The following is a 230,686-nucleotide window of genomic DNA, read 5'->3' on the forward strand; positions in this document are numbered from 1 at the left end:
CTTTGATAAGGTCGGAAGACCGGAAGCTGAAGCAAAGTGAAAAGCAGTATCGAAGCATGTATGAGTCCAACCCGAACCCAATGTGGATTTATGAGCCCGGTACACTTCGGTTTATTTCGGTAAATGACGCCGCCATTGCAATGTATGGTTATAGCGTGGAAGAGTTCAAACAGCGGACAATCCTGGACATCAGGCCGGCAGAAGATCATCAAAACGTGATTACTTCGATAGAACAATTGGAAAATAAGCTCAACAATAGTGGTACCTGGCGGCATATTAAGAAGGATGGACAAGTAATTTACGTAAATATTACTTCGCATAAGATCAGGTTTAACAAAAAACCGCATATTATGGTTATGGTGCGCGACATGACCGAACGGGTGGAGTTTGAGCAGGTGCTTGAAAAAGTAAACCGGGAGCTTTTGCGGGAAAAGCATAAGCTTAGTGAAACCCAGCTACTGTCGCGGGTTGCCGGCTGGGAATTTTATCCCCAAAATAACAAGTTGATATGGTCGGACGAGGTTTATCGCATTGCCGGGCTTAACCGGGATGACAATCGGGAAGCTTTTGATATTTATGTACAGCACATTTTTCCGGAAGACCGGCCGATGATGATCAATGCATTGCAGGAGCTGATCATTAATGGTAAGCAACTTGATGTAACGCATCGCATTACTGCCCTGGATGGCACAACCCGCTACATTCGTCAGTTAGCCCGCGTAGAAAGCAGCCCGGGGCAAGAGTTAAAAGTAACAGGTTCCCTGCAGGATATCACAGAACTTAAACAGCTTGAATTGGAGCGTAACCGGTATCTGTATAGTTTTGAGCATACTTTGAACAGCATCACCGATTGCTTTTTTGAGCTCGATAGCCAAATGAATATTATACGGATAAATGACACTTTTCGGGAACTTATTAAAACTGAAAAAAGCCACATTATAGGTACAAGTATTTTTGAGTTATTCCCTAAAAGTGAAAATAAGTTTTATCCGGTTTACCAGAAAGCACTTGAAGAAAGGGTAATTGTAAGGCATGAAGACTATTCCGTTATCCTGCAACGTTGGCTAAGGATGGCGGCTTATCCCACGGATGAAGGCGTTGCTGTATATTTTTCGGACATTACCGAAGACAGGCTTAAGGATGAGCGCCTGAAAGAAGCGGTTGAACGTTATGAACTGGTTGCCCAGGCAACAAGGGATGTTGTTTATGATCTCGATATTGTCGAAAATAAACTGATCTACAACACCAGCCTCACTCATTTGGTACAGATTCCGCATGAGGAGATCAGCTATGAACTGGAATGGTGGCGCTCATTAATTCATCCGGATGATATAGAAGAAGTAGTGACCAGCCAGGAGCGGATCAGCCGTGCCGGCCTTACAAACTGGGAATGCGAATACCGGCTTAATTGTGGCAAAAGTGAGTATAAATATGTGATGGACCAGGGTTATTTTGTGTATAACAACCAAAAGCAACCCATACGGCTAATTGGTGCGGTGCGTGATATAGATGCCCTTAAGCGCAGTACGCAGGAAAATAAACGCCTGGCAGGTATCATTAAACAGGTAGATAATATGGTGCTTATTACCGACGATTTGCGGAGGTTGCAATGGGTGAACAATGCTTTTGTGGAGCAAACCGGTTACCTGTTAGATGAGGTAAGAAATAAGACGCCTGCTGATTTTTTAGGTGGCTCAAACCATCCGGAGTTCGAAACTATCATCCGCAGGCAGGAAGCCAGGGAGGCGTTTGGTATAGATACGATCATTTATACCAAAAAGGGAACGCCGGTTTGGGTTTCGGCGCAGCTAACACCGGCGTATAATGAAGATAATGCCTTTCAAGGTTACATTATCGTGTGCCAGGATATAACTTACCGAAAAGAAAAGGAAGAGGAGATCAACAGGCAAAACCGGCTGCTCCGCGAAGTAGCCTGGATGAGCTCGCATGAGATCAGGCGTCCTGTGGCAACAATGCTTGGGTTGGTAAACCTGCTGGATATGACCGAAGACGAAAACGAACAAAGAGAGATCTTTTCAAAGCTCCGCGAATGCGCCCGCGAAATGGACAGCATGGTACACGAGATCCATAATCGCATCGAAACCGAAAAAGCCCTGCAAATTGAGCGCGATTTATAAATGGGTACAATAAAACATTTGTCAAATCCAAATCGATAACGGTTTTTAGGTGTTACCAGGATATTTATTGTTGCCTGAAAAGGGTTGCTGTTATTCACTTTTCAGGCTCTTTACGGGGCTCGTTAACGCTGCTTTTATTGTTTGGATACTTACCGTAAGCAGTGTAATGATAAGCGCCGTAAAACCGGTTACGATAAATACCCATACCGATATGCCTGCCCGGTAATCAAAATGCTGAAGCCAGTTGTGCATCAGGTAAAATGCCAAAGGTGTAGCCAACAGCAGCGATATCATAACCAAGCTGATAAAATCGGCAGATAACAGCCGCCAAAGGTTGAAAACTGTTGCCCCCAGCACCTTGCGTACACCAATTTCCTTTACCCGTTGTTCGGCCATAAAGGATGCCATGCCAAACAGCCCAAGGCAGCTGATAAAGATAGCCAGTCCGGCAAAGAAAGCGGCCAGTTTGCCGATGCGTTGCTCGTTGCCAAATTTCTGGGCATAAGCACTGTCGACAAAGGTGTATTGGAAAGGCTGCCCGGGGTTAAAGCGTTTAAATACCTCCTCGATACTTGCTATAGCTGTACCCGCACTCATATTCGGGTTAATACGTAATAGTACTGTGCCGGCAGCGTCTTTATTAAAAAAGTAAACGCATGGTTTCACCTGTCCGTATGGTGAATCAACAATAATGTCTTTAATTACGCCGATAATTTTGAATGTTGCCCCATAAAAGGTGATATTATTTCTTAATGGATCTTTCATGCCCATGAATTTCATGGCAGATTCATTGATGACCACTGCCGATGAATCAGTCAGAAAATCTTTAGAAAACTCCCTTCCTGCTTTGAACTGCCAGCCCGCGGTTTTTCCATAGCCTGCTGATACACCATTCTGCTGAAAGTCAACGCTTAAGTTTGGATCCTTGTCTTTCCACTCAATGGCGCTGGTACTGCCTGCGGTTTGGGTTGGGTTCACATCTCCCTCGGCTGCAGATACCACCATTCCGGTTTTATACAGTTCATTTTTTACCGCTTCAAAGCTTTTGTGGATTTGATCTGTCCCCGGATTAACAGACAGAAGTCCGTCGCGGGTGTAACCCACCGGTCGGTCTTTTGCAAATTGTATCTGCCTGAAGACTACTATGGTGCCTATGATAAGCGTAATAGATACTGTAAATTGTAACACCACCAATACTTTGCGCGGAAGTGCAGCGAGTTTTCCAACTCTGAAAGCTCCCTTAAGCACTCTTACAGGTTGGAAAGAGGATAAGTAAAAAGCAGGGTAGCTGCCTGCCACTATGCCTGTAAACAATGTAAAGCCTATCCCCATAAACCAAAAAAGAGGACTGCCCCAAAGTATAGTCATTTGTTTGCCTGCCACCTCATTAAAAAAAGGTAAGCTCAACTGCACAAAAAGTAATGCGAATACAAAAGCAAGGGCCACGCATACTACCGACTCGCTAAAGAACTGATAGATCAACTGGCTCCTGGCCGAGCCAATGGCCTTGCGGATCCCTACTTCGCGGGCACGCTTTTCTGACCGGGCGGTACTCAGGTTCATGAAGTTGATACAGGCCAACAGCAACACAAACACACCAATAATACCAAACATCCATACATATTGAATACGGCCACCCGTATTTTTGCCATCTTTAAACTCATCGTAGAGATGCCATTTGTTCATGGGCTGCAGAAAAAGCGCCGGTTTCTTTTTTGCCAGAACAGCGTTTACATTGCGCAACTTTGCATCTTTTATTTTTAATGATATGGCAGCCATATCCGCGCCTTCAGCGGTTTGAACATACAGGGTACAGAAGTTTGGACGCCAGGGCTCACGCATCGATCTGATATCGTTAGCGGTAAATCCCATTTCCCAGGGTGCAATAAAGCTGAGACCGGCAAAAGTGGCGTTGGAGGGCATATCTTCAAACACTCCCGCCACCTTTGCACTGTAATGATTATCAATTATTAAAGTTTTATTGATGGGGTCATTGTCGCCAAAGTAAGCTTTGGCAGTTGATGCCGAAATAAGGATAGATGAAGGGTCGGTAAGTGCGTTGCGGTTGCCTTTTAGCATTTGTAATGTAAACATTTCGGGACCATTAGGCTCCATAAACACACCGGTACGGTTAAGTTTTTTAGTATCAAGCGCCAGCATATGGTCGCCATAACCGGCGCTGTTCACCACTTGCTTAAAGAGGCTTCCATAGTTTTTACGTAATTCTGCAGCCAGGGGCAGTGGTACAGCCTGCCATGTTTGTACCTCGCCATTATTGGTAACATTTTGGATGACCTGGGCAATAGTGTTGCGGTTTTGATGATTGGTATCAAAAGATAGTTCATCCCAGATCCAAAGGCCAATTAGCATGGCTACAGCCATACCAACTGATAGCCCGGCAATGTTAATAACAGAATGCACCTTGTTTTTAATAAGGTTACGCCATGCAATTATTAAATAATTTTTGATCATAAAATTGGTTGTTTAATTGCCCTCCTCAGAATAAACAGACAGACCTGCTTTAAGAACAAAGCATTAAATGTATGCCAAAATGTTAATTTATTGATATTCAAATTGTTAGTTTATTATCTGCTTTGCAATTGTTCGGATTCGGACGATGTGTGTGCGGTTATGATCAATGGTTTAAATTAGCCGGATATGATTGAGTGAATGAAAATTGATTAACCGGAATAGTAGTTGCATTTATAAGCGGGTAAAAGAATGTTTTTATATTATATGTGTTCCTTATTTGTGTATTTTGTTAATTAAATATAATATTATTGATGTAATAGTTTAGTAGTATTGGATATTATTCAAGAGCTTGATTTTCTGAAAATAATTGAACCAATTGATCTGTCGGATCGTAAAAAAGGTTGAAGTATTATTGAATATATTATTTAATAAGTTTTTTATTTGTTAAACATGAGGCGGCATTTTTTTTACTTTTTATCGCCGGCGGCTTTAACGTTGCCGGATCATAGCAACTTGTTGTTTATTTTATCATCGATACACCATCAACAGATATTTGTGCGGGTGGAAGCTATTAAACCTGGCACGTATGACCGGTAACTTACTTTGGGGTATTGACGGCTGCAAAGCAGAACAGGTGTAAGGCTTTAGGGAATAAAGATCTCATGAAAAAAACAGAAGAATACTTCAGAATAAGGGGCTGTGCAATCCTTCTCCAATTTCGTTTATATACGAAATGTATAATTATATATGGCATCCTGGGGTGTGCTGTAAATATAGTACCGGGTACACTGCCATGCCAGGCCCAGCCTGATCGGATCAATACGCAGCTTAAAAAACTTGATAAAGTAAAACATGATACGGATAGGGTAAACATCTACTACACTATTTCCAGGTTGTATTGGAGCAGGAATGCAGATAGTGCGTTGTTTATGGCGCAGAAGTCCCTTGATCTTGCAAAAAAAATCCATTATGAAAAAGGTATTGCCCTGGGGTATCTGGCAGAAGGTGTTGCTCTTGGATATAAGGGAGATTGGCCCGGGGCACTTGCCAGCCATTTACAATGCCTGCGGATCAGTGAAAAATTGGGTATGGAGGGACTGACGGGTAATGAATATAACAATATTGCAGGCTTATACACCTCAATGGAAGATTATTCAAAAGCACTTTACTATAATCAGCAGGGCTATAAGATAGCCATGAAACAAAATGATCCAGCCCATGAAGGTACTTTTAGCCTTTTAGTGAATATTGGTGAAATATTCAAGAAAAAAGGGCAGCCTGATTCGGCTATTGCCTATAATTCAAGGGCATTGGTTATAGCAAAAAAAGTAAAGAACCCTATCTACCTGGCAGCGGCTATGTATAATATTGCCGAAAATTATATTACTAAGAAAGAATACCGGCTTGCCGAAAGTTATTTACTCAAGGCACTTGATATTGCACAAAAAGCAAGTGATGATGAAGATGTTGCTTACTGCCATAGCGGGCTGGCACTAACATCTTATTATACGGGTAAGTACAGCTCCAGTATGATGTATGCACAACGAGGCCTTGAAGAAAGCAGAAGGTCCGGCATTGCCGAACTTATCCAAACCGCGTATAATGTATTGTACTTAACTCACCAAAAAATAGGTAATTATAAAGAGGCATTGTATTACCGGAACCTTGAAGTTGCTTTAAACGATAGTTTGAAAACCGAACAAAGGCTGAAGACAATCCGGAATATGCAATCAGCCTATGAACTGGAAAAAAAGGAACAGGAAATTGATTTATTAAATAAAAATAAGATCATAGGCCAGAAGGAGCTGGAAAAAGTGAGACTGAAGCGGGATATTTTAACTGCCGGCACCATACTTTTAATGTTAATTGCCTTTGTATTGCTCAGGAATTATATACAAAAAAGGAAACTCAGCGAGCAGCTGGCTTTGAAAAATGAAAACATCTCAGAGCAAAACCTTCACCTGGAAGAGCTTGTACATGTAAAAGATCGCCTGTTTTCGATTATTGGCCACGATTTGAGGGGGCCGATCCATACCATCAGCCATATGATGGAGATCATAAAAGAAAAAAGCCTGTCGGAAGAGGAAAATGATTATTGGATTGAAAAGATAGATGAGACCCTGGTAATAACTTCCGGTTTAGTTGAAAACCTGCTGTACTGGGCAAAAAGTCAGTTAGATGGGATACAGCCTAATCCAGCCAACTTTGATCTGCGAAAATTGATTGACCAAAATGTTATGCTGATGAAGCAGCGGGCCGCTGAAAAGAAAGTGACGATAACAGGGGAGGAGATAGCAGGGCCTATAATAGTCTATGGCGACGAAACCATGATTGATATTGTGATCCGGAACCTGATGGAAAATGCGGTGAAGTTTTCGAAAGCAGGCGATCGTGTTACCCTGACCGCGAAAAAAAGTGAGGCCTTTGCCATACTGAAAATACAGGATAACGGGAAGGGGATTCCTGAAGAATCACAATCAAAAATATTTAATAAATATACTTCATATACCACCTTTGGTACTGCCAGTGAAAAAGGAAGTGGTCTTGGCCTTTTATTATGCAAAGAACTTGTGGAGAGAAATAACGGAACAATATGGTTTGAAAGTACTGCAGGGATCGGAAGCTCATTCTATTTTACCGTACCATCAGTAAAAAACGAAGAACTGGTTGCTATTTAATCTGTTTGGTGTTTAATTGAGAAAACGGCGAGGCGAACTTGTGATCCGGAGATTTAATTTAAGGCAAGGTTTCAGTATATTACGTTTCGTATTATATTTATGCCAACCATTTATAAAAATATTTGTTAAGCCAATCATGCAACAAGAAACTACTAAAACCCGGTACAGTGATACCGAACTAAACGAATTCAGAATATTGATCAAAGAAAAGATTGGCATGGCACGCGAAGAACTGCAGGAACTGGTTGGATCGTTGAGCGCCTCAAACTCTAACGGAGACGATGCTGCAATAGCCGGTAAGACACTGGAAGATGGATCTGCCACTTTTGAAAAGGAACAAACCAATCAGCTGGCAGCACGTCAGAAAAAGTTTATCGAACAGCTTGAAGCTGCCTTGATGCGCATCGAAAACAGAACTTATGGTATTTGCCGGTCTACTGGTAAACTGATTCCAAAAGAACGCCTCTTTGCGGTTCCGCATACCACACAAAGCATGGAAGCGAAACTTAAGCAGGCATGAGTTCGGCATTTGTGAAAGAAGGGGAGGCCCGGCACCTTAAAGATGTTGCGCCGAACATCGGCGCACTCCTCTTTTTTCTACGTGTAGAAAATAATGGTACTGTTATCCGTGATGAAAAAATCTATTTCAGCCAAAAGCATGGCCGCGACGTTTATGAAATGAGCGACGGCCTGGCTTACGCGCTGGATGATGAAAATCACTGGTATATCATTCTTGATATATGAAGGCAGAGCTTTTTGGAGGTACCAGTGGTTTGCAAATTGATAGGCCCAAACGGGATTTTTTGCTTGAATATAGTCATTTATCCCGGTTGGGTTACTATGCCCTGCATGAAAACAGTATAGAAGTTAATAGCTCGTTTTATAAAATACCACAGGCCAAAACGATAGCCCGCTGGGCAACAGAAGTAACTGAAGGATTTCGTTTCACTTTTAAATTGTGGAAAGGTATTACACATCAAAAAGGCTTAGTCTTCAACCAGGAAGATATCATTAGTTTCATGCAGGCTATCCATTTGCCGGAAACACAAAAGGGCTGCCTGCTCGTTCAGTTTCCACCGAGTTTGCAGGTTTTGGCCCGTCATCAATTAAAGGAATTGCTCGAACTTCTGAAACCTTACGAATGGTCCATCGGGATTGAATTTCGCCATCCGTCCTGGTACAGGGATGATGTATTTGAGCTTTTAAACTCCTGCCAGGCAGCAATGGTATTGCAGGATATGCCCAAATCGGCCACTCCTTTGGAACTTACTTCCGATGAATTGGTTTATTTGCGTTTTCATGGCCCTTCGGGCAATTACAAAGGCAGTTACAATGAAAGTTTTCTTGCCGAATATGCATCTTATATTAATGAATGGCAACAGGAAGGCAAAACAGTTTATTTGTATTTCAATAATACCGCGGGCGCCGCGTTAGAGAACCTTCGGTCGCTAAAACGCCTGTTAACTCAATAATTGTAAATATTTACAGAGATCTTACTCAAACAACTCCTGCTCTTCAGTATAATAGGTCTTTCTTGAGGAATCATTAACAATAATTACCGCACCTGTTGGGCTATGCTTTTTCTTTGAATTGTGGATGTTCATGAAATCTCTTACTTCGCCATTAATGATATCAGGGTTTGATTTCAGGATGCTTTGTTCTGCATCTTTCAGCACCCCTTTTATTGCTATAACCAGTTCTTTCAATTTGGCCTCCGGTATTTTATTACTTACAGAAAAGGGCGAAATGCGGACATGCCACAAGATCTCATCGGCATAAGCATTACCAATGCCTCTTATGATCTTTTGATCAAGTAAAACTGTTTTGATATTTGTCTTTGTTTTCGCAAGCCGCTTTTTTAAATATTCAACATCAACATCAAGTGCATCGGGTATGTCCTTTTTGTCGGGATTAAGGGTTGGGGTAGCTATCCCCTGAAAATCGGTAAGTACCAGACCACTATCATCGTCAAAGTGTAGCTCGATAATGCTGTATTTATTTTCGTTTTTCGCGTGGAACAAAAATAATTTGCCATGCAGCATCAAGTGTAAGCCAAGCACATCACCCTTACTAAACTTAATATGAAGTTCTTTGCCTTCGCGGTAAACTTTTTCAAGTTTTTGTCCGCTTAAAATTTCGTCAAGTTCGGCTGTTGTAACGTTTAGTTTTTTTGCGTTTGGGACTTCTATCTTTTTAATGGTTTTACCTGCAAGTGTTTTTTGCAGGTTATGACTAAAAGCTTGCAGATCGGGTAGTTCGGGCATGATATATCGTTTTTATTAGGTAACTAAATGATGTGTTTAATGTTTGTTATGCCAAACCGTTAAATCTCTTAAAACGCTGTATCGCCGTTTCAATGGCCTGGGTTTGTGTTTTGTTAAGTTTGTCAAATGGTTTGAGTTCGATATCAATACTTTTTTTGCCAATGTTTCGGCCCCAGTTGCCAACCACCTGGTTGTTGACTATGATAGTCGGAAAAAAGGTAATAGCCCCCATCTTATTACGGAAGCCGGTGGGGACCATAGCATCCCGTTTTTTATAGGCTATAATCAACTCGTCATAAACAGGCAGAAGGTAAGCCCCGGATTTTTTTGCTGTATTTAAATCCACATCGGCCCCCATCCAATACATAACTCCCCCAACAGTGATATTACTTAACTGTGCTTTGTTTATTTCGATCCCGGTTTTGGCATCTGCAACGGTAAGGCCGCTCCAATGTACAAAATCATTTACTGTGGCAGGGCCATGACTTTTAAAATAACGTAAAACCAGCCTGGCAACAGCCTCATCACGATCTATGATTGGTGTTGCAGGTACCCTTTCGTCAAGTAATGCGTAGGTGAACTGTTTGCCCTGCCTCGCTCCGCTGCAAATTAATTGTTCCAGTTCGGCCTTCATCAATAATATGGTAAGCCTGAGATCGTCGGTAGCTATATTTGCCTGGTGCAGGGCCGAAACAATTTCGGCACGGGTTAGTTGTTTGCCACCCTGCATGGCTTTTGTAAATACATCAAAGCTTTTATTAAAAATGGCATCAGTAACTTCCTGCTTTTTATACATGGCGGCATTGCCTGCATTAATTCTGGGCGCGGTGAGGCTAAGCATCCACCGGATATCCTGAGGTAAAACAAAATGCCAGGTTGGCCTTAGTACGTGGGTTCGTAATATAGTTCCGCTTGTCATAGCCTTTTCCACCATTTTATCGGCAGGCGATAGCATCCGCAAACCAATTGCCCATTTTGCATGAGTGTATTCCTGCGCCTGTATGGCGCACATATATCCAACTACTTCTTCAGGCTTTTTAAATTTGCTGTGATTAAGATGCTGGTTATAAACCCGCAGGCTGGCAATATCACGCTCGGTCATGTTTTATGGTTTTAAATGCTGTTCAAAATAAATATATGGTTATGACAACGGTTTGTCAGCAAGGTAGAATAAAAAACTTGTGTAATTTGTGCTTTTATTCTATAAATGAAAAAGCTGTTTATTTTGAGTTGCATTACGGCTGTTGTAATTGTTTGTGTTGTTGCGCGGGTAACAAAGTATAATCAGTTTCACGATGCCGAAATTAACGGTAAGTTGGAATCTGTTTATCGCTACAGAGACTATGTTATGATTTCCGTTAATGGCGAAGAATTTCGTATAATTCCTGTCTCATTAAGTACAACTGCCAACTTCGATGAGGTTGCTAAGGTTGGTGATACTATATCAAAAAGAGCTGGTAGTGACAAGTTTGATTTGATACACGAAGAAGATGAAGTGTTTTTGTATACGGTTAGAAAATACTGGTGAATTAAATTTTGATACCTGATGTTGAACAGGATAGACCCTAATTATTTTACAGGCGGCTTGGTTGTTGGCATTGCCATCGGTTTAGCTTTACATAGCCTCGCAGTAGGTATAGCAATAGGTGTAGCTGTAGGCCTATCTGTAGGCTCAAGAAGGAAGAAAGGCTAAGAAAGGCTCTTCAGGTTTGGAGCCTTACGAAGCTTTTAAACTTCGCAAGGCTTGATAATGATTAAAAATCGTGGTATAAATTTCTAAACGAACTTCTTAAACCAAAAGTAATCAAAGTGTTTTTTGAATCTTTCAGATCATTTTTTTCCTGGCGGAACAATGCGCCAAGCTCCAGGCGCAAATTGTATTTGGGGTTCAGGATATAGGCAACTGTACCTTCACCATAATAAAGTTGTGTACTGATGCCCTGACCAATAGTAGTAGTTGTAATTGCCGAAGGGATAAATGGTTTGGTAATTATTTTACCATTATTGTCGGTCTTGCTGGCATCTAAGCCATATTTAGCATAATTAAGCTGCCCCTGAAAATCAAACCTGCCAACCGAGTAATTCAGGATGCCCAAAAACTCCCTGAAATTGGCTCCATAAGGATGGGCCAGCGGATCGCCGTAGAATGAATAACTGCTTATTGGCTGCTGGTTGCTGTAGGTGTAAGGCTTAACTGTATTATATTCAAATAAATAGTTTAACCTTTTAACCTTGAAAATATCTGCACCGCGGATACCCAGTTGCCAGCCATTGGTGTTATCGGTACTATTACCCGAAAAGAAATCGCTTCCTTTAAACCTGTCGAACATGATCTGTCCGTAAAGTGCAGCTTTATCAAATATTTTGTATTTGGCGTTGAACCCTAAAAATACATTGTCTTTTTGAGATCCGCCTGGCCCCAAAGAACTTGCGAATAAAATGGGGTTTACGAAATTGGCATCAAAGCCCGATCTGCTGCCCTGGTTATCGGCCTCGGGGGTAATGAGCGCATTAAACATTCCAAATGATGCGCGTTTGGTTATATTCCAGTCGATGTAGTGAAACAAAGCCCATTTGCGGCGGTTGCCTCCAAAATAATCAAATTTCTGCGCGGTGGAGGCAAGATCTTCAATATATGCCCAGGCTACCATGTAGCGTACAGGTCCAAGATCAGCCGTAAGTCTTAACAATGGCATATTAGCAGCAAAATCAGACAACAGTACCGAACGGTAACCATCGCCAATAAACATTTTATCCTCACCTAAAGTAATATTAAGCTTTTTTGTCAGAGAATAAGAGAGTATGGCAGTTACATATGACCAATCCTGTGAGTTTCTTGCCTGACCGTTATATTTTCTGGCATATGCCTGGCCCGGGATAAAGCCATTAGCATTTACATAGTCGTTATAGTACGAAACAAACTTAGCCGAGTTTTCAAAACCACTGGTATAAAACGAAAATTTATCACCAACCGTACCGCCAATTTGGTAGCCGCGCACGTTTAAGTTGGTTGATCTACTGTTGTTAAAGTCCCTTCCAGCCTGAACATCGGTAATATAATCGGCGTAAAAAGTATATTCTTTAGCTTTTACATCAAAAAGATGCTCATTAAACAATTTACGCCCTCCCCATGTTTTACGATCTTTAACACCAACATTCATCACCGAATCATAGGTGTGCAGGATAGTACTGTCAATTAAAAAAGGCCGTAGCGAGGTATGCACCGAGTTTTTTACAGAATAAATATCCGAATTGAATTTTTGATACAACTGGTATGAATTGGGTAAATAAACTGATTGAGCCTTTGTTAACTGCGATGTAAGTAAGGCAATTACAGCTATAATAAATGTTTTTCGAAAGCTTAGGGAGTAGAGTTTTTGCATTACAACAAAATAAGTATTAATTGTTCTAAGTTAAAAATTTCATTCATAAATAAGGGTATATACATAAACAGGCGGCTGGTTGTTTGTGTTATGTATAAATTATGCCGTAAATAAAATTTCGTTAATCACGGTATTTCAAAAAGTTAATTAATGTTAAATTTTGTCATGCCCGGGTGTTTTTTTTAAATAAGTTATAAAAATCATGATATTTGCCGCGCTATTAAATCAATTGATATATTATTAAATGCAGTACAAAAAAATCAATAACCTGTTAGGTTGGCTTTGTTTCATTATAGCCTCAATAACCTATATTTTAACATTAGAACCATCTGTAAGTTTTTGGGATTGCGGCGAATTTATTTCGTGCGCCTATCGTTTGCAGGTAGCCCACCAACCCGGCTACCCGGTTTTTGCTATGATTGGCAAGGTTTTGTCGCTGCTGTCATTTGGTGATAATACCAAAGTGCCGTTCTTTACCAATATGGGTTCGGCATTGGCCAGTGGTGCAACCATTATGTTTTTATTTTGGACAATCACTGCTTTTGCCAAAAAGCTGATGGTTGAAAAACGCGACGAAGCTATTGACGGCTATAAATTGTATGTGATTATGGGTGCCGGCCTTGTAGGTGCGCTTGCTTTTACTTATACTGATACCTTTTGGTTTTCTGCTGTTGAAACCATTGTATTTGCCTTATCTTCATTATGTACTGCCATTGTATTTTGGGCAATCCTTAAATGGGATGAACATGCCGATGAACCCGGCGCCGATAAATGGATTGTTTTTATAGCTTATGTTATAGGTTTATCAATAGGCATCCACCTGTTAAACCTGTTAACTATCCCGGCCATTGCAATGGTATATTATTTCCGCCGCACTAAAAACATTACCGTTGGGAATAGCATCCTGACCTTTTTGGCTGGTGTAGTGATCCTTGGTTTGGTACAATACGGCATCAGGGGATATACTATTAAGTTTGCGGCCTATTTTGACCTTTTCTTTGTTAATTCATTAGGAATGGGCTTTGGCAGCGGAGCTTTCTTTTTCATTTTACTGATAGTTTTTGCCCTGGTACTGGGTATCCTTTACAGTATCCGCAAAAAGAAGCCGGTATTAAACCTTGCCTTACTTTGCGTTGCATTTATCTATTTTGGATACGGCTCGTTTGCTTACATTCCTATCCGCGCAACTGCTAACACTAATTTAAACAACTCACATCCTGATAACGCTTTTACGCTTTACGGTTATCTTAACCGGATCCAGTACGGTGAAGTACCTTTGCTAACCGGCCCTATGTATGATTCGCAGGTTACCGATCAAAAACAGGGTAGTATCATTTACCGTAAAGGTAAAACCCAATATGAAAATGCCGGTCGTAAAACCGATTATGTTTATGATCACACTACTGCATTGCCGCGTATGTACAGCACTGATCCTAATGATGTGCAGTTTTACAAACAATGGCTACGTATCCCTGAAGGGCAGGCGCCAACCATGGGCGACAACCTGAAATGGATGTTTAGCTGGCAAATGTACCAGATGTACTGGCGCTACTTTTTTTGGAACTTTGTTGGCCGTTATAACGATGCCGACGGACAAACGAGCACCGAAGGTATCGACGGTAACTGGACAACCGGTTTGTTTGATGGTGGCAAACATCTGCCAAAATCGGTAACTGCCGCTACTACTTATACTCCGTTATATGCCTTGCCATTAATAATTGGTTTAATAGGTTTGTTTTTCCATGTAAACCGCCGCAGCAAAGATGCCTTGATTGTAGGCTTGCTATTTTTCTTCACCGGTTTGGCAATCGTATTATATGTAAACCAGGCATCGGTACAGCCGCGTGAGCGTGATTACTCGTATGTGGGCTCATTTTATGCCTTTGCCATATGGATAGGGCTTGGCGTTATTGCCATTGCCGAATTCGGCCGTAAATACGTCGACGCTAAATTGGCGGCTATCGGTTCAACCGTTATTGGTTTGCTGGTTTGCCCTGTGCTTTTAGCCGCCAAAGAATGGAAAGATCATGACCGCTCAACCAAAATGACGCCGCATGATATGGCTTACAACTACCTTATTTCATGCCCGCCAAACGCCATTTTGTTTACTTATGGTGATAACGATACCTACTCGTTATGGTATGATCAGGAGGTTGAAGGCATTCGTCCGGATGTGCGCATTGTAAACCTGAGCCTATTCACCGGCGACTGGTATATCCGTCAGATGCAGAAAAAAATGAACAGCTCCGAGCCGTTACCTATTACCATGCCTTTTGATAAATATAAGGAAGGGGTGAGGGATGTTATTTACTTTAACGATCAGAAACTACCCGGCTACCAGGATATTAAAGAGGTTTTTGACTTCATTACATCTGATGACAAAGCTACCCAGGTGCAATATCAAAGCGGCGATTATGGTAATTACCTGCCAACCAAAAACCTGAAAGTTACCGTTAATCCCGATGAGGTTATTGCCAACGGTGTTGTAAAAGCCGATCAGAAAGATAAGCTGGCAACTGCCATGGAGTGGAAATATACTTCAAACTATGTAACCAAAGAAAACCTGGCCATGTTTGATATTTTGGCGCACAATCACTGGAAACGCCCAATTTGCTTTACTACTACTATTGGTAACGAAAACCTGATAGGTTTACAGCCTTACCTGTACAAAGAAGGTTTTACCTATCACCTGATACCGTTTAAACCAGATACTGCCTTGCATGATCAGTTGAGCAAAACCAATACCGATGTGATGTATGATAACGTAATGAACAAGTTTAAATTTGGTAACTTCAAAAAAGCCAAATACCTTGATCATGAGTCAACTTCGATGTTTTACCCGGTAATGGTAACTACTTTCCTTGATCTGGCTCAAAACCTTGTTCAGGAAGGTAAAAACGATAAGGCGTTAAAGGTTGTTCAAAAATACGAAGCCGAGCTTCCCGATCTTTATCCGTATGTAGATGTTGCCGGTCGCAAATTGTATTTAACCCAACTGGCTTATCAACTTCATGACGTGGTATTGGGTAATAAACTTGCCACCAATATTGATGATTACCTTACCGATCAGTTGGATTATAATGCCTACCTGCTTAGCCAGGATGTGAATAGCATCAATGGCCGTGATGTGCAGATTGGTATGCAGGTGTTAAATGGCCTGGTGCAGTTTACTAAAGACAATCACCAGACAGCGCTTGCTACCAAATTTGAAAATCAATTAAAAGGTTACGAAACAAAATTCCGCGCTGTATTAGGCGGAGGACAATAATCCTTGATTATATTCTATTCGCAAAGCCATCCCGGTTTCGGGGTGGCTTTGTTGGTTTAAGAGGATATCTCGCTTCAAATGCATTATTATTCTATATATACCAACATGTTAAATATTAAAATAGTTACATCAAATTAACCCGGTTTTCTTTATTTTCAAAGCCGGTATACAAAAGCTTTTAAAATGCGTTTTACGTTTTCCCTTTGTTTGGTGATGTTGTTTTGGTGCAGCGGGGCTGCTTTTGGCGATACACCGTCGGTGCATATTTCCGCAAAGCCGAATTGGCTTAGCGCCATAAAGCCCTATAATCAGAAACCTTCGTCACGTACCGTCGAGCGGGGCTTTTATTACGAGCTTATTGAAGAACAAGTGCAGGTTGAAAAACAAGCCGATTATAATCATATTATCAGGGATATAGTTTCTGAAACCGGCATCCAAAATGCGTCGCAGATCTCCGTTAGCTTCGATCCGGCTTATGAGCGGCTCGACTTTCATGATATCACCGTTTGGCGCGATGGTAAACCTTTAAACCGTTTAAAAGCTTCGGTTTTTAAGGTACTGGCCGATGAGCAGGATTTATCGAATTTTATTTACCAGGGAAGCTTCTCTGCTTTGTGTATTCTTGATGATATCCGCAAAGGCGACCGGATTGAATATTCATACACCATCACAGGCCGTAATCCTATATTGAACGGTAAATTTTGCTCAAATATGTATGTTCAATGGTATACACCAATAGCACATCATTATACAGCTATAATCGCATCATCTCAGCGTAAGCTGAACTTTAAAACTTTTAATACGGTACCCAAACCTGTCATCAGCGAAGCAAATGGCTTAAAACGCTACGAGTATGAAGGCTTCCAGGTGCCGCCCGCGCATGATGATGACAGCCAGCCCTCGTGGTATAATGAACGCGGCTTTATACAGGTAAGTGAGTTTGCAAGCTGGGCCGAAGTTGTTAATTGGGCCTTAAGTATTAATCCGCCTGCATTAAATATTAAAGGAGAGCTTGGTGAGCGGATTACGAAACTGAAAAAGGATGCCGGTAATAATAAGGAAAAATATTTCAGAGACGCTGTTCGCACGGTGCAGCAGGAAGTGCGTTACATGGGCATTGAAATAGGTGAATACTCCCACCGGGCCAATAATCCCGAAAAAGTATTTAAACAACGTTATGGCGATTGCAAGGATAAGTCGTTGTTGCTGGTGTCGATGCTGAAAGCGGGAGGGATTGACGCCTCGATGGTTTTGGTAAATGCCGATATGAACGAACATGTTGAGCAATACATACCTACGGCTTACGCCTTTAACCATGCCGTGGTAACTGCCAATGTGAACGGAAAACAGGTTTGGGTTGATGCCACTATGGATAACCAGGGTGGTGAGGGTACTGATATTTATTTTCCGCGCTATGGTAAAGGATTGGTATTGAAAGAAGGCGGCAACGCGCTCACTTCCATTCCGCCATCAAAAGGCGGCAAAGTTATTGGAGAGGATGTTTACACCGTAATGGATGGGAAATCACCGGTGCTGTTCACCGTAAAAACCACCTACACCGGTGATGAGGCCGATTATATGCGGGGCAAACTGGAATCATCGGGTATGGCCGAAACAGAAAAGAGCTACCTCGACTATTACGCAAAGATCTATAATAAAATAGAGGCTAAGGATTCGATTACCGTAAGGGATGATTTGAAAGCCAATAGACTTACTACCATAGAAACTTATAAAATAGGTGATTTCTTTAAAAAAGATTCTACCAGCGACAAACTTACCGCCAATCTGTTTGCCAACTTTATTTACAACCAGTTTCCCTCAATAACCGGTCGTATTAAAACGCCGGTTTCTCTTACCTACCCTTACGATGCCAGTTATGCTATTAAGGTGGTTTTGCCCCGCGGGTGGAATATTAATGAAGATCATGATTCCATTAAGCGGGACTATTATCGCTATGAGTCGGATTTTACTGCTGCGGGCGATACCTTATCGCTTAACTATAAATTATCGTTTTTGAGTGACTATGTACCGGTAAACAAGCTCGATGAGTTTAAAGCCGATATAAAAAAGCTTAACGGTACCAGTTTGGGTTACAGTTTTTCTTATACGCCGCAAGGTGCGGTAAGCACGTCAACCACAAATAGCACATTAATTTTGGTTGTGTTATTGTTAACGGTTGGGCTTGTTGTACTGGGCGTGTGGCTTTATCAAAGAGAAACGCCGGGCATTGTGTTTGCTTACGGATCAACCTTTGTGCCGATAGGAGGATGGCTCATCTTAATTGCGTTGGGCTTAGCTGCTACTGCTTTGGTAACCGGTTCAAACATGGTTACAGGCGATTATTTTAGCCTCCACACCTGGAATGTATACCAGGGCAATCAGCATGAGTTTAATTTTAGGTCGCTGGTTGTTATAGAGGCAATTGGCAATATTACATTAATGGTTTATGCCCTTTTTTGCCTGGTGTTGCTGTTAAACAAGCGCGACATACTGCCTGTTTGTATCACCGGTTATTTTGCTTTTGGTTTCGTTTTCTTTCTGACGGATTATATTTTGGCTGCCAACATCAGTAGTAAGCTTGCAGAAACAGCGCTCAGCCCGCTTTTACGATCAATAGTTACGGCAGCCATATGGATCCCTTACTTCAAAAAATCGTCGCGTGTGCAGGAAACTTTTATTGTGCCACATCCGCCCTATAACTATAGTTACGAGGGCCCCGGAGTTGCAGAAGAACCGGCGTCGTAAATTATTGGCTGGTTAGGGGCTCCTTATAATCGGGTTTTAGCTTTTAATCGACAGAAATTTTCGGCATTTAACGAAATATCGCCATGTGATTTGGGTGGTTGAAATTCAAAGCGTTGAAAATCAGAGGCATGGTTGTGTGGTATGCGGTTTGTGAATGCAAGGGCAACCATTTTCTTGCCTTTTGCATAAACAATGTCCGATAAATTGATGTTTCTCCCCGGTGCATGGCTGCAAATAGAAATTTTTAAAATAAATTTGATTTACTTTTAACAACAAAACACTACGATGAAATTTCAACCGCTGTTAGAACAGGTAAAACAGTACGCTATATCCTATTTTGACGTACATCATGATCCCGATTTAATTTATCATAATCTGAGGCATACTAAAGATGTTGTTGCAGCGGCTACTCAAATTGCTAACCACTATCAGTTAAGTGACGAAGATTTTTTTGTAGTGATCTCTGCGTCCTGGTTTCATGATACCGGGTATTTCACTGATAAAAAGGACCACGAATCAAAAAGCGTAGCGCTGGCTACACATTTTCTTAAACAGCATAAAGTTGATCAAACAGTTATTGACAAAGTGTCTGGGTGTATTTTGGCAACCAAAATGCCGCAAAGCCCTGCCGATTTACTGCAGCAGATCATTTGCGATGCAGATTTGTTTCATTTAGGTACCGATGACTTTCGCGATAAAAATAAGTTGTTGCGCAAGGAGATGGAAGCCATCAAGAAACATGATATTGATAAGGACGAATGGCGTAGCTACAACATTGAGTTTTTGCAGGGACACGAATATTATACCGATTACTGCCGGCTGCTGCTTAATGATCAAAAACATAAAAACCTGCAAAAGCTAATTGAAAAACAGGCTGATGTTGAAGTTAAGGAAACACCTGAAATGCTTACGGCTGATGAAGGTACAGCCTCTGTCATTACGTATGAAAAAGAGAAGGAAAAGGATAAAGATCATGATGACGACCATGGTGGCAAAAGGCATAAGAACGACAGGCCCGACCGTGGTATAGAAACCATGTTCAGGATCAGTTCCAGTAATCACCAGCGTTTGAGCGATATGGCCGATAATAAGGCCCATATCATGATCACGGTTAACTCTATCATTCTTTCGGCTATTATCAGTTTGGTGCTGCGTAAGCTTGATGAGCATTCAAATTTGCTGATCCCAACTTTCATGCTCCTGTCTGTTAGTTTAGCTACTATGATCTTCTCCATACTATCAACCCGCCCATCAATTCCACCGGGCTTGTTTACGCCCGAGGATATCAATAAAAAAACAGTTAACCTGTTGTTTTTCGGTAACTTCTACCGCATGTCATACCAGGACTACAGCGATGGTATGGAAAAAATGATGGAAGACCGCGAATTTCTGTATGGCAGCTTAATCCGCGATAACTATTCGCAGGGGGTTGTGCTGGGCAAAAAATACAGGCTGCTCAGGGCATCGTACAATATATTCATGTTCGGCCTTATCGTATCGGTGGTAGCATTCATTATATCTTCATTACTGTAGGCGGTCGGGATACTGCCAAAAACAAAATCTACACCTATGGAATACTCATTTTTCGACAGGGACCTGAGCTGGTTACTTTTCAATGAACGCATATTGATGGAGGCCGAAAGCGAAGAACTCCCTGTAATGGAAAGAGTAAATTTTCTTGCTATATTCTCATCCAATCTCGACGAATTTTATCGTGTGCGGATGCCGGTAGTAATGGCATTGCACAAGCTTAACCTGCATAATAAAACCGATGAAAGCGAAGATGTACTATATAAGGCTCAGCAACTGGTAGCAGCTCAGCAAAACCGCTTTGGGAAGGTTTTTACAGGCAGGCTTATTCCGTTGTTAAAAGAGAATAATGTGAACCTGTTGTTCAATGAGCCTATCCCGGTGTCTGTAATAGATAGGGTAAGCGATTACTTTTACAGCCAGGTGCTTGCCTTTCTGCAACCCATTGACCTGGTAGGCGGTAAGAAACAATTCTTCCCCGAAAATAACCGGTTATACTTTTTGGTAAGCCTTGGTTTGGAGAAGGAAAAAGAACGGTCAGTGATCCTCAACATTCCGTCGAACCAGTTGCCGCGATTTTTCAGCGTTAATGAAGATGGTAAACAATACATCATTTTTCTTGATGATATTGTTCGGCACAATCTTAACAAGATCTTCAAAACAGAAGAAATAAAAGGCTGTTACAGCTTCAAAATAACCCGCGACGCTGAACTTGAGCTTAAAGATGATTATGACGGCGATGTTCAGGAGCAGATTGAAAAACAACTGCAAAAGCGCGATCAGGGTTTAGCCACGCGTTTTTTGCACCAGCCCGGTATCCCGCTGCGCATTTTGCATTTAATTGAGGATAAACTTGGTGTACAGGGATCAAGTATTGTAGAGGGCGGGTTTTACCATAACCTTAAAGATTTAATGGGTTTGCCGGTAGGTATCCCATCTTTAAAATATACCAAATGGCCACCGCTCGTAAACAGGCAGATCAGCGCGGATGAATCTATATTTGATTATATCGATAAAGGCGACTGTGTTTTTCATGCACCTTATCAATCATACAACGCTATTCTCCGTTTTTTTAACGAGGCTGCTATCGACGAAAACGTTGAGGAGATTTCGGTAACACTTTATCGTGTAGCCAGCGATTCGCGGATTGTAAACGCGCTGATCAGTGCTGCCCAAAGTGGTAAAAAAGTGAGGGTACTGGTTGAGCTAAAAGCCCGTTTTGATGAAGCTAACAATATCAAATGGGCTAAGAAGCTAAAAGCAGCCGGTGCCAATATCATTTACAGTGATAAAGCAATAAAAGTGCACGCCAAAGTTGGCCTGGTAAAGCGCCTTGTTGATGGCCGTGTTAAATATGCCGGGCTTTTGGCAACGGGTAATTTTAATGAAAGCACGGCTGCCTTTTATACCGATCACATCATGATGACGGCCAATCCGCAGTTGCTGCGCGAAATGGACCTGCTGTTTATCTATCTTGGCAAAAAAGCAAAATCGGCCGAAGGCTATGATATTGATTTTAAACACCTGCTGGTGGCTCAATTTAACCTGCAATCAAAATTTATTGAGCTCATTGACAGGGAAATTGAGCAGGCGCGTAAAGGGAACCCGGCAGGAATTACCATAAAACTCAATAACCTGGAGGAGCGGATACTGATTGGCAAACTGTATGAAGCATCACAGGTAGGGGTGAAAATCAGGATGATTGTGCGCAGTATTTGTTGTTTAATACCGGGAGTACCCGGCATGAGCGAAAATATCACCATAAGGCGTATTGTTGACCGTTACCTGGAACATGGGCGTATTTTCATATTCCACAACAGCGGTAACCAGGAGGTTTTTATGGGCTCGGCCGATTGGATGAACCGTAACATTTATCGCCGTATTGAAGTATGTTTCCCTGTTTATGATGAACATATCAGGAATGAAGTAATAGCAATGCTTGATATCCAATTGGCAGATAACGTGCAGGCTGTAAATTTAAATGAACAATTGCAAAACATAAGGGTTGATAAAACTGAACCGCTGGTACAATCGCAGCAGGCTATTTATGAACTTTTACAGCAAAAAAAATATGACAGGGGTTAAAAAACAGGGTGCTAAACAGGTACTGGCTCTTTATGCAGCCGGTATGCTTGCCGTGGCAGTTGTTTTTTTAATCATCTCTTGTAAAAATAAAGAAAAGGCAATTCCTGTTAGTCCGCCGGGATATGACCTTAATAACCCTGTTAAATACAAAATGCCCGAAGATCTTACCGAAATCTCCGGCTTTGCATTTCACAATGGTAAAAATGATTCGGTTTATGCCGAGCAGGACGAGGAAGGGTTTTTGTTTAACCTGAAACTGGGCGATAAAAAAGCTAACTATACCAAATTTGGCAAAAGTGGTGATTATGAAGATGTAGCCATATGCCGGGAACAGGTGATCATGCTTAAAAGCGATGGTACATTATTCACTTTTCCTTTTAGCCAGGTTAGGACCAAAGAAGTAACCAAGGTACAAAAAACTAAAGGCCAGCTACCCGAAGGAGAATTTGAAGCCATGTGTGCCGATGAAAAGACCGGCCTGGTTTACGTGCTTTGCAAGCATTGTGCCGATGAAAAAACATCCAAAAGCAGCAGCGGCTATATTTTGAAACTTCAGGCAGACGGGACCTTGAAACAGACGGGCAGTTTTGTAATAGATGTTAAGGAAATTGAGCGGCTGGCCGATAAAAAACGCGTGCCGTTTCGCCCTTCGGCAATAGCAAAAAATACGTTTACCAATGAGTGGTATGTCCTTTCGTCGGTAAATAAAATGCTGGTTGTTGCTGATGTTAACTGGAAAGTGAAAAATGTTTACCCTTTAAGTGTTACTATATTTGGGCAACCCGAAGGTATGGCATTTGATAACCAGCGCAACCTGTATATCTCTAATGAGGGAGACCAGTTGAGCGCCGGTAACATATTGAAATTCAGCTTTAAGAAGTAGCGTTTATAATATCGCTAAACGTAATACAAAATACATCTAACCGAACCTCATGATTAAAAAACTACCCTTGTTATTTGTTTTATTATTAGGCATGCTCAAGGCAAATGCCCAGGATTCGATAAAGTATAGGACGATCCTGATCGGTGACGCCGGAGAAATGGATATGCAGCAAAGCGCTGTTTTAAAGCATGCAGCTGCGAATGTGCTCAAAAATAAAACTTCGGTATTTTATCTGGGAGATAATATTTATCCGCGCGGTATGGGTTTATCCGGCAGTCCGGAAGAAGCCCAAACTAAAAAAATCCTGCAATCACAATACCAGCCTATGCGGGCTGCCGGCGCACCTGTATATTTTATACCCGGTAATCATGACTGGGATAAGATGGGGCCTCTCGGCTTGACTAAAATAAAACGGCAATGGGAGTTTTTAGATCAGCAGGGCGATAAACTGCTTAAAATGGTACCTGAAAATGGTTGCCCCGATCCTGTTGAGATTAATTTGACGAATGATCTTACCGTAATAGCTTTTGACAGCGAATGGTGGTTATATCCTTTCAATAAAAGTAACCCAGGTGCCGAGTGCGATTGTAAAAATAAAGATGATATTGCCGATAAGATCAAGCTGATTTTTGAGCGCAATAAAGATAAAGTGATCATACTGGCGTCGCATCACCCGTTCCAGAGTTATGGTACGCATGGCGGGTATTTTTCGCTTAAGGATCATATTTTCCCGCTTACAGTGGTTAATAAAGACCTTTGGGTACCGCTGCCTGTTATTGGTTCACTTTACCCTTTTCTCCGTTCTACATTTTCAAACCCCGAAGATTTGGGGCATCCGCTATATAAAGAGATGATCAGAAAAGTGGATGCGGTTTTTGGCAGTTTCCCAAACCTTATTCACGTGGCAGGGCATGAGCATGGTCTGCAGTTTATCAAAAGTAAACAGATACAGGTGGTTAGCGGAGCGGGAGCTAAGCAAACCTATGCCATCAAAGGCAAATATTCGCTTTTTGCCGATGCTACGCAGGGCTACGTTATTGCCGATCTGTTGATAGATAAACGGATGCGTTTTACTTATTATATTGATAGTGAGCAAGGTGTTAAGCAGGTGTTTACCTATACACAACCATATACATCAGTAAAAAATGTTCCTGATACGCTCCATACACCTATCAAGACGGATAGCATCATGGTTAGGGTTCATCCTAAATATGATAGCGTAAGCAACTTTCACCGCCGTTGGTTTGGCGAAAACTACCGTAAGGAGTGGGCTGCCGAAACTAAGCTGCCGGTGATCAGGCTATCAGAAATTCATGGCGGTTTAAAAGCCGAAAGTATTGGTGGTGGTTTCCAAACCCACTCACTCCGTTTAATTGATAAGGATGGGAAGGAGTGGGTGTTACGCAGCGTAGAGAAGCAGCCGGAAAAGATCCTGCCCGATGAATTCCAGGAAACCTTTGCTAAAGATTGGGTTAACGATGCCATGAGCGCGCAGCATCCATTCTCCGCACTGATTGTGCCTCCGCTGGCTACAGCCGCCCGTGTGCCGCATGCCAATCCGATAATCGGTGTGGTTTCGCCCGATCCTGTTTTAGGCCAGTATGCCCACATTTTTGCCAATAAGGTTTGTTTGCTTGAAGAGCGTGAACCGGGTGGCAAATCTGACAATACGGTAAAAATGATAGGCAAAATGCTGGAGGACAATGATAACACGGTGGATGGCGAAGAGTTTTTACGCGCCCGCCTGCTCGATTTACTAATTGGTGATTGGGACAGGCATGGCGATCAGTGGCGCTGGCGCGATGAGGATAAAGGGAAAGGTAAATTTTATACTGCCGTCCCGCGCGATCGCGACCAGGTATTTTACACCAACCAGGGAATATTGCCAACCATAGCAGCGCAGCCATGGATTGCGCCGAACCTGCAGGGTTTTAGCGGTGAAATCTACAGCGTAAAATATTCCTTATGGAAAACCATGTTTATGCAACGGTGGCCATCTGTACAATACAGTCATGAGCAATGGACAAAAATCGTGAATGATTTTGTTGCTGCCGAAACGGATGAGGTGTTGGAAGCCGGTTTAAGGCGCCTGCCCGAATCATCATATAAACTAAGGCATGATGTATTACTGAAACAACTAAAAGAACGTCGTGCCAATATCCCGGCCGAAATGGAGTATTACTATAAGTTCATTAATAAAATAGTCGATATCCATGCCTCAAATAAAAATGAGCTGGTAACGGTAAAGGATGAACCTAATGGCAGCCTGAATGTGGTGATTAATAAAATAAATAAAAATGGTGAGGTTAAGGATACCCTTATGAACCAGAATTATCACCCGGATATCACAAAAGAGCTTCGCATTTATGTTGGCGGTGGAGATGACAAAGTGGTGCTTGATAACGCTACTTCGCCAATAAAACTGCGGTTTATTGATAGCACCGGTATCAAAACATACAATATTGTAAAATCGCTTAACACGGTACAATTATATGACCGGGGCAAAAAGTTGAGCATAACCGGCGACGAATCAAGTGTTAACAAACATATCAGTAAGGATAGTGCCAATACCTCATTTCTACGGGTTAACCTTATGAATGTAATAGCGCCCCTGGCCAATATCTCTTATAACCCGGATGAAGGTGTACTGCTTGGTGCCGGTTTTAAATACACCCACCAGGAAGGCTTTCAGAAATTACCTTATAATGATGTGCAAACGGTATTTGCCAGTCACTCGTTCAGTACAAAGGCTTTCAAATTTAGTTACAACGGTGAGTGGATCCATGCTTTTGGTAAAGCTGATTATTTAATGAATGTCCAGTTTGATTATCCGGATAACATCAACTTTTTTGGCAGAGGAAACGAAACATCATTTATTAAGATTGGCGACTATCGTAAATATCATCGTACCCGGTTCACTAATCTTACATTTAGTCCGGCTTTCAGGTGGCGTAACGAATCGGGTACTTCTGTAACGGTAGGCCCTGCGTTTCAGTACTATAAATTAGATGTTGATGACAATATCGGCCGATTTATTACATATCCGTTACTGACAAATGCGCCCGACAGTTATACCTTTGATAAAACAAAAATGCATGCCGGTGTAGTTGTTAATTTTATCAACGATAAACGGAATGATAAGGTGCTCCCGGCCTGGGGAAGCTTTGTAAATATTAAACTTCAGGAGTTTAATGGCTTAAATAACAGCTCCACAAGTTTTGCTCAATTAATACCCCAGGTTGCTTTATATAAAAGCCTGAATGCCAAAAGCACTATTGTTTTGGCCGATAGGATAGGTGGCGGTATTACCATTGGCAAAACAGCCTTTTATCAATCGTTGTTTTTAGGGGGGCAGGATAATTTATTAGGTTACAGGCTGTATAGGTTTGCCGGTCAGCACAGTTTTTATAATAATCTGGAGCTGAGGGTAAAATTGAGCGATTTTGCAAGTTATATCGTTCCCGGCCAGATAGGTGTTATTGGATTTTATGATATAGGCCGGGTTTGGGAAAACGGGCAAAGCTCAGATAAATGGCACAACGGCACCGGTGCAGGTCTTTATGTTGCACCGGCAAGACTGGCAGTTATTAAAATAATTGCCGCTTACTCTGAAGAAGGATGGTACCCTTATCTTTCAACCAGTTTCAGATTTTAATAAAGGGTAAAATTGTAATTGAAAAATGCACACAGAAGTACTCAATATAAGCAAAAACGAATGCACTATTTGCCAGGTTGAAACATGCCTGACATTTAACCCGTTCGTTGCGCATTTAAAAGAACGGATTGCTACCGAAAAAACGCTCAAGAGCGAGTTTTACCGCTATGTTTTAGAGCGTTTTGAGCATGACATATGTATTGACCTGGATATGCGGCCAACCGATGCCGAAAAATACCGGGAAATGCTGGAGCTTATTTACTCCATACTTACACCGCCGATAGCCAACGAAAAGGAATTTCACTGGGCACTGAGCACACCGGTACCTGATAAGATCTTTTTCAGTACCGAGGCTTTTTATGAATTTCACTCAAGCCACCATTCAAATTTGTATGCGCTTAATGTATCCAAGAACGAAATGTTCAGCGACAGGCAAAAACGGTTTATTTACAACCTGATCCTTGAGCGGATGTATGGCTTTTCATCAGCAATGAAAAATGAATTGCTGTTTTCATATCAAGATCCCGAAACAGGTCTTTCGCGATATTTTAATATCCAAACTGATGCCCGTTTTGTAGAGATTGAATTGAATGGCGAATTGCCCGAACTTAGTTTTGATACTATTGAGCCCTATTTACATTCGCACACGAGCCTTGAGTTAATTGAAAAGGTTATACCGCTTAATATTTTTAAGTTTAAAGGGTTTTGTATAATTACATTAACCGATGTAACGTTAACCCACGCGCTAGATAGTATCCGAACAGAGTTGGTAAATCATTCGGCAAATGAAGAGGAGCAGTATGCGCATATCATCAGTTCACTTAAATCTCTTGCCGAAAGTCCGGGTATTGAGTTTGGGCTGATGCCTTTTTTAACTATCAATAACGAGCCTATATTTGATAACGACGAATGCTCCAGGAGTATCCTGCTTAAGGCTGCCAAAGATTTTAACCTTGCCGAGGAAACTTTTGACGCTGTTGTTGAAGACTATAACCAAAACCCCAGGCCTATCTTTTTCAATTCCATAACCGACGATAAGATAGGTAAATTCCCCTTTTTACAGGTTTTGAAACAGGCGGGTATTAAATCGTACGGTATTTTTCCGGTGTATTATAATAAGAAAAATGTGGGTATAATGGAAGTATATTCTTATAAAGAAATTGTTTTTTATGAGAAATTGCTTTCAAAATTACAGGCCACCATTCCGCTGATAGCACAGCTGCTTCAAAACAGTATTGATCAGTTTGAGGCACGTATTGCCGGGGTTATCAAACATAAATTTACATCGTTACAGCCATCGGTTCAATGGAAATTTAATGAGGTAGCCTGGAATTATCTTAAGGAAAAAAGAAAGAAGAAAAAGAGTCCCGAAATTGAAACGGTGTCATTCAGCCATGTTTACCCATTGTTTGGTGCTGTTGATATCCGCAACTCCACAGTTGAGCGCAACAGTGCCCTGCAGGAAGATTTGAAAAGCCTGCTCACCATACTGATTGAAACCCTGCAGGTTTTAAATCAAGATATTCATTTAAGCCTTACCGGTAAGCTGATATCTAAGTGTGAAGAATGGCTTGAACGCATCAGCGGTTACATTACTACCAACGATGAGTTGATGTTAGATACCTTCCTGCATAATGAGGTTAATCCGTTTTTGGAACATTTCAGAAATAATTATCCTGCCGAAAGGGAGATCATTGGCAGGTATTTCGACGCAATGAACGAAGAAACCGGTGCTTCATTTGAGAACAGGCGGAAGTTGGAAACCTCGATGCAACTCATTAACACGTCTATCAATCAATACCTGGAACAGGCCCAGACAGAAGTACAGGAATCATTTCCCTGTTATTTCGAGAAATTCCGTACCGATGGCGTTGAATATGACATATACATTGGGCAATCAATAGCACCTCAACGTGTTTTTGATATGCTGTACCTTAAAAATATCCGTTTGTGGCAGTTAAGGTCGATGGCCGAGATTGCCAGGATGACGCATGACCTTAGCGATCAACTTTCACGTCCGTTGCAAACCACGCATTTGATATTCATTCATTCCAATGCGATAGATATCAGTTTCCGGAATGATGAAAGGCGTTTTGACGTTGAGGGAGCTTACAATATCCGTTACGAGGTGATCAAAAAGCGTATTGACAAGGTTTTGATAGCAGGTACCTTTGAACGCCTTACCCAGCCCGGCAAAATAGCCATGGTATATTTTAACCCAACAGAAGCCGCCGAATATGACGAATACATCAGGTATTTGCAAGTTCAGGGCTATTTGCTTGATGATCTTGAATATCTTGAACTGGAAGAATTGCAGGGGGTTACCGGCTTAAAAGCCTTAAGGGTTGGGGTTAACTATGAGTTGCCGTTGTTGAATAGCTAAAAGCAGAAGGCCTTCAAGCCAAAAGCATAAGGCTGAAAGCTCAAAGCGAAAAAATCAATAAAGCAAAAAAGCTTTCGGCTTTGAGCTTGATAAGATCGCTTTTTTCATTAATAAATCAGTTTGCTTGTCGCTGCCTAAAACAAACTCGTGGCTGCTGAATAATTCAAAGCCATGCTTTTTATAAAAGGCCAGTGCTTTTTTGTTATGTTCCCAAACGCCAAGCCAAACGTATTGAAGGTTTTTAGTGGTTGCTTCTTTTAAGGTGAAATCAATAAACTGGTGGCCTATCTTTTTGCCATGATGCTCTGCCAAAACATAAATACGTTCTATTTCAACAGCCTCAGGGTCCTGAAGCTCGGTTTGGGCCGCACCATAATTTAACTTGAGATAGCCGGCTATTTCATCGTCAAGCATAGCGAAGAAAAAATGGGAGTTTGGGTTACTGAGCTCTGATTGTATTTTCTGCGGGGTAAAGGCCACGGCTGCATATGCTTCCATATCTTCCGGCTTATTTAAATGCGCGAAGAAATGGAAAAATGTTTTTTTGCTTAACGCCAATAATACATCGGCATCGGCCAAAGTTACTTTTTGAATAGTTACTGTTTCTGTAGCCATGAAGCAAAACTAAAAAACTAATGCTTCAATCAAATTGTTCTTTCAGCCTTACCAGCCTGTCAATCATGAGGTTTAATTTTTCTTCCTCGTTCTTAAACATCCGGGGTTTAAGGTAAAATGTGGTGAACAAAAACCAAATGCCGATTGATGTGTAGGTAACTATTTTAAAGGTAAGCGATGAATGTTCAAGTACTTCGATAAAATACATGGCTAAACCCGCGCTTAGCAATAGTATATAGGTATAATAAAACCAGCCAATAACCTTGCTGCGGTTTTTTTGATATGCCTTAAGACTGTCAAGATACTCAGCAGGATTAAGGGTGGCGTCGCGCTTGCTCAAAATGTGGTAATGGCGTACCATTAATGAAAGGTACATGAGCATGGTTACCAGCACAATCAAAATCCCGATGGTGGTAACTGCAGATTTGAATGCCAGGAAAAAAGTGACGACGAAAGCGAAAGCTACGGTTACAACCATGGCCACAATGCTCCAGTATAACTTTTGGGTTATACTCCTTATTCCCTTCTTTACCTGCTTCAGCACCTCTTCCACCGAAAGCTGATCTGGTTTTGGCTGTCCCTGCCAAACCGACATCAAATGATCAAAGTCTTTCATACTGGTTATATAACTCCGTTAATTTTTGTTTTATACGATAAATTTTCACCCTCAAATTCCCTTCTGATATGCCCGAAATTTCGGCAATTTCGGGGTACGGCACCTCATCAAGCACCATGGTTATAATAATCCTTTCTGATTCTTCCAGTTTTGAAATACACTTGTATAGTAAGGCTACCTGCTCGTTTTTGTCAGATAGTTCTTCGCGCTTTGTTTCGGCTAATTGTGGAGTTAGTTCGTCTTTGGCCTGGCGTTTTTCCGAGCGCAAATAGGTTAAACAGGTATTTACAGCAATGCGGTAAATCCAGGTTGATATCATGGCCTGGTTACGGAATTTCTCTAAATTTTGCCAAACCTTTAAAAAGGTTTCCTGTAACAGGTCGTTGGCGGCATCGTCATCGCCGGTATAACCATAGCACAGATGGAATATCTTTTTAGAATTAGCTTCATATATCTGCTTGAATGCTGCTTCTTTGTTGGCCACTTCAGTTAATTTTATATTTAGACGATGTTAAGCTTTGTATGTTACAACAAATGATCATTCTTTTTAAACCAGCCCAGCTTGCTCTCGGCATCGCTTATTAATTTATTGTAACTGTCTTGGTAATCAAATTGTAAGTCTTCATGGAGTTTATTGATCAACCCACGGATCTTTTCAACCTGCCTTGTTAATATCAGCCTTAAAGGTTTATATGATGTACGCCTGTCGGCATATTCGACATAGTTTTCGCAAAAATTGATTAGTAATTCGATCTCGGCACCTTTTGAGGCCATGAATTTAGTGTACTTACTTAATAGTCTCAGTATTTTACGCATGCCCTTTGCAGCGTTGTAGCTCAAAGACGATAGCTGACTGAACATGAACCCGGCTTCGGCCTTTACCTTTTCAACAAAGGCGGCTTCATCATGGGCCTCAAAAAGCAGGTAGGCAAGGAGTTCTTTGTTTTCCTTTTTGTAGCGCGCCAAACGGAGCATCAATTCGGCCAGCTGCTCGTTAGGCAAGTGCTGAATCTCTTTTTTTATATGCTGTAATCCGTAAGTTGTGGTACTCATGTTGTAAATAAGCGGGCAAATTACTAATTGTTTAAATATTTTTTCACGAATGACCTTTGCAGTTCAAGAAAATTAAAACTAATTACACGAATGCGGACGGGGAACCATTCGTGTAACTCGTTTTAATTCGAATAATAGTGAGGGAATTAAAACACGACTGCTTTGGTGCAATAATTTTGTTTCTTCATTTAACTTAATCATAAAATAGAATATTCCTATGCCTGTTTAAACAGCGCGTAAATTTTGTAGTTTTGCAGGCTTATTAAATTAAATGAAAAAAAGCAGACTGACGCTCTTCATTTTTATCGCACTGGTATTGGGTGTGATAGCCGGTTATATTTATAACACTTATGTTTTTGCCGATCTCAATAAACAGCTTAGCACTGCCGGTGCAACTATTAAAAGCATCGACAAAAGTATAGAAGCATTATCCGATACTACCGCATCGGCTTATAAAGATCTTAAACTGCAAAGAATAGCCCAGGTAAAACTACAAAGCCAGGCTACAGATGCACGGGAAGATAAACTTGAGCTTTATAATATCCTGAGCAAAATTTTTCTTAACCTTATTAAAATGATTGTAGCCCCGCTGGTGTTTACCACGTTGGTAGTAGGCGTAGCCAAGGTGGGGGACATTAAGGCCGTTGGCCGGATTGGCGGTAAAACTATGCTTTGGTTCATCAGCGCAACACTGGTGTCCTTATTATTAGGAATGCTGCTGGTTAACCTGTTTGAGCCAGGCAAAACCATGCACCTGCCGCTTCCTGATAGTCATTTAAGTACGGGCATCAAAAAAACGGCATTGTCATTGACTGAGTTTGTTGGTCACGTTTTTCCCAAAAGCTTTATAGAGGCGATGGCCAATAACGAGATCCTGCAGATCGTGGTGTTCTCTTTGTTTTTTGGCGTAGCTACCGCTGCTATAGGCGAGCAGGGCAAAATTGTGATCAAAGCGATGGACGCCTTTGCCCACGTGATCATGAAGATTACCGGCTATGTTATGAAAATGGCCCCTTTGGCTGTATTTGGCGCCATAACTGCTGTAGTAGCTAAACAAGGGATAGGTGTACTTTCAACCTATGGCATTTTTATCAGTGAGTTTTATTTTTCGCTGATCGTACTTTGGTCGGTAATTATATTGGCCGGGTATATTGTATTAAGAAAACCGGTGTTCAGGCTACTTAACAGTATTAAAGATGCCATGTTGATAGCTTTCAGTACATCAACAAGTGAAGCAGCATATCCTAAAGTACTGGAAGAACTGGAGAAATTTGGCTGCAGTAATAAAATAGTGAGCTTTGTGTTGCCATTGGGTTATTCATTTAATTTGGATGGTTCCATGATGTACATGACTTTTGCATCATTGTTCCTTGCGCAATCATATGATATTCATCTTTCATTCGGGCACCAGTTATCGATGTTGTTGGTGCTGATGCTTACCAGTAAAGGTGTGGCGGGTGTGCCAAGGGCTTCGCTGGTGGTAATTGCAGGTACGTTGGCTATGTTCAATATTCCGGAAGCAGGTTTGTTTTTGTTGATTGGTATTGATCCGTTGTTAGACATGGGGCGTTCGGCTACCAATGTGCTTGGTAATGCCATGGCAACGGCGGTAGTAAGCAAGTGGGAAGGGGAAGGAATTAATTAGTGAATTAGTGATTTAATGAGTTAGTGATTTATTAATTTCCCCTATCACATTTTAATCACCTTATCAATAATTAGTTAAGTATATGAAAGATACAAATAAAACAGATTTTGCTGAGCAATTTAGAAATCGTACTAAGAAATTCGTAGTAGACAATATTAAATTTTTCAAAACTCTACCTAAAACAGAGGAAGCTAAAATTATCGGAAGACAATTATTAAGATCTTCGTCATCGGTAGGGGCTAACTATCGCGCCGCTTGCAGGGCTCGATCCCAAGCCGAATTTCATTCAAAACTTTCAACAGTTGTAGAGGAAGCAGATGAATCAGCATTTTGGATGGAAGTATTAATTGAGGCCGAAGTTGTAAAACAATCAGACCTGGCAGTTTTATTGGATGAAGCCATTCAGATATTAAAAATCACTTCAGCATCAAGAAAAACTGTATCATGAAATTTAACGGTGATTTTAATTCACTAACTCACTAACTCACTAATTCAATAATTCACTAATTAGTTATATATGTCTCCCCGTTTAAAAAAAGTATTCCTGATCATGACTGTTGTGGTGCCGTTTATACTGTACTGCGTTTATTATTATGGTATGATGATCAAGAATGCACCTTACCGTTTCGTTGATTTCGAATCGATCAGCTTTCAATATGGTTATAAGGATAGCCTTGTTAATAAATATGATTCGCATACCGGCATGTTTCAGTACCTCGACAAACGAGATTCGCTGGTGAAAGAGCATTTGCGTTTAACCAAAGATGATCTGCTATACTTGCACCGCAAGGCCGCCGACCTCGGTTTTTGGGATTTTCCGTCGAAAGAAATTGGTGATACATCGGCCGCGGCTTCAAAAAAAGCTGTTAGATATATCATTGAGTTTAAATATAAGAAAAAAAACAAGCGCGTGATTTTCGATACAGATTATTTTGGTAACCCTAAACTGATTGATGCCAATCAGCGGTTGATAGACGAGATAAAGAAGAAACTTACTGATGTTGAAGATCGCGGTAAAAAATAAAATATTGGGATGTTGTTTATTAAATAATCAATCCCTATATTTGCACCTCGAAATTTAAAACAATATTTAACAAACATGTACGCAATAGTAAGTATAGCAGGACAGCAATTTAAAGTTGCCAAAGACCAGCAGATCTTTGTACACAGGTTACAAGGCGATGAAGGCGCTAGTATTGAATTTGACAGTGTATTGTTAGCAGAAAACGAAGGTAAATTCAAATTAGGTTCTGATTTGAAAGGTGCTAAAGTATCGGCTAAGATCGTGTCACATTTAAAAGGTGATAAAGTAATCATCTTCAAAAAGAAAAGAAGAAAAGGTTACAAAAAGAAAAACGGTCACCGTCAGCAATTTACCAAAATCGAGATCACCGGTATTACATTATAATTAAAGGTTGAACCGGAGTTGTTCTGCAATTCCATAAAAGATATAAAAAATGGCACATAAGAAAGGGGCCGGTAGCTCAAGAAACGGTCGTGAGTCACATAGCAAACGCTTAGGTATCAAAATTTTCGGTGGTCAGCCAGCAATCGCAGGTAACATCATCGTACGTCAGCGTGGTACAAAACACAACCCAGGCTTAAACGTTGGTCTTGGTAAAGATCATACTTTATTTGCACTGGCCGAAGGTATCGTAGTTTTCAAAAAGAAAGCTGATAACCGTTCATACGTTTCAGTAGTTCCGTTTGAAGCTGAAGCTGAAGAAGTAGCTGCACCTGCACCAAAAGCTAAAAAAGAAGCTAAAGCTGTTGAAGCTCCTGCTGCTGAAGAAGCTCCAAAAGCAAAGAAAGCTGCTGCACCAAAAGCTAAAAAAGAAGAAGCTGCTGATGCTGCTGAAGAAACTGTAGCTGAGTAATCAGTTAACAAATATTAGGGTATAAAAAATCCCGGTCAGTTTTGATCGGGATTTTTTGTTTGGTGCTTATTCGTCAGAAGCGAAATTAATACTAATAGGTATACTGTATACTACTCTAACCGGTTTGCCATGAATAAGCCCTGGCTTCCATTTAGGCGATCTGCGGATGTATTCGATATAAGCCTTATCCATTGCGCTATTCCTACCACGAATTGCTTTAACATGGGTCAACCTTCCGTCCTTTTCTACAATCATTTGTATGATAACCCGGCCCTGGGTATTTTCAGTTGTATCTAAGGCGGGCATTTTCATCTTTGAAAGATAAGCACCCAATTTTTCCAATCCTCCGGGAAATTCAGGTATCTCGTCAACTTTCGTATAAACAGTTGTATCAGGTTTGATTCTCGCTTTTGTTGTTTTGCTTTGGGCAAAAACAACAAAAGCGAGAATCAAACCAAATACAGACAGGTACTTCATAGATTATTCAATGATCAATTTCTTTACATAATAAGTATCTGGGTTGATAATTGGCATGTTTTTGCTTGTTATTGATATGTTCTTCAGCGCAAGTCTTGAGCGGAGAAATGTGTGGTGGCAGACTTGTGCTTTATTGGAAGGTACAAATATTCATTCCCGTAATCGCCGTACAACACTTGCGCCAAATATGATATTTGAAATTATCGCTCTTTTATCTCTTTTACAGCAACCGGCATATCGTTACCCTTTCCAAATGATACTGGTACAGAGTACAGACAACGTACGGTTTGGCCATTTTGCTGAGCTGGTTTCCATTTAGGGCTTCTTTTTACTATGTCGACGGCAAGCGAATCAGTTTCAGCAGTTAATTCTTTGGTTACATGGGTATTGGTTACACTGCCATTCCTTTCTATAACGAAGGTAATAATAACTAATCCCGAAGGCTGGTCTTTAAGCGGGGCCTTTTTTATAATATTCGATATATACTCTTTAAGTTTTTTAGTACCACCAGGAAATTCCGGAAGTTGTTCAACCTCAGTATAAACAGAGGTGTCTATCTTCGCTGTTTGCGCTTTAACGGTGGATAATAACATTACAAATAGAAATGTGACAAGTAGGACATGTTTCATCTTGAGATAGTAGAACTTTATTTTATTCAATGATCAGTTTCTTCAAATAATAGGTATCCGGATCAATAACCGGCATTGTCTTGCTGATTATGGTGATGCCTTTTTTATCAAGTATATAACGTTTGGTCACGCCATCTGCCGTAATATCAATTGGCAATGGCATATCGATGTTTAACAACTGAACCTGGTATTTATCGCCTCGCTGGGCTTTTATGTGTACTTCCAGTTTGTTGATGGAATAGATATACAGATCGAATACCGGCTTCAGATTCTGACCCGCAGCCTTGCTGAAATACTGCATCACATCATCGGTACTTGCCAAATTGCTGTAAGTATAACGCGGATCAGTAACGAAACCTTTAAGGGCAGGAAAGAAGCTGCTATCGCCCATAATATACCTGAGTGTGTGCATAAAGAATGCGCCCTTACCGTAGATATCGCCATTATAGGCCGATTCTTCATCGATGTCTTTCCCGATAACAAGCGGGATTTTATTGCCGAATGAGAGTGCTGAATTTTGGAAGAATTTGATATAAGCTTTCTCGCCTTCAAATTCCCTTACGTACAGTGCGTCGCCATAGGTACAAATGCCTTCGTGGATCCAGTAATCGGCCCAATCTTTAGCAGTTACTTTATTACCCCACCATTCGTGACCAAACTCATGATGCATCAGGCCGTCATAATCTTCACCGCCGACTTTGGTATATTTAAATTTGGCACCATAAGCATTCATGGTTTGGTGCTCCATGCCCAGGTGAGGGGTTTCAACAATGCCTATCTTCTCTTTTGCCCAGGGATATTCGCCAAAGTATTTCTCCTGTTCTTTGATAGTTTTTACAAAAATATCCAGGTGATGTTCGGCTTTGGCGGCATGTTCCTTTAATACATAAAACTGGATAGGAACCTGGTGCCCGTCAACGGTTGCGTACGGACGGGTCACAACTGTATAATCACCGGCATTAAACAAGATGCTGTAATTATTGATGGTATATTTGGTTTGCCAATGGAATGTTGCTGTTTCCTTTTGTTTAGTTACGCCTTTTAACAATCCTGGCCCGGCTACTACAAGGTTTTTGGGAACGGTGATGAACATATCCACCCCCTCATTAGCTTCGTCGGACGGGTGATCCTTACAAGGGAAATACAATTTGCCACCTGTACCTTCGGCGGTGATTGCCATCCACTGGTGCCCGGTTGAATCGCGGGTCCAAATAAAACCATCATCCCACGGTGGGCGACGGGCAACATGCGGTTTACCTCCGTAGATTACTTTTACACTTGCTTTACCAGCAGGCAGTTCTTTGGTTGTATTAATGGTAATAAGGTTGTTCTTATATTCAAATGGTTGCTGTTTGCCATTTACCAAAACTTTGCTGATGTGTAATGAATCCAACAGATCAAAAAGTAAAACTTTGGTCGGCTGGGCCATGATCACATCAATGGTGGTAAAGCCATCAATGGTTTTTTGCTCCGGATTAACAGCAAGCGAAATGGTATAATGGCGCACGTCCATTATGGCTTGCTCGGGTTTCAGTTTTCCGCCAGAGGTCAGGGTTTGGGCGTGAATATATCCCGCAAGAAAGAGAAACGTAGAAATTAATAGGACTTTTTTCATAGAATATTAATGGCTATGTTTAAAGTTAATGGGTAAAACATATTGAACTCTTACAGGCTGACCTCCCCGCGTACCTGGTTTCCAAGGGGAAGACATTTTTATAAGTCGTAGCGCTTCAGCATCCGTAGCTTCAGATAAACTTTTGGCAATTTTTATATCGCTAAGGCTTCCATCTTTTTCTACTACAAATAGAACATATACCCTTCCTTCGATTGTTTCTCCTTTAGGATATTTAAAATTTTCATCAATGAACATAGCAAGCTTTCGAAGCCCTCCCGGAAATACAGGAACCTGTTCAACCGATGTAAATACAGGTTCTTTCGTCTTTGTTGTATCAGTTGTTTGAGCTTTGGCGGCAGAGATTCCCAGCATGAAAATTGCCGTAAGTAAAATTTTCTTCATCTAATTTTTCTTAAGTGAAATTTACACTAACGGTCAATTAACTTTTGTACTATCTAAAACCTGCACTGCCTGCATGGTGAAAAATTGTATTGGTACGGTGTATTTTGATTTGATAAAATGACCATCGCGCATAGCCGGTATCCATCTTTCAGAAAGCTTAATTACCCGTAACGCCTCTTTGTTAAATGGATCACTCATGCCTTTAACCACTTTTACGTCGGTTAAACGGCCATCGCTTTCAACAAAAAAGCTTATGGTAACAATGCCTTCCCCTCCGCTAACATTTTCAGGCCATTTTAAGTTTTTGTTCAAAAAACCATGAAAAGCTTTATCGCCACCACGAAAATGCGGCGGCGTAAGTTTTTGAGCTTTAACGCTTATTGAACAAATAAGGATGATAAGGATGGGTAGAAATTTCTTCATCCTTAAATATAAATCAATTCTCCCTCACCAGCAAGCCATCCGCAAAATCGTGAAGGTACTGCTTATGGCCTTCAGGTAAATTAATGGCGTCAAGGGCAGCAAATGCTTTGTCAGCATAAGTTTGCATGGCTTCTTCTGCGTGTTGCCTGATATTAAGCTCATTGTATATACCAGTTATTACTTTAACCTTTTCAACACTATCAAATTCGGTAGCGTTTAGCCAATTACTTAATGTTTGTGCTTGATTGTCCTTAGCCAGTTCAAGCGCACGGATCAATAAAAAGGTTTTTTTATTAGAAATGATATCGCCGCCAACCTGTTTGCCAAACTTTTCAGGATCGCCGTACACGTCCAGTATATCATCCTGTAACTGGAAGGCTATGCCCAGGTTTACGCCAAAGGCATCAATCAGATCGGCATCGGTTAAAGCTGCGCCGCCAATAATAGATCCTATTTTTAAAGTGCCGCCCAGCAATACTGCTGTTTTAAGGCGGATCATGTTGATATACTCTTCAATACTTACGTCGTTGCGCTGCTCAAAGCTCATGTCAATCTGCTGGCCTTCGCACACACCGGTTGCAGTATCGTTAAAAACATCAAGTACCTTGCGCAAAATGTTGTCATCAACCTTCATCATCATGCGGTTGGCTTCAACCATCATGGCATCACCCGAAAGGATAGCCACATTGGCGTTCCATTTTTCATGAACGGTTGCTTTGCCACGGCGTAGCGGAGCTTTATCCATAATGTCATCATGCATCAGCGTGAAGTTATGGAATACCTCTATGGCCAGTGCAGGCTCAATAGCTTTATCAACGTCGCCGCCAAAAAGATCGCAGGCCAGCAGGAGCAGGGCTGGGCGCATGCGCTTACCGCCAATAGATAAAATGTAGCTTATCGGTTCGTACAGATCGGCCGGATAAGCCGGGTAGCTTAATTTACCTACTGCATCATTTATTAGTAACTGTAACTCTGTAAGTTGTTTCATTTATTTAGGGGAACCTTGATTTGCCCGATTTTAGGATTTCCTGATGCGATTAGCAAGTCTTTTGATCAAGTAATCTTAAAATCAAGTAAATCATGGTTCATTATTCTTGTACCAATATAAAATCTATCTGTTTTTTGGTTAGGTCAACCTGTTTTACTTTGATCTTTACTTCATCGCCCAACTGGTAAATTTTCTTTTTACGCTGACCGATGATGGCATAATTTTTCTCGTCCAAAGTATAAAAATCATCCGAAATATCACGCAGGCGAATCATGCCTTCACATTTGTTTTCAATGATCTCTACATACATACCCCATTCGGTAACACCCGATATGATGCCCATAAAGGTGTTGCCAACCTGGTCGCGAAGATACTCAGCTTGTTTATATTTTACTGAAGAACGTTCTGCATCTGCCGCTTTTTTCTCCATTAATGAGCTGTGCGAGCAAAGTTTTTCATAAAACTCGGCATTGGCCGATTGACCGCCGTTCAAATAATGGAACAATAACCTGTGTACCATCACATCCGGATAACGACGAATTGGCGAGGTAAAATGTGTGTAATGGTCAAAAGCCAAACCGTAATGACTGCTGCTTTTCGTAGTATAAATAGCCTTGGCCATTGAGCGGATGGCGAGGTGTGTTAACACGTTCTGTTCTTTCTTGCCTTCCACATCCTCCATCAGGTAATTGAGCGATTTGGCCGTTTCCTTGTCAGATTTGGTATTGATCTTATAACCAAACCTTGCTGCAAACTGGGCAAAATTGGCCAGTGCATCGGGCTTAGGTGAATCGTGTACACGGTATACAAAAGTGTATCTGTGTTTGCCCTTGCCCATTTTACTTACATACTCGGCTACTTTACGGTTAGCCAGCAACATAAAATCTTCAATGAGTTTGTGGGCATCCTTACGCTCTTTCACATAAACGCCCGTTGGTTTGCCGGTTTCATCCAGCTTGAATTTAACCTCGGTGGTTTCAAAGCTGATAGCCCCGTTTTTAAATTTACGGTCGCGCAGCCTATAAGCCAGTGCGTTTAGCTTAAATATTTCTTCTTTAAAATCACCCTCACCGGTTTCTATTATTTCCTGCACTTCTTCGTAGGTAAAGCGCCTGTCCGAATAGATGATTGTTTTGCCATACCATTCGGTAATGATATTGGCATTTTCATCCATTTCAAAAACGGCCGAAAAGCAAAGTTTTTCTTCTTTAGGGCGAAGGGAGCAAAGGCCATTTGATAGCCTTTCAGGCAACATCGGGATTACCCTGTCAACCAGGTAAACCGACGTTGCCCGGTCCAAAGCTTCTTTATCCAAAGCCGAATCGGGGATGATGTAATGCGATACATCGGCAATGTGAACACCTACTTCGTAATTGCCATTGTCCAGCACACGGTAGGATAAGGCATCGTCAAAGTCTTTGGCATCAAATGGGTCGATGGTAAAGGTTGTGATATTCCGGAAATCGCGGCGTTTAGCAATTTCTTCAGAAGTTATTACGTCTGAGATTTCTTCGGCATCATGCTCTACCTCGGCCGGAAATGCCAGCGGAAAGCCATACTCGGCCAGGATGGCGTTCATCTCCGTGTCGTTTTCACCCTGGGCCCCTAAAATATGTTTGATACGGCCTATAGGGTTTTTAGCCTCGGTTGGCCAGTCGGTAATTTCAGCTACAGCTTTAATGCCATTTTTAGCCCCGTTCAATTCGGAGATAGGGATAAAAATATCATGCATCATCTTGCGGTCGTCGGGGATGAAAAAGGCATAGCGCTCAGAGAGTTTAACGATACCGGTAAACTCCATCTTGGCGCGCTGGAGGATTTCGATAACCTCACCCTCTTTATGTTTGCCCTTGCTTTTGGCATATACATACACCTTAACACGGTCGCCATTAAGGGCAGTGCGGAGTTTACGCGGAGCGATGAATATGTCGCTCTCAAATTCGTCATCAGTAACGATAAAAGCCGAACCATCGTTGGTAAGATCAACTATGCCTTCGATAAAGGTCTTAAGTTCGAGCAGTTGGAATTTGCCCGGAGAAATTTCTTTTAGAACAGATTTTTTTACCTCGTCTTTTAAGATCTCATAGATGATCTCGCGCGATTCGGGATCACGCACGTTTAATTTAGCAGAAACCTGTTTATAGTTGAGTGGCGTATTGCCGTTTTGTTCAAATATATCAAGTACCATTTGGGCAAGTACCTGGTGTATAGAAGAGTTGTTTTTCTTGTGTTTAGACATAGAATAGAATTTGCATCAAAGATACTGAATTTTGGGGTGTACAGCTTGTTGTATTGCCCCCTATATGATAGGTTAATCAACCCGGTATCGAAGCTATCAGCCTTTTAGTATATTCTTCTTTAGGGCGGTAATAAATATCGTCAGGATAACCTGTTTCCACTATTTCGCCCTTGTTCATCACCATCATCCTGTCGGAGATATGCTTGATTACGGCCAGATCATGCGAAATAAAGATATAGGTAAGTTTTAATTCCTCCTGCAACTCACGGATCAGGTTCAAAACCTGGGCCTGTACCGATACATCAAGTGCCGAAACCGATTCATCGCAAATGATAAATTTAGGCTGAAGCGCTAAAGCTCTCGCTATCACAATCCGCTGGCGCTGCCCGCCCGAAAACTCGTGAGGATAACGGTTAAAATGTGCCGGCTGAAGATTAACCCGCTCAAGCAGCTCAATTACTTTACGCTTTCGGGTTGCGTCATTGCTGTAAAACTGATGCACCTGCAAGGGTTCCATAAGTGATTGCCCAACAGTAAGCTTGGGGTTTAATGACGAATAAGGGTCCTGAAAAATGATCTGGATATCCTTCCTGATCTGTCGCAATTCGTCCTTTTTAAGCCCGCGAAGATCGGTACCCTCAAAAGAAACCCTGCCCGATGTAGGTTCAATCAACCTTAGGATACTTCGCCCTAAAGTGGTTTTGCCACAGCCCGATTCGCCGACGAGGCCTAAGGTTTCGCCCGGGTACACATCAAAGCTTACATTGTTCACTGCTTTTACAACATGGTCTTTCCGCTTAATGAGGCCTGTATCTGTGGGGAACCATGTATTTAACTTCTCTGCTTTTAACAGCGGCTGCTGTTCATATAGTTTTCGTTTTCTTCGAGCAATTTCAACATCCGGATAATGATATAATTCCCTGATGCTTTCGATGGTTAATGCCGGTTTATCTTCATTCAGAAAATCGGCTACAACAGGTAGCTTTTTTAAATGCTGTTGCGGCGAAGGGCGGCATGCCAGTAAGCCTTTGGTATATGGGTGTTTAGGGTTTGCAAACAGAGCATTTACCGTAGCTTCCTCCACAATTTCGCCTTTGTACATTACCAAAACCCGGTCGGCAATTTCTTTGATCACCCCTAAATCATGCGATATAAAGATCAGGCTCATGTGCCGTTCGGCTTTGAGCTTATGCAATAATTCAATAATTGTTTTCTGTACGGTAACGTCGAGCGCTGTGGTTGGCTCATCGGCAATCAAAATCTCCGGGTTACAGGCCAAAGCCATAGCAATCATTACCCTTTGTTTTTGCCCGCCTGATATTTGATGGGGATAACTATCAAATATCGCCTCAGGGCGGGGCAATTGGACTTCTTTGAACAGATCGATGGTTTTTTGTTTGGCTTCGGCTTTACTCACCCTCAAATGCAGCCTGATGGCCTCTGTAAGCTGAAAGCCGCAGGTAAGTACCGGGTTAAGCGATGTCATCGGTTCCTGGAAGATCATGGCCACCTGGTTGCCGCGTATATGCTGCATTTCATCTTCTGATAATTTACACAGGCACACGCCGTTTAAAAGCACCGAGCCTTCAATTACAGCCTGATCTTCGTTCAGCAAGCGCATCAGCGCAAGCGAAGTGACAGATTTACCCGACCCTGATTCGCCTACAATGCCAATGGTTTCGCCTTTATCAAGGGTAAAGGAAATTCCTTTTACAGCAGCAAACTGGCTTTTGCCACCCTTAAAACTAACTGACAGGTCGGTTACTTGAAGCATCAGCCTACCATGGTTATAAATTCATCCGGTATCAGTTCTTCGCCCCTGTAGCGCCTTAATAATTGTGCTGTGGCAACCACATCCTTTTGGCAGTAAGCACAAATTCGCTCTAATTGATTTTCCTGCCAGTAAACCCGCCCCACATCGCTGCCGTCGATATCGTCTTTAGGGGTAGGGATATTAAAAATAGTGCTGAGTAAGTTTAAAGAGGTATAGTGTTTATGATCACCAAACTTCCACAGTTCCATGGTATCCAAATGGGAAATTTCCCAAGGCTTTTTACCTGCTATTTGTAATTGTTGCGGAAAAGGCATACCGTTTACCAATAACCTTCGGCAGATATAGGGAAAGTCAAATTCTTTACCGTTATGAGCACATAAAATAAGGTTAGCAGGCTGACTGAAAAGCAGGGTGCAAAATTTGGTAAGCAATTCCTTTTCATCATGTGATGCAAAAGATTTTACCCGCAAGCCTATATTCTTGCCGGCAGTAAAAATCCCGGCCGAGATGCAAACTATTTTACCAAACTCGGCCCAGATGCCGGCACGCTCATAATGGGTGTCGGCAGGTTCGTCCTTGCGCTGGTGCCGGGTTTTAAGGTCCCATAAAACCTGCAGATTTTCGGGCAGTTGTTCGTGACTGCTGTATTGGGGTACAGTTTCAATATCAATTACCAGTATATTATGCAGATCGTATTGTTCAAGCATCCCGTTAAAAATTACGGAAGCAAGATAATGATAATGTTATTAGATAATAACTATAGGGATTTAGTTTACAGAAAAATTAAGAAGGCTCAAATCGCGCGTTTTATTTCTTCAATACTTCAAATCCTATGCTAATAGTATTTCCATTACCATCAACCAAAGTGAGGATATGTTTGCCCGGAGGCGGATTTAAGGCCATTTGATGAAAGTCTTTGGTTTCGCCAACGTATTGATCATCCAAATGCCAAAATATTTTCATCCCCGGCTGGCGGTGGGCAGCGTTGCAGATCATACGGCCACGCGTACCGTCAGCCTCGAGGGGGACATATATTTTAGCGTCATTTTTTGGATAGATAACTTCCATGGTGTTTCCGTTTTCGGCCTGGGCACAATCCGGGCGGAATGGTGGAAGCACATGATATTGGTAGTTCCTGGCTTTGTAATAGTATTCCATAGATGGCGGCAACACAAACCAGCTTTTATTGAGGATATTATCCGGTGGTTCGCAATTACCGTTTACCTGCCATTTGGCATCGGCAGATAGATGAACCAACTGATGGTAGGGACAAACCGGGGCTTTTAACCCACTTTTGGGTACAAATTGTTCTTCGATGTCCTGGCAGTATTGTCCTGCACGATAACCGCTTTGTCTGCATACATTTATTTTTACCATTTCGCCCATGGGCATCTCAAACCAGTCGCGCGATACCGGTAGAAGTCTGAAAATCTCGAACAGGGCAGGGGCGGCGGTATTAATACCAGTTAATCCCGGTCTGCCTTCACCATCGGTATTGCCAACCCAAACACCAACTACATATTTGGGTGTAACGCCAATGGCCCAGCCATCCCTAAAGCCAAAGCTTGTCCCGGTTTTCCAGGCAACACGTTGGCTTGAGCTAAACTGTTGCCAAAGCATTTCCTCGCCGGGGCGCATTACTTCTTCCATAGCCTGGAAAGTATAATAAATGGAAGCTGCGTCCAATAATCCTGATTTTTGAAGTTCCGGTTTAGAAATTTCTTTTTTTTCATAAACGGGATTATGAAAATCGGCAGCATCATACTTGCCGTTGTGTTTGTTGTAATGATTGAGCACCCGGGCCATATCTGCATAAGCGCCGCTTAATTCCCAAAGCGTGTTTTCACCTCCACCCAATATTAATGAGAGTCCGTAATGATCAGCAGGCTTGGTTAATGTGGTGATGCCGGCTTTATGCAAAAAATCATAAAAACGCTCGTATTTATATTGCTGCAGCATTTTAACTGCCGGTACATTTAGTGAACGGGATAAGGCCCGTGATGCAGGTACGGCACCATCGTAACCCAGGTCAAAATTTTCGGGATGGTAACCAGCTATCATGGTAGGCACATCGGGCATAAGGCTGCTGGGTAATATCAGGCCATCGTGTAGCATGGCTGCATAAAGCAGCGGTTTTAATGTGCTTCCGGGACTTCGGGGGGCGTCAATCACATCAACGTCGCTTTCCATCTGCGGATCTTCACGATGGGCTATATTGCCCGCGTAAGCGAGTGTAGCCCCGGTTTCAACATCAAGTACAATGGCGGCTATGTTGTTGATATCATTGGCTTTTAATAAACTATGGTGCTGCTCCAAAATGTCATTTACCTGCTGTTGAAGCGATGATTTGATACTGCTTGTAATGCGCGTATCTCCATCGGGGTTCGCCTGGTGATCGGCTTTAAAACGTTGTAAAAGATGCGGAGCAAGCTGTGGTAGCGGCATCGGCCTGTCGGGTACAGGTTCGAGCCGGGCAAGGGCCGCGGTTGTGCTGTCGATAACGCCTGCTTTATGGAGCTTATCCAATAACGAATTTCGTTTGCGGAGCAGAATAGCCCTGTTCCGGCCGGGGTGAACTAATGAAGGAGAGTTGGGCAACACAGCCATAGCTGCCATTTCGCCCCAGGAAAGTTTATCAGGACTGCGGCCAAAATACCGCCATGATGCTGCATCCAATCCAATAACATTGGTGCCAAAGGGGGCATTACTGCTGTATAAAGCTAAAATCTCGCTTTTGCTATAGGTTATTTCAAGGCGCATGGCCATGAAAATTTCCTTTAGCTTGTTCCAGATGTTACGTTTATGTTTGGTTGCCAGCCTGATCACCTGCATGGTGATTGTGCTGCCACCGCTGCTAACTTTTTTTGAGCGGAGGTTTTGTTTGATGGCCCTGCTAAAGGCAACAATATCAAAACCTGGATGGTGTTCAAAACGTTTATCCTCAAAAGTAATGATGCATTGCTTGAATTTTTCGGGCACACTGCCATTGTAAGGGAAGCGCCATTGCCCGTCGTTGGCGATGGATGCACCAAGTAATTGACCCTGATCATCGTCAATTACGTACGAAGTTGGACTATTAAATAAGGGTTTGGGCAAACAAAACCAAAATATGAGGGTTAAAACAAGCAAAAAGAAAAGGGAGACTATTACTTTAGGCCTTTTTAAATAACTTTTAGCTCGTTTTAGCACAAATTGCATTACTAAATATAAAAATATTAAGCCAGTTCAGGTTTATACAACTATAATTGTGGCAAAAATCTACCAGGCAATAATACAATAAATGACGATACAAAAATTATCAATTATTATCCCGGCTTATAACGAAGGTAATACCATACATTTAATTTTAGATAAAATTAAAGAGGTAAACCTTATCAATGATATTGAAAAAGAAGTGATCATTGTGAATGATTGCTCAAAGGATGATACAGAAGCTGCCATTTATAAATACAAGCTTGGTAACCCTGATGTTAATATACAATACTTTAAACACGAAGTAAACAAGGGTAAAGGTGCTGCTTTGCATACGGGGATCTCAAAAGCTACCGGCGATTATTTGATAATCCAGGATGCCGACCTTGAGTATGACCCTGCTGAATATAATGACTTATTAAAACCTGTTGTAGCTGGCTTTGCTGATGTTGTTTATGGTTCGCGATTTATGGGGAGCAACCCTCACCGCATCCTGTTTTTTTGGCATACCATTGGTAACAGGTGGTTAACCTTTGCCTCAAACTGGTTTTCCAATCTAAACCTTACAGATATGGAAACATGCTACAAGTTATTTAACACTAAGCTTATTCAATCCATTAAACTTACCGAAAAGCGTTTTGGATTTGAGCCCGAGGTTACCCAGAAAATTGCACGTGTCCCCCGTATCAGGATCTATGAGGTAGGTATTTCGTATTACGGTCGTACTTATGAAGAAGGTAAAAAAATAGGATGGAAGGACGGCGTAAGGGCTATTTACTGTATCCTTAAGTACGGTATGTTTAAATCGAAGTAAGGCCGATGTCGTGAAACCGGATTGCAACCTGATCTTCACTTTCATAGGCCAGCGTGGCCAGATTGTTGTCGTCAAGTTTGAAAGTTATAAGCTTAATTGCTTTAGATGAATTAATGATCTTGTTGTTTATTTGATGATTACCATCTAAAGAAGGAATGTATTTAAGTCGCTCGTCCAGCCCCTGGCTTGTAAGTTTGGTAATGGCTTCTTTACGGGTCCAAAGGAGAATGAATTTTTCTTCCGGGTTACTTTGGTTAATGAAACTGATTTCATCTTCACTAAAATTATCGGCAAGGATTTCTTTATAGGCGAATGAACGATCAATTTTTTCTGTATCGATACCCACTCCAGTTTTTGATACGGCTATGGTTACCCATTCATCTGAGTGAGATACATTATAGTTGACAGTAGCCCCGGTAGTTTTTACAAAAGGTTTTTTGTTTGCCCCAATCTCAAAACGGATATTTTCAGGTTGTTGGCCGAGATATCTGCCTAAGATGATCCGCAGGGCACAGCGGCTCACCACAAAACGCTGCCTGTCTTTTTCCTGATAGTAGCGTTCCGCTCTTATTATTTCATCAGGCAGTAATAGTTTTATAAACTGTTCGATAAACGGGAGGTGTCCGACAATTTTAATTCTCCAAACATCAACATGAGCATTTGTGGTAAGGTTGAGACTAACGTCCTGCTGCCATTCAACATTGTCAAGATAACGGATTTCAACCTTTACTACTTCCATAACTTATTTTTTAGCCGCTTCATCGAGGCTATTTTGCAAGATTTTTGCAAAGATCTTATCGTTGGGAGCCTTAAATATCGAGTTATGCTCGCCGGGCATAGGGTGTACGTTAACTCCTTGTAATGCATAAGAGTTTAATTCAATCAAAATATTAAACTATAAAATAATTATCCTGTTGGCTAATAATCAATGTTTTACTGCTTCCGTTGCACCTTTTCCCAAACAGCACTTTGCTTCGTGCTGAAATAACGGATGATACCGGCCAACACTGCATAGTTCATAACACAAAAATAATAAGGGATAAAAAGAACTTTGATACGCAGCTGCCGCTTTTCCATTAACAGGCCAAGCAAAGCCAGTAAATAAAACAATACCTGTGCCAATAATAGTCCCTGCATAGCTGTTTCCCCGGGTTTAAGCGCAAGGGCGATGTTGAGGATAAATGATAGGATAAGGAGGAAGGGGGTAATTGTCCATCTTAAAACCCGGTGACTGATATACTGAAATGATAAAATGGGGTAGGGGAATGGGTTAAATAATTTTTTAAGCCTTAAAATAGACTGGATGCCACCGGCGGCTATCCTAACCTTCCGTTTTAACTCTTCCGAAACATTTTCGGATGCAGTTTCGGTAGCATACGCTTCAGGTTCATAAATAATGCGGTATCCTTTGGCTGCTATCAGCATCGAAATCATGAAATCATCAAGTACGGTATCTGGCTCAACGGGCTGGTACAATGAACGGCGTACGCTAAACAGCTCACCTGCTGCACCAACAACCGAATACAGTTCAGAGTCCCATTTTTTCAAAGCCGATTCATATTTCCAGTAAAAACCTTCACCGGCGGCGCTGGCATCGGCATTTTCATCAATATGCACACGTTTTTCGCCGGCAATTGCTCCTACGGTTGCATCACTGTAATGCCTGCAAATTTTTATCAATGCATCTTTATTCAAAAACGTGTTGGCATCGGTAAACACAACGGCATCTGTATCAACATATTCCATGGCGCGGTGCACAGCAGCTATTTTGCCTGCCCGTTCGGGCCTGTGCAATAATTGTATTTGCGGATACCGGGCAATAATATCAGGTGTTTTGTCTGATGAGCCATCGGTAACAAAAAGTAATTTCAGTTTTCCTGCCGGGTAATTAAGCAGGAGACTGTTGCTGATTTTTTGTTCAATAAAATACTCCTCGTTATAAGCGGCAATTATCAAAGTGCAGGAAGGTAGTTCATCCATATTTTCTGAAGGAAGTGGCTTTTGGCCTTTAAACGCCCTTTTGATCCTGATGATCAGGTACAGAAAAATACCGTATCCGGCAAAAGTGTAAAAAACAATGAAGAGGCTTATGGCTAAAATTATTTTCATGCTATGGTGTTAATGGGATATCCTAAATTGCTGCTGTTTTTTGAGTGTGTAAAATTCCACCATACTGCTTTAAGAAGCATCGGTATAAAATCGTATTGTTTTTCTTTGATGTAATTGACCAGGTTTCGGGGCACTACAAGCAGCAAAAAATAAAAATAAAAGAAGATCTTTTTGAAAAACGGAGCATTTCTGCGGATAAACAGGATCCTGTTCCGGTTCATAAAATATTCCTTAAGCTTGCTTTTTTTGCCTACCGATACAGATTCCTTATGATAAATGAGTGCATCGGTGCAAACCCAGGCGTTAAAACCTGCCCTGATAATGTGTTCGCACCAGTCAACCTCCTCATAATATAGAAAGAAGTTTTCGCACATCATACCTGCTTTTTCAATAGCTTCTTTTCTGATCATCATGGCAGCTCCATGGCAATATGCGGTAGGCGCAGTGATATGATCAAACTGCCCTTCATCTTTTTGCTTTAAACCTATAACACTATTGCGACAGGTATAATAGTTCATTGGGGTGTAACCCGCATATTGGATCAGGTTTTTATCGCTAAAATATTTGATTTTGGGCGATAGCATGCCTACTGCCGGGTTACCGTCCATAACTTCAACCAACTTTTCAACAAGGCCTGAGGTAAACTCAGTATCATTATTTACCATGAAAATATAATCGCCGGTTGCAACTGTGAGCCCGAGGTTATTACCGCCCGCAAAACCAAGGTTAACATCCGAGCGGATAAATATTATTTCGGGATATTTTATTGTCCAGGCAGGTACAGGATTCGCTTTACTTGCATTATCAACAACAATTATTTCGATATTACTATAAGTACTTGTATTTTTAATCGATAATAACATTTCTTCGGTTACCGAAGGCTGGTTGAAATTTACGGTTACAACAGAAACTTTTTTCATTTAAAAGGGGTTATTATCAATATGGCTTTTTACGGCTAATATGAGTAAAAGTTAACCAATTATATCAACTATATTCCTTTGAAAAATAACCTGCCCAATAATGATGAGTCATTGCTTAATATAAAAGCTGATGAACTTATATTGCTGCTAAAAAAGGAGAATATTGATAAAGAACATATTAAGGCAATACAGCAAAAAATAAATAGCGCTGTCGACAATAACTCAAGCTCACAAAAATTTGATGCCTTTAGCGGATTAAACCAGGAACAAAGCCGCCTGGACATGATAACAAATCTTGAACTTTTACTTACCCAACACCCGGTTGATAGCCGGGGATCAAAGAAGTTCCTGCTGCGCGAAAAATTAAAGCGCATAGTATTAATAGCAATTGCAGTTACCATGATCATACTTGGTTTGGCGATGATCATCATGCCGGCGCCGCCGTATTTTGAAATGTTTACCATTTTTTATTTTTCAAAGGATGATGGTATAACTTTAATGGATGTAATATCTGTATTAATAGTATTAACAGGCGTATATTTGTTTATAAACGCCATACTCCGGAAAATAAATTCCTGAAAGCACAAACCATGCCGAAACGTTCGAAAATACTCCTGGTTGATGATAGCCCTCTCGTTTTGCTGGTTATTAGTCAGGCCCTGGAAAAAGAGGGCTTTGAAAGCCGAAAGGCAACTTCTGCGGAGGAGGCTATGGCATTGCTTGAAAATGAGATCCCTGATCTTATTTTGTCTGACTATCAAATGCCCGACATCGACGGTTTTGCTTTCAGACAAAGCTTAATGAATATTCCCGAGTATAAGAATATCCCCTTTATGTTTTTAACCTCGGTCACCGACCATGCCCATATGATAACGGGAATGAGTATGGATGCCATTGATTACATTGACAAGGATACGCCCATTACTTTTGTTATTTCAAAGATTAACAATTATTTGAACAGCATCCGCGAGCGGCATGAGCATACCATAAAAGAGCTAAGCAGCGCAGCAATGGCCTTAAATTTGTATTCTGTTCCGCAGGAAACGCCCCGAATTGATGGGTTTGAAATAGATTTCTGGCACAAATCCTTCGAAAATTACCCGGGTGGGGATTTTATTGATGTCATAACGATCAATAACAGGTATACCTTTATTATCATGGGCGACGTTATGGGGAAAAAATGGGGCGCCTGGTTCTTTTCTTTTGGGTATTTGAGTTATATAAGGGCAGCTGTCAGATTATGTGTTTCGGAAGGGGATGTGTCCACCAAAAGTATTATGCAAAAAATCAATTTGGTTATTTATCATGACCCGGTTGTGAGTGAAGTTTTATCGACGCTTTCACTCATTATGATTGATTCGGAACATGAAACGTTGAGTTATACCGGTGCCGGCGATTTACCGCTTTTATATTTTAGTTGCGCCAAACAAAGGATTAACAGGATTGGCTCATCAGGACTATTACTCGGGGTTAGCAAAGAGGGCGGTTTTGATGAACATTTGATAAGTATGCAACCTGGCGATCAATTAATACTGGTAACAGACGGCTTAATTGATAAAGAAACGCCGGTTGGAAAAAAGACGGATTTGGATAGTTTTATCAACGAAATTGCAAAATATCTTGGTAAATTTAATTCATTCGAAAGTCTGAAACATGACGGCTTTTTGAACCAGAAAGCGAATGAACAAATTGACGATTGCAGTTTAATATTTATTCAAAAAAATAGCTAAATGATATTACAAACACATTTGCTTAATAATTCATTAATTGCGGATATACAGCTTAAAGAAGCAAATTTGGCAAATTCTGAGCAATTTAAAGCAGAACTGGTTAGCCTGATCAATAACGGGAATAAGTTTGTTATTGTAAATTTTGAGCGGGTTACTTATGTAGACAGTTCTTTTTTAGGTGCATTGGTATCGGCGCTTAAACTGGCTCTGAATAATGGAGCCGATATTGCCGTAGTTGGATTAAATAATGATATCAGGTCATTATTTCAATTGGTACGGCTTGATAAAGTGTTCAGGATCTACACAAATACACAGGAGGCTTTAACCGGGGCATAAACGAATTTATTACCGTGAAAAAGTTTGTTTTTAACAATGAAACCGAAGGTATTTATCCTTTAACCGTTCAGATCATCAGCTATATACAAAATATCGCAAAAGATATACTCGATGACTATGCCGGTTTTAGGATCAAAACTATCCTGATTGAGCTGCTTACCAATTCGCTCAAACATATGGGGAATGATGTTACCCGGATTGGGGTCGATCTGAAAAACAACAAGCTATATATCAGTAAACAGGATAAAGGAAAGCCGCTGCAAATTAATACCAGGCAAGCATCACTAACCTGGCCGTTAACGCACAGTAAGCTTATTCAAAATGAAATAGCTATTTATGGCGATGATTTTGGCACGTTAAAGGGCCGGGTGAAAAACAGCAACAAGCTTGAGTTTTTTACCGAAGATTTTGATGTGCGGTATGTTAACAAGGATACCATTATGGGCTTAAATGAGCATTACGGCCTGATGATCATAGCACGTGCCAGCGATACATTTAATTACAAACATAAACCTGATACTGGCGTAAATACTTTTACTTCGGTAATTGAACTTAAACAGCAGTAAATATCACTGCGTAATTTTCTGAAAACGTTTCTTAATGGTTAAGAAAGGTTTTTCATATCCAAAATAGGATAGTGAAGCCAGTCCTACAGCGCACGCTACTGTAACCGCATAAATGATGATATTTTGGGCTACCATATTCATGGTTGGAATGTATTTGTGTACGAGATAGAGCGTTAAAAATAGCGGGTATTTATGTAACAGGTAAATGCCGTATGAAATTTGACCGATATAATCAAGCGTTTTGCCTTTTATAGTATAAATACTGGTTTCGGCCTGGCTAAGGTTTACAATAAGCAGCGAAGAAATTATAGCCAGCGGAACATCGCCGTGTGGGATATCGTGAATAAGGTATAAATAAACATACCCCACAAAAATTATTGATAGTATAACCTGTATATAGGACTTAAACATCTCGTCAAACAGCCCTTGTAATTTAAACTTAAATGTGGGGTGTTTGGTGTTATGAAATATAACAGCTACAACGGCTCCAATCATCATATTATCAAACCTGGCGTAGTAAAAAAACTGACTGAAAAGTTTCCATATTTCATTGCTATGATTGAGGTTGTTTATAGTTAACTGTAAAGCCCATATCGAAACAATAAAAATCAAAAATGCATAAAGGATATTTTTGTTTTTTTTTATCCTGAAAAAATGAGGGTGGAATATGTAAAACTGCTCTTCGGTACCAATTGACCAGATTGGATTGAAAATTTCCGGCAGCATCTGGAGGCAAAAAGCCAGGTTGGGCATAAAAAATATCGACAGCCAAAGCCCTGTTGTTGAACCCTGGGCGGGATAGATAAAAAAGCCTATAATTACCAGCAGAAAGTACAACGGCCAGATCCTGAGCATACGCCGGATATAAAACGCCTTGAAATTAACAATCGAAAAGTTGCGTTTTTCCTCAAGCAGTAAATAAGTGATCAAAAAACCACTTAACGCAAAGAAAATAGTAACCCCTGTTTTACCCAAATTAAATATCGTTATATAGGGAATCCTGGCTACGTGAAAATCAACTTTATGCAGTTCGATATGGGATATAACTACCATAAGCGCAGCAAGAGCCCTTACCCCATTTAGGTTGGAGAAATAAACCCTTGCTTTGCCGGTTGATTTTATATCTTCTTTGGTAGTAATCTCCATATTTTACACAGCCGGTTAAGTTTAACATAACTGAAAAGTTTAACACGGCTGGTATTGTTTACGGGTAAATACAGGTACTTAGTTGTTTGCTACCCTGTCCAAGCATTTCTGCAGTACTTCGGCAAACTCCTTGTCATTTGGCGGAGCAAATATGGTATTATGCTCACCAGGAATCTCATGTACATTTACGCCTTTCAGAGCAAATGGCTTCCAGCCTAAAAACTCAAAATCCTCCATATAAAAAGTTCGTTTTTGGGCCCTGAACAAATCGAGCGTTATGTTTAACGGCTTTAGCACATAGTTGCGCAATGCTTTTTCACTTGCCTCGTCAATCTCATTATCATAGGCAAAAAAGCCTTCCCGCTTTTGGTTAGGTTTAAATATTTTCCAGTAAAGTTTTATCATCTGACGTTTAAGCATTAGCCCTTTGTATTCGATGGTACGTTTAGGGTCTTCGGCTAATAACACAAAACTGTGGGCAAGTTGCTTGGCTCGTAAGGCAGTCTTATCAACTATCTTTTTAGCCGCGCTGTCATTTATATCCGAACGGTCGGCATAAGTATCAAACATGGCCACCATTTTTACCTCTTTGCCGGCAGCAATGAGTTGGTTTGCCATTTCATAAGCAATAATACCACCTAATGAATAGCCTGCCAATGCGTAAGGGCCATCCGGATTTTTGGCTACGATCTCGGCTATATAATTAGCCGCAATTTCTTCCATTACATCCAATGGTTCATCTATACCATTCAGTCCACGTGCCTGTAAACCGTAAACCGGTTGCTCTGCATCCATATTCATGGCAAGGGCATTAAACAACAATACGTTTAAACCGGCTCCGTGCACAATATACAATGGCATTTTACTGCCATTAGGCTTAATAGGCACAAGAGATTCCCAACTGATCACTTCGTTGCCCTCAAGCCTTGCTGCCAGTTTTTCGATAGTGGCGTGCTCAAACAAAGTAGCAAGCGGCAAACGTTTTCCGGTTTCCTGCTCAATAGCAGCCATGATTTTTACAGCAACTAATGAACGACCGCCCAGTTCAAAAAAGTTATCAAGGATACTGATCTGCTCGATCCCCATATTCTGCTGCCATATTTTGGCCACCAGCTTTTCATTATCGGTACGTGGGGCAACAAATTCACCCTCGCGATAGATAATGTTGTAATCTGGCTTAGGTAGTGCTTTGCGATCTATTTTTCCATTAGGGGTAATAGGTATTGCGTCCATCACTACAAAATCATCAGGGACCATATATTCAGGCAATACAGCCAGCAGCCCTTTTTGCCATGCATCAAACTGGTTCTTAAGATCGATCCCTTCTTTTGGCTCGGGTGAAATTACATAAGCAACCAGGCGAGGCATCCCTGGTGTATCTTCACGGGCAATAACTACCGCCTGTTTAATATTATCCTGCTTTAACAGGTTTTGTTCAATTTCTTCCAGTTCTATACGGTAACCGCGTACCTTAACCTGGTGATCAATACGACCAAGACAAAGAATTTCACCATCCTGCCTGATCTTGCCCAAATCGCCTGTGCGGTACATGCGGGCACCCTCAACCGTTGAGAAAATATCTTTAACAAAACGCTCTGCAGATAGCTCTGCACGGTTAAGGTACCCAACGGCAACACCATCACCGCCTATATAAATTTCACCAATTGAACCATCGGTAAGATTATTAAGCGCTTCATCTAAAATATAGATCTGGGTATTGGCAACAGGTTTACCAATGGTAATATCTTCGTCACTGGTGATCTGTTTTATGGTTGAGTAAATGGTGGTTTCGGTTGGGCCATACAGGTTCCAGATCTCCTCACATTTCGGCAAGAGCTGTGTAACAAGGTCTTTCGGGAAAGCCTCACCGCCACAATATACTTTTAAAGGTAATTTGCTATCCCAACCCGATACCAGCATCATACGCCAGGTGAAAGGAGTGGCCTGCATTACTGTTACATCTTCTGCTTTTACCAGATCAACCAACGCGCGACCGTCTTTTGCCGTAGCTGAATCTGCTAACAAAAGTTCGGCGCCGGTTATTAATGGTAAATAGAGGTCTAACCCGGCAATGTCAAACGATATGGTAGTTACCGCCAATACTTTATCGGCGGTGGTCATGCCCGGTACCTTTTGGCAGCTTAATAAAAAGTTGATAAGGTTAAAGTGGCGGATCTGTACGCCTTTAGGTTTCCCTGTTGAACCTGATGTATACAGGATATAAGCAAGATCTTCTCCGCTTACACCGGTTTCTGGCTCTGTAGCCGGATATGAAGGGAATTTCTCTAATGCGGCCTCAATTAAAACCTCAATTGAGTTTGCAGCAAAATGATTATGATATTTTTCGGAGGTAATCAGAATTTTGGCTGACGAATCTTCAAGCATAAATTCGATACGATCCTTCGGATATTCCGGATCAAGTGGTACGTAGGCTGCTCCGGCTTTCATAACAGCTAATAACGATATTACCATTTCGGGCGAACGGTCAAGTGCAACACCGGCAACATCACCTCGTTTAAGCCCCTGGTCAATCAGGTAACCTGCCAGTTTGTTGGCCGCTTCGTTGAGCGCTTTATAGGTTAAAGTGCGCTCATGAAATTTTAGCGCAATTTTATCCGGGTACTGATGAGCTGCAGCTGCAGTTAAATGGATAAGTGCCTTTTCTTTGGGATAATCTACAGCGGTATTGTTTAACATGCTTATAACGTCGGTATTCAGAGGGGCGTCCATAATTTATTTTATATGCTATATAAATTCCTGATTCAATTAATTATCAACGTTGTTTCCGTTATTTAACTGCAGTAGCCTGGTCATTTACGGGTTCTGCGGGAGCGTGATCGTGCGGCGTATGAATAAACTTTTTGTTTGCTCCTTTCAGTTTGAACAACAGCAGGAACATGGTGAAAAATATAAGTGGCAGTTTAAGCATAGCTTCTAAAAGTTTTCCGTTGTAGAACGATGTCGGTATGGCAACTATGATACCAAGGTAACAAGCCACAGTTGCACCAAGCCATAAATGCCAGTGCGGGCCAATACCCGGAGTGAAAAAAGAGATCAGCAACATCAGCGGCATCAGGCCAAGCATCAGCACGCGCGGCAGGATAGCCATCTGGTAAATCTCATTTACATAATCAAAATTGCCTCGAAAAAACTGGGCAGGTGCTGTAGCTCCGTACTTTTTAAGCAAGTTAAACTGCGCCGAAAGCCAGCGTTTACGCTGCTTTTCAAATACAGCCGGGTTACTTACTTTTTCATCATATATGTATGCTTTTTCGGCATAAGCAACGTGTATCTTGTCGCGGGTAAGCAGTAGTCCCATTTCTTTATCAAAGCCACCTACAGCGTCAATACGCGACATTACATTCACAAAAAGCTTATATTCCAAAGCCATTCCTGAACCAATGATGGCTGCCGAAAATTTAAATAACTGTTGTGACTTTCTGAAAATGTGATTGTTAACCTCTTCGCTCACAGCATCAAGTATGGCTACCTGCGTATTTGAATTTTTTGCTACGCGATGGCCTTGTACCACAAGGTGGCCTGCCCGCAGATAATTATTGATCTGGTGCAGATAATCAGGTGCGGCTATATTATCAATATCAAAAACAACGGCGGCATCATAGCCGGCAGCTGTGTTTTCAATAGCTTTATTTAACGCTTTTGATTTGGTACTGGTTTCAAAAACTACTTCAACCACCTGCAAAGGCATCTGCTTTAATTTAACAATGGTTTCAGGTTTCATGGAGTCGGCAATAACACAAACCGTAAACCAATCTTTAGGGTAATCGATGGTCAGCGCTGCTGCTGCCGAGTTTAAAATAATTTCATCTTCCTTATAAGCGCAGATGTAAACGATGAATTTACTGAGCGCTTTTGCTGGAGCTGGCTGCTTAATGGGGATTAATTTCCCCAACACGGAGAACACAAACAGGTACAGGCTATATACACCAAGGTATATAAATAATAGAATGGCGATAACAGATGCAATGAATTTGATGATTTCCATGTGTTTTTGATGATAAACCCCGTTTTATAATTAATTATAAGTAACAGATGTGTTTCTCTAAAAATTAACCTTTCTGCTTATTATTCAAATTTGTTGCCAGCAGGCTCTTGATCTCTGTTATACGGTGCTCCCATGTATTTTGTGCTGCTACTTTTAATCTTTTTTGCTGTAAAAAAGGGGTGTCATTTAAAGCCAGGTTAAGGGCGGCGGTAAATTCATCTGCATTTTTGCAGATGTAAACCGTATCGCCGGTAAATTCTTCCAGATCTTCGTTGAAATCCGTGATTACAACCGGCCGGCCGGAGCCCAGGTATTCAAACAATTTAAGTGGAAAAATTGAGCTGCTAACATCATCCTTTTTAAAGGGGATGATGGCAACATCAAAGCCTTTGAGTACGGCAGGTAACAGCTCATATGGTACTGCACCCTTTTTGAAAATATTAGGAGCGTTAAAAACGGTGTTGTTTTCGTAATCAATAGCAACGGGGCCCACAAAAACAAAGTTTTTATCGGAGTTTTGCTTCAGTAATTGTGTTATCAAATCATAATCGATACGGCGTTCAATATTGCCAAAATAGCCAATGACAGGCTTTTTGACATCGGCCAGAATCCCAGCCACCGGCAAAGCCGGGTCAAGCGCTTTTTGGCTGTGACTGATGTTGGCGGCGTTAGGAACAAAATACGAGTTAGGATTAAGCTTTCTTTTTGTGTTGCTCAACTCCTTGCTGGTACTGATCACCATGTCCATATCTTTTACCAAAATATCTTCGGATATGAGGCCGTGGCGGGTTTGGTATTCCTCAATCAAAGGGTCAACACAATGATAAACCTTGAGCAGCGGTTTTAACTTCAATAACCGGTGCATGGTTGGGTAATAAAACGCATACGAGTTGATGAAGATGTAATCCTTTATCCCGAGGTTTTTAATCACCTTATTGAGCCGGTTTGCTACAATCCTTTCGTTTATTTTCAGGGCTTGGCGGTATATAGCACCTTCTGGCAACGAATTGATTGAGGGTACAGGAGGAGTAATGATGATCTTTAAATTAGGGATCTCTGTTTGTATAAAACTATCCTTCGGCGAAAAAAAGTGCGGCTTGCGGGTATTATAACCAGGGGTATTTTTAAACTGGATATAATCTTTCCAGGTATAAGGCCTGTCAACATAATAGACGTAGTTATCCTTAGCCAGATGTTTGGCTATGGTATAGTTAGTTGATTCCAGGCGGCTATCAAACTGCATTTGCGATAATATAACGATATGCCGGTTCTTTAGCTCCATATGATATAGCTTGTTATTCGGTTAATTGTTTTCCTTTGATTTTGCTCAGCACAAGTCCTATCAACTCTTTTAGTTCGATGTAACCTAAAACAAAGATGTCGGATATTTTAAATTGCAGGTTTTTCTTTAATGCCCAATAACCAAATATTGCCCCGGTAAAAAATGTGAAGATAGATGCAATAGCAACTGCGTAAAGACTGTGGAACACAAGGATACCCGTAAAATCGCCGATTACGTTAACTGTCAACATCAGGAATACCTTGATCATGTTAAGATGGGGCTTATTTATGATATCAAGCGTGATCCCAAAAAACCTGTCGATAGGTAGCAGCATCACGTAGCACATGAAAATCCTGAAGATATTCCCCGCATCGGAGTGTTGGTATTTAGCACCGAATAGCAAACCGATGATAAGATCGGCAGCGACAAAACAAAACACAGCAATAGGGGTGAGCGCTATAGTAAGCATTCCTGCATACTTTTTCATAATATAGCTTACATATTTTTGGTCGCCCCGTTGTATAGCTGCCGACATAACAGGTAAGGCAGTGGAGATAAAAGCTCTTAATGGGATTTCAAAAATTTCCATCAGCCTTTGCGGAATATAGTAAACAGCCAGCAGATCAGGGCTAAACATAGGTTTTACAATCAGTGTGTCAGAACTTCTGAGCAAGTATGAACTTATTGACGTACCTACACTGTATTTGCCAAAATGAGCCATTTGTTTTATAGTATCCCTGCTTTTATTTGCTATGTTTTTTACTTTGGCCCAGCCAATAATAATACAAATAAGGCTGCTTAACAGGCTTGCTGCAAAGTAAGAGTAGATAGTTGTTTCAAAGTTTGATTTTCCTGCTATTGCTACACAAACCACAAGTACGAGGAAGCCCCCCTGGTTCATTAACTGGAGAATGAACATCTTATCAAAACGTTCTTCAGCCTGCAATATCCAAAGGCTTACGGCCGATGGAAGCGTGCAAAAATAAATGAGACTGAACCATTTAAGCGTAATGGCTATATCGGCCCCCGGGTTTCTGTAGATAAGATAGATCAGCAGGTTTACAATGGCAAATACCGAAGTAATGATAAAGCCCAGGTACCAGGTTGATCCCGATATATTTTTCTTCCTTTCGGGTGTTGATCCTGCATAGAATTTAATGAGGGATGTTTGAAGGAAGCCGGTGCGGAAGGTGTCTGCCAGTGTAAACACGATGAGGAAGAATACGTAGTTGCCAAAGTCGGGTTTACTTAACCGGCGGGCCAGCAATGATAGTATCACCATCCCCAAAACCGGCAAAACCGCATTGGTCGCCAATGAAAGCGTGTGTTTGTTTATTAGTTTTTTAAATAAACTCATGTATTTTGTTTTACGCTTTCTCCCAGGTTTGTGTTGTGAAATTGTACTGTTTTATTACTTTGGCCGGATTGCCAACGGCTACCGAATAAGGCGGAATATCCCGTGTTACCACGCTGCCAGCTCCGATAACCGAATGCTTGCCTATAGTTACACCGGCGGTTACCACGCAGTTAGCGCCTATCCATACATTATCGTCAATAGTGATTTGTTTAGTGGTAACTTTTTGATGGCGTGGCGGGATACTTACATCCTGGTAACCGTGATTAAGACCGGAGATAACAACGTGCTGGGCCGTCATACTGAAATTACCTATTTTAACCGGGCCGATTACAACAGTGCTGATACCAATGCCAGATCCTTCTCCAATAAAAACGTCGCCAACACCATTATTAATCACAGCAAAATCCTCTACGATGCTTTTTGCGCCAAGTGAAAACTTATTGAATGGGAAAAGGTCCATCCGGGCGTTGTTCCTCACTACGCTTCCTTTACCACGTTCGTGAAAAAAGCGGTTAAGGATAAGCCTTACCCATAGCCTTGGCCTCGATTGGCCCGGTGGGATCAGCATCCAGTGGACTAATTTTTTTAATTTCGGATTTGATTTTATGGATGATACAAATGACATCTGCTTAGTTAATTAGTATTGCACCTGTACTGTTCTTTTTTTTTAATTGCTCCTGTTCCTGATCGTCAATTCGTTTGCATACTACAAGAATGGATATGGCCAGGTAAAACAGGATGTTTGATGGGTATTGAACGAGTGCCTGTTGTGGAAAGTTACCTATGTTGAACGCAAAAAGGATCAGTAACATTGCCAGGCAGTAGTTTTTGAGTTCGGGGTTTTTGATACTGAAATAAAAGTTGATCCCGGTTTTAAGTACAACAAAAAACAGCGTACAAAAAAGAAGCAGGCCAACCCAGCCCATCTCGACAGATACGCGTACGTAGCCGCTATCGGGAGGGAATTTAGCCAGCATAGAGTTTGGCGAAAACTTTCGGCCCCAAACCCCTACAGAACCTAAACCTCCGCCAATAGGGTGGGAGAGGATAAACGGTTTTATTTTTTTCTGATTTTCGGCACGAACGTTATAAGAGGGGTCATCGGAGGGATTGAACGCCGTTTGGAAGCGCTTAATTAATGGGTTTGACGTTGGCATCACTATTAAAACACCAAGCATTGCACCTGCCATAAGCGTAAAGGTTAAAACCCGTCTGTTAAAATTTAAAACCGCCAGCATTGAAAGCGCTCCCGGCACTAATACATAAGCGGCCCTTGTACCGGAGTAGAGCATCACATACAAGAAAAAGCCGGCGATACAACCAAGGATTACCTTGCGCTTAAGCGGAAGATTCCCCATAATAAGCACAATGCAAAGCAGCGCACCAATAACCATGTTGTATGAAAACGTAACGGGGTCCGAAAAGATACCAAACTTACGCATGTGTCCGTTAATAAATAATAAACTTACGCGAGTTGGGTCAGCATACAGATACCTGTGTTCAAATGGGAAAAAGCCAATGTTTTCTTGTTGGAAGGCAGAGATTCCGGCCAGTATATCGAGGAAGATCCAGAGCTTTAACAACTTTTTAATAAACTTTATCGTGCGGATCTGGAAAACAAAAACATAGTACATGAGCATAATAAAGCCTATTGTACGCACAGTATATATCCAGGCCAGTCTTGATTCGGCGGATGGATTTACAAACTCAAGCATATTGTAGGCCAGCCACACTAATATCATGTAACTGATTGGGTTTTTAAAATAAGTCCAGTTTCGTTCGGTACGTTGTTTAATAAAAAAACCGAGGATGAGCAGGTACGTTGTTACGTCCATCAAGGTACCAATGGGTACCTGATCGGGTAAAAATTCCGAAACGTAACCGATAAAAAATGCCGCAATGATCAATGCACAGATCCCGAATTCGGGATAAACAGTAATGGCAAATACTATTGGCAATCCTATAGTTAACGCCAACACAGCACCCACGCCTATAAATTCAAGTTTATAGGTCAAAAAGCTTATGGCAAGTGAAGTAATCAGCAGGAAAAACAAGGCAAAAGGATGCGAAAACTTTTGGATTAAAAGGTTTTTCCAAAAGTTTCGCTTAATGTCATTATTGCCTGTTTGTTCATTTCGCATAAGGTAGAATAGAAATGCTTTTTTAAATCTACAGGAACAGGATCTTTACCGCCCATACAAACACACCGATAAATGCAAATACTATAGCCGCCTTACGTGTTTTTTTTTGCAGGGGACTTAAATCTTCAAACGGATCCTTTTCCGGTTTTGGAGGGTCTATTCTCATTTTAAGTAGTATTATTATTTAAGGGTGCTTCGCGGCGCCGGTTAATTAAGAACTTTTTTCTTTTTTCTGATTGTAATCAGTTTTATTGAGTACCCAACCCGCAAACCTGTTTTCCAATCCTTTTAAATAGGCAATGTATTGCTTTTGAGCGTTGATTATCTTTTTATTAGCCTCAAATACCGCTATCGTTTTATTAGCAAACAATAACCACTCTTTTGATTTATTAAGTGCAGTAAGCGGAGCAGTATCAATGATCACAACATCATATTTGGAACGTAAATCATCAAATCTGCTTTTTACAAATTCTTCGCTGCCAACTTCAAGCAGGGTTACGTCTCCACCACGGTTACCTAAAACAGTGGTGTTTGAACTGCTGAGCTCTTGTTGTCCCAACGGGTTGTTTTTAAAATAATCTTCCAGGTAAGTTTGTGGCTTGGCCGTATTGCTGATGGTGGCGTTATTAAAGTTACCGTCAATTAGCAGCACCCTCTTGTTAATCATAGAATAGGAGTAAGCCAAGCTTATTGCAAGAAGGGTTTTACCCTCAGACGGTTCAACGCTTGTTATGGCTAACACTTTTTCGCCCTTTAATTCCTGGTCAATTTCAAATCTTATGGAGCGTAACAGCTCCTTAAAGGTCTTCATTTTCTCGCGGTGTTCCACGTCCCAGAGCTTGCGCAAGTCGAGGTTTTCACCGCTGATCTTATTTAAATAGCCCAATAACGGTAGTTGCGTTTTATTAACCAGTTCGGTAGGGGTTTTAATAGTATCATCAATATAAAACAACACAAACAGCCAAAAAACGCAGGCAAATAAGCTGCCTATACCACTCAGAATAATAAGCAGCATTTTTTTAGATGGCTGCGCTACATCAGGCTGGGCCATTTCAACCTGGATGAGTTTTATCGAAACGCTTGAGCGCAGGTTGGTTTCATTGTATTTGTTTAATACATCAAGATATTCTTTACCTGCAATGTCAATATCAAAGTCGTAAGTTTTTACTTTGGCATCAAACGGAACTAATCGTGAAAACTTAGCATTTAGATTTGCTAACTCATTTTCTATTGATTTGACACTATACTTGGCCAAATCGCGCGAAACCTCAAGCGTAAGTTTTTGTTTGATCTGGTCGTCTTTAGCTATGAGCGGATTGGTAATGTATTTATCAGATGTTAAGTTAATCTGATTTGCAAGTTGTTGCTGTAAGGAGTCAATCGATTCTTTATATTTGTTATTAAATCCGCTTCTTACATACTGATCTTCAAGCGTATGCAACTGGTCCTGGGTAGAAATAATAGCCTGGTTGTATTTGTTGGTTACAGCCTCAACATACTTCCGGTCATCGGGTGTGAACTTTTGGTTGATAGCATCAATAGCACCCTGGTTCGCTATCATATCTTTTTCGGCCTGCAACTTTTTGTCGTTGTAAACCATAATCTGGCCAAAAATAGCCTTTGACTGCTCGTCAAGGTTCAGTACGCCATTTTCAATTTTATATTGCTGCAATTTGCCGGTTTGATCGCTGAGGGCTTTACGTTTAGCATCGAGCAGGTTAGATAAAAATGTTACCGCGTTTGATTCGTTTTGTTTTACACTTTGGGTGTAATAGTCAATAAACTGTTTACACAAGGTGTTTACTACAAAGGCAGAAAGCTGAGGGTTTTCTGAATCAAAGCTCACAGATATAAAATCACTGTCTTCGTTACGCATAACCACCAGGTCTTTCATGATGTTACGCTCATCGTATCTCATTGATCTGAGCAGTCCTACAACAGAGTTTTCTGTTTTATCATAAACGGATAACGGCTCGAGGGTAGCAAATTTCTTTTTTAAAATGCCTAACACGTTGTCCTTTTCATACGAGTGCAGTTCAAGTAATTCTTTACTTGGTTTACGAAAAGGATAAGGATCCGTGAGGTCATGGATCATGAGCGAATAAGAAACCTGGTCAATAAGTTTCTTTAGCTTCATGATGGCTATCAGGTTGCTGAATTCGCGATAAACCTGCTGCTCCTGTACATTGGCCGTAGCATCTTTATCAAGAAGGTGCCTCGATGCGTCAATAATACCGGTAGCAATTTCAGCATGCGACTGATAATTATCGGGCAGATTTTTTACCAGGAAAAACGATGCAATAACCGCTACAAGCGGTATTATAATCAGTGTAGTTCTGTATTTCTTTAGTAGCGTGAAAAAATTGCCTATCTCCATCGTTTACTTAACGTCTTCTAATTTAGTACCCAATAATTCTTCAAGATTGGTCTTGGCTGTAAATGTCGCTAATTCGGCTTGTACTTTAAAAGAGTTTTGGTTGTATAAACTGTTAAGTTGTTCGTTATAAATCTGAAAAGTTGTTTCACCTTTTTGGAATGCATATTTTAACTGCTTAACCGCACTTTCGGCATCTATTACAGCATTGGCCCGCAACCTTAAATCGGCTTGTGCTGCAAGATAAGCAAAGTAATAACGCTTAACCTGTGCCTCAAGGGTTAACATATATGCTGCCTGCTGGTATTCAGCCGCTTTATAAGTTTCTTTTGCCTGGCGGATAACCCCTGGTCTTGAAAACATTTGGCCTATATTTAATGATATGGCTATCTGGTAGCCTTTAAATATTGTTGGCTGCGAAATATTGATTGATGTTTGCGGGCTATAAATGTAAGATGCCGTTACGCCTTCAAGCCATGAAAATACGGTTGAATTATAAAGCCCTTTGGCCGCATTTACCTGGCTTTGGCGTGCTTTAACTTCAGGATAATTCTTTTTGGCAGTCGCTATCAGTTTTTCAAGATACGGATAGTTAACGTCGTTTATAAATGAACTTTGCTGCGCTTGTACGCGGCTGGAAAAAAAAAGAACGATTATAGAAAGATACGTGAGCTTTAGTTTCACCGACATAGAGTTATACTTTTTCTTTTTGGAATAGGGCAGGTACGGTACCTACAATAATTTTTAAATCTAACCAAATAGAGTATTTCTGAGCATAAAAATTATCTAATTTTTTCCTTTCACGTTCAGACATGTCTTCTTTACCGCGTTTGCTGATCTGCCATAAACCGGTTAAGCCTGCAGGACCAAGGAAACGCATCGACCATTCATTTGAGGTAAGCATCTCAGCCTCATACAACGGCAAAGGCCTGTTGCCAACTACCGACATATCGCCACGCAGGATATTGAACAATTGAGGCAGTTCGTCTAAACTTGAGTTGCGCAGGAAGTTGCCCAGTTTGGTAATACGCGGATCGTTCTTGATTTTAACAAATGCTACTTTATTATCGCCGCCTTCTGCTGCATACTGGTTGTTTTCGGCAGATAATTTTGCAAGCAACTGGTCAGCATCGGTACGCATCGACCGGAATTTATAAAAATCAAATACCTTATAACCCGTACCAACGCGTTTGCTTTTGTAAAATACCGGACCTTTTGAATCCAGCTTAATCAAAATGGCGACTAAAAGCATAACCGGCGATAAAACCAGCATCATACCACCCGAAATTACAAGGTCGATGAGGCGTTTACCTGCAGGCATTTTATAGGCAGTATCAACAACCTTTGACAATTCAAGTAATTTGGGTTTTATCAGTTTAAAACGTACCAAAAAGTTGAGCCGCTCACGCAGATCGCTTATAGAAAAGGGCTCTCCATAAAAATCGTGTACTTTCAGCTTAATGGCTTGTTGCTTTAAGGCTTTATCATTTCTTGATGAAAGCAATACGATAATCAAACCGTTTAACAGGAAGCTGCTCTTAACTTCTTCAACCAATTTGATCCATTTCCCTTCTGTATCAACTTCAACCAAAATAATATCAGGGACAGACAAAATAGATTGCTCACCCAGATAATCATTAAGCTGATCAATGGTATTGTTGTACGCAATTTTGAAGCCTTCGTTTAAGCCATTCGAGATTTTTTCCTTGAACTCGCTGCCGGCATAAGCTATCCTGATGTTAGAACCTGAGCTTTCGTTCCAATCAGATGTTTGATGATTCATAAACTTGTAAAACTTGGTTAATGGCTGTTTTTAATGCGGTTGGATTAAATGGCTTGTGTATGTGAGCATCAACCTTAAAAGGCATGGCACTTACCTGGGTGTCAAGATCATGGGCGGCGGAAAGTAATATTACCGGAATGTCGCGGTAAAAACCGCTGATCTTAACGTTTTTTATAAATGATTGCCCGTCGAAATAAGGCATCTGAAGATCGGATATGATCAGCTCGGGCATATTGCCATCCTCAAGCCAGCTAAAAGCTTCTATACCGTTATTTTTTACTACGATATCATATTCTTTTGAAAGGATAAAGTTGAGCAGTTTTAATATGCTCAGGTCATCATCAACTATAAGTAGCGTTCTTTTCATGCTTAATTTAATTGGGGTTATTTAATAAGTGAGAAGCAATTATATTGTTAATCGGTATGTTGATTTAATTATTGTTTGTTGTAAATTTTTGATATATCGCAAAATATAAACTTAATAAATATTATTAATGAAAAAGTAAATGAATTTATGAGTTATTTTAACTAAAAGCTAAGTATAAAATAAATAGCTTCACAATTGCCGCTTTTGTTTTTCATTTAATTATATGCAAAAAACATTCCTGAAATAAAAAAAGCCACAATCAAAGGTTCGATGGGCTTTTATACGGGTAATACACGAAATAAGTTGTAAAAAAACTGAGAAATTAACGGAAAGTTAATAATTAGCCGAGGAATTTATTCCCACGGCAGGTAGCCGTTATTCCCCAAAACGGGATTTATTTATTCCCCCTTATTTGACCCCGGCTACAGGTGCACAAGGTTACTTTTCTATTATGGATAAAAAATTCCCCGCGGGGTCCTTAAACCAGGCTATCTTAGGTCCGCCGCTCAGGAATACTCCCTTTTCGTTTGTCTTAAAATTTTCCTGATCGTAAATTTCAAACTTAACTCCGCGGGCGCTGAGCTCGTCTACAGTTTTTTCTACATCATCAACCGGGAAATTCAAAATAGTAAAGGTTGCAGGCACATGATTGGGCTTGGTGTATATCAATATGGGAGTGCTGCCTGTTATATTAAGGTTAAGTAAGCCCTGCATATCAGGCAAATCACTTACGCTTAAACCAAGTACATCAGCATAAAACGCTCTGGCTTTGGCTGTATCATCTACCGAAAATCCGCTAAATGCTTTGCTGTCTTTTAACATAATAATTATTTATATTAATGTATTACCTTGCCTTTAAATGATTTGTTTGCAGAAAATAAGATTAGTCGGTCAAAACCTCGGCCCTGCAGCCCAAATCATTTAAAAAGCTGATCAGCGATTTTGCACATAAAGTGCCGCTGTCACATTGTACCCGCAGGATATTGTCACAATCATCCAAATCAAAATTGGCTTTATGATTTCCAAATGCTTTGTGAATGGCATCCAAAAGCATGCTGGCCTGGCGGCGTTTATTTACATTGGTTTTAAAAACTTCTACCATCATAAGTTTTTGATTAGCTGTACTTTTAATGGAGATCAGGAATATGGTATCAGGGATGCCCTTATTATCGGCATCCCTGATTGTTTTTTAATTATTGCGGACGGTTGGGATTGTAGGAGATCATCCAGCTGATGCCAAATTTATCTTTAATCCAACCAAAGTAGTCGCCCCAAAACTCTTCACGCATCGGGCCACCACTTTGCTGTCCGGCTGATAAACCGGCATGAAACCTATCAGCCTCTTCCTTTGATTCGCAACTGATAGTAAGCGAAAAGTTAGTGCCCATGGTTACCAAGCCCATACCGCCTTCTTCAACTCCCAAAGCGTCGGTACCCATAAGCATATTGCCCGGGCCAAGTGGCAGTGCAATGTGCATAAGCTTGTTCTGGTCTTTTTCGGCAAGTTTTGATGCTTCCGGACCATCTTTAAAACGCATTACTACGGCAAATTCGCCCCCAAAAACCGATTTGTAAAAGTTAAATGCTTCTTCGGTATTACCGTTAAAGTTTAAATAAGGATTTACGACTAACATGATGTCTGATTGTTTTTGATTTATAATTGAGTGATTTTATAAAGTAAAGATAAGGCTTGTAGCCCCTATACAGGAGGGTGGTATTAAGACATGTTAAGGGGTTAATTGCGACATTATAATTTGCCTCAAAGCACACAACGAGGTCCGGAAAACATAGTCTTCCGTTAATTACCTGCCTGTACTTTACCTGAGATAAACTTATACAGGTACGGTGCTTTATGTGCACCGCCTGTCCATTTTTTGGCTATCCGTTCTAAAATGCCAAGCCCCAGCATTTTACGTTGAAAAGCCGCACGGATAAGTTTTTTGTTCAAAATAGTTTCGTAAAGCGACTGGAGATCGCCCATAGTAAATTCATCGGTCATTAGGTTAAAGCCTATAAGCTTTTGATCAAGATTGTTTTGGAGGGTTTCTAAGGCCTTATCGATAATTTGATTGTGGTCCTGCATCAAAACTGGTAATTCGTCGAGGCTGTACCAATCGCAGCTATCTGATATTTCATCTGGTGCAGGCACAGCTTTGGTGAAATCAACAAGGGCATAATAACCAATTGAAACAAAACGTTTCAGGAGCCAATGGTTATGAGGAGGTTCATACCCCCGGGCTTTCATTATGGCTTTAAGTGGTGCAGGGTCATAACGGCTGTAGTTACCAAATACATAAAACTGTTCCAGATAGATATTGCTCAATGCCGTGCGGCTTTCCAAAACCCGGCGGGCTGCCTGATTTACATCTTCGTTATCATGAATAAAACCGCCGGGCAGGGCGTATAATGATGAGTTTTTATAGGATAGCAGCAATACCTTTAACTGGTTATCGTGAAACCCGAAAATAACGGTGTCGATAGCCAAACCGGGCAAAAAACCTTCGCCACTGATATTACTTTGCTGTTGCTCAAACTCTTTATTCATGCAGTCCTAAAAAAATGATTGCACAAGTAACAAAAAAATTTGAAATGTGAGCTTAAATATTTTATTATTGTATCATTATGTTACAATAAGGTCTGCTATCCTTATTCGCTCGTTTATACATTCGCTACAAACCAAATAACCAATAATGAAGAAACCAATTTTAGTAATGCTGTTGCTTGCGCAGGTAGCCTCTGTAAGGGTAATGGCGCAGCTATCTGCAAACAAAACAACCGTTGAGACTGGTGCGCTCGAGGGCACGCGTGAAGCATCAAACGTTTTAAGCTTTAAAGGTATTCCTTTTGCCCAGCCACCTGTTGGCGATTTGCGCTGGAAAGAGCCCCAACCCGCCAAAAACTGGGAGGGTACTTTAAAGGCCGATCATTTTGGCCATAACCCTATGCAAAAGCCAATTTTTGGCGATATGGGGTTCAGGTCATCAGGCATGAGCGAAGACTGTTTGTACCTTAATGTATGGACACCGGCAAAATCATCAAAAGAAAAACTGCCGGTGCTGGTTTATTTTTATGGTGGCGGCTTGATGGCCGGTGATGGGTCGGAGTCGCGTTATGATGGTGAGAGCATGGCTAAAAAAGGCATTGTTGCTTTAACCGTAAATTATAGACTTGGTGTGTTTGGCTTCTTTTCGCATCCGGAATTAACAAAGGAATCTCCTAATCATTCATCTGGCAATTATGGATACCTTGATCAGCACCTGGCTTTGCTTTGGGTACAAAAAAATATAGCTGCGTTTGGTGGCGATCCTAAACGGGTTACCATAGCAGGCGAATCTGCAGGATCCATTTCTGTGTCGGTACAAATGGCTTCACCCTTATCAAAAAATCTGATAGCGGGTGCTATCGGCGAAAGCGGAGCAGGTATTAAACCAACACTTTTCCCTATTCCGCTGGCTGATGCGGAACAAAACGGTGTTAAGTTTGCCGCTAATGAAAAAGCAAATACCCTGGCTGATTTACGGGCTATACCCGCCGAACAGCTATTGAATGATGCCTTTAAACCCGGTACGCCGCCAATGTCGGCCACCATTGATAATTACTTGTTACCGAAATCGCTGCCCGAAATATTTATGGCAGGCGAGCAGGCTAAAGTGCCATTGCTGGTAGGGTGGAACTCGGCCGAAGTGCCTTTTCAGTTTATGATGCGCGGAGATGCCCCAACGCTTGAAAATTACACCAAAACGCTAAAGCAACTATATGGTGACAGGGCCGAAGAAGCTTTGAAGCTATATCCGGCTGCAAATGACGGGGAAGTAATTAAAGTAGCCACCGATTTATCAAGCGATCGCTTTATTGTATACAGTACATGGAAATGGGCCGATCTGCAGGTGCAAACAGGAGGGAAGCCGGTTTATCGTTACTTGTTTTCACGCGTTCGCCCCGCGATGGTTGCCTCAATGGGCAACGCTACTCCAGGACTTGCAGGTGGGGTAGTTAAAGGTGATGCAGCCAAACCTGCCCCTAAAATGCCACCGCCGGTAGGAGCAGCACATGCTTCAGAAATTGAGTATGCTATGGGTAACCTGGCCGGAAATAAAACCTATGCCTGGACCCCTGATGACTTCAAGGTATCCGAAACTATGGAAAACTACTTTGCCAACTTTATAAAAAAGGCAAACCCTAATGGCGCAGGCTTGCCTAAATGGTCGGCAATTACAGATAACAATAATGTTAAATTCATGAATATAGATGTTAAAAGTGAAGAAAAGCCGGAAGTTAACCGCGCGCGTTATTTGTTTTTAGATAAAGATTACATGAAATAAGATTTTTTTTCAGATGTATGGGCTGGCTCCTGTGATTTTTCGCAGGGGCCTTTTTTGTAAAGTAATCTCACTATATTTATTCAATGAAATTGATCCCGGTGAAAAGCGTATTGTCTAAATGGCTACTAACAGCTATTATACTGCTTGGCTTTTTTACGTTTTCGGGGCCTGCTATTCAAACGTCAAACAGGTTTGATAAGCCGCACACAACATTAGTTGCCGGTTATACCAATAGGATCTCCAAATCAATTTTATACAGTGCTACTTTAAAGGGAGTCAACCGAAATACCATTTCAGCTTTAATTTCCGGAACGTGTAGCCTGCTTGCTTTAAGTTTTTTGCATAGCCTTCAAACTCATACTGTGGTTAAGCAAACATCATGGTTGTTCATACCAAATAACCAGATCAAATATCACTCTTTTATTAAGGTTTTCGGTTCAGATTCCGCCGATGATAGCTATTCTTTGTAGGATAATCTTTCCTTTTTGATTACCAAAAGGTAATTACCCCATTTTAATTATTCGGGTGGCGGCCCCTATAAGGGCTGTGCCCATCATTTTTATGATGTAAGATGAAAAAAATTAAAAGGCTCATGAGGCTTTGCGGGCTTATCATGTTTATGATATTGGCTGTTGCGGGCATAGGAATATTGGGAGTGGCTCCCACTTTAACTAAAGATAGAAAACTATTTGCTGATAAGCATCCTGCGACAGAAATGGCAAAGAAAAGTGAAGCCGACCAGGAAAAGCCCGACGAATAGCAGATAACTTACTCAAGCATGAAGTTCATAGCGGCATGAATAGCCCGTTAATAGTTATCTTTGCCGCTATGAACTATTTTGAATTTTATGGCATCCCTGAGTCTTTTAAAGTTAACCAGGCTTTGCTGAAGAAAAAGTTTTACGAGCTGAGCAAGCTTTATCATCCCGATTTTTATGCCGACGAGGATGAGACGAAACAACAGGAGATTTTAGAACTGTCGACCATAAACAACAAGGCTTATCTGGCACTTGGCGACCCCGCTAAGCGTTTAGAATACATTTTAAAACTGCATGACCTGGTATCTGAGGGAGCAAAACCACAATTACCTGCAGATTTTTTAATGGAAATGATGGATATTAATGAACGCCTGATGGAAGTGGAAGACGCCAACGAATTAGCAACCATAACTTCAGAAACACTTGCTATTGAGGGGGATATGAATGAAGAGCTGGCGAAGCTGACCAAAGACTACGAAGAATTGGACGACATTGCTAAAGAAAGCCGCCGGATAGAAATTGCAAATATTTACTATAAACAAAAATATTTGTTGCGAATTAAGGAGAGTTTATCTACATTTGCAGCCCGCTTGTAAGGGAACACACTTACAAAATGCCCAGATGGCGGAATTGGTAGACGCGCTGGTCTCAAACACCTGTGGGAAACCGTGCCGGTTCGACTCCGGCTCTGGGTACTTACCGGGCTCAAGCCCAAAATCCGAGAGGGTTGCTCATAAAAAAGCAACCCTTTTTCTTTGACTTTCAGTACGTTATCATAGAACGCCGGATCGACAAAAGTGGTTCTAAACATTTCCCCACCCCACGACAGATTATCTTTGAACACCCCCCTAATCAGGGTCTGCTTCTGAATTATGTTACCTTTTTCATAAATCTGAAAGATGTTAGAAAGTTCGGGTAACAAACGCTCAATTATATCATCGTCCGGCTCTACTTTAGACTTTTTATCGTCACTTAGCGCATATTCCAAAGCAGCTTTTTCCTCTTTAAATTTTTTAAACCAAGTCTGATAGGTCGAATTTTCGATTTCATTATTCATCAACCTTTCTTCAAGGTTGTAAATCTTTTCGTTAACATCCTGTAAAGCTTGTACCTTTTCCTTGTTATCATAAAATACAAACAGCAACCGGCGCTCATTTTAGTTCATCGTAAGCAGTTGGCCGATCAATGGATAGAGCGTATAGAGTCGTTCTTGGGTATCCCAAAAAAAGATATAGGCTGTATTGGACAGGGGAAAAATAAAATAGGCAAACACATCACAGTCGCCATGATTCAAAGTATGGAAAAAGCGTTGGATACAGCAGAATCTCCGAAATTGAACAACGCTTTTGGTACTGTTATTATTGATGAGTGCCACCATATTCCAGCGGAAACCTTTCAGCGGGTTATCGGAAAACTAAATAGTTATTACATGTACGGGTTGACTGCCACACCATTCAGAAAATATAACGATTGTAAACTAATATTTATTTATTGGGGCGAGATCATCCATGAGGTGAAAGCACCTGAAGTACAAAACCAAATTGGTAGTCGAATCATTGTCAGAGATACCGACTTGTTTGTTCCATTCAACATTAAGACAGATAAGTTTGAAACCCTTTTTAAGATCTTGATACATGATTCAGCGCGGAACCAACTTATTTTGAATGATGTAGTGTCGCAGTTGAACTTAGGTAAAAAAGCTGTTATAATAACAGAGCGAAAGGATCATATTGGTTCGCTTCAACAATATTTAAAACAACAATACGACACTATTGCATTGAGCGGCGAAGATTCCGACTTAAGTAAAAAATCGAAGTGGGCGGCCATAAATAAAGGTGATTTTCAGGTGCTGATCACAACGGGCCAGTATTTTGGAGAAGGAACTGATATTCAAGATATATCGTGTTTGTTTTTGGTCTACCCATTCGCTTTTGAGGGTAAACTCATTCAATATATTGGCAGAGTACAACGATCAGAAGTATCACCCGTTATCTATGATTATCGAGACCACAAGATAAGCTATCTGGAAAGACTATTTCAGAAAAGAAACCTGTACTATAAAGAACTTGATAAAAGCGGCCTAACAAATCCAATAGATGAAAGCGAAATAGTAAGTAGTCAAATAAACGAGAAAATCGAGGTGACGATCGAACAATTGGAATTTAGATTTGGTAGTATTGCTTTTAAGCATGTCATTGCTGACTTTAATAATAAAGAAGTTGAGTTTGAAATAGAGAATTTAAATGTCAGACCAGAGTTCGCCGTTCTCAAGCCGTACTTTATTCGATTTCTAAAAAGTACAACTGTGTTAGTCAGCATCCGGGCTACGTTCCAACATAACAGACTAGTCTTTAAATCAGCGACCTCAAACGACCTTGATAAAATAAACCACGAGGTTATTGAAAGTGTAAAGTTCCGTTTTTTAAATAAAGAGATCATAAAAGGTGTCCGGGCCAGCGAAGAAAATATATTGGATGCCGGGCAAGTGCAAGGCGACAGTGAGCAATTAATTTATACCAACGAAGATGATTTACTGGAAAATATACTGGCACTTAAATAGTATAAACACCATAGCCATATCCGGTATCTTTCCCAGAAACATGAAAGATCTATATTAAAGCTCCGCTTTGTATTGGAGCCATTTTCATTTGTGTTTCTACTTTCCGGCAATAATCAATATCACTTGGTGTGGGAAACATTAGACACTGAAGAAGCAACCTATATATGGCACATTGAAAAATCTATTTACGAACTTGAACGGAGTATAAAGCGAATAGACGGTTTGCTCGGCCAAATAAGGACAAAAGGGCGACAGCAATATCTTGAAACTAATCCTGAGCATTTTAGCCGCATCGTACATGATTATTCGGATCACGCTAAAGGTTTAATTACATGGAAAGACTTATTGGAAGAAAAACTATTCTAAAAAAGCAGCAATAGTTAATGCGTTATTTATCAATATATCCTGTCCCCTTACTCTTTAAACCCCAATTCATCCGCGCCACGCGTTTCAAATGATCTCTAAATCGGTTCGTATGTATAAGGGACAAGAGTACATCTGATAGATGTAGAAGGCTGTAAGTTAATAGCTTACAGCCTTTCTTTCTTTTTTCTTACATATCATTTTAGTAATATTTTTGGATCAGGCAGGATTAGTCAGCAAAGTTTGTGACGGATATTTAAGCGTTAGATACTTGCAAAGAAAATCATCCTTTCTTTGCAACCAATTGCCCGGATTATTCGTCTAAAATAAAAAATACACCTATGAAAATATTATCTGCCATTTTTATCACTGCATTGCCATTAGGCCTTTTTGCACAAACAGGGAATCATCTCCCGGTTAATTCATATGAAAAACTAAGCTTCGAAAATGCAGGTTTTTTAGTGAAGGATTATTATATACCTCTTGATGGTAATATCAATAACGACAGAAGCGCAATGTACCTGTCAAAAAAGCCCGGTATGGATGATGTTTTAAAAGCTGCAACCACATTTAAAACAGATTCTTTCACGGTTGAAAAGGACAAAAAAGTTCTTTATTCCATAATCCTTCATATCGATCCTTCATCCAGCTATTTTGCAGTCACAAACATAAGCACAGGAAAACAGCGAAATTTCCCCTGCAAATTTGATGGGGTTATATCGGCCAACAGAGCTATTGAAATAACCGGAAAGCGTTATGATAAAAATGGCTCCGTTGTTGACGGGATATTGAATTTCAATTCAGCACAATATAAGATTGTATCGAATAAAGAAATTGAAACAACAATAACCGGTATCCTCAATAATAACAAACTATAGTGGTACCCGGTTAGAAAATAACAAAGGCTGTTCCGGAAAGCGGAACAGCCTTTTGCTGTTTTCACGAGGTATTGCAGGGTTTAAAAGATGCTTTTATTTCAGGCTGCAAGGTTGTTAATTGCACATTTATCATTGCATGAATTATAGGTGCCACAGGCGGTAAGCTCAGAGCATGATCCTGAATGGGTTGCACATTCATTAACGCTACGTACCCCTCCGTAAAGCAGATCCATGACTTCGCCATTTAGTATGGTTACCTGGCTTTGCGGGGCTGTTGCAGCCTTACTTAAGGTGTTTTGAAATAATGATTTAAGAGATTTTGATTTCATGGTTTTAGGATTTTAAAGAGATTATTTTATTCGTTGTTTTTCATCTTCGTTACTGGTGTTTCGCTTATCGATGCGTTTTACCTTCAGGTTGCCAAAGGTTTTACTAACCGTAAGGCGTATGCTCCGGGCATCGCTATTGGTTATTACCCTGGTGTACTGATCGTCGGTTTCATTAATGTTGTACACATGCCGGTCGTTGTATTTCAGTAAATCGTTTACTGCAAGCGAGAGTCTGAAATTGCTTTTAGGAATGTTATAACCGGCTCCCAGGTCTATGCGGTAACTGCTGGTATTATCCCTCCATAATCCGTACCTGCCGGGTGTGTTAAAGCTTATATTGCAATAAAGACTAAGATTTTTAGAGCCGATTTTGCTAAATGAATTATTTAAGGATGCAAATAATTGCACGTTACTGTTTGAAGCAGTTGAGTTAGTAATACTTGTGTTATAGCTGCGTTGATAGTAGCCAAGGTTTGTATTTATTGAAGCGGTCCAGTGATTTTTGAACATGTTTCGTTGTGTGAAAAACCAAAAGTTATATTGTTTTTGATTTCCCCAGTTTTGCCATTTAATTAATAAAGTGTCCTGGTTAATAACCTGGTTGATTTGGCTAAACAGGCGATTGTTTTGGGTATAGGTAAGCCCCCAGTAATAGGTTTGTTTTAAACTGTACATCAATTCTACTATACCGCCGTTTGATGGGTTTAGATATGGATTGCCTTCGGTGATGGTCCTGCTGCCTATCAATCGTCTTGCGGGGTTAAGATAGCTGTACCCCGGGCGACTGTTGTTTATTTTTGAGGTTAGTGAAAATGAATTGTTATCATTAGGGCTGTAATTGAGATAGCCTAATGGAAAAATGAAAGTGTAATCCTGTTTATTGGTTTGCAAAGTGGCCGATTGTGTTTCGGTATGGATATGACTGTGCTCAACCTGCAGGCCAATCTTTGCTGACCATTTTTTGCCAAAATCCCGCTCTAAAGTTGAATATCCTGAATAGATGTTCTCGCTATAATGAAAGTCGGCCGAAAACTCGTCGAGAGGTTTAACTTCATTATTTGACAGGTCAAAGGCCTGGTAAGGAGTATTTATGGTTGAGTTACTATACCTGAGGCCGCTTGTTAATAAAACCTTTGCGAAAACAGGTTTTGAAAAATCTGTTTTAACAGCATAGTTGCGTATATGCTGTGGCGATATATTTTGGTAATTGCCGCCCGGAAGATTACTGGTAAAGCGGTTGTCCTGGTCCATATCGGCTTTTAAGTAGTCTGTGCTTAACTCAAAATAAGTTTGTTTCTTTTCCGAATTGTATTTCAGGAACGCATTGTTTGACAGCAGGTTGTTTTTTACATGGTCAACTTGCTGATAGTCTGAATTGATTGCAGCAGGTTCAATAATTTCGGCGCCATCACCATTACTATTGGTTTTGGAGTTGTTGGTTATCAGTTGTGTTCCAATAGTTAAAACCGGTGTTAAACTATACCGGAGATCGGTATAGATGTTTATTCCTTTACGGTTGGCATGGGTATTTACGTCAGATGTTACCGTTGATGGCTGCGCACCACGAAAATCGGTAGTTTTGTCGATGGTTTTGAAATAGTCTCCATCATTAAGCCCGATAGAAATGGTTTGGTTATATCGGTTAGAATTGATATCAAGACTGTTTGATAAAACACCCCGGTTTACACTGGCCCGTTCATAGGCAAGGGATGTTGAACCCCTCACGCCATTTATATCAAGATGTTTTAGGACGATATCGATAACAGGGCCGTTAACATCATAATAAGGTGGCGGAACACTGAGAATTTCTATCTGCAGGATATTATCTGCAGGCATATTTTTTAAGAAATTGGCCAAGTCTTCACCAGTAAGCGGGAACTTTTTCCTGTTAATGAAAACAGTTGCATTTTGCGGGTTGCCGAGTATGTTTAATGCACCCTGGTCTGTTAATTGCACCATGGGTGTTTGCCTCAGCACTTCAAAAACATTGTTCCCAAGTGTAAATGGCGAATTGGAAACATTGAAAATAAACCTGTCGCGTCTGCGTTCAAGCAGCCGCTTGTTACCTGCTATTGTTACGTTAGACAGGGTGTTGATACGGTCTGTTAATTTTACCTTGATGGTGGTATCATTTGCCAGGTTGATTTTTATTGACAGGGTATTATAAGCCACATTGGTTATGGTCATGCTATAAATGCCCTTTTGCAAGTGATTAATAGTAAAGGACCCATCTTTGTCACTTAAAGCTGTTTGTACAAAGCCTTGATTCGTGGCCGAAGTCAATTTAACCGAGCAACCGGGAATGGATACGGCTGTACTATCTTTTATAAAACCCTTTATACTTAACTGAGCATAAGAAGCGGTACAGAAAAGCATGAAAAAGAGAGAGATGTATATTTTTCGGAATAGTGGGGTATTAGTTATGATCATATGATTTGGGTTATGTTTGCATCAGGCTACCAAAAGCCTGTTGTATACGAATGCCTGGCTCGATAAAAAATGATAAAGACCATCATTTATGGAGCCGACTTCTATTTTTATCTGATCATGATTGCTCATGATTTTAATTATTTCTTTTCCTTTAAGTCCCTGATCTTTAATTAAATCAAACACCATAAACCAGTTTTTTAAAAGGATGAGTTTAAACCGGTTGTTTTCGCGGCAAATGAGGTACGGGGATAAATTACCTTCGCTCGGGGCTTTATCATCTATCATAGCCCCTATATTTTTGATTGTTAATTCGTGCGGCCAGTCATGATAAAGATGTATGATCTGGCACGAGTCTTCATTTATTTTGAACTCAAGATCAAGGAAATTATTGATGTCATATTCGTACAGGTAAGTGAGGCTGTTGCAGTAGGCAGTTGCCGGCTTAAGGTTTTTTACGGCCCATTCTATCTGGTAAAGGTCCCACAGCTTATGATATTCGTTTTTATCAAAGTTCTCTTCCAAAAGTGCTTCTATAACATCTTCATTAACATCTTTTATATGGTGGTTTAGCTTTCTGATGTAGCTTTCGCAATAACCAAACCTGCTGTCCGCACTGCTGGCCTGCCAGTCGGTCGGGATGGAAGGAGTAGCGCTGTAAATTTTCTGATTTTTGTAAATATTGCTGATGTGCTTGTAAAAACGCGGAAACTCAAATGAAAAGCGTTCTTCCATATGTAGTGCCAGTTTGATATGGGATTTGGCCTGACCAATCATGTGGATATATTTTTGAACCTGGGGTACCAGTCCAAAAGAAGTAAGGTTATACATATGGCCTGCATTTTCGCTTAACAGCGTGCCAGCAGCAGTTTGCGCGTCCCCATATTTCATAAACAGCAACTTGGCATAAAAGAGTTGTTCAAAGTACAGGTTATATGCGCCCTTCAGATCTGAATTGAGAATGTTATGTTCATTTTGTTTTACAAATTCAAAAGCTAAAGCACAATAGTTTTTATAGAAATCAATATCGTAACCGCCTATAATACCGGCATTAATGGCGGTAAGTTCGGTATTCTTATTCATGGCATCGGTAAACTGACAGGGGATTACAAAGTTTTTGCTTATTGCTTCTTCATGCAATTGCTGATAAATACCATGGTTTACCTCAAAGTTTTGGAAAATAAGTGGTTTGGCCAGCAGCTCGCTGTTAAATCGTTCCCACATAAATACGTCGTTATCTATGTGCAAAAAAGGTTCAGTTTGTCGGCTGTAAGTATATATTTTACCCATTGACCACAGCATCGGATCGATATGGTTAATACAGTCAAGCTCAACCTTTACATCATCATAAGGAAGGGAAAGTTTATTGATCAGCCAGTCGAAACCCTGATTATCTGTATATAAGGTTACAGGTGTACCTGCGTTGTACTTTTGCAGCAGCATTAAGCTCATGGCACAGCTTATAGCATGGTGTTTTTCGGTTACCCAGCCGCCGCGAAAGCGGCTATAGTCGTTTTCGTATGTTTTAATACAGGGTAAACTCCAGTAGGATTGAATGTGCTTCATGTTTATTATCTGTTGGATTAATTCCCTAATTCTAATTGATTTTTAACAAGCTGAAAATATTTGCCCCGTACCTGGGTAAGCTCCCGGTGATGACCTGTTTCTTCGAGCCGGCCGTTTTCAAGCACGATAATCTGATCGGCATTTTTTACTGTACTTAACCTGTGTGCTATGATCACTACAGTACGGCCTTTAAAAAACTCGTCAAGGTTTTGCATAATCTGCCGTTCATTATTTGAATCAAGTGAACTGGTTGCTTCGTCAAGGAATAAGTATTTTGGATTTTTGTAAATAGCACGAGCTATCAGCAGGCGTTGTTTCTGCCCGCCGCTCAGCCCCATACCTGTATTACCTATTTTAGTGTTAAACTGTAGGGGGAGCTTTTCGATAAAACCAATAAGGCAGGCTATCCGGGCTGCATTTATTAATTTATCCATATCCGGTTGCGTATCGCCAACGGCTATATTATCGGCTATGGTGCCGCTAAAAATGTATCCGTCCTGAAGCACTATGCCGCATTGTTCACGCCACTTTTCGGGGTTCATTAATTCAAAGTTGGTATCGTCCATAAGGATGCTGCCTTTTTGCGGCGTGTAGAAATTGAGAAGTAACTTGAATATGGTAGATTTACCACTTCCGCTGCTTCCAACTATAGCCGTTACCTTACCTATGGGGATCTCAATATTGATATCTGAGAGTACGTAGGGCTGGCTGCTTCCTTCATATTTAAAGCTTACATTCTTTAACTCAATCTTTTGTTTCGGCTCAATATCCAGGTAACCGGCATCCTCCATAACCTCGTTTCTGCGCTGCATAATTTCATCAAGGCGGGTTAACGATAGCTGAGCGTCCTGGATGGTACGCGAGAAGTTGGCGAGCGAATCGATGGGGTTGGAGAGTAGTCCTGTTATATAACCAATGCTAAGCATAGTGCCTATACTCAGTTGACCTTTGATAACAAGGTAGGCGCATAAAAAAGTAATAAGCACATTTTTAAGCTGCGTTAAAAGTTGCACGCCAATATTTTGGTATACCCCCAGCTGCAGTACACGGTTTTTAAGTACAAAGATTTTGGTTTGCAAGCGTTTCCACTGTGATATTTTTTTATCCTGGGCATTGTTCACCTTCACATCCACCATGCCATGAATAATTTCATTTACGAGATTGTGATTTTCAGAATTGAGCCGGAAGTTAGTGTAATCAAGTTGTCGCCGAAGCCTGTAAAACAGGAACACCCATGAAACGGATATAACGCTTAAAATGGAAAAGATGTAACCGATATCAGTATTATAACCAAACAAGCGTACGGTTAGTACTATAGTTAATACTATTGATACGATGGTTTGGATAAGCTGCTCAGAGATAAAGAGCTCTACGTTTTTTTGATCTTCAATGCGCTGAAAAATATCTGTTGGTACCCGGCTGTCAAAAAAGCGAACAGGTAATTTGATCACCTTAAGTAATAGCTGGGTGATCATTTTCACGCTGATCCTCATACTGAATTTTACACGTACCCAGCCCTGGATCCAGTTAAAAAGGTTTTGGCCGAATATTAATGCCAGCTGAAAGCCCAGAACCGACCACAAGATGCCAATATTTTTATGCTGGATCCCCTTATCTATTACCGTTTGCATGGTTTTGGGAAACACATAAATAATGGCTGAGCTAAACACAATGATAAGCAACAGGGCGCTGATAAGCCGGTGTTGATCTTTAATAGCATCTTTAAAGTAGGAAAAACTCCGGCCAACGCGTTCCTTAAAGGTTGAGGATACTAACTGAAGTTCGTCAAAGTCGGCTTTGGGTTCAAGGAACAGGGCAATACCTTTTTCGGCATCTTCTTTCCACCAGTTTACAAAAACGTCATGCTTTAGCCTGATTTTACCAAATGCAGGATCTGATATGTAAAAATGCTTATCGGTAATTTTATATAAAACAACAAAATGATCCTGTTTCCAATGAATAATACAAGGCAGAACCGCGTTTTCTATCAACCATTGGCTTGTGCATAATAGAGAGACCGTATCAAAACGCAGTTTATTAGCAGCGTTAACAAGGTCGCCAACGGATACGCCTGCCCTGGTTGTTTCGCATAAGTCCCGAAGCTGTGCAAGAGACGATTTTTTGTCGTAATATTTTAAAATGATCTTAAGACAAGTGGCTCCGCAATCGCTATATTCTAACTGTGAATAATGTGGAAACGACATATGAAATTTATTAAAATATTGATCTTTTGTTGCTTTCAGCCGGTAACCGGGCAATTGTTATCAGTTACCGGCAGTTGATCAGGAATAAACGGGCTTCTTGTTATAAGTAAGGCCATGTTCAGCTAGTATGCCGGCGAAATGTGTGAAATTTGTATGCTCTTCAATATTTTCATCAAGCCCGTTAGTGTAATTCAGGTAATTATTTAACACCAATCGTTTCAGGTAAAACGGACTGTTTCTGATAGCATCAAAGTCAGATTCATTTAGGGAATTAAAAATGTCTTTTTCGCCATTGAAATACTGATGATTGAGGTTTAATACCCGAACCAGGGCGTTGAGCGTGGTTTTGGCCTGATTTTCAGGTTGAAATACGTTTTGTAATACCGACTGGTAAATGGCATCAGCCTCTATGCTTTCGTCTCCAAACTTTCGCCACAAGGCATGGATAGAATTGTTAACGATATGATGGGCCCACTTTGTTTTTTCTGCGTGCGACAGGCCGCTCAACGAAGGATCGAGATAGGCGTTGTTATTGATATCGTAAATAACACTATTCAAAACTGCCGATAAAAGTTCGATGGTTTTTTCCGTGTCATGTGTTTTGATAAAAACACGCAAAATATTAACATTCAATTCATAAATGCTGGGTACAAATTTGGCCATCTTGTCTTTTTGAATAACAGTGAATTTTAAGGCCTCCTCCATGCAGTTAATGGCGCTTTCGTAACGTTTTTCAACATATTCCAGGTAAGCGAGGCATGAATAATAATTTGCTTCAACTGCATTTACCACATTGGGCGAGAAGGTACTGCGGTTAATGGCCGAAAGGGTTTTGAATGTGGCGTAAGCCGAATTTATTTCATTACGTCTGCTAAAGGTTAAGCATTTTTCGCACAGGGTATAAAAATAATAGAGCTCCATATATTCAGAACTTGAAAGCTCTTTTTCAAATTGGGTTAACAATTCGATAAAAATGTGGTAACTCTTTAATTGTTGCTGAGTCGTGTCCTTTAAGGCGCTTGCTGAGCTGAAGTAGTCAAGAAAATTCATGTCAAAAAAGATTAAAGGTTAATGATTAGTTCAATACAGTTGCTTGTGCACTATCAAGGCTTACAAACTTGCTCAGGAACAGACGTTCGTCAATATTCTTTTTGAAGCTTGGGCAGGCTGCCGTACCGCTGTTCCAATGTTTTGGACAACCACCACCACAAACAGGAAGGAATTTGCACCCTTTACACCAGGTATCGTTGGTAGGTATTTCGTTAAACCAATCACGCATGATAACCTTGGTCGAGTCGACATTTGGATTGGTATGAAGATTACCTGCATAATATTCCGTATTATCATAAACAGGGGTATAAGGAACCTCCCAGCATGTTGACACATTGCCGTAGGCGTCATAAACCTCGCTTTGAGAATTAGCAACCATACACACATTGTAGTTTCTTAAAGGAATAAGCCTTCCCCGACGCAGTAGGCCATAGCTATGGAGTTTTAGTAAAACGTCTATCTCGAACTGTGCGTAGTCGTCTTTAGATATACCATTTATTTGCGACGCGCCATTGTCGCCCCAATCATGTATAGGTGCAGTGTTAAAGCCAACTTTATCTAAAATTCCGTGTTCGTGCATCATTTCAAGCAGAGTCATGATGTTGTCCTTGTTCTGGGCATCAACATTACACCTGATATTTATATCAGCCTTATTCTCCCTGAAAAACTCAGAGTGCACAATTTCTTTTACATTGTTAAAGATGATGTCAAATGATGGTGCCCCGGTTTTTAACATCCGGCGCTGATCATGAAACTCGGCAGTACCGTCAATAGTGATCTGGTAGCTGGTGATCTTGTATTTGCTTACAAGCGTTTTAAAAGTTGACATTTTTAATGCAAGAGCGTTGGTAACGATAGATGCGCTGTAATAAATATTATTGTTGTTGCAATAGTTGATCAGCTGCTTTGAAAGCTGTTCTATTGAACTCAGGCCCGTTAATGGTTCGCCTCCATACCAGCTTACAGACAGCGTTTGCAGAGTATCCTGTATGGCCAGTACCTTGCCGATGATCCGGTTGTAGATGGCATCATTGGTCTCGGTAGATGCAACTTTCTTTACGTGCTGCTGTCCGCAGTAATGACATCCTAACTGACAATTGGCCGTTGGCTGAATGGTGAATGATAAAAACTTTTTGTCGTTATCCTTGATGTTCTCTTTATTGGAGGTTAGCACGTAATCCAGTTCATTTTGCTCGGTAGGTACAATAGCTTCGGCAAGCATCAGCGTATCAATTACCTTTAATGGCAGTGCTCTCCAGTTTTCCTGTAAAATATCATCGTGATACTTTGTTTCCAGTTCAATTGCCGCACCTGTACGTGTGGCGTACAAATAAAATGCATCGGGCAACACGTCTTCATCCTTGCTGATGTGTACGTATTTGGATAATTTAAATTCCATGGTTGTTGCTTTTAAATTTTTGTGACTTGTTTAGTACTGTTATTTCTCGGCTTTACCGGAGCCGGTCCGTTATATTTTAAATGGGTGATAGATTAGCCTAAAAAATGAAAAACCTTAAGCAAATCCTTGCTGCCTGCTACCTGATGTCAAATGTTGCCGGATGGGTTAATTAAAGTTTATGCTTTATATAAACATCTGAAATGCAGGCAGCTAAGGATAGCTAAATTAAATACCTACTTTCACGTTGTCGGCGAAGCATTTGTCGGTACATGAGTCAAAAGTGCCGCATGACGTTAGGTTTGGACAACTGGTTGAAACATTACCACCCATAGCGTAAATGAGTTCATCCTGGTTAAGGATGCTTACTTCAGTTGGTTTTGCATTGTTTTCGGCAAGTTTGGTAGCCATCAGGCCTCTTAAATTTTTGTTTTTCATTTTTATGTTTTATTAAAGGATAAACAAGTTTCCATGTTCGTAATCAGGGTTTTCGGGCATAGGTATTCCAGTTCAGCCGGAAATGTCCAGCTGAATAATTCTAAAAAACGCTTAACCGGATTTACTTTTTGCGGCGATTAATCTTGAAGAGTGCGATCATGGTTCAGGTTAATTGAGGTTGTTACAGGCCAACAGTTACGTTGTCAGCAAAACATTTATCACCGCATGAGTCAAAGGTGCCACATGAGGTTAGCTTTGGACAATCAGTTGCTACATTACCGCCCATGGCAAAATTAAGTTCATCCTGGTTAAGGACGGTCACTTCTGTTGGTCGGTCATTGGTTCCGGCCATTTTTAAAGCCATCAGGCCTTTAAGGTTTTTGTTTTTCATTTTTTTTAGCTTTTTTGATTTTTAAAAAAATCCAACAACATTTATAAAACATTAATTAAACTTTACTTATCCGGTTAAGGGGATTGCCGTTATTTGTGCAATTGATACAGGCTGTTCCCCTTATGGTGTTTTTAGTGTCTCCGGTGTTGCACCAGAGGATAAACCGATTGGATTAAAGTTAATTAAGAAGCATTTTTTTTGTATTAAAAAGAGGCTGTGTTATATCCTGAATTTTGCCCTTTTTACCCCGAAAACCGGCCTATGCGAAGAAAAATATGTGTAAAGACCTTCTGAAATGATTGTTTAGCGTAAAAAATCAGAAGAATATCTATTAAATAATATCTATGATAAAGCTGAAACTACACAATGAAATCCTTTGCCGCACGCCAGCATTTAGTTTGATCGATACGCTTGAACAAACTACCGGACATCTAAAGGAAATGATAAAAGAGGCATCGCCTGATTTTTACCAGGTAATCAATGACCAGGATTTTGTTCAATTGAATAATAGCTTAAACAAAGTTGGGTTTTCGATCTGGAAATATTTTAACAGGGCCAAATACCGTGCTACTCCCTACGGAAGCTTTGCAGCAATATCCCTGTTGAATACTGATGGCGATACCGGTACCAGAGCATCTATAAACAACACGATGCAATTGCACCGGTTCATCAACTGGCAGCATAAGGATGCTTATGTTAGTAATATATCTAACTTGATAGAAAACATACGATGGTTTCAAACCAATACATCTGTTTATAAAACTGGCAGCGAGTACAGATATATCAGGGTAAACGATGGGAAATTTGAAATAGCTTCGGTTGCCGGTTTTGCAGAACTTGACGCGCTTTTAGCGTTTTGCAGCAAAAAGGCTTGTAACGAAGATGTTTGCAGGTTTATGTTTTCTGAATACCGTTTAAAGCAGAGGGACGTTTTTGCTTTATTAAGGCAATTGGTCGGGCTTCAGCTTTTGCTAACCGATAAACATCCTAACATAATTGGTCCTGATTATTTTAGCAGGGTAGATTGCCGCGCATCAAATGGAGATGGCGACTATATCATTGCAAGCAGGGAGGTTATTTCAGGTACAATTGATAAAACAAAGCTTAAGAACGTTCCCGAAATGCTGAGTTTCATGGCCAGGCACTTACCGGGGCAGGCAAATAGTACCTTAAATGATTTCACAAGAGCATTTCTAAAGAAGTTTGAGGGCAGAAGCGTTCCGCTTACCATTGCCCTTGATCCGGAATTAGGTATCGGCTACGGAGATATGGGGGAGGAGTACACTGGCGAAAAGCCCGTTATATTACACGCCGGGAACAAATCTGAAACCTCACAACAAACCATTGTTTACACCGCGCTGCATAAGTTTATATTAAATAATTTATGTAAGCCGGTGATCAAACTGGAAGAGTTTAGCAGCGATGGTACCAGAGAAATTCTTCCGTTACCTAATACTTTCAGCGTTTTAATGCATTTTTGGAATGATAAACCGGTTATTGAAAACGCCGGAGGATGTACCGCTAATGCATTGCTTGGGCGTTTTACCATAGCCGACACCCCATTTAAACAAATGTCCCGGAAGCTGGCCGATATTGAACAACAGGCTAACCCGGATGTGCTTTTCTTTGACATAGCCTACCAGGCCGAAAAGCAGGTAGATAATGTTAATCGCCGTAGTCGGGTATACGCGCATGAACTGCCAATACTAACATGGTCATGCCATGAAGAGCCTCTGCAGCTCAATGAGATCCTGGTATCTGTAAGAGGGAAGGAAATTATCCTTTGGTCCAAACAACTTAATAAACGAATAGTGCCGCGGATTCCGTCGGCATATAACTATACCCGTTCTGATCTTGCTGTGTATCGCTTTCTTTGCGATCTGCAGCATCAGCAAATCAGTTCTGATCTTAACTTTAAAATACAACATTTTTTTCCTGGCCTTGATCATTATCCCAAGGTAATATATAAAGACATTGTAGTTGCTCCTGCATCATGGAAGATCCCGCAATCATTATATAGGGCCGGCCCTTCCGAAAACGTAAAAGATAAAGTTATAGGATGGCTCACAGATAAAGGGATTAGCTTTTTATTTAAAAGTGGTTTTGGCGATCAAACTTTGTGCTTTAATCCGAAGCTTGACGCCGATATGGATGCATTTGCCATTTACTTAAGACAATATATCCAACAGGAAATATACATTACTGAGGTGCTGAACACAGATGCTGATGGATTAAGTGACAACGATGGAAAGAGATATGCTGCCGAATATATTTTGAATTATACTCATGATGAGCAGGTGTATGATGGAATTAACATTGATAAATTAAACGCCAGTACGCAGAGCAGCAACATTTTGCCTGGCGGCGATTGGATTTATTTTGAAATATACTGCAGCACAACAAGGGCGAATAATCTTTTAACAGGCAGATTGAACTTCTTTTTACGGGATGCGAAATGGGAGGTAGCAAAATGGTTTTTTATACGTTATGAAGACCCTAAACCACATATCAGGTTAAGATTGCAATTGAAACATCCCGAAAATGGTTCGAACCTGACCCGGAAATTGAATGTATACCTGGCACGTGATTTTACAAACGGTGTGGTAACCGACGTTCAGATCAAAACCTATTACCGCGAAACCGACCGTTACGGCTATGACAGGATGCCGTTAATTGAATCCTTCTTTTTTGCTGACAGTAAATATGTGCTCAAGCTTATAGAAAAGGCATTATCAGGCAATGATTTGTATAATCAAAGTATTCGGCTAATGGCGGAGCTGCTTAAATACGGACTCGGTTGCATGGATGAAGAGATCGAATTTGTGCGTGCAATGGCCGATAGTTTCAAGTCGGAATTTGGAATGGGTGGTGAGTCTTTCAGGAAAATTAATCAGGATTATGCTGAATTAAGAAAGCAATTTCCGCAGTTAGGCTATACAGATGAAAGGTATTTGCCTTCGGCGTATGTTAAATTATTCAGGCGCATCATGGATACTGCGCAAAGCCAGGCTTCAAGACATCAACTGATAGCAGATCTTATTCATATGCATGTTAATCGTCTTTTCAACGCAAACCAACGTGCTCATGAGGCCGTTCTTTATCATTATCTCTTGAAGGTTTTGCAGACACGCCGGGCGTTTTCAAAGCAGATACGGGAATGGCAAGACTAAGTTTGAAATGTTTATCGGTTTCGTCCAGGTAATATTTAAAATCGACAAGATTACCGTAAGCATATACAAGGCGCTTTTTGATGTTGATCAAGCCGGTTTGGGTTCCGGGCTTTGGCCCGGAATTATTAATCAGGTTATCTGTATCGATATGAAAAATACCATCCTCAATAAAAATATTCACCAACGATTCATGTCCCGGTTCGGTCAGGTTACCGTGCTTGAAAATATTTTCTACCAGGGTCAGCAATACCAGGGGGATCAAATACAGTCTGCGGGCTTCATCCGCAACTTGAAGCCTGAAACCCAGATCATTGCTTTTGCGCATTTGGCTTAGGTACAGCAGATTGTCTACCTGGGTGATTTCTTCTTCAAGGCAAATGTAATCGCCTATTTTATCTGAATCAATTGCATAGCGCATCATTTCTGACAAGGTAATAACCGCATCTGAAGCTACCGGTGATATCGTTACAATATTATGGTATATAAAATCAAGCGTATTAAACAGGAAATGCGGATTGATTTGGGCTTTTAAAAAAGCGTTCTGTGCTTTAATAAGCTCCTGCTCGGCATTTTGCCTGTAAATTACATCTTCCAAACGTTGCTGCTCAAGTTCGCTGGTTTTTTGTTTTTCATTAGTGTATCTAAGGATAAAATAATATCCTGTTGAGAACCCAATGAAGTAAATCCCCCGGTATAACGTTTTAAGACTATATTGATATGATAGTTTAAAATTAGGACTGTCGGTAATGATATGGGCCTTAATAAGCAATGCATCAGCTGTATAGGACATTAAAATGAATAGCGATATTTCTCCTATAAAAATGAGCGGTATCCTCCATATTGCTGCCCTGGTGGATGATAGTGCCCATGGCAGGCCATAGTGGGCGTGAAGGTAAAATAAAAAGGCAATAATGAAATAATGCGTTGCGTAGGTTAACGGATTGCCAAACTGCCCGGTAACCAGCCCAATTACAATAGATTCATACAATATAAATAACGTCCAGGCGACTATATGATGTTTATATTTCTTTAGCCACAATAGGTTAATGCTTTTCATGTAAGATTGTGCTTTTGTATAGGATTTTAACTGTTATGTATAGTGTGTTTTCTTTTTGTGAAAAAAGGCCATAAGTTTCGGAAAAAATAACAAACTATATGAAAATCAGATCGTTTAAAATTAACTGTACTACGCTTTTTGTGTACAATGCTCCCAAAAACAACAGGCCTTCAACGGAAACCGACCCTACTACAAGTATGGTAACTTTTACCAAAACAGGAAGTTTTACTGCGCGCGGTTTAAAGTAATATTAAGGCAGGGCTTAATTAGTCTTTACGCCCTGCCTTAATAAGTTTTTCGGCCATGAAGGCAGCAAAGTTTTTCCGGTAATAGTCGCCCACGGTAATATCGAGCCCGGTGGTCATTTTGATCATATTGCCTTCAATACTTTCAATATGATCTTTGCTCAAAATGAAACTACGTTGAAACTGCACAAAGGCGGGTTTCCGGTTAAACACTTGCGAGATCTCTTTCAACGACATGTAGGTCATCACCTTTTTTGAAGTAGTATGAATCATTACATAGTTTTGCTTGCTTTCAACGGCTACAACTTCGGCATACTTTACCTTTATTATTTTCAGATTGTCATTTTTGTTTTTTACAAAAAAGAAATCGTCCAAATCACCGGAGTCAGTATCTTCTTCAATTACTTTGGGAAATAGTTTGGCAATAGTGGCAGCAAATTTAAAGAAGGTATAAGGCTTTAGCAGGTAAGCATCGGCGGCAACTTCAAATGCTTCATACCCATAGCGTGTATGGGCTGTTGTAACAACGAGTTTGTGTGTTTGCTGCCTTATTGCTTTTGCCAGTTCAAGACCGGTAATACGCGGCATTTCAACATCCATAAAAACGAGATCAACCATGTCCATATTTGCAAAGTCAAGTAAAGCGTTCACCGGGTCGGTATAGCAATTAAGTAATTTGAGATTGGGTACATCATTAACATATTTTTTTAAGCCCTCAATTGCGTAAGGCTCGTCATCAATTATAATACACTTATAGCTGCTCATTTTGCAAATAGAAAACTCAGTTCAATTTATTAAAATATTAAATATAAAATACAATCAGGCAGCATTAACATACTTATTGCTGTTTTTTGACAAAAACCAGTAAAGAAAATTACCCTGTTTATGTAGAAAGTATAACGTTTTGTATAAATATTGCACTTATTAATTTTTATACGGATAAATTGCGACATTGATTTGCCGGATATAAATATTTTTTGAATAAAAAATCCGGGATAGTAATAATGAAGCTTTACCGGCATATGTAATATTTAGGCTGGGCATCATAATTATACGCCCGAAGACCGTTTTTAATGTTTTTTGTTAGTTAAAATAACCGGCGTTAATTACCGGTGTATAAAATAGATTATAGTAAACCATTTATTATGCTAAGATGCGCTATAATTGATGACGAAGAATTTTCAGTCAATTCTCTGTTAAGATATATAGAACTTTTACCTCGGCTGGATGTAATCGGGGTGTATACCAATCCGCAGGAGGCATTGGAACAGGTTGGCCAGGTTAATGAGTTAGACCTGCTTTTTATGGATATCGATATGCCTTATATCTCAGGTATTGAACTGGCCCGGGCGTTGAGGTCAAAAACACAGAAGTTGGTTTTTACCACCTCGCATTCCCAATATGCTTTTGACGCTTTTGAAGTGGAAGGCGATGCGTTTTTACTCAAACCATTCAGTTTCGGAAAGTTTTCAACGACCATCAACCGCTTATTCCCGGTAATGCCCGGAGAGAAAGCAAACGATGCCGGTTCCGGAGACGATTATTTTTTGGTGAAAAACAAAGAAGAGGACCTGCGGATCATCAGAGTGAGATATAACGAGATTGTAGCATTTGAAAGTGCACAAAACTATGTTAAAATTTATCTTACAAATGGTAAAGTGTTAACTGCTTACCTAACGTTGAAAGATATAATGGATATAGTAGGTGCGCGGGACAGCTTTAAACAATTTCATCGTGCGTTCATTGTCTCTACAGATTGTATCGACTATATAGAAGGCAGTACCATAAAAATGGTCAATAATCTTTGTTTTACCGTGGGTGAACATTACCGGGACAGCTTTTCGATGTATTTATCAAATAAACTTGTTAAAACCTCGCGTAAGCGATAGGTGCCAGATGAGGGAGATTTGTTGAAGATATAATATCCAACACCACGTATTTATGATGCTGTATGTTCCATTTTTACAATAATGCCCGTCCGGAACTGCTTTGAAAATGCTGAACCTTCAGTTCAAACATTTGGGCGATTTTAGCAGCCCGCCATTTTGCTTCTTCCGCTTTTTCACCGCTGAAAAGCTCATCAACTGTTTGCGTAAACAGGTTTACCCAGCGGTTGAAATGTGCCGGGCCGACAGGCAGCGTTGCATGAGGCGGAAAAGGGAGACCATGATAGGTATGTTCACCAAGCAGAGTAGTTTGCCAGAATGCGTACATTTTTTCAAGATGTTGCGGCCAGTTGTCTTCGATACGGGCGTTAAAAACTGGCCCCAGCAAATCGTCTTTCTGCACCTTATCGTAAAATGAATTGACCATTAGTTTCACATCGCTGAGATCCAAAAGCTGCTTTTCCTCTTCCATAACCGCAATATAGGTGATTATATTCCAATGACGGGCAACGCCTGTCAGGGATACGTAAAATCATGGTTTTGAGCCGATATTTGTACCGGCAAAATATCCGGTTTTATGCGGTAAAAGGATATACACGGTTTGTCCTGTACTTTTTTTATTGGAAGGCTTAGTTCTTTAATAATTGAGGCTCCCTGTCGATATTAATTGCCACACTGAAGTCACAGTTATACTATATCAACAGTTGACACAACAAGCGACTTTCTTTTTTTTAGCTTTGCTTTCAAAATACTACCTATGGACTTAAACAACGTTACATTAGAAATAACCGGTCTCATCATCACATTTGACCATTACGACGCCCTGGCAGCAAATCTGTTGAGCAAAGAAAAAAGCGGATTAAACGATGAATTCGAAAAAATACGCAGCAAAAATAGCGGCCATTTACGTGTTTTTTTCGGCGATACTACCTTTTATGATCAAGACAAACAATTAAAAAAGTTGTCCGAAATTAAGACGGCGATCAAAGACAGGCTGGAAGGTGTGGATGCCAAAAAGGTACACGAATTCATTGAAAGGCTTGAGAAAGATGCAAAAAAAATGAGGAAACTTTATAAGGCATTACAGAAATGAGAACGAAGCGCCGGTTTGATAGCAGTTGTGTAGGGGAGAGATGTAAAGCCTGCAACAGGGAATGACTTTTTGATGTTTAGGCTTTCTCGTTTCACCTTACTAAATGTTGTATCAAAGAGGCTGTATCATAAATGGAGATACGGCCTTTTTTTGCTTATTCGGATACTTAAAGCGATATGCATGGTTTTAGGTTGACTCTACTGACAAAAAGGGGGTTAACAGGGTTAACAGAATTTTGTATCGATTTTTAATTATATTGTTGATAATCAATTGATTGGGCGTTTTTTATGCCAAAAAAGTGTTAACCCCCTTTTTGTATAATGATATTTACTTATATTGTTCATAGTCAGTTAATTAAATGATTTTACGCGAAAATGTGTTACCCCCCTTTTTGTGTAAATATAATCGGCTAAATTTCAAGTCACTGGTAACATAACATCAGGGGGCGCAATTTGATTTATGATACAACCTCTTTGATGTCTAGTGTCTGAGTAAAGCGGTGCTTTGTCATTTTGGAAACAACCATACTCATTTTGGAAACTTTTGTCATGATGCAATCCGGCAACTTTGTGGTATAAAATTTATGACATCATGAAAACCATTTTTATTACCGGTGCGTCTACCGGATTGGGTAACGCCACTGCAAAACTTTTTCAGGCGCAGGGCTGGAATGTAATCGCTACTATGCGTAACCCGGAAAAGGATACCGAACTAAATCAACTTGAAAATGTTACCTTGTTGCCGCTCGATGTAACTGACATTAATCAGATCAGTAAAACAGTACAGGCTGCGCTTGAACTCACAGATATCGACGTAGTTTTTAATAACGCCGGCTATGGCCTTATAGGCCCAATGGAAGCTTATACCGACGAACAGATCACCAAACAACTCAATACCAACCTGCTTGGTGTAATACGTGTCACGCAAGCTTTCATCCCATATTTTCGCGAACGTAAAAAGGGATTGTTTATCAGCACAACTTCTATGGGGGGATTATTGTCCTTTCCGTTATCCTCAATTTATCATGCCACCAAATGGGCGCTCGAAGGCTGGAGCGAAAGTATGTCGTTTGAATTGGGTATGTTCAATATTGGTATTAAAACAGTGGCCCCGGGCGGTATCATCACCGATTTTGGTGGCCGTTCTCTTGAGCCGGTGAGCCATCCGGCCTACGATGCTGCCCTGCAAAAAATGTTCGCTTTGTTTAATGTAGATAATTTTTCGACAGCCGAACAGATTGCGGCGGTGGTATATAAAGCAGCTACCGATGGGAAAGATCAGGTACGATATGTAGCCGGCGCGGATGCCAATCGTTTGTATAACCGCCGGTTGGAGGTTGGCACCGAGGCTTTTCGCAAAGAACTGGGCCACATGATCTTTGAACAGGGAAATATTTAAATTAGCATCATGAAAAAAGCAAGCCAGGCGCCTGTTAGTATCCATAGTATCAGCGAGCTTCACAAGTTGATGGGCCTTCGTGGTCCCGCGCACCCAATGATCAGTTTGGTAGATAATACAAAGGTTGTTATCAACCTGGATACCATGCCGGATAGTTTTGTGCTTGATTTTTATAAAATTTCCTATAAAAAAACAATGAAGGGCCGCATTGGCTATGGCCAGGGATATTATGATTTTGATGAGGGCGGTTTGATATTTACCGCCCCTCATCAGGTCATTCACTTTGACAAAGATGTCGAATATTACGGTTTCTCCATCCTGTTTCATCCAGATCTTCTGCGTAACTACCCGTTGGGAAGGAATATGAATAAGTATGGTTTTTTTTCGTACGATACCAGGGAGGCACTGCACTTATCAGAAAAGGAAAGAGGCATTATATTGAACATCATGGAACAGATAGGTGCCGAACTGGAAACCAATATCGACGATTTTAGCCAGGATGTAATTATATCATATCTCGAAGTGCTGCTTAACTACAGTAACCGGTTTTATAAACGCCAGTTTATAACCCGGAAAGCGGCCAGTCATGACTTGCTGGACAATATGGAAGAACTGCTTGCAACCTACTTTGAAGGCCGGCAAAGCCTAAAAAGCGGCTTACCTACAGTTGAATATCTTGCCGGTCAGTTAAACCTGTCGCCACGGTATCTGAGCGATATGTTGCGCTCCCTTACCGGTCAAAGCGCGCAGCAACATATCCATCAAAAACTGATAGATAAAGCCAAAGAGTATTTAACCACCACCAGCTTGTCTGTAAGCGAAATAGCTTATATGCTTGGGTTTGAACGCCCACAGTCGTTTAATAAACTCTTTCGTAAAAAAACTGATTTGTCACCGCTGGAGTTCAAACAAGCCTTTAATTAAGTGGTGACATCTGAACTGAAATTCAGTTCTAAACTTCCGTGGTGATTATTTGGTAAAAACCAAATAAAAATGGACCGCAAGCAAGTTCAATTAATTTTTTCCAAGTACTTTAGATTTCGAATAGTGATGGGTTGGTTATCCGGTTTGAGGCCGTAAAAAGACTAACATGTATATTATGAATCTAAAGACAAAACAATGTTTGCCCGTGTTCTGCACATTGACATTTTTATTGGTATTTGCAATGATAAGTGGGAATGCTGTTGCACAGGTAAAAAAACAGGTACAAGCCTTATCTAAAATAAAAGGTGAAAAGCCAAGAAATGTGATCTTTATCCTGACAGATGACCATCGCTATGATTTCATGGGTTTTACTGGCCGGGTACCATGGCTCAAAACTCCAAATCTTGATAAATTATATGCCGAGGGAGCCTGGTTTAAAAACGCTTTTGTAACCACATCGTTATGTTCGCCCAGTCGTGCATCAATATTAACAGGTGCATATTCTCATGTACACACCATTGTAGATAATAACGCCCCCGAACCACCTAACCTGACTTACTTTCCTGAATATCTTCAAAAGGCAGGGTATCAAACCGGTTTCTTTGGTAAATGGCATATGGGCGATGATGATGATCACCCCCGTCCCGGTTTTAACCAATGGGAAAGCTTTCGCGGGCAAGGCGTATACTATAACCCCACGCTAAATATCAATGGAAAACGGGTAACGTACGGTGATTCTACCTATATCACCGACCTGCTGACTGAACATGCGCTTGGCTGGCTTAAAAAAAGGGATAAATCGAAACCGTTCTTTTTGTACCTGTCGCACAAAGCTGTACACGCGCCAATGCAGCCGGCCAAAAGGCACCGCGGATTATACAAAAATTTGCCATATACCTTACCGTCCACGTTTTACCAAACCCAAACTGATGCCTATAAAAAATTGGGTTGGCCCGAGTGGGTAAAACAGCAGCGCTATAGCTGGCACGGAGTGGATTATCTTTATCATACGCACCAGCCGATAGAAGAGTTGGTGAGGGATTATTGTGAAACTTTGCTGGCTGTTGATGAAAGTGTTGGCGCGGTTATGGATTATCTGAAGCAGGAAGGCCTCGATCAGAATACCCTGGTTATTTATATGGGTGATAATGGCTTTAGCTTTGGCGAGCATGGGTTGATCGATAAACGGCATTTTTATGAAGAATCGGTTAAAGTGCCATTTTTGGCCCGTTGCCCGGAGCTTTTTAAAGGTGGTCAGGCCATTAGTAAAATGATCCAGAATGTGGATGTAGCGCCAACCATTCTGCAGGTGGCCGGCCTGCAGAAGCCAGCTACCATGCCGGGAAATTCTATTATTCCATTATTGAAGGGAGACTCTACTAAATGGCGCGATAAAATCTTTTATGAATATTACTGGGAATACGATTTCCCGATGACACCGGTTATTTATGGCGTGAGGACAGATAGGTTCAAATACATCAGGAACCAGGGCGTATGGGATACCAATGAGCTCTACGATCTTGAAAAAGACCCAGCCGAAAGTGTCAACCTTATTGACAGACCGGAATACGAACAAACAGTAAAGCAACTGGCCAATGATTTATACGACTGGCTGGAGAAAACAGGAGGGATGCAAATCCCCCTTAAGCGTACGGTCAAACACCCGTGGGGCGATTACCGACACCCTTATAACGACTAATGCTTTTTGTAACAACTACGATTAAAAGACAAGCTGAAAATTAAGTTGTAAAATGGATAATTCAAGAATATACAAAATGTCTTTTGCGGGTGTTTATCCGCACTATATCCAAAAGGCGGAGAAAAAAGGCCGTACAAAAGCCGAAGTTGATGATATTATATTTTGGCTAACCGGTTATGATGCAAAGATGCTGCAAAAACATATCGACGACAAAACCAACTTCGAAGACTTTTTTGCCGGGGCTCCGCAATTAAACCCCAATGTTTCAAAAATTACCGGTGTAATTTGCGGCTATCGTGTTGAAGAAATTGAAGATAAACTGATGCAGAAGGTCCGTTATTTAGATAAGTTGATTGATGAATTAGCAAAGGGAAAGGCAATGGATAAGATTTTGCGGAAATAAGAGCCGTTTGCTATTTAAAAAGAGACTGTATCAATATTTTTCTTATTCAGCTACTTAAGCAATATAGTTTAGGGTTGGATTGATTCTACTAACAGAGTAGGGTTATTGCATTCTAACGTATAGTCGCAAGTTCAAGCGTCTTTCGCTTGAACTATTTTGAAGGTAAGCGTCCTCGCTTACCTTTTGACATTGTTAGGGAAGCGCATCGAATTGGAATGCTACAACCCGACTAACAAAGGGGGTTAACAAGGTTAACACAATTTAGGGCTGGTATTTAATTATGTATTTGATAGTCAATTAGTTTTAATGTTTTTTTATCGAAAAACATGTAACCCCCCCATTTCGTATAAATATATCGGCTAAATTTCAATTCATGGGTAACAACCTGGTTCGGGATATTTTTCGGTACTGATTTTATCTGTGAAATAGATCTTAGGTATGCCTATAGCGTTGCCATCAAAAAAATGCAGGCTTTAAAATTGCTGCCGTCTAAAGCAAAACCTAATTTACATTGGCTCATGAATGGGCGCAGGTCAATATCCGGGCCTAAAACTAAACAGGCATGCGGACTAAGGGCACCATTATTTCCTGGCTTGAGTAACAATGCCTGAAAACCTATAGCGTTATTCTTAATGTAAAAAGAAAACGCACCGATACCAAAAGTTCCATTTTTTTCATCCCTCGCATCGTGATTTAGGATTTTCACCCTATTCCTTTAGGATATTACCCCCTCCAAACAGGTCATTTAAGTCAGTTTTGTTTAAACCAAAAATAAACAAACCATGAAAGAGATGATAATTCATTGACCTGCCTAATGATCTTGCTTATTGTCCGCGTGCCCTATAGCACAGCATTATCTGATCAATAAGCGCCTGATCTCCATTTTATTTTAAACAATCACAATAAATAAAACAACCCAATCAAAATGAATCAAAATGGATAAAATTTACTTATGCAGTTATTTTAAAGTAAGTATTGCAAAGGGCTTTAAACATGTTCTGGGCGTAATGGCGATACTGTGCTTTCTTATTCCCAATGCCTACTCCCAGGCCAGAAAAATATCCGGTACAGTAAAAGATGCTAAGGGCCTGAGCCTGCCCGGTGTAAGTGTTAAAATTAAAGGAACAGCCGGTGGTGCCATTACTGATAGCAAAGGAAGCTTTAGTTTAAGTGTTCCTAATAGCAATGCCGTATTGGTATTTTCCTATATCGGCTTTGTAGCCAAAGAACAACCTGCCGGTGATGCTTCAGTAGTTGATGTTGTCCTTACCGAGCAAAGCACCAGTCTTAATGACGTAGTTGTTGTAGGTTACGGAACGCAAAAGAAGGTAAATGTTGTAGGCTCTGTAGCTACAGTAAGTGCAAAAGACCTGGAAAACCGTCCTGTAACCAACGTTTCATCGGCATTAACCGGCTTAAGCTCTGGTGTATCGGTAATGCAAAGCTCAGGAAAGCCTGGTGCCGATGGCGCAACTATCCGCATCAGGGGCCTGGGTACATTAAACAATAACAACGCGCTGGTAGTAATTGACGGCATCCAGGGTACTTTAGATGCTGTAAACCCGGATGATATCGAAAGTATTTCGATATTGAAGGATGCTGCGGCTGCTTCTATATACGGTTCGTTAGCAGCAAACGGCGTTATTTTGGTAACCACTAAAAAAGGAAGTAAAAACAAAACTACCATTACTTATAGCGGTATAGCATCTAAAACTAACCCAACCGCCATGCCCTCGTTTGTTACGGACTATGTAAGGCATATGCAATTGGTGAACGAAGGCTATAAAAACCTTGGCCAAACACCGGTTTATACCGATGCCACCATTGCCCAATGGCAAAAAGCCAACGCCGATCCAAATGGGTTAAATACCATTGGTGTGCCTAATTACATTGCATATCCTAATACAAATTGGGCAAAAACTATTTTTCAAAACAATGTGCTGCAGGATCATAACATTGCTTTAAATGGCGGTAATGAAACCACGCAGTACCTGTTATCGGCGGGTTACAATGGCAACCCCGGTACAATGCAAAACACCGGATCAAACAAATACCAGTTCAGGGTTAACCTGCAAACCAAGGCTACCAAGTTTTTAACTGTCGGTACGCAAACATTTGCATCGTTACAAAGCTATGGGCTGGCCAGCACAAGCAATGCGTTTAATTATTTAAGACAAACTACTCCGGGGGTATATCCATACTATGACGGTAAATATGGCTTTCCATCTGCACCGGAAGAATCATCGACAGCCAATAACATTCTTACTTATTTAAACAGCACCGGTGGCAGGGATCAGGAATCGAGGTTTAACAGTACCATTTTTGCAAACGTTAATTTGTACAAAGGCCTGGTGCTCGAAACAAAATTCAACTATCAAACCCGCTTTGAGGAGAACAATTCCTACACCATTCCATTGGAGCGCTGGGATTTTTCAACCAATACTTTAAAATCGGCAGCAACGGCCCCTGCGCAGTTAAGTACTTACTATGATTTTAACAAAAACTACCTGCTTACCTGGGACGCCGTTTTAAGGTACAATACTACTATCGCCAAAGATCATAACATCGGAATCTTGGGTGGCTTTGACCAGTACTATTATAATTACTATTATTTCGATGCTACCAAGTTAGGTCTTATCGACCCTACAATAACTACTCTGAGTTCGGCAACAACACCGACTGCCGCAACAGGCGATGCTTATGATTATTCCCTGCGATCGTTCTTTGGCAGATTGAATTACGACTACAAACAACGCTACTTACTGGAGGCGGTGTTCAGGTATGATGGTTCATCAAAATTTGCACCTGCAAACCGCTGGGGTTTTTTCCCTGCCTTTGCTGCGGGATGGAGGATCTCTGAAGAGCCCTTCATGCAGAACATTAACAATTATGTAAGCAATTTGAAATTGAGGGCTTCATGGGGGCAAACGGGTAATAACGTGCTAAACTCTTCAGCTTCCTTAGGAAATTACGATTACATGGCTACCTATGGTACTACTGCTTATTCATTTAACGGAGCAGCGGTAACCGGTTTGATTCAGTCAAAAACAGCTAATCAAAACTTAAAGTGGGAAACTACAACCACTACCAATATCGGTTTAGACGGATCATTGTTTAAAGGCAAAATGAATTTTGAAATTGATGCCTATCGCAAGTATACCAGTGGTATCTTGTTTACCCCGACAGTACCATTAACAGTAGGTACAGCAACAGCGGCAACGCAAAACATAGCTGCCATATCAAACAAGGGTATCGAAGTAACTTTAGGCTACCATGGTAAGGCCGGTGACTTAAGCTTCAACGTATCTGGTAATTTTGCCTATAACTTTAACCGGGTTGAAAAATATAAAGGCACTTTACAGGAAGGGTATGCGACTGATGCTACCGGCGCCTCTGTGTATTCATCAAATATCGGCCAGGTATCAAGCGGTGGTACTACAAGGGTAATACAAGGTCACCTGATCAACGAGTACTATCTATACCCCGTGTATAAGGGTAACGGCAGCTACTTTAATGCCGATGGAACCGTAAATAAGAATGGTGGCCCTAAAGATGGTATGATCAGAACTCCCCAGGACATGGCATGGCTGCAAAGCATGATGGATGCTGGTTACAAATTTCAGCCAGGCAACGGCATCGGCAAAACTAAGATCTATTATGGCGATTTAATTTACGGCGATACTAATAATGACGGTATTTATGGTAATAGCTACGATGCTCAGCTAACCAAGAAATCATCAGTTCCTAAATACAATGCCGGTTTGCAGTTCAATGTTGCTTACAAAGGCTTTGATTGCTCTATGATATGGGCAGGTAGTTTTGGCATGTACTATTACTGGAACGATACGGGCTACAACAACTCCATTGTGTCATTGGGTAACGCGGTTAGCACTTTGATAGCCGACAACCACTACTATTACAATGATGCCAATCCTTCTGATCCTGCAAATAACACTGGCGCACATTATCCAAGGTTAAAAAACACATCTGATGTGCAGAACGCCGCAGTAGCCAGCGATTTTTACTTGTATAACGCATCATATGTAAAGCTTAAAAATGTGCAGTTAGGCTATACCATTCCTAAACGGATTTCGGAAAAATGGGCTTTAACTAAAATAAGGATCTATGTAGCTGCCGAAAACTTGCTCACTATTACAAAGTACCCTGGCCTCGACCCGGAAATAGGGGCAAGCGTGGGTTACCCAACCATGCGTCAATACTCAGTTGGTTTAAACGCTACTTTTTAAGAAGAAAAATGATGAAAAAGATATTTATAGCTTTACTTACCGTAATTATTGTAACAGGTTGCAAAAAGAACCTGCTTGACACGGCACCATATTCGTCTGTTGCCTCGTCAACCATGTGGACGACTGATAACTTCACCGATTTGGGGGTTACCGGTGTTTACCAGGCCTTGAGGCTTGGCGAAAACACTGGTGGCGACAGCGAACTGGAATTGTATATGTTTGACCGATTTGCATATACCGGCCAATACAGAAGCCAGGAATCAATGCTGTCGGGAACTATCACCACAGGTAATTCGCTTTTCAGTAGCACCTGGCAAAACCTATATGAAGGAGTACAGCGTGCAAATGATGCCATCAAAAATATACCGTTAAAATCACCGTCGGACGCTGCCAAAAAAAGCAGGTACGTTGCCGAATGTAAGTTTTTAAGGGCCTATTTTTACCTGAGATTAAACCAGTTATGGAAAGGTGTGCCGATATACCTTGAACCGTTTACTGCAGAACAAGCAACAAAAGCACGTTCAACAGAAACAGAGGTATGGAACCAGGTAGTAGCGGATTTAACTGCCGCCATTAACGAGCCAGCCTTACCGCAAATTTATGCAGCCGGAGCCGCTAACTACGGTCACGTTACCAAGGGAGCGGCATACGCCTTACGCGGCAAAGCCTACATGTATCTGAAAAAATGGGATTTGGCGGCGGCGGATTTTAATATGGTAAAATCGGCCGGATATGCGCTTTTTTCAAATTATGTAACCCTGTTTAAGGCAGCTAATGAGCAATGCAGTGAAATGATATTTTCTATCCAGAACGTTGCTGTTGCCGGTGGCGGAACAACAGGTTATGGTTCAACTACGCAATGGTTTTGCGGTACCCGTTCATCATTCGGCTCATGCTGGAACCAATACCTTGTATCGCCAAATCTTGTCGATCTGTATCAAAACCTTGACGGCTCAAATTTTAACTGGGATGCCGTGCTACCGGGCTATTCGAGCCTTACGCCGGCGCAGAGGGAGGTTTTCTTTTTAAGGAACAATCTTACCGCTGCCGAAATTACTGCAGCCACAACAAGGGGTGCAGCAATGAATTTGTACCTGCCGACAGGCAATGAAGAAAGGATCCTTAAAGCTTATGCTAACCGCGACCCGCGTTTGGCCGCTAACGTAATTACTCCGTATTCAACCTATAATGGTGCTTATAATTCACTGAATGCTACGGTAACGTCACGCTGGCCTTACCGTTCAGAAGCTGCCATTGGCGGTGATCTGCGTACAGATACACAGAGCTATTTTTATTACCTGTACAGGAAATTTGTTTATGAAGGAATTTCAGAAACCATTAATCGTGCTTACGGGCCAACGGATTTTCCGATCATCAGGTACGCCGATGTGTTATTAATGTGGGCTGAGGCACTTAACGAACAAGGCTTAACTTCAGATGCGGTTGCCAAAGTAAATGAAGTACGCGCAAGGGCCGGTGTGGGTTTATTGAACTCAAGTGCCGCAACAGCAGTAGCCGGACAGGATGACTTGCGTGAGCGAATCAGGAACGAGCGCAGGGTTGAATTCCCGAACGAGGGTATCAACTATTTTGACGAACTGCGCTGGAAATCATGGAAGGATAAAGTATTTTATGCGGGCAACGGTGTAAAGCAAGTTTGGGGAGCCAATGTATACACCTATTCATTCCAGGGTGATTACATTTACAATTGGCCTATCCCGTTGGTTGAAACACAAAGGAATCCCAACCTGAAACAAAACGACGGATGGATTAATTAGATAAATTAGGGTTTTTACCGTGTGTTGAATAGCAAGGCACACGGTAAAACTTTAAAGTAATTTGATCATTATTATATGCCATTTTTAAATAAACTGATTTTTCCTTTACTGCTGTTGGCAGGTTCCGCACGGGCGCAAAACAATAGTTTTACAAGTATTTCGCCGGGAGATACAGAGGCGGATATCATTTATAAAGCTGCTCATGTAACACCATCTCCAAGGCAATTGAGATGGCAGCAGCTTGAGCTTACCGCGTTTTTTCATTTCGGGGTCAACACGTTTACCAATAAGGAATGGGGCGATGGAAAGGAAGATATCTCAAAATTTAACCCTATTGAGCTTGATGCAGAACAATGGGTTAAAACGGTTAATAGTGCCGGAATTAAACAGGTAATCATCACCGCCAAACATCATGATGGTTTTTGCCTGTGGCCAAGCCGGTTTACAGAGCATAGCATTAAAAACACGCCATACAAAAATGGTAAGGGGGATATTGTTAAGGAAGTAGCTAACGCTTGTAAAAAGTACGGTGTCGGGTTCGGCATTTATTTGTCGCCATGGGACAGAAACTCTGCATATTATGGAGATTCGGTTAAGTACAATACCTATTTTGAAAACCAGTTAACCGAATTGCTTAGTAATTACGGTAAAGTTGACGAAGTATGGTTTGACGGTGCAAACGGGGAAGGCCCCAATGGTAAAAAGCAGGTTTATGACTTTAACAGCTGGTATAAGCTCATTCGCAAATTGCAGCCGCAGGCCGTAATTGCCATACAAGGACCCGATGTACGCTGGGTTGGTACAGAAACCGGTAAAGGCAGACTGACTGAATGGAGCGTATTGCCTGTTGATGAGCAGCAGCAAAAGAAAATAGCCGATGCATCGCAAAAAGATGTAATGGTAAACCCCGTTGTTTACAAAGCGGGTGAAGATCTCGGCAGCCGCGACAGGCTGAAAGGAGCAAAAGGACTGGTTTGGTACCCCGCAGAAACTGATGTATCTATCAGGCCGGGATGGTTTTATCATCCGGCAGAAGATGCTAAGGTTAAAAGCGGGCAGGAACTCCTGAATATTTACTTCACTTCGGTTGGACGTAATAGTTTACTGTTGCTAAATATCCCTCCGGATACGCGGGGTCTCATCAGCGATAGCGACGTGAAAGCCCTTAATAATTGGGCGCAATTACGTGAATCACTTTTTAAAAATAACCTGCTGAAAGAATTTACGGTACGCTGCGCAAACGGGATCAATAACCAGATGCTTGTGAGTGATCAGCGATCCTTTTGGACAACCAAAGGCAAGGATTCTACCGCTGTAATTGAGTTTGAATCGCCTGCTCCGGTATCCTTTAATGTATTGCAATTGCAGGAAGATATTACTAAAGGTCAGCGGATAGAGAAATTTTCGCTGCAATACTTTCAGGACGGTAAATGGGTGGAGATTACATCCGGAACTACAGTGGGGTATAAGCGCCTGCTAAGCTTTAAGCCGGTTACCGCTGGTAAAGTAAGATTGGTAATTGAGTCATCGCGCTTTAATCCAACGCTTACCAATGTGGGCTTATTTAAAAATGATATTACACCCTGATAAAGGGGGAAAACAACATCAAATGAAAAAAATATTTCTATTGATCGCCCTCGTTTTATTGGGCGCTGCCACATACGCCCAACAAAAAAGGAAACTGGTTTGGTCGGACGAGTTCAATTATAAAGGTCAGCCAGATCCTCAGAAATGGGATTATGAGGATGGATTCGTACGCAATAACGAACCTCAATATTATACCACCAAACGCCTGGAAAATTGCCGCGTTGAAAACGGAACATTGATTATTGAAGCCAGGAAAGAGGAATTTCCGAATGCCCGCTACAAATCCGGATCGACCAATTGGGCCGAAAAGGAACAATTTGCACATTATACTTCAGCCAGCCTGATCACTAAAGGAAAGGCCGACTGGAAATACGGGCGCGTAGAAGTCCGCGCCAAAGTAGCTACCGGTGCTGGGGCGTGGCCGGCTATCTGGATGCTGGGAACAAACCGCGGGGCAGTAAAATGGCCCGATTGCGGCGAGATTGATATTATGGAATACCTGGGCCGCGATCCTTCAAAAGTATATGGTACTGTACATTATGCCGATTCGTTAGGAAAATACCAGCATCAGGGCGAAAGTCCGGTGGTAGGGGCGCCTGCCGATGGTTTTCATATTTATGCCCTGGAGTGGTACCCCGACAGGTTTGAATTTTATTATGATAACCTGAAATACTTTGTGTTTGATATCAGCAAGGCGCAGCAAAAGGAGGGCAATATTTTTCAGAAGAATTTTTACCTGTTACTAAACCTGGCATTAGGCCATGAGGGGTCATGGGCAGGCCCGTTTAACGACAATCTTTTGCCGCTGAAGTACTACGTTGACTACGTGCGTGTATACCAGTAAATCAATAATCAGTTAACCATTATCGCAACTAAAACCGCAACATTAACTGGTCTCTGCTGATCGGTATAGTTCCCTGTGCTTTATGAATAAACCACTATCAAAATATTTATACTTTTTTTTACTGCTACTGATCAATGCAAATTATTCATTTGCTCAGCTCGGTGCCAATGATAGCCGTAAGGTTGTCAATTTTAACAGCGACTGGAAATTCCATTTCGCTTATGATATCAGGAAGCAGCCTGAAAAGGTCAACGTAACGCTGCCCCATACCTGGAATGCTGAGGATGTGCTAAAAGGAAAAGCCAATTATACCCGGGAAGCGGGCATTTACGAAAAAAGCTTTTTTGTAAGCGAAAGCTGGAAAAATAAAAGGTTGTTCCTGTATTTTGAAGGAGCAAATAGCGTAGCCTCGGTTTTGATAAATGGGCATTTTATCACAGAACACAAGGGAGGGTATACGGCTTTTTGCATTGAGATAACAGATCGCGTTAAGCTGGGTGAGGCAAACAATATCCAAGTACAGGTAAGCAACGCTTCCAGAACAGATGTGCTGCCCCTCTGCGGCGATTTTAACATTTATGGCGGTATCCACCGGCCGGTTTCCTTGCTGGTAACATCAAAAGATTGTATTTCGCCTTTAGATTACGCCTCATCAGGGGTCTATCTAACGCCGAAGGTTTTATCTGATCAAGCTGCCACGGTGGGTATTATTACCAAATTATCAGTAACCGGTACGGCAGGTTTAAAACTTAAGGCTGATATTTTAGATGCCGGTAAAACTATAGTGTCATCCGTAACAAATAGTATCACTAATAACAAGCAATGCAAGCAAACCATAAGTTTAAAGCAACCTCATTTGTGGAATGGCAAGGCCAACCCTTATCTATATACTGTTAACATAAGCCTGATCAGGAATGGGCAGGTAATTGACAAGGTTACCCAGCCTTTAGGGTTCAGGACTTACCACATTGACGCGGATAAAGGGTTTGTATTAAATGGCAAATATCTCGATCTGCATGGCGTAGGCTTTCATGAAGATGTGGAAGGTAAGGCATCGGCAGTTGACAGCGCCGATCTGAATAAAGATATGGAGCTGATTAAAGAGATAGGGGCCACAGCCATCCGCTTAACCCACTATCCGCACGGTAAATATTTTTATGACCTCTGCGATAGGAATGGCTTGGTTGTGTGGTCGGAGATCCCTTTTGTTGGTCCGGGAGGGTATACCGGAGCTGGTTATTTGAAAAGCCCGGCTTTGGAATCCCAGGTGAGGCAGGTATTAACTGAAATGATCCGTCAAAATTATAACCATCCTGCTATTTGCTTTTGGGGTTTGTTCAACGAGCTGAAACTTGATCACGATGATCCGGTGCCATTTTTAAAGCAATTGAATGAGCTGGCCAAAAAAGAAGATCCAAATAGGTTAACCACTGCGGCTACTTTTTTAGATGGCAGTCAGTTTAACGAGGTATCCGATGTTATTGCCTGGAATAAATATTACGGATGGTACGATGGCGAGTTTAAACAAATTGGTTCATGGGCCGATAAAACCCATCATGATTATCCGCAAAAGCCATTTGCAGTAAGCGAATACGGGGCCGGCGGCAGCCCGTTTAAGCATGTTGAAAATGATGACAAACCAGATGCTGATGGAAAGTTCCATCCTGAAGAGTGGCAAACGCGCTACCACGAGGTTAACTGGCAGGAACTTAGCAGGCGGCCATTTATTTGGGGCAAGTTTGTATGGGCGCTGGCCGATTTTGGCTCGTCTATCCGTACCGAAGGGGATGCTGACGGGATCAATGATAAAGGCCTGGTTACCTATAACAGGGCGGTTAAAAAAGATGCCTTTTACTTTTATAAAGCTAACTGGAATAAGGAGCCCATGTTATATATTGTCGACCGGAGGAATACTGTGCGGCATCAGCAGGTAACTGCTGTGAAAGTGTACAGCACCGCTCCGAATGTAAAACTGATGGTGAATGGTGTAGTGATAAATGGCGTTAAAACCGATGATTTCCGTACTGCTGTATGGGATAATATCACCCTGCAAAAGGGAAAAAATAAGATTGAAGTAAGCAGTGTTATCGACGGCAAGCTATTGCAAGACTCCTGTGAATGGAAGCTGGAGAATTAATCACTGACATAAATAAATTGTATGAAAAAATTACTGATGCTGCTTTTATGTTGCAGCGCTGTGTTAAAAGCTCTGGGTAATACGTATTATATCGACGATAAAAAAGGTGATGATATGTTTGACGGTCGCAGTGCAGGTAAAGCATGGCGCTCATTAAATCGGGTAAATAAACAGGTTTTTGAAGCCGGTGATAGTATCCTGTTCAAAAGAGGAGGAGTGTGGGATGGCCAATTAGTGCCGATGGGATCGGGTACTGTAAAAGCGCCTATTGTTTTCGGCGCTTTCGGCTCAGGTGCTTTGCCCGAAATTAAAGCCAGTGGGCATTTTAAGGACGCCGTTTTGTTAAAGAACCTTCAAAATATTGTAGTCGAATACCTTGCATTATCAAACTTTGACAGTACTATCCCATTCCAAAAAACAGGGCCGACCGGAGTGCGGGTATTGGCTGAAGATATAGGTACATTACACAATATCAGGCTGGCTAACTTGTACATTCATGATATTAACGGCGATAACAAAAAAGGATCGGCAGAAGGTTATGGCATCTTTTGGGATTGCCAGGGGCCGAAGCCAAGCAATATTGAACATCTGGTGATCGAAAACTGTAAAGTGGAGCGGGTTGACCGTAACGGGATCCGCGGTAATGGTACGTTTTCTTTCAGGACTAAATGGTTTCCCAATAAGTATTTAGTGATCCGTAATTGCCTGCTTGATGATATCGGCGGCGATGGTATTGTGGTTAAAGCTTTTGATACCGCCATGGTTGAGCATAATAAACTGTTTCATATCCGCACCAGGGCAAAGGATAATGCCGTGGCCATTTGGCCACACAGCAGCGATAATACAGTTATCCAATATAACGAAGTGGCGTACACCCAAAATGATAACTGGGCTAACGACGGGCAATCTTTTGACATCGACGGCAATAGCAGGAATACCATTATCCAGTACAATTATAGTCACGATAATGAGGGCGGTTTTATGCTGGTGATATCTGATCTGATTAACAAAGACAACGTAATGACCACCGGAAATATCATCCGTTATAATTTAAGTGTAAATGACGGCCTGAACCGTAAAAGGCTATTCAATTTTGCCGGCGTAACGGATAGCACGGTAGTAAAAGGGAACATCTTTTATAATGAAGGCTCAAAATCATACACTACTGAGGTAGCAGATATTGAATACGGCATCCCTGATCATGTAAGCTTTGATGATAATTATTTTTTATTTGCCGGTAAGAATGCAGCTGTTTTTTCCAAATCACCAAAACAGTACAGCAAGGTTGTATTCAGCAATAATGTATTTAAGGGCAATATCATCGGCATGGATAATTTGGTTAACGTAAAAGGCTTATCCAAAGTAAAATCTAACGGCTCTAAAGTATTGCATAAGAGCAAATTCTTTCCGTGGATGTACCTGCCTGCAAAACTCAGAGTGCTTGTTCCTGATTTTCCTGAAAGTTTATACCAGTCATATATTTCAAACGGATTGCGATGATAAATGCATAGGTGTTGGATAAGTAAAATAAATTTAATTAGTTTTATTTTCCGAGGGGCGAGATGAAACTAATTATAACCACATTCCTGTTTTGCATATTTATTTCGTTATCCGCTTATGGTCAGCGGATAGCATTTGAAAACCTCACGGTGGATAATGGACTGTCTCAAAATTCTGTATTGGCAATTGTTCAGGATAGCCGCGGTTTTATGTGGTATGGTACCCAGCATGGGCTTAACAAATACAATACCCGCAGTTTTAAGATCTATAAAAACAATCCGACAGATCAGTCGAGCATTTCATCTGATTATATCACCTCGCTCGTTGTCGATTCACATAAAGTGCTTTGGGTGGGCACTCGTAACGGCCTGAATAAATATAATCCCGAAACTGATAGCTTTGAACGAGTTAAACTAAGCCTGCATGTTACAGGAGCCGAAATCATAAGCGCAGTTTACGAGGATAAACGCAGCAACATGTGGGTTTGGTCGTCGGATGGGCTTTACCGCTTTTCAAACGCAACCGGCAGTTTTAACTCAATTGCTGTTCCTGACTCTGTTGCCGGTTTATATGGCACCAATGTGCATACCTTGTACCAGGATCGCGGCGGTAATTATTGGATTGGCTCATCAGCAGGGTTAAGCAAAATGCAGGAGACAAATGGCAGGTATACTTATCAAATGTATAAGCACAATGATAAAGTAACCAATAGCCTGAGTGATAATTATGTAACCACCATTACCGAAGACGCCGCAAATAACTTATGGATAGGTACATTACATGGCGGTGTAAACCTCTACAATAAAAGCTCAGGAGCCTTTACCCATTTTTTGGCCAATAACGGTGCTAATGGGCCTGCCAACAATAATATCAGGGTCCTTCAGCCCGAAAAATCTGGGAAAATCTGGATAGGTACACAAAGCGGCCTGAATATTTTAAATCCCGTTACAAAACAATTTGTAACCTACAGGCACGATCCCGAGGATAAGAACAGTTTAAGTCAAAACTCTATTTACAGTGTTTTTATCGATAATTCAAATACCGTTTGGGTTGGTACTTACTGGGGCGGGATCAACATGGTATCCAACCCTAATACAACATTTTTAACTTATCAAACAGCCCGCTATCACTCGGCCATTAATAACAACGTGGTAAGCGCCGTTGCCGAGGATGAAAGACATAACCTGTGGATTGGCACCGAAGGCGGCGGCCTCAACTACTTCGATCGTAAAGCAGACGTTGTTACTACTTATCAAAATAAAATAAATGACCCTTCGTCGCTCGGGTCCGACCTGGTGAAAGTGGTTTATATTGATAAAGACCGGAACGTATGGATAGGTACCCATGGCGGCGGTTTAAATATGTTTAACCTGGCAAACCATAACTTTAAGCGTTTCCTGTATAAGGAAAATGACCCGGTAACCTTAGGCTCGGAAGTGTTGAGCATCTTGCATGATTCCGACGGCAGTCTTTGGGTGGGCACACAAAGCGGGTTGCTCATTTTTTACAAAAAAGGTTCTTTATTGGAGCATGTAGATCAGTCTGTTATCGGTAAAATCGGCAAAAAATCTGTCATGGCTTTGATGGAAGATAACGGGAAGAATATCTGGATAGCTACTGCCAACGGTTTATATAAAACAGATCGCAACCATACCCATATCAAGGTTTACAAAACTGAAGATGGCCTTAAGTCAAATGATATTAATTGTATTTACCAGGATACAAAGAAGCGGATTTGGGCTGGCTCGTATTATGGCGGGCTTGCAAAATATGACGAGGCTCATGAAAAATTTATAACTTATACCGAAAGGGAGGGCTTAACCAACAACAATGTACTTAGTATTTTAGAGGATGAAAAAAATAACCTGTGGATGGGGACAGGTAATGGTTTATCCAGGTTTTCTATCGCTACACAAACCTTTAAAAATTACAGTAAAAACGATGGCTTAGGAGGCAATACGTTTAACATCAATTCCTGCTATAAAACAAGTGATGGCGAAATGCTGTTTGGCGGGCTTAACGGCTTGAGTAGTTTCTTCCCCTCAAAAATTGAGGATAACGTGATACCTCCACCGGTAATCATCACAGCATTGAAGCTTTTTAACCAGGCTGTAGGGATTAACCAGCCGGATAAGCTGCTTTCAAAGGATATCAGCCTTACGCAAAATGTGGTTTTTTCGCATGCTCAAAATGTATTCACCATTGATTTTGCAGCGCTAAATTATATCAAATCTGATAAAAATAGGTACGCGTATAAACTGGAGCCCTTTGATAAAGACTGGGTCCATACCGATATCCCATCCGCGCCGTACACCAACCTGTCGCCGGGGAGTTACACATTTTTTGCGAAAGGCTCAAACAATGATGGAATTTGGGGAAAGGCTGTTACCCTGCATATTAAAGTGCTGCCTCCTTTTTGGGAAACTACCTGGGCTTATTGTTTGTATGTGCTCTTTATCGGAAGCATAGTATTCCTGCTGGCACGCTTTTTTATTTTGAGATCTTTACTGCGGCGGGATAAAGAGCTCACGCATTTAAAACTCAACTTTTTTACCAATATCTCGCACGAGATCCGCACCCACCTTTCCCTGATATTTGGCCCGGTAGAGAAATTGATCCTCGAAGAAAAGGACGGCACGCAAACCCGGCAATTGCAGGTCATCAAAAAAAACTCCGATAGCTTGCTGCAACTGGTAAATGAGCTCATGGATTTCAGAAAGGCCGAAACCGGGAATCTGAAACTGCATATTGCGGAGCATAACGTGGTAACCACTATCTCTGAAATTTACAGTTCGTTCTATGATCATGCGGTATCCGCTAATATTACTATTGACCTGGTTACCTCTGCGGATTATATTCCGCTGTATTTTGATAAAATACAATTGGAAAAAGTGTTTTTTAATCTGTTGCACAATGCATTCAAGTTTACCAATAGCGGCGGTTATATCAATGTTTTGGTTGTGGATGGAAAAGATCATGTAACCATTACCGTGGCAGATAACGGTAAAGGCATTGCTCCCGAAAATTTGAAGAATTTGTTTGAAAATTATTTCCAGGAAAATGATCTTGGTAAACAAAATACAGGTTATGGCATTGGGCTTGCTTTATCAAAAAGTATTATTGAGCTGCACAAAGGCTCTATCGCTGCAGATAGTAAAATAGCCCATTCTGGCAACAAAACATCCTTTGTTGTTAAGCTGCGAAAAGGTGCGGCTCACTTTAAGAATACTGATCTGGTGCAAAGCCCGGTAAATGATTTTCTGAATGTACAAAGGCCGGTATTGATCGATAACTTAATCATGCCCGCTACTGAACCAGTTGGTTCATCAGCCCCTCTGTTAAAAGAGAAAAAGCATACTGTTTTACTTGTTGAGGATAACCCGGAAGTTCGTTCATTCATTGCCGGTTTTTTGCAAAGCCATTACGAAGTTATTGCATGCGAAAATGGGGTAAGAGGATTGGAAGCCGCGAAGGAATATATCCCGAATGTTATTATAAGCGATGTAATGATGCCCGAAATGGATGGCTTTACATTATGCAATAACGTGAAGGCAGACGAACGGACTAACCACATTCCTGTTATTCTTTTAACAGCCAAGGCATCCGGCGAAAACCATATAGAGGGCCTTAAGATGGGGGCTGATGTTTATTTAACTAAACCTTTCAGTATTGAAGTATTGTTGTTACAGGTTACTAATCTGTTAAACGCAAGCGAAAGGATCAGGAAACTACTTAAAGAACAAATTACAGCTACTGATAACCATGTTTTAAGTGTTGGTTCAGAAAAGAACGCTCAGGCAGCTCAAGAACTTATTAGCATAATTGATAATGAATTTATTAATAAACTGGTAAGGATCATTGAAAAAGACATCGATAATCTGGAGTTCGGCGTTCCTGAGCTGGCCCGTGAAATTGGGATGAGCCAGCCTGTGTTGTATAAAAAGTTAGATGCTGTTACCGGCATGTCGGTGAATGACTTTATCAAGTCTGTAAAAATGAACAACGCCGGGATACTGCTCAAAACCAAACGGTATACCATTAATGAGGTGGCTTATATGGTTGGGTTTAGCGACAGAAAATATTTTAGCAAAGAGTTCAAAAAAAGGTATGGAAAAACACCAACGGAATTTATGGAATGAGATGGGTGTGTAAAACTGATATACACAACAGATTTTTTGTTCTCAATCCCCATAAATATGGCTATCTTTCAAAATGAAGCACCAAGAATTTGAACCTCCTGAAGAACTGCGGGACACTATCAAATGCTTTTGGTACAATATCAGGGAAGCGGAAGAACCGCAATCAAGTTTTGAGGTACAGCCTGACGGTTTCGCTGAGATTATTTTCCATTTCGGAAGTGCTATCAGCATTTTACAGGATGGTAGTTTAAAGCCATTACCATCACCCTTTATGATGGGGCTGCTCAACCAGCCGGTTGTTTTCCATTCAAATGGGCGTTTGGAGATCATTGGTGTCAGATGTTTTCCGTGGACTGTATTTGATTTGCTCGGACTACCATCCGGCAAAGTTGGAGTGCACACTTTTGAGCACCCTGTTGCCCGCCTGCAGACTGTATTGAATGAGTGGATAACTATTGACAGAGCAGGTAAAGCGCTGGCAGAAGTAGGGAAGTATTTCCTTAATATGCATTCGGGTATTGCGATTAACAGTATGCTATTCAAAGCAGGAGCTGCTATGAGAAAAGCAAACGGAACCATACCCGTAAGCCAGGTAGCTGCTGCCGCTCATGCCACTGTTCGTACGCTTGAAAGAAAATTCAAGCAATCTTCCGGCTATAGCGTTAAAGACGTGTCGGGTTTAATGCGTTTTGAGCAAATACGAAACCGGTTATGGCATTACCCGGATACAAGTCTTGCAGGCTTAGCTCATGAGTTGGGTTATACAGATCAATCCCATCTGAGCAGGGAATTTAAACGATATAGCGGCACCACGCCGGCTGCCTTTGCACGAAAAGCGAAGAAAGGGAAACAAGCCGTAAGTAATGATTTTGTCGCGTTTGTACAAGCCTAAGCTGTAGGCATTGCGGAATTTTGTGTTTCAATATAATGTATATGAAACCAATATCTGAAAACAATAAATCTGTACAAAATTACACTATTTATGATGTCATCATTTCCGGAGCGGGGCCTGTGGGTTTATTTCTTGCCTGCGAACTGGCCCTGGCCAACTGCTCTGTCCTGATACTTGAAAAAGCAGAGGACCCGCATTCGCCATTGAAACAGATGCCATTCGGCATCCGCGGGCTCTCCGCTCTAACTATTGAGGCGCTTTATCGCCGCGGCCTGCTAAATGAATTGGAGATTCATAAACGGATAAAAAATCCGCATCAAAATGCCAAACAAGGAGCCCAGCGACAGGTAGGGCATTTTGCCGGAATACCTTTTATTGAAGGCAATGTCGATACTTCGCAATGGCAATACCGTTTGCCCGGCTCAGCTGAAACCGGCTTAATTTCCGAAATGGCGGAGCTTGAAACCGTGCTAATCCGTCGTGCCCAGTTACTGGGCGTAGAAATCAAACGCGGGTTCGCTGTTACCGGTTTTCACCAAACCGCGGATGGGGTAACTGTTGAGTCAGATGGGCAATCATTTCAAAGTAAATGGCTTGTTGGTTGCGATGGGAGTCGCAGCGCGGTGCGTAAGGCCGGTGGTTTTGAGTTTGCCGGTACCGAGCCGGAGTTTACCGGCTACACCGCGCTGGTTGACATAGCAGATCCGGAAAAGCTTAAACCAGGACGGAATGTGACACCACGAGGCATGTACATGCAATCGCAGCCGGGTTACATGGCCATTCAGGATTTTGATTGCGGGGCATTTCACGGTTCAGGAAAACCGGTTACGCTTGAACACTTACAGGAGGTGTTGCGCCGGATTTCCGATACCGACGTTACACTTAGCACCCTGCATATCGCGACCACCTGGACAGACAGGGCGCGGCAGGCCACGGCTTACCGCAACGGACGGGTACTTTTAGCCGGCGACGCGGCACACATTCACGCACCATTGGGAGGGCAGGGGCTTAACCTTGGATTGGGCGATGCCATGAACCTGGGCTGGAAGCTTGCCGCAACCGTTCAAAATAAAGCGCCTGATGGTTTACTGGATACTTATTATACCGAACGGCACCCTGTTGGCGTACAGGTTTTAAATTGGTCGCGCGCGCAGGTGGCAATCATGAAGCCAGACCCCGATGCCCAGGCGCTGTATGCTATCATGGGCGATCTCATCAATACGCGAGATGGTGCCACTTATATTGCAGGAAGGGTTTGGGGCATTAATACGCATTACAATATTGCAGGCAGCCACCCTTTAACAGGCCGCAGCGTTCCCGACTTTGAATTTGAAGATGGCAATAGGATTGGCGGCTTGATGCATGATGGCCGCGGCTTATTGCTCGACTTTGACGGGAATACCCCGCTAAAAACCGTGGCCGAAGAATACGGCAACCGACTGACATGTGTTTCAGGCAGGGCAAAGGAGCAATTTGGCTTAAGCGCCGTATTGATACGTCCGGATGGGATCATTGCCTGGGCTTCTGACAACGAGCCGGATTATGCTGAACTTCGGAAGGCTGCTAATCTCTGGTTTGTAGGCAATAAAGCATAACGGACTAGATTTCTTCACTACAAAAAAGCCGTTTCTTTACAAGGAGAAAGGCTTTTTTGTAGATGCAACTTTGTCCAGTCGGTGATTGAAAATGAATGATGCTCATATTAGCTTTCAGGGTTTAACCGCGGTGAGGAGGAAATATGTCCTTTTAACAGAATACTTGCCAGTGATAATATTGCCAGGATCACAATTGCCCAGTGAGCCTGTTCGGCTACCTTATTTACAAATGCCGAAACAAGATTGGGCGTTTCAGTTGCACGTTCTGCTATCCATGCAATAGCAACTATGCCTGACATGACCGCGCCTCCAACCCTCACATATTTGTAAACCGGCGTTTGGCTCAATAAAATTAACCACGGAATTGTAATCAATACTACAAAAAGCTGCATGATCTCAGTGCCCAGGTTAAAACCTAAAATACTCAAGGCCATAGTATCTGCCCCTAATTTAAGGTTAGCTAATATTGATGCGAATGCTAAACCATGGATCAAGCCAAAGCTCGCCGCCACATACATTTCCTTCCCCTGAAAAATTGGCCTTATAGCGTGAACTGCCGAAACAAGGATAGAAAATGCGATCAATATTTCCACCGGTTGTGCCGGTAACCGTAGCCAGCCTAAGGCACCTATCAGCAGGGTAACAGAGTGGCCGATGGTAAACGAAGTAACAATTTTTAACAATCTCAGGATACTATATTTGGTACCTCCAAATTTTCCCCATCGTTTGCCATTTATTAAAAGTGTAGCCGGTAATAACAGTACAATTAAAAACAGTAAGTGATCGGTACCTTCTTTAATATGCCGTATACCTAACATAAGCATACTTTTAAAACCTTTAAACCAGCTTCCGGGTTGTAGATTTATTTCAAGAGGATAGATCACGTTATCTTTGGTACTCCGGCTGATTACCATAGCGTCAGTAGTTGGGCTTAAATTTCCTGTTTCCCAATCACTGCGAACGGAAACGAGGGCGGCATGATTAATCACCTGGTGCATGATCACATCATAATCAAGCATAAACTTCCGGGTACTTTCGCCCGGTTGCGGTATAATAACCACATTAGCGATCACTTCCCAATAATCCATACCATTTTCAATGTATTTTCCTTTATCCATCCTCAACCCCTCTATTTCAACTTCCCATGGGGCGGTTTTCTTCAAATAAGCATGTATGTGTGCTCTGAGGTATTCTTTTAATTGTGGCCCTAACCTTTCAATTAGCGTTTCCGGGTTTTTCGATATATCGTTACCAAAGGAGAGTTCAAGTTCTGACAGCGGCATTTGAAGCTCCAGCGCAATCCTGTTTGGGCTTGCATCCAAAAAAATAAGTGTATTTGGCGTTTGATGTGCACTGGAGATGGTTGGCTTCAGCATTGTAACTGCAAAAATGGCGGCAATGATAAACAGTCGCCAGCTGTTTTTCCGGCGACTGTTTATTGAAAAAATGTTATACATCATTTCTGTTGATTTTTTATAAACCTATATAATCGCGGGTATGATCTCTCATTACAGTATGGTAATGTATTTGATTGCTAATAACCACACCAGTTTGGCATATAAACTCTATCCAAACACTTGGCCCGTCAATCCTTACATAGTCTGTATTAGTTGTTAAAAATGAAGTTGCAGAACCCGCAACACCTGAGGTATTGCTTGCATAACACACGTAAGTATTGGCCAATTCATTTTGATAAATGGTAGTAAATGCTGCTGCCGAAGTAGCGTCAAGATCATTGATCCATGGCATCATTGCCGCTAACACTTTGGCCTGGGCTGCTGTACTTAATGTACTTACCTGAATGCCCTGTTTTGTAGTTGGCATTGTATTGGTTGTTGATCCCGGAACCATCAGGCAGTCTGAAAAAGTACCTGATATTTTTGCCGAAGCTAATTCTGTACTTGTGAAAGACCCCAGCATATTTTGCATAGCAGTATGCTCAGATTCTATCGGCCCGGTATAGGTTACTCCTCCTGTGGTAAATGACCCTTTTGGCTCAACGCCCTGGTGTAACGGTGTTATACTGGTAACAACTCCTGCATCATAAGTGATATTTTGGGCATAGTGGTGACCGCCAAATTGCAACATCCATTTACCGGTAGTAGTAGGTGTCCCTAAAAATGCAATGATATAGTTGCCTGAAGAATATCCTGAAGCCATTGTTCCCAGGTAATCGTCGGCCGCCATGATCTGGGTAAATTCGTCATAGCCCTCTCCTGTGGTTGTACCCATGGCTGCCGCTGCCACGGCTTTTGCAGCTGCTAATTGTGTGCTGGTTAAGCTGCTGAAAGCTAGGCCGTTTCTGCATGAAAGGCCGCAGGGTAGGTTTGACCATCTTAAAGCGTTGGTTTTATTTAAGGTTAAAACTACTGAGGCTTGCTGGCTGGTACTGAGTGTTGCTAAAAACGCGTTGGCTAAGCAAACTACTTTTGAAGCAATGGTTGTTGAGGTTGAACAGCCGGTTGATGTACTTGCAGCATCTACAGTAACGGTAAAGCTGCACGTTTGGCCACCAAACGTAATGGAAAATGATGCGGTACCTGTTGATGTTGGTGTGCCGGCAATAGCATACGTGATATTGCCAGCCCCGCTTGCTAAGGTACCTGCCGCTAAAGTTGCCGTTAATCCGGTAACCCCTGTTGAAGAAATAGCAGTACCTGCAGTGTAAGTTGCGCCATTGCCACCTGTATAGGGTACTGTGGCGCTGCCGCTAAATACTGTATTAACGGTTGCTGTTGATGACACCACTGCCGAGCCGCAGGTTAAAGCCGAAACCGAAGCCGTGGTGGTAGTAGTTGTAGTTGTGGTAGTAGTTGTTTTTTCGCTGCTCTTTTTACAGGCAACCAGGATGCAAGCCGTTATCAGCAAGCCTGCTCCGGATAAGAGTATTAACTTTTTCATGATCTAAGGGTGTTTAATGTTTCGTTTTTTTTCCTTTGATCGAAAGTATCCTCAATTTTTCCGGCCGGTAAATATTATCGATAAACAGGGCTTATACAGTGGTGAACGGGCATCGATAGATGGTGTGCGATATGAATATAGGATCACTTTTTTCTCATGTACAGGCTTTTTATTAGGTAAACAACCGCAATGCCGGGTTAATGTCGGTAATAAATCCGCCTGTAATTATTGTATATTGGAAGTGCTAATTATAACATTGCGTCAGAATTTTACATAACCATGCAACAACCAGACTTAGGCAAAAAAATTGCGAAACTTAGAAAGGCCAGGGGATTAACACAGGAAGAACTTGTAGAAAAGTGTAACCTAAACGTGCGTACGCTTCAAAGAATAGAAGCAGGAGAAGTAACGCCAAGAAGTTATACTATAAAACTAATCTTCTCCGCCCTTGATCACCAGGTTTACAATTCACCCTCCGGTATGGCCGATTGGTTAAGTGATTCAACGGATATGATTCGCGATATTATCCGTAAACTTTATAGTTACATACTCGATCTATTTAACCTAAAAACAAACGCAATGAAAAAATTAACAATTTTATCCATCTTCTTTTTAACCTTTTGTTCACTGATCTTTTCAGCATGCCTAAGCTCCAGGAAAGTAATTAATGACCAAAAAGCCTTGCTTGGCACCTGGCAAATAATGAGTAATGGCGTGCCTGATACCACTTACGCTGGTAAGCCAGGTCAGATCAGGTATCAGACAATCACCAGTAACAGATTTATGGTTACTGATATACAATATTCAAAAAAACAGATTTACGCGGCATTCTCCGGGTCATATACTTTAGATACTCAAAATAAAACCTACTCCGTATTGATTGAAGCCATTGGCGGGCCAGGATATGCCCAATACATGGACGGAAAAATTGGAACATTTAATTACCGGCTTAAAGATTCGTTATTGTACCTGAAAGGAAATGGCTATGACGAGGTTTGGAAAAGGGTGAAATAAAGGCAGATGGATTACGATGGGCTTAGAATGAGCTTTCGATATATCATCAATTATCGTAAAATCACGGCATATCAAAAGCTTGAAATAATCTTGTTATTGCAAATATTTGACTGTTAATTCCTTAACAAATGGCACGCGTTTGGTGTTATGGATAAGAAATTACAACATCACTAAACGCTAAACAACCATAATATGTCAAAAAAAGTAGCCGAACAGCTTGTAGAAATGCTGGTACAGGCCGGTATCAAACGTATTTATGCTATTACCGGCGATAGCTTAAACGAACTTAATGATGCGGTACGTAAGACGCCCGAATTAAAATGGATCCATGTACGTAACGAAGAAGCGGGCGCCTTTGCTGCTTCGGCAGATGCTCAATTAAGCGGGCTTGCCTGTTGTGCGGGCAGCAGCGGCCCGGGGCATGTGCACCTGGTAAACGGGCTTTATGATGCCCACCGTTCGGGAGCGCCGGTTTTGGCTATAGCATCCACCTGTGCTACAAAAGAGTTCGGCAGCAATTATTTCCAGGAAACCAATGTTATCAAGCTTTTTGATGATTGCAGTTATTACAACCAGGTCGCGGCCAATAGCAAACAGGTGCCCCGCATGACGCAGGCTGCTATCCAAACCGCCATTCAGCGCAAGGGAGTTGGTGTGTTGGGGTTTCCGGGGGATGTGGCAGGGGAGGATGCTGTTGAAATCGACTCATCGGTAAATAACTTTTTTTGCAAAGCTAATATCACCCCGGTGTGGGAAGAATTGGTGAAACTGGCCGATCTGATCAATCGTCACCCCAAGGTTTGCATTTTTGGCGGCATCGGTTGTGCCGATGCCCACGACGAGGTGGTTGAGTTGGCCGCATTGATCAAAGCTCCGGTCGGCTATTCGTTTCGGGGTAAAATGTTTTTGGAGCATGATAACCCGTATGAGGTTGGCATGACGGGCTTGCTTGGTTTACCAGCCGCTTATCATAGCATGCACGAAAGTGATCTTGTTATCCTTCTCGGTACCGATTTTCCTTACACACCTTTTTATCCGCAGGATAAAAAAATAGTACAGATTGATATCAAGCCTGAAAATCTTGGTCGCCGGGCTAAGTTAACGATGGGGCTTTATGGCGATATTAAATCTACACTTAAAGCATTGATTCCATTAATTAAAGAAAAAGACGACCGGAGTTTTTTGGATGCGCAACTTCATGTACATGCTAAAGTGAAGGAGCAGCAGCAGGCATACATTCAGGATTACGGTAAACATGACGCCATCCACCCCGAAGCTTTGGCTGCTATTGTAAATGAACATGCATCTGCCGATGCCATTTTTACCTGCGATACCGGGATGTGCAACGTATGGAGTGCCCGGCACATCAGCGCTAATGGGAGGCGGTCGATGATCGGGTCATTTGTTCATGGTTCTATGGCCAATGCTATGCCTCATGCAATCGGTGCTGCTTTGGCTTGCCCCGATAGGCAGGTGGTAGCCATGTGCGGCGATGGAGGAATCTCCATGTTGTTAGGTGATTTAGCCACCATCAAACAATATGATCTGCCTATCAAGATCATTGTATTTAACAACAGGGCATTGGGTATGGTAAAGCTTGAAATGGAGGTAATGGGCCTGCCCGATTTTGAAGTTGACATGCATAATCCTGATTTTACCATGGTGGCCGAGTCGATGGGGATCAAAGGCATCACCATAAACGATCCGCAGGACCTTGAGCAGGGTATAGCCGAAGCTTTTGCGCATACAGGGCCGGTTTTGGTTAACGTTTATACCGATGGAACGGCACTTGCCATGCCGCCGCATATCGAACTAAAAATGGTTAAAGGTATGGCCGTATCTATGACCAAAATGATGCTTGGCGGTAAATTTGATGAGGTTTTGGCTACCGTTAAAGGGAATTATAAGCATCTGCCCGAGATATTTGATTAAATTATTGCACGAATACCTTGCAAATTCAACACAATTAAAACGAATTACACGAATTTGGTTGGAAATTAATTTGTGTAATTCGTTTTAATTAGAAAAATTAGTGTGGGAATTATTTTGCCGTGACTTTCCCGATTAACGCAATAGTTAGAAAGTTATATTACGGTTATGCACTTATAGATGGCGGGCCTTTATAATTTCAAGTGTGTGATAATATTATTTTCCCGGATCTGTATAAAGTTGATACGTTCATCCTGTGGATCGTAATCTATACTTAATACAAGGTTATCTATTTTATAATGATCTATCAGAAAAGGCAGATCCAGTATTGGCGAATCACCGTGTTTGGTTTGCGTTGGCTCGCCTGCTTTTTTGAAAACCGCTTCGCGGGTGTCGTGAAATGAAATCTCAAAAGGCAGTATATATTGCAGCCCCGGTTTAGGGTAAATATTCAGATGGGAGAATATCGGCTGACCTGGCTCTAAAACGATCAGTTCATCTTCGTCAATAACAGCGTCCTCGTTGCTGAACCCTAAATCGATATCCAGCATTTCAGATCGCATGTAATCACTTTTTAAAACATTGTAAGTACTGAGGTCAGTAAAAGTATCTGCTAAAAATGCCTGGAAATTATCATCATAGAGATATGAGCCGAATTGAGTTGTAAAATGGAGGTAGTTGAACATGGAGAATCTTCAATTTATAAAGCTACAATAAATTTTATATTGACGTTTTCGCGAGATGTAACTCAATCAAATTTCCCTACTTTTAAGCCCGCAATGGAAGCAAAAAACAACAAGAAAACCATTTGGGCCTGGTGCATGTTTGACTGGGCCAATCAGTCATATAACATCGTTATTACCTCTACTATATTCCCCGCATATTTTGTGGAGGTTACTAAGTTTAACTCGAAGAATACCCAGATGGTAACTTTCCTGGGGCACAGGTATGTTAATACAGTATTATCAAACTATATTCTTGGGTTATCCTATCTTATAGTAGCAGCTATTTTGCCAATTCTTACTTCCATAGCCGATTACCGGGGCAACAAAAAATCGTACCTGCAATTGTTTACCTGGTTGGGGAGTTTGGCGTGTGCCGGTTTGTTTTTCTTTAAGCCCGGTGTTGGGCTGGAGTTGCCGATGCTATGCTTTGGGTTAGCATCTATCGGCTATTGTGGTGGTTTTGTATTTTATAACTCTTACCTCCCGCAAATAGCCACACCCGATAAACAGGACGCCGTAAGCGCAAAAGGGTTTATTTATGGTTACGTAGGCAGTATAGTAGTACAGGTATTATGCTTTATTGTTGTACTTGAGCCTAACTGGTTTGGCATTACCGACGACTGGCTACCGGCGCGGATCTCGTTCCTGATGGTTTTTGTATGGTGGATAGGCTTTTCTATCATACCATTTCGTTTGTTGCCCAAAGGACAGCCGAATGCGGGCAAGCATAGCTATAATGTACTTACCGGAGGATTTAAAGAACTGGCAAAGGTTTTCGGAAAAGTACGGAATATGCCTTTGTTGAAACGCTTCCTGGCGTCGTTTTTTCTTTACTCTGTTGGTGTGCAAACCATTATGTTGGTTGCGGCCAATTTTGCCGCAAAGGAGTTGCATATGCCCGATGCCGCGCTGATCTCAATTGTGCTCATCATCCAGGTGGTTGCAGTGCCCGGAGCGCTGATCGCATCCAAATCATCTGAAAAATTCGGGAATGTACGTACGCTGGTTGGTTTGGTGGCGGTGTGGTCGGCCATTTGTTTGTATGCCTATTTTATTACTAATTCTACCCAGTTTTATGTTGCCGCTGTGATCATCGGCATAGTAATGGGAGGGGTACAATCCTTATCGCGCTCAACCTATTCTAAATATTTGCCCGAAAATATCCCGGACACGGCTTCCTATTTCAGTTTTTATGATGTTACCGAAAAGCTTTCGATAGTGGTAGGCCTGTTTTGTTTTGGATTTGTAGAGGCTGTAACTAATGAAATGCGCGATTCTACGCTTGCTCTTGACGGCTTTTTTGTATTGGGTTTAATAATGCTTATAGTGCTCATGTTCACTGAAAACAAGCTCCGTAAAAAGCGTGTTGACGTGAACACCTAAACAATTTGACCACAGGCTTGTACTATATAAAAACATAAGCCATGATCCACACAGTTAACCACAATGTTACCGCTGATAACGGCATACAAAGAAATATTATCATCGAGCCGGTGCTGCACCAATCAACAGATCACCAGTTAAACGCCACAGGGTTGTACAAGCTTTACAAAGGTGGTAGCGACGGAGAAGCTATCCTTTTTGAAATTCAGGAGATAGCACCTGAAATAGGTGAAAGCAAACCCTTGCTTGATGATAAAAAGAACCCCGATTATTTAGGACAGATCAGCTTTGAGGGTGACAGCAACTCCAAATGGCATTATTCAGAAGGGCCGCTTTCGCATTATGAGCAGCAACAGGTGGTAGAATTTATACAAAATACAAATAGTTAATTTTTCTTTTTAGCTGCTGACATAGGGCTGTCACCACTGCGTGATTACTTTGTATTGTAATCAAAAACAAAAACAACACAATGGAAACCAACGCAATTCAACAACCTGCAACAGAAACTCCTGTTTATACATCTGATCAATTTTTGCAAGGCTGGCTTGGTCAGCGCCGCGTAACCCGCCGCCTTATCGAAGCATTTCCTGAGGAAGCGCTTTTTAATTATTCAATTGGTGGAATGCGTCCTTTTTCTGATATGGTGAAGGAAATTATCAGTATGAGTGGCCCGGGTGTTAAAGGTCTTGCAACTGATGATTGGACATCAATAGCAGGCCTTGACCATCATACCGGAAAAATTGAAGCCCACTCAAAAAACGATTTATTGAGGTTATGGGATGATGCTACTGAAGCCATTACCACTTATTGGCTGCAAGTTCCGGCTAAGCGTTTTCAGGAAACTGTATTGGCCTTTGGGCAATACGAAGGCGTGGGTAACAGCATTATTCAATATATTATTGATAATGAAATTCATCACCGTGGCCAGGCTTATGTTTACCTGCGTTCTTTAGGAATTGAACCACCGGCTTTTTACGACAGAAGTTAAATTTGATTTAGCATATTTAAAGGCTTCCGCTAAAGGAGGCCTTTTTTATGATATCTTTAGCAGAATTCTTTACGCTAAAATTTAATGATGGCAATTATCCGCTCTTTTGCATTGTTTTTACTTGCCGGTTTATTTGAAATAGGAGGCGGCTATTTGGTTTGGCTTTGGTTAAAAGAAGGTAAGCCTTTATGGTTTGGGATAGCAGGTGGAATTATTCTTGCGCTTTATGGGATAGTGGCAACGTGGCAAACCGCCAATTTCGGTAGGGTGTATGCGGCTTATGGTGGTATTTTTATTGTAATGGCATTGATCTGGGCCTGGAAGGTTGATGGTTTTAAACCCGATCGTTATGATATCATCGGGGCTTTGATAGCGCTTGTGGGTGCTTGTATTATTGTTTACGCACCGCGCGGGCATTAATTGGCTTGTAGTTGTTTTAGGGGAGAGGTAACAATTTTTATTTATTGCAGGCGAAGCTTTTTTTAGCTTATATTATAGATATTAGCAGCAATAAATCTAAACCCATCATGAATACCAGAATTTTCATTATTGCTGTATTTTTCTTTTTAAACAGTGTAAATGCATTTTGCCAGGTCCCATCCGAAGAGTTTATAAACGGCCTTAAGCAAATTAACACAGATATACCGGCCGCTAAACTCAACTTCCTTGCTGCGGTTGCGAAAACTCCTTCATTTCATGGCTCATATCACTTTTTAGGAGTTATCTATTTAAATGATCATAAACCTGATTCTGCTATTTGGTATCTTAAAAAAGCAGTCGAATTAAATACCCGGAATATTGGCCATACTGCCGAATTCAGCTATTTGCGTTTAATTGCTGCTTATATCAGCAAACAGGATTATGAAAGTGCTTTTGCCGCCGCCTGGGATGCTTACAAACTATTTCCCGATTCACAGGAACTACAGTTGGGCTTAAAGGATGCCTGCCTCTGGGCTTATTACACCCAAAACAATGAACTCGATCCAAAATACTCCACTATTGATCCCCGTGATGAATATGTGGTAAATAATGTGGACGAGGAATATTTAATTGTAAGAAACTTGCGGGTGAATGATCGCAACTTACAGGTAGCCGGGCAAAGCCTGGCCAACAAAAATGGATCGGCCTATGATGCTTTAACTTGTTCAATAGCCGGCACCAATGATACCCGGAAAATAGATTTTAAAATAAACTGGGATATGGGTAAATATTTTGGAGGTATAAATGGTCCAACCACTGAAGTAGCCGGCAATAAGCAAAAATCAATAGCCGAAAGGGCAGGTGCTATGCTGGTTACTGATAATAAAATAGATTTGCCCGGGGCTATTAAAAAGATGCTTGGCGAAAGATAGGTATTGTATTTAGTTGGTGTTTTTTGCAGTTTCTAAAATTTGCATACATTTATTGAGCAAATGGAAAATAAAAACAACAAAAAAACCATACGGGCCTGGGCTTTCTTTGATTGGGCCAACTCGGCGTATAACCTTGTCATCACTTCAACAATTTTTCCGGCTTATTATGTAGCCATTACTACCAACCATGCCAATGGTGATAGGGTTAACTTTTTTGGAAAAAGCTTTGTAAATACTGCCCTTTCTGATTACGCTTTATCTGCTGCTTATTTGGTAATGGTATTGCTGTTGCCAATATTGTCATCCATTGCCGATTATAAAGGCAATAAAAAAATCTTCATGTTGTTTTTTACGCTGCTTGGTTCGGCGGCCTGTTGCGCGTTGTTCAACTTTGATAAAGATCATTTGGAGATGGGCGTAATCTGTTTTGCACTGGCGGCCATCGGTTACAGCGGAGGTTTTGTGTTTTACAATTCATACCTGCCCGAAATTGCTACCGTTGATATGCAGGATAACGTAAGTGCCAAGGGTTTTACTTATGGCTACATAGGCAGCGTATTGCTGCAGCTTATTTGCTTCTTATTTGTACTGAAAGGCGAGTGGTTTGGTATAGTTGATAAAACCTTTGCTCCGCGTTTGTCGTTTTTGCTGGTGGGCTTATGGTGGATAGGTTTTGCCATGATCCCTTTTAGTGTATTGCCTAAGGGCAGCCCCAACGCTGTAAGCCATAGCCACAACATCATAAAAGGCGGTTTTGTTGAGTTGGGCCATGTTTGGAAAAAGGTTAAGGATATGCCGCTGTTAAAAAGGTTTTTGCCGTCGTTCTTTTTTTATTCCATGGGGGTACAGACCATTATGCTGGTGGCAACCGGTTTTGCTGCAAAAGAGTTAAAAATGGAAACCCCGCAGCTGATCACCATCATTTTAATTATCCAATTGGTGGCAATTTTCGGAGCAACGCTGATGTCGCGCCTGTCTGGTAAATATGGTAATGTACGGGTTTTAATAGGCGTAGTGATCCTTTGGATTGCCGTTTGTATTGCTGCTTACTTTACCTATACGCAAACGCAGTTTTACATTATAGCTGTAGTAGTAGGTTTGGTAATGGGCGGTATTCAATCCATGTCGCGTTCAACATATTCAAAATACCTGCCCGAAAATATTCCGGATACTGCGTCTTTTTTTAGTTTTTATGACGTTACCGAAAAGCTGGCTATTGTAGGTGGGGTATTTAGCTTCGGCTTTTTTGAAGAAATAACCGGTAGCCCGCGAAATTCGGTTTTGGTATTGGGCGTATTTTTCATTGTTGGCTTAATTTTGTTGTTTTCTTTGCTGAAGGCGGAACGAAACGTCAATAAAAATTTGGATTTTAGCGCCCGTTAACTAATTTGTGCCGATGAAGGTTGAGTTGTTTATACCGTGTTTTATAGATCAGTTGTTTCCGGCAACTGCTTTTAATACCGTAAAATTGTTGGAGAAAGCAGGTTGCAAGGTTAGTTATAATCCGGCACAAACCTGCTGCGGTCAGCCGGCCTTTAATGCCGGTTTTTGGGATGACGCCAAAGAGGTAGGAAGTAAGTTTTTAAGCGATTTTTCGGAAGATAGTGTTATTGTATCACCATCGGCCTCTTGCACCGGTATGGTGAAAAACTATTATAACGACTTGTTTACCAATACCGCGGTACACAATAAATGCCGGGCCATTCAAGGTAATATCTACGAGCTATCCGATTTTTTAGTAAATATCCTGGAGTTTGACTATTTCGGTGCCGAGCTTGATGGCAAGGCTGTTTATCATGATAGCTGTGCCGGCCTGCGTGAATGTAAGATAAAAGATGAGCCGCGCCAGCTGCTCTCCAAAGTGCTTGGCCTCGAATTGCTCGACCTGAAAGATGGTGAAACATGCTGCGGCTTCGGTGGTACCTTTGCCGTTAAGTTTGATGGCATTTCAACCGCTATGGCGCAGCAAAAGGTAAACAACGCCCTTGATGCAGGTGCTGAATATATTATCTCAACTGATACATCATGCTTGATGCATATGCGGGGATATATCGATAAAAATAATCTTCCTATTCAAACCATGCACATTGCTGATGTATTGGCTTTGGGTTGGGGGAATGTATAATAACTACTATTCTTTAACCAGTTTCAATTTCAAGGTATCATCGTATACTTTGGTATCCCATTGCATTTGTTTTCCGTTGTAGTTACTGATCTTCACCCTTGTTGTATCACGTTTTGTACCTCCGTCAAAAACGATGTTGAGCGTTTTTTTGCCCGCATGGTATGTGTATTGGCCAAACCATGCGCGGTTGGCTTCAAAAATATATGGGTTAGCACATAATGCAATCCGGCCGCCGTCTTCTATATAAACATAGCACCAGTTTTGCGCGCCGTTCATCCATTCATTTTCACCTACAGTTTTACCGTTTCGTGTAAAGTGTTCTATTTTCCATCTCCCTGTAAAGATTGATGGCGGTACGGCTACTACATAACGGTAAATGCTATAAAACGCAAGGCCGATTACTAAAAGTTTTAAAACAGGTTTTGCAAAACTTAGCTTTAAGGGCGGTATTACTACTTCTTTAAATAAAACAGGTTTAATATCCGGCCATCGTAGTAGTAAAAGGTATAACAGGCCGGTAGTTATAATGATTGAGTTCATGAACGCCCCTGCGACTATATCATAAAATGCATTGATCAGTACAATGTTTAACATTATGGGTAATAATATGCAGGTGCCCAGCAAGGTAGTACGCCTGAACAAAAGCATAACGCTGCCGCCAATCTGAAGCAAACCCAGTATAACCGCGAAAGTATAGGAGTGGCCAAAATAATTCCAGGTGAGATCGAAACCACTTAATTTGCCTATTGGAGTATTATCTCTCATGTAAACGTGTCCAAACTGTGTTTTCAGGATCTTGGCAAAGCCATAAGCCGACACTTGAAAGGCAAGGAAGTACCGCATAACGCCACGCAGAAAGGCGTGCCTTATTTCTGAATTAAATCCTTCCTTTTTGCTTTTTTGATTCCAGTAAATAGAATATATCACCGAAAGGATGAGCATCCCGATAATAATCGAGGTAAAAAGCCTCGCGAAGGAAATATTACCAAAAGAGGTAAACAGCTTGTAAAGTAAAGTGCCCCACATCATCATTAAGCAATCATAAATAGCTATGAGCAGATACAGGCATTCAAAGAACTTAGCAAACCAATAGGAGCGGTGTGTGGCAGTCATAAGCTTATTTGCGTTCAATATCCAAAATAGTTCCCTCTTTTGCCATTTCTATAAGGAATGGTTTGGCAATACCTTCCTGTGCGCTATCATAAGCGGTATCACCCCTTGCTGCTATATCATCAAGTCCGTCTTCTCGGTCAACTTCATATTTATTCAGGGCCAGGTAAACTGAATCGCCAGATACTTTATTTACCCTGTAAAGGGTATAATGATCGTTTTTAAGTTTGATATGAAAAACATCGTTCTTTTGTGGCGATAAAACCCATTGGTTTACTTTTTTTGCTTTCTGCTTTTCGCTGATATAAAAAAATATCGAACCGATAACAATCAGGAAACAGCCTGCAAATGTCCACACAGGTATTGTAGTTTGAGCTTTAATATTATCATAGCTTAGTTTGAGTGATGCAGGCATTTCCTTAAACTTTAACACCTGCCTGCAATGGAGGCATTGTGAAACGCCGGTTTTGCCAATCGGGAAAAAAGGGATCCAGAAAATATGGGCCCAGCGTTGAAATACATTCATCTGTATACTGTTGGCTGTATTGCAGTTTGGGCGGGTGTCGCTTGTTATTTCGGATTTTAAGAGTTTGGCTTTGGTGCCGTATATGATCATGATTGATAAGGCCTTTAGAATGTGTTAAACCGCTTTGAAATTACAGATTTGATACTGATAAATAAAATTATCAAATTGTCATAGCCGCTTTTGGCTGGTTTTAACATTTCGTTCTTTTACGCTGATATGAAAAATCCGCCGGACCAACATTTTATAAAAAACTGTATCTTTGCCGATTGAAATGAACAAGAAAGTCGCTTTTTACACTTTAGGCTGCAAGCTGAATTATTCAGAGACCTCATCTATTGGTCGGCTGTTTAACCAGGCCGGTTATGACACGGTGAATTTTACCGAAACACCGGATGTTTTTGTGATCAATACCTGCTCGGTAACTGATAATGCCGATAAAAAGTGTAAGAAGATTGTTAAGGAAGCGCTTAAAATTTCGCCTAATGCCTACGTAACTATTGTAGGTTGTTACGCACAGCTAAAACCACAGGAAATTGCTGAAATTCCCGGCGTTGACATGGTGCTTGGGGCTGCCGAAAAATTTCAGATAGTTGATCATATCACCGACTTAACTAAAAGGCCAAAGGCGCTGGTGCTTAATCAGCCCGTGTCTGAAGCTAATGAGTTTGTGCCCGCATATTCTTTTGGCGACCGTACCCGTACTTTCCTGAAAGTGCAGGACGGCTGTGATTATTCCTGTACCTTTTGTACCATTCCCCTGGCGCGTGGCGCCAGCAGAAGCGATACTATTGAAAATGTGGTAGCGCAGGCAAAGCAAATTGCCGAATCTGGCGTAAAAGAAATTGTGCTTACCGGCGTAAACCTGGGCGATTTCGGGATCCGTAATGGTAAACGCGAGGATAAGTTTTTTGACCTGGTTAAAGCATTGGATGAGGTTGAAGGGATAGACCGTTTCAGGATCTCATCTATCGAGCCTAATTTGCTTACCGACGAGATCATTGCCTTTGTTGCTGCTTCAAAGCGCTTTGTGCCGCATTTTCATATTCCGTTGCAGTCTGGCTCAGATAAGATCCTGGGATTGATGCGCCGGCGTTACAAACGCGATTTGTATGTTAACCGCGTTGCCAAAATAAAAGAACTGATGCCCGATTGCTGCATCGGTGTGGATGTTATCGTTGGTTTCCCCGGCGAAACAAGGGAGGATTTTATCGATACCTATAATTTCCTGAACGAGTTAAATATATCATACCTGCACGTATTTACCTATTCGGAAAGGGAAAATACTTTGGCTGCCCAGATGACCGGCGCTGTTCCGGGTTCTGCACGCGGAGACAGGAGCAAAATGCTGCACATCCTGTCGGATAAAAAGCGCCGTGCTTTTTATGAAAGTCAATTGGGTAAAAATCAGGAGGTTTTGTTTGAGGGCGATATTAAAGATGGCTTTATGCACGGCTTTACCCGTAACTACGTGAAGGTGCGCACCAAGTACGACCCTGTACTGGTTAACGAGTTAAAAACGGTACATCTAACAAATATTTCACCTGATGGTGATGTTGAAATAACAGAAGGCGAAGAAATATTAGTACATTAAATTCTATATTCGCCTTAAAATATAACCTATGTTTCCAACGCTTACATCGTTATTAAAATATCTTTTTGGTTTTAATCTTCCTTTGCCCATACAAACTTTCGGCTTTTTTGTGGCGATAGCTTTTGTTGGCGCTTACTGGGCTTTTGGGCAGGAGTTTAAGCGCAAGGAAGCATTAGGCGTTATCCATACGTTTAAAAAACGGGTTACTATAGGTTTGCCCGCTTCAAATACCGAATTGATAGGTAATGGTGTATTCGGCTTTGTTTTAGGCTATAAAATAATTGATTGTGCACTTAACTATCAGTCGTTGATTGATAGCCCGCAGGAGTTCCTGTTGTCATTAAGGGGTAACTGGATAGGTGGTATACTTGGAGCGGCAGCATTTGCGTACTGGGCATGGCATGAAGCCCAAAAGCAAAAAATGGATAAACCGGTAACCAAAGATGTAGATGTGCACCCAAATGAATTGATGGGTAGTATATTATTGTGGGCCGCAGTATTTGGCTTTGCAGGTGCCAAGCTGTTTAATGCATTGGAAAACTGGGGCGACTTTATGAAAGACCCGGTTGGTATGCTGATAGGTTTTAGTGGCTTAACTTTTTATGGCGGTTTGATATGCGGCGGTGCGGCAGTACTTTATATTGCTAATAAACACGGCATTAAACCATTGGATATGCTTGATATCGGCGGTCCGGGTATGATGCTGGCTTACGCCCTTGGCCGTATTGGTTGCCAGATGAGTGGTGATGGCGACTGGGGTATAGTTAACCTGGCACCCAAACCGCACTGGCTAAGCTGGGCACCCGACTGGATGTGGAGCTTTAAATTTCCGCATAACGTGAATGACGAAGGTGTACAGATGATAAATTGTGCAGGAAAGTTTTGCCATGAACTGCAATACCCGGTTTATCCAACCTCATTTTATGAATGTGTAATTTGTTTATTACTGTTCTTTGTATTATGGAAAATAAGGCACAATTTTAAAGCTCCGGGCGTTTTGTTTGGTGTGTATATGATATTGGCAGGCGTTGAGCGTTTCTTTATTGAGCTCATCAGGGTTAATACCAAATATGTTGTCGCCGGTGTTTCATTTACACAAGCCGAAATGATTTCGGTGATTATGGTTTTAGGTGGCATTACACTTATTGTAACAGGATTAAACAAAGAAAAGAAAGCACTGGGTACTACAAATGGCTGATAATAAATCAAAAGGTAAATTAGTAGATAACCAGGTATTTAGATTTGTGCTTTCGGCCGGGGCCGGTTTTTTGGTGGATGTTTCGGCATTTTACCTTTTTTACCATAATCTGCTTACAGCGCATACTTACCATATTTTCGGACTTACTGTTCGCAATTATACCGTTTCATTGGCGCTATCGTTTTTTATGGGTGTAGTGGTTAATTTTTTAATTACCCGCTACATGGTATTCAATGAATCGAAATCGGCGCCGCGCAAACAGTTTTTCCGTTTTGTGACAGTGGCTATTATTGGCTTCTTCGCCAATTTATCTGTTGTGAAAATATTGATCCAGGCTTGCAGCTTTAACCCAACGGTAGCACGGATCTCGGCGGCGCTGAGCCTCTTTTTCGCAAGCTTTTTTATTCATAAAGTTTTTTCATTCAGCCTATCATTAAAACGTAACCATGCAAACAGCGAACATCATAAACCAGGTAATTGAGGTTTCAAAACAGGCAGGTGATTTCATCAGGCAGGAACGTAAAGCGTTTGATCCTGATAGGATAGAGTATAAAGGCCTCAACGATATGGTATCATACGTTGATAAAACCGCCGAAGAAACCATTGTAAAAGGTCTGAGCAAAATTTTACCTGAAGCCGGCTTCATCACCGAAGAGAAAACGACCACCAAAATAGGCGAGCGCTATAACTGGATCATCGATCCGCTGGATGGCACAACCAATTTCATTCACGGCGTACCTGCTTTTTCGGTAAGTATAGCTTTGAAAGAATATGATGAACTGATAGCCGGGGTGGTATATGAAATAAACCTTGATGAATGCTTTTACGCCTGGAAGGATGCGCCCGCATACCTTAATGGTAAGGAGATCAGTGTAAGTAAAAACATCACAATCGGTACCAGCTTGCTGGCAACCGGTTTCCCATATTACGATTTCACAAAACAGGCAGCCTATATCGAATTGTTTACCGAGCTGATGCGTACCAGCCATGGTTTGCGCCGCTTAGGTTCGGCCGCTGTTGATCTGGCTTATACCGCTTGCGGGCGTTTTGATGCTTTTTATGAGTATAACCTTAATGCCTGGGATGTTGCTGCGGGTATTGTGATTGTAAAACAAGCTGGAGGCGAAGTGGTGAACTTTAAAGGCGGCTCTGAAGTATTGGATACCCGTGAGTTATTGGCAACTAATGGGATAATAACAGGGGAGATGCTGGGGGTGATAGGGAGATATTTTAAGTAGAGGAGGTAGTTAATAATTTACTCCAATGCTGTAGAATCGTTGTAGTAGAGGTTTTTTGAAGTTGAATTATTTTTTTACTGTAGTGTTTGTGGACTCTATCCAATTAAATAATTTCATTTAAGAAATATGGCTTGTTTTTTATTTTGGATTTTATTTTCTCTCCCTTTTGTTCTGATAGGTTTGTTTTTCTATTTCTTTATCATTAAATCAAAAAGCCGGTACCTTCGGCGGAATGGTGTTACTTGCAAAGCGAAGGTCGAGAATGTTGAAATAACCGCACTTAGCTATGGTAGTGGTATCGTTAGTGAAAAAACAATTGCGATTGTGAAGCTTGTTATTCTCGAAGGGGGTGCCACCGGCAGGAAAGTAACGGTTAGGCAAGGGTTCTTGAAAAGCGTGATGCCTCAGAGGGGAGATGAACTGCTTGTTCTAATTGATCCACAAAATCTCAACAAAGCTATAATAATATAACTCTTTTGGGCGCGAGTATGTAGAGTAAGGTTCAGGTACATAGGTACTCGTGACTTCAATGCAGCTAATTAAACTTTGCACTATTAGTAGCCCTGATAAAGTCACGAGTACGCCACGTTTCTTAGCCCTGCATATGCATTTGCTTTTAATATAGGAACATATTTTTATAACTGATCATTTCACCACTGTTGCCTCAAGTTCAACCTTTAAGGTTTCAAAAAGGCTTTTCACCTCCAATAAAGTTAAGGCTTGCTTAATTCCATGTTTAGATATCCAATCCTGTAATATTGGAAAATGGGGCCAAAGTTCGGCTGTGTTTGTTGTGTAAATATTCAGTCGTACAATACCTTTAGGTTCGTATCCTGCCTGGCTGATAACATGCTCAAGATTTTGCAGTGCCTGAATTAATTGAGATTTCATATCCTCATCGCTTGATTTTCCGTCTGCGTTTATCGCCGTCTGTCCCGAGATATACAAGGTGCTTCCTACGTTTTTTACTTCGACGGCCTGGACATAGCTACGTTTGTTTTGCCATTGCCAGGGATTGATAATTCTTTTTTCCATTTTATTGATGTTTTTTGTTTGCGCCAAAACGGGGGCGGTCGTAATTAATAAGAGTGCTAAAAGTGTCGCTGCTTTTTTCATATTCGCGCTTTGAATTTGCACTGCAAACTTGTTAATAACATCCGGAATGGAACGTTGACCTACCTCACGTTTTTGAAGTGAGGTAGGTCACATCAATAAGAAATTCTGCTTAGGGTTTCGCGCGAGACGCCGAGATAGGAGGCCAGCAGAGCCTTGGGCACACGATTAATAAGCGTTGGATACTGCTTAATAAGCTGTTCATAACGCTCCTTAGCGTTTGATGTAAGGGTGGATATAATACGCCTTTGTGAGGAAAGAAAACCGAAAGTTGCCTTTTCAAGAAAGAAGCGTTCCATCTTTTGAAGGCCATTACAAAGCTTTTTATAGTCTTCAAGTGTTAAGCACAGCACTTCGGTATCTTCAAGGCACTCCAGCGACATTGTTGCCGGGGATTCGGTATAGTAGGCATAAAAATCAGTCTCCCACCAGTCTTCCATAGCGAAAGCAACGATATGCTGCTTTCCTGTATCGTCGGTATATATAAGTTTTAAAAGACCTGAAACAACAAAGTAGTTATACTTAACAATCATGTCTTCCTGAATAAGGAATTGGTGTTTCCTGAATTTTTTAGTCGTGAAATGAGAAGATATGAACTCAAACTCATCATCAGTGAGCGGTATTATTTTTTCTATATGTTCCCGTAATTTATTCAGCATGATGTATGTCGGCATAAAGATAAGTTTGAAACCGCTTTATTCAAATCCATTCTACGATCACCCAATCGGGCAAAAAAAATCGGACAAAAACTAATTTAAAGTTTTTGTCCGACACAAGGGTAAGTAATAGGGCCCGGACCGTAAAATCAATAATATTATAACGCTTCAGAAACCACTTCAGTAACTTCTGGCACCATACGTTTAAGCAGGTTTTCGATGCCGGCTTTAAGGGTTACGGTTGATGACGGGCAACCGCTGCATGAACCGCGAAGTTCAACAGTTACAACGCCTTCGTTAAATGAACGGTAAGAGATAGCGCCGCCGTCCTGCTCAACAGCCGGGCGAACGTAATCATGCAGGATCTGCTGAATTTTAACTTCAGTTTCAGTACCTTCAAAGTTTCCGACTTCGGCTTCTTCCTCTAACTGGATCTTCAATTCTGATTCGATAGCGCCTTTGACAAACTCTTTCATTATCGGCTCAACATCTGCCCAGTCGCTGCCTTCAGTTTTGGTGATGGTAACAAAGTTGCTGGCAAAGAAAACGCCGTTTACAAACGAAAACTTATAAAGTTCCTTTGCAAAGGGTGAATGTTCGGCACTTTCCTTAGTAGGGAAGTCAACGCTGCCATTGATAAGCAGTTTGTTAACTATGAATTTCATAGTTGCCGGGTTAGGCGTTAATTCGGTATATACGTTGATGTTCATCGTTTCGTGTTTTTATTCAATCTAATTTAACAAATTTAGCTACCTTTTTTATTAAAAACGACCCTAAACTTTGTTATGACATTTCTTTGATGCGAAGATTTAGATGTGCAAATTTCAAATGTGCAGATATGCAAATGATTTTGATTTATTAATGCTTTAATTGCTCATCGATTTGCACATCTGAAATCTGCGCATTTGAAATCTACTAATCTGCACATTTGAAATTTGCACATCTAAATGCCTGTATAATTTAAAGGTGTTATCTTTTTGATCTCTTCTTTAATGGCGTCACTTACATTTAACGTATCAACAAACTCCGCTATTGTGTTGGCGTTGATCTGCTGATTGGTACGGGTAAGGTCTTTCAGTGCTTCGTACGGGTTAGGGTAAGCTTCGCGCCTTAATATAGTTTGGATAGCTTCGGCAACAACCGGCCAGTTAGCTTCCAGGTCGGCATTGATGGCGTCGGTGTTTAATAGCAACTTATTTAATCCCCTTACGGTTGACTTAATGGCAATCAATGTATGCGCAAAAGGCACGCCGATGTTCCTTAACACGGTAGAGTCTGTAAGGTCGCGCTGTAACCTTGATATTGGTAATTTGGCCGCAAGGTGCTCAAATAGTGCATTAGCGATGCCAAGGTTACCTTCAGAGTTTTCAAAATCGATAGGGTTAACCTTATGAGGCATGGCCGATGAACCAACTTCGCCCGCCTTGATTTTTTGTTTAAAGTAGTTCATGGATATGTAAGTCCACATATCGCGGTCAAGATCTATCAGTATATTGTTAATGCGCTTCAAGGCATCGCATTGCGCAGCAAAGTTGTCATAATGCTCAATCTGAGTGGTAAACTGTGAGCGCTTTAATCCCAGGATCTCATTTACAAAATGGTTGCCGAAAGCTTTCCAGTCTTTATCAGGGTAGGCAATAAAGTGGGCATTAAAGTTACCTGTGGCGCCGCCAAATTTAGCCGAATTAGGGATAGGTTTTAACAACTCCAGCTGGGCTTCCAAACGTTCAACAAAAACCAGAATTTCTTTGCCTAAACGGGTCGGTGAAGCTGGTTGGCCATGAGTATGGGCTAACAATGGAACATTCTCCCAATCTGCGGCGAAAGCTTTTAGGATACTAATCAGGTCATTAATAGCAGGGTAATAGCTATTGTTTAGTGCCAGTTTAAAAGTATACGGGATAGCGGTGTTGTTGATATCCTGGGAGGTAAGGCCAAAGTGAATAAATTCTTTGAACGGCTCCAGACCTAATTTATCAAACTCTTTTTTAATGAAATACTCAACGGCTTTAACGTCATGATTTGTCGTTTTTTCGATCACTTTGATACTTTCAGCGTCATCTTCCGAAAAATTCCTGTAAATATCGCGTAACTTTTCTGATAGATTTTTATCAAATGATTGTAACTGAGGTAGTGGATATTCGGCAAGTGCTATGAAATATTCTATCTCAACAAATACACGATACTTGATAAGTGCATATTCTGAAAAGTATGCGGCAAGTTCGGCGGTGGTGTTTCTATAACGGCCATCAATAGGCGAGATCGCTGAAAGTGAAGTAAGCGTCATATATTAAAAAGAGAGTGGGTAATAATTTTTTGCAAAGGTAAGCATTTTTGAGGTGCCAATGGCAGATTAAAAGCTTCGCAAATAAACCACAGGATAATAAGCATTAATTAAATGGATTTTAAAAATGAACAAGTATTTGTAATAAGAAAGTAAAAATGAATGGAAACTTTTTATTCAAAAAATGTTTCCTTAGTTTTGACCCGGAAAGTCAATGAGTCAAACAGAAAGAATTATTAAAGGCGCCGAAGACCTGTTTTTAACTGCAGGTATTAAAAGTATCACCATGGATGATATTGCCAGGCACCTTGGCATGTCGAAAAAAACGATCTATCAGTTTTTCAGAGACAAAAACGAATTGGTAGTTGCCCTTACAAAACAGAAGTTGAAAGAAGATGAGGATCAAATGAATGATATCATCAGCAAATCAAATAATGTAATTGAAGAGATGATCAACATGACCAAGTGTTCGGAAGAGATCTTTTCAAGGATCAACCCGATTGTTATTCATGATCTGCAAAAGTATCATCCCGAAGCCTGGAACGATTTTCAAAAATTTAAGGCCGAAGTATTGATCCAAAAAATGGAAGAACTTTTAATTAAAGGAATGGGGCAGGGTTACGTTCGTAAGGATATCGACGTAAAGATAATGGCACGGATGAGGGTAAACCAGGTTGAACTGGGTTTCAACACATCCATATTCCCGGTATCGGAGTTTAGTCCATGGAAGGTGCAGGTTCAGTTTTTAGATCATTTTAATTATGGCATTTGTACACTTGAAGGATACAAGCTGCTTAATGAGTATAAGAATATTAATAATGAATAACATGCTGACACACAGTTGTCATTAACAGCATGAAATTTGTATCAGTTTAGATGAAATCAAATCACTCAACCACAACATATATAATGAAATATCTATTTTACACGGCAATGTTACTTTGCGCCATAGCTGTTAAAGGGTACGGGCAGGAGGCTGCGCCTAACACGCAAACGTATAATTTTACGGTTCAGGACTGTGTTAATTATGCTTATGAGCATCAGAATACAGTTGTAAACTCGGCCCTTGATATTAAAAGTGCAGAGTATAAGGTAAAAGAAACAACAGGGATCGGCTTACCACAAATCAGCGGCTCAGCTTCGTTTCAGGATTATCTGAAGATCCCGACCACCTTATTACCGGGCGAATTTTTTGGTGCGCCTGGTACCTTTGTGCCGGTTAAGTTTGGTGTAAAGTACCAATCAAACTTAGGTCTTAGTTTAAACCAGATCCTTTTTAACGGGAGTTACCTCGTTGGTCTAAAGGCTTCAAAAACATACCGTGAGCTTTCACAACGTAGCTATACCCGTTCAAAAATTGAAGCTAATGTTGCTGTTACCAAAGCATATTACCAGGTTTTGGTAAGCGACGAACAAATAAAGCTGTACGATGCCAATATTGCCCAGTTAAAACAACAGGTTGACCAAACGGTAGCACAAAACAAGCAGGGCTTTGTTGAAAAGATTGATGTAGACCGCATTACCGTACAGTACAACAACTTAATAACCAACCGCGAAAATGTAATCCGCTCGCTGGCTTTGAATTATCAAATGCTGAAATTTCAGATGGGGATGCCCGTAGATGAAAATCTTGTGTTGAAAGATAAGCTAAGTGATATCAGTCTTGATAAGAATGTTGCGGAGTTAGCGGTAGATACCGGTTTTTACCATAACCGGATTGAATACTCCTTACAGGAGACTCAGAAGAAACTAAACGAACTCGATCTGCAAAACAAGAAATCAACTTATTTGCCAACATTAAGTGCTAACGGAAGCTACGCAGCATCGTATCAGGATAATAATTTCAGTAAGCTTTATAGCCAGGTTTTTCCTTCAAGTTATATCGGTTTAACGCTTAACGTACCTATTTTCAGTGGCGGGCAAAGGCTAAACCAGGTAAGGCAGGCAAAAATTGAAGTGCAAAAATCAACAAACGACCTCGTAAACCTTAAAAATACGATTAACCTTGATGCTAAGGTGGCAACTGTGTCGTATATTAATGGTTTACAATCGCTTAATAACCAAAAGCGTAACCAGCAGCTTGCACAGGAAGTACTGCGTGTTTCAAAAATAAAATATCAGCAGGGCGTTGGCTCAAGTATTGAAGTTACACAAGCCCAAACCAGTCTTGAGGATGCCGATAACCAATATATACAAGGCCTTTATGAGGCCCTGGTTAGTAAAGTTGACCTTGATAAAGCTTACGGACGAATTAAATAACAACAACACTAAACTCACTATATAACAATGAAAATGAAAAATTTTATATACATACCGTTCCTGGTTTTACTGGCTGCCTGCTCAAGTAAACCCAAAGATAAAAAGGCCGAACTGGCCGACCTGCAAAAACAGCAATCGGATATCAATTCAAAAATAGCGAAACTGCAGGCCGAAATGGGCACTACAGATTCGGTTAAGAGCACTGATGTAAGTGTTACCGAGGTTAAAAACGGAAACTTTACTAACTACGTGCAGATTCAGGGTAAAATAGATGCTCAGGATAACGTTACTGCCTATCCGCAGGCATCAGCGGTTATTACTGCTATTTATGTAAAACCGGGTCAGCATGTAACTAAAGGCCAGGTGTTAGCACAGCTGGATAATAGCGTTATGCAACAAAATATAGCACAGGCAGAAGCACAGGTTAGCTTGAGCCAACAATTGTTTGATCGTCAAAAAAATCTTTGGGATCAGAAAATTGGCACCGAAGTACAATATCTGCAAGCTCAAACCGCATTACAAAGCAATCAGAAAGCTTTGGCTTCCTTAAAAAGGCAATCGGGTTTATACCGCATCATATCGCCAATTAGTGGTACAGTAGATCAAATGGACCTGAAATTGGGGCAGGGTGCCACTCCGGGTCAAACAGGGATCCGTATTGTGAATGCCGATGTTTTAAAAGTTAAGGCTGATGTTCCTGAATCATATGCAAGCAGCGTGAACACTGGTAATGATGTTAAGATATTGATTCCGGATGCAAAGGATTCATTAGTTACTAAAGTAACTTTTGCTGCTAAAGCTATCGACCCAACGTCGCGTAGTTTTGGTGTGGAGGTTAAATTACCTCAGCGCAGCACACTTCGCCCTAACATGACCGCAATTTTAAAAATTGCTGATTATTCAAAAACAAATACCATAGCAGTACCGGTTAAAGCTATACAGAAATCAGAAAACGGCGACCATGTTTTTGTTAATCAAAATGGTATTGCCAAACAGGTAAATGTAAAATCGGGCGTTACCTATGGTGGTCAAACAGAGATATTATCAGGCCTGAAAGCAGGCGACCAGCTGGTTGTTGAAGGTGCAACTGAAATTGAGGATGGCGATAAGATCAAAGTTGTTCAGTCGGCCAATTAGTTATTAACCAATTGATCTGTTCATTATGAAAGATGTAAAAAAAGAATTTGGCCCTTCAAGCTGGGCCATTGATAACAAAACAGCCATCTATGTGCTCATGTTCCTGATCACAGCACTTGGCTTGATAAGTTATAACCGCCTGCCAAAGGAAAACTTTCCGGATATAGCGCAATCAAAGGTGTTTATACAAACAACCTATGCCGGGCAGTCTCCACAAAATATTGAGAACCTGGTGACTCGACAAATTGAAAAGCAATTGAAGTCGTTAAAAGGCTTAAAAAAGGTGACCTCAAACTCGGTACAGAATGTTTCCATTATTACGGCCGAATTTCAAGCCAACATTAATATTAAGGATGCAAAAATCGATGTAAAGGACGCAGTCGATAAGGCTAAGCAGGATCTGCCCCAAAATGACGATAACCTTAAGGAACCGGTAATATCCGATATTAATGTTGCCGATTTGCCCATCTTATACATCAATATATCAGGTAATTATGATCTTAAGAGGCTCAAGGAGTATGCTGATGTTTTAAAAGACGAAATAGAAGGTTACAAGGAAATATCTAAAGTTGATGAGGTAGGTGCTTTAACTCCCGAAATACAGGTAAACGTTGATCTTAATAAAATGGCTGCTACCCAAATAAGCTTCGGTGATATTATTAAAGCCATTGGGGATGAAAATATTCTTTCGTCGGCAGGTACAGTTAAAACGGATGGAATACGTCGCAGTATCGATATCAAGCAGGATTTTAAAAATGCAGATGAGGTAGCTGCTATGGCAATTCGTAACCCAAAAGGCCAAACAATTTATTTGAGGGACATAGCTGAGATAAAAGACTCATTTTTAGAACAGGAAAGTTATGCAAGGTTAAAAACTAATGATAACCCCAACTTTAAGAACGTAATTACCCTCAACGTAAGTAAAAGAGCGGGAGAGAACCTGATAGAGGCATCGGATAAGATCAATGAGTTGATCAAACTTAAACAGAAAACGGTTTTTCCTAAAGGATTAGATATTGTTGTAACGGGAGATCAGTCAGACAAAACACGTACAACTCTGAATGACCTCATCAATACTATAGTTATCGGCTTCCTTTTGGTTACCGTTATCCTGATGTTTTTCATGGGCACAACCAACGCTATTTTCGTGGCGCTATCTGTGCCTTTATCGTGCTTTATCGCTTTCCTGGTAATGCCGGCCATCGGATTCACCCTCAATATGATTGTGTTATTTTCGTTCCTGCTGGCGTTAGGTATTGTGGTGGATGATGCTATTGTGGTTATTGAAAATACCCATCGTATTTTTGCTAACGGAAAAGTACCTATTAAGGAAGCTGCAAAAATGGCTGCAGGCGAAGTGTTCTTACCGGTATTTTCAGGTACAATGACTACTTTGGCGCCGTTTATACCATTGGCTTTCTGGAATAGTTTGATAGGCCATTTTATGTTCTTCCTGCCTATTACGCTGATTATAACACTGCTGGCATCGCTGGTTGTAGCTTATATCTTTAATCCGGTATTTGCGGTTGACTTTATGAGACCCCATCATGATGGCGAACATGATAATCCCAAGTTTGACAGGCCAACAAAAAGGGCTATGATATTTTTGGCGATAGCTGCAGTTATCGGTTACCTGATGAACGTTGGGGTTGGTAACCTGATAGTGCTGATCATGGTATTATACCTGATCAACCACTTCTTCCTGTTGCGGGTTATTGACAGGTTTCAGAAAAATGCCTGGCCTAAATTTCAAAACTGGTATGCAAAATGGCTTGAGCGTGCGGTACACCGTCCGGTTATAGTTTTACTGGGAACCATTGGCTTATTCGTTTTTGCTATCTTCTTTATGGCTGTGCGAGGTAAAACACCGGAGTTTTTCCCATCTGGTGATCCTAACTTTGCCTATGTATATATTACCTTGCCTATAGGTACCGATCAAGCTTATACGAATGAAGTTACCCGGCAAATAGAAAAGCGTGTTGCTCAGGTTGTTGAACCAGATAAGGATGTAGTATCGTCGGTAATCTCAAACGTGACTAAAGGCGTAACCGATCCTACCGATGAAGATCAGGGTGATTATGAAAATAAAGGCAAGGTTACTGTTGCCTTTGTAGAATTTGGCAAACGTAACGGTAAGGATACTAAAAAAGTATTAGCCAATATCCGCGCGGCGGTACAAGGTATTCCAGGGGCAAAAATAGCAGTAGCTCAGGAAAACAGCGGTCCGCCCGTACAAAAGGATATCAGTATAGAGATAGTTGGCGACAATCTTGACACTCTTGTTGCCACGGGTAATCGACTAAAAAGTTACCTCGCAAAGCAAAACATCGCTGGTATTGAAAACCTTATTGCCGACGTACAAAGCGATAAGCCGGAAATTGTTTTCGATGTAAATCGTGAACGAGCAAATCGCGAGGGCATAAGTTCATCACAGGTAAATCAATCATTGGGGGCAGCTATATTTGGTGCTAAAGCTGCAGATTTCAGAAATACCAAGGAAGATGATTATCAAATAAAAGTACGTGCTTTAGAGAGTCAACGAAGCGATATTGATGCATTGCGAAACATAAAAATCACTTATCGTGATATGGCAATGAACGGAACAATACGCCAGGTTCCTATCTCAGCTTTTACTGACGTGCGTTACACAACGACTTACAGCAATATCAAGCGTAAACAGCAACGCAGAGTATTGACACTGGGTTCAAATGTTATTAAGCCTAATAACCCTAATGAGGTTAATGCCAATATTTTGAAAGCTATAAACAACTTCAAAAAGCCGGATAATGTTATCATAAGGCAGGGCGGTGGTCAGGAAGACCAAATGGAAGCCATGACTTTCCTGCTTTCTGCTCTTGGCGTGTCATTCGGGCTTATCCTCATTATTTTAATGATCCAGTTTAACTCTATTGGCAAAACGCTTATTATTATCAGCGAGATACTCTTCAGTATTATTGGTGTGTTGCTGGGTGTTACCGTATTTGGCATGACCATGTCTATCGTAATGACTGGTATCGGTATCATTGCACTCGCCGGCGTGGTTGTTCGTAACGGGATCTTATTAGTTGAGTTTACCGATATGCTGTTGGAGCAGGGCGTAAGCATCCATGATGCCGTGGTTGAAGCCGGCCATACCCGTATGACTCCGGTACTCCTTACCGCAACAGCTGCTATTTTAGGTTTAATACCGCTGGCAGTTGGTTTCAATATTGATTTCGTGGGCTTGTTTACCCGTTTTGAACCGCATATCCACTTTGGTGGTGATAACGTTGCTTTCTGGGGGCCGCTGGCCTGGACAATGATCTTCGGTTTAGGTTTCGCTACCATTATTACATTGATCCTTGTGCCGTGTTTATACCTGATCCGTTATAACCTTAAGGCAAGGTTATTTGGTAAAAAATCGGTTGAAGTTAAGCATGCCGCAGTATTAGAAACAGAAGCAGTTTAAGAAAAAACTGTTTAGTTAAAAAAACGGCCGTGCTAATACAGTACGGTCGTTTTTGCATTATAGATTTTTAATCAGAAACATCATAGGATATTTAGAGTTATTTAAGCATACGTTTTGAAACAAAATGAAAGCATTAAAACCACTTTGGCCAGTAATTGGCCTGGGCACGTTAGCTGGTATGCGCACCTTGTCTGCGCCGGTTATGACCACTCATATCTTAAGTCGTCATCCATCAAAAAAATTGGATAAATCGCCGTTACGGTTTATCCAATCGCCTACGATAGCTGCCGTTTTGAAGATCTTATCTGTCACTGAGCTTATCGCGGATAAATTGCCTTCAACGCCAAACAGGATAGAGCCAGCCGCTATAGCAGGCAGATGCTTATCCGGTGCTTTGGCTGGTGCAAGTATTTATAAATCAGTTGGAGGAAAATGGTTAACCGGTACATTGATTGGAGGAGCGACAGCAATAGCGGCTACCTACGGAAGCTACTATTTACGCAAAAACATAGTTAAAGCCAATCACATTGCCGATCCATGGATAGGCGCGGCTGAAGATGCTTTGGTAATAGGGGTGGGTATCGGTCTAAATAAGTTGGTTTAAGAAGCAGGGGCGGGTTGAATATATTTTTCAAGCTCGCCCAGGTTGCTGAATTCATTACGTGAGCGTGGAAGGCTATTGGGATAATTCTTTTGGATAAAGGTTATCAGATTTTCACGAATATAACAACGAAGGTCGAATGCGTTTGATGAGGTACTTGAGCTCATTAGTACCCTGATTTCAATAACATGCTCCCGTACGTCCGTTACCTGTACTACCTTAACCCGCTTATCCCAAAGGTTTGATTTTACGATCAACCGCTCAAATTCTTCGCGTATGGCATCAACGGGAACGGTATGGTCCATGTATAAAAACACGGTGCCCAGGATGTCTGCCGATGTACGCGTCCAGTTTTGAAAAGGTTTTTGGATAAAATAATTGATTGGCAGTATCAGTCTTCGTTCATCCCAGATCTTTAAAACCACATAGGTAAGCGTAATCTCTTCCACGCGGCCCCATTCGCCCTCAACTACCAAAACATCATCAATACGGATAGGCTGGGTAAACGCTATCTGAAAGCCTGCAAGCAGGTTACCTAAAGAGTTTTGCGCAGCAAAGCCAACTATAATACCGCCAATACCAACACCAGTAAGCAGGCCTGTGCCTATCTTACGCATACTTTCAAAACTAAGCAGGATGATGGCTATAGTCAAAAAAATGATAGTTACTATAATGATCTTACGGATGAACTGGATCTGCGTTCGCACTTTGCGCTCTTTCAGGTTGTCAACCTTGTTAAGGTCATAAGTATGATAAATATAATCTTCCAGGATTCGCACCGAACGCACAATTAAGCCTGCAAATGATATGGTAAGCAAAATTTCAATTATTTTATCAAGTGGCTGATAATAAAGCTTGTTCATCCGCATTAGCGGCGAAAATAAATTGAGTAGAAATAAGGGTATAAAATAAGCCACCGCCGGCCCCAGGTTTACAATTATTGACCGCAATATGGAATAATCTGTGTCTTTGCGTTGAGCGTAAATCCTGAACAACCTGGTTATAATAAATTTAGCGAAAAGGCCAATAAGTATTGCCGAAGCGATAATGACCAGGTTCCAGGCAAAGGAGGGGATCCGTTGCGAAAACTCAAGCAAGTCAGGCGGTAATCTGTTTTCTATATCCATAATCACAGAACTTGTTTACCCTATAAAATAGTCAGAATGTAAAATTGTTTTAGCAAATGCCCCATCACCGGGTGTTGCTACATTTATTTAATGAATTTTTGATAGTTTTGTTAAAAAAGTCAGGAAATCGATTGTGTTGACTTTATTTGTTTACCTGTTTTTAGAAAAATTTTTCACATGGCAGCAGCGAATGACCAGCAGGATATTAAAAGGGAGAAAATTTTAGAGGCCTCGCATCAGCGCTTTTTACATTACGGTTATTCAAAAACTACTATGAATGAAATAGCCGGCGATCTTTCTATGTCAAAGGCCCTGCTGTACTATTATTTCCCTGATAAAAGTCAGTTGTACATTGCCGTAATGCGCAAGCTTGCTACTGATTATCTTAAAACACTCGAAAACAGGTTAAATAGCTTTACCAATTTAAAAGAAGCTTTCACGTTCCAGGTAAATACCCATCACGAGTTCATCGTTAATAATTACAACTTTTTTGATTTTTTCAGGCTTAACGAGCAAAATCTCCCCGAAGCCATCTGGGAGATAGTTGGCGAAGTACGTGGCGCTGAATTGGGCCTGTTGAGCAATGCTATTAAAACAGAAGTTGAAAAAGGAGCTATAAAACCCGTTGAAAACCCCGATGAGATTGTTGACGTATTGATGGATGCCTTACATGGCATTAGGGTGGGATCCATATCCCAAAAGAAAACAAACTTCCCCCGTAAGGAACATCTTGAAGAAATCCATACAAAAAAACTCCTTCTGCTCGATATTTTTATCAAAGGGTTAACTGCCTAAAGTCATCTGAAAGTATAAATGGTCTGTACTGTCAGTTAGCCGTCAAATGAACTGTCTGTTGAGTGCTGTAGCTCCTATTTATGGGTACATTTGTACTTATAAATAGTTTAATAGCCAGGTAATTACCTTCCTGTTCAAATTATTTATAAATACTTCTTTTTTAAGAGGTGATTGTTTTAGAGTGATTTAGCCTGCGTAGCTTTTTGCCGCGCGGGCTTTTTATATATTGATATTTGTGTTAATATCAATGTTGCCAACCAGTATTTTATGAACCGGGCAGGCATTTGCTATTTTAAGCAACCTGCCCCGTTGCTCGTCATCGACTTCGCCCTTAAAGCTTAGCTTGGTTTCTATGCGTGTGCCGCTTAAAGTTTTATACATCTCAATATCAGCTTTGATTTCTTCTATCGGCCACATTTTCCGATCGATGTACATGCGCAGGGTAATAACCGTACAGCTTGCGAGACTCGCCAGTAATAAACTAAATGGGTTCATGCCGGTGTTGGTGCCATTGGCTTTCAATGGTTCGTCGGTGATAAGGCCATGCCCGCCGCTGTTAACTACTGTTTGATATTGGGTACGCCCTATAAATGCGGTGGCACTTTCTATCAGCTCAAGTCCAGTTTCTTCCATAAGGCTTATAGTGGTGTATTGTTATTAGTCTTTAGTCATAAGTGCTAAGTTCAGAAAGGCGAGGGGCCCGGGCTTTTGACTTCCGGCTCAATACTTCTGACTTTGTCTATTCAGCTGTTTCGTTAATGTCTACCAAAGCCCAGTTCTTTTTTAAGTATCTAGGGCCTCCATTATATCTCAGGATCACTTCAAAATTGGTACGGTTTGTTTCCCCTCTGCTGCCTCTTGAAAGCACGTACGATTTAATGATGAAAACCGAATCGGCTTTTTTTCCAAACTGGTATTTATCGTCAGGAAAAGAGATGTTACCGTTACGGATGGTTGGTGTTACAAATTCCTTGGCAATTTTATAAGCATCATCAGCATTGGGCATTTTACTAAATGACAATACTTCGGGTACTCCACCCGATGTGGCAAATTTGGCCATGACAAATATGAATATTATGCCGGCAACAACTATGGCATACACGCCTTTCATAGCACGCTTTTTTTTAAGGTGCTTTTCCTTAAGATAAGTTTGAGTCATTAGTTTATAAAGGGTGCGATAAAATTAGTAATTAATTTGATGAATAAAGCAAGCCCCTTTTTAAGAGGTAATTACGGCTGATGGCCAAAGAATAAGTAAGCGATAAAGATAGCCGCAATAACACCAGCCAAATCGGCAATAAGTCCTGCCGGGATGGCATAGCGTGATTTTTTAATACCCACCGAACCAAAGTATAAAGCCACAATATAAAACGTGGTATCAGCTGAACCGTTAAAGATTCCGGCAAGCCGGCCTGCAAATTTGTCGACACCGAAATTTTGCATTACGGTTATCATCATGCCCTTTGATCCTGATCCGCTAAGAGGTTTCAGGTACGCTACCGGCATAGCGTCAACAAAACGGGTATCCAAATTAAACTGAACGCAAACCCAGCGTAATCCTTCGTTCATATAATCAAGCGCGCCACAACTCCTGAACACGCTTATCCCCACCAGCATCGCTACCAGATAGGGGATTATTTTTACAGACGTTTCAAAGCCGCCTTTGGCACCCTCTACAAAAACTTCAAATACATTTACCTTTTTTATAAGTCCGCCGACTATAAATATCACCGGAATGGTAAACAGCATCACATTGCTGATAACGGATGATACCGTGCTGATCTGCTCTTTGGTAAGCTGGGTAGTAAAATACCATACAACTAATGTAATAAAAGCAGTAACCCCGCCAAGCCAACCAATAATTACCCTGTCAAAAAGGTTGATCTTTTGTTTGATGGCCACGGCTATAAGGCCAACTACTGTGGCTACATAGGTAGCGATGATACAAGGTAAAAATACTTCGGCCGGGTCTTTTGAGTTTAGGATGGCCCTTTGCGCGATGATGGTAACAGGTAATAATTGTAAGCCCGATGTGTGCAGCACCAGGAACATGATCTGGGCATTTGAAGCGGTTTCTTTATCTGGATTAAGCTCTTGCAGGCTGCCCATCGCTTTTAAGCCGAGTGGGGTTGCAGCATTATCAAGCCCCATTAAATTGGCCGAAAAGTTCATCATCATCTGGCCGGTAGCAGGGTGATCTTTGGGTACATCGGGGAATAAACGACTAAAGAAAGGCCTTACTATTCGGGACAAAAAATTGATAGCCCCTGCTTTTTCGCCGATATTCAAAATACCAAGCCAGAACGCCATCGAACCTATCAGCGGCAGCGCGATATCCATTACTGACGACTTGGACGAATTAAACAATCCTTCAACCAATAATTTGAAAGCTTCTGTATCGCCAAAAAAAACTAATTTTATGAGTGAAACTACAAATGCAATTACAAAAAAAGCTATCCAGATATAGTTAAGCGCCATAGTAATGTTTAAGGCTTTGAAGTTAGTGCTTTTGTTGTTTAATATGAAATGCTGATATTTTTATACAACTACCAATGAACGAGGTAACCAACAAACTCACCGGAATTATAGATAAAGTAAGGGAACTAAAATACCATGATATTGACTGGGCTTATAAAGCCTCTCCTGCTAAGTGGTCAAAGAAAGAGGTGATTGGGCATTTGATTGACAGCGCCCAAATTAACTTGCAACGTTTTGTACGCTGTACTTATGAAGAAAACTTCAGGCTTACCTATAACCAGGTTGAATGGGTTGTTGCCGCCCGTTATCAGGACGGCAATATTAACGAGCTGATTGAACTTTGGACTTTATTGAATCGGCAGATTGTACGGGTTTTAGAGAATTATCCCGCCGACAGGTTAGGTGCACGTTGCGATAATAGTAAACAGGAACCCAACCTCCAAACCGTTGAGTGGCTTGCTGCCGACTATGTTGATCACATGCTGCATCACCTAAAAGATATATTGTAATGGCGGGCTATTCAGGTACTCCATTGGCAAAAAAGCTTGGCATAAAGACAGGAACAAAGCTTATGGTTGTAAATGCACCCGGCCGTTATCCTGATCTGTTTACGGACTTGCCAACAGATGTTTATTTCACAGATGATCTTTCGCTTGAAAATGATGTGATCCATTTCTTTAGTAAAAGTGCTGATGAATACCGCGTGAATCTGCCCGAACTAATGAAACAAATAAAGCAGGATGGCATGATCTGGGTTTCCTGGCCAAAAAAGGCTTCAAAAGTAGTTACGGATATCACAGAAGACCTGATCAGAAATTTCGCACTGCAGATTGGCCTGGTTGATGTTAAGGTTTGTGCCGTTGATGAAGTTTGGTCGGGGTTAAAATTGGTTATCCCGGTTAAAGACAGAAAATATATGATGTAGGTCATTTTTGGTTAAACAACCGTAGTGTGTTTCAGCATAAGCGTACAATTGTATAACTTAGCACAATAATACCTGATAATATGGCTCAGATTAATTTAAAACGTGTACATGGCGATTTTGGCTTTGAAGCTGTTGACGCCAACGGGCACACCGTAAAAATGGACAGCAGTCCGGAAAGTGGCGGCCAGGACTTTGGGATCCGCCCAATGCAGATGCTTTTAATGGGCCTTGCCGGTTGTTCGGCAATTGACGTGATCAGTATCCTGAAAAAGCAGCGCCAGGAAATAACCGATTATAAAATGGTGGTTAACGGCGAACGTGAAGCAGGTAAAGAGCCTTCATTGTGGGAGGATGTGGATATTGAATTCCATATCTACGGCAATGTTGACGAGGACAAAGCTGTACGTGCTGCCGAACTTTCTATTAACAAATACTGCTCAGTTGCTGCAACACTTGCAAAAGCCGGTGCAGAAATTAAGTGGAAGGTAATTGTGCACCCTGCTGAATAATAAAGTTTATTAAAAATATCAAATGGCGGAACAGGAAGTCCCTATTAAAACAGTTCACCTGTTCCCCCTTTTGGATCAAAAGCTGATAGCGCTGCTCAAGTCATTATCAGCCGAAGAATGGAACAAGCCTACATTAGCAAAGCTTTGGACGATAAAAGATATTGCCGCTCATTTGCTTGATGGTAACATCCGGGTTATCTCTTCCGCTCATCAATTCGCCGGAGATCCTCCGCCCAATCCCATTAATAGCTATCGCGATTTAGTAGATTTTCTGAATGGATTAAACGCCACCTGGGTAAAAGCCATGAGGCGTGTGAGTCCTCAACTGCTTATCGAACTTTTGGAAACAACCGGTAAGCAATACAGCGAGATCATGGCAGCTGCTGACTTGTTTGCACCTGCGCCATTTTCAGTAGCCTGGGCAGGTGAAGATAAATCTGTTAACTGGTTTCATATTGCCCGCGAATACACGGAAAAATTTCATCACCAACAGCAAATCCGCGAGGCTGTAGGTAAACAGGGTATTATCACAGCCCAATTGTTTTACCCCTGTGTTGATACTTTTATGTGCGGATTATCTCATGCTTACCGCACGGTGATAGCCAATACAGGTGCGCTTATACAAATAATAATAACCGGAGAGGCTGGAGGGAGCTGGCACTTGCTTAAAACAGCAGAAGGATGGACGTTAACCAAAGAAGCTGGTCTTGCACCGGATACAATCATTACTTTATCGCCTGATATTGCCTGGAAAGTATTCACTAAAGGTATTGATCCGCAAACAGCACTGGAAGCCTCTCATATCAGCGGAAATATTAACCTTGGCGAAAATCTGTTCAACATGGTTGCCGTGATGGCTTAACAACTATTTTGTTTATTTACCCTTTCTCTGTACAAAACTGTATTCTTTTTTACTCATTAACCATTTGGTACAAAAAGTTAGAAAATTGCTGTTTGTTGCCTTTTTAAATGAGCCTGGACTGCGTCATAAAAACACGGGTGATTTACTTAGTTAATCAACGGTTTATATTAAATTTCCGCTCTGTTTTTTCGATTTGTTTTTGACTTGTTTACGGTCGGGTGTTCATGTTGCCAAATGCCGGTGGCATCAATGTTGAATTACCCGGTGTACGTTTTTCTTGAATGTTAAACGTATAATTAAACTTATAAATATGAAAACAAATTTAAAAAAAGCCTCACTGCTTCTTACCGGAGTTATGATAGGCAGTAAATTATTCGCCCAATCGGCAGATACTTCAGCTACAGCAAGAGATTATGTAAAACCATTTTCGGGTGGCGACCAACTACGTACATGGTCAATAGGTGTACACGGCGGTTTATTAACCCCATTTACCATATTCGGCCGTAATAGCAGGCAGGACTTTACAAACCCAACCGAACAGTTCGGCTACGGTGGTTACATCAAAAAACAAATATTACCGTCATTAGGCCTACAGGCCGACTTCCTTCGTGGTAAATTAACTTCATCAAATAGCCAACCTAATGCCGCAGGCGTTTCTCCCTATGATTCTTACTCTACTAAATTTAACTGGTCGGCGGCATTAAGTGCTAACATTACCCTGGCCAACATCAACTGGCGACATGAAAAACCATTTATCCAGCCTTACTTAACCGCCGGCTTAGGTAATTTGAACTACACGCCAAGAATTACACCAGTTGGCGGGCAACAAGAAAACTTTAAGAAAACCGATAACGGACATATTAATGAGCTGTTTATACCGGTTGGTTTAGGCTTGAAGTTTGACCTTGCACCTGGTATAAATCTTGATTTGGGTTACCAGGTTAACTTTGTACAGTCAGATAACCTTGACGGTTACAACCATGGTTTAGGCGACGATAAGTTTTCTTATGCACACATTGGTTTAGAGTTTGCCCTTGGCAGCAAGAAAAAACACCAGATGGCAACTCATAACCCGGTATCATCAATGCGTACCGAGTATCAATGGGAAAACCAGCGTACCCGTGCCGAACTGCAACAGCAAATTGATGCGGAGAAAGCTAAAAATGCTCAGCTTGCAAGCGACCTTGCCACAACCAATGCCAACTTAGCTAAGTTAACTACCGATAGCGATGGCGACGGTGTTGTGGATGTGAACGATAAATGCCCTAACACGCCAGCTGGTCAAAAGGTTGATGGTTCTGGCTGTCCTTTAGCTAAACCGGTTGTTTATGTCACCGAAGAAGATAAAAAAGTAGTTAAAGACGCCATCAAAAACCTTGAGTTTGATTTGGGCAAAGCCACTATCCGCGCACATTCATACCCAAGCCTGGATAGGGTAGCACAGTTGCTGGTTGATAAAAACTTTAGCCTGAAACTTGCGGGCCATACTGATAACACAGGTTCGGCTGATTTGAACATGCGTTTATCAAAAGATCGTGCCGAATCGGTTAAATCATACCTGGCAAATAAAGGTGCAAACCCATCACGTATCGAGGCAACCGGTTATGGTCAAACCCAGCCAATTGCTACAAACAAAACTGCAGCAGGCCGTCAGGCTAACCGCAGGGTTGAGTTTACCTTATATTAATATTTATTGTTAATATGCCATAACTACAAAGGCCGCTCATGTGAGTGGCCTTTGTAGTTATATAATCGGCTAACCTGACTTTGTCATTAGGCTTCAAAGTGTAATATACGGATAACCGGTCTGTTTCCATTTGCCAACGGCATTAAACGGCAGCCTTATTTAATATCAGTGTAATTTAAAATAAGTTATTTAAAAGATTGATCAATATGCGCGTTTATTGCAACAAGTGGTAAACAGTATGGGGCTTTTAGTTAGAGGTTAAGGGTTGTAGTCTGTCAGTAATTAATGTCAATATTAAACTGACTTTTTAATGACGTTTTTAATTATAAATTAAAAACAGCCCCTGCCGTCGCTTGTTCATCCTTATATATCTATTAGCTATGAAAGCAATCTTAGTGATTCACAACCTTAAAAAAGAAAGTAATTATGCACTTACCTACGCCGGTAATTTAGGAGTAAAATTAAAAACTAAAGTAATTGTCATGAATATGGTGCCGGAGCAGTTCACCGTTCAATTATCTGATACTGCTGTTCAGGACACGTTTGAAAGTGACGACTTTGGGTTTAAAGATCAAAAAACCACTGAAAATATAGTTTTCCTTAGTTACCTGGACACGCTTGGAATGTCACTTCACGCCATTATAGCTAAGTATGATATCGGTTTAATAATAAAGGGCGTTAGCGGAACTGCTAAGGAAATCAATGAGCAACTTACACCAATTTTAAATCATTCATCCTGCCCTTTGCTTGCCGTACCTGAACACGCTACCTTTAATATCACCAATATCGGGTACCTTGCCGATCTTCGTTACGCCAAAAAGGACATTGTAAGCTTTTTAAATAAAATGAGCGAAGCGATGGGTGTACAGGCTTCTCTTTTTAATGTTACCGAATCGGGATTGCCCCACATGAGTGATAGCTATGCGGAAACTGTGTTCAGGCAATTGTTTTCAAACTCAAATCTGAACCTCGTGAACATCAGGGAGCGGGACATTATGAAAACTGTAGATGTGTTAGCCAATGTAATGCAGGTTGATTTTTTTGTGTTGAGTAACCGCAGTTCGCAATTAAACGGCCTTTGGGATTGGGAGAATATGGAAAATGAAGAACATGCCCATTTGCCCGCCTTGATATTTCCTTGTTAATCAACAAAAAAAGGGGAAAGATACGAGCGATATCTTTCCCTTCACGAATATTAAAATCGGCATTTTATAAAACGTAAGTACCGTTTGCTTTCAAAATTTTGCTGAAAAACAAAAGATGCCCGGGCAATGCGTTTTGCCAAAACTCCCAGGTATGCCCTCCCGGTTGTTCGCTGTAGTCATGCGGTGTATGGTTGTAAACAAGCCGGCGATGCAGTTCCCGGTTGGGTTCGAGCAAAAAATCATCCACACCTATATTGATAATCAATGGCAGGCCGTTTCTCCTGATCTGATCGGCCATGTTCACTACCGAATATTGAAGGTAAGTATCCGGCGTCATAGGGCCCCAAATTTTGTCAAGCATTTTGCTAAGCATCTCAAACCTGTCGGGAGGAAGTTTCCAGGTAGTCATGTTTGGGTCGAGTGCCCCGCTCATGCTTCCCGCTGCAGCAAAAAGGTCCGGATGCTTTGTTGAGAGGTACAATGAACCATAGCCACCCATGGATAAACCTGTTATAAGCCTGCCTTTTTTATCGTTAATAGTGCGGTATTTATTATCAATAAAAGGGATCACCTCCCTGGTAATATAAGTTTCAAACTTGCTGTTGGGATCAACGGGACTGTCAACATAGTAGCTAAAGATCTCGCCCTCGGGCATTACAATGATGATGTTGTATTGATCGGCCAGATCTTTCACCAATGATTTATCGGGCGTTTTCTGCAACCAGTCGTCAAAGTGGCCATACCCTCCGTGCAGCAGGTATAATACCGGGAAATTCGCTTTGCTTTTTGCATAAGTTTTAGGGAAAGCAATGGCCGCTTTGTAGCTTTTGTTCATGGCCATACTTGGGATCAGTACTGTATCAACTTTTGCTGCAAATACCCATATGCAGCAAAATAGCAGCGCAAATGTTAAAGCTATTCTTTTCATATCGTTAAGGCTTAGGGGCGGCCGCTACTATTTTTAATAATTCATCATCCGGATGGTTTTTTACTACGCACTGGTTATCCAATATCATGGTTGCTCCATTTTCTGCAGTATAAGCAGGCCATTTAGGCAACGACGGTGTATTGGGGTTACCGTTTTTAGCAAAGTTTATCCATGCGCTGCTTATTTTGTCGGCAAGGGCATAAGCGTCCTTGCCACCACCTGTCATTTCCTGGCATCGTGCTATGTTATTAAACTGGAAAGCGATATCCATACAGTGCATAGCCTTGTACATACCACCATTTACAGGCGACTGCCACGTAAACAGGTACATATAAACGGGTGCCGCGCCACTTACAGCTTTTTCGTCGGCTTGCTTAATGGCTAATGAACGGAAATTAAACTCAATATCAGTGTATTCTGAAGGTTTCGAGATAGTAGGATAGGCTTTTTTAGCAGCAGCGATGTAAGCATCGGTTTTATCGCCGTATTTTTTTTGTAAGCTGGCTTTTAACTCTTCCATGGTTTGGCTTTTTGGGCCGGGGATGAATGGAGCAAACTCGTTTTTGGTTGTACCTACAAGCAGCGGAACATTTTTGGACAGTTCTTTGGCAGCGGGATCAGATGGTTGATATGGCAAAAAATCACCATCTAAAGCAGGGCCCCAGCCATTTATACCCTTACCTTCTTTTCTTAGCTCGGCGGATACTTTACGCATGGCTTTTTTACCAGCCTCGTTCAGCACATCATATGGCAATTTTTGAAGGGAGTCAATCTGCGACGGCTGCAAGTGAAGTTCTTCCAGTAGTGCAGCAGCAACTTTTTGAGTAACCGGTTTTTCGTTAAATGCGGTTATGTAACTGCCGCTTTCAACAATGGCATTTTTAAACAGGCCTTTTACTGATGGCGCGTTCATTAAACTGGTAACCTTACCACCACCGCCAGACTGGCCGAAGATAGTTACATTATCAGGATCGCCGCCAAACTGGGCTATGTTTTGTTTAACCCATTCTAAAGCCAGTTTCAAATCAAGCAGGCCGGCATTTGCTGAACCTTTATATTTATCGCCATAGGCCGATAGATCCAAAAAGCCCAGGATATTTAACCGGTGGTTTACGGATACCAATACCACATCTCCTTTTTTAGCCAGGTTTTCACCATCATATGATGGAAGTTCAATTGATGAACCAGCAGTGAAACCACCGCCATGCAGCCAAACCATTACCGGGCGCTTTTTGCCGTCGTTTAGTTTCTGAGTCCATACATTGAGTGATTGGCAATGTTCATTTGAATACCCCAGGTCATGCTGAAAGGCAAATTCAAACTCGTCATTAATAGTTGTGGTAGGGTCGGTGGGGCAAACCGGGCCGTATGCTTTTGAGCTGCGTACATCCGTCCATGGGGTTGGTTTTTCGGGTGCCATGAAACGCTCGGCTTTAGCATAGGGGATACCTTTAAATGTAAAAATGCCATTGTGAAGATAGCCTTTTACTTTTCCGCTTTCGGTTGATGTTACGGCTACATCATTTCCGGCAACAACTGGTTCGTTGCCGCTTTGACAAAACGCCGTTACGGGTAAAAAGCAAACGAGTAAAAGCAGCATCAGGGTACTGTTTTTTTTCATAATTGTATTTGGTTAAATTGGTTTAAAGCAATATATCCCTGCACTTTTGAGGGATAAGGAAGAAGAAATATTGCAGATCAATAACCTCCTGTTTGACGACGTTATTGATTTACTATTGTGTAAATATAACACAATGGGTTTGCCAAATACAATTTATATCATACTTTTTACTTTCAGAAATTTTTGGCTAAATAAAGGGGCTTGTCCGGGTTTTCATAAGCCGTACCCATCCTTATATCGTTGCATAGAAGCTTTAAATATCTCCATTGCATTACCCTCAATGTCCTGGTTCTCAAATGCACCGTACACAGTGTCAAAATTAAGCCTGGACGCTTTCTGGTATGCTTTGGCAAATTCGTCTTTAGTGAGCAATATAATATTAGGATAGCTGTACATGATGGCCATATGCCGTTTGCTGCGGGCTATATTAAAGGTATCCCCACAAAGCAGAGTTCCGTTGGGCGTTATGCCTGTAATATGCAACACACAGCTGCCGGCAAAATGTCCGCCGATGTGCACTATACTTAGTCCATCCCAAAGCTGCAAGCTGTCACCACTCCATAATTTAACGTGCGGGATTATAAATGGCACCCATTCCGCGTCATTTTGATGAATGTAGATTGGGCAATTAAATTCAGTTGCCCAGTCATTCATATTGCTATAATAATGCGGGTGTGAAAACGCGATAGCTTTTAACCCACCTTTAGACCGGATAAAATCTATTGTAGGTTTATCTAAATAAGGGATGCAATCCCATAAAATATTACCTCCCGGCGAGATCAATAGCAATGCCCTTTGGGCTATAGCAAAATCAGGCTGTATTTTAAGAGCATATACATGCTCATTTAGTTGTGTTATTTTAATATTGCAATGCTCAAGTTCATTAGGTAGCGTCCATTGCTGGCCACTTTCCGGAATGTACTGGCGGTCATCGGTGCAGATCGGGCAAAACGAAGGTATCTCCGGCTCTGCTAAAAGTTGTGTGCCGCATGTACTGCATATGGTAGTTTTGCTCATTTTATTGGTAGTTGTCATAAGTATTGTTTTACAAGACGGATTTATATCCTGTAAGCTATTTTAGCCAAAGCTTTGATCTGTTTTAATTCAGAAACAGCGCTCAAATGATCGGGCTTATCGATGTTTTCATTTATGTTGATCACCGATGTTTTGAATTTAAGTTTTCCGTATTTTGAAAGATTAACAAGCAATACGCTAAATAAAATTACAATCAGACCTAAAACCTGAACCGCCGAAATACTTTCATGTGCAAAGCAAACACCAAGCAGCACAGCGATAACCGGGTTTACATATGAATGGGTACTCACCTGCGTTGCCGGCCTCACCTGCAATAACCAAACATAAGCGGTGAATGCTCCGATTGATCCGAATATGATCAGGTATACGATAGCCATCCACGATTGCATTGGGACGGCGGCAAGGTCAAATTCCTTAAATTCCTGGTGGATAAATGCTGCCGGTACAAAGGCCAACCCTGCAATGATCATTTGCCATGATGTATTTACCCTTGCCGGAGCAGTGCCTCCGCGTTTTTTAGAATACAATGAACCTGCCGACCATGCTATGGGGCCAGCCAACAGCAACAATGAGCCGGTAAATTGGGCATGGTCTATAGTACTGGTGATTGATTTCAGGAAAGCTTCGCCAAACAGTAGTAAAATCCCTGCAAAGCCTATAATAAGGCCCAATATGGTTGATTTGTTTTTCAGGTTTATGCGCCAGTTAGCTCTATCCAATATAATAAACCAAATCGGATTTACAGAAACCATAATGGCAACCATTGCGCTGGGAATATTACGTTCAACCCAAATCACTATGCCTGTTGCTACAAACAAGGTTAATAGTCCGCAGATGCCGGAAGTAATGATATCACGCTTAGCAAATACTTTATCACCTTTAATATAGCACCAGCCGAGCAATAACATGCCGGCGGTAAAAAAACGTAGGGCACCCATCAACATAGGAGGAAAGCCCCGCACAGCCATTTGTATAAAGAAATAGGTTGAGCCCCATACCACATATACAATAGCAAAAGCTACTATAACTAAGAGCGGTGATGTTTTGGTAGTTGTTGTAGTTGTCATGATGCTTATTTATTTAAGACGTCTGTATCTTTTAGTTGGGTTTGTGCCTGGTAGTTTGCCAGCTTTTTGTTTACGGCGCGTGAAGCAAACCAGCTATCTAAACTCCAGGGATATTGAGTTGCTCCTGCCAGCAGAAAACTTGCGGCGCTTAGCGTTAAAACTGAATATCCCAATGGTGATTCGATGCCAAAAGAAATTGCCATCGCGATAGCAAAACATAAACTCAATATGCCGCTGCCTATAGCCGCCATGCGGGTGAATAGGCCCAGGATCAGTAATAATCCAAATCCACCCTCGCCAATTGTAGCGATTGTTCCCAGCGGATTTACCATACCTTCGGGCAGAAAGCTCATTACCTGTTTGGCGTAAGCAATAAAATGTTTCCAGTCGCCCCAGCCAACATGGGGGTACCCGTTTGGCCCAAATAAACCAAGACGATCGGCTACTTCCCAAAGGTAGCTTGCCCCAATAGCTAACCTCAGGTATATGGATGATAATTTTTGATTGATATGCATAGCTTTTATTTTTTTGATGATCAAAAATACCATGGATTTGGACTATACTTGTAGTCCAGAATGTAGATTAAAGATAGTCCAGTATGATGCTCATCGAAAGTTTATTAAGCGTAGATAAAAGCAGCCAGGTGCCTGTTTACCTGCAAATTAGCAACGGTATTATCAGCTATATCAGGCAGGGAACTTTAAAGCCGGGATCTGCGCTTCCTGCCAGCCGGGCGTTGTCGGCGTCATTAAACGTTCATCGCAAAACGGTAGTAGCTGCTTACGACGAGCTTTACGCGCAAAGCTGGGTTGATGTAATACCGCGTAAAGGCATTTATGTAGCTAAAAACCTGCCCGATGTTGCGCCGCGGCCTATCGAAAAAGCAGTTCTGAAACATAGCCTGGCAAATAAAACATCCTTTAAAGTTGATGACGACAGGATCAACCCGCAACGAATGTTTGCAGCAATGCCCGATGGTAATCTCACTTTTACAGAAGGTTTTCCTGATACCCGTATCGCACCTGTCGATTTAATGGTGAGGGAATACAGGCGCATGGCCAACTACCATTTTACACATAAATACCTGATGTACGGGCCGGAACAAGGTTCGGAAAACTTAAGGAATGAACTCGCCCGCTTTTTAGGTGAAACCCGTGGATTGCACGTAACACCCAACGATATCTTGATAACTAAGGGTGTTCAGATGGCGCTTTATCTTTGTGCCCAGGTACTGATCAATAAAAATGATATCGTAATTGTAGGCGATCCCGGTTACAGTGGCGCCAACGAAGTGTTTGAACAGGCGGGTGCGCAACTGGCTTTTGTACCGGTGGATGAGCATGGCATTGATATTAATGCTGTTGAGGCTATTTGTAAAGTGAAAAAAGTGCGGATGCTGTACGTGGTGCCGCATCATCATCAGCCTACTACGGTAACCCTGAGTTCAGAAAGGCGAATGCATTTGCTTGAACTGGCAGCTAAATACCAGTTTGCTATTATTGAAGACGATTACGATTTTGATTTTCACTATACCAGCGGGCCAATTTTACCATTGGCCAGTGCCGATTATTATGGTAACGTAATATACGTGGGCTCATTTTGTAAAACTATTGCGCCGGGCATCCGCATTGGCTTTATGGTTGCGCCTCCTAATTTTTTAATGCAGGCAACCCGTTTACGCCGGCTGATTGACCGGCAGGGAGAGCATCTGCTTGAAGAAGCTATGGCAAGCCTGTTAAAGAATGGTGATATTGGCCGCCACCTGAAAAAGGCTAACAAGCTGTATCACGAACGGCGCGACATTCTTTGTAACTTGTTGGAGGAGCAATTAGGCGGGTATCTTACATTTAAAATACCGAGCGGCGGTTTTGCCATCTGGGTTGAATATCTTCATGATCTGGACACTGCTCTTGTTTCGGCAAAAGCCAATGAACTGGGATTATCCATAGGGGCGGGGCATGACTATTATTACGATAAAACATTCAAACATAGCTTTGTGCGCATAGGTTTTGCCGCTTTAAATGAAAGGGAGATGCTGGAGGCGGTAGGTATCTGGAAAAAGGCCATCCTTAAATGCCTTCCTATTGATCAGAGTTTGGCATAGGGGGTAAAAGCTTTAATTTGAATAGTTTTAGGGATGTTCATGTCATGCTTTGTCAGTGTGTGTCATGTTTTTAAGCTGATGGTTTTCTGCCAAAATTTGTATTTGTCATGCTGGTGACAAATTGTCGGTTATTTTTTTTCAAATTGCTAAGCCATAAATTATTCGAAATTAAGGATGGTGTTTTTTTACAAAAAAATGTTTGGGGGCTGATTTTTTACATCGTAAAGCGGTCTGTGAAAATAGCCTGCGAAATAAATTTCTCTAAAAATAAATTCCTGTCGGTTTAGCTGTTTTTAGAAAAATAATCTAATGAAAAACAGTTAATCAGATTTTTATATCCCAATTAGGCCCTCTTTTTCTAATCCTTAAGGTGAAATTTGAATTAAAATTTAGAAAACCTCTGTTTTTGGACGCGATTTTTAAGAAAAGTCAATTTTAAAAAATGACGTTTTGGGTCTAAACTGTTGATTTTTAGGGGCGATTTTTTAATGGCATATTTTTAGCCTAACCCCTGCCAGGAATGATACAATTGTTCTTGCATCCCTGCCACAGCATGCCTGTAGGAACGGTTGTAATTCCTTAAAACATTGTTAGTTCAGTAATTAAAACATTAAAAAAATTAAAGTTATGTTAACCGTATTAGAAGTTGCCCTTTTCTTAGCTGTTATTATCGTTCCGTTAACTCCTGCAAGAAAAACTGCAAAATAATTGGACATTAAAACCAGTTAATGAATGGGCGGCCTTTGGCTGCCCATTTTTGTTTTATATACTTCGTTTCCATTCCCCCGTTCTTCGTTAACCCGCCCGGTGGTTCTTTATGCTGGGCAGTTCCGTTTAGATATTTCATCTGTTAGCCCCTAAATTTTCTGTTTAACTGTAATGTTACCTATGGTAGTGGTGATGTAGTGCCGTAATAATAGCATCAGATTACACTATCCGATAGATTTGCGCATTGACAATCCGTTGGATCGGCATCATTCCATATAAACCATATTATAGCTCAAGTGAAAAAGGGAACCCTGTTAATCACCGTATTTATTTTTATTCAAACCTTTTGTTTTGGCAGCAAGAAAACTGTAAAAGACGACAATGGCGGCAAATCCATTTATCAGGCCCGCCTGCAGGATTCGGACGCTGTTTATTTTACCCCCGAAAACTTTAAGATTAGGGCCGATGGCAGAACCGATGTGTCCGACGAATTGCAAGCCGCCATTACCAAAGTAAAAACTGAGCATAATTTCGGTGTGCTTTTTATCCCCGAAGGGAAATATCTGATCTCCAAAACCATATATATACCTACCGCTGTAAGGTTAATCGGGTATGGCAAAAACAGGCCTCAAATTATCCTGGCTAAAAACTCGCCCGGTTTTCAAACCGCTGATGAAAACGATAAAGGTCACGCTAAGTATATGTTTTGGTTTGTAAGCAATCTTTCGAAACCCGATGATGAGATTCATGATGCCGGAGCATCAACTTTTTATAGCTCGATATCAAATATCAACCTTAAAATAGAAGATGGCAATCCTTACGCTGTAGCCATGCGCACTCATTTTGCCCAGCACAGTTTTATAGCTCATGTCGATGTAAATATTGGCAAAGGCCTGGCAGGCATGTTTGATGTGGGTAACGAGATGGAAGATGTTCGCTTTTTCGGAGGCCAGTATGGAATTTATACTACCAAGCCGTCGCCGGGCTGGCAGTTCATGATGGTGGATACTTATTTTGAAGGTCAGCGTGAAGCGGCTATGCGTACGCAGGAGGCTGGGCTTACCATAGTACGCATGAATGTTAAGCATGTGCCAACCGTGATCAGTATCAACCCCAATTATCATGAAAAGTTATTTATGGAGGATTGCCGTTTTGATGGCGTAAGTGGCCCTGCTATCATCATCAGCAACGAGGATAACGCTTTTAACCAGATCAACCTGCGTAATGTAATTTGCCGCAATGTACCTGTATTGGCCAGCTATCGTCGCAGCGGTAAAACAACGCCAGGGGCGGCAAATATCTATCGTGTAAAAAACTTTACTTACGGTTTGCAGATGGATGGGCTTGATGCCGATCCGCAATATAAAACCATTAATGAGCAGGAGCCTTTGAGCGCTTTGCCCGAAGCCGTTAAAAAAGACATTCCCGATTTTCCGGCAATTGAAAACTGGGCCAACCTCAAAGCGCTTGGCGCTAAAGGTGATGGTGTCACTGATGATACCGAGGTTATACAGGCAGCTATCGACAAATATGAAACCATATATGTGCCCCAGGGATGGTACCGCGTTAGCCAAACTATTAAACTAAAGCCCGATACCAAATTGATTGGTTTGAATCCCATTGCCACGCAGTTTTTAATTGCTGATAATACACCTGCTTTCGGCGGTTTTGGTGGCCCGGTAGCACTGCTGGAATCATCAAAAGGAGGAAACAATATATTAAGTGGTATTGGTATTTGTACCAGTGCCGATAACCCACGTGCGGTAGCCTGTAAATGGATGGCAGGTGTCGGGTCATACATGAACGATGTGAAATTTGTGGGTGGCCATGGGGGCATGCAACGTGTTGGTACGCCCAAAAGCCCAGCAGGAAGTGGTGCTTATAATCGTGCGCAAAATGGAATGGATTCATCCTGGGATACACAGTACTGGAGCCTTTGGGTAACAGATGGTGGCGGCGGTACTTTTAAGGATATCTGGAGCGCCAATACTTATGCTACTGCCGGCACTTATATCTCTAACACACAAACTCCCGGTCGTATTTATGCCATGTCGATAGAGCATCATGTACGTAACGAGGTGCGGTTTAACAATGTAGCCAATTGGAAAGTTTATGCAATGCAGTTAGAAGAGGAAAGCCGAGAAAGTACCGAATGTCAGCCAATGGAACTGGAAAATTCGAGTAATATAGTGTTTGCCAACTTGTATATGTTCAGGGTGATCAGGGTGAATAAACCGGCACCGTATTCAATCCGAAAATGGGGTGGCAAAAACATCGAGTTATTGAATGTGCATAATTACAGCCAGATAAAATATACCACTACCTTGCCGTTATATGATATCAATACAGCTACAGAAGTAAGGCCATGGGAATTTGCGAGACTTTATATTGATGACAAAGCCAACGCCGCCGAACAGCAGACCGGCACCATCAATAAGCTGGCTACTGGTTTTGAATTTGCATCGGCAGTATGTGCTGATAGCAAAGGCAATATTTATTTCAGTGAGCAGCGCATGAAACGGATCTATAAATGGTCGGCTAAAGATAGGCAAATCAGTTTACTGGCCGACTATCCATGGGAACCGCTATCCTTAGCTTGTGATAAAAATGATAACCTGCTGGTAGTTTTTAAATATGTGCCAAAGCCCGGCTATCTTGTAAATGGTAAGCCGGAAAAATTTGATAATCCGGCCGACGCTGTGGGTACATCTTTTAGCGGATGGGGCAATTCGGGCTTTGCAAGCTGGGCTTATAGTATTGACCCCCATAATCCTGATGAAACTATACAAAAACTGAAAACCATCCCAATGGGGCAAATAAACCCGGTTTACAAAGCGTTATACCCGGCACACCGCTGGCGCGATTATCATGATTTCAATACGGTAACAGTGAACAAGCCTGCCGAATGTTTTGTGGCGCCCGATGGAGTGACCATTATCCCTGTGGTGTATGATTTGGCAAGGTCAACAGCTTTGGCAGCCGCGTATCCCGGAAAGCCATTATACAGCAGCGATGAGTATGATAAACGTACCGTGAGCACAACTGTAAGTAAGGACGGTTATCTTTCTGATTTAAAATATTTTGCTGAAAGAGGCGAGTTTGGCTCGGCAACAGATGATAAAGGAAATGTTTATGTAGCCGATGGACAGATTTATGTTTATGATAGTGCAGGTAAACAAATCAATATGATAAAAGTGCCTGAACGGCCAACGGGATTAGCATTTGGTGGTGCTGGTAATAATACTTTATATATTACGAGCCATAACTCATTGTTTTCCGTAAAAGTTAAATAAAATACCCTAAATAAAAGCTACATGCAACAATTACCCAAGCGCCTGTTATCCATCGATGTATTGCGTGCCATCACCATGCTGCTAATGATATTCGTTAACGATGCCGCGGGTGTTAAGCATATTCCCGAATGGATAGATCATGCCAAAGCCTTTGAGGATAGGATGGGTTTTGCCGACACGATTTTTCCGGCGTTTTTGTTCATCGTGGGTTTATCATTACCCTTTGCAATCAATAACAGGATCAAAAAGGGCGATAGTACAAAGGAGGTGTTATTTTATATCCTGATACGCAGCGCAGCGTTGGTCATTATGGGTTTCTACCATGTAAATCTTGAAGAGTACAACTCGTCAGCGGCATTAATCCCGAAGGCCGCCTGGGCCCTGGTTATTACTACTGCGTTTTTCCTTATCTGGCTGGATTATCCCGAAACCATGGCAAAGGCCAAAAAATATTCACTGCAAATACTTGGGATTATTATGCTGATAGCCATGGCGGTAATTTACAAAGGGGGCGAAGATGGTGAAGTAAGGTGGATGGAGCCTTCATGGTGGGGCATTTTAGGCTTAATAGGCTGGGCCTATCTGGTTTGTGCATTGATATATGTTGCTGTAAAAGGCAAGCTGCACAGGCTTATTATAGCATGGACAATACTTGCTGCTATTGGCATCATAGCTCATAGCGTGTGTGAGATAAAGGTAATGCACGACGATACGTTGGTAACTTTAGCAGGTAGCAACATTACTGGTAGTTCGCTGGGTGACGCTATTGTCTTTTTAAAGCCATTTTGGATAATCAATGATGCTTCAAATATGACATTAATTATGGGGGGCATTGTTGTATCAGGGATCTATGCCAGGCTTGTTGAGCAGGGTAAAACCCAACGTATCTGGGCCACTCTGGCTATTATTGGCGTGTTGTTCCTGGTAGCAGGTTTTGCTTTACGACCTTATACCGAAGGCATTTCCAAGATTCGCTCGACACCGTCATGGGTACTCATTTGTTCGGGCATCACTACGCTTGCGTTTTTGATATTGATATATGTGGTTGATGTTAAGGGTAAAATAAGCGCTTTTAACTGGATCAAACCTGCGGGCACCAGTACGCTCACCTGTTACCTGATCCCGTATTTTCAAGTTTTTATACTGGAACTGTTTCATATCAATTATCCAGATGTGATAAATAACGGATTTCCGGGATTGCTGCGTTCATTCCTGACGGCTGTGATCATTATTTTATTTGTTGGAATACTTGAAAAGAAAAGGCTGCGCCTGAAGATTTAAATATTATAAATACCTAAATTCTAATGACAACATCATCGTTATTGCGGCCTGGGCAATGCAAAACCAGGCTGATGGCTCTTCTTTGCCTTGTACTTTCTGTAAACCTGGCTTATGCTCAAAAGAACCGGACAAGAAAACACGTTATAATTGCTTATGTAAGCGGTTTCCGTGGTTTGATTGATACTAATATGGTTCATCCGGCAAAGCTTACTCATATTAACTACGCGTTTGTAAATGTAATAGGCAACAGGGCTTTTTTAACCCATTCCCGAACCGATACCATCAATTTTAGGTATTTGGTTGGGTTGAAGAAAAAGAATACAGGTTTGAAAGTTCTGATTTCTATAGGCGGCTGGCTGTGGAGTAAGAACTTTTCGGATATGGCACTTACCGATACTTCACGTAAAGCTTTTGCGGCAAGCGCCGTTGAGTTGGTACGTAAGTTCAAAATGGATGGCATTGATATAGATTGGGAATATCCTAACGAATCAGGTGCAGGTAATGTGCATCGCCCGGAGGATAGACAAAACTATACCAGCCTGTTCCTGGAACTGCGGGCGCAATTGAATGCACTTGAAAAAGAAACCGGAAAAAAACTGTTGCTTACTGCAGCCGTAGGTGCTTTCAGGCATTTTGTGCAGAATACCGAAATGGATAAAGTAGCTGCCTGTTTGGATTACATCAACCTCATGACCTATGACTATGGTGCAGATGTAGCCGTGCACCATACCGGGCTTTACGCTTCAAAATATCTAAAAACAGAAAATAACTCAGATAATGGTACCCGGGTTTTTATTGAAGCGGGTGTTCCGCGGAATAAACTTGTGTTGGGAATGGCTTTTTACAGCCGCTCTACAAGAGTGTCGGACAGTACCAAAACCGGATTGGGTTCGCGTAACCTGGAAAGGATGCGAGGCGGTGGTTATACTTTTATAAAAGATAGCCTGCTCACCAATAAAGCATTTAAATACTATCGGGATAAAAGTGCTAAGGCACCGTATTTGTACAATCCCACAACCCGCCAGTTTTTATCATTTGACGATGAATGGTCGATTAGAAAGAAATGCAGGTACGTGAAAAAGAACGGCATGGCCGGGGTGATGTTCTGGGAATACGTAGATGATAGGAAAGAGTATTTGCTTGACGTGGCTAATAGCCATTTGAATTAAAGCGTTACTAAGGCATCAAAGAAAGCAGGTCACTGGGTTATCCGGTGGCCTGCTTTTAAGTTTGAGTTGCTACCAGTTATAACCACGTTCCTTAGCGTAATCGGCTATTAACGCCCCTGCATCGGCATCTAACAATATCTCGCAATTTGGATGTAGTTGTACTACGGATGCGGGTATATCGGTTGTTACTGGGCCTAATATGGCTTGTTTAATAATTTCGGCTTTGTGGCTACCTTTAGCTATCAGGATCAGCTTGCGGGTATGCATAATGTTTTTAACGCCACGGGTTAGGCCGCCAAGTTCAGTTTCTGGGGGGACTTGCGTTTCACGGCGCACGCGTGCTTCAAAATCGGGATCCATTGGTGATACCCAGGTTTCACTTTCAAAGGGCGTTCCCGGTTGATTGATGCCGATATGCCCGTTGCTACCTATCCCCAGCATCTGCAGATCGGCCCCGCCGCGCTCGGCAAGGCGTTTTTCAAACAGGATACTCTCTGCCACAAAATCATCAGAAAGGGTAGGCGGCATAATAAAGTTTTCTTCAGGAATTCCAAGCGGACCGGCAATCTGGTTCAGGATCATCGTATAACAGCTGCCTGCATATTCGCGTTCCAGATTGGTGAGTTCATCCACGTTAAACAGGGTGATGTTTGATACATCAAACGGATATTGAGCGTAAATTTCCGAAACAATGCGGTGCATGCCAATGGTGGTTTGCCCGGTTGAAAGGCCAATTACAGATGTTCTTTTTTCCAGCATCTGCGCTATGATGCGCCATGCCGCGGTGATATCAAATTCCTGTTCGCTTTTAGTTATAGTTACTTTCATGTATGCTTTTTATAGTTCTTTAAGCTGTTTGGTGAAAAAATCATCAATAACAATGGCTGCGCTCACTTCATCCTCGCCATCCATAATTACTGAAATGGTTTCGCCGCCTTTAATGCTCAGCGATAGGATATTAAGCAAACTGTTCAGTTTAACGGTTTTGTCGCCTTTTTTTAAACTTGTGGCCGATTTAAAGCCTTTTACCAGTTTAACAAGCTGAGTTGCCGGGCGGGCATGCATTCCCTGCGCCGATGTGATGATATAATCTTTGGTTATCATTGGGTTATCTCCTTTAAATAAGCAATAATTTTTTCTGAGCTATCCATAGTCATTACCTGCTGGGATATCTGTTTAGCCCTTGCTTCGCTATTATTAATGATGATGTTTTTTATTGCTGGAATAGAGGCAGCACTCATGGAAAACTCTTCCAGCCCCATCCCTAACAATAACAAGGTAGCAAGAGGATCGGAAGCCATTTCGCCACACATGCCTACGTGGATGTTATGCGCGCGGCCTTGTTCAATTACGTTTAGAATAAGGCGTAGTACACCCGGATTAAACGGGTCGTAAAGGTGTGTGATCTTTTCGTTCATCCTGTCTACAGCCAGGGTATACTGGCAAAGGTCGTTGGTGCCAATACTGAAAAAGTCCACTTCTTTAGCAAGGATATCTGCCGTAACCGCGGCCGATGGAATCTCGATCATAATCCCTACTTTCACATCATTGCTAAAAGCGACACCCGGCTCAAGTAGCTCATTTTTTGCTTTATTCAGGATGAGTTTCGCGTCGCGGATCTCTTTCACGTTCGAGATCATCGGGAACATAATGCTGACCGGTCCAAACGCCGAGGCCCTTAAAATGGCTTTCAGTTGCACTATAAATAAGCCTTCCTGGTCGAGCGAAATACGGATAGCCCGGTAGCCAAGAAAAGGATTAAGTTCGGGTAGTAAATTAAAGTATGACAGGTGTTTATCTCCGCCTATATCAATTGTTCGTATAACTACAGGTTTGCCTTTTGCCTGTAATACTGCTTTTTTATAAAACTCAAATTGTTCCTCCTCATCGGGAAAAGTATCACGATCCATAAACAACATTTCGGTGCGGAAAAGACCAACGCCTTCGCCTCCGTTGTCGTGCACCATGGTAAGGTCATCTGCATCCGAAATATTGGCCAGCAGGGTTACCTGTTTGCCATCAGCGGTAATGGCAGGTTTATCCTTTACCATTTTTAATACCTCCGCCTGATGCCTAAAGGAAGCAGATTTGACGGAGTAGCGGCTAATGATATCCTCGCCGGGGTTGACGTAAACCGAACCACTAAGGCCGTCTAAAATGATAAAGTCATTATGGTTGATAGTCATTAACTCATCGCCGCAGGCTACAACCGCAGGCAACCCTTTTGATTTGGCTATAATGGCCGCGTGTGAAGTACGGCTGCCCGCCTGTGTTGCAAAACCGGTGACAAGGTTAAGATCTAAAGTGATGGTATCAGAAGGAGTGAGGTCATCGGCAATAACAATAGTATCCGGCTCGAACGAGCGGTTACTGGTATCGCCTGTACGGTTGATGTATTTGAGGATGCGGTTGCCGATATCCTGAAAATCGGCCGAGCGGGCGCGCATGTACTCATCGTTCATGCTTTCAAACAGGGCAACAATACCGGCCGTAACCTCAATCATAGCATCATTGGCCGTTTTTCTTTCGGCTTCAATCTTGGCCACCACATCCTCGCGGATCTGCGGATCATTGATCAGCTCCACTTGTGTTTCCAATATGGCAATGTCATCGTCATTGAGCATCAGTTGCGAGCTGTTCTTGATGGCATCGATCTCGGCAAGCGCGTTGGTTACTGATATATCAAAACGTTCAATTTCCGCTACTATCTCAACCTGGTTTTTTAAAATAATACCGTTGGTGGCCGGTGCGTTCTTTTTAATAACGAATGCCCTGCCTATTGCAATGCCCGGTGAAACTCCAATTCCCTTCATTTATATTTTTTCTTTATGCAAACAGGTGGATAATACTCCCTGCAAAACCAAGCAGCAGCAGGCCTAACAACAGGTATGTGGTTTTAATATTCTTTTTAACAAAATAATACACTAAAAAAGTGAGCCCTAACGGAATCATCGCAGGCATTACCTGGTCTAAAATACTTTGAATGCTCATCGCCGATTTTTCCGCACCTATATGTAGCGGTGTAGTGATGTTCATGAGTGTTGCCGGCATAGCGCCAACAACCATCAGCCCTAAAATTGAGGAGCCTTTGGTAAGCCTGTCCATCACATTGTTTTTGGCCAGGTTTTGCAAAAAGCGTGTTCCGGCGTCATAGCCCACAAAAGTTAGTTTATAGCGTAATAGCAAATGCGGAACATTGAATATCAGCAGGAACAGCAATGGCCCCAGGATATTGCCTTTAATGGCGAGCGATGTTCCAACGCCAGCGGCTATAACTTTAAATGTTCCCCAAAATAAGGAATCGAATACGCCTGCCAGCGGCCCCATCAAACCCAGTTTAACCGAATTGATAGATTCTTCATCGAAATCCCCATCATTGCTGTTTTGCTCTTCCATAGCAGCAGTTATACCCAGTATTAATGTTGAACCGTAGGGACTGGTGTTGAAAAACTGCAGGTGCCTTTTCAGGGCGGCCGCCATGGCCTCTTTTGTGTTGTACAGCTTTTTCAGCACAGGAATAATGGAGAACGCAAAGCCGGTGTTTTGCCATGTCTCAAAATTGAAATTGGCCTCCAGCGTCAGCGAACGGAAAAACAGCATACGGATATCACGTTTGCTCAGCTTAGTATTGAGCTTTATTTGCTCCGCAGGTTCCTCATCGGCTCCAAAATTGTCATCGTCATCTGTAGTCGGTTTAGGAGCAATTTGTGTTACTAATAATGCGATTATAACCCCAAACCCGCCAATGGCTATTACCGGTAATTTAAGATAGGCTGCCAACATAAAGCCCAGGAAAAAATAAGGGGCCATATTTTTATTGAACATGAGGTTCATGAGCAGGGCAAAACCTAATGCGGGCAGCATATTGCCTGCAACCTGCAGGCCTGCTTGTACCCATGCCGGTATTATATCCAAAAATGTTTTCATAGCACCTGCACCTAACTGCAATGCAAGCATAATGATAATGCCCATGAGTACCGGCCTCAATAAGCCAGAAATAATATGCAGGCGTTGAATGCCTTTAAAATCACTGTCTTCGGCATATTGATTAAATTTTTTATTTAGCATAGCCCGCAATACAAACAAGCCGCTGATCATCATTTCGGCCAGTATGGAAACCGGTACGGCTATGGCCAGGGCAATTGCCGGGCCTTTGCCAGAGATGATAGCGAAAGCTGTACCCAAAACACCACCTGTGATTACATCGGGAGGTATGGCGGCCCCAACCTTGATGTTACCCATAAATATGAGTTCAAGCGTAGCGCCGATAATTACACCCTGGGTTACATCACCAAGCACCAGCCCAACCAGTGGCCCAAGTACCAGCGGACGGCTAAGCAGCGTAGTGCCCAAAAAATCTTCCGAATGTCCAAACATCGCTATCAGCGCGATGAGTAAATATGATACTGACAAGAGGATTAAGTTGTTATTTGTGAGTTAGTTAAATATGTTTAATTAAATAAGGCTTGCCACAAGCTGTTTATTATCAGTAGGTACCTGCCTTACTTCCAGCTCAAGGCCTTTTGCCAGCATTTCGCGGATAATGGCTATATCATCGTCATTTACCGCTATAGCTTTTGATATCAGCTTTGAGCCATCTTTTGACCGTAAGCCACCGAAGTTGATTGTTGTTATTTCAGGCACCTCGGCTGCCAGTGCGGCTGCATCCTTAACGCTATTGATCAGGATTAAAACTTTCGCGCTTTTACTTTTTTCGTCATTCAAAAAAGTGGCGGCCTCTTTTACCGGTTTAATCAGCAGTTTGGTTCCTGCCGGTTTCGCAAGGGCGAGGGTCATCTTCATAAACTCATCCTTAGCCACTTTGTCGTTAGCAATCAGCAGGCAATCGGCGCCAAGAGCCGGTGTCCACGTAAAAGCTACCTGGCCATGTACCAGCCTGTCATCAATACGGGTTAGTTTAATCATTATTTTCTTCCTGGTTTTGCGCGGTTAAAAGTTTATTTACGTATACCATTTGTTGCTTTGCATTTTCAATAGCTTCGGCAATTACCTCTTCTGCAGGGGTATCAGCATCAGCCAATATAATTTCAATGACCAGTGGCAGGTTAAAGCCCGAAACCACATGTACGTTAGGCTGCAAGGCATATTGCAGGATCTGATTGGTAACACTGCCGCCCATGATATCCGAAAAAACAATCAATTCATCATTGTCGCCAATCTGATCAATTACCGCTTTGATGTCATCTTCTAACGAGCGGTTTTCCTCAACATAAGCTTCAATCAAAAAAATGCTATCCGCAGTGCCGGTAATAATGTCAAGCGACGATTTTATGCCACCTGCAAGCTTGCCATGCGTTGCTATCAGAAATTTTCTTGTGCTTCCGGTATTCTCCATCAATAATTAAGGTTTTTATATCCGCGTTTTAGGGCGCGGGGTTTTCATAACTGGTTTATATATGAAAATTAATCTTATGCAATTATCAGTCAAACTTTATTCAATAGCTATTTTGAAGGCACTACAACACCACTACTGTAATTTATTGTGCTGATTTCGCGCAATTGAAGAGGTTCGAAATCACATAAAGAAGTTCGAAGTCATAAGTCCTAAGTTTTAAGTCAAAAGACTTTTGACCTCCGACTTTGCACTATCTACTTACCAGTAGTGTTAATGTAGGGGCATGAAAATATCTACCAGCGGCTTTATCTTTTAGCTTTGAAACGGGATGCAAAATGCTTCCCTGACAACCATTTTATAATTCCTTAACTTTATATATGAACCTGAAAAAGCATATCAATATCCTTTCGGCTATATGCAAAAAATGCTGCCTGCTTTTAGCCGGACTGCCATTTATTGTGCAGGCACAAAGTGTTAAAGTGGTAACCAATCATGTAGGTTATGAGGATAGTAAGGCCAAACGTGCCATTATAGTTGCAGATAGCCATCTTGCTTTTACATCTTTTAATCTTATTGAAGCAGATAAGGGCAATACAGTATTTACCGGGCAAATCAACTACAGCGGCCCGGTGAACAAGTGGAAGGACTTTCAATTTTGGACGCTTGATTTCAGTGGATTTACAAAACCGGGGACTTATAAAATTCAATTAAGTTCGCCAAGTGGAATCATTTCCTCTTATCCTTTTATTATAGGAAAGAATGTGCTTGAAAAGGCAACCATATCTGATGTGGTATATTACTTTAAGGGACAGCGAAGTTCAGGCCTGTTAGATAAAGCTGATCATCATTTAGTATTATCAGGTACAACAGATACTGTTGATGCGCATGGCGGCTGGTACGATGCTACCGGCGATTACGGCAAACATTTATCGCACCTGTCATTCTCTAATTATTTTAACCCGCAGCAGATCTCATTAACAGCTTTTAGTCTGTTCAAGACTTATGAGTTGTTAAGTGCCCGTCCCGGAACTGATTTCAGACAGTTTAACAGACGGATTTTGGATGAGGCCATGTATGGTGCCGATTACCTGGTAAGGATGCAGGCAAAAAAAGGCTCCTTTTATCGCTCTGTTTCTTCACCCGGACCGGGTAAATTACCTAAAGACCGGGTAATTCAGGCCGATGAAGGCAACTACCGGATCAAGCAAACTAAAGATCAGTCGTTCACTAAAACTACAACCGGTAAAAACTGGCGTAGTTACCAGGCCAGTTACCGTTCGGGTGCAGGGATTTCGATTGCTGCCTTGGCAATGGCTTCGGCTTATCAAACGTCGGGTGAGTTTAGCAATTCAGATTACCTGAAGGCCGCTGAAAATGCCTTTGCCTTTTTGGAAAAGGAAAACCCGCAGATGGATTATGATAAAAAGGAAAACATCCTTGACGATTATTGTGCCCTGAGCGCCGCAGCCGAGCTTTATAAGGTAACCCATAAAGAGGTATATAAAACAGCAGCCGAAAAACGGGCAAATAATTTGCTCAATCGCCTAACCTCATGGAATAAATATCAAAACTTTTGGCGTGCAGATGATAAAGACCGGCCTTTCTTTCACCCTTCAGACGGAGGCTTGCCGGTTGTTAGCCTGCTGTATTATTATCCTTATGCTTCTGCCAATTTGCAAACTAAGATCAAATCAGCTGTAAGGAAATCAATGGAGTTTGAACTCGCTATTACTCATGAAGTAAACAACCCCTTTGGTTATAGCCGCGAATTGGTGCAGGATACGTTGGGCAATCGCCATAGTGCCTTCTTTTTCCCTCATGGCAGTGATGCGTCTCCATGGTGGCAGGGTGAAAATGCAAGGCTTGGCTCTGTTGCTACTGCCGCGCGGATGGCCGCAAGCCTCTTTAAAGATGATAAAACTTTTCACGATCAACTTTCAGGTTTTGCTATTGATCAGCTTAACTGGATTTTGGGATTGAATCCCTTTGATGCCAGCATGCTGCAAGGTACAGGGCACAATAACCCGGCTTATGGCTTTTTTGGCACGTTTGAATATACCAACGCACCGGGCGGTATTGTAAATGGTATTACATCGGGTTTTGATAACGAGGATGATATTGACTTTAATATCCCTTACGCTGTATCGGGCAAAGACTCGGACTGGCGCTGGGCCGAGCAGTGGTTGCCGCACACAGCCTGGTACTTGCTGGCGGTTTCAACAGGCGATTAATTATAAACCACTATACCTAAGTTATGAAGAACTGGAAGATCCATATAAGTTTTGCCCTCGCGTTGTTATTGTGTACCCCGATATTTTGCTTTGCGGCAGATGAACACAAAACGCTGGCTATCGGCGCTCAGGCACCTGAGTTTAGCCTGCCTGGGATTGATGGTAAAACTTATACTTTGCAATCATTTAAAAATGCCAAAGTGTTGGTTGTTGTTTTTATGTGTAACCATTGCCCAACATCGCAGGCCTATGAAGACAGGGTGATTAAACTGACCAGTGACTATGCGTCAAAAAGTGTTAGTGTTGTTGCTATTAATCCTAATAATCCTAACTCGCTACGCTATGATGAATTGGGTTACAGTGATTTAGGAGATTCATTTGAAGAAATGAAAGTACGTGCCAAAGATAAAGGGTTTAACTTTCCGTACCTGTATGATGGCGAAACGGAAGTAGCTTCTAATAAATATGGCCCGGTTGCTACTCCTCATATTTTTGTATTTGATAAAGATAGGAAGCTCAGGTACAACGGCCGGATTGATGATATGGAAAATCCCGCTAAAACGCCAAAATCGCAGGACGCGCGTAATGCTATAGATGCTGTGCTGGCCGGTAAAGAAGTAGCCGTTCCTGTTACCAAAACCTTTGGCTGCTCTGTTAAATGGGCCGAGAAAAAGGATTGGATAGATAAAGCGCAAATTCAGTGGGCAAAAGAGCCGGTAAAACTTGATACCATCAGCGCTGCCGGAATCGCGAGGGTGGTGAAAAATCATTCGGACGGGTTAAGGATGATCAACCTTTGGGCAACCTGGTGCGGCCCTTGTGTTGCAGAGTTTGATGACCTGGTTACGTTGAACAGGCTGTACCGAGACAGGGGGCTTGAATTTGTGAGCATCAGCGCCGATGATCCGGCTAATAAGGATAAAGCGCTGAAGTTTCTTCAGCGAAAGCAATCGTCCGGAACCAACTATATCTACACAGGCGACGATAAATATAAAATGATTGAGGCTGTTGATCCTAAATGGGATGGCGCTTTGCCCTATACCATGCTGGTTGATCCGGACGGGAAAGTGGTATACAGTCATCAGGGGGCTATAGATATTGAAGAACTTAAAAAAGTGATCTGGAACAATCCAATGATGGGCAGGATCTACAAATAATTGATGCCGATGGACAAGCTGAAATATTTTATTGCAGTATTGATTCCGTTGCTATTGGAGAACCCAACTATCGCGCAACAATATAAATTCAAGGCGCTTGTGTTGATCTCCCGTTCGGATGATCACAGCAGAATGATGACTGCGGCTAAACCATTTTTTGAGAAGCTGGGCAAAGACAATCAATTTAAAGTTGATTATACCGACGATTCAAGCAAGATCAATGACGAAAACCTGAAGAATTATGAAGTGTTTGTGATGCTGCAATTAGCACCTTTTGATATCTCGTACAGTCAGCAGGCCGCTTTGCAAAAGTTTGTTGAGGAGGGGAAAGGTTGGGTTGGCATTCACGGCGCAGGCTTAACCGGAACTGAGTTTTTAGCTAAGAATACCAAATATTGGCAATGGTTTGAGGATTTTATGGGAGGAGTGGTTTATTCGCCGCATCCTGCTTATCAAAAAGGAACTGTTGTAGTTGAAGATAGGAAACATCCGGCCACTAAAAACTTACCCGCTAAATTCGAGATCTCTGACGAATGGTACGAGTTTAACAAAAGTCCGCGGCCCAATGTCCGTGTCCTGGCAACTGCCGACGAATCAAGCTATAAGCAAAATAAACCGATGGGGGATCATCCTATCATCTGGACGAATGAAAGATACCGCCGCATGATCTATATCGGCATAGGGCATGATCCTTCGGTATTCAGCAATCAAAGTTATGTAATCCTGCTCCGGGACGCCATCCTTTGGGCCGGATCAAAATAAATCATCAGCCTGTAAACCATCAACATGAAAAAAATAGCACTGATATTAAGTTTTTGTTTGTTAACCGTAGTAGTTGCCTGGGCGCAAAAGGCGCCACGCTTTAAAGTAATTGCCCTATACGAAAACGGTGGCCATCATATTGAATACTCAAAAGCTGCCAAGGTATGGCTTGATAAGCTTGCTGCCGACAGCAATTTTTCTATTGATTATATTCAAAGTACTGATTCAATTGATAGCTCTTTTCTATCTAATTATCAATTGTTTATTCAACTGGACTACCCACCATATGCCTGGAAAGAAAAAGCGGTTAAAGCATTTGAAAAATACATTGATGAAGGTAAGGGGGGCTGGATTGGTTTTCATCATGCAACCCTTTTGGGTGAGTTTGACGGTTACCCAATGTGGAACTGGTTCTGGAATTTTATGGGAGGCATCCGTTTTAAAAATTACATAGCCACCTTTGCCAGAGGCACCGTGAATATTGAGGATAAGAAACACCCGGTAATGAAAGGCGTGTCGCCATCCTTTTTGGTGCAAAAAGAAGAGTGGTATATCTATGATAAGGACCCACGACCTAATGTGCATGTACTGGCTTCAGTAGATGAATCAACTTATGAGCCGAAAGATGGTATAACCATGGGCGATCATCCTGTAGTATGGACTAATCCCGCGAAAAAAGCCCGCAACGTTTATATTTTTATGGGGCATTCGCCGGTACTTTTTGAGAGTAAGGATTATACCACGCTTTTTAGTAATGCAATTTTCTGGGCCGCTAAAAAGTGATATTAAAAAAGCTTAATTGTATTTATAACCATGATAAAAAAGCTGTTGTTCTTGTGTCTTTTATTCTTGCCTGTCATGGTTATGGCACAAGGGAATACTTCGCCTATTTTACTGCAGATGCGCAATGGGAAAGTTTATTTTGATAACGTTTACGCCATTAACGCAGGTTTTAAAAAAGCTGATCTGTATAATAAGGCGCTAAGTTGGTTTAAGGGAGATGAAAAGACGATAACTAATGCCAACGAAAAGAAGGGTGAGGTGATAGGCACTTGTACTACCCGGGTTAACATTGGTAATACCGGCAACTACTATTTTGTAAGGTTTGTGGTTGATGTGATAGTTTACGACGCTACTTACGAGGTTAAGGTTTTTGATGTTTACGAAAAGCCAATTGAAAAAGGAATCTCAAACGAATATTCAAAAATAGAGTACCGTTGGTGGGATTTCAGACGGGGCAAGCCCTGGTCGGCAGATGATGAACCATTGTTCATGGGTATAAGCACCTCTGTAAATAATATAATGGATTCGATTGGTAATGAAATGAATAAATAATCCAGTTGAAGTATTTGTAATGGAGAAATTGATATATACTACCTTGTTTCTGTTAGCGATATTTTTGGCGGTTGACACTGCTTTTGCGCTGCAGCCTCGCTTTAAAGTACTGGCATTATACTCAACCAATGTAGAGAGCGATCATGTTGATTTTGCCATGGATGCCATGAAGTTTTATAGCAAAATGGCTAAAGCAAAAGGCTTCGCTTTTGATACCACAAGTAATTGGGGCGATTTGAATGACAAAAAGCTAAAAAATTACCAGGTGGTTATTTGGCTCAATGAGTTTCCACATAATCAGGTACAACGGAGCGCATTTGAAAAATTTATGGCTAATGGTGGTGCTTGGTTAGGGTTCCACGTGTCTGGCTATAACGACAAGTACACCAAATGGCCATGGTTTGTTGATTTTTTAGGAGCTACCTTTTACAATAATAACTGGCCGCCTCTGCCGGCTAAAATGATTGTTGATGATAACACCCACCCGGTTACCCAAAGCCTTGGTAAAAGCTATATTGCCCCTATAAACGAGTGGTACGGCTGGAAGCCTAACCCACGGGATAATAAAGATATTAAAGTATTGGTAACGCTCGATCCGGCTAATTATCCGTTGGGTAAAAAGGATATCATTCGTGACGGTGATATCCCCGTAGTGTGGACTAACACGAAATACAAGATGCTATACATGAACATGGGGCATGGCGATTTAATATTTACATCGCCCGGGCAAAACCAAATGTTTGAGGATGCTTTACTATGGTTAGCCGGTAAAAAGTAAATGATCCATCATTTTTCCAACACTCAGAAGCCATGTTTCAATAAAGGGGCATGGCTTTTTAATGTTACTTGGTTACCTCTATCAGAAAGTCATAAAGGTTTGTCTCGGTGGATAGCTGTAGCTTTTTACGTACCCGGTACCTGCTGATTTCAACGCCCTTTAACGAGATGTTGAGCAACTGCGCTATCTCCTTTGATGACAGGTTTAACCGCAGGTAAGCGCAAAGCTTCAAATCAGTCGAGCTTAAACTCGGGAACTTAGCCTTCATGGTGGTTAAAAAGTTATTATGCACCTGGTCAAAATACATGGAGAAGTTATCCCAGTCATCGTCGTTTTTTTCAGTATCGCTTAAGAGCTTAAATACACTTCTGAACTGGTATGAAGCATCGGGAATATTAAGCTTTTTGATCAGCGTCATCATTTCGTCTTTGATATTCAGCAGTAATTTTCCCCGGTCAACCATCTGCATAGTGAGGGTGGCCAGTTCTTTGTTTTTATAGCTTAGTTCGGCTTCGAGCTTTTCATTTTTAAGGGCGATGATTTCTTTGTCATTGCGATCGAGTTCAAGACTGTGGAGATAGCTTAACCTTTTTTGTTCCTCTTCGTGGCGTTGCTGATGCAGTTCAAAACGTTTTTGTTGCAATTTTATACCGATGTAAATAGCGTAAGCTATGATCAGGAAATAAACAAGGTATGCCCAGATGGTTTGGTACCAGGCCGGCTCAACAATAAAAGTATAATTAACCGGTTTAGATGCCGCCCCTAAATTGTTACGTGCCTTCACCGAAAATGTATATTTACCATAAGGCAGGTTGGTATAATCCTTCTCCGTTTTAACCGACCATTGTGACCAATCCTTGTCAAACCCAATAAGTTTATAGCTAAACTCCTCATTGCTTTTTTGAGCAAACAGGGTAGAAGTGTATTCAAAATGAAAGGAGTTCCAGTGATTGGATAATGAGGTAATATCTTGCTGGTTTTGTGCCGGTACAATCCGGTTGTTTTTAACAAAATAGCCACCGAAGATCAGACTGTCTTTTTCGGCTATGGCTTTTACAGTTGTTAGCGATACATTGAGTTTGTTCTCTGACGATACGTATTGGCGGTAATTTAAATGGAATACACCGTTATTTGAACCAATGAAGATATTCTCCATATCATGGGGGTAAATGTATTCTGCCCCTTTTACCGTTTGCCCGGTCAGTTCCGGGAAATAGATTACCTTGTAAGGTAAATTAGCTGATCTTTTACTAAAATCAATTACACCAATCCGCTGATTGCTGATGAACCAGATATTGCCTTTACTATCTTCGGTAAGAAACTCAATTCTTGCTTTATCAAATATTGGTTTATAAAAAGCAGATCGTGTAAAGTCACCTTCGATTGTATTATACTCATAAACACCTTTTTCGGTGGCTGCTATTATCTTGTTTTTAATAAAATATACGTGGTTGTCCAGAGCCGATGGCAAACCGCCTTTTTGAGTATATTGTGTATAGCCAACTATCTTTTTCCTGTCGGCAGACAGCTGTACCTTAAAAATACCCCGGTAAGGGTGCGTCGCCCACACAAAGTTATTTTTATCCACTGCAAGGTTCCCCAGCGATTCATAAATGCCATCTAACCGTCCTTCAAAACTAAAGCCGGTGCCATTGTATTTTAAAAGCTGAAAGCCTGTGTAGGTTCCGGCAATAATATCCTGCGAGGCAGGAAAACCTTTCACCATCCAGGCACCCGGCCCTGAAGTAACCAGTTTAGCCTGGTTATCATCTACCTGTAAAACACCATCCTGGTGACCGGCTAACAGGTGCCCGTTGATTTGCGTGAGGCTCAGCACCTGGCCTTTGGTATTGGGTACTTCTGTAAAAGAACCTGTAGACATGCTGATGTCTTTTTGCTGTGTGTTTAACGGGGCGAAGTATAAACCATTTGAGGTTCCGATATATAGTTTGTTGTTAAAGATGGTTACAGCACTGCTTTTTACCAGATTTTGACGATTGGGGTAAATGTTTTTAACTGAAGTGTTATAATTGATAAAGTCGAGACCATTTTCTAATCCAAGCCATAAATTGCGGTCTTTATCCAGCAGTATACTATGAACATTATTGTTTTGAAGTCCCTGAGCGTTGGAGAATTGTTCTATTAGCCTGCCTTTGCCATCAATAATGATCAGGCCTTTTGCCGATGTGCCGATGGCGTATTTGTCGGGCCCAATTTTTTGACCAAAATTTACCAGGTCTGTGAGCAAAACGCCATCTGCGGGTGTCGATTTCTTTATCAGCGAGGTGCCGGCCATCAAAAACAGACCATTTTTGCGGGTGGTTACCAGTAATGTGTCCTTATTAAATTCGGTGATACCAGTTATTCTTAACCCTTTTGTTGGTTGTTGTACACAAGGTTCCCAGCGTGAATTTTTAAAAACAACCAAGCCAATATCTTTATCATGAGCAAACAATCTACCCCCGGTCTGGCTTAGCAGCATCCAGCCGCCGGGCGCGTCAAATGTGCGTATGCTGTTGCTTTGTAATTCAAAAATGCATTCAATGGTTCGAAAAAACACCTCATTGTTGTAAATAACTATATCCCAGATATCCGCAAATTGCCTGGCTTTTTGAGGTAAAAGTTGTTTAAATGAATGATATTTCAGGATCCCTGCATTGTTTGGGAAAAAATAGCCGACTTCGTCCTGTCCGCCAACATAAACGCGGCCCATAGCATCAATGGCTACCGACTTTATTGCACTTTTATTAGGTAGTGGATAAGTTTTCCAATAGCTGCCGTCGAAAGTAAGCAGGCCTTCATCGCTTGCAAAATAAAGAATGCCATTTTTGTCCTGTTTGATATCCCAGATCTCGCTGCCCGCATTATACTCATTATGAGTATAGTTTTTAATAGCCGGAGTACCAAGTGTAGTTTGAGCTAAAGATGTGCATATGAATACACGCAGAACAATGATAATTAGGATGCACTTCTTCATGGATGCTGTGTTTGGTTTGATGAAACCTCAGTTCATTTCTTCTCTTGTTTCTTTGTTCTGTGACCACTTGGTTGGGGCTGGAAACCTGGTAAACAATTTCCTGTATTAGTCACCTCGGAGGTGAACTCGATGGTTGGATATGTTTTCAGCCTCATTGATTCTGCCAGTAGTGTGCCGAGGCCTTGTAGGATATTATTCTTTGATATTGAATTCTTCTGAACTATGTGCCAGGTTTTGGTAGATATTCTTTGTAGTACTGAAGAACTCTGTTCTGGGCTGGGTGACTTTTGGTATCATCAGAAGGTCTCTGAGAGGAGAATGTCTGTGCCTAATGTTCTGGTTTTCAGAATTCAGCTGGAGAGCAATCTGAGTTCTGGATAGTCTCTGTCTTCTTGTCTTTTCATTATGGAATGAGCAGGCTTTATCCTTTCTCTTCTTGGCATCTTTGGTGTTTGGAGACTTTCTGTCTGTGAATCTTAGCCCATCTGGGCTGTGGTTGGAGAATGTGCTGCACAATCTGGATGGCCTCATCATGGCTTCTTTTGGCATTTTGCTATCAGATGTCTGGATACCAGTATGCCTTCTTGTAGATGAACCTTGTTTGCCTGTAGGTATCCTTTGCTTCTTCAGGTTGTGGTGGTGGTGATCTTGCCTCTTGTCATTTTCATTTGTCAATTTGATCTTTACTTCTTTTTGTAGGTCTGTGGGGATAAATGTCAGCTGAATAATGGCGATGTTGTTGATCTTCTTCTTCTGGTCACCTTTGTCGCTGGTCATGATATAGTGAACTCTTTATCTGCGCGAGCATTTCTTCGTCTGGCGGAACGACAACATCAATCGTACGCACCCAGACGAACGGAAGAACAGCTCTGTTCGTTTTCCCGCCTGCCATTTTTCTTCGTCTCTGTCTTTGTTCAGCACATCTGCGTCAATAAGTGCGTGCCCTTCAATTGCTGGATGTCTCGATGAAGCTCCAGACGTTGTCGGTAATAACGTCGGTGATAAAAATTCTGGATACGGCACGGTAATCATTCATTTCTGGAGATGGCTGAAGAACAGGCCAGGCCGATGAGGCCATATCATGTAGTCAGGCAACCGGATATAGTTGTAAAGAAGAATAACCTCAGGCCATTCAGGGCGTTTGTCCAGCGGTTTAAAAAACTTCTACTTAACTGAAAATTGATATACTCCCGAATCGGTATAGTTTCCGGCCACATCTATCGTAACAATACGCCAATAGTAGGTTGTGCCCGATTTTACCGAAACCTGGTATTGACTGTCAGATACATTTGATTTGAACAGGGTGGGTGAGCTGGTGTTGCTAAAGTAAATGTCATACCCCTTAATTGCAGCACCAAGGGTACTGCCAGTCCATTTTAGTATAACATTTCCGGTTGAAGCTGTTACATTATCGCCAAAAATGGGCGCGGTAATTTCGGCCGGATAGGGAGGAAAGCTTATAACACCGGTACCGGCATTATAAAATTTCCAGGTATCACTTTGAGCGGTAGCCTTGGTTTTTGTAGATGTAGATATCACATACCATGAGTATGGAGTATTGCGGAGCAGATCGGCTGTGGCCTGGGTTGATGCTACAGTTTGTTTTGTTTCAATTTTGGTAAGCAGGTTTTTTATAGCAAGAATATAACCATCGGCTTTATCGGCAGCTTCCCAGGTAAATGCCACAGTGCTTTTGTCGGCAGAGATGACTGTACCTGTAGTACAAGGCTGATCTTTCAATGGAGACACCAGGTTTGTTGCCACAGGAGTTACATCGGGCGGAGGAGTTTTTTTGCCGCAACCGCTGAGTATCAATATTATTAATGAGCTATAGATCCAGTTTTTCATTTTTTCAAAATTTTAAAAGATTTGGCTTTCCCATCCATCATTAAATTGAGCGAGTAAACACCGCTCGGTAAGGTTGAAAGGTCCATTTGCAGATTGCCTGATTGATTATTGTACTGGTTAGTGTAAACAGTTTTGCCGTCAACTACATTATAAATGGTCGCTGATATTTTATTAATATTTCCGCTGCCTGTATTGATATTAAGCACGTTTTGGAATGGGTTAGGATAAGGGATCATCCGCGCATCCAGGTTTATTATCTTTTCAAAAATTCCCTGGCACAGTTTGTCGGTAGTAACAGATAATTTATTTGCGCCTGTTATCAAAGGCAGGGTGATTTGGGTATCAGTAGTAGTATAAATTACGTTGTTAAGGTTTACGTTGTAACTTGCACCTCCGGTTAGCTGCAGGTTTACTGTATTTAGGGTTGTGTTAACTGTCGAATAAACTGATAAGTCGGCAGGTTCGGTGATTACAACATTAAAACATTGCGAATAAATTTTACCCTCGACACTTATACATAAACTGTAGTTGCCGGCAGTAAGCTTATCAATGGTGAGTTGATTGGTGAAAGGGTATGTTGTTGTGGTGCCGTTAGCAGTAAAAGATGCCGAGTAATTTAATTTTTGAACAGCCTCGATATTAACAGAGCCATTGGCACTACCTTTACAAGCTGCGCCGTTTAGTGTTAGTTTGAAGTTATTTACCGGCAGGCTAAACTGCGTATAAACAGTAGTAGCAGCCGATGTTACTGTAAACGATTTAACCGTAACTGCTACCGTATATTTGCCTCCGTCTGTCACTTTTAATTTGGAAGCAGTGGCCGTTTTTATAGCCACATTATCTTTAAACCATTGATAAGTATAACCAGGTGCTGCGTTCGTTGAAAGCGTAACCGAACCGCCGTCAAAAAAGGTAGTTGAGCCGTCGGCTGTTATGGTTGGTAAATTGATGATACTCAGCGTGCCGGGTACATAGCTTATGGTATAATTGTCGGCTTTTGCGCCGCTCAATGTAATAGGATAATCACCCGCCGGAGAAGATTTTGAAGCAGTATTGGAAATTGCAGGTCGAGCGCTTAAAATCGTTGTATCTTCTTTGTTTACAAATCCTTTGTATGCTATTCTGAAAATTGGGTTGTCGGTATTGTAAAGCCTTGCAGTGTCAACCGCGGTTATGGTTAATGGCGCTTTTTGAATAGTTAAAGTTTGTGAAACCGGTGTCGCGTCAAGGTATAGATCATTGCCGGGCTGGGTAACAGTAATGGTGACACTGCCGGGTTTACTAAAATAGATACTGTCTTTAGCTATTTTGGCTATCGAAGGATCACTGATTGTATACGTTAAAGGAATTGTTGTATTGTTGCTCGTAACCTTTAATGCCAATGCTTTATCACCATAAGTCACCTTAGGTAAAGGAGGAAAGGCTATTTGCTGACTGCCTTTAACTATTTGGATGGTGGCGACATTTTCGCCCTTTCCGCCTGCATTGTAGCCCGCTATTCTGTAAAGCTTTATACCCTGCAATGTTTGGGGTGTACCTGTAATTGTTCCGGTGCTGTCTAAAGAAAGCCCTTGAGGCAGTAGGTCCTCAACCTGGTAGCCGTAAAGGTTCACTTTTCGTAATACGAAATTTTTTCCGTCGGATACAAGTAAGTTTCCCGCACCATCATAAGATACGCCTAAATTATCTGAATATTTGGCAAGTGTGTCTATACCTTCTTCATATCCTTTCTGTAAAAAACCCGAAAGTGGGACATTGCTGCTTTGTGCGCCGGATGGCAGAAATTTGGTTACAAATGATATCTGTCCGCAAGCATATACATTGTTGAGGCTATCCACGGCAACGCTGTTAGGTAGAAATAATGATCCGGCTGCAAATGTTGATACCGTGTTATCTGGTGTTATTTTTCTAACACTGCCGTTAAACTTGTCTGCAATAAATAAATTTCCTTTTGAATCGACCGCAATACCGTATGGAACGCGGAAGGCAGCAATTGTCCCCGGACCGTCTATATTACCACCGTTAAGAACACCTGCTATGGTTGAAACTACGCCGGCAGGTGTGATTTTTCTGATCAAATTGTTGTATGAATCGGCTACGTAAACATTTTCGGCTTTGTCAACAGTTAAGCCATAAGGCAGGTTAAATGAGGCTAATTTTCCAACACCGTTGTCGTGTCCCGGTGAACCTGTTCCGGCCAGCGTAGTAACTGTCCCGTCCGGGGTTATTTTCCTGATCAGGCAATTGCCGTAATCGGCTACATATATGTTTCCTGAAGCGGCAATTACAACTCCGGTGGGATAATTAAAAGTTGCATCTCTGCCTTTTCCGTTGTTAGCACCCAGGTTGCCGTTGCCGGCAAATGTGCTTATAGTGCCATCGGGTGCCAATTTTCTGATGGCGTTATTGTTGGCATCGGCTATATAAATATTACCGTTAGCGTCTCTTGCTGAACTAAGCGGATTCCCTAACCGGGCATCTTTCTTATTTCCGTCTACGTAGCCATATAAATGATTGCCGCCTATTGTGCTTGTTTGAGAAAATAAGCTGGTTAAAGGAATAGCACCGCCCGTATTTGTTACCTTTAATGGTGCTATCGGTTTGCCAATTTCATAGGTATGAAGGCCGCCGCCGTAATTTATTACAGGTGCCGGGGGCCGCGTAATTGTTTGGCCCAATGATTTATTAACGGAAATATTTACGAGCACTAAAAGTAGCAGGGGATACAGTTTCTTCATATAGAAACAGAGGGGGAGTTGATGATAAGGTTAAAAGTTTAATATTATGGTATTTAATTCTAAATACGGCATAAAAATAGGCAATATTTACTAAAATACCTTAACACAAAAGGATTTATAGTAAACAAATTTCGAATACGTGAACTTTTACAAAAGGCAAAGGCGGCCCTGTTATGCCGCCTTTGCCTTTTGTTCTATAAATAATTAAGCGTGTTTAACATCGTCACGATCAGTGCCTGTAACCACATCGTACCATTCTTCAATGTCTTTTTCAAAAGCGGCGGTTTTTTCGCGGAAACGCTGTAAGGTGTCGCTGCCTAACGGTAAGTGTACCGGAGGTTTTTCGGCGGCGGCAAGATTTTGTCATGCCAACTGTATAACCGCATATAGCGCAGCGCCGGATATCGCAACCCAAAGTGCCACGCCCTGCAGAAGCGGTTTTAAGCCCACTGATGCCAATACTTTGCGTGAAAGGCCGGCGCCAATTAAAAACAAGGTAAGCGTTAAACCAGCTTTTGCTATTGTGATGATGTAAGGGCTCATGAATTTGACAATGGGCAGGTAGGTGTTAGCTATCATTGCCAGTATAAACAAACCGATAAAATAAGGGATGCTTACTTTTTTTGACTTGTTCTTGAACAAAAAGGTAGAAAAGAAAGCCACCGGGATGATCCATAAAGCCCGTGCCAGTTTCACAGTAGTTGCTACCTCAAGCGCATGGGCTCCGTATTTGCTCGCTGCGCCTACTACTGAACTGGTGTCATGTATGGCAATGGCGCACCATAATCCAAACTGTGTTTGCGATAAATTTAAATAATGACCAATTAGCGGGAAAATAAACAGTGCTATTGAGTTGAGGATAAATACACAGCCTAATGCAACTGAAATTTGCTTTTCTTCGGCTTTTATAACTGGTGATATGGCTGCTATCGCGCTTCCTCCGCAAATGGCTGTACCTGATGAAATCAGAAAAGAGGTTTTCTTTTCAATATTTAACCATCTGCCCATTAAAGTGCCAAATAATAGTGTTCCGGTTATGGAAGCGATGGTAAACAGGATGCCTTCTTTGCCGGCCTGCAACGCGCTATGCACGTTCATGCCGAACCCCAGGCCAACTACTGATACCTGTAATAAAATATGGGTAGCCTTATGGTTGAGGTGCAAATAAGGGTGACCGGAACATTGTGCTACAACTAAGCCCAATAATAAAGCCACTGCCGGACTCATAAAAGGCATCAGGCACAGTACTATACAAATTGCGAATATAACCTTGCGGGCATTTTCATTGATGTTTAATAACAGGCCGCCGGTGTTGTTTAACTGATGTGGGGTATTCATTTTTCCTTTGTTTTATATGACACAAAGGTGTATGAAATTAGCGGCGGTTTATCATCATAAAACGCAATCTGTGATAATCAAAAGTTATGGAGTTGTGCTTAGTAGTTCAACGTGCCGAATATGCCGTTTTGATAATCGTATATTGCCTGTTCTATTTCTTCAGGGGTGTTCATTACAAAGTTATCTTTGGCTGATACCGGTTCATCTATAGGTTCGGCTGAGAGGAATAATACCTGTGAATCTTCCTCTGCCAGTACAACAATGTCTTCGTTATCTTTTTCAAACACAATGAGGTTGTATTGGCTGATGGATTGCCCGTTTACATTGATGGTGCCATTTATAATATAAAGTAATGCCCAATAGCCGGGTATTGCTTTAAAATTTGCTTCTTTACTTGCAGCAATTTTACCAACAATTGAAATAACCGGAGTGAAGTTTTGGATAGGTCCGGTTTTACCCTCGTAGTCCCCACTTGCCAGATTAAAATCAAGCCCTTCATTTATAAGTACTTTGGGTAATTCCGCAGCTTTGGCTGATTGATAAAAGGGCTCATCCCACTTTTTACTTTTGGGAGCATTGATCCAAAGTTGAATAAGTTCCTGAACGCCGCCTTTTTGCAGTAATTCGGCGGTAGGGCCTTCACTGTGCATAATACCTTTGCCCGCAAACATCCATTGCACATCGCCTGCCTTAATAATCTCATCGTTACCTGCATTATCTTTATGATAGCCTTCGCCCTGCAGCATTATAGTATACGGACTAAAGCCACGATGTGGGTGAGGATGGATCCGTAAAGTTTGACCGGGTTGTATTATCTCCGGCCCCATGTGGTGTAAAACAATAAAAGGGTTTGCGAACCGAAAATCCTTGTGGGGCAGGGGCTGACGAACGGTTTCTTCGGCGGTAATTTTCTTTTCGCGACCGGCAAGAATATGGATGATAGCTTTTTTCATTGGGTGATGTTGAGGAAATAAAAATAGCTTATTCTGCACGGAATGCAGAACGGCAATCAGAAAATTACCATCGTTTTACTTGTTCAGCGTTAATCGCACCAAATACTGTTTAAACTCATCCTCCAACAAAACTTCCATATCAAAGCCGGCTCCTGTAACAATGGGTTCCAATGTTTTTTCATCGATATATAACCAATGGAACCAGTCAGTTTTTTGGCGGTTGTATTGATATTGATAAAGCAGTTCGCCGTAATAGCCTTTTTTGGGCAGGCCATCTTCATATAAATAAGCAATATCGGATGAGTCGAACAGGATTTGGCCTCCCGGATTAAGCAGCAGTTTAATATGTTGTAAAAATACTTTAAGGTTTTCAAGTGTTCCGGCAAGGCCAATACCGTTCATGAGCAGGAGCAGGGTATCGTATTTTTGCTCATTGTAAGCAAAAATATCACCTTTAACTACATTGTTTACGCCGCGCTCTTTCATCACCTCGCATGCTAAGGGTGATATATCAAGCGCAACGCAATCAAAACCACGTTCCTGTAATACCAATGCATGGCTTCCTGCGCCAGCGCCAATATCCAATACTGTTCCGCGACATTCGTTCATGGCCAACCATTCAATATCGGGCATGTCATCCTCATCCCTGAAATAAATATCAATTGGCATTTCCTCCTTCGGGCCATACTGATTATTGATCCAGAGTTTGTGATTGGCTAATTTATGGTAATGATCATGTATGGCCTGGCCCAGTATATCTTTCATGTGCCCAAAAGTATGAATTGAAAGTTTAATTTAGCGGCAATAAATCCCGTTGGTTAGCTATGTGGTTAAGTTATGGTTTGTTGACGCTCATTTTGGTAGCAGGTGTGGTGTATAGCATATCAGCCCGAAAACTGACCGTTATAGCTGCTTTAACAGGAGCAGCTGTTGCTATTTTAGTATTCGCCGGGGCAGGGTTTACAGGTTTAGCCATGATGACCACTTTTTTTATTTTGGGTTCGGCAGCTACCTCGGTGCAAGGAGAGACAAAGAAGGATTTAAACGCAGATCAAAAAGGAGGGCGTACTACCGGGCAGGTTTTAGCTAATGCAGGCACTGCTGCCTTATGCGGGGTTTTAATCCTTGCGCTGCCGGCACACGCCAATATTTTACAATTGATGATGGCTGCAAGTTTTGCTTCGGCCACAGCGGATACCCTTTCATCGGAGTTGGGGATGGTTTATGGCAAACGTTTTTTTAATATCATAACCCTAAAGCCGGAGGTGCGTGGACTGGACGGCGTAATTAGCGTTGAGGGCACTTTAATTGGTGTAATTGGTTCTGTTATAATAGCTATTGTTTGTGCAATAGGAATGGGTTGGACGACAAACTTTATCTGTATTATAGTTGCAGGTACACTTGGTAATTTAACTGATTCAGTTTTGGGTGCTGTATTCGAAAGAAAAGGTTTAATAAATAACAATTCAGTGAACTTTTTAAATACGCTGATAGCCGCTTTGTTTATGTTGTTGTTTTACATCGTTTTATAATTAAATCTATATACAAATGTTTCCCGTTATCGTCCTGATCGTAATTGCATTTGCTGTTTTCTTTTTCCTTAACAAAAAGAAAGTAATGAATGAAGTACCCGTAGCTGCGGTTAATTATAAGCTGCTTTTGGAACAGCACATACCTTATTATCAACACCTCGATAATGATCAAAAAAAGCTTTTTGAACAAAAAGTGGAGGAGTTTTTGGCAGATATTAGGATAGAGGGTGTTGGCACAACAGTGAGCGACGTGGATAAAACGATGATAGCCACAAGCGCCGTGATCCCGATATTTGGCTTTAGCGACTGGAAATACCGTAACCTCACTAACGTGATCCTGTATCCGGATACCTTCGACAATGAGTTTCAGTTTGAAGGCGAAAACCGGAGCATCTTAGGGATGGTAGGCTCAGGATATATGAACGGGCAAATGATCCTTTCAAGAGCGGCGTTGACCAAAGGTTTCAGCAAGTCGGCGGGTAAAGAGAACACTGCTATTCATGAGTTTGTACATCTGCTTGATAAATCGGACGGGGCCACAGATGGTGTGCCCGAAAATCTGCTGGCTCACGAATATGTAATGCCATGGCTTAAGATGATCCACCAGGAAATTCTCAAAATAGAAGCCGGGCGTTCCGATATTAATCCTTATGCTATCACAAATGAGGCGGAATTTTTAGCAGTCGTTTCCGAATACTTTTTTCAGAAGCCTACCGAACTAAAACACAAACATCCGGAGCTTTATGAGATGCTGAGCACCATTTTCTCGCAGGATCTGGCCGATAACGACGTTGCCTGATTAAAAGCCCAGACCAAGCTGCCCTAAAGGTTCGTGCTGAACAACAGTGTTGCTGATATAATAAACGGGTGTCTCCTCATGCCTTGAAGCTACAATAATATTGATGCCGTCGGCACAATTGGTAAATAAGTCCTCTACCAGTTTAGGATCATTGTTGTTTTTAGATAAATGTGAAAGCAACAAGTGGGTCATGTGCGGTGGGCGGTGCGTTGTAAATAAACCCAAAGCCTGCTTGTTTGACAAATGCCCTTTACCACCGCGGATCCGTTGTTTTAGATAATAAGGGTAACCGCCTTTATCCAGCATTTCGTCATCATAATTGGCCTCTAAAAAAGCCGCGTGGCATTGGCTGAAGTACCGGATCAATTGGTCGCAAACTATGCCCAGATCGGTAAAAACGCCAACTTTTACATCGTGGCAGCTTACCATAAAGCTATGCGGCTCGGATGCATCATGTATTTTGGGGAAAGAGGTTACCTCCAGGTCGCCAATGAGTACGGTTTGAAATGCACTCAAATGGTGAACTTTAAAATGATCTACGCCGCTAAGATGCATTAATGTTCCGGGTGTAATATAAACCGGCAATTGGTATTTTTTCGCTAACACAGGGATGCCACGGATATGATCTGAATGTTCATGTGATACAAAAATGGCCTTTACCTTCTGCATGGAAAGCCCGAGCCGGGCCATACGTTTTTCAGTTTCGCGGCATGAAATGCCTACATCAACCAATATAGCCTCCTGATCGTTCCCCACGTAATAGCAATTGCCATTACTTCCCGAATTTAATGATGTAATGAATAAAGACATTGAATTGCAAAGTAAACCATTTTGGTGCTATTATTTTAATCCTAACGATTTTAGCATTCAGAAAATTAGCAATTTTTTTTGACCGTATAAAAACCTGCTTATATTTAGCCCTATGGATTCACCGCAAACTTTACCCGTACTTGATGCAGAAGAACTACGTGTACTTGGTACTTTAATGGAAAAGGCCAAAACCACGCCCGATTATTACCCCATGACCCTTAACGGACTGGTGGCTGCCTGTAACCAAAAAACATCGCGCAAACCGGTTGTTAATTATGATGATGACACCGTTATCAATGCCCTAAACTCTTTGAAAAGACGCGGTTTGATGTCAACAGCTACCGGAGGCTCTATTCGTAACATTAAATACAAACACAACTTTGCGATAGTTTTTCCGGTGATACCATCAGAAGTGGCGCTGATTTGCCTGCTGATCCTCCGCGGGCCCCAAACGCCCGGTGAGTTAAATACCAACAGCGGTCGTATGTACGAATTTGATTCGATAGAAGAAGTACAGGAGATCCTGGATAAACTGGCCGGCGGTGAAATGCCTTATATTGTACAGCTACCTAAGCGCCCCGGCCAAAAAGAAGTTAGATATGCCCATTTATTAGGCGGTACCCCTGAATTTAATGATGATGATTTTGCTGATGAACCAACTGGCCGTTCGTCTTCGTCGGCACTGGAAGCTCGTTTGGTTAAAGCCGAACAGGAGATTGCTGAGTTGAAGGAAACGGTGGGTAGGTTGATGAAGGAGTTAGGAGTGGAGTAACCTATATGATCCAATCGAAAATAAATCTGCTTGTTCTTGACGAAACTGAGGATTTGTTGCTTGGTTACCAGTTTGAATCTGTTTGCCTGTTAGATAAAACACAAAACAGCAAATTATATTTAGGTGATATCTATGGTGATCCCATTTTTGGCCTAATAAGCGAGGATGGCGATTGGTGCCTGGCCGGAGGTAGCAGGTGCATTTTATGGAAAGAAGGTATTGGAGCAATTGAAATAGAGGGCCCTAATCTGTGTTGGGCAGTGAAGGTAAAACAGGTATCCGATATGAGGGTGGAGCTTTTGATCGATCCTTGGTCGGAGAACGGAGCCGTTTGGCAGTTGGATATAGATACCTTGAAAAAAGAGAAGATTAGAGATTATAGATTGGACAGTGAATATACTGAGGATTATGACTGGTAGTTTAGGTAGTGAGTTTCTATATTTCTTTCAAAAACACATCTATCACATCCCGTAACATCTTTTCAGTTTTCTGATCTGTAATATTCCCATTTTCATCAATTTTACTCCTGATGAATGGAATTAGTAAAGTAGCTCCGTCAATTACTTTTGCAGAGAGCGCTCCGAGTGTCAGAAGTAATGCAGCATGCGCATGACTGCCAACCGACGAAGCGGTAACCAAAGCCACCGGCTTATCAACCAGCGAACCGCTCGAAACCATCCAATCCAGCATGTTTTTGAGCTGACCGGGAACTCCAAACGCATACTCAGGTGTGCAAATGATAATGCCTGATACATCTTTCATCAATTCGCGCAATTCCAAAACTGCTGTTGGCGGGTGTTCATGATCCAGCCCCGGATCGAATGGAGGGATATCTGCTAATCTTTCGTATATGGTATAGTGAACCTCAGATGAAACTAATCCACCTAAAAACCTCAAAATATTATGGTTAGATGAGCCTGTTCTTAAACTGCCGGAAATGGCGAGGATGTTGCCTTTATAGTTCATGAAATAGATGTTGCTGAACCAAACTTACGAAGTTTCCAAAACTTCGTAAGTTTTTGTAAAGTCATAAAAGACAGCATGCTCGGCCGCCCCCTTCAAGGGGCCGGGGGCTAAACGAAAGAGAGGATAAACGCCGAACCTTTACCTTCGGTTGATTGTACCTGGATATTGCCCTTGTGCAGCAGCATGATCTGTTTACATAAGCTTAAGCCAATACCACTGCCGGTTTTTCGGGTACTGAAGAAAGGGATAAAGATTTTATCAAGCAGTTCAGGCGGCATGCCCAAGCCATTATCAATAACTTTTACGAAAGTTTTGCCACCCTGAATTTCAGCTGTGAGCGTAATACGCGGTTCCTCGCGGTCTTTCACCGCTTCAATGGCGTTAACCAGCAAGTTGATCATCACTTGTTCAATGAGGTTGATGTCCGCTTCGATAGAAAGTGTCGGATCGCGAAGGATGATCTCCAGTTCGATCTTCTTTTTCTCAAGGGTAGGCGTCATCAAGCTGTTGAGGTTTTCAAATATATTGCGCACCATGATCTTGTTCAGATCAAGTTTGGTGATTTTATTAAGGCTACGGTAGCTTTCGGTAAACTTAAGCAAGCCTTCGCTACGGCGTTTGATGGTATCGATACCAAGCTCAATATCTTCCAGATCGCTGTGTGGGAGGCTTTCTGCAATATCGGGGCTTTGCAGACGGTTTTTGAGCGTATCGGCGAGGGAGGAAATAGGCGCGACAGAATTCATGATCTCGTGCGTCATTACATTAAGCAGTTTTGACCATGCTTTTGATTCCGTTTCGTCAAGCGCTTCGTTTACGTTTTGAAAAGCGATGAGTTTGTATAATTTATCATCGCTACGCATCAGGCTGGCATTTACCAGGATCTTAACCTGCTGCTGGTTACGGGTAACAGTAATGATCTTACTATCACCGGGCTTAAGTTTTATAAGCTCTGCATATAATAATGGTTCGCGTTTTTCAAGCGAATGAATTGTTTTTAAGTAAGGTACACCTATGATGCTTTTAAAAGCCTCGTTGATCCAGCCGGTTTCGCCTGTTTCTTCTTCGTAGGATAAAATGCCGGTATCAACCAGTTCGAGGATCTTTTGAAGGTAATGATATTGGGTTTCGCGTTCGCGGCTGATGAGTTTAAATGTGGTATTGATGTCGTTAAAACCTTTACGCAGGGGCTTAAGTTCGTTAGGTGCTTTACGTACATCAAAATGACGGGAAAAGTCGCGGTAATGGATCGACTCAACAAACTGGTTTACTTCATCCTGCGCTTTTTTCTGAAAGCGGATCATATCCACAACCGAGTAGGCAACCAATGGCAGCAGGATCACGAGGTACAAAAGCTGGCCAAGGCTTACAATTACAAAAGCGGTAACAATAAGTACAAGCAGTAATAAAAATACGCGCAGCAAAAGCCGCCATTCGTAACGGTTAAATATCATATTTGCTTAATCTTCGGTATAAGGCAGTGCGGGTAAGGCCCAGTTCTTTGGCCGCACGGGTAATGTTGCCGTTGTGCTTCTCAATCACACGCAATATTGCATTCTTCTCCAGGGCACTTAACGGGATATTATCGGCATCAACCACACTTTCTGTTGATGTTTCCAGTATCGAAAAAATCAGATCATCGGGCCTTAACGTGTTATCGTCGGCCATGATCACGGCACGCTCAATGGTATATTGCAACTCGCGCACATTGCCCGGGAAATTGTATGATTTAAGCTTATTAATAGCTGCCGTATCAAAGTCCATTGAGGGTTTAAGGTATTTGCTTGCGTAAAGTTTGGCAAAATGGCGCGCCAGGATCACAATATCTTCATTACGACGACGAAGCGGCGGCATATTAATCTCAACGGTATTAATACGATAGATCAAATCCTTACGGAATTTGTTTTCATTAGCCAGCTCGCTCAAAGGCACGTTGGTAGCGCAAATTAGCCTGATATCCACATCAACAGGTTTGTTGGTTCCTAAACGGGTTACCTGGCGGTTTTGTAAAATGGTAAGTAATTTGGCCTGCTGTTGTAGACTGATGTTGCCAATCTCATCCAAAAACAAAGTGCCACCCTGGGCTTCCTCAAAACGCCCCATACGGTCTTCCCGTGCATCTGTAAAAGCTCCTTTTTTATGACCGAATAGTTCGCTCTCAAACAGGGTATCCGTTAATGCACCTACATCTACTTTAACAAAAGGTTTATCGGCCCGTAGGGAACGTTCATGAATTGCTTTCGCCATGAGGTCCTTACCTGTGCCGTTTTCTCCGAGGATCAGGATGTTGGCATCAGTAGGGGCTATTTTATTCACTTTGTAAAAGATATCCTGCATCACGTCCGATTCGCCGAGTATCGACGTGTCGCCCGCAGTGCTTTTAACCGGTGTTTTAGTGGTTTTTGCTCCGCCTTCTTTTTTGTCAAGCAGGTCTTTTATGGTGTTTATCAGCTTTTCATTGTGCCAGGGCTTTACTACAAAATCATTAGCCCCTTCTTTAAGCGAACGCACGGCAAGGTCAATATCGCCATATGCTGTTATCATGATCACGCAAACGTCTGGTTTCCACTCTTTTACTTTGCGCAGCCAGTACAAGCCTTCGTTGCCGGTATTTATTGCGCTGTTAAAGTTCATATCAAGCAAAATCAAGTCAACCTCGTTGCGCTGCAGCAGCCAGTTCAGGTTTTCCGGGTTCTTTTCGGTAATGATTTCCCGGGCTTCGGGTTTTAGCAAAAGTTTAACCGCGGTAAGTACGTCCGGATCGTCGTCAACAATTAAAACGGTAGCTTTTTTAAGTATCATTTATTTGGGGTTAATAGTTCGTAGATGTTTGTTTATAGTACCTCAAAATAATAACGTATGATTATTAAGGTTGTCAATTTAATAAAAGTTATAAATTTAAATTAAATTGTATCTCATTATCGAAGCTACCTAAATAAACTTTTAGCATTGTTGCCATGAACCATAAACTATGCGCTAATAAACCATCTAACATGAACAATAAATTAAAGACTCGCTAATAGTATCATCTGTTACAATTTTTATGCTAAATACCCGCATTTTATGCAGTAAATCATATAAATGCTTCACAATGAAGTGCTAACCTGCATTTGTATATAACAGGCTATTTATATGTGAAAAAACACTGTATCAATACCGTACACCTGATGTAACAGAAGCGTACGCTTAAATACTATGTTTTGTGTTTAAATGATTGAAAAACAGTAATTTAATTTGTGGCATATCTTTTTGTTATAACATTTCAAAATATTATAAAAATACAGTGGACAGAAAAATTGAGAAAAAGACCTGGAACAACAAGAAGATACTTACCATTGCAGGTATTACAGGCATTATTTTACTAATTGGCGGCAGTATTTATCTTACATCGGGTAAAAGCAAGCTGGATGTTGATACTGAACGGTTAACTATAAGTACTATTACTAAAGGCCCTTTCCAGGAGTTTATACCGGTTAACGGCGTAGTTATGCCGCTGACTACCATATTTCTTGATGCATCTGAAGGTGGTGTTGTTGAAGAAAAATACGTAGAGGACGGCGCTAATCTTAAAAAAGGCGACCGGATCCTGAGAATGTCTAATACCGATCTTGAGCTTACCTTGGCTAACCAGGAAACTGCGGTTTATGCCGAACAAACTCAAATGCAGATTTCGCACAATAACGCGCAGCAAAATACCATCAGCAAGCTAAACACGATGGCCGATGTGGAGAATGCTTTTAAAGAAGCCGAAAGGATCTACAAACTGGATAAACACCTGTATGATCAGAAAGCTATCGGTCAGCAGGAATATCAATCAGCAAAAAATACTTATGATTATCAGTTGAACCGTTATAAACTGGCCAAGCAAATTCTTTCGCAGGATACGGCATTGGTTAAGCAACAGGCTTCACAATCGCAGGAGCAATATGCCCACATGAAAACCACACTTGAGCTTATGCGTAAAAAAGTGGCCGGTTTAGTATTGGTAGCACCTACCGATGGTCAGCTAACTTCAATGGATGCTGAAGTTGGCCAGAGCAAAAATAAAGGTGAGCACCTGGGCCAGATAGACGTACAATCGGGCTTTAAAGTTAGGGTTGATATTGATGAGCACTACCTGTCACGTATTTATACCGGCCTGAAAGGTGATTTCCAATTTGCCGATCAAACATATAACCTGGTTATTAAAAAGGTTTATACCCAGGTAAAAACTACAGGTAGTTTCCAGGTTGATATGCAATTTGTAGGCAAAGTACCAACTGGCATCCGTAAGGGGCAAACGCTGCAGGTGAGGCTGGCATTGAGTGATCAGATGCAGGCTGTATTGGTTCCTAAAGGTGGTTTCTTCCAGCAAACAGGCGGTAACTGGATTTTTAAGGTAAGTGAAGACGGCACAAAGGCCTATAAAGTAAATATCCAGCTTGGACGCCAGAGCCCCGATTATTTCGTGGTAACAGAGGGTTTAAATCCCGGCGATAAGGTTATTACCTCAAGTTATGAAACCTATGGTGATATTCAGGAACTTGTGCTGAAAAAATAACTTAACCCGGCTGCAACGCCGGGCTCTGTTCAAGCGTCATTATAATATAAACCGAACTAATTAATAAATTAAGATAAACAAAAAATAAGATCATGCCGCCATACAGGCGGCATGAATAACGGAGGCACCAATGATAAAAATTTCCAATCTTGAGAAATTCTACCGTACCGAAGAGGTAGAGACCATCGCGTTAAACAAGCTATCGATGGAAGTAGCAACAGGCGAGTTTGTGGCCATCATGGGCCCGTCGGGCTGTGGCAAATCAACTTTGCTAAATATCCTGGGTATGCTTGACGATCCGGATGCGGGCAGCTATGTTTTCAACGAAATTGAAGTAGCTCACTTTAACGAGCGTAAACGTGCCGATCTGCGTAAGCACAACATCGGTTTCGTGTTCCAGAGCTTTAACCTTATTGATGAGCTTACTGTGTTTGAAAATGTTGAGTTGCCATTGATTTACACTGGTGTAGCCGCTTCAGAACGTGTTAAAAGGGTAGAAGAGGTGTTAGACAAAATGCAGATCATGCACCGTCGCAACCACTATCCGCAACAGCTATCAGGTGGTCAGCAACAGCGTGTGGCTATTGCCCGTGCGGTTGTTAACAAGCCAAAACTGATCCTTGCGGATGAGCCTACTGGTAACCTTGACAGCAGCAACGGTAACGATGTAATGGAACTGCTTACCGATTTGAACGAACAGGGAACTACCATTATCATGGTTACCCACTCTGAGCATGACGCCCGTTACAGTCACCGTATTATACGCCTGCTCGACGGACAAACCGTTATGGAAAATATCATGGTGTAGTTTGTTGAGTTAATAGTTGATGGTTTATAGTTCATAGTAAGAAAGGGCTTTTGGCTTAAAACTAACGACTCCAGACTTAGACCAACGCCCCCGAAATCAGTTTATAATAAGTTAATAATTGCCTCTGTTGCCCTTCTCCTGCATTTTGGAGAAGGGCATTTGGAGTTTTTGTTATTAAACCGCTATTCCTATGCTTAAAAGTTACCTTGAAACTGCATTTTGCTTTGCGTCATCGGGGCAAAAAAATGGAGCAAAATGGTCTAATGATATCGAGCCAATGATTTAATCAAATAAACATATGTTTAAGAACTATTTAAAAATTGCGTGGCGGAGTTTGATTAACAACAAGCTCTATTCGGCCATTAATATTGGTGGTTTGGGTGTTGGTATGGCAGTTAGCTTTATGCTGCTGTTATATGTTTATAATGAATTTACTTTTGATGGTTTTCAGGAAAATAAAGACCGTCTTTACAAGGTAATGCGCAACCAGCCATCAAACGGGGAAATAAACACAGGCGATGCAACACCGGTTCAGGTAGCCGGAGCTCTCCAAAAGGATTACCCGGAGGTTGAGGCAGCTACGCGGGTAAACTGGCCTTACGATCAGTTGTTTAATTACAATAACAAACCGCTGAAAATTAATACCATGGCGGCCGACGAGTCTTTTCTGGACATGTTTACGCTTGATTTTGTAAAAGGCAGCAAAAAAGATGCATTTAAAGATCTGTCGTCAATCATCATGTCCGAGTCGGCGGTTAAGGCAGTTTTTGGAGATACAGATCCTATTGGTCAAACTGTAAAGTTAAATGGTTCGCGTTTGGTGAAAGTGAGCGCTGTGTATAAAGATTTGCCAAGGAATTCTACCTTCAGGTTTAAAGCGCTGATGTCGTGGAAGCTTTATGAGGCCGATAACCAATGGGTGAAAACATCTGGTTGGGGAAATTATTCGTTTCTCACTTTTGTACTGCTTAAGCCCGGTGCTGATGTAAATAAGCTTAATCCCGAAATAAAAAAACTTATCGGTCGTTATGACGATCATAATAAAGAAAATCAGCTGTTCCTGTTCCCTTTTACCAAATGGCACCTGCATAGTGAATTCAAAAATGGCGTTAACACAGGCGGTGCCATCGAATATGTACGTTTGTTCCTGTTCCTGGCTATAGGAATTTTACTTATTGCCTGCATCAACTTTATGAACCTTTCCACCGCCCGTTCTGAGCGCCGCTCGCGCGAGGTTGGGATCCGTAAAGTTGTTGGGGCACGGCGGGTAGCCATTATCCAGCAATTTTTAGGCGAATCAATCCTTACCGCCATACTTTCGCTTATTGTTGCTTTGTTAATAATGGCCTCAACGCTTGGTTACTTTAACGAAATTATACACAAGCAGCTAACAATACCTTACAACAACGCATGGGCATGGGGAGCAGCTATATTGGTAACCCTGGTAACAGGTTTGTTGGCAGGTAGTTATCCTGCTTTGTTTTTATCATCATTTAAACCTGTAAAAGTTTTAAAAGGCACCAACAAAGCCGGTAAAAGAACACTGCATTCAAGGCAGGTATTGGTTGTTGTGCAATTTGTTTTTGCAACGTGCCTTATACTTTCAAGTATTTTGATTTATAAACAGATAAATTACATAAAAGACCGCCCAGTGGGCTATTCACAAAACGGGCTTGTGGAGATTTCATTAGACGGAAATTTGTATAAGGAGTTTGAAAATTTTAGGAGGGATATTATCAATTCGGGAGCGGCCGTTGATGCCGCCGAAACATCTGGCAGCATAGCCAGCAATGGCAGCAGCAGTTGGGGCATTACCTGGCCCGGACAATTGCCTGGTGAGGATAAAATACCTATCGACCAGATCGTTACATCATTCCATTTTATTTCAACCTATAAGCTTGAATTAATAAAAGGCCGCGACTACATACCGGGCCGTATGGCAGATTCGCTGTCACTCATCATGAACGAATCGGCTGTTAAACTCATGCGCTTAAAGGATCCGCTTGGGCAGATAGTAAAATGGCAGGGCCGCAATTGTACAGTTGTGGGTATTGTTAAGGATTTTGTTTGGGGCTCTCCTTACGAACCTGTAAAGCCGGCCATCATAGGTTTTGATAAGGGATGGGCAGGCCAGGTTGGGATTCGTTTAAACCCTAAAGCTTCGATATCAAAAAGCCTTGCAACAATTGGCGATATCTATAAAAAGTATAATCCCGAATATCCGTTTGAATACAGGTTTGTTGATGAAAATTTCAGCGGCAAATTCGAGAATGAAAAATTGTTGGGGACGCTGTCGAGTTCATTCACAGTGCTGGCCATTATTATTTCTTGTTTAGGTCTGTTTGGCCTTGCGTCGTTCTCGGCTGAGCAGCGTAAGAAAGAGATCAGTATCCGTAAAGTATTGGGTGCAAGCATCAGCAGTTTGTGGTTCAACCTGTCTAAGGAGTTTTTGATATTGGTGATTATCTCTTTTATCATAGGCTCGGCCTTAAGCTGGTACAACATGAGCAAATGGCTGCAGCATTATACTTATCGTACAGATATTAGCGCCTGGGTATTTATTGCCACTATAACCATCAGCATGGTTGTTTGCCTGCTCACAGTAAGCTGGCAGGCCATTAAAGCGGCACTGAGTAACCCGGTTAAAAGTTTGAAGAACGAGTAGCACGTCAACAGGTCACTGGGCCATTAAGTCATTGAAAGCTGACTAATGACTTAATGACCCGGTGACCTAATGATAGACAACATGCTTAGAAATTATCTGAAAACCGCCTGGCGTAATATTGTAAGCAATAAGTTTTACACTGCCATTAATGTAATAGGCTTAACTTTTGGCCTGGTGATCGGGCTTTTTATGCTGCTTTGGGTGCAGGATGAATTGAGCTTTGACGCTTTTAATAAAAAAGGGAAAGACATTTATCGTATAGGTATTGTTGGCGGTACCGAGGCCAGTAAGCAGATCTTTACCTATATCATAGCACCTGTAGCAACTTTTGCAAAAAACGAAGTACCCGAGGTAATGGACGGCGTGCGGATTATGAATATCGGCAATCCATCGTTCAGGTATAAAGACAAGATCTTTAATGAGGACCGTATAGCTTTTACTGATGCTTCATACTTTTCGGTCTTTGATTTTCCGATTATACAGGGTGATCGTAAAAATCCTTTCCCGGATAATAACTCGGTAGTAATTACTAAAAAAATTGCAGAAAAATATTTTGGCAAAGAAAATCCGATAGGCAAAACCATCACCTTAGGTAAAAGCGATAATTTTAAAGTTACAGGTGTTGTTGCCGATTACCCTGCAAACTCAAGTGTTACCTGTAATGTATTATTGCCAATAAGCAAATTTAATTACGAAGCTTACATAAAATCTGGCCGGAGCTATAACGGTACTTCCCGCATCTCATCTATGGATGCCGACTGGATCAATTTTAGTTTTGAAACTTACCTTTTGCTGAAACCAGGTACCGATATTCACAAACTTGAAAAGAAATTACAGGCCATCCACGAACATAATAAGCCCGATGATGCTCCTGTGCCATACCTGGCACAGCCGCTGTTAAATATGCATCTGTATAAAGCAGATGGGGGCGACGCTGGTATTTCTACGGTACGTACATTTGCGATAGTAGCTATTTTGATATTGGTGATAGCATGCATCAACTATGTAAACCTATCAACAGCGCGGTCGATGCTGAGAGCTAAGGAGGTGAGTATGCGAAAGATCATCGGAGCAGGTAGGCTGCAGCTATTTTTGCAGTTTATGATCGAAACCACGGTATTGTTCCTGATTGCTACCGTGTTGGCTGTTGGTTTAATGTACGTGCTGATGCCTGTTTATAACGATTTTTCGGGCAAGCAATTGCAAATTTCTCTTGGCAATTACCAGGTTTGGGGATATATCGCCTTGACGTTAGTGGCTACGTTGACTGCATCAAGTATTTACCCGGCATTATTGCTTTCATCATTTGAGCCTTTGAAGGCACTTAAAGGGCGGATCACAGCTGGCATTGGCAATGCGGCTTTCAGGCGCGTATTAGTGGTTTTGCAGTTTACAGTATCAATTGTGCTTATCATCGGCACACTGATCATTGGCAAGCAGTTAAGCTTTATCCGCAACCGCGACTTGGGATACGACAAGGAAAATGTGCTTACCTTTATGATGCAAGGCATGCAGGCACATTATGACGCTGCTAAAGCTGAGTTGTTAAAGCAACCAGGCATAATGGCAGTAACCCGTGGCAGCAGTAATATAGTAGATTTTAATGGCTGGACAGGGGATAATGATTGGGATGGCAAGCCGGCTAAAGCGAATTTATTTTTCCATCCGATGGATGTTGATAAGGACTTTACCAGTTTCTTTAAAATCAAACTCAAAGAAGGAGCGTTGTTTACCGGGGCTGTTGCCGACTCAAATCACTTTATTGTTAATGAGGCAGCTATAGCCGCTATGGGGATGAAGGACCCGATTGGTAAAAGTCTGAGGATCCAGAAAACCAAAGGTACCATCATCGGTGTGGTGAAAGATTTTAATTATACCACGGTTCGAAAGAAGATAGAACCTGCGGTACTGACGTATCATACTCCGGGGGCCTATCGTATTTTTATTAAAACCACCGGCGGTGATGCGCAAAAAGCTATTACTGCAGCTCAAAACGTTTGGAAACAATATAATAATGATACGCCGCTGGATTATTCATTTTTAGACGAAAACTTTAGCCAGCTTTACAAAACCGACGAGCGTACAGGTTCATTATTCAATGTGTTTTCAGCGTTGGCCATTGTCATATCGTGTCTCGGCTTATTCGGGTTGGCAACCTATTCGGCACAGGTTAAAACCCGTGAGATCGGCATCCGTAAGGTGCTGGGTTCAAGTGTTGGCGGTATTATCCGTTTATTGGCAAGTGAGTTTGTGCTGCTCATCATCATTTCTATCCTTATAGCAGTGCCTATAGCCTGGTACTCCATGAGTAAATGGCTGCAGGATTTTGCCTATAAAATAGATATGACAGTTTGGATCTTCCTGCTTGCCGGCGGCGGCGCAACGCTGATTGCCCTGGCTACCATCAGTATTCAATCTATAAAAGCAGCATTGGCAAACCCGGTTAAAAGTTTGAGAGCGGAATAAGTGTTTAGAGGTTGGAGATCAGAGATTAGTTTAAAAACTCATTGGCAATCACAGTCCTAATCTCTAATCTCCAACCTCTAAACACTTTGGGATATCGTTCACATTCGCACTGTAAGTGTTCTATTACCGAACGGTTTTGTTTTGGTGTTTGTTTTAATGCGTTGATAATTAATTGGTTGGATAATTGGTATGCGTTTTAATATTTTAGTAGTATAAACCATTTACCATGTTACGTAATTACATTAAAATAGCCTGGAGAAACCTCATTAAGCATAAGGTTTTTTCGTTTATCAATATCTTTGGTTTGGCCACAGGTATTGCAGCTTTCTGGCTCATCAGCTTCTACGTGGTTGATGAATGGAGTTACGACCGTTACAACCTTAAAGCCGACCGTATTTTTCGCGTTGTTCAGCATGGCACATGGAATGGCGGCAAATTCAACCTCGCAGTTACCTCGCCACCGTACGCGCCCGCTTTAAAAAATGACTATGCCGAAGTGGAAGATGCTATCCGAATTGATGCTGAAGGAGGGGGCAAGATCACCTATGGCGAAAAGCAGATTAACGAGGGAGCGATGTTGTTTACAGATAAAGGCTTCTTTAATCTTTTCACCCATCACTTTTTGTCGGGCGATCCCAACACCGCTTTAACCAAGCCCCAAAGCATTGTGCTTACTAAAACCCTTGCCGAAAAACTATTTGGCAATACTGCCGATGCTCTGGATAAAACAATACTCATCGAAAACAACCCGAGTACCGTTACCGGGGTAATTGATGATGTACCTGCCAACTCACAATTTACATTTAGCGCCCTTCGCTCATTACCTGATGGATATACCGATGGCTGGGCCAATTCGCATGTCTATACTTATTTGCTGCTGAAAAACCATGATGATTTTAAAAAGATCCAGGCTGGTTCTGACGCATTTTTTAACAAATACTTAAAGGGGCCGCTCGGGGCCATGCAGTATCGCATGGAACTACAGCCACTTACGTCAATTCACCTTAACTCTAATCTTGATTACGAACTGGGCAGCAATGGCAATATAACCTATGTATATATATTCGGTATTGTAGCGCTGTTGATACTTGCTATCGCCGTTATTAATTATGTAAACCTAACTACAGCACGTTCTTCAATACGGATCAAAGAGATTGGTGTGCGTAAAGTAATTGGCTCCAGCAAAAAACAACTGATCATGATGTTTTTTGCCGAATCAGTTTTGTTTACTGTTATCGCTGCCCTGATAGCGTCTGTGATGGTGCAGTTTTTATTGCCATATTTCAACCAGCTCCCCGGTAAAAATCTGGTGCTATTGCAATTTGGTTTCAGCAAAACGGTTGTCATATTCGGCTTATTTGCCTTATTAACTGGTATTTTAAGCGGCTTATATCCTGCATTGTTTTTATCCGGGTTCCGTACTATAGCTGCTATGAAGGGGCAAATGGGCAGTCAGGTTGCTACCATTATGTTCAGGAAATCATTGGTAGTATTTCAGTTTGTTATCACCATTGTCATGATAGCCGGATCATGTATCATTTACAGGCAGCTGCATTATGTCATGAACAAGGACCTTGGCTTTAATAAAGCCCAAACACTTACCTTTCATATCAGCGATAAATCTGCACGGGCAAAGATTGCCGCTATCAAAAGTCAGTTATTGCAAAATCCGGCTGTTGAGGCTGTTGGTATTGCAGGTAATCCAATTGGCAATAACGATATCGGTTCAAGTAATTTCAATATCGGTGCTGATGGAAAAGCTAATTCTGAATCAAAAATGGTTGAGAACCTCATTATTGATGAGGATTTCATACCAACCCTGCAGGTGAAGCTGGCCAAAGGGCGCAATTTTTCATCGGATATGAGTACCGACCGGCTTGAATCAATTATTGTAAACCAAACGCTGGTTAATGAAATGGGCTGGAAGGATGCCATCGGCCGCTCTGTCAGGGTTGGCGTAGATGATAAAGGCAATGTGATCAGCCGGAAAATAATTGGTGTAGTTAAGGATTTTAACACTTATTCGTTACAGCATAAAGTTGCACCAATGATGTTGTACCTGCCGTTTACCGCAAACGACGAGGACAATATGTACATCCGGGTTGGTAAAAACAACATTCCTGCAACACTCGATTATATCAGCAAAGTTTACGGCCGTTTTGATATCGAAAACAAGGTTGAGTTCCATTTCCTCGATCAGAATTTTGCCAAACAATACCAATCCGAACAGAAGCAGGGCAATATCCTGCTCATATTCACCATACTGGCTATTAGTATAGCTTGCCTTGGCCTGTTTGGCTTGGTGACCTTTACAGCCGAGCAAAGGGTAAAAGAAATTGGTATCAGGAAAGTTTTGGGCGCAAGTGTAACCTCAATAGTTACACTGTTGTCAAAAGATTTGATGAAGCTCGTACTTATAGCCACGTTGATTGCATCGCCGCTGGCCTGGTATGGCATGAGCAAATGGTTACAAAGCTTTGCTTATCGCGTAGATATTAACTGGTGGATTTTCGCTGTAGCGGGCATTCTGGCGGTGATCATCGCGTTTGTAACGGTAAGCGTACAATCAATAAGAGCGGCAAATGCTAACCCGGCTAAGAGCTTGAAAAGTGAGTAGGCAATTTGCAGTGGCAGTTAGCAGTTTTGCGGTGTGATACCAATGAACTAATAAACAATTGAACCAATGAACTATGTTTAGAAATTACTTAAAAACAGCATTCCGTACCCTGCGTAAAAACGTGGGGTTTACGGTTATAAATATATTGGGGCTGGCCCTTGGCCTGGCTACCTGCCTTATGATTGTGCTTTACGTAGCCGACGAGTTGAGTTACGACCGTTTTAACGATAAAGCTAATCGCACATACCGTGTTAACGAAGACCTGAAATTTGGTAACAACAACGTATTATATGCGGTTGCAATGCCGCCACTGGCTCAGGCGCTAAAAACAGACCTACCGGAGGTGGAAGAAGCAACAAGGCTTAAAGCAGCAGGAGGTTTTCACGTAAAAAAAGGTAATGAAAGCATCCTCGAGTATGGTACCGTTTATGCCGATCCATCGGTTTTTAATGTGTTTACATTGCCCATGGTTAATGGTAATCCGGCTACGGCTTTGAAGGAACCTAACACTGTAGTGATCACCGAAAGCACAGCAAAAAAGTACTTTAACAGCACCAATGCTGTAGGGAAAACACTCGCTATTGATAACAACCAGTTATTAAAAGTTACCGGAGTGATAAAGGACTTGCCAAAGCAATCACACTTTCATTTTGATTTTTTTATGTCGATGGTGAGCTGGCCCGACAGCCGTTCAGGGGAATGGTTAAGGAGCGATTACAATACTTACGTTGTATTAAAACCGGGTACAGATTACAAGCTATTTGAGAAAAAGTTAGCTGCTTTGCTGAAAAAATACAGCGAGGGGCAAATGCAAACGGCCTTACACGTAAATATTGCTGATTTTGAAAAAAGCGGCAGTTATTTCAGGCTTAACCTTACCCCGTTAACTGATATTCATCTGCACTCAAACCGTACCGGTGAGTTAGGCAGCAATAGCTCGGCACAGTATGTTTATATATTTTCGGCCATCGCTATATTTATATTACTTATAGCAGGCATCAACTTCATGAACCTGTCAACGGCACGTTCGGCTAACAGGGCTCGTGAGGTTGGTGTACGTAAGGTTTTAGGTTCCCCGCGCAAATATTTAATAGCGCAATTTTTAACCGAATCAGTACTGGTGACTTTGGCAGCGGCAGTTATTGCTTTTTTTGCCGTATTACTTTTATTGCCGCTGTTTAATCAGGTATCAGGAAAGGAATTGATTGTTGGTTCGCAAACCTTAGCCTGGTTGTTGCCGGCGTTACTATTAATTGTTTTGGTAGTAGGTTTCGCCGCAGGCTCATATCCCGCTTTTTTCCTCTCGGCATTTCAACCCATTAATGTGTTAAGTGGTAAACTGGCCGGTGGCTTCAAAGGTAGCTGGCTCAGGAGTGTATTGGTTGTGTTCCAGTTTTCTATTTCGATATTCCTCATCATTGGTACCATTGTTATCTATAATCAGCTCAACTATATTCAAACCAAAAACCTGGGATATAACCGTAACCAGGTACTTGTTATCAACAATGCATTTGAGTTGGGTAGCCATACCAAAACCTTTAAAAACGAGGTAAAGCAATTACAAGGCGTGGTTAACGCAACTTTAACAGGTTATTTACCAACCGGTAAAAACAGGGGAACATCTATTTTTTACAAAGAAGCGGCAGCTGATCAAAAAACTGCCTTGTTTCCGCAAAGCTGGCGGGTAGATGCAGATTACATCAATACTCTTGGTATGAAGATCTCTGCCGGGCGCGATTTTTCGGCAAATATGCCAACTGATTCTACCGGATTAGTGATCAACGAAACAGCTGCCAAATTTTTAGGCTTTACCAATCCGGTTAATAAAATCCTGTATCGCAATATGGACGGCAACCGCGATCATATAAAAGCTTATCATATTATAGGCGTAGTTAAAGATTTTAATTTCAACTCGCTCAGGGAAAACATCAGTCCGATGATTTTTTTAATGGACGAAGACAGCGGAAACCTTAGCGTCAGGGTAAATACGGCTAATTTACCGGCCCTTATCGATCAGATAAAAAACAAATGGCAGGGCATGACCCAAAGCCAGTTCAACTACTCATTTATGGATCAGGATTTTGACGCAAACTACCGGGCCGAGCAACGAACCGGTACCATATCCATCATATTTACTGTGTTGGCCATATCAATTGCCTGCCTTGGTTTGTTTGGCTTAGCCGCTTATGCTGCCGAGCAACGCACCAAAGAAATCGGGATCCGCAAAGTGCTGGGCGCAAGTGTATCGGCCATTGTAAACACATTATCTAAAGATTTTATAAAACTGGTGCTGATTTCCATTGCCATAACCACACCGGTAGCATGGTACCTGATGAACAAATGGCTGCAGGATTTTGCATATCGCATCAGCATACAATGGTGGGTATTGGTAGTGGCCGGCGCTGGGGCCATGTTAATAGCTATAATAACAGTAAGTTTTCAATCTGTAAAAGCAGCCCTGGCAAATCCGGTAAACAGCCTTAAAAACGAGTAGCAGTTTGCAGTGACTGCAGTTAGGTAACTGCGAGATACCAATGAACTAATGAACAATTGAACCAATGAACCATGTTTAGAAATTACCTTAAAACCGCTTTCCGCACATTGAAAAAAAATGTGGGCTTTACCGCGATAAATGTTTTTGGTTTAGCCCTTGGGTTAGCTACCTGTTTGCTTATTGTATTTTACGTGGCAGATGAACTGAGCTATGATAAGTTCAATGTTAAGGCCGACAGGATCTATCGCGCCAATATGCAGATCAAGTTTGGCGGTATTGACCAAAGTTATGCTTGTGCGCCTGCTCCGTTAGGTGCGGTATTTCAAAACGACTATCCGGAGGTTGAACGCGCCTGCCGTTTTTTGATGCGCGGAGGTTATAACGTAAAAAAAGGCAATCAAACAATTCATGAAGATAAGATGGTGCTTGCCGATTCGACCTTATTTGACGTATTTACCTTGCCCATGATAGCCGGTGACGCTAAACACGCCCTGGTTGAACCCAATACAGTAGTGATAACCGAAAGTGTGGCCAGGCGCTATTTCAATACGGTGCAGGCTGTGGGTAAAACCTTTACGTTTGACGACAAACTGCTGTACAAGATTACAGGTGTTATCAAAGATCTGCCCAAACAATCGCATTTTCATTTCGACTTTTTCCTTTCGATGGCATCTAAAGATGAGAGCAGGGAGAATGCCTGGTTCAGCAATAATTTTAACACTTACGTGTTGCTGAAGCCAGGGGCTGTAGTTAAGCAATTTGAAGCTAAATTTCCGGAGTTGATGCGCAAAAATGCCGGTCCGCAGTTACAGGATATCCTTCATTTAACTTTTGATAGTTTTGAACGCGCAGGCAACAGGTACCAGTTAAGCCTGATACCGTTACTGGATATCCACCTGAAATCGAACCTGATGTCGGAGCTTGACCATAATGGAAATATCCAATATGTATACATTTTTGGCGCAGTAGCTATTTTTATATTACTGATAGCCTGTGTAAATTTCATGAACTTATCGACAGCCCGCTCGGCCAACCGCGCGAGGGAGGTTGGTGTACGTAAGGTACTTGGTTCGGCGCGTAAGTATTTGATAGCTCAATTCCTGTCCGAATCGATGATGGTAACATTTGTGGCTACCCTTATAGCTGTCGCCGCGGCTTATTTATTGCTGCCGGTATTTAATAATATATCGGGTAAAAGTATTGAGTTAAACGTCGCCTCGCTCATTTGGCTTGTTCCATCTTTGTTGGCAACCGTATTACTTATCGGATTACTGGCCGGCTCTTATCCTGCTTTTTTCCTTTCGGGCTTTCAGCCGATTGATGTTTTAAAAGGCAAACTATCTGCCGGTTTTAAGGGCGGAATGCTCAGAAGCTCGCTGGTGATATTTCAGTTTTTTATATCGATAGTGCTGATCATTGGTACACTGGTTATCTACAACCAACTTAAATACATCCAGAATAAAGACCTGGGCTATAACCGCAGCCAGGTATTAGTAGTGCACGGCGTATATAATTTGGGCGGGCAGGCCTCGGTTTTCAAAGATGAAGTAAGGCGGCTGACAGGCGTAAGCGGCGTTACGATGACAGGGTTTTTACCTACATCTGACTATCGAAACAGTAGCAGTGTTTTCCAGGAACGCGCCCTTGATCCTAAAAAAGCGGTTCTTGCACAAACCTGGACTGTTGATGATAAATACCTGCCTACCCTCGATATTAAACTCATTAAAGGCCGCAATTTTTCCGATCAGATGCCTACCGATTCGGCAGCAATGATCGTGAACGAAACAGCGGCCAGGCTGATGGGAGTTCCTAACCCGATTAATAAACCAATGTACCTGCCTATGGATAACATGGCTAAGACGTTTAAGGAGTACCATATTATCGGGGTTATCAAGGATTTCAATTTTGCTTCGTTACGTAATAATATCAGCCCGGTAGTATTGATGTACGGACAGGATAATGGCTCATTAAGCGTGAAGATGAATACGGCAAATATTACAGGGTTGATGGCTCAGATCAAAGACAAGTGGAAATCCATCCAGCCCGGAAAAGAATTTACATATTCATTTATGGACGATGATTTTGATGCTTCATACCGCGCTGAGCAGCGTATGGGGACCATATTCGTCATTTTTACCAGTTTAACGATCATAATTGCCTGTTTAGGGTTATTTGGCCTTGCCGCTTACGCCGCCGAGCAGCGCACAAAGGAAATAGGCATTCGCAAGGTGCTGGGTGCCAACGTGGCCAATATCGTAAGTATGTTATCTAAAGATTTTATCAGGCTGGTGCTGATAGCCATTATCATTGCTGTTCCATTTGCATGCTTTTTTATGCACCAGTGGCTGCAGGGTTTTGCTTATCGCCAAAATATACAATGGTGGGTGATCGTATTAGCTGCAGTTTTAGCTGTATTGATTGCATTTGTAACTATCAGCTTTCAATCTATCAAAGCAGCACTGGCTAATCCAGTTAGGAGTTTGAAGAACGAATAAACCTGTTTGCAGACAGAAGTGGCAGTTTGCAGTAAAATACTAATGAACAAGTGAACTAATGATAAGAAACTATATAAAAACAGCATGGCGAAACCTTTATCGTAATAAAGGATTTTCGCTGATCCATATTCTGGGATTAACCATGGGGATAACCGTTTGCCTTATGATATTTCTATATATCATGAATGAATTTAGCGTGGATAATTTTCATAAGCAGGGCAAGAATATTTATAGGGTAATGCGCAGTTTTGATAAATCGAAGTCGCCCACACCATACCTTTCCGGCCCTTATGCTCCGGCTATGCTGAATGACTATCCGCAGGATATTAAAATGGCTGTACGTGTTTCGCCGCAAAATAACCTGGTCTCTTTTGGAGAAAAATCATTCAATGAAAAAAAGGTTTACGCGGTCGATTCTAATTTCTTCAGCCTGTTTACCTTTCCGCTGCTTAGGGGAGATGCCATAACAGCATTAAAAAATCCAGGTAGTGTTGTACTTACCGAAACTACAGCTAAAAAGTATTTCGGCAATATTGATAATGCCATGGGCAAGGTGGTACAGATGGATAAACGCCTGCAATTAAAGGTAACAGGTATTACTAAAGATGTGCCTTCCAACTCGCACCTTGACTTTGATTTGGTAATGCCGATTGCCAACTATACCCGTGACCCTGGTTTTAATGTATGGATCAACAATAGCTTGTTTGTTTACCTATTATTAAATGATCGTAGCAGTCCCGCCAGGCTGGAAAGTCGTTTTCCGCAGTTTATGGATAAATATATGGGCAAGGACATGCAGCGTTTCGGTACCAAATTTAGCTTGGGCCTTAGGCCGTTTAAAGATATCTATTTCGAAAATGCATCGTCGTTTGATAATGTAAAACATGGCGATAAAACGGTGGTATTCATCTTTATTTCAATAGCGGTGCTCATCATGATCATTGCCTGCATTAATTTTATGAACCTGGCTACTATCCGTGCTGTTGAACGTTCAAAAGAGGTTGGTATGCGTAAGGTTTTAGGCGCGTTAAGAAATCATTTGATATGGCAGTTTATTGGCGAGTCGTTGCTCCTGGCACTTATTTCCTGTATGCTTTCCATCGGCTTGTTGTTTCTGCTGATGCCTTCATACAATAGCCTGCTGGGCTATCAGCTTACCGTTTCCTGGAACAGCGCACCTATTTACCTGTTCCTCCTGGGTGTTATCTTATTTGTAGGGTTCCTTGCAGGGAGTTATCCAGCTATATTCATGTCGGCCTTTTCGCCTATCGAAGCTTTGAAGGGTAAGCTAAAACTGGGTAAAGGCGGCTCGTTTTTCAGGCAGACATTGGTGGTATTTCAGTTTAGCATTTCGGTATTGCTGATTATTGGTACTATCGTTATCGTTAACCAAATGCGGTATGTGAAAAACAAATCATTGGGCTATGATAAGGAACAAACGGTTATTGTGAAGATTGACAATAACGATATCTATGATCACAGGCAAGCGTTTAAACATCAGCTGCAAAATTCTGATTATGTAAAATCGGTATCACTGATGTCGGGCGAGCCGGGCGGTTTTTTTGATATGCAGGGTTTCGACGTCGAAGGTCAGCATGAAACGTTCAAATCCAGGTCGGAATTTGCTGATTTTGAATATGTAAAAACATTTGGGCTAAAGATTATTGCCGGCCGGGATTTCTCCCCTCAGTTTGCTACGGATACCACTAATTCGGTATTGATAAACCGTACAGCGGCAAAAGAACTTGGCTTTACACCGCAGCAGGCCGTCGGTAAATGGATTAAGAATACGGTTCGTGATAATAACCGGCGCACCATTATCGGTGTGGTGGAGGATTTTAACTTCCTTTCACTCAAAGAAAATATGGATGCCCTGGTTATATCGCCAAGTGAAGACAGGCGTGTGGCTGTAATCAAACTAAAACCCGGAAATGTTCAGGCAGGTTTGGCAGCCATCAAAAATACATACGTTGAGGTTGCACCCATTTACCCGTTTGAATATAGCTTCCTTGATCAGCAATTTGATACTACTTACCGCAATGACATCAGGCAGCAAACCATGTTGAGCATCTTTTCGGGGTTGGCAATCTTTATAGCTTGTTTAGGTTTATTTGGTTTAGCATCCTTCACAGCGGCTAAACGCACTAAAGAGATCGGAGTTCGCAAAGTTTTGGGATCATCGGTGCAAAACATTCTCATGCTGATATCTAAAGACTTATTGAAGCCGGTGTTGTTGGCCACAGTGATCGCTATTCCGTTAGGTTACTACTGCATGGATAAATGGCTGCAAAGCTTTGCTTATAAAACGCCTTTACATTGGTGGATTTTTGCTTTGGCAGCCGTGGTTACGTTTGTAATAGCTGTGGTAACTATCAGCTTTCAATCATTAAAAGCTGCGCTTGCTAACCCTATCAGGAGTTTACGAAGTGAATGATTTTTAGTCATTAAGTCAATTGCTTCGCGTCATTAGGTCATTGAATGATAGTGACCTAATTGCCAATGACTTAATGACTACGCAGCAATGACCTGATGATAAATTTATTATTTACCCGGGCCCGTGTCCTCACGGGCTCTTTTCATATCCTGATACCTTCAAAATTATTTTCAGGATAATGCAACGTATCTGCTAAACACTTGGTCTTGTATATATAAACCAAAGGTCATTATTATGAAAAAGTATTTACTTGTGTTATTAGTTGCCTGCGCCGGCAGCAGCGCTTTTGCACAAAATAACGGGAAAACACCATATCTAACCAAATCATTATCCGGCCAGTCAATTAAAGATGTGTTTGTGAATACATCTGGTGGCAGTATCACGGTAAGCGGCACTTCGGACGAGCAGCCAAGGGTTGAAGTTTTTATCCAGGGCAACAATGGTAACGGAGATTTACCTAAAGAAGAGATCCAAAAGCGCCTCGATGAAAATTATGATCTTAAAGTAGATGTAAGCGGCGGCGAACTGCACGCATCGGCAAAAAATAAAAAGAATAACATGGATTGGAAAAAGTCATTGAGCATTTCTTTCCGTATTTATGTTCCTGGCAATGTGGCCACAAACCTCAATACCAGCGGTGGCAGTATCCACCTCGATAATTTAACTGGTGCTCAACAGTTTGAAACCAGTGGCGGCAGCTTACATCTTGATAAAATTACAGGTACTATAAAAGGACGTACATCAGGCGGAAGTATCCATGTAAGCAACTCAAAAGAAGACATCGATTTGCAAACATCAGGAGGTAGCGTAGAAGCAAATAATTGTACAGGCCGTATCAGGCTGGAAACATCAGGAGGTTCATTACATCTTGATGGTTTAAAAGGTGATATCAAAGCTACTACCAGTGGCGGCAGTATAAGTGGCAACAAAATCGACGGGGATTTCATTACGGGTACATCAGGCGGCAGCATTAATCTTACTGATCTTTCCTGCAGCCTTGATGCTTCAACAAGTGCCGGTAGTATTCATGCACAATTTATAAGTGTAGGTAAATCAGTTAAAATTGATGCAAGCTCGGGCCGCGTTGATCTGCAGTTGCCATCAAAACAAGGTCTTAATCTTGATTTGCGTGCCGATAGGATAGAAACAAATCTTGCCGACAATTTTTCGGGCAGCAAGGATAAGGAAAGGGTGGAAGGTAAACTTAACGGAGGGGGCTCTTTGGTTGAAGTTAGAGGTAGTAACAGGGTTAGTCTTACTGTAAACTAATACCAATAATAAATAATATTCAAAAGGCCTGTTGCTCAAATAGCAACAGGCCTTTTGCGTTGCTTATAGTGTATCATAACCGAACACATGGTGTTACGTCTTCGTACAGTTTGTATTGTAAATTAAATATAAATAGTTGATGGTCAGTATTTTGATTTATTGGTATGCATTTTAAAACTACTAAACAGGTTAATCAGATACTCATGTTCAAAAACTACATCAAAACCGCCTGGCGAAACTTAAGGCGCAACAAAATATTTTCGTTTATTAATGTGTTTGGCCTGTCTGTGGGCTTAGCTTGCTGCATGCTTATTTGTGCTTACGTGTATAGTGAATTAAATTATGATCAATATCCGGCGCAAGCCAAACAAATGTACCGCGTTGGCTTACGCTCCATTGAAAATAATGGCGTAAGCGAGTACCCGATGGTTGACATAGCGGTAGGACAGGGGATTAAAAATATGTTTCCCGAAGTACTTGAAACCACAAGGCTTGCCGGTCTTGGCCCGGTTTTTATAAAATACAACGACAGGCAGTTTAAAGAAGAGCATGTACAGAAGATAGATGCCAATTTTTTTCGTTTGTTTTCGATACCATTGATTGATGGGGATGATAAAACCTGCTTTACGGAACCTAACAGTATGGTGATCACCAGGGCAATGGCTACCAAATATTTCGGCAACCAGGAAGCCGTAGGAAAAGCCGTTACTATTGATAGTAAGCCTTATAAGGTAACAGGTGTAATTGACAAAGTTCCTGATGATTCACACTTTCATGGTGACGCGTTTTTGAATATGGCCCCTTTTGTTGAAAATGCAAAGCAAACCTGGACCAATATTGGTTATTTTACTTATGTAGTGCTAAATAAAAATGCCGACCCCAAAAAACTGGAAGCCGCTTTTCCGGATATGGTGCGGAAATTTGTTGTGCCTGAAATTGCTCACGATATGGGGGCAAGCCTGGCACAGGCAAGTAAATCTGTTAATAACTTCCTGTTTTTTCTGCAGCCTTTAAGCGATATTCACCTGCACTCTGCAACCAAATATGAACTGGAGGCTAATGGCGATATCCATTATGTGTATATATTCGGCGCGTTGGCCGCTTTTATATTGATATTGGCCTGCATTAATTTTACTAATCTTTCAACGGCAAGTTCGGCCAAACGATCAAAAGAAGTAGGTATCCGTAAGGTGCTTGGTTCTGAGAAAAGCGGGCTCGTTTCCCAGTTCCTTACTGAATCGGTTATGCTAACCCTTGGGGCTTTATTATTAGCATTAGGTATAGTATATCTGCTGTTACCACTATTTAATAGTTTAGCAGGGAAACATATCGAACTTGGGTTTTTCCTGAGCCCTAAGGCATTGATTACCGAATTGTTTACGGCCTTTGTGGTTGGCATCCTTGCCGGCATTTATCCAGCATTTTTTCTGTCTTCCTTCCGGATTATTGCCGTTTTAAAAGGCAACAGCGCAATAAAAGCCGAAGGAAAAGGCGTTTTACGCGGCGGATTAATCATTTTTCAGTTTGCAGTATCTACAGCACTTATCATATCGACTTTTGTAGTATACCAGCAATTGCATTATATGCAAAACAAAAAGCTGGGTTATGATAAAGATCAGGTATTGGTAATTAATGATGCCTACACTTTAGGCCATAATATAGATGCTTTTAAAAATCAGCTTCTGCGTAACCCACAGGTATTAAATGCCACCATATCCAGCAGTGTACCGGGCAAGTCGGCAGGTGTTGATGGTACCCAGATAGATGCTAAAGAATTTGACGATAAAGGTGGCCATGCCGAAATCCATACCAATATTTACCATGTGGATGAAAGTTATGTACCTACTTTGGGTTTACAGGTCATCAATGGGCGTAACTTTTATCCATCTTTCCCCGGCGACTCCATGTCGGTTGTGGTTAATGAAGCTTTAGTAAAAGGTTTGGGATGGGCTAATGCTAACCCGATTGGTAAAACCATAGTACGCTCGGCCCGTACGCAATACAAAGTTGTGGGTGTAATAAAAGATTTTCATTATGCTTCGGTCAGACAAAAGATAGCGCCTTTAATGCTGTTATCGGGCCACAGTACAGGTTCATTAATTTTGAAGGTCAAAACTGCCGATGTAAAATCGGTTATTGCCGGCATCAAAGCCGAATGGGATAATTTCAGACCGGAAGCGCCTTTCAGCTACTCGTTCCTTGATGAACAATACGCATCACTTTATGCTTCTGAGCAGCAAACCGGCAAAATATTTACAGTGTTCTCCTGTGTTGCTTTGATCATCGCCAGTTTAGGCTTATTCGGCCTTGCGGCGTTTATGATCAGGCTTAGGGTTAAAGAGATCGGAATTCGCAAAGTGCTTGGCGCGTCAACAGGCAGTATCACAATTATGCTATCGAAGGAGTTTTTGAGGCTGATCGTCATCGCTTCGATCATTTCATTCCCGGTAACATGGTTTGCCATGAACAAATGGCTGCAGGATTTTGCGTATCGTATAAGTATACAATGGTGGGTGTTTTTACTGGCGGGTGCTATAGCGTTGCTGGTGGCTGCCATAACTATAAGCTTTCAATCGGTTAAAGCGGCTTTAGCTAATCCGGTTAAAAGCCTACGATCAGAATAGGTCATTGGGGCATTTGCTTCGCGTCATTAAGTCATTGAAAAGTTCAAAATGATTTAACGACCTAATGCCCCGATGAGCAGAAGAAAATGACTTAATGACTCAATGACAAAATGAAATAACATGATAAAGAACTATTTACGCAGTGCCTTTCGCAATATTGCCCGGCACAAATTTATCTCGTTCATCAATATATTTGGTTTAACCATAGGTTTAACCTGCTGCCTGCTTATTTTAACTTATATAGTTAAAGAGCTCAGTTATGATAAGTTTAACCATAATGCACCTAATATTTACAGGGTAAGCCGGAGCTTTAATACAGCCGACGGTATTGTTAACCTGCATTTGGGTGCAGTAGCGCCGCCGTTTGGCCCGCTGTTAAAAAATGAATTTCCGGATATAAAAAAGGTAACGCGCCTGTTCCCTAATGGAGATGTGGTTTTGCGTTATAAGGATAAACTGCTCACCGAAAAAGGATCGTATTTTGCCGACGAAAACTTCCTCAGCTTCTTTGATCTGAAAACGATAGCGGGCGATCCTAAAACTGCCCTTAGTGAGCCGTATACGGTAATGATGACCGAGGATATGGCCCGCAAATATTTCGGTAACGAAGATCCGATAAATAAGGAGATCAGGCTTGATAACCAGTTTAACTTTAAAGTTACGGGTATTTTCAAACCTTTTCCACCCAACTCGCAAATGCACCCACAAATGCTGATGTCGTTCAATACATTGAACGATGACAAAGTTTATGGCAGAAATGCATTGAGGACAAATTGGGGTAATAACTCATTTTTTACCTATCTTTTACTGCCTGATAATTATAATATTGATCGTATCAGTTCGCAGTTTCCAGCCTTTATAGATAAGTACATGAATTCTCCCGGGCAGCCGCGACAGTCAAAATTCACCCAGCTGCATATTCAAAGGTTCCTGGATATTCACTTACATTCCCACCTTGATGATGAGGTGGAGCAAAACGGGGATATCAAAAGGGTTTATATATTTTCGGCCATCGCCTTGTTTATTTTGCTTATAGCTTGTATCAATTACATGAACCTTTCTACTGCACGCTCTACTTTACGTGCCAAGGAAATAGGGATCCGTAAAGTGATTGGTGCACAACAAAAAGAGATCATCACCCAATTTTTAAGCGAATCGGTACTGATTACCTATTTTTCACTTGTGTTGGCATTGATCTTAACCTGGGCATTGTTGCCTCTTATTAATCAGCTTTCGGAACTTGGTTTATCTATTGACAGTTTATTTAAACCTTCAATTTTAGTGTCGGTATTGTTGTTACCGTTGATTATCGGTCTCATAAGCGGGATTTATCCGGCTATTTTTATGTCCTCATTTAAGCCGATAAAAGTTTTAAAGGGCATATTGAAAGTTGGATCAGGAAATATTTCGTTCCGCAAAGTACTGGTGGTTGTTCAGTTCTCTATCTCCATAATCCTGATTGTTGCTACTACTATAGTTTTTCAGCAGTTAAGATACATCCAAAATAAATCACTTGGTTTTAATAAGGACCACCTGGTAACATTAGGTGGTATTCCGGCTAATCAGTTTGAAGCTTTCAGAGCTGATGTATTACGAGACCCCTCTGTAAAGGATATAGGCCGCTCATCGCGCATCCCATCCGGGCGTTTACTGGACGATCAGGGCGCTTCTGTTTTCGACGGTGATAAACCACTGCCTGTTAAGGCCGATATTAAATGCATTAATACTGATTATGGCTTTATTCCAACCTATGGTATAAAAATGATGGCAGGCAGGAATTTTAGTCGCGATTTTGCTACCGATAGCAATAATTTTGTAATCAATGAATCGACAGTAAGTGTATTAGGGTGGAAATCGCCGGAGAATGCCATAGGGAAAGATATGAGCTACGGTGGCGTTAAAGGAAAAGTTATTGGGGTAGTTAAGGATTTTCATTTTGAGTCATTACATCAAAATATCATCCCGCTTTTGATGGAGATGCCCTCATTTGCCAATAACAGTTACAGAAGGGTAACCGTTAAGATCGATGGCAATCATGTTAATGCGGCATTGGCTACGCTTGAACAAACCTGGAAAAAATATCAGCCCGAAACACCATTTGAATACAGCTTTTTAGATGAAAGGTTTCAAAAACTATACAATAGCGAGCAGGAGCAAGGTAATTTGTTCACTATATTTTCGTGCCTGGCCATATTCATTGCTTGTTTAGGCTTATTTGGGCTTTCAGCCTTCACTATTTCGCAAAGGGTAAAGGAAATAGGCGTACGCAAGGTACTTGGCGCCAGCATCCCGCAAATTGTTACCGAACTATCAAAGGACTTTTTAAAGCTGGTGATCGTGGCAGCAGTGATTGCCCTGCCAATTGCCTGGTATGCAATGAGTAAATGGTTACTTGACTTTGCCTTTAGGGTGAGCATTCAATGGTGGGTATTTTTAATGGCGGGGGTAATAGCGTTGATCATAGCTTTTGCAACTATCAGCTATCAATCAATAAAAGCTGCAATGGCAAATCCGGTTAAAAGCCTTAGAAGTGAATGATCATTGAGTCATTTGCTTCGCGTCATTAAGTCATTTTGATTAATGCAAAGCAAAAACGGCTTATTGATATAATGATTCAATGAAAGAAATGACTTAATGATCCAATGATCTAATGACCAATAAAGATGTTTAAAAACTATTTTAAAATCGCGTTACGTAATTTTTGGAGGCACAAATTTTTTACCTTCATCAATATTATCGGTTTATCTATCGGCATCAGTTCGGCACTGGTGATTTACCTGATTGTACATTTTGATTTTACGTTTAATCAAAATTTTGATAATGGCGACCGGATTTACAGGGTAGTTTCAAACTATACCTTTTCGGGCGAAGAAGCGCATAACCGCGGTGTTTCAGGCCCAGTGCCCGAAGCGGTAAGAAACGGTGTGAGTGGGGTGGAACTTACTGCACCATTCTTCTGTTTGAATCAACCCAATGTGTTTATCCCCGGAAAAGGGGGCACTCCTGTTAAGTTTAAATTACAGGATAATGTGATCCTTGCGGATGGCCGGTATTTTAACATGTTTAAATACAATTGGCTTGCAGGCTCAGCTAAAACCGCTTTGAATGCTCCCAATCAAACAGTGCTCACTTCTGATCAGGCAAAAAAATATTTCCCTCAACTTTCATACAGTCAGATGATAGGCCGGGTAATCACTTATGATACCCTTAGCGCAGCCGTTACCGGTATTGTTGAACCATTAAAGGGCAACAACGATTTTACTTTTCACGATTTTATCTCCTATTCAACCGCTAAGAATAATAAAGCGCTCGCTGATGAGTTGAACGTTACCAACTGGGGGGGAACCACTTCCTCATCTATACTTTTTGTTAAGTTAGCTCCCAACACCACTGTAGCCAATTTTGAAAAGCAACTAAATATTATCCTTAAAAAGAATGATCCGCCAAAACCCGAAAATAAGGGTAATACACGTAATTTTGCCTTGCAGCCTTTGAGCGATCTGCATTTTAATAGCATATACGGAACGTTTGATTCCGGTAATCTGGCTAATAAAACAACACTTTACGGTTTACTGATTATCGCTGCGTTCCTGTTATTATTAGGTTGTATCAATTTTGTCAATTTAACCACGGCGCAAGCTACCCAGCGGGCCAGGGAAATCGGTGTACGTAAAACAATGGGAAGCAGTCGTGCCCAGCTGATCACCCAGTTTTTAAGCGAAACATTCATCATAACCCTTTTGGCTGTCATTATCTCGGTGGCATTGGCGCCCGCTATATTAAAACTGTTTAAAGATTTTATAGCCACAGGTATTAAGCTTGATCTGCTGCATCAGCCTCATCTTTTTGTGTTCCTGTTTTTATTGATAATAGTGGTAAGCTTATTGTCGGGCTTTTACCCCGCAGCTTTGTTATCGGGTTACAAACCTGTTTTAGTGCTTAAAAATCAGGCCTCATCAAACACCGGTAAAACGCGTAATGCCTGGCTGCGTAAATCATTAACTGTAACACAGTTTGTTATTGCCCAGTTTTTTATCATGGCTACCGTGCTGGTAAGCAAACAGATTCATTATGCGCTTACAAAAGACCTGGGTTTTAAAAAGGATGCCATCCTGATCGTAAACTCTCCCTGGAAAAACCGCACGCTAAGTAAGAACCAGGTATTCATGAACAAGCTGAAGGCAATACCACAGGTTGAGCTGGTAAGTGCAGGTAAGGCCGCACCATCGTCAACCAGCACCAACTCAACAGAAGCTACTTACATAGACGGCAAAAAGGAAATCAAAATTGAGTTATATGAAAAATATGGTGATCCTAATTATATCAATGTGTATAAGCTTAAACTTTTGGCCGGGCGTAATATACAATACGCCGACAGCACCAGGGCATTTTTGATCAATAATACTTATGCAAAACTGATTGGGTTTAAAAAACCGGCAGACGCTGTAGGTAAGTATATTGATAAGTTTAATGGCGATAAAAGAATGCAGATCATAGGCGTAGTGGCCGATTTTTATTCCGAATCATTGCATTCGCCAATTAAACCTACCTGCATTCACATCAGCAATAGTTACTATAACAATGGTACCTTCCATATCGCGCTTAAACCGCAAACTGCCGGAGGTAATGAATGGAAAAAAGCTATCGCATCGATGGAAGTAGTGTGGAAGGAAATTTATCCTGAGGATGATTTTGAATATAGTTTTTTTGACGAAAGCATTGCTAAATTTTATGATTCTGAGCAGCATACATCAACGCTGTTAGCCTGGGCTACCGGTTTATCTATATTTATCAGTTGTCTCGGCTTATTAGGCTTAGCAATTTATAACACTAACCAGCGTACCAAAGAGATTGGCGTGCGTAAAGTGCTTGGTGCTACCGTAACGCAGATAGTCACCCTGCTTTCAACCGAGCTGGTCATGCTTATTGTACTGGCTTTTGTATTGGTAACGCCACTGGCCTGGTATGCCATGAACAAATGGATGGAAACCTTTGCCGACCGCACAACCATAAGCTGGTGGATATTTGTAGTAAGCGGCGGCGGAATGTTATTGACCGCATTGATCACCTCAAGTTTTCAAACCGTCAAGGCGGCGTTAGCTAATCCAACAAAGAGTTTGCGCTCCGAATAATTGGTCATTAAGTCATTGGCTTCGCTCGTTAGGTCATTTATTTATGATTGAGAAGAGCAAAATGACTTAATGACTATGTAATAATGACTCAATGACTAATTAATATGCTCAGGAATTATTTTAAAGTAGCTTTCCGTAATTTAGGTAAGCACCGTATTATCAGTGTCATCAATATTGCCGGGCTTGCCATTGGTATTACCGCGGCCGTATTTATTATGCTGTGGGTGCAAAACGAATTTAGCTTTGACAATTACCATAAGGACCCGGATAACATTTACCGGGTAAAAGTAAAGCTTTCCATTACAAAAAATGAGACCTGGCTTTGGGAGTCGTCGCCCTATTTGTTGGGTAGTGTTGCTAAAAAGGAGATTCCCGGTATTCAGGGCTATACTTTTCTGTGGCCCGGATATATGATAACTATCCACAATAATGGGCAACTGGTCTCCGAAAAGAAATATGCCTATGTGGACGCTAATTGGTTCGATTTTTTTCACTATGATTTTGTTGGTGGTAGCGCCGAAAGTTTTTCAAAAAATCCGTTTAGTTTAATACTTACCCAATCAACAGCCAAAAAATATTTTGGTAGCGCCGAACCTGTAGGCAAGGTGCTTAGAATTGATAGCGCAAATTACCAGGTGCAGGCAGTTGTTAAGGATAACCCGGCCAATTCAAGTTTCCAGTACGATATATTAATCCCTGTTGCTGCTAAGCTGAGCAGCCCGCATGAAAAACAGCAGGCCATGCAATGGGGAAATTACAACGGACTTACCTTTCTTAAACTACAGCCCGGCATAAAAACCGACGAAGCGGCAAAGAAGCTTACCGATATAGTGCGGAAAAACAATAAGGACAGCGAAAATACAACAATAAGTGTGGTAAAATTGAAGGATATGCATTTTGAAAGCGATTTGCAAAGCTCTTCGTTTGAACATGGCAACGGTAAGCTGGTAAATATATTTGTGGTGTTAGCGATATTGCTTTTATCCACGGCCTGTATTAATTATGTAAATCTTACTACAGCACGGGCCAATGTGCGTGCAAAAGAGGTAAGCGTACGCAAAATAGTAGGAGCTGGCCGACTTCAGTTATTTGGTCAGTTTATGTCCGAATCGTTGGTGGTAAGTGCACTGGCGTTAGTTTTCTCTATTATTTGTATCCAGTTGTGTATACCATGGTTTAACAGCATAACCGAAAAGCATTTCGTTCAGCCATTGACCTCGGCAGCAACCTGGCTTATATTACTCGGCACGTTAATGGTAAGCTTTGTGTTTAACGGTCTTTACCCAGCTATTTTGTTGTCATCGTTTAAACCGCTAAGTGTTTTTAAAGGCCGCAACGCGCTAAACATTAAGGACGGCAGCATTCGTAAAGTATTGGTAGTGCTGCAGTTTGGTATTTCCGTAATGCTGATCATCTGTACCATGGTTATCTATCGCCAGCTTAATTTTATGCAGAAAGCTGATTTGGGCTATAACCGTGAGCATGTATTTGCATTTAACATTCCATGGAGTGTGATGGGCTTTGACGACAAAAAGAGAATTTTAATGCTGAACAGCGTAGCTAACGAATTAAGAGAACAAAGCGCTATAAGCGCGGTAGCACAGTCGGGCAGTAATGATTTTTACGATAACGGCAGCAAAACTTCCGGGTCAATGGATTGGGATGGCAGGGCAAAAGACTACAATCCATCTGTAGCCACGCTATCTGCCGACGAGAATTTTCAACAGCTGTTGAGCTTGAAAATGAAAGATGGCCACTGGTTTAGCAAAGCCAAAGCCGATCAACATAACGTGATCTTAAACGAAACCGCTGTAAAGGAACTTGGAGTTCACAGTCCGGTTATCGGTCAGCGTTTTAAATTTAATGGCGATTCGGGAATAGTGGCAGGTGTTGTGAAAGATTTTAATTTCAGGAGCCTGCATGAAAAGATTGGGCCGATGGTAATTAACAATCATACTGATTGGGCCGGAGGTTTCTATATTAAAACCTCAGCTGGCAATACTTCTGCTGCTATCAAGGCGGCTCAAAAAGTATGGGATCAATTTGTACCCGACCAGCCGTTTGACTATAACTTTTTAGATGAAGGCTACAATAAACTTTATCATGCCGAACAACGTTCGTCAAGCCTGATAGCCGTATTTGCAGTGATAGCCATTTTAATATCAGCAATGGGCTTGCTTGGCCTGGCCGCTTTTGCCGCTGAACAGCGGGTAAAGGAGATCGGGATCCGCAAGGTACTTGGTGCCAGTGTTCAAAATATTATAGGATTATTATCGACAGATTTTCTGAAAACGGTAATAGTTGCCAACTTATTCGCTTTCCCGGTTGCATGGTATATGATGAATAAATGGTTGCAGGATTTTGCTTATCGCGTTGATATTTCCTGGTGGATATTCGCCGCCGCTGCTTGTATTGCGTTGCTTATTGCGCTGCTAACAGTTAGTATCCAATCTATTAAAGCCGCTTTGGCTAATCCGGTGAATAGTTTAAGGAGCGAGTAGGGAGCTGAAAGCCGAAGGCTTAAAGCAAAAGCAAGATAAGGGTGAGCTAAATGAGGTTAAACATCATTTGGCTCTTTTCGTAAAAAGCCTTAAGCTTTCAGCTTTCCCCTTTGACACTTTTTAACTATTCATTTAAAGCGTTTTGAGTATTATCGTATAAAGTATTGAAAAGGCACAAGTAAGCCCCGCTCCGGCAAACACACAATACCTGCACCAGGCACCAGTAAACGGGGCTCAAGGAATACTGCTAAATCGGAAATCGAACGCCCGAAATCCGAAATCAAAACCACTGTATCAATATCGTACACAAGGTGTTACGCTTACGAACAGTTGGTGATTTTTATTTGTTTTAAGTATTTGATATTCAGTTGATTTTGATTTTGGTATATGTTTTACATTGTAATCAAAAAATTGCTGTACGGTATGCTTAAAAATTACTTCAAGATAGCCTGGCGCAATATCGTGCGTCATAGGGGCTATTCTGCCATAAACGTTGCGGGTTTAACTGTTGGCCTGGCTGCCTGCCTGCTCATTTTTGTGATTATTCAGTTCGAACTTAGCTTTGATACTTTCAATCCCAATTATAAAAGCATCTACCGTATAGTTACCCAGGAAAAGCACGAGTCGGAAACCACTACCAATCCCGGTATTGCCGTTCCCGCTACTGACGCTTTAAGGCTGGATATCCCGCAGGCTAAAGTGGCAGCTTTGAACAGTAGCTATGGTAGTCAAATCACCGTTCCACAGGCTGCCGGAAGCAATATTGGCGATAAGAAATTTACCGAAAATATTGGCGTACTGTTTATCCAACCTCAGTTTTTTGATATTTTTAGCTATAAATGGCTGGCAGGAAGCCCGTCGGTGCTGGCCAGCCCAGACATGGTTGTGCTGGATAAAAGCTCGGCCATTAAATATTTTGGCGACTGGACAAATGCAGTAGGCAAGATCCTTAAAATGGATAATGTTTTAACGCTGAAAGTTTCCGGAATTGTAGAAGACGCCCCGGTTAACAGCGACTTTCCGTTTAAAGTAATGGTATCATTTGATACCTGGAAACAGCACCCTAAAGATTACAATTACAGCGCCGAATGGGGATCAACCAGCAGCAGCCATGAGGTGTTTATGCTGTTCCCGGCCAGCATGTCAAAAAGCAGTATCGACGCCCAGTTAAAAGCATTTTCAACCAAACATTTTAAAAAAGGATCAGCACAAACTACGCTGCTGCCACAGCCACTTGCCGATATGCATTTTGATACGCAAATAGGTAATCCCCTGGGTGATCATAGTACCAGCAGGGCTACCTTGCGCACTTTGTCATTCATTGCATTGCTGATCATTATTATGGCGTCCATTAACTTTATCAACCTGTCAACGGCGCAATCCGTTGGGCGGTCAAAAGAAGTAGGGATCCGTAAGGTGTTGGGCAGCACCCGCCCGCAACTGATTTTCCAGGTAATTGGCGAAACGACAATCATTGTTATTGCATCGGCTTTAATTGCTTTGGCAGTCGCCCGGCTGGCCATGCCTCAATTGAAAAACATTGCTAATGTGCCTGATACTATCAGCTTGTTTACCACAGGCAGCTTGTTGTTTTTAGTAGCAAGTACAATCACCATAGTTTTATTATCGGGTATTTATCCGGCATTGGTAGTGTCGGGTTTTAAACCGGTGCTTGCACTTAAAAATAAAATCACAGCCGCGTCAATCGGAGGAATCCCGCTTCGTCGTGCGCTTGTTATCGCTCAGTTTGCCATATCACAATTGCTTATAATCGGCACCATAGTGGCCGTAAACCAAATGGACTATGTTAACAAGGCCGATCTTGGTTTTAATAAAAACGCTTTACTGATCATTCCGGGTTACACAGATAGCTTGAGCCTTCATAAAATGGAATCATTTAAGCTGCAAGTTTTGCAAAACCCAAATGTTAAAGCCATTAGCTTTTCTTCGGATGTGCCATCGTCAGAAAACAATTGGGGCACAAATTTTGATTTTAACAACTCAACCAAAGATGTTGGTTTTAATACCTATCTCAAATTTGGAGATGTTGATTACTTTAAAACTTATGGGTTAAAGTTTGCCGCCGGCAAAGAATATGATGTAAGCGACACTGCAAGACAATATGTAGTTAACGAAACCTTCATCCATAAATTGGGCATCCAAAATGCTAATGACGCCATTGGTAAAACCTTACGTTTAGGCGGCGGCAAATGGCTGCCGATAGTAGGGGTAGTTAAAGATTTTAAAACCAACTCTCTTCGCGAGGCCATTAAGCCGATAGTAATATCACCGGCTAAGAAATTTGAAGGCCAGATAGGTATCAAAATCCAAACCTCCGATTTAAACAAAACCGTATCCCAACTACAAAAATTGTGGGAGGATACTTATCCCGAATACGCTTACAACGGTTATTTCCTGGATGATAATATTGCCAAATTTTACGAACAGGAAAATAAAATGGCATTAGTATACAAGGTTTTTGCAGGGATAGCCATATTTATATCATGCCTTGGTTTATACGGCCTGGTATCATTCATGGCAGTTCAGCGCACCAAAGAGGTTGGCATTCGCAAGGTGTTAGGAGCGTCTGTAAGCAGCATCGTATTCCTGTTTTCAAAAGAGTTTATGGTACTTATCGGTATCTCGTTCCTGATAGCGATGCCTGCTGCTTGGTACATCATGAACGGCTGGCTGCAAAACTTTGTATACCGCATTTCAATGAGCGCATGGATCTTTTTACTG

At 41.6% G+C, this 230,686-nt stretch carries 187 protein-coding genes and 1 tRNA gene (2 of these 188 running past the window's edge); 103 read left to right on the forward strand and 85 right to left on the reverse strand.

Annotation, left to right across the window (positions count from 1 at the left end):
* A protein-coding gene (locus ACEN9X_RS24350) for a PAS domain S-box protein (RefSeq protein ID WP_413667598.1) crosses the window boundary here: on the forward strand, window positions 1–2,138 show its 3' portion. 181 nt of this gene lie to the left of the window's left edge; the window shows 2,138 of its 2,319 coding nt (coding positions 182–2,319); the start codon falls outside the window, past its left edge; it ends in the stop codon at window positions 2,136–2,138.
* Between the two features lie 90 nt (window positions 2,139–2,228).
* Here ACEN9X_RS24350 and ACEN9X_RS24355 read toward each other — a convergent pair whose 3' ends face one another.
* Window positions 2,229–4,610: an ABC transporter permease gene (locus ACEN9X_RS24355; RefSeq protein WP_413667599.1), complete on the reverse strand. Its 2,382-nt coding sequence runs from the start codon at window positions 4,608–4,610 to the stop codon at window positions 2,229–2,231.
* Window positions 4,611–5,272: 662 nt separating this feature from the next.
* Between ACEN9X_RS24355 and ACEN9X_RS24360 the strand changes: the two genes are divergently transcribed.
* The 4 genes from ACEN9X_RS24360 to ACEN9X_RS24375 all read left to right on the forward strand — a co-directional run bounded on the left by ACEN9X_RS24360 (window position 5,273) and on the right by ACEN9X_RS24375 (window position 8,760).
* Window positions 5,273–7,288: an ATP-binding protein gene (locus ACEN9X_RS24360; RefSeq protein WP_413667600.1), complete on the forward strand. Its 2,016-nt coding sequence runs from the start codon at window positions 5,273–5,275 to the stop codon at window positions 7,286–7,288.
* A gap of 136 nt (window positions 7,289–7,424) precedes the next feature.
* Complete coding sequence (locus tag ACEN9X_RS24365; protein WP_413667601.1) at window positions 7,425–7,808, forward strand: TraR/DksA family transcriptional regulator; 384 nt, start codon at window positions 7,425–7,427, stop codon at window positions 7,806–7,808.
* On the forward strand, window positions 7,805–8,032 hold the full coding sequence (locus ACEN9X_RS24370) for a hypothetical protein (RefSeq protein WP_413667602.1): 228 nt from the start codon (window positions 7,805–7,807) through the stop codon (window positions 8,030–8,032). Before ACEN9X_RS24365 ends, ACEN9X_RS24370 begins: the two co-directional genes overlap by 4 nt.
* Window positions 8,029–8,760, forward strand: coding sequence for a DUF72 domain-containing protein (locus ACEN9X_RS24375; RefSeq protein ID WP_413667603.1), 732 nt, complete (start codon window positions 8,029–8,031; stop codon window positions 8,758–8,760). The genes ACEN9X_RS24370 and ACEN9X_RS24375 overlap by 4 nt, the downstream gene beginning before the upstream one ends.
* 21 nt (window positions 8,761–8,781) lie before the next feature.
* Here ACEN9X_RS24375 and ACEN9X_RS24380 read toward each other — a convergent pair whose 3' ends face one another.
* Both ACEN9X_RS24380 and ACEN9X_RS24385 read right to left on the reverse strand, forming a co-directional pair.
* The gene (locus ACEN9X_RS24380) at window positions 8,782–9,552 is read right to left on the reverse strand and encodes a DNA-formamidopyrimidine glycosylase family protein (RefSeq protein WP_413667604.1); all 771 of its coding nucleotides are present in this window, start codon (window positions 9,550–9,552) and stop codon (window positions 8,782–8,784) included.
* A gap of 46 nt (window positions 9,553–9,598) precedes the next feature.
* Window positions 9,599–10,654, reverse strand: coding sequence for a winged helix DNA-binding domain-containing protein (locus ACEN9X_RS24385; RefSeq protein WP_413667605.1), 1,056 nt, complete (start codon window positions 10,652–10,654; stop codon window positions 9,599–9,601).
* 105 nt (window positions 10,655–10,759) lie between these two features.
* On the opposite strand from ACEN9X_RS24385, the gene ACEN9X_RS24390 reads away from it, so the two are divergent.
* Both ACEN9X_RS24390 and ACEN9X_RS24395 read left to right on the forward strand, forming a co-directional pair.
* Window positions 10,760–11,080 carry a hypothetical protein gene (locus ACEN9X_RS24390; protein WP_413667606.1) on the forward strand — a complete coding sequence of 107 codons (321 nt, stop codon included), beginning with the start codon at window positions 10,760–10,762 and terminating at the stop codon, window positions 11,078–11,080.
* 18 nt (window positions 11,081–11,098) lie between these two features.
* Window positions 11,099–11,245, forward strand: a complete 147-nt coding sequence (locus ACEN9X_RS24395; protein ID WP_413667607.1) for a hypothetical protein — start codon at window positions 11,099–11,101, stop codon at window positions 11,243–11,245.
* Window positions 11,246–11,306: 61 nt separating this feature from the next.
* Here the strand turns inward: ACEN9X_RS24395 and ACEN9X_RS24400 are convergent, their stop codons facing one another.
* Window positions 11,307–12,935, reverse strand: coding sequence for a gliding motility protein RemB (locus ACEN9X_RS24400; RefSeq protein ID WP_413667608.1), 1,629 nt, complete (start codon window positions 12,933–12,935; stop codon window positions 11,307–11,309).
* Between the two features lie 244 nt (window positions 12,936–13,179).
* Between ACEN9X_RS24400 and ACEN9X_RS24405 the strand changes: the two genes are divergently transcribed.
* The 7 genes from ACEN9X_RS24405 (at window position 13,180) to ACEN9X_RS24435 (ending at window position 29,484) form a co-directional block, all read left to right on the forward strand.
* Window positions 13,180–16,203: a protein O-mannosyl-transferase family gene (locus ACEN9X_RS24405; protein ID WP_413667609.1), complete on the forward strand. Its 3,024-nt coding sequence runs from the start codon at window positions 13,180–13,182 to the stop codon at window positions 16,201–16,203.
* A 183-nt stretch (window positions 16,204–16,386) separates the two neighbouring features.
* The gene (locus tag ACEN9X_RS24410) at window positions 16,387–18,948 is read left to right on the forward strand and encodes a DUF3857 domain-containing protein (protein WP_413667610.1); all 2,562 of its coding nucleotides are present in this window, start codon (window positions 16,387–16,389) and stop codon (window positions 18,946–18,948) included.
* Window positions 18,949–19,233: 285 nt separating this feature from the next.
* Window positions 19,234–20,481: a Pycsar system effector family protein gene (locus ACEN9X_RS24415; protein WP_413667611.1), complete on the forward strand. Its 1,248-nt coding sequence runs from the start codon at window positions 19,234–19,236 to the stop codon at window positions 20,479–20,481.
* Between the two features lie 36 nt (window positions 20,482–20,517).
* Window positions 20,518–22,563, forward strand: a complete 2,046-nt coding sequence (ppk1, locus tag ACEN9X_RS24420; RefSeq protein WP_413667612.1) for a polyphosphate kinase 1 — start codon at window positions 20,518–20,520, stop codon at window positions 22,561–22,563.
* A complete protein-coding gene (locus tag ACEN9X_RS24425; RefSeq protein ID WP_413667613.1) occupies window positions 22,550–23,446 on the forward strand; it encodes an SdiA-regulated domain-containing protein in 897 nt (298 codons plus the stop codon). Before ppk1 ends, ACEN9X_RS24425 begins: the two co-directional genes overlap by 14 nt.
* 49 nt (window positions 23,447–23,495) lie before the next feature.
* A complete protein-coding gene (locus ACEN9X_RS24430; RefSeq protein ID WP_413667614.1) occupies window positions 23,496–27,101 on the forward strand; it encodes a BamA/TamA family outer membrane protein in 3,606 nt (1,201 codons plus the stop codon).
* A gap of 25 nt (window positions 27,102–27,126) precedes the next feature.
* Window positions 27,127–29,484, forward strand: a complete 2,358-nt coding sequence (locus ACEN9X_RS24435) for a GAF domain-containing protein (RefSeq protein WP_413667615.1) — start codon at window positions 27,127–27,129, stop codon at window positions 29,482–29,484.
* 54 nt (window positions 29,485–29,538) lie between these two features.
* Here the strand turns inward: ACEN9X_RS24435 and ACEN9X_RS24440 are convergent, their stop codons facing one another.
* Genes ACEN9X_RS24440 through ACEN9X_RS24455 form a run of 4 tightly spaced genes read right to left on the reverse strand, consistent with a single transcriptional unit; the run spans window position 29,539 to window position 31,768 of the window.
* Window positions 29,539–30,099, reverse strand: a complete 561-nt coding sequence (locus tag ACEN9X_RS24440) for an N-acetyltransferase family protein (protein WP_413667616.1) — start codon at window positions 30,097–30,099, stop codon at window positions 29,539–29,541.
* A 25-nt stretch (window positions 30,100–30,124) separates the two neighbouring features.
* On the reverse strand, window positions 30,125–30,715 hold the full coding sequence (locus ACEN9X_RS24445; protein WP_413667617.1) for a hypothetical protein: 591 nt from the start codon (window positions 30,713–30,715) through the stop codon (window positions 30,125–30,127).
* Window positions 30,702–31,199: an RNA polymerase sigma factor gene (locus ACEN9X_RS24450; protein ID WP_090525007.1), complete on the reverse strand. Its 498-nt coding sequence runs from the start codon at window positions 31,197–31,199 to the stop codon at window positions 30,702–30,704. The genes ACEN9X_RS24445 and ACEN9X_RS24450 overlap by 14 nt, the downstream gene beginning before the upstream one ends.
* 41 nt (window positions 31,200–31,240) lie before the next feature.
* Window positions 31,241–31,768: a hypothetical protein gene (locus tag ACEN9X_RS24455; RefSeq protein ID WP_091211722.1), complete on the reverse strand. Its 528-nt coding sequence runs from the start codon at window positions 31,766–31,768 to the stop codon at window positions 31,241–31,243.
* A 271-nt stretch (window positions 31,769–32,039) separates the two neighbouring features.
* Between ACEN9X_RS24455 and ACEN9X_RS24460 the strand changes: the two genes are divergently transcribed.
* The 5 genes from ACEN9X_RS24460 to rpmA all read left to right on the forward strand — a co-directional run bounded on the left by ACEN9X_RS24460 (window position 32,040) and on the right by rpmA (window position 35,290).
* Window positions 32,040–33,413 (forward strand): dicarboxylate/amino acid:cation symporter, encoded by a 1,374-nt coding sequence (locus tag ACEN9X_RS24460; RefSeq protein WP_413667618.1) that lies wholly within the window; start codon window positions 32,040–32,042, stop codon window positions 33,411–33,413.
* An 82-nt stretch (window positions 33,414–33,495) separates the two neighbouring features.
* Window positions 33,496–33,861, forward strand: coding sequence for a four helix bundle protein (locus ACEN9X_RS24465; protein ID WP_413667619.1), 366 nt, complete (start codon window positions 33,496–33,498; stop codon window positions 33,859–33,861).
* A gap of 69 nt (window positions 33,862–33,930) precedes the next feature.
* Entirely contained in the window at window positions 33,931–34,437 is a 507-nt protein-coding gene (locus ACEN9X_RS24470; protein ID WP_413667620.1) for a hypothetical protein, read from the forward strand.
* A 75-nt stretch (window positions 34,438–34,512) separates the two neighbouring features.
* Complete coding sequence (gene rplU, locus ACEN9X_RS24475) at window positions 34,513–34,821, forward strand: 50S ribosomal protein L21 (RefSeq protein WP_090467954.1); 309 nt, start codon at window positions 34,513–34,515, stop codon at window positions 34,819–34,821.
* A gap of 49 nt (window positions 34,822–34,870) precedes the next feature.
* The gene (gene rpmA / locus ACEN9X_RS24480; protein ID WP_413667621.1) at window positions 34,871–35,290 is read left to right on the forward strand and encodes a 50S ribosomal protein L27; all 420 of its coding nucleotides are present in this window, start codon (window positions 34,871–34,873) and stop codon (window positions 35,288–35,290) included.
* Window positions 35,291–35,356: 66 nt separating this feature from the next.
* Here the strand turns inward: rpmA and ACEN9X_RS24485 are convergent, their stop codons facing one another.
* From ACEN9X_RS24485 to pbpC, 10 genes are all read right to left on the reverse strand, one after another.
* Entirely contained in the window at window positions 35,357–35,767 is a 411-nt protein-coding gene (locus ACEN9X_RS24485; protein WP_413667622.1) for an energy transducer TonB, read from the reverse strand.
* Between the two features lie 200 nt (window positions 35,768–35,967).
* Window positions 35,968–36,360, reverse strand: a complete 393-nt coding sequence (locus tag ACEN9X_RS24490) for an energy transducer TonB (RefSeq protein ID WP_413667623.1) — start codon at window positions 36,358–36,360, stop codon at window positions 35,968–35,970.
* Window positions 36,361–36,418: 58 nt separating this feature from the next.
* Window positions 36,419–38,011, reverse strand: coding sequence for a M1 family metallopeptidase (locus ACEN9X_RS24495; RefSeq protein WP_413667624.1), 1,593 nt, complete (start codon window positions 38,009–38,011; stop codon window positions 36,419–36,421).
* Between the two features lie 6 nt (window positions 38,012–38,017).
* Entirely contained in the window at window positions 38,018–38,413 is a 396-nt protein-coding gene (locus ACEN9X_RS24500; RefSeq protein WP_413667625.1) for an energy transducer TonB, read from the reverse strand.
* A gap of 33 nt (window positions 38,414–38,446) precedes the next feature.
* Complete coding sequence (locus ACEN9X_RS24505) at window positions 38,447–38,836, reverse strand: energy transducer TonB (RefSeq protein ID WP_413667626.1); 390 nt, start codon at window positions 38,834–38,836, stop codon at window positions 38,447–38,449.
* Window positions 38,837–38,849: 13 nt separating this feature from the next.
* Window positions 38,850–39,824 (reverse strand): polyprenyl synthetase family protein, encoded by a 975-nt coding sequence (locus ACEN9X_RS24510; protein WP_413667627.1) that lies wholly within the window; start codon window positions 39,822–39,824, stop codon window positions 38,850–38,852.
* Window positions 39,825–39,924: 100 nt separating this feature from the next.
* Window positions 39,925–42,063: a ribonuclease R gene (rnr, locus tag ACEN9X_RS24515; protein ID WP_413667628.1), complete on the reverse strand. Its 2,139-nt coding sequence runs from the start codon at window positions 42,061–42,063 to the stop codon at window positions 39,925–39,927.
* A gap of 76 nt (window positions 42,064–42,139) precedes the next feature.
* Complete coding sequence (locus ACEN9X_RS24520; protein WP_413667629.1) at window positions 42,140–43,837, reverse strand: ABC transporter ATP-binding protein; 1,698 nt, start codon at window positions 43,835–43,837, stop codon at window positions 42,140–42,142.
* Window positions 43,837–44,544 carry a 3'-5' exonuclease gene (locus ACEN9X_RS24525; RefSeq protein ID WP_413667630.1) on the reverse strand — a complete coding sequence of 236 codons (708 nt, stop codon included), beginning with the start codon at window positions 44,542–44,544 and terminating at the stop codon, window positions 43,837–43,839. Before ACEN9X_RS24525 ends, ACEN9X_RS24520 begins: the two co-directional genes overlap by 1 nt.
* A gap of 100 nt (window positions 44,545–44,644) precedes the next feature.
* Window positions 44,645–46,933, reverse strand: coding sequence for a penicillin-binding protein 1C (gene pbpC / locus ACEN9X_RS24530; RefSeq protein WP_413667631.1), 2,289 nt, complete (start codon window positions 46,931–46,933; stop codon window positions 44,645–44,647).
* 184 nt (window positions 46,934–47,117) lie between these two features.
* Here pbpC and ACEN9X_RS24535 point away from each other — a divergent pair, with 184 nt between their 5' ends.
* Window positions 47,118–47,843 (forward strand): glycosyltransferase family 2 protein, encoded by a 726-nt coding sequence (locus tag ACEN9X_RS24535; protein WP_413667632.1) that lies wholly within the window; start codon window positions 47,118–47,120, stop codon window positions 47,841–47,843.
* Here the strand turns inward: ACEN9X_RS24535 and ACEN9X_RS24540 are convergent.
* The 3 genes from ACEN9X_RS24540 to ACEN9X_RS24550 all read right to left on the reverse strand — a co-directional run bounded on the left by ACEN9X_RS24540 (window position 47,830) and on the right by ACEN9X_RS24550 (window position 50,872).
* Window positions 47,830–48,582: a 4'-phosphopantetheinyl transferase family protein gene (locus ACEN9X_RS24540; protein WP_413667633.1), complete on the reverse strand. Its 753-nt coding sequence runs from the start codon at window positions 48,580–48,582 to the stop codon at window positions 47,830–47,832. The genes ACEN9X_RS24535 and ACEN9X_RS24540 overlap by 14 nt on opposite strands.
* Window positions 48,583–48,776: 194 nt before the next feature.
* Window positions 48,777–49,952, reverse strand: a complete 1,176-nt coding sequence (locus tag ACEN9X_RS24545) for a glycosyltransferase family 2 protein (protein ID WP_413667634.1) — start codon at window positions 49,950–49,952, stop codon at window positions 48,777–48,779.
* On the reverse strand, window positions 49,949–50,872 hold the full coding sequence (locus ACEN9X_RS24550; RefSeq protein ID WP_413667635.1) for a glycosyltransferase family 2 protein: 924 nt from the start codon (window positions 50,870–50,872) through the stop codon (window positions 49,949–49,951). Before ACEN9X_RS24550 ends, ACEN9X_RS24545 begins: the two co-directional genes overlap by 4 nt.
* 78 nt (window positions 50,873–50,950) lie before the next feature.
* Here ACEN9X_RS24550 and ACEN9X_RS24555 point away from each other — a divergent pair, with 78 nt between their 5' ends.
* Genes ACEN9X_RS24555 through ACEN9X_RS24570 form a run of 4 tightly spaced genes read left to right on the forward strand, consistent with a single transcriptional unit; the run spans window position 50,951 to window position 53,504 of the window.
* Window positions 50,951–51,451, forward strand: coding sequence for a hypothetical protein (locus ACEN9X_RS24555; RefSeq protein WP_413667636.1), 501 nt, complete (start codon window positions 50,951–50,953; stop codon window positions 51,449–51,451).
* Window positions 51,452–51,462: 11 nt separating this feature from the next.
* Window positions 51,463–52,602, forward strand: coding sequence for a PP2C family protein-serine/threonine phosphatase (locus ACEN9X_RS24560; RefSeq protein WP_413667637.1), 1,140 nt, complete (start codon window positions 51,463–51,465; stop codon window positions 52,600–52,602).
* Entirely contained in the window at window positions 52,603–52,938 is a 336-nt protein-coding gene (locus ACEN9X_RS24565) for an STAS domain-containing protein (protein WP_413667638.1), read from the forward strand.
* 14 nt (window positions 52,939–52,952) lie between these two features.
* Entirely contained in the window at window positions 52,953–53,504 is a 552-nt protein-coding gene (locus tag ACEN9X_RS24570; protein WP_413667639.1) for a hypothetical protein, read from the forward strand.
* A gap of 3 nt (window positions 53,505–53,507) precedes the next feature.
* Here ACEN9X_RS24570 and ACEN9X_RS24575 read toward each other — a convergent pair whose 3' ends face one another.
* The 16 genes from ACEN9X_RS24575 to ACEN9X_RS24650 all read right to left on the reverse strand — a co-directional run bounded on the left by ACEN9X_RS24575 (window position 53,508) and on the right by ACEN9X_RS24650 (window position 70,505).
* On the reverse strand, window positions 53,508–54,650 hold the full coding sequence (locus ACEN9X_RS24575) for an acyltransferase family protein (protein ID WP_413667640.1): 1,143 nt from the start codon (window positions 54,648–54,650) through the stop codon (window positions 53,508–53,510).
* Window positions 54,651–54,728: 78 nt separating this feature from the next.
* The gene (locus ACEN9X_RS24580; RefSeq protein ID WP_413667641.1) at window positions 54,729–57,380 is read right to left on the reverse strand and encodes a non-ribosomal peptide synthetase; all 2,652 of its coding nucleotides are present in this window, start codon (window positions 57,378–57,380) and stop codon (window positions 54,729–54,731) included.
* A gap of 58 nt (window positions 57,381–57,438) precedes the next feature.
* Window positions 57,439–58,656: a glycosyltransferase gene (locus ACEN9X_RS24585; protein WP_413667642.1), complete on the reverse strand. Its 1,218-nt coding sequence runs from the start codon at window positions 58,654–58,656 to the stop codon at window positions 57,439–57,441.
* 64 nt (window positions 58,657–58,720) lie between these two features.
* Entirely contained in the window at window positions 58,721–59,938 is a 1,218-nt protein-coding gene (locus tag ACEN9X_RS24590; RefSeq protein WP_413667643.1) for a glycosyltransferase, read from the reverse strand.
* Between the two features lie 13 nt (window positions 59,939–59,951).
* A complete protein-coding gene (locus tag ACEN9X_RS24595) occupies window positions 59,952–61,295 on the reverse strand; it encodes an oligosaccharide flippase family protein (protein WP_413667644.1) in 1,344 nt (447 codons plus the stop codon).
* A gap of 10 nt (window positions 61,296–61,305) precedes the next feature.
* Window positions 61,306–61,920, reverse strand: coding sequence for an acyltransferase (locus ACEN9X_RS24600; protein ID WP_413667645.1), 615 nt, complete (start codon window positions 61,918–61,920; stop codon window positions 61,306–61,308).
* 4 nt (window positions 61,921–61,924) lie between these two features.
* On the reverse strand, window positions 61,925–63,436 hold the full coding sequence (locus ACEN9X_RS24605) for an O-antigen ligase family protein (RefSeq protein ID WP_413667646.1): 1,512 nt from the start codon (window positions 63,434–63,436) through the stop codon (window positions 61,925–61,927).
* A 28-nt stretch (window positions 63,437–63,464) separates the two neighbouring features.
* Window positions 63,465–63,602, reverse strand: coding sequence for a hypothetical protein (locus ACEN9X_RS24610; protein ID WP_167667979.1), 138 nt, complete (start codon window positions 63,600–63,602; stop codon window positions 63,465–63,467).
* 45 nt (window positions 63,603–63,647) lie between these two features.
* A complete protein-coding gene (locus tag ACEN9X_RS24615) occupies window positions 63,648–65,813 on the reverse strand; it encodes an exopolysaccharide transport family protein (protein ID WP_413667647.1) in 2,166 nt (721 codons plus the stop codon).
* 3 nt (window positions 65,814–65,816) lie between these two features.
* A complete protein-coding gene (locus ACEN9X_RS24620; protein WP_413667648.1) occupies window positions 65,817–66,500 on the reverse strand; it encodes a TolC family protein in 684 nt (227 codons plus the stop codon).
* A 4-nt stretch (window positions 66,501–66,504) separates the two neighbouring features.
* A complete protein-coding gene (locus ACEN9X_RS24625) occupies window positions 66,505–67,593 on the reverse strand; it encodes a sugar transferase (protein ID WP_413667649.1) in 1,089 nt (362 codons plus the stop codon).
* Complete coding sequence (locus tag ACEN9X_RS24630; RefSeq protein WP_413667650.1) at window positions 67,574–67,960, reverse strand: response regulator; 387 nt, start codon at window positions 67,958–67,960, stop codon at window positions 67,574–67,576. The genes ACEN9X_RS24625 and ACEN9X_RS24630 overlap by 20 nt, the downstream gene beginning before the upstream one ends.
* Before the next feature lie 438 nt (window positions 67,961–68,398).
* A complete protein-coding gene (locus ACEN9X_RS24635; RefSeq protein WP_413667651.1) occupies window positions 68,399–68,782 on the reverse strand; it encodes a VOC family protein in 384 nt (127 codons plus the stop codon).
* Between the two features lie 61 nt (window positions 68,783–68,843).
* Window positions 68,844–69,065: a hypothetical protein gene (locus ACEN9X_RS24640; RefSeq protein WP_413667652.1), complete on the reverse strand. Its 222-nt coding sequence runs from the start codon at window positions 69,063–69,065 to the stop codon at window positions 68,844–68,846.
* A gap of 88 nt (window positions 69,066–69,153) precedes the next feature.
* Window positions 69,154–69,594, reverse strand: coding sequence for a VOC family protein (locus tag ACEN9X_RS24645; protein ID WP_413667653.1), 441 nt, complete (start codon window positions 69,592–69,594; stop codon window positions 69,154–69,156).
* 164 nt (window positions 69,595–69,758) lie between these two features.
* Window positions 69,759–70,505, reverse strand: a complete 747-nt coding sequence (locus ACEN9X_RS24650; RefSeq protein ID WP_413667654.1) for an NUDIX hydrolase — start codon at window positions 70,503–70,505, stop codon at window positions 69,759–69,761.
* A gap of 145 nt (window positions 70,506–70,650) precedes the next feature.
* On the opposite strand from ACEN9X_RS24650, the gene ACEN9X_RS24655 reads away from it, so the two are divergent.
* The 8 genes from ACEN9X_RS24655 to ACEN9X_RS24690 all read left to right on the forward strand — a co-directional run bounded on the left by ACEN9X_RS24655 (window position 70,651) and on the right by ACEN9X_RS24690 (window position 76,840).
* Window positions 70,651–72,282, forward strand: a complete 1,632-nt coding sequence (locus ACEN9X_RS24655; protein WP_413667655.1) for a carboxylesterase/lipase family protein — start codon at window positions 70,651–70,653, stop codon at window positions 72,280–72,282.
* A gap of 83 nt (window positions 72,283–72,365) precedes the next feature.
* On the forward strand, window positions 72,366–72,752 hold the full coding sequence (locus ACEN9X_RS24660; protein ID WP_413667656.1) for a hypothetical protein: 387 nt from the start codon (window positions 72,366–72,368) through the stop codon (window positions 72,750–72,752).
* Window positions 72,753–72,853: 101 nt separating this feature from the next.
* Window positions 72,854–73,042, forward strand: coding sequence for a hypothetical protein (locus ACEN9X_RS24665; RefSeq protein ID WP_413667657.1), 189 nt, complete (start codon window positions 72,854–72,856; stop codon window positions 73,040–73,042).
* Window positions 73,043–73,110: 68 nt separating this feature from the next.
* Window positions 73,111–73,635 (forward strand): Fe-S protein assembly co-chaperone HscB, encoded by a 525-nt coding sequence (gene hscB / locus ACEN9X_RS24670; protein ID WP_413667658.1) that lies wholly within the window; start codon window positions 73,111–73,113, stop codon window positions 73,633–73,635.
* A gap of 19 nt (window positions 73,636–73,654) precedes the next feature.
* Window positions 73,655–73,734, forward strand: a tRNA-Leu gene (locus ACEN9X_RS24675).
* A gap of 410 nt (window positions 73,735–74,144) precedes the next feature.
* Window positions 74,145–75,599 (forward strand): DEAD/DEAH box helicase, encoded by a 1,455-nt coding sequence (locus ACEN9X_RS24680; RefSeq protein WP_413667659.1) that lies wholly within the window; start codon window positions 74,145–74,147, stop codon window positions 75,597–75,599.
* Window positions 75,600–75,671: 72 nt separating this feature from the next.
* Window positions 75,672–75,965: a hypothetical protein gene (locus tag ACEN9X_RS24685; RefSeq protein WP_413667660.1), complete on the forward strand. Its 294-nt coding sequence runs from the start codon at window positions 75,672–75,674 to the stop codon at window positions 75,963–75,965.
* Between the two features lie 338 nt (window positions 75,966–76,303).
* Window positions 76,304–76,840, forward strand: coding sequence for a hypothetical protein (locus ACEN9X_RS24690; RefSeq protein WP_413667661.1), 537 nt, complete (start codon window positions 76,304–76,306; stop codon window positions 76,838–76,840).
* Window positions 76,841–76,938: 98 nt separating this feature from the next.
* Here the strand turns inward: ACEN9X_RS24690 and ACEN9X_RS24695 are convergent, their stop codons facing one another.
* From ACEN9X_RS24695 to ACEN9X_RS24730, 8 genes are all read right to left on the reverse strand, one after another.
* Window positions 76,939–77,169, reverse strand: a complete 231-nt coding sequence (locus tag ACEN9X_RS24695) for a hypothetical protein (RefSeq protein ID WP_413667662.1) — start codon at window positions 77,167–77,169, stop codon at window positions 76,939–76,941.
* Window positions 77,170–77,190: 21 nt separating this feature from the next.
* Window positions 77,191–79,599 (reverse strand): outer membrane beta-barrel family protein, encoded by a 2,409-nt coding sequence (locus ACEN9X_RS24700; protein ID WP_413667663.1) that lies wholly within the window; start codon window positions 79,597–79,599, stop codon window positions 77,191–77,193.
* A gap of 21 nt (window positions 79,600–79,620) precedes the next feature.
* Window positions 79,621–81,162: a DUF6734 family protein gene (locus tag ACEN9X_RS24705; protein WP_413667664.1), complete on the reverse strand. Its 1,542-nt coding sequence runs from the start codon at window positions 81,160–81,162 to the stop codon at window positions 79,621–79,623.
* A gap of 17 nt (window positions 81,163–81,179) precedes the next feature.
* Window positions 81,180–83,366: a peptidase domain-containing ABC transporter gene (locus ACEN9X_RS24710; RefSeq protein ID WP_413667665.1), complete on the reverse strand. Its 2,187-nt coding sequence runs from the start codon at window positions 83,364–83,366 to the stop codon at window positions 81,180–81,182.
* Between the two features lie 78 nt (window positions 83,367–83,444).
* Complete coding sequence (locus ACEN9X_RS24715) at window positions 83,445–84,416, reverse strand: hypothetical protein (RefSeq protein WP_413667666.1); 972 nt, start codon at window positions 84,414–84,416, stop codon at window positions 83,445–83,447.
* A 25-nt stretch (window positions 84,417–84,441) separates the two neighbouring features.
* On the reverse strand, window positions 84,442–85,815 hold the full coding sequence (locus ACEN9X_RS24720; protein ID WP_413667667.1) for a radical SAM protein: 1,374 nt from the start codon (window positions 85,813–85,815) through the stop codon (window positions 84,442–84,444).
* 225 nt (window positions 85,816–86,040) lie between these two features.
* Window positions 86,041–86,250 carry a hypothetical protein gene (locus ACEN9X_RS24725; protein ID WP_413667668.1) on the reverse strand — a complete coding sequence of 70 codons (210 nt, stop codon included), beginning with the start codon at window positions 86,248–86,250 and terminating at the stop codon, window positions 86,041–86,043.
* Window positions 86,251–86,431: 181 nt separating this feature from the next.
* Entirely contained in the window at window positions 86,432–86,641 is a 210-nt protein-coding gene (locus ACEN9X_RS24730; protein ID WP_413667669.1) for a hypothetical protein, read from the reverse strand.
* Window positions 86,642–86,985: 344 nt separating this feature from the next.
* Here ACEN9X_RS24730 and ACEN9X_RS24735 point away from each other — a divergent pair, with 344 nt between their 5' ends.
* Window positions 86,986–89,811 (forward strand): thiopeptide-type bacteriocin biosynthesis protein, encoded by a 2,826-nt coding sequence (locus tag ACEN9X_RS24735; RefSeq protein ID WP_413667670.1) that lies wholly within the window; start codon window positions 86,986–86,988, stop codon window positions 89,809–89,811.
* On the opposite strand, the gene ACEN9X_RS24740 is transcribed toward ACEN9X_RS24735, so the two are convergent.
* A complete protein-coding gene (locus tag ACEN9X_RS24740) occupies window positions 89,705–90,868 on the reverse strand; it encodes a sensor histidine kinase (protein ID WP_413667671.1) in 1,164 nt (387 codons plus the stop codon). The genes ACEN9X_RS24735 and ACEN9X_RS24740 overlap by 107 nt on opposite strands.
* A gap of 98 nt (window positions 90,869–90,966) precedes the next feature.
* On the opposite strand from ACEN9X_RS24740, the gene ACEN9X_RS24745 reads away from it, so the two are divergent.
* Window positions 90,967–91,116: a hypothetical protein gene (locus tag ACEN9X_RS24745; RefSeq protein WP_413667672.1), complete on the forward strand. Its 150-nt coding sequence runs from the start codon at window positions 90,967–90,969 to the stop codon at window positions 91,114–91,116.
* An 18-nt stretch (window positions 91,117–91,134) separates the two neighbouring features.
* Here the strand turns inward: ACEN9X_RS24745 and ACEN9X_RS24750 are convergent, their stop codons facing one another.
* The gene (locus ACEN9X_RS24750; RefSeq protein ID WP_413667673.1) at window positions 91,135–91,878 is read right to left on the reverse strand and encodes a LytR/AlgR family response regulator transcription factor; all 744 of its coding nucleotides are present in this window, start codon (window positions 91,876–91,878) and stop codon (window positions 91,135–91,137) included.
* Window positions 91,879–92,258: 380 nt separating this feature from the next.
* Between ACEN9X_RS24750 and ACEN9X_RS24755 the strand changes: the two genes are divergently transcribed.
* Entirely contained in the window at window positions 92,259–93,002 is a 744-nt protein-coding gene (locus ACEN9X_RS24755) for a LytR/AlgR family response regulator transcription factor (RefSeq protein WP_413667674.1), read from the forward strand.
* Between the two features lie 73 nt (window positions 93,003–93,075).
* Here the strand turns inward: ACEN9X_RS24755 and ACEN9X_RS24760 are convergent, their stop codons facing one another.
* Window positions 93,076–93,471, reverse strand: a complete 396-nt coding sequence (locus tag ACEN9X_RS24760) for a group III truncated hemoglobin (RefSeq protein WP_413667675.1) — start codon at window positions 93,469–93,471, stop codon at window positions 93,076–93,078.
* A gap of 285 nt (window positions 93,472–93,756) precedes the next feature.
* Here ACEN9X_RS24760 and ACEN9X_RS24765 point away from each other — a divergent pair, with 285 nt between their 5' ends.
* From ACEN9X_RS24765 to ACEN9X_RS24785, 5 genes are all read left to right on the forward strand, one after another.
* The gene (locus tag ACEN9X_RS24765; protein WP_413667676.1) at window positions 93,757–94,092 is read left to right on the forward strand and encodes a hypothetical protein; all 336 of its coding nucleotides are present in this window, start codon (window positions 93,757–93,759) and stop codon (window positions 94,090–94,092) included.
* 588 nt (window positions 94,093–94,680) lie between these two features.
* Complete coding sequence (locus ACEN9X_RS24770) at window positions 94,681–95,490, forward strand: SDR family oxidoreductase (RefSeq protein ID WP_413671156.1); 810 nt, start codon at window positions 94,681–94,683, stop codon at window positions 95,488–95,490.
* Window positions 95,491–95,499: 9 nt separating this feature from the next.
* Complete coding sequence (locus tag ACEN9X_RS24775) at window positions 95,500–96,414, forward strand: helix-turn-helix domain-containing protein (RefSeq protein ID WP_413667677.1); 915 nt, start codon at window positions 95,500–95,502, stop codon at window positions 96,412–96,414.
* 241 nt (window positions 96,415–96,655) lie between these two features.
* Window positions 96,656–98,113 carry a sulfatase gene (locus tag ACEN9X_RS24780; protein WP_413667678.1) on the forward strand — a complete coding sequence of 486 codons (1,458 nt, stop codon included), beginning with the start codon at window positions 96,656–96,658 and terminating at the stop codon, window positions 98,111–98,113.
* Between the two features lie 52 nt (window positions 98,114–98,165).
* Entirely contained in the window at window positions 98,166–98,516 is a 351-nt protein-coding gene (locus ACEN9X_RS24785; RefSeq protein ID WP_413667679.1) for a DUF2200 domain-containing protein, read from the forward strand.
* Window positions 98,517–98,958: 442 nt separating this feature from the next.
* Here ACEN9X_RS24785 and ACEN9X_RS24790 read toward each other — a convergent pair whose 3' ends face one another.
* Window positions 98,959–99,222 carry a hypothetical protein gene (locus tag ACEN9X_RS24790; protein ID WP_413667680.1) on the reverse strand — a complete coding sequence of 88 codons (264 nt, stop codon included), beginning with the start codon at window positions 99,220–99,222 and terminating at the stop codon, window positions 98,959–98,961.
* Window positions 99,223–99,451: 229 nt separating this feature from the next.
* Between ACEN9X_RS24790 and ACEN9X_RS24795 the strand changes: the two genes are divergently transcribed.
* From ACEN9X_RS24795 to ACEN9X_RS24835, 9 genes are all read left to right on the forward strand, one after another.
* Entirely contained in the window at window positions 99,452–102,763 is a 3,312-nt protein-coding gene (locus ACEN9X_RS24795) for a SusC/RagA family TonB-linked outer membrane protein (protein WP_413667681.1), read from the forward strand.
* 11 nt (window positions 102,764–102,774) lie between these two features.
* Window positions 102,775–104,541, forward strand: a complete 1,767-nt coding sequence (locus ACEN9X_RS24800; RefSeq protein ID WP_413667682.1) for a RagB/SusD family nutrient uptake outer membrane protein — start codon at window positions 102,775–102,777, stop codon at window positions 104,539–104,541.
* Window positions 104,542–104,616: 75 nt separating this feature from the next.
* On the forward strand, window positions 104,617–106,128 hold the full coding sequence (locus ACEN9X_RS24805) for an alpha-L-fucosidase (RefSeq protein ID WP_413667683.1): 1,512 nt from the start codon (window positions 104,617–104,619) through the stop codon (window positions 106,126–106,128).
* A 22-nt stretch (window positions 106,129–106,150) separates the two neighbouring features.
* The gene (locus tag ACEN9X_RS24810; RefSeq protein WP_413667684.1) at window positions 106,151–106,972 is read left to right on the forward strand and encodes a family 16 glycosylhydrolase; all 822 of its coding nucleotides are present in this window, start codon (window positions 106,151–106,153) and stop codon (window positions 106,970–106,972) included.
* 82 nt (window positions 106,973–107,054) lie between these two features.
* Window positions 107,055–109,109: a glycoside hydrolase family 2 TIM barrel-domain containing protein gene (locus tag ACEN9X_RS24815; protein WP_413667685.1), complete on the forward strand. Its 2,055-nt coding sequence runs from the start codon at window positions 107,055–107,057 to the stop codon at window positions 109,107–109,109.
* 21 nt (window positions 109,110–109,130) lie between these two features.
* Window positions 109,131–110,609 carry a hypothetical protein gene (locus ACEN9X_RS24820; protein ID WP_413667686.1) on the forward strand — a complete coding sequence of 493 codons (1,479 nt, stop codon included), beginning with the start codon at window positions 109,131–109,133 and terminating at the stop codon, window positions 110,607–110,609.
* Between the two features lie 62 nt (window positions 110,610–110,671).
* Window positions 110,672–114,748, forward strand: a complete 4,077-nt coding sequence (locus tag ACEN9X_RS24825) for a two-component regulator propeller domain-containing protein (RefSeq protein ID WP_413667687.1) — start codon at window positions 110,672–110,674, stop codon at window positions 114,746–114,748.
* Window positions 114,749–114,821: 73 nt separating this feature from the next.
* The gene (locus ACEN9X_RS24830) at window positions 114,822–115,640 is read left to right on the forward strand and encodes an AraC family transcriptional regulator (RefSeq protein WP_413667688.1); all 819 of its coding nucleotides are present in this window, start codon (window positions 114,822–114,824) and stop codon (window positions 115,638–115,640) included.
* Window positions 115,641–115,681: 41 nt separating this feature from the next.
* Window positions 115,682–117,235: an FAD-dependent monooxygenase gene (locus ACEN9X_RS24835; RefSeq protein WP_413667689.1), complete on the forward strand. Its 1,554-nt coding sequence runs from the start codon at window positions 115,682–115,684 to the stop codon at window positions 117,233–117,235.
* A gap of 107 nt (window positions 117,236–117,342) precedes the next feature.
* On the opposite strand, the gene ACEN9X_RS24840 is transcribed toward ACEN9X_RS24835, so the two are convergent.
* Complete coding sequence (locus ACEN9X_RS24840) at window positions 117,343–118,695, reverse strand: HupE/UreJ family protein (protein ID WP_413667690.1); 1,353 nt, start codon at window positions 118,693–118,695, stop codon at window positions 117,343–117,345.
* A 13-nt stretch (window positions 118,696–118,708) separates the two neighbouring features.
* Window positions 118,709–120,136 carry a DUF3500 domain-containing protein gene (locus tag ACEN9X_RS24845; RefSeq protein WP_413667691.1) on the reverse strand — a complete coding sequence of 476 codons (1,428 nt, stop codon included), beginning with the start codon at window positions 120,134–120,136 and terminating at the stop codon, window positions 118,709–118,711.
* 279 nt (window positions 120,137–120,415) lie between these two features.
* Between ACEN9X_RS24845 and ACEN9X_RS24850 the strand changes: the two genes are divergently transcribed.
* Both ACEN9X_RS24850 and ACEN9X_RS24855 read left to right on the forward strand, forming a co-directional pair.
* Window positions 120,416–121,150 carry a helix-turn-helix domain-containing protein gene (locus ACEN9X_RS24850; protein WP_413667692.1) on the forward strand — a complete coding sequence of 245 codons (735 nt, stop codon included), beginning with the start codon at window positions 120,416–120,418 and terminating at the stop codon, window positions 121,148–121,150.
* A 192-nt stretch (window positions 121,151–121,342) separates the two neighbouring features.
* Window positions 121,343–123,082 carry a thiamine pyrophosphate-dependent enzyme gene (locus tag ACEN9X_RS24855; protein ID WP_413667693.1) on the forward strand — a complete coding sequence of 580 codons (1,740 nt, stop codon included), beginning with the start codon at window positions 121,343–121,345 and terminating at the stop codon, window positions 123,080–123,082.
* A 188-nt stretch (window positions 123,083–123,270) separates the two neighbouring features.
* On the opposite strand, the gene ACEN9X_RS24860 is transcribed toward ACEN9X_RS24855, so the two are convergent.
* Complete coding sequence (locus ACEN9X_RS24860; RefSeq protein ID WP_413667694.1) at window positions 123,271–123,765, reverse strand: hypothetical protein; 495 nt, start codon at window positions 123,763–123,765, stop codon at window positions 123,271–123,273.
* A gap of 93 nt (window positions 123,766–123,858) precedes the next feature.
* On the opposite strand from ACEN9X_RS24860, the gene ACEN9X_RS24865 reads away from it, so the two are divergent.
* The 7 genes from ACEN9X_RS24865 to ACEN9X_RS24895 all read left to right on the forward strand — a co-directional run bounded on the left by ACEN9X_RS24865 (window position 123,859) and on the right by ACEN9X_RS24895 (window position 129,652).
* Window positions 123,859–125,187 carry an MFS transporter gene (locus tag ACEN9X_RS24865; protein ID WP_413667695.1) on the forward strand — a complete coding sequence of 443 codons (1,329 nt, stop codon included), beginning with the start codon at window positions 123,859–123,861 and terminating at the stop codon, window positions 125,185–125,187.
* Window positions 125,188–125,228: 41 nt separating this feature from the next.
* Window positions 125,229–125,576 carry a hypothetical protein gene (locus tag ACEN9X_RS24870; RefSeq protein WP_413667696.1) on the forward strand — a complete coding sequence of 116 codons (348 nt, stop codon included), beginning with the start codon at window positions 125,229–125,231 and terminating at the stop codon, window positions 125,574–125,576.
* Between the two features lie 80 nt (window positions 125,577–125,656).
* A complete protein-coding gene (locus ACEN9X_RS24875) occupies window positions 125,657–126,175 on the forward strand; it encodes a DinB family protein (protein WP_413667697.1) in 519 nt (172 codons plus the stop codon).
* Window positions 126,176–126,259: 84 nt separating this feature from the next.
* Window positions 126,260–126,595 carry a YnfA family protein gene (locus ACEN9X_RS24880; protein WP_413667698.1) on the forward strand — a complete coding sequence of 112 codons (336 nt, stop codon included), beginning with the start codon at window positions 126,260–126,262 and terminating at the stop codon, window positions 126,593–126,595.
* Window positions 126,596–126,702: 107 nt separating this feature from the next.
* Window positions 126,703–127,527 carry a tetratricopeptide repeat protein gene (locus tag ACEN9X_RS24885; protein ID WP_413667699.1) on the forward strand — a complete coding sequence of 275 codons (825 nt, stop codon included), beginning with the start codon at window positions 126,703–126,705 and terminating at the stop codon, window positions 127,525–127,527.
* Window positions 127,528–127,587: 60 nt separating this feature from the next.
* The gene (locus ACEN9X_RS24890) at window positions 127,588–128,910 is read left to right on the forward strand and encodes an MFS transporter (RefSeq protein WP_413667700.1); all 1,323 of its coding nucleotides are present in this window, start codon (window positions 127,588–127,590) and stop codon (window positions 128,908–128,910) included.
* A 13-nt stretch (window positions 128,911–128,923) separates the two neighbouring features.
* Window positions 128,924–129,652, forward strand: coding sequence for a (Fe-S)-binding protein (locus ACEN9X_RS24895; RefSeq protein ID WP_413667701.1), 729 nt, complete (start codon window positions 128,924–128,926; stop codon window positions 129,650–129,652).
* A 6-nt stretch (window positions 129,653–129,658) separates the two neighbouring features.
* Here ACEN9X_RS24895 and ACEN9X_RS24900 read toward each other — a convergent pair whose 3' ends face one another.
* Together ACEN9X_RS24900 and ACEN9X_RS24905 are read right to left on the reverse strand one after the other, a co-directional pair.
* The gene (locus ACEN9X_RS24900; protein WP_413667702.1) at window positions 129,659–130,765 is read right to left on the reverse strand and encodes a hypothetical protein; all 1,107 of its coding nucleotides are present in this window, start codon (window positions 130,763–130,765) and stop codon (window positions 129,659–129,661) included.
* A 4-nt stretch (window positions 130,766–130,769) separates the two neighbouring features.
* Window positions 130,770–131,378, reverse strand: a complete 609-nt coding sequence (locus ACEN9X_RS24905) for a hypothetical protein (protein ID WP_413667703.1) — start codon at window positions 131,376–131,378, stop codon at window positions 130,770–130,772.
* Between the two features lie 181 nt (window positions 131,379–131,559).
* Here ACEN9X_RS24905 and mtaB point away from each other — a divergent pair, with 181 nt between their 5' ends.
* From mtaB to ACEN9X_RS24930, 5 genes are all read left to right on the forward strand, one after another.
* Window positions 131,560–132,879, forward strand: coding sequence for a tRNA (N(6)-L-threonylcarbamoyladenosine(37)-C(2))-methylthiotransferase MtaB (gene mtaB, locus ACEN9X_RS24910; protein WP_413667704.1), 1,320 nt, complete (start codon window positions 131,560–131,562; stop codon window positions 132,877–132,879).
* A gap of 28 nt (window positions 132,880–132,907) precedes the next feature.
* Window positions 132,908–134,077 carry a prolipoprotein diacylglyceryl transferase gene (locus tag ACEN9X_RS24915; protein WP_413667705.1) on the forward strand — a complete coding sequence of 390 codons (1,170 nt, stop codon included), beginning with the start codon at window positions 132,908–132,910 and terminating at the stop codon, window positions 134,075–134,077.
* On the forward strand, window positions 134,070–134,558 hold the full coding sequence (locus ACEN9X_RS24920; RefSeq protein ID WP_413667706.1) for a GtrA family protein: 489 nt from the start codon (window positions 134,070–134,072) through the stop codon (window positions 134,556–134,558). The genes ACEN9X_RS24915 and ACEN9X_RS24920 overlap by 8 nt, the downstream gene beginning before the upstream one ends.
* Complete coding sequence (locus ACEN9X_RS24925; protein ID WP_413667707.1) at window positions 134,524–135,315, forward strand: inositol monophosphatase family protein; 792 nt, start codon at window positions 134,524–134,526, stop codon at window positions 135,313–135,315. Before ACEN9X_RS24920 ends, ACEN9X_RS24925 begins: the two co-directional genes overlap by 35 nt.
* A 126-nt stretch (window positions 135,316–135,441) precedes the next feature.
* On the forward strand, window positions 135,442–135,786 hold the full coding sequence (locus tag ACEN9X_RS24930; protein WP_413667708.1) for a hypothetical protein: 345 nt from the start codon (window positions 135,442–135,444) through the stop codon (window positions 135,784–135,786).
* 174 nt (window positions 135,787–135,960) lie between these two features.
* On the opposite strand, the gene ACEN9X_RS24935 is transcribed toward ACEN9X_RS24930, so the two are convergent.
* The 4 genes from ACEN9X_RS24935 to purB all read right to left on the reverse strand — a co-directional run bounded on the left by ACEN9X_RS24935 (window position 135,961) and on the right by purB (window position 139,371).
* The gene (locus tag ACEN9X_RS24935; RefSeq protein ID WP_413667709.1) at window positions 135,961–136,431 is read right to left on the reverse strand and encodes a RidA family protein; all 471 of its coding nucleotides are present in this window, start codon (window positions 136,429–136,431) and stop codon (window positions 135,961–135,963) included.
* Between the two features lie 92 nt (window positions 136,432–136,523).
* The gene (locus tag ACEN9X_RS24940; RefSeq protein WP_413667710.1) at window positions 136,524–137,102 is read right to left on the reverse strand and encodes a Crp/Fnr family transcriptional regulator; all 579 of its coding nucleotides are present in this window, start codon (window positions 137,100–137,102) and stop codon (window positions 136,524–136,526) included.
* Between the two features lie 140 nt (window positions 137,103–137,242).
* Complete coding sequence (locus ACEN9X_RS24945) at window positions 137,243–137,794, reverse strand: NifU family protein (protein WP_413667711.1); 552 nt, start codon at window positions 137,792–137,794, stop codon at window positions 137,243–137,245.
* Window positions 137,795–138,027: 233 nt separating this feature from the next.
* Window positions 138,028–139,371 (reverse strand): adenylosuccinate lyase, encoded by a 1,344-nt coding sequence (gene purB, locus ACEN9X_RS24950; RefSeq protein WP_413667712.1) that lies wholly within the window; start codon window positions 139,369–139,371, stop codon window positions 138,028–138,030.
* 211 nt (window positions 139,372–139,582) lie between these two features.
* On the opposite strand from purB, the gene ACEN9X_RS24955 reads away from it, so the two are divergent.
* The 5 genes from ACEN9X_RS24955 to ACEN9X_RS24975 all read left to right on the forward strand — a co-directional run bounded on the left by ACEN9X_RS24955 (window position 139,583) and on the right by ACEN9X_RS24975 (window position 146,816).
* Window positions 139,583–140,194 carry a TetR/AcrR family transcriptional regulator gene (locus tag ACEN9X_RS24955; protein WP_413667713.1) on the forward strand — a complete coding sequence of 204 codons (612 nt, stop codon included), beginning with the start codon at window positions 139,583–139,585 and terminating at the stop codon, window positions 140,192–140,194.
* An 83-nt stretch (window positions 140,195–140,277) separates the two neighbouring features.
* Complete coding sequence (locus tag ACEN9X_RS24960) at window positions 140,278–141,627, forward strand: TolC family protein (protein ID WP_413667714.1); 1,350 nt, start codon at window positions 140,278–140,280, stop codon at window positions 141,625–141,627.
* Between the two features lie 33 nt (window positions 141,628–141,660).
* Window positions 141,661–142,764 (forward strand): efflux RND transporter periplasmic adaptor subunit, encoded by a 1,104-nt coding sequence (locus ACEN9X_RS24965; RefSeq protein WP_413667715.1) that lies wholly within the window; start codon window positions 141,661–141,663, stop codon window positions 142,762–142,764.
* Between the two features lie 25 nt (window positions 142,765–142,789).
* Window positions 142,790–146,212, forward strand: coding sequence for an efflux RND transporter permease subunit (locus ACEN9X_RS24970; protein WP_413667716.1), 3,423 nt, complete (start codon window positions 142,790–142,792; stop codon window positions 146,210–146,212).
* 124 nt (window positions 146,213–146,336) lie between these two features.
* Window positions 146,337–146,816, forward strand: coding sequence for a DUF4126 family protein (locus tag ACEN9X_RS24975; RefSeq protein WP_413667717.1), 480 nt, complete (start codon window positions 146,337–146,339; stop codon window positions 146,814–146,816).
* On the opposite strand, the gene ACEN9X_RS24980 is transcribed toward ACEN9X_RS24975, so the two are convergent.
* Window positions 146,813–147,940 (reverse strand): mechanosensitive ion channel family protein, encoded by a 1,128-nt coding sequence (locus tag ACEN9X_RS24980; RefSeq protein WP_413667718.1) that lies wholly within the window; start codon window positions 147,938–147,940, stop codon window positions 146,813–146,815. The two genes, ACEN9X_RS24975 and ACEN9X_RS24980, sit on opposite strands and share 4 nt — an antisense overlap.
* A 177-nt stretch (window positions 147,941–148,117) precedes the next feature.
* On the opposite strand from ACEN9X_RS24980, the gene ACEN9X_RS24985 reads away from it, so the two are divergent.
* The gene (locus tag ACEN9X_RS24985) at window positions 148,118–148,735 is read left to right on the forward strand and encodes a TetR/AcrR family transcriptional regulator (RefSeq protein ID WP_091221535.1); all 618 of its coding nucleotides are present in this window, start codon (window positions 148,118–148,120) and stop codon (window positions 148,733–148,735) included.
* A 219-nt stretch (window positions 148,736–148,954) separates the two neighbouring features.
* On the opposite strand, the gene ACEN9X_RS24990 is transcribed toward ACEN9X_RS24985, so the two are convergent.
* The 3 genes from ACEN9X_RS24990 to ACEN9X_RS25000 form a co-directional block, all read right to left on the reverse strand.
* The gene (locus ACEN9X_RS24990) at window positions 148,955–149,368 is read right to left on the reverse strand and encodes an OsmC family protein (RefSeq protein WP_413667719.1); all 414 of its coding nucleotides are present in this window, start codon (window positions 149,366–149,368) and stop codon (window positions 148,955–148,957) included.
* A 106-nt stretch (window positions 149,369–149,474) separates the two neighbouring features.
* Window positions 149,475–149,894, reverse strand: coding sequence for a hypothetical protein (locus ACEN9X_RS24995; protein ID WP_091221526.1), 420 nt, complete (start codon window positions 149,892–149,894; stop codon window positions 149,475–149,477).
* 71 nt (window positions 149,895–149,965) lie between these two features.
* Window positions 149,966–151,213, reverse strand: a complete 1,248-nt coding sequence (locus tag ACEN9X_RS25000; RefSeq protein ID WP_413667720.1) for a nucleoside recognition domain-containing protein — start codon at window positions 151,211–151,213, stop codon at window positions 149,966–149,968.
* A gap of 74 nt (window positions 151,214–151,287) precedes the next feature.
* Between ACEN9X_RS25000 and ACEN9X_RS25005 the strand changes: the two genes are divergently transcribed.
* From ACEN9X_RS25005 to ACEN9X_RS25030, 6 genes are all read left to right on the forward strand, one after another.
* The gene (locus tag ACEN9X_RS25005; protein ID WP_413667721.1) at window positions 151,288–151,722 is read left to right on the forward strand and encodes a DinB family protein; all 435 of its coding nucleotides are present in this window, start codon (window positions 151,288–151,290) and stop codon (window positions 151,720–151,722) included.
* Window positions 151,722–152,138, forward strand: a complete 417-nt coding sequence (locus ACEN9X_RS25010; RefSeq protein ID WP_413667722.1) for a DUF3052 domain-containing protein — start codon at window positions 151,722–151,724, stop codon at window positions 152,136–152,138. Before ACEN9X_RS25005 ends, ACEN9X_RS25010 begins: the two co-directional genes overlap by 1 nt.
* An 80-nt stretch (window positions 152,139–152,218) precedes the next feature.
* Window positions 152,219–152,647: an OsmC family protein gene (locus ACEN9X_RS25015; protein ID WP_413667723.1), complete on the forward strand. Its 429-nt coding sequence runs from the start codon at window positions 152,219–152,221 to the stop codon at window positions 152,645–152,647.
* A gap of 22 nt (window positions 152,648–152,669) precedes the next feature.
* Window positions 152,670–153,509 carry a maleylpyruvate isomerase N-terminal domain-containing protein gene (locus ACEN9X_RS25020; RefSeq protein WP_413667724.1) on the forward strand — a complete coding sequence of 280 codons (840 nt, stop codon included), beginning with the start codon at window positions 152,670–152,672 and terminating at the stop codon, window positions 153,507–153,509.
* A 310-nt stretch (window positions 153,510–153,819) separates the two neighbouring features.
* Window positions 153,820–155,196 carry an OmpA family protein gene (locus tag ACEN9X_RS25025; RefSeq protein ID WP_413667725.1) on the forward strand — a complete coding sequence of 459 codons (1,377 nt, stop codon included), beginning with the start codon at window positions 153,820–153,822 and terminating at the stop codon, window positions 155,194–155,196.
* A 380-nt stretch (window positions 155,197–155,576) separates the two neighbouring features.
* Window positions 155,577–156,341, forward strand: coding sequence for a hypothetical protein (locus ACEN9X_RS25030; RefSeq protein WP_413667726.1), 765 nt, complete (start codon window positions 155,577–155,579; stop codon window positions 156,339–156,341).
* Window positions 156,342–156,405: 64 nt separating this feature from the next.
* Here ACEN9X_RS25030 and ACEN9X_RS25035 read toward each other — a convergent pair whose 3' ends face one another.
* The 5 genes from ACEN9X_RS25035 to ACEN9X_RS25055 form a co-directional block, all read right to left on the reverse strand.
* Entirely contained in the window at window positions 156,406–157,269 is an 864-nt protein-coding gene (locus ACEN9X_RS25035; protein ID WP_413667727.1) for an alpha/beta hydrolase, read from the reverse strand.
* A gap of 4 nt (window positions 157,270–157,273) precedes the next feature.
* Window positions 157,274–158,890, reverse strand: a complete 1,617-nt coding sequence (locus tag ACEN9X_RS25040; RefSeq protein ID WP_413667728.1) for a carboxylesterase/lipase family protein — start codon at window positions 158,888–158,890, stop codon at window positions 157,274–157,276.
* A 213-nt stretch (window positions 158,891–159,103) separates the two neighbouring features.
* The gene (locus ACEN9X_RS25045; protein ID WP_413667729.1) at window positions 159,104–159,925 is read right to left on the reverse strand and encodes a hypothetical protein; all 822 of its coding nucleotides are present in this window, start codon (window positions 159,923–159,925) and stop codon (window positions 159,104–159,106) included.
* Window positions 159,926–159,948: 23 nt separating this feature from the next.
* On the reverse strand, window positions 159,949–160,992 hold the full coding sequence (locus ACEN9X_RS25050) for an EamA family transporter (RefSeq protein WP_413667730.1): 1,044 nt from the start codon (window positions 160,990–160,992) through the stop codon (window positions 159,949–159,951).
* 5 nt (window positions 160,993–160,997) lie between these two features.
* Window positions 160,998–161,507, reverse strand: coding sequence for a TQO small subunit DoxD (locus ACEN9X_RS25055; RefSeq protein WP_413667731.1), 510 nt, complete (start codon window positions 161,505–161,507; stop codon window positions 160,998–161,000).
* Window positions 161,508–161,590: 83 nt separating this feature from the next.
* Between ACEN9X_RS25055 and ACEN9X_RS25060 the strand changes: the two genes are divergently transcribed.
* On the forward strand, window positions 161,591–163,096 hold the full coding sequence (locus ACEN9X_RS25060) for a PLP-dependent aminotransferase family protein (RefSeq protein ID WP_413667732.1): 1,506 nt from the start codon (window positions 161,591–161,593) through the stop codon (window positions 163,094–163,096).
* 715 nt (window positions 163,097–163,811) lie between these two features.
* Here ACEN9X_RS25060 and ACEN9X_RS25065 read toward each other — a convergent pair.
* A complete protein-coding gene (locus ACEN9X_RS25065; protein WP_413667733.1) occupies window positions 163,812–163,943 on the reverse strand; it encodes a hypothetical protein in 132 nt (43 codons plus the stop codon).
* Between the two features lie 157 nt (window positions 163,944–164,100).
* Between ACEN9X_RS25065 and ACEN9X_RS25070 the strand changes: the two genes are divergently transcribed.
* From ACEN9X_RS25070 to ACEN9X_RS25080, 3 genes are all read left to right on the forward strand, one after another.
* Window positions 164,101–167,097, forward strand: a complete 2,997-nt coding sequence (locus tag ACEN9X_RS25070) for a glycosyl hydrolase family 28-related protein (RefSeq protein WP_413667734.1) — start codon at window positions 164,101–164,103, stop codon at window positions 167,095–167,097.
* Between the two features lie 21 nt (window positions 167,098–167,118).
* On the forward strand, window positions 167,119–168,378 hold the full coding sequence (locus tag ACEN9X_RS25075) for a DUF5009 domain-containing protein (RefSeq protein WP_413667735.1): 1,260 nt from the start codon (window positions 167,119–167,121) through the stop codon (window positions 168,376–168,378).
* 71 nt (window positions 168,379–168,449) lie between these two features.
* The gene (locus tag ACEN9X_RS25080) at window positions 168,450–169,547 is read left to right on the forward strand and encodes a glycoside hydrolase family 18 protein (RefSeq protein WP_413667736.1); all 1,098 of its coding nucleotides are present in this window, start codon (window positions 168,450–168,452) and stop codon (window positions 169,545–169,547) included.
* Window positions 169,548–169,616: 69 nt separating this feature from the next.
* Here the strand turns inward: ACEN9X_RS25080 and ACEN9X_RS25085 are convergent, their stop codons facing one another.
* The 6 genes from ACEN9X_RS25085 to ACEN9X_RS25110 are packed head-to-tail and all read right to left on the reverse strand — an operon-like array spanning window position 169,617 to window position 174,903.
* Complete coding sequence (locus tag ACEN9X_RS25085) at window positions 169,617–170,375, reverse strand: glucosamine-6-phosphate deaminase (protein WP_121810896.1); 759 nt, start codon at window positions 170,373–170,375, stop codon at window positions 169,617–169,619.
* Window positions 170,376–170,384: 9 nt separating this feature from the next.
* Window positions 170,385–170,651: an HPr family phosphocarrier protein gene (locus ACEN9X_RS25090; RefSeq protein WP_413667737.1), complete on the reverse strand. Its 267-nt coding sequence runs from the start codon at window positions 170,649–170,651 to the stop codon at window positions 170,385–170,387.
* A complete protein-coding gene (ptsP, locus tag ACEN9X_RS25095) occupies window positions 170,648–172,360 on the reverse strand; it encodes a phosphoenolpyruvate--protein phosphotransferase (protein ID WP_413667738.1) in 1,713 nt (570 codons plus the stop codon). The genes ACEN9X_RS25090 and ptsP overlap by 4 nt, the downstream gene beginning before the upstream one ends.
* A 13-nt stretch (window positions 172,361–172,373) precedes the next feature.
* A complete protein-coding gene (locus tag ACEN9X_RS25100) occupies window positions 172,374–173,960 on the reverse strand; it encodes a PTS system mannose/fructose/sorbose family transporter subunit IID (RefSeq protein WP_413667739.1) in 1,587 nt (528 codons plus the stop codon).
* A 42-nt stretch (window positions 173,961–174,002) separates the two neighbouring features.
* On the reverse strand, window positions 174,003–174,473 hold the full coding sequence (locus ACEN9X_RS25105; protein ID WP_413667740.1) for a PTS sugar transporter subunit IIB: 471 nt from the start codon (window positions 174,471–174,473) through the stop codon (window positions 174,003–174,005).
* A complete protein-coding gene (locus ACEN9X_RS25110) occupies window positions 174,466–174,903 on the reverse strand; it encodes a PTS sugar transporter subunit IIA (protein WP_413667741.1) in 438 nt (145 codons plus the stop codon). Before ACEN9X_RS25110 ends, ACEN9X_RS25105 begins: the two co-directional genes overlap by 8 nt.
* Window positions 174,904–175,280: 377 nt before the next feature.
* Here ACEN9X_RS25110 and ACEN9X_RS25115 point away from each other — a divergent pair, with 377 nt between their 5' ends.
* From ACEN9X_RS25115 to ACEN9X_RS25140, 6 genes are all read left to right on the forward strand, one after another.
* The gene (locus ACEN9X_RS25115; protein ID WP_413667742.1) at window positions 175,281–177,134 is read left to right on the forward strand and encodes a glycoside hydrolase family 9 protein; all 1,854 of its coding nucleotides are present in this window, start codon (window positions 175,281–175,283) and stop codon (window positions 177,132–177,134) included.
* Window positions 177,135–177,157: 23 nt separating this feature from the next.
* Window positions 177,158–178,291 carry a redoxin family protein gene (locus ACEN9X_RS25120; RefSeq protein WP_413667743.1) on the forward strand — a complete coding sequence of 378 codons (1,134 nt, stop codon included), beginning with the start codon at window positions 177,158–177,160 and terminating at the stop codon, window positions 178,289–178,291.
* Between the two features lie 9 nt (window positions 178,292–178,300).
* A complete protein-coding gene (locus ACEN9X_RS25125; RefSeq protein ID WP_413667744.1) occupies window positions 178,301–179,053 on the forward strand; it encodes a ThuA domain-containing protein in 753 nt (250 codons plus the stop codon).
* 24 nt (window positions 179,054–179,077) lie between these two features.
* On the forward strand, window positions 179,078–179,836 hold the full coding sequence (locus tag ACEN9X_RS25130) for a ThuA domain-containing protein (RefSeq protein WP_413667745.1): 759 nt from the start codon (window positions 179,078–179,080) through the stop codon (window positions 179,834–179,836).
* 75 nt (window positions 179,837–179,911) lie between these two features.
* Window positions 179,912–180,388: a hypothetical protein gene (locus ACEN9X_RS25135; protein WP_413667746.1), complete on the forward strand. Its 477-nt coding sequence runs from the start codon at window positions 179,912–179,914 to the stop codon at window positions 180,386–180,388.
* Window positions 180,389–180,407: 19 nt separating this feature from the next.
* On the forward strand, window positions 180,408–181,166 hold the full coding sequence (locus ACEN9X_RS25140; protein WP_413667747.1) for a ThuA domain-containing protein: 759 nt from the start codon (window positions 180,408–180,410) through the stop codon (window positions 181,164–181,166).
* Between the two features lie 64 nt (window positions 181,167–181,230).
* On the opposite strand, the gene ACEN9X_RS25145 is transcribed toward ACEN9X_RS25140, so the two are convergent.
* The 7 genes from ACEN9X_RS25145 to ACEN9X_RS25175 all read right to left on the reverse strand — a co-directional run bounded on the left by ACEN9X_RS25145 (window position 181,231) and on the right by ACEN9X_RS25175 (window position 191,785).
* Entirely contained in the window at window positions 181,231–184,143 is a 2,913-nt protein-coding gene (locus ACEN9X_RS25145) for a two-component regulator propeller domain-containing protein (RefSeq protein WP_413667748.1), read from the reverse strand.
* Window positions 184,144–184,335: 192 nt separating this feature from the next.
* Window positions 184,336–184,920 (reverse strand): hypothetical protein, encoded by a 585-nt coding sequence (locus ACEN9X_RS25150; protein ID WP_413667749.1) that lies wholly within the window; start codon window positions 184,918–184,920, stop codon window positions 184,336–184,338.
* Between the two features lie 387 nt (window positions 184,921–185,307).
* Entirely contained in the window at window positions 185,308–185,991 is a 684-nt protein-coding gene (locus ACEN9X_RS25155; RefSeq protein ID WP_413667750.1) for a hypothetical protein, read from the reverse strand.
* Window positions 185,988–188,729 carry an MBG domain-containing protein gene (locus ACEN9X_RS25160; protein ID WP_413667751.1) on the reverse strand — a complete coding sequence of 914 codons (2,742 nt, stop codon included), beginning with the start codon at window positions 188,727–188,729 and terminating at the stop codon, window positions 185,988–185,990. The genes ACEN9X_RS25155 and ACEN9X_RS25160 overlap by 4 nt, the downstream gene beginning before the upstream one ends.
* 363 nt (window positions 188,730–189,092) lie before the next feature.
* Window positions 189,093–190,067 carry a YeiH family protein gene (locus ACEN9X_RS25165; protein ID WP_413667752.1) on the reverse strand — a complete coding sequence of 325 codons (975 nt, stop codon included), beginning with the start codon at window positions 190,065–190,067 and terminating at the stop codon, window positions 189,093–189,095.
* Between the two features lie 98 nt (window positions 190,068–190,165).
* On the reverse strand, window positions 190,166–191,020 hold the full coding sequence (locus ACEN9X_RS25170) for a pirin family protein (RefSeq protein ID WP_413667753.1): 855 nt from the start codon (window positions 191,018–191,020) through the stop codon (window positions 190,166–190,168).
* A gap of 75 nt (window positions 191,021–191,095) precedes the next feature.
* Window positions 191,096–191,785, reverse strand: coding sequence for a class I SAM-dependent methyltransferase (locus ACEN9X_RS25175; protein WP_413667754.1), 690 nt, complete (start codon window positions 191,783–191,785; stop codon window positions 191,096–191,098).
* A 59-nt stretch (window positions 191,786–191,844) separates the two neighbouring features.
* Between ACEN9X_RS25175 and ACEN9X_RS25180 the strand changes: the two genes are divergently transcribed.
* Both ACEN9X_RS25180 and ACEN9X_RS25185 read left to right on the forward strand, forming a co-directional pair.
* Entirely contained in the window at window positions 191,845–192,552 is a 708-nt protein-coding gene (locus tag ACEN9X_RS25180; RefSeq protein ID WP_413667755.1) for a DUF92 domain-containing protein, read from the forward strand.
* A 16-nt stretch (window positions 192,553–192,568) separates the two neighbouring features.
* Complete coding sequence (locus ACEN9X_RS25185; RefSeq protein ID WP_413667756.1) at window positions 192,569–193,351, forward strand: zinc-dependent peptidase; 783 nt, start codon at window positions 192,569–192,571, stop codon at window positions 193,349–193,351.
* Here the strand turns inward: ACEN9X_RS25185 and ACEN9X_RS25190 are convergent, their stop codons facing one another.
* Window positions 193,352–194,161, reverse strand: coding sequence for an MBL fold metallo-hydrolase (locus ACEN9X_RS25190; RefSeq protein WP_413667757.1), 810 nt, complete (start codon window positions 194,159–194,161; stop codon window positions 193,352–193,354). It lies immediately after the preceding gene.
* 112 nt (window positions 194,162–194,273) lie between these two features.
* Here ACEN9X_RS25190 and ACEN9X_RS25195 point away from each other — a divergent pair, with 112 nt between their 5' ends.
* Complete coding sequence (locus ACEN9X_RS25195) at window positions 194,274–194,933, forward strand: YceH family protein (RefSeq protein WP_091221770.1); 660 nt, start codon at window positions 194,274–194,276, stop codon at window positions 194,931–194,933.
* 5 nt (window positions 194,934–194,938) lie between these two features.
* Entirely contained in the window at window positions 194,939–195,352 is a 414-nt protein-coding gene (locus ACEN9X_RS25200) for a hypothetical protein (protein WP_413667758.1), read from the forward strand.
* Between the two features lie 16 nt (window positions 195,353–195,368).
* Here the strand turns inward: ACEN9X_RS25200 and ACEN9X_RS25205 are convergent, their stop codons facing one another.
* The 3 genes from ACEN9X_RS25205 to ACEN9X_RS25215 all read right to left on the reverse strand — a co-directional run bounded on the left by ACEN9X_RS25205 (window position 195,369) and on the right by ACEN9X_RS25215 (window position 198,701).
* On the reverse strand, window positions 195,369–195,899 hold the full coding sequence (locus ACEN9X_RS25205) for an NADPH-dependent FMN reductase (RefSeq protein WP_413667759.1): 531 nt from the start codon (window positions 195,897–195,899) through the stop codon (window positions 195,369–195,371).
* A 107-nt stretch (window positions 195,900–196,006) separates the two neighbouring features.
* Complete coding sequence (locus tag ACEN9X_RS25210) at window positions 196,007–197,353, reverse strand: sensor histidine kinase (RefSeq protein WP_091205878.1); 1,347 nt, start codon at window positions 197,351–197,353, stop codon at window positions 196,007–196,009.
* Window positions 197,343–198,701, reverse strand: a complete 1,359-nt coding sequence (locus tag ACEN9X_RS25215; RefSeq protein ID WP_413667760.1) for a sigma-54-dependent transcriptional regulator — start codon at window positions 198,699–198,701, stop codon at window positions 197,343–197,345. The genes ACEN9X_RS25210 and ACEN9X_RS25215 overlap by 11 nt, the downstream gene beginning before the upstream one ends.
* 481 nt (window positions 198,702–199,182) lie before the next feature.
* Between ACEN9X_RS25215 and ACEN9X_RS25220 the strand changes: the two genes are divergently transcribed.
* The 14 genes from ACEN9X_RS25220 to ACEN9X_RS25285 form a co-directional block, all read left to right on the forward strand.
* Complete coding sequence (locus tag ACEN9X_RS25220; protein ID WP_413667761.1) at window positions 199,183–200,439, forward strand: efflux RND transporter periplasmic adaptor subunit; 1,257 nt, start codon at window positions 199,183–199,185, stop codon at window positions 200,437–200,439.
* Between the two features lie 130 nt (window positions 200,440–200,569).
* The gene (locus ACEN9X_RS25225; RefSeq protein ID WP_090525339.1) at window positions 200,570–201,247 is read left to right on the forward strand and encodes an ABC transporter ATP-binding protein; all 678 of its coding nucleotides are present in this window, start codon (window positions 200,570–200,572) and stop codon (window positions 201,245–201,247) included.
* 298 nt (window positions 201,248–201,545) lie between these two features.
* Window positions 201,546–203,912: an ABC transporter permease gene (locus tag ACEN9X_RS25230; RefSeq protein ID WP_413667762.1), complete on the forward strand. Its 2,367-nt coding sequence runs from the start codon at window positions 201,546–201,548 to the stop codon at window positions 203,910–203,912.
* Window positions 203,913–203,993: 81 nt separating this feature from the next.
* Window positions 203,994–206,378 carry an ABC transporter permease gene (locus ACEN9X_RS25235; RefSeq protein WP_413667763.1) on the forward strand — a complete coding sequence of 795 codons (2,385 nt, stop codon included), beginning with the start codon at window positions 203,994–203,996 and terminating at the stop codon, window positions 206,376–206,378.
* Between the two features lie 226 nt (window positions 206,379–206,604).
* On the forward strand, window positions 206,605–208,995 hold the full coding sequence (locus ACEN9X_RS25240; RefSeq protein WP_413667764.1) for an ABC transporter permease: 2,391 nt from the start codon (window positions 206,605–206,607) through the stop codon (window positions 208,993–208,995).
* Between the two features lie 73 nt (window positions 208,996–209,068).
* A complete protein-coding gene (locus ACEN9X_RS25245; RefSeq protein ID WP_413667765.1) occupies window positions 209,069–211,489 on the forward strand; it encodes an ABC transporter permease in 2,421 nt (806 codons plus the stop codon).
* 71 nt (window positions 211,490–211,560) lie between these two features.
* Complete coding sequence (locus ACEN9X_RS25250) at window positions 211,561–213,984, forward strand: ABC transporter permease (RefSeq protein WP_413667766.1); 2,424 nt, start codon at window positions 211,561–211,563, stop codon at window positions 213,982–213,984.
* A gap of 58 nt (window positions 213,985–214,042) precedes the next feature.
* A complete protein-coding gene (locus tag ACEN9X_RS25255) occupies window positions 214,043–216,418 on the forward strand; it encodes an ABC transporter permease (protein WP_413667767.1) in 2,376 nt (791 codons plus the stop codon).
* A 234-nt stretch (window positions 216,419–216,652) separates the two neighbouring features.
* On the forward strand, window positions 216,653–217,687 hold the full coding sequence (locus ACEN9X_RS25260; protein WP_413667768.1) for a DUF4097 family beta strand repeat-containing protein: 1,035 nt from the start codon (window positions 216,653–216,655) through the stop codon (window positions 217,685–217,687).
* 203 nt (window positions 217,688–217,890) lie between these two features.
* Entirely contained in the window at window positions 217,891–220,311 is a 2,421-nt protein-coding gene (locus ACEN9X_RS25265) for an ABC transporter permease (RefSeq protein ID WP_413667769.1), read from the forward strand.
* A gap of 120 nt (window positions 220,312–220,431) precedes the next feature.
* Complete coding sequence (locus tag ACEN9X_RS25270) at window positions 220,432–222,849, forward strand: ABC transporter permease (protein WP_413667770.1); 2,418 nt, start codon at window positions 220,432–220,434, stop codon at window positions 222,847–222,849.
* Window positions 222,850–222,974: 125 nt separating this feature from the next.
* Window positions 222,975–225,443, forward strand: coding sequence for an ABC transporter permease (locus ACEN9X_RS25275; protein WP_413667771.1), 2,469 nt, complete (start codon window positions 222,975–222,977; stop codon window positions 225,441–225,443).
* A gap of 104 nt (window positions 225,444–225,547) precedes the next feature.
* The gene (locus ACEN9X_RS25280; protein WP_413667772.1) at window positions 225,548–227,944 is read left to right on the forward strand and encodes an ABC transporter permease; all 2,397 of its coding nucleotides are present in this window, start codon (window positions 225,548–225,550) and stop codon (window positions 227,942–227,944) included.
* 387 nt (window positions 227,945–228,331) lie between these two features.
* Window positions 228,332–230,686: the 5' portion of an ABC transporter permease gene (locus ACEN9X_RS25285; RefSeq protein ID WP_413667773.1), read on the forward strand. Its footprint extends 99 nt past the window's final position; 2,355 of the gene's 2,454 nt are visible here — the first part of the coding sequence; the start codon lies at window positions 228,332–228,334; its stop codon lies beyond the right edge, outside the window.

Source organism: Mucilaginibacter sp. Mucisp86, assembly GCF_047324315.1.
Lineage (GTDB): Bacteria > Bacteroidota > Bacteroidia > Sphingobacteriales > Sphingobacteriaceae > Mucilaginibacter.

What these genes read in the sequence shown, in the direction of transcription:
- ACEN9X_RS24430 (WP_413667614.1), top strand. Translation starts at nt 23,496, where the DNA reads ATGATTAAAAAACTACCCTTGTTATTTGTTTTATTATTAGGCATGCTC.
- ACEN9X_RS24865 (WP_413667695.1), top strand. Translation starts at nt 123,859, where the DNA reads ATGGAAGCAAAAAACAACAAGAAAACCATTTGGGCCTGGTGCATGTTT.
- rplU (WP_090467954.1), top strand. Translation starts at nt 34,513, where the DNA reads ATGTACGCAATAGTAAGTATAGCAGGACAGCAATTTAAAGTTGCCAAA.
- ACEN9X_RS25080 (WP_413667736.1), top strand. Translation starts at nt 168,450, where the DNA reads ATGGCTCTTCTTTGCCTTGTACTTTCTGTAAACCTGGCTTATGCTCAA.
- ACEN9X_RS24875 (WP_413667697.1), top strand. Translation starts at nt 125,657, where the DNA reads ATGGAAACCAACGCAATTCAACAACCTGCAACAGAAACTCCTGTTTAT.
- ACEN9X_RS24655 (WP_413667655.1), top strand. Translation starts at nt 70,651, where the DNA reads ATGAAGAAACCAATTTTAGTAATGCTGTTGCTTGCGCAGGTAGCCTCT.
- ACEN9X_RS24850 (WP_413667692.1), top strand. Translation starts at nt 120,416, where the DNA reads ATGCAACAACCAGACTTAGGCAAAAAAATTGCGAAACTTAGAAAGGCC.
- ACEN9X_RS25160 (WP_413667751.1), bottom strand. Translation starts at nt 188,729, where the DNA reads ATGAAGAAACTGTATCCCCTGCTACTTTTAGTGCTCGTAAATATTTCC.
- ACEN9X_RS25075 (WP_413667735.1), top strand. Translation starts at nt 167,119, where the DNA reads ATGCAACAATTACCCAAGCGCCTGTTATCCATCGATGTATTGCGTGCC.
- ACEN9X_RS24710 (WP_413667665.1), bottom strand. Translation starts at nt 83,366, where the DNA reads ATGTCGTTTCCACATTATTCACAGTTAGAATATAGCGATTGCGGAGCC.
- ACEN9X_RS24645 (WP_413667653.1), bottom strand. Translation starts at nt 69,594, where the DNA reads ATGTTAGTCGTAAATCCTTATTTAAACTTTAACGGTAATACCGAAGAA.
- ACEN9X_RS24630 (WP_413667650.1), bottom strand. Translation starts at nt 67,960, where the DNA reads ATGAAAAGAACGCTACTTATAGTTGATGATGACCTGAGCATATTAAAA.
- ACEN9X_RS25045 (WP_413667729.1), bottom strand. Translation starts at nt 159,925, where the DNA reads ATGACAACTACCAATAAAATGAGCAAAACTACCATATGCAGTACATGC.
- ACEN9X_RS24870 (WP_413667696.1), top strand. Translation starts at nt 125,229, where the DNA reads ATGATCCACACAGTTAACCACAATGTTACCGCTGATAACGGCATACAA.
- ACEN9X_RS24660 (WP_413667656.1), top strand. Translation starts at nt 72,366, where the DNA reads ATGAAATTGATCCCGGTGAAAAGCGTATTGTCTAAATGGCTACTAACA.
- rnr (WP_413667628.1), bottom strand. Translation starts at nt 42,063, where the DNA reads ATGTCTAAACACAAGAAAAACAACTCTTCTATACACCAGGTACTTGCC.
- mtaB (WP_413667704.1), top strand. Translation starts at nt 131,560, where the DNA reads ATGAACAAGAAAGTCGCTTTTTACACTTTAGGCTGCAAGCTGAATTAT.
- ACEN9X_RS25135 (WP_413667746.1), top strand. Translation starts at nt 179,912, where the DNA reads ATGGTTATGGCACAAGGGAATACTTCGCCTATTTTACTGCAGATGCGC.
- ACEN9X_RS24820 (WP_413667686.1), top strand. Translation starts at nt 109,131, where the DNA reads ATGAAAAAATTACTGATGCTGCTTTTATGTTGCAGCGCTGTGTTAAAA.
- ACEN9X_RS24545 (WP_413667634.1), bottom strand. Translation starts at nt 49,952, where the DNA reads ATGAAAATAATTTTAGCCATAAGCCTCTTCATTGTTTTTTACACTTTT.
- ACEN9X_RS24700 (WP_413667663.1), bottom strand. Translation starts at nt 79,599, where the DNA reads ATGATCATAACTAATACCCCACTATTCCGAAAAATATACATCTCTCTC.
- ACEN9X_RS24635 (WP_413667651.1), bottom strand. Translation starts at nt 68,782, where the DNA reads ATGTTAAAAGACAGCAAAGCATTTAGCGGATTTTCGGTAGATGATACA.
- ACEN9X_RS24915 (WP_413667705.1), top strand. Translation starts at nt 132,908, where the DNA reads ATGTTTCCAACGCTTACATCGTTATTAAAATATCTTTTTGGTTTTAAT.
- ACEN9X_RS25060 (WP_413667732.1), top strand. Translation starts at nt 161,591, where the DNA reads ATGATGCTCATCGAAAGTTTATTAAGCGTAGATAAAAGCAGCCAGGTG.
- ACEN9X_RS25280 (WP_413667772.1), top strand. Translation starts at nt 225,548, where the DNA reads ATGCTCAGGAATTATTTTAAAGTAGCTTTCCGTAATTTAGGTAAGCAC.
- ACEN9X_RS25115 (WP_413667742.1), top strand. Translation starts at nt 175,281, where the DNA reads ATGAACCTGAAAAAGCATATCAATATCCTTTCGGCTATATGCAAAAAA.
- ACEN9X_RS24980 (WP_413667718.1), bottom strand. Translation starts at nt 147,940, where the DNA reads ATGGATATAGAAAACAGATTACCGCCTGACTTGCTTGAGTTTTCGCAA.
- ACEN9X_RS24830 (WP_413667688.1), top strand. Translation starts at nt 114,822, where the DNA reads ATGAAGCACCAAGAATTTGAACCTCCTGAAGAACTGCGGGACACTATC.
- ACEN9X_RS25175 (WP_413667754.1), bottom strand. Translation starts at nt 191,785, where the DNA reads ATGAAAGATATACTGGGCCAGGCCATACATGATCATTACCATAAATTA.
- ACEN9X_RS24370 (WP_413667602.1), top strand. Translation starts at nt 7,805, where the DNA reads ATGAGTTCGGCATTTGTGAAAGAAGGGGAGGCCCGGCACCTTAAAGAT.
- ACEN9X_RS24745 (WP_413667672.1), top strand. Translation starts at nt 90,967, where the DNA reads ATGAAAATCAGATCGTTTAAAATTAACTGTACTACGCTTTTTGTGTAC.
- ACEN9X_RS25185 (WP_413667756.1), top strand. Translation starts at nt 192,569, where the DNA reads ATGTTTCCCGTTATCGTCCTGATCGTAATTGCATTTGCTGTTTTCTTT.
- ACEN9X_RS24855 (WP_413667693.1), top strand. Translation starts at nt 121,343, where the DNA reads ATGTCAAAAAAAGTAGCCGAACAGCTTGTAGAAATGCTGGTACAGGCC.
- ACEN9X_RS25155 (WP_413667750.1), bottom strand. Translation starts at nt 185,991, where the DNA reads ATGAAAAACTGGATCTATAGCTCATTAATAATATTGATACTCAGCGGT.
- ACEN9X_RS24940 (WP_413667710.1), bottom strand. Translation starts at nt 137,102, where the DNA reads ATGCCGACATACATCATGCTGAATAAATTACGGGAACATATAGAAAAA.
- ACEN9X_RS24795 (WP_413667681.1), top strand. Translation starts at nt 99,452, where the DNA reads ATGGATAAAATTTACTTATGCAGTTATTTTAAAGTAAGTATTGCAAAG.
- ACEN9X_RS24600 (WP_413667645.1), bottom strand. Translation starts at nt 61,920, where the DNA reads ATGTCATTTGTATCATCCATAAAATCAAATCCGAAATTAAAAAAATTA.
- ACEN9X_RS24460 (WP_413667618.1), top strand. Translation starts at nt 32,040, where the DNA reads ATGAAAAAAAGCAGACTGACGCTCTTCATTTTTATCGCACTGGTATTG.
- ACEN9X_RS24835 (WP_413667689.1), top strand. Translation starts at nt 115,682, where the DNA reads ATGAAACCAATATCTGAAAACAATAAATCTGTACAAAATTACACTATT.
- ACEN9X_RS25225 (WP_090525339.1), top strand. Translation starts at nt 200,570, where the DNA reads ATGATAAAAATTTCCAATCTTGAGAAATTCTACCGTACCGAAGAGGTA.
- ACEN9X_RS25035 (WP_413667727.1), bottom strand. Translation starts at nt 157,269, where the DNA reads ATGAAAAGAATAGCTTTAACATTTGCGCTGCTATTTTGCTGCATATGG.
- ACEN9X_RS24990 (WP_413667719.1), bottom strand. Translation starts at nt 149,368, where the DNA reads ATGGAAGAAACTGGACTTGAGCTGATAGAAAGTGCCACCGCATTTATA.
- ACEN9X_RS25055 (WP_413667731.1), bottom strand. Translation starts at nt 161,507, where the DNA reads ATGCATATCAATCAAAAATTATCATCCATATACCTGAGGTTAGCTATT.
- ACEN9X_RS24540 (WP_413667633.1), bottom strand. Translation starts at nt 48,582, where the DNA reads ATGGAAGTAGTAAAGGTTGAAATCCGTTATCTTGACAATGTTGAATGG.
- ACEN9X_RS24380 (WP_413667604.1), bottom strand. Translation starts at nt 9,552, where the DNA reads ATGCCCGAACTACCCGATCTGCAAGCTTTTAGTCATAACCTGCAAAAA.
- ACEN9X_RS25150 (WP_413667749.1), bottom strand. Translation starts at nt 184,920, where the DNA reads ATGACCAGCGACAAAGGTGACCAGAAGAAGAAGATCAACAACATCGCC.
- ACEN9X_RS24650 (WP_413667654.1), bottom strand. Translation starts at nt 70,505, where the DNA reads ATGAATAAAGAGTTTGAGCAACAGCAAAGTAATATCAGTGGCGAAGGT.
- ACEN9X_RS24495 (WP_413667624.1), bottom strand. Translation starts at nt 38,011, where the DNA reads ATGAAAAAAGTCCTATTAATTTCTACGTTTCTCTTTCTTGCGGGATAT.
- ACEN9X_RS25190 (WP_413667757.1), bottom strand. Translation starts at nt 194,161, where the DNA reads ATGTCTTTATTCATTACATCATTAAATTCGGGAAGTAATGGCAATTGC.
- ACEN9X_RS25140 (WP_413667747.1), top strand. Translation starts at nt 180,408, where the DNA reads ATGGAGAAATTGATATATACTACCTTGTTTCTGTTAGCGATATTTTTG.
- ACEN9X_RS25265 (WP_413667769.1), top strand. Translation starts at nt 217,891, where the DNA reads ATGTTCAAAAACTACATCAAAACCGCCTGGCGAAACTTAAGGCGCAAC.
- ACEN9X_RS25020 (WP_413667724.1), top strand. Translation starts at nt 152,670, where the DNA reads ATGGCGGAACAGGAAGTCCCTATTAAAACAGTTCACCTGTTCCCCCTT.
- ACEN9X_RS24440 (WP_413667616.1), bottom strand. Translation starts at nt 30,099, where the DNA reads ATGGCTACAGAAACAGTAACTATTCAAAAAGTAACTTTGGCCGATGCC.
- ACEN9X_RS25170 (WP_413667753.1), bottom strand. Translation starts at nt 191,020, where the DNA reads ATGAAAAAAGCTATCATCCATATTCTTGCCGGTCGCGAAAAGAAAATT.
- ACEN9X_RS24410 (WP_413667610.1), top strand. Translation starts at nt 16,387, where the DNA reads ATGCGTTTTACGTTTTCCCTTTGTTTGGTGATGTTGTTTTGGTGCAGC.
- ACEN9X_RS25205 (WP_413667759.1), bottom strand. Translation starts at nt 195,899, where the DNA reads ATGAACTATAAAGGCAACATCCTCGCCATTTCCGGCAGTTTAAGAACA.
- ACEN9X_RS24415 (WP_413667611.1), top strand. Translation starts at nt 19,234, where the DNA reads ATGAAATTTCAACCGCTGTTAGAACAGGTAAAACAGTACGCTATATCC.
- hscB (WP_413667658.1), top strand. Translation starts at nt 73,111, where the DNA reads ATGAACTATTTTGAATTTTATGGCATCCCTGAGTCTTTTAAAGTTAAC.
- ACEN9X_RS24445 (WP_413667617.1), bottom strand. Translation starts at nt 30,715, where the DNA reads ATGAAAGACTTTGATCATTTGATGTCGGTTTGGCAGGGACAGCCAAAA.
- ACEN9X_RS24765 (WP_413667676.1), top strand. Translation starts at nt 93,757, where the DNA reads ATGGACTTAAACAACGTTACATTAGAAATAACCGGTCTCATCATCACA.
- ACEN9X_RS24435 (WP_413667615.1), top strand. Translation starts at nt 27,127, where the DNA reads ATGCACACAGAAGTACTCAATATAAGCAAAAACGAATGCACTATTTGC.
- ACEN9X_RS25215 (WP_413667760.1), bottom strand. Translation starts at nt 198,701, where the DNA reads ATGATACTTAAAAAAGCTACCGTTTTAATTGTTGACGACGATCCGGAC.
- ACEN9X_RS24800 (WP_413667682.1), top strand. Translation starts at nt 102,775, where the DNA reads ATGAAAAAGATATTTATAGCTTTACTTACCGTAATTATTGTAACAGGT.
- ACEN9X_RS24760 (WP_413667675.1), bottom strand. Translation starts at nt 93,471, where the DNA reads ATGGAAGAGGAAAAGCAGCTTTTGGATCTCAGCGATGTGAAACTAATG.
- ACEN9X_RS24975 (WP_413667717.1), top strand. Translation starts at nt 146,337, where the DNA reads ATGAAAGCATTAAAACCACTTTGGCCAGTAATTGGCCTGGGCACGTTA.
- ACEN9X_RS24825 (WP_413667687.1), top strand. Translation starts at nt 110,672, where the DNA reads ATGAAACTAATTATAACCACATTCCTGTTTTGCATATTTATTTCGTTA.
- ACEN9X_RS24355 (WP_413667599.1), bottom strand. Translation starts at nt 4,610, where the DNA reads ATGATCAAAAATTATTTAATAATTGCATGGCGTAACCTTATTAAAAAC.
- ACEN9X_RS25235 (WP_413667763.1), top strand. Translation starts at nt 203,994, where the DNA reads ATGCTTAGAAATTATCTGAAAACCGCCTGGCGTAATATTGTAAGCAAT.
- ACEN9X_RS24400 (WP_413667608.1), bottom strand. Translation starts at nt 12,935, where the DNA reads ATGCAAAAACTCTACTCCCTAAGCTTTCGAAAAACATTTATTATAGCT.
- ACEN9X_RS24360 (WP_413667600.1), top strand. Translation starts at nt 5,273, where the DNA reads ATGAAAAAAACAGAAGAATACTTCAGAATAAGGGGCTGTGCAATCCTT.
- ACEN9X_RS24815 (WP_413667685.1), top strand. Translation starts at nt 107,055, where the DNA reads ATGAATAAACCACTATCAAAATATTTATACTTTTTTTTACTGCTACTG.
- ACEN9X_RS24620 (WP_413667648.1), bottom strand. Translation starts at nt 66,500, where the DNA reads ATGTCGGTGAAACTAAAGCTCACGTATCTTTCTATAATCGTTCTTTTT.
- ACEN9X_RS24725 (WP_413667668.1), bottom strand. Translation starts at nt 86,250, where the DNA reads ATGAAAAACAAAAATTTAAGAGGCCTGATGGCTACCAAACTTGCCGAA.
- ACEN9X_RS24510 (WP_413667627.1), bottom strand. Translation starts at nt 39,824, where the DNA reads ATGAAACAACTTACAGAGTTACAGTTACTAATAAATGATGCAGTAGGT.
- ACEN9X_RS25145 (WP_413667748.1), bottom strand. Translation starts at nt 184,143, where the DNA reads ATGAAGAAGTGCATCCTAATTATCATTGTTCTGCGTGTATTCATATGC.
- ACEN9X_RS25005 (WP_413667721.1), top strand. Translation starts at nt 151,288, where the DNA reads ATGAACGAGGTAACCAACAAACTCACCGGAATTATAGATAAAGTAAGG.
- ptsP (WP_413667738.1), bottom strand. Translation starts at nt 172,360, where the DNA reads ATGAAGGGAATTGGAGTTTCACCGGGCATTGCAATAGGCAGGGCATTC.
- purB (WP_413667712.1), bottom strand. Translation starts at nt 139,371, where the DNA reads ATGACGCTTACTTCACTTTCAGCGATCTCGCCTATTGATGGCCGTTAT.
- ACEN9X_RS24995 (WP_091221526.1), bottom strand. Translation starts at nt 149,894, where the DNA reads ATGACTCAAACTTATCTTAAGGAAAAGCACCTTAAAAAAAAGCGTGCT.
- ACEN9X_RS24565 (WP_413667638.1), top strand. Translation starts at nt 52,603, where the DNA reads ATGATATTACAAACACATTTGCTTAATAATTCATTAATTGCGGATATA.
- ACEN9X_RS25050 (WP_413667730.1), bottom strand. Translation starts at nt 160,992, where the DNA reads ATGACAACTACAACAACTACCAAAACATCACCGCTCTTAGTTATAGTA.
- ACEN9X_RS25200 (WP_413667758.1), top strand. Translation starts at nt 194,939, where the DNA reads ATGATCCAATCGAAAATAAATCTGCTTGTTCTTGACGAAACTGAGGAT.
- ACEN9X_RS24925 (WP_413667707.1), top strand. Translation starts at nt 134,524, where the DNA reads ATGCAAACAGCGAACATCATAAACCAGGTAATTGAGGTTTCAAAACAG.
- ACEN9X_RS25275 (WP_413667771.1), top strand. Translation starts at nt 222,975, where the DNA reads ATGTTTAAAAACTATTTTAAAATCGCGTTACGTAATTTTTGGAGGCAC.
- ACEN9X_RS25090 (WP_413667737.1), bottom strand. Translation starts at nt 170,651, where the DNA reads ATGATAACCAAAGATTATATCATCACATCGGCGCAGGGAATGCATGCC.
- ACEN9X_RS24985 (WP_091221535.1), top strand. Translation starts at nt 148,118, where the DNA reads ATGGCAGCAGCGAATGACCAGCAGGATATTAAAAGGGAGAAAATTTTA.
- ACEN9X_RS24860 (WP_413667694.1), bottom strand. Translation starts at nt 123,765, where the DNA reads ATGTTCAACTACCTCCATTTTACAACTCAATTCGGCTCATATCTCTAT.
- ACEN9X_RS24965 (WP_413667715.1), top strand. Translation starts at nt 141,661, where the DNA reads ATGAAAAATTTTATATACATACCGTTCCTGGTTTTACTGGCTGCCTGC.
- ACEN9X_RS24895 (WP_413667701.1), top strand. Translation starts at nt 128,924, where the DNA reads ATGAAGGTTGAGTTGTTTATACCGTGTTTTATAGATCAGTTGTTTCCG.
- ACEN9X_RS24715 (WP_413667666.1), bottom strand. Translation starts at nt 84,416, where the DNA reads ATGAATTTTCTTGACTACTTCAGCTCAGCAAGCGCCTTAAAGGACACG.
- ACEN9X_RS24945 (WP_413667711.1), bottom strand. Translation starts at nt 137,794, where the DNA reads ATGAACATCAACGTATATACCGAATTAACGCCTAACCCGGCAACTATG.
- ACEN9X_RS24890 (WP_413667700.1), top strand. Translation starts at nt 127,588, where the DNA reads ATGGAAAATAAAAACAACAAAAAAACCATACGGGCCTGGGCTTTCTTT.
- ACEN9X_RS24575 (WP_413667640.1), bottom strand. Translation starts at nt 54,650, where the DNA reads ATGGAGATTACTACCAAAGAAGATATAAAATCAACCGGCAAAGCAAGG.
- ACEN9X_RS25105 (WP_413667740.1), bottom strand. Translation starts at nt 174,473, where the DNA reads ATGATTAAACTAACCCGTATTGATGACAGGCTGGTACATGGCCAGGTA.
- ACEN9X_RS24580 (WP_413667641.1), bottom strand. Translation starts at nt 57,380, where the DNA reads ATGGACGCCCCTCTGAATACCGACGTTATAAGCATGTTAAACAATACC.
- ACEN9X_RS25260 (WP_413667768.1), top strand. Translation starts at nt 216,653, where the DNA reads ATGAAAAAGTATTTACTTGTGTTATTAGTTGCCTGCGCCGGCAGCAGC.
- ACEN9X_RS25255 (WP_413667767.1), top strand. Translation starts at nt 214,043, where the DNA reads ATGATAAGAAACTATATAAAAACAGCATGGCGAAACCTTTATCGTAAT.
- ACEN9X_RS25240 (WP_413667764.1), top strand. Translation starts at nt 206,605, where the DNA reads ATGTTACGTAATTACATTAAAATAGCCTGGAGAAACCTCATTAAGCAT.
- ACEN9X_RS24585 (WP_413667642.1), bottom strand. Translation starts at nt 58,656, where the DNA reads ATGGAAATCATCAAATTCATTGCATCTGTTATCGCCATTCTATTATTT.
- ACEN9X_RS24805 (WP_413667683.1), top strand. Translation starts at nt 104,617, where the DNA reads ATGCCATTTTTAAATAAACTGATTTTTCCTTTACTGCTGTTGGCAGGT.
- ACEN9X_RS24470 (WP_413667620.1), top strand. Translation starts at nt 33,931, where the DNA reads ATGTCTCCCCGTTTAAAAAAAGTATTCCTGATCATGACTGTTGTGGTG.
- ACEN9X_RS24375 (WP_413667603.1), top strand. Translation starts at nt 8,029, where the DNA reads ATGAAGGCAGAGCTTTTTGGAGGTACCAGTGGTTTGCAAATTGATAGG.
- ACEN9X_RS24845 (WP_413667691.1), bottom strand. Translation starts at nt 120,136, where the DNA reads ATGAAAAAGTTAATACTCTTATCCGGAGCAGGCTTGCTGATAACGGCT.
- ppk1 (WP_413667612.1), top strand. Translation starts at nt 20,518, where the DNA reads ATGGAATACTCATTTTTCGACAGGGACCTGAGCTGGTTACTTTTCAAT.
- ACEN9X_RS24390 (WP_413667606.1), top strand. Translation starts at nt 10,760, where the DNA reads ATGAAAAAGCTGTTTATTTTGAGTTGCATTACGGCTGTTGTAATTGTT.
- ACEN9X_RS25165 (WP_413667752.1), bottom strand. Translation starts at nt 190,067, where the DNA reads ATGAATACCCCACATCAGTTAAACAACACCGGCGGCCTGTTATTAAAC.
- ACEN9X_RS24665 (WP_413667657.1), top strand. Translation starts at nt 72,854, where the DNA reads ATGAAAAAAATTAAAAGGCTCATGAGGCTTTGCGGGCTTATCATGTTT.
- ACEN9X_RS24930 (WP_413667708.1), top strand. Translation starts at nt 135,442, where the DNA reads ATGGCTTGTTTTTTATTTTGGATTTTATTTTCTCTCCCTTTTGTTCTG.
- rpmA (WP_413667621.1), top strand. Translation starts at nt 34,871, where the DNA reads ATGGCACATAAGAAAGGGGCCGGTAGCTCAAGAAACGGTCGTGAGTCA.
- ACEN9X_RS24755 (WP_413667674.1), top strand. Translation starts at nt 92,259, where the DNA reads ATGCTAAGATGCGCTATAATTGATGACGAAGAATTTTCAGTCAATTCT.
- ACEN9X_RS24505 (WP_413667626.1), bottom strand. Translation starts at nt 38,836, where the DNA reads ATGAAGAAATTTCTACCCATCCTTATCATCCTTATTTGTTCAATAAGC.
- ACEN9X_RS24880 (WP_413667698.1), top strand. Translation starts at nt 126,260, where the DNA reads ATGATGGCAATTATCCGCTCTTTTGCATTGTTTTTACTTGCCGGTTTA.
- ACEN9X_RS25025 (WP_413667725.1), top strand. Translation starts at nt 153,820, where the DNA reads ATGAAAACAAATTTAAAAAAAGCCTCACTGCTTCTTACCGGAGTTATG.
- ACEN9X_RS24730 (WP_413667669.1), bottom strand. Translation starts at nt 86,641, where the DNA reads ATGAAAAACAAAAACCTTAAAGGCCTGATGGCTTTAAAAATGGCCGGA.
- ACEN9X_RS25250 (WP_413667766.1), top strand. Translation starts at nt 211,561, where the DNA reads ATGTTTAGAAATTACCTTAAAACCGCTTTCCGCACATTGAAAAAAAAT.
- ACEN9X_RS24560 (WP_413667637.1), top strand. Translation starts at nt 51,463, where the DNA reads ATGCCGAAACGTTCGAAAATACTCCTGGTTGATGATAGCCCTCTCGTT.
- ACEN9X_RS24970 (WP_413667716.1), top strand. Translation starts at nt 142,790, where the DNA reads ATGAAAGATGTAAAAAAAGAATTTGGCCCTTCAAGCTGGGCCATTGAT.
- ACEN9X_RS24465 (WP_413667619.1), top strand. Translation starts at nt 33,496, where the DNA reads ATGAAAGATACAAATAAAACAGATTTTGCTGAGCAATTTAGAAATCGT.
- ACEN9X_RS25270 (WP_413667770.1), top strand. Translation starts at nt 220,432, where the DNA reads ATGATAAAGAACTATTTACGCAGTGCCTTTCGCAATATTGCCCGGCAC.
- ACEN9X_RS25195 (WP_091221770.1), top strand. Translation starts at nt 194,274, where the DNA reads ATGGATTCACCGCAAACTTTACCCGTACTTGATGCAGAAGAACTACGT.
- ACEN9X_RS25230 (WP_413667762.1), top strand. Translation starts at nt 201,546, where the DNA reads ATGTTTAAGAACTATTTAAAAATTGCGTGGCGGAGTTTGATTAACAAC.
- ACEN9X_RS24705 (WP_413667664.1), bottom strand. Translation starts at nt 81,162, where the DNA reads ATGAAGCACATTCAATCCTACTGGAGTTTACCCTGTATTAAAACATAC.
- ACEN9X_RS24720 (WP_413667667.1), bottom strand. Translation starts at nt 85,815, where the DNA reads ATGGAATTTAAATTATCCAAATACGTACACATCAGCAAGGATGAAGAC.
- ACEN9X_RS25110 (WP_413667741.1), bottom strand. Translation starts at nt 174,903, where the DNA reads ATGGAGAATACCGGAAGCACAAGAAAATTTCTGATAGCAACGCATGGC.
- ACEN9X_RS25120 (WP_413667743.1), top strand. Translation starts at nt 177,158, where the DNA reads ATGAAGAACTGGAAGATCCATATAAGTTTTGCCCTCGCGTTGTTATTG.
- ACEN9X_RS24525 (WP_413667630.1), bottom strand. Translation starts at nt 44,544, where the DNA reads ATGCTTGAACAATACGATCTGCATAATATACTGGTAATTGATATTGAA.
- ACEN9X_RS24900 (WP_413667702.1), bottom strand. Translation starts at nt 130,765, where the DNA reads ATGACTGCCACACACCGCTCCTATTGGTTTGCTAAGTTCTTTGAATGC.
- ACEN9X_RS24425 (WP_413667613.1), top strand. Translation starts at nt 22,550, where the DNA reads ATGACAGGGGTTAAAAAACAGGGTGCTAAACAGGTACTGGCTCTTTAT.
- ACEN9X_RS24550 (WP_413667635.1), bottom strand. Translation starts at nt 50,872, where the DNA reads ATGAAAAAAGTTTCTGTTGTAACCGTAAATTTCAACCAGCCTTCGGTA.
- ACEN9X_RS24905 (WP_413667703.1), bottom strand. Translation starts at nt 131,378, where the DNA reads ATGATCATATACGGCACCAAAGCCAAACTCTTAAAATCCGAAATAACA.
- ACEN9X_RS24590 (WP_413667643.1), bottom strand. Translation starts at nt 59,938, where the DNA reads ATGGAGCTAAAGAACCGGCATATCGTTATATTATCGCAAATGCAGTTT.
- ACEN9X_RS24610 (WP_167667979.1), bottom strand. Translation starts at nt 63,602, where the DNA reads ATGAGAATAGACCCTCCAAAACCGGAAAAGGATCCGTTTGAAGATTTA.
- ACEN9X_RS24690 (WP_413667661.1), top strand. Translation starts at nt 76,304, where the DNA reads ATGAAAATATTATCTGCCATTTTTATCACTGCATTGCCATTAGGCCTT.
- ACEN9X_RS24695 (WP_413667662.1), bottom strand. Translation starts at nt 77,169, where the DNA reads ATGAAATCAAAATCTCTTAAATCATTATTTCAAAACACCTTAAGTAAG.
- ACEN9X_RS24625 (WP_413667649.1), bottom strand. Translation starts at nt 67,593, where the DNA reads ATGAATCATCAAACATCTGATTGGAACGAAAGCTCAGGTTCTAACATC.
- ACEN9X_RS25210 (WP_091205878.1), bottom strand. Translation starts at nt 197,353, where the DNA reads ATGATATTTAACCGTTACGAATGGCGGCTTTTGCTGCGCGTATTTTTA.
- ACEN9X_RS25030 (WP_413667726.1), top strand. Translation starts at nt 155,577, where the DNA reads ATGAAAGCAATCTTAGTGATTCACAACCTTAAAAAAGAAAGTAATTAT.
- ACEN9X_RS25015 (WP_413667723.1), top strand. Translation starts at nt 152,219, where the DNA reads ATGGCTCAGATTAATTTAAAACGTGTACATGGCGATTTTGGCTTTGAA.
- ACEN9X_RS24735 (WP_413667670.1), top strand. Translation starts at nt 86,986, where the DNA reads ATGATAAAGCTGAAACTACACAATGAAATCCTTTGCCGCACGCCAGCA.
- ACEN9X_RS25180 (WP_413667755.1), top strand. Translation starts at nt 191,845, where the DNA reads ATGTGGTTAAGTTATGGTTTGTTGACGCTCATTTTGGTAGCAGGTGTG.
- ACEN9X_RS24605 (WP_413667646.1), bottom strand. Translation starts at nt 63,436, where the DNA reads ATGCGAAATGAACAAACAGGCAATAATGACATTAAGCGAAACTTTTGG.
- ACEN9X_RS25040 (WP_413667728.1), bottom strand. Translation starts at nt 158,890, where the DNA reads ATGAAAAAAAACAGTACCCTGATGCTGCTTTTACTCGTTTGCTTTTTA.
- ACEN9X_RS24840 (WP_413667690.1), bottom strand. Translation starts at nt 118,695, where the DNA reads ATGATGTATAACATTTTTTCAATAAACAGTCGCCGGAAAAACAGCTGG.
- ACEN9X_RS24535 (WP_413667632.1), top strand. Translation starts at nt 47,118, where the DNA reads ATGACGATACAAAAATTATCAATTATTATCCCGGCTTATAACGAAGGT.
- ACEN9X_RS24485 (WP_413667622.1), bottom strand. Translation starts at nt 35,767, where the DNA reads ATGAAGTACCTGTCTGTATTTGGTTTGATTCTCGCTTTTGTTGTTTTT.
- ACEN9X_RS24490 (WP_413667623.1), bottom strand. Translation starts at nt 36,360, where the DNA reads ATGTTATTATCCACCGTTAAAGCGCAAACAGCGAAGATAGACACCTCT.
- ACEN9X_RS24595 (WP_413667644.1), bottom strand. Translation starts at nt 61,295, where the DNA reads ATGAGTTTATTTAAAAAACTAATAAACAAACACACGCTTTCATTGGCG.
- ACEN9X_RS24385 (WP_413667605.1), bottom strand. Translation starts at nt 10,654, where the DNA reads ATGACCGAGCGTGATATTGCCAGCCTGCGGGTTTATAACCAGCATCTT.
- ACEN9X_RS25245 (WP_413667765.1), top strand. Translation starts at nt 209,069, where the DNA reads ATGTTTAGAAATTACTTAAAAACAGCATTCCGTACCCTGCGTAAAAAC.
- ACEN9X_RS24365 (WP_413667601.1), top strand. Translation starts at nt 7,425, where the DNA reads ATGCAACAAGAAACTACTAAAACCCGGTACAGTGATACCGAACTAAAC.
- ACEN9X_RS25010 (WP_413667722.1), top strand. Translation starts at nt 151,722, where the DNA reads ATGGCGGGCTATTCAGGTACTCCATTGGCAAAAAAGCTTGGCATAAAG.
- ACEN9X_RS24500 (WP_413667625.1), bottom strand. Translation starts at nt 38,413, where the DNA reads ATGAAGAAAATTTTACTTACGGCAATTTTCATGCTGGGAATCTCTGCC.
- ACEN9X_RS24455 (WP_091211722.1), bottom strand. Translation starts at nt 31,768, where the DNA reads ATGAGTACCACAACTTACGGATTACAGCATATAAAAAAAGAGATTCAG.
- ACEN9X_RS24960 (WP_413667714.1), top strand. Translation starts at nt 140,278, where the DNA reads ATGAAATATCTATTTTACACGGCAATGTTACTTTGCGCCATAGCTGTT.
- ACEN9X_RS24885 (WP_413667699.1), top strand. Translation starts at nt 126,703, where the DNA reads ATGAATACCAGAATTTTCATTATTGCTGTATTTTTCTTTTTAAACAGT.
- ACEN9X_RS24740 (WP_413667671.1), bottom strand. Translation starts at nt 90,868, where the DNA reads ATGAAAAGCATTAACCTATTGTGGCTAAAGAAATATAAACATCATATA.
- ACEN9X_RS24775 (WP_413667677.1), top strand. Translation starts at nt 95,500, where the DNA reads ATGAAAAAAGCAAGCCAGGCGCCTGTTAGTATCCATAGTATCAGCGAG.
- ACEN9X_RS24785 (WP_413667679.1), top strand. Translation starts at nt 98,166, where the DNA reads ATGGATAATTCAAGAATATACAAAATGTCTTTTGCGGGTGTTTATCCG.
- ACEN9X_RS24955 (WP_413667713.1), top strand. Translation starts at nt 139,583, where the DNA reads ATGAGTCAAACAGAAAGAATTATTAAAGGCGCCGAAGACCTGTTTTTA.
- ACEN9X_RS25125 (WP_413667744.1), top strand. Translation starts at nt 178,301, where the DNA reads ATGGACAAGCTGAAATATTTTATTGCAGTATTGATTCCGTTGCTATTG.
- ACEN9X_RS24520 (WP_413667629.1), bottom strand. Translation starts at nt 43,837, where the DNA reads ATGCTTCAAGTAACCGACCTGTCAGTTAGTTTTAAGGGTGGCAAAAGC.
- ACEN9X_RS25000 (WP_413667720.1), bottom strand. Translation starts at nt 151,213, where the DNA reads ATGGCGCTTAACTATATCTGGATAGCTTTTTTTGTAATTGCATTTGTA.
- ACEN9X_RS24405 (WP_413667609.1), top strand. Translation starts at nt 13,180, where the DNA reads ATGCAGTACAAAAAAATCAATAACCTGTTAGGTTGGCTTTGTTTCATT.
- ACEN9X_RS24920 (WP_413667706.1), top strand. Translation starts at nt 134,070, where the DNA reads ATGGCTGATAATAAATCAAAAGGTAAATTAGTAGATAACCAGGTATTT.
- ACEN9X_RS24780 (WP_413667678.1), top strand. Translation starts at nt 96,656, where the DNA reads ATGATAAGTGGGAATGCTGTTGCACAGGTAAAAAAACAGGTACAAGCC.
- ACEN9X_RS25130 (WP_413667745.1), top strand. Translation starts at nt 179,078, where the DNA reads ATGAAAAAAATAGCACTGATATTAAGTTTTTGTTTGTTAACCGTAGTA.
- ACEN9X_RS24615 (WP_413667647.1), bottom strand. Translation starts at nt 65,813, where the DNA reads ATGGAGATAGGCAATTTTTTCACGCTACTAAAGAAATACAGAACTACA.
- ACEN9X_RS24640 (WP_413667652.1), bottom strand. Translation starts at nt 69,065, where the DNA reads ATGATGGTAGAAGTTTTTAAAACCAATGTAAATAAACGCCGCCAGGCC.
- ACEN9X_RS24750 (WP_413667673.1), bottom strand. Translation starts at nt 91,878, where the DNA reads ATGAGCAGCTATAAGTGTATTATAATTGATGACGAGCCTTACGCAATT.
- ACEN9X_RS25065 (WP_413667733.1), bottom strand. Translation starts at nt 163,943, where the DNA reads ATGAAATATCTAAACGGAACTGCCCAGCATAAAGAACCACCGGGCGGG.
- ACEN9X_RS24810 (WP_413667684.1), top strand. Translation starts at nt 106,151, where the DNA reads ATGAAAAAAATATTTCTATTGATCGCCCTCGTTTTATTGGGCGCTGCC.
- ACEN9X_RS24395 (WP_413667607.1), top strand. Translation starts at nt 11,099, where the DNA reads ATGTTGAACAGGATAGACCCTAATTATTTTACAGGCGGCTTGGTTGTT.
- ACEN9X_RS24935 (WP_413667709.1), bottom strand. Translation starts at nt 136,431, where the DNA reads ATGAAAAAAGCAGCGACACTTTTAGCACTCTTATTAATTACGACCGCC.
- ACEN9X_RS25085 (WP_121810896.1), bottom strand. Translation starts at nt 170,375, where the DNA reads ATGAAAGTAACTATAACTAAAAGCGAACAGGAATTTGATATCACCGCG.